The following is a 230,686-nucleotide window of genomic DNA, read 5'->3' on the forward strand; positions in this document are numbered from 1 at the left end:
GAGAAAGTGTTTGCGGGTGGCTTGCAATATAGTCATTACTGTCTTCGAGATATTTACAAATAAATGATTCATAAACCCCCAGACCCGTATCATACTTTAGCAAATATAAATCGGCCAGATGCGTATCCAATTGACCATCACTGTTTCTGCCATATTTTGTCTCGAGAAATGTTATTCCTTGTACGCTTAGTGAAGCCCAATGCCACTGCTTATAGGTGTCTCTTTTAATACGGTAGTCTTCAGGACAGGGATCAATGAAATGTTCAAGCTGAGAATTGGATTCAACGCTTTCTGCAAGCGTTGCATGCCCTGCCCCTAAGGTAAGATCTCCGGTATGGTTGATATGAATTTGGTAAGGAGTATCCTGACCATAGCCATCTCCTGGGCGAATATCCCAACCTGTGTAACGAAGCAGAGGACGAACTGTATAACGCAGAGTGGAGAATGCCCCCAGATTACCTTCGACAGCGGCTTGAAAGGAGGAAAAGGTATTATTCATAATGCATCTTACTGTGACATTGGATTGCAGTTTGAATTGATCACTGACTTTTTTTGCTACCGCTGCACCAAAGGAGTCACCTTGAAAAAGGATATCATCAATTGATATGCCTTTTTCAAGCAAGGTATTGGCCAATGCTATTCCAGTGTTAACCATATCATTGGCTTCCAATACTTCACCTCCCAGTTTTTTCATGCCCGGGTATTCAAAAGCGTAATAATGTGCTCCCGTTATTTGCACAGCTTTTGCTATATCAATCAGGCAATCTTGGTATTGCGTTCCAATTCCAGTGAAGTAAATCACATGTTTTCCCTTTCCAACCGACTTGAACTTCTCATTAGGTGTGGAGCTTGATTGATTGGAATTATTCTTAAAACCTATCACCTCTGTCCTACATGTTGTTTGGTTGGCCAAGGTCACTTCTACTTCAAAGCGCTCAAATTCAATACCGGATAATTGTTCATGGTATGGAGAATCCACTTGACGTATTGCTTCTACAAAACAGGCAAAACGCTCTTCTAATGACATCTCTGAATTACCGAACCCATTTTTGACATACCAGTCTTCTCTATTGGGAGGAAAAGTTCTTGCGGCAATTTGTCTTTGTAACCAGATTTGTACTCTTGAATTCGGCATCGTGAACACCCCCTTGTTTTTGAACAACAATCGTGCACATGATTTCTTAATTAGTCAATATTTTTTACTATTTTCAGAAGTAATTCCTATCTTCTACGCAGTAGAGGTTTAAATCCGATTTCACCAAATCAAACTCGCTTTAGTACAGCCTGCATAAGAAGTTTTTATACACAACATATAAACAATTTATTTTAATTGTATTCAATAAACATATATTATAAGCATTATGAATAAACAATAATCCATTAATTGGGAGATTTTCATAATGCTTTACGAATTAGTATTAACCAGAAGAAGCAACCTGAGGCAAGAGTTTCTCTCTATACCTCATGGCATCACCTCGCTTGATTTGAGTTTGAATGAATTAGGCAGCATAAGCAATGCTGAATTAATTCAAGCCTTTACCAATATACCTGACAGCGTTAATTCGTTAGATTTGACTCACAATCACTTATGCGATAAAAACGGTGCTGAATTGGCACAACTCCTGGCCGCCATCCCTGTCCATGTAACTTCTCTCAATTTAAGCTCTAATAATCTCGACAGAAAAAGTGGTGCTGAATTAGCACAAGCCTTTGCTGCTATCCCAACCAATGTAACTTCGCTTTATTTGTCTTGTAATGGCATGGGCAATATCCATGGTGCTGAGCTGGCACAGGCCCTTACGGCTATCCCTGCCAGTGTGACTTCACTCGATTTAGGAATGAATTATTTCGACCTGGAAAGCAGCAATGACTTATCACAAATTTTTACCAGTATTCCTCCTCAGGTGGTGTCACTTAATTTGAGCTTTAACTCCTTGAATGAAATATCCTTTGAAAAGTTAGTACTCCTTAAGGATTCGTTAAAGCATGTGCAAACTGTTTACTTGAGCTTTTATAGTGTCAAAGAAATGTCCAAAGAACAACGAAAAGCACTGGGTGCTGTATTTCCCAATGTGCAAAAAATCATTTTGGTGGATGATTATGATCATGAAATTCAACCGTCTATAACAATTTCTAACCTCATTAGAGAAGTTTCTGGAAAGGCAGATGCTCCATCCTTGTTAAATCAATGCATTCTTTTTGCCCAAAAACATCAAAAAGGTAGTGATAACAAGATGATCCCTAAGGAATTAGAAGAGAGTATTCGAACTTTCAACTCTCGCTGATTGATAGTATTGAGCGACTTTTGTTTGCTTTTGTCAATAAATTAAAAGACACCAAAACCTGTTTGACTCTTCTGAGTCAAACAGGTTTTGGAATATATCGATAAGAGAAAACAACTCTTGTTAATCTTTGAAAGTTGCGTGGGAATTAAGCATTTTAGATATTTCGCCAAGATGCATTTCTTCTTCTTGAATCATTTGTCTTGCAAATTCTTCAACTAACACCGATTTATTTTCTGAATATTGTAATAGTTGATAATACAAATCCAGGCTTTGCCTTTCATGCTCAAGTGACTCTTCTAAAATATTACTAATATTATGCTCATGGGTCTCTAATAACTTACCAATTTTAAGCGTAGGATGATAGGAAAAATGGGTAATAAGTTCACCGATTAAATGAGCGTGGTTCAAACTTTCTTGAGCCTGATCGCGCATCCATTTACAGATCGGGATACGATTAAATCCAAAGACCATAAAGGAATAGTGGGTATAACGCACAACACCCGCCAATTCGATCTCTAATAATTTGTTTAGAGTCTTTATGATGGCATCATCAATGTCTTGAGTTTCAGATCTTCTATGTTTCATATGATAACCTGTCATTTTACTTATGTAAGTATAGAATAATTCCAGGAAAATCTCGAAGTGTCATCAATTATTGAGAATTGTCTCTTATATTCAAGCCGGATACGAAGACCACCTCTGAGGAACTAATGTTCTTTTTATTAACTATTGAAAGATTAATAGAAAATATGGAGCATAACCTGATCTTAATGATCTATATTAGCGATAAAGACATAAAATTTATAAATATTGAAAAAAACATTTGCATTTAACTCAAGATTTGCATTAATCTGAATAGGACTCACAAGGAAAAGGAGATCACCATGAGTAACAAAGCGAAAAACACTCACCTCAAAGATGGAGATAATCAAACCAAGCAAACTTATACCAATTCGGGATCACCACTTTTTTTTAGTCAACAGCAAATAACCCCCTCATCAAGAACACTGGAAACAAAAAAACCACAGGAAGGAAAACAACCCACTCAAGAGATCAGCCTGGAGACAACCACAGACATTTTATTAGCCGCTATTTTGCAAGAATTAAAAACGCAAAATATGATTGAACTCATGAAACTCAAAGCTCAACAGGAACAGGAGCAAGAGGAGTTACAAACCATTGAAAAAATGAAAGAGAAAGATGACGCCCGGTTTAATGAAATCCGGCAAACGATGTATGCTTGATTAACAAGACATCCTTCTTAACCAATTAACAGATGACTGTTAATTGGTTTTTCCACTGTCAAGAGCAAATGTTACCTCAAAAGAAAAGCACCCTAATTGCATTAGACCTCTTGTATGATCTGCTGATTTTATTTACGCATCACATAGTAGGTATTCATGATGTCATGTTCCAGATAATGCTTTTCAATTTTTCCAAACCCAGCCTCTGCCAGCATTTTTTCGGCAAGTTCCTCTCCCCAGGCCGCACCAAGACCTAAGCCATTTTGAGACAAAGACACTGTCATGCAATGCATACAGGAGATAGTGTAAATAAACGCCCCCAGAGGATGATGAACATTCCCTGACACGTCACTTGAGGTTTTTATATCCTGCATCAGGAAAATACCTTCAGGCTTTAACGCTTTGAATACATTACCCAGTACTTGCGCTGGCTTGGCCTGGTCATGAATCACGTCAAAGCTGGTAACAAGATCATATTTCTCCTGCTCATTCCAGACCGACAAATCCATTTTTTCAAAATGGATATTGTGTATTTGATTTTCCTTGGCTGAGTGTAAAGCATGAGCAATGGTTTCTTCACAAAGATCATAACCGGTAAATTGGCTTTGAGGATACGTTTTCGCCATTAATATCAAGGCACGCCCATAGCCACAACCGATATCAAGCACCTGAATTCCCTGGTGCAGTTTATCAACCAGGCCATCAACCATAGGCAAAATTTTGTCGGTCAAGGATGATAAAATTGTTTGTGCACTCTCTTCGGCCATTACCTCATGAAAACGATGATAAGCCTCATAAGGAACACCACCACCGTGTTTAAAAGCGTCTACTATGCCATTTTCCACATAGGCCAGAACAGGAATAAATTGAGCTATCACTGCCATGTTCTGTGGTGAAGATTTTCTGGTCAGGAAAGAAGCATGTTCAGCAGGTAATTGATAGGTTTTTGCGCGCGCATCATAATCTACAATGCCTCCGACCACGAGAGCATTGAGCCATTCCCTGACATAACGCTCATTACAGCCAGCCGCCTGAGCAATGACTTCACTGCTCGCAAAATCAAGCTTGTCCATGACATCAAACAGACCAGTTCGATGCCCAATGGATACCATCAACGTCAATGCGGCATCATTGAGAACGGATAAAAGACGCTCGGCAAACGCATCCGCCCTGGCTTGATCAAAACGTCCTGTTTTCATCTTGCACTCCCCAAAATAGGTAATCTTTAGAATTCCATAGAGACAATAACGTACCTAACGTGAGTTATGGATTAAGATAAGTCATTAACTTGTATCGTTCGGGCTGAGGAGGCATTTATGCCGTCTCGAAGCCTTGTATGGATTTTAATCGTGCCAAAGCTTCAAGACGATGCTTACGCATCTCCTCAGCCCAAACGGACGCAGGATATGGACTGCTTCTTATATAATCCTTATCCATAACTCACATTCCCTAATATTATAGACTATGGGGCATTCCATGTTATGAGCATCAATTTGCCAAGAGGTCATTTTATACTTCGTGTATAAAGCGTTTGCCTATATCACTCGATTTTTTATCGTCTAATATGCGATTATTTTTCTGCAAAGTTCATCAAAGCATTTTCATGAACCAGTTCATGAAAATGCTCTCTTAACCTCCCCTCATAGATAATAGGGGACTCCCAATCATCACCAGCAAATCGATATTCTTCTGTGGAGAAATTTGCAAACACATAGGGTATGCCTTGGCCAATTAAAGGCGAGGGTTTATCAATCACATGAAAATGCAAATGCGGTGCGTCAGAATTCCCTGAATTACCTAATTTTGCAATTAATTGATTCTTACGAACGAACTCGCCCTTAGTGACCTTAATACTATGAGGAATTAAGTGGGCGTAAAGAGCATATTGGTTTTTTGCAATTTCAATAATCACATAATTGCCGGCCATATTACTTAGTGTAACAGGATAATCACGCCCAGGTGGAGTATTATCAGGAACACCATCGTAAACATCGACCACTTTACCATCCGCAACGGAGTAAATATTCGCGCCATAACTGTAATAATTTTCATTTTTATATGGGTTTTCTTTATAAATATGACCATCAGACCCGAACTGCATAAAATCAATAGCATATCGCTCTGGGTAATAAACAATCCCATGGGCCGCAACTCTTGCACGGCGATGTAAAGAACTATTGGATGGACCGTTAATTGCCATCCAATGCTTTCCATCCAAAGGATTGGCAATCACCAGGGGCTGAGTAGTTTTTACATGAACAGGAGCAGCCAGGAAAGAATACCTGACATCCTCTTCAGATATATGGGGTTTCAATGAGTAAAGATGAAAACGATGCGTTAATTTTCCAGGGACTTCACTAGGATTACCGAATTTCACCATAAAAAATAACAAACCACGCTCACCCGGCTTCAGAGTCAAGCCTGATTGGAAATGCTTGAAATGACCACCAAAAGAGTAAATCATCTTTTGCAGTTGTTCTTGATTATAAGAAAAAAGAACTTTACGAGGTTTTCTGCCATTTAATACATCAACGTTTTCCAAAGAAAAGGGATAGTCACCCACATTGGTAAGAAAAACCTCATACGTGAGATAAGGATTTCCTTCAATAGTCACCGGTTTGGGAGAGTAAAAGGTTTCTGCCTCCAACTGAAAATAAGCCAGTTTATCCTGATTGGACTCCGGTGGAGTGGGAAAAGCTTGTAGATCCCGTGCGAGAATAAAACAACTTGTAAGAAATAAAAAAATTGTGAATCGAAATGATTTTATCATTTAAAATCCTTACTAAATTCCCAGAACAACGATCTATTTTCAATAAGCTCATAATTAATTCCCTGTAATCAATGGCAAAGGTTTTATCATGATGAGATCATTTGGATCCTGGCTGAAATCTGTTCGCTGAAAGCCTGCTTTCTCATAACAACGAATGGCTTGTTGGTTATTAATATTAGGGTCAATAACAATGGCTTTGAAACGAGTCAGAAATTTATTAATAAAACAATTAATGAGTTCCACTCCTAACCCTTTGCCTCGCCCCTGGCTTTTGGCAATAAACAAATCGATTCCAGCTAAATCCCTGGGATTGTATTGTTGAAAAAGAAGACTTTCATACCCCTCAATTCCATCAGGTAAAGAGTCTGTGAGTATGTAAAATTGAATGAACCCAAAAGGCAAGTCATCTTTGTATACAATGAAACTAGGCACATACTCTGCCCCTAAAATTCTTGGCTCATATTTTTCTTTGATTTCCTTGATTGACCAGTATTTATCTCTCGCATACCAGTGATTAATAATTGGCTCCTGAAACCATTGATGGAGCTGATTTAAATCATTGATACCCAGAGGTTGAAACTTAAAATCACTCATGAACTGGCTCTTTGTAATTGTTTATTAATGCCATGAGGAGTCACATCCAATGTATACCCGATTAGCTTCCAGTTTTCAGGTCTTCCGATAATCATGATTCACTATGCAGTGGGCAAAAAATTAAGTGCTTATTCTACCACAGTTTTCATCACCCGGATTTTCTTGTGATTGAGATAGATTATTATCGCATCAGCGCAGGTTGAGCTGATTGCCCAACCGCAGATCTAATTTAATAACGCTGGATCAAATGGCTGCCCATTCACTGTGAATTTGGTGTTTTCCAGAGTAAAAGAAGCGTGATAGTAATCGCCTTCAACCTTTAAGATGCCTTTACTCACCAATTTTTGCAAAAGTTCTTCCGTTTGCTTATGGGCGTCGGCATCAACAGGCTGGGCGGAATCAGGCTCTGTAGCCTGAGATTGAGACATATCAGCTGGTGGTGTAGTTGCTTTTGATTTGATTGATTCAAATAATAGCTGCTTGACCAGTTTCATTGGCGCTTTAAACTGGCCATTCCCCTTCAGATTTTGCAAAAGATCTTCAGGTGTGCTGAATGAACTCCTGGCTAGGACCAGGTTCAACGAACTGGACAAATGCCCCTGTGGTGTATCCAGCTCCTGATTCAGATTGAGTGTCGCGCCTTTGGAAAGCAGGTTAAAAATTTCAGCCAGGATCGCGATTTGATTGGAAGGATAGTCATAGTTCAATTGATTAAGTTTAGCCATCGCCTGGGGATCCAGATTCTTAACCTTGATTTTTAATTGGCCAGGGCCATAGCTGTTATTGTTCATTAGAAATTTCTTCAGGGATAATTGCAAATTAAAATCCAGTAAATTGTTGTTGACTCCAGCCCAGGCATCCACACTCAGATTTTGCAAATCAAACACCGGCTGTGAATTAGTGATGGTAGAAACAGAAGACAGCAGGATAGATGAATCACCAAGCCATAAATCGTCCATGTAGCGATTCAATGCAAAATTGACTTTGACTTTACCAATCCTAACATCGGTTTCTTGAACTTTCGTACTCATACCATGCATAGTCACATGACCAGAGGCCTTATCAATCCTGGGATTGACTTTGAGCTTTGCACTTAAGCCTTGCCAGACAAAAACAAAGTTGCCTTGATCACCGTTGTTTGTGCCCTGCATATTAATTGAGGGCAAACTATAGCTGACAATGGTTTGATTTAAATAGTTGATCAAAGCACCATAATGGGTTTCCGGCTTGGTTGTGACCCATGCTAGCCCAAAACGCAAGCCATTATTGGTCATGATGACAGGGCCATGGTGTATGACCATTGGGAAATCCAGACTCAAATGAAGCGCCGGCTGCACTTTAACATTACCCTGTGCGTCTTTATTTTCTTGAGCTGGCAAATTAACAAGTAAATTCAAAACGCCAGTGGAGCAGAACCATCCACGGTGATTATCTTTTAATTGCCAAGTCAGGAAGGGATTCCTGGGAATATTATCGACGTTTTTTTTCACCGTGCTTAAGGCCATCATCCCAATGATAGGGTAGGAGCATAAGACGATGACTATTAACAGCAACAAACTGATAATCCATTTTTTCATGGCTGTCCAATATTAATCCTTGGTAATTAATATTTAGACTAGAAAAGGTTGCTTGTAAAATAGACTTCTCTACCAGAAATAACCTTTAATACTTGATCGGGCTAGCCGATCAAATTTTCCCTAGCGCACTTTCAATTTCTAACTGGATTTTCAATAGAACAAATCTACTTTAACTCCTCTCCTATAAGAAATTTGTATACACAATATACAAACAATTGATTTTAATTTAAATTAATCGGTTGATATTGTATTCATAATGATTAAAGACAAATCTATTGTTTGGGAGATTTTCATAATGAATTACAAGCTAATATTACCCCCAGGCAGCAACCTGGTACAAGAATTTACCTCTATTCCTCATGGCGTGACTTCCCTTGATTTAAGTTGGAATAACCTAGACAGTATAAACACTGTTGAATTAATGCAAGCCTTTGCTAATATACCTGCCAGCGTCACTTCACTGGATTTACGTCGGAATGATTTAGGCTATAAAAGTACTGATGAATTAGTACAAATCCTGGCAACCATCCCTGGCAACATCACTTCATTGAATTTGAGTGGAAATTACTTATGCTTTAAAAACAGTGATGAATTAGTACGAATCTTGGCAGCCGTCCCCGGCGACATCACTTCACTGAATTTGAGTGGAAATGCTTTAGGCAATAAAAACAGCCCTGAATTGACACAAATCCCTGCTGCTATCCCTAGCAGCGTCATTGCACTGGATTTAAGTCAGAATGATTTAAGTAGTAAAAGTAGCTCAGAATTAGCGGAAACCTTTTCCAATATACCTGCCAATGTCACTTCACTGAATTTGAGTGGAAATTCCTTTGGCTTTAAAAGCAGTGATGAATTAGTACAAATCTTGGCAGCCATCCCTGCCAGTGTCACATCACTGAATCTGAGTGGAAATTACTTGGGGCATAAAAACGGCACTGAATTGGCACAAATCCTTGCGATTATCCCTATCAGCATCACTGCACTGCATTTAGGTTGGAATGATTTAAGTAGTAAAAGTAGCTCAGAATTAGCGAAAGCCTTTTCCAATATACCGGCCAGCGTCACTTCATTGAATTTGAGTGGTAATGATTTAGGCAGTAAAAGCAGTTCTGAATTGGCACAATTCTTGTCCACTATCCCTGCCAGCGTCATTGCACTGGATTTAAGTCGGAATGATTTAAGTAACAAAAGTGGCGCAGAATTAGCACAAATCTTTGCGGCTATCCCTACCAATTTGACTTCATTAGATTTAAGTTGGAATGCTCTATACCGTAATTCAGGTTTAACTCAAGCCTCTGCTGCTATTCCTGCCAGCAAGAGTTCACTAAATTTAAGTAGGAATTTTATAGGCTTAAGAAGCTGTGCTGAACTAGCACATGCCTTTTCTTCCATCCCAAAGCATGTGGTTTCACTTAATTTATGCCTTAATTACTTGCATGAACTATCCCTTGAAAATTTGGTACTCCTTAAGGATTCATTAAAACATGTTCAAACTGTTTATTTAAACCATGAAAATGTCAAGAGAATGTCCAAAGAACAGCGCCAAGCTTTAGGTGCTGTATTCCCTAATATACAAAAGGTCATCCTGGTCGATTATTATGGCAAAGAACTTCACCCGTCACAGTCCATAACAATCGCTAATCTCATTAGAGAACTCTCTGGAAAAGCTGATGCGCCATCCTTGTTAAATCAATGCATTCTTTTTGCCAAAAGACATCAAACAAACATTGATGACTTGAATATTCCTGATGAGTTAAAGGAAAGCATTCTAACTTTTAATCCTTACTGATTAATGGCCTTGAGGCTTCCTGATATTGGTCTTGTGAATGAAAAACACTGATACCTGTTTGACACATCGTGTCAAACAGGAAATATCGATTTATAAACCATCCATTTCTAACCTGTTTTTCAGTAAAGCAAATTCAATTTAACCCAGCATCTATAAGAAATTTATATATACAATATATAAACAATTGATTTTAATTTAAATCAATCAGTTGATATCATGTTCACAGTGATTAAAGACAAATCTATTGTTTAGGAGATTTTCATAATGAATTACAAGCTAATATTACCCCCAGGCAGCAACCTGGTACAAGAATTTACCTCTATTCCTCATGGCGTGACTTCCCTTGATTTAAGTTGGAATAACCTAGACAGTATAAACACTGTTGAATTAATGCAAGCCTTTGCTAATATACCTGCCAGCGTCACTTCACTGGATTTACGTCGGAATGATTTAGGCTATAAAAGCGCTGATGAATTAGTACACACCTTTTCTTCTATCCCAAAGCATGTGGTTTCACTTAATTTATGCCTTAATTACTTGCATGAACTATCCCTTGAAAATTTGGTGCTCCTTAAGGACTCATTAAAGTATCTGCAAACTGTTTATTTAGGCTATGATACTGTCAAGAACATGTCCAAAGAAGAACGTCAGGCACTAGGTTCTGTATTCCCCAATGTACAAAAAATTATCTTGATTGATATGAGTGGCAAAGAAATTCATCCGTCATATTCTATCACGATCTCTAACCTCATCAGAGAACTTTCCGGAAAGGCAGATGCGCCATCCTTGTTAAATCAAAGCATTCTTTTTGCCAAAAAGCATCAAACAAACATTGAAGATTTGAATATCCCTCAAGAGTTAAAGGAAAGCATTCTAACTTTCAATCCTTACTGATTAATGGCTTTGAGGCTTCCTGCTATTGGTCTTGTGAATGAATAAACCTGTTTGACACATCGTGTCAAACAGGAAATATCGATTTATAAACCTTCAATTTCTAATCTGTTTTTCAGTAAAGCAAACTCAATTTAACCCAGCATCTATAAGAAATTCATATACACAATATAAAAACAATTGATTTTAATTTAAATTAATCGGTTGATATTATGCCCATAATGACTAAATACAAATCTATTGTTTGGGAGATTTTCATAATGAATTACAAGCTAATATTACCCAGATGCAACAACCTGGTGCAAGAATTTACCTCTATTCCTCATGGCGTTACTTCCCTTGATTTAAGTTGGAATAACCTAGACAGTATAAACACTGTTGAATTAATGCAAGCCTTTGCTAATATACCTGCCAGCGTCACTTCACTGAATTTGAGAGGAAATTACTTAGGCCATAAAAGCAATGATGAATTAGTACAAATCTTGGCAACCATCCCTGCCAATGTCACTTCACTGAATTTGAGTGGTAATGATTTAGGCTTTAAAAGCAGTGATGAATTAGTACAAATCTTGGCAGCCATCCCTGCCAACATTACTTCATTGAATTTGAGTGGTAATGATTTAGGCTTTAAAAGCAGTGATGAATTAGTACAAATCTTGGCAGCCATCCCTGCCAACATTACTTCATTGAATTTGAGTGGTAATGATTTAGGCTTTAAAAGCGGTGCTGAATTGCTACAACTCGTGGCCACCATCCCTGCCAGTGTCACGTCACTGAATCTGAGTGGAAATTACTTGGGGTATAAAAACGGCACTGAATTGGCACAAATCCTTGCGATTATCCCTATCAGCATCACTGCACTGCATTTAGGTTGGAATGATTTAAGTAGTAAAAGTAGCTCAGAATTAGCGAAAGCCTTTTCCAATATACCGGCCAGCGTCACTTCATTGAATTTGAGTGGTAATGATTTAGGCAGTAAAAGCAGTTCTGAATTGGTACAATTCTTGTCCACTATCCCTGCCAGCGTCATTGCACTGGATTTAAGTCAGAATGATTTAAGTAGCAAAAGTGGCGCAGAATTAGCACAAATCTTTGCGGCTATCCCTACCAATTTGACTTCATTAGATTTAAGTTGGAATGCTCTATACCGTAATCCAGGTTTAACTCAAGCCTCTGCTGCTATTCTTGCTGGCATGACTTCACTGAATTTAAGCTGGAATTTTATAGGCTTAAGAAGCTGTGCTGAACTAGCACATGCCTTTTCTTCTATCCCAAAGCATGTGGTTTCACTTAATTTATGCCTTAATTACTTGCATGAACTATCCCTTGAAAATTTGGTACTCCTTAAGGATTCATTAAAACATGTTCAAACTGTTTATTTAAACCATGAAAATGTCAAGAGAATGTCCAAAGAACAGCGCCAAGCTTTAGGTGCTGTATTCCCTAATATACAAAAGATCATCCTGGTCGATTATTATGGCAAAGAACTTCACCCGTCACAGTCCATAACAATCGCTAATCTCATTAGAGAACTCTCTGGAAAAGCTGATGCGCCGTCCTTGTTAAATCAATGCATTCTTTTTGCCAAAAGACATCAAACAAACATTGATGACTTGAATATTCCTGATGAGTTAAAGGAAAGCATTCAAACCTGCAAACCTCTCTGATTGATGGTCTTGAAGCTTTCTTCTATTGCTTTTGTGAATAAGTTAAAAAAGCGATGAAGTAAGGGTTAATTAATCGTCTGTATTATGTTGTAGCAATGCAGCAAAAACCGGGGTATTAACGGGTTTTTACGATATTTTTGCGAAAAAAATTTTTGAATAAATCAAACACGTTAATACCCAAAGTATAATTTATGGCCAAATTGTTTTTATGAGTGAACTTATGTCTTACATGAAAATAGAAGAACTTCTTTTAAAAGATACCATGAAAAAAGCCCAGATCCCGGGTGTATCCATTGCTTATATCAATAATCAAGGAATCATTTCCACCCAGGAGATAGGATTTACAGATGGATGTGGCCTTGTCAAAATGTCAAAAGATCCCACCCAGTGCCCATTTCAGGAGTTGGTTCTTGGATCTAAAAATGAATTGGGTATCGGAACTAAAAACACGGTCATTGCATTTAACAAGGAACTTTATTATGTTGACCAGGCAGCAAAAATGGTTCAGAAAATTGCGTTAACAGAGGCAAATAAAATAGCCTATGAAATGTTGCATGCAAAATGCACCGAAACCTATCAATTAGCTGATGGCGATGAACATGAATTCATTGCAACTCTAACAGGTCGCATGCCACCAACCGAAGTGAAGCCAGACACCGGTTTTGGCGCAGCGTCCCTAAGCAAACCGGTCTTTGCTTATCTAGTACAAAAATTAGTACAAGCCAATGCAAGTAATACATCTCAAGCGGGTTTTGATCAATTTATTCTGCCTGAAAAATTAAAGCATTTTGATTTGGATACTCCCCTTTTCCACATTATCCCCCTGGAAGAATTCAATATTGACGGCATGAAATTTGACCTGTCTGATGAATCTGTCGTTGATCATTCTAAAGCACTAACCGCCAGGATGGTGTTATCGCATACGAGCGGACTGGCTCATGGGGAAATGAAATTTCAGTTCCTACCCAACTCTCAAGAAAAAGAACATGGGTATTCGAATGTTGGAATTATTTATTTACAACAAGTGATTGAAAAACTGACTGGTTCAGATCTTGAAACACTGGCCCAAAAACATGTGTTTCAACCTTGCGGTATGGTTCATAGCACTTATGGGCCCAAACCATGCGCAGCCAATTCTCTATGGACTACAGCAGGAGATTATGCCAATTTCGTCAAACACCTACTCCATGACAGTACGATTGAGAATCCCTTTGTTCCCCACACTTACATGACAAAAGATAAGGGGTTGGCAGGAGCAATCGGAATAGCCAAAGGCAACATACCCGATACTATTTTGCAACGTGTTGCATGGGGCTTAGGCTGGGGACTACAAACGAATGATGAAGGAAAAGCTATCACAGCCTACCATTCAGGAGATATGAATGATTATAGAGCCTGGGTCATAATCGACTTGCAGGACAAGGATAAAAAAAATGCCGTGATATTCTTCGCTAACTCGCATAATGGACATATTCTTGCTGAACAAATTATTCCTTCGACAATGCGAATGGAACAGGCAACCAGCTACTTTTTTGCAAAATGGGGCTTTGCCAGAAACTGGGCTGAATTAGGAGGGAAAACTACTCGGCTGGGTATTAAATCATCCTCATGCAGGTCTGATAGCTCTCCTGATTCGTCCATTCAGGATGAACCGGTTGAGATTAAGAAGGAGACAGAAAAACCAGAGGTCTCTACGATTGATACCTATGATTCAGGAAGGACTTTTAATGCATGAACTAACCAGTTTGGCTAACCAGGCGACACCCTCATCATACTGACTCTTACTGTGGGTTACAAGGTAAATGGGTGTTGGTTCCAGTTCGAAGGGTAAAGGTTGCATTCCCAGATTAAATTGCTCGGCAAATATATTAATTAAAAAACTTGGAGCAGTGGAAATCACCGCATCTGAATTAGCTACGGCAAAAATAGCGGGCAAGATATTTTTTACAAAAAGCATGTCATTACGTACCAGCTTTCTTTTATACAGATACTCAGCGGAGTGACTGTAGCGTTCTTGATTAAAACTAAATGCAATATGTTTATTGCTTATATAATCTTTTAAAGACAGCGGCTTGTTTATGAGTGGATTATTCTTGCTCGCAAAACAAATAATTTCCTCCTCATACAATTTTTTAACTTTAAGTTGTGCTGATAGAGAGTTTTCATTAATAGCCCCGATGGCTAGATCTACATTATCATCGATAAACATGTGAGGATCATCAGCCATCGCCTCAATGGTTGTTTCAACCACAATATGAGGCAGTTTTTCAAGAATCAACATCAGGGAAGGCAACAAAATTAATTCAACGTAATCAGGTAAGGCAATTTTAAATGATCTTTTAGTTTGGAGGGGATCAAATCTTTCACTGGGTTGCAAGATATTTCTTATAAAAAACATCACTTGTTCTAATTGTGGCTGCAACTCTTTAGCTTTAGGAGAAAGAAAATATTCCCCTTTACCAGGAATTAATAGCGGGTCTTTAAATAACTCTCTTAGTTGTTTTAAAGAGGAACTCATGGCTGGTTGACTGACAAACACTTTCTCTGCAGCAGCGCTCACGCTTTTTTCACTGAGTAAAGCATCCAGATGTAATATGAGATTTAAGTTAATGCGTTTAAAAGGAATCGCCATGTTATCCTCTCGGCAATCGTTCTCTCCTAATATTAGTATAAGAAATTTGAAAATATCCAGATGCTTACCAGACGGTAACACCACCAAACAGGCAGCATTACCTGGGATGAAGCTATTGTTGTCTCTAATGTTATTGCATTAGTCCAAGAGATTTATCTCTGGAAGTAATGTGTAATATTGAATCATCCTCACCTTTTTTAACCAATTGAAGTTGGTAATCTGCAACAAACTTGGCAATCGTTACTTTAAATAACGATTCGGTCACTGCAAATGCCGGGCAATTGCGCAGGCCTACTGAAAAGGGAATAAAAGGGAACTGACCTACGGTATGACTTTTATTGTTACTGCTCATACCCCCTTCTTCAGCAACTTGTTCTATGTCCTTATGTAAGAAACGGGTAGGGTCAAACTCATCAGGATTAGTCCAGTATTGTTCACCTTTAGCTAAAGCATGCAAATCAAATATTATCATGGTATGGGGTGGTATAATCATTGAATCCGATGAATAGCCATTTTGAGTATATCTTGGCACCGCTACAGGCGCGTCAAACCGCACTGATTCCTTATAAAAGGCATCTAACACCGGTAAAGATTTAAGAGTTCTTATATCTATTCCTTCTTCGATTCTCAAAGGCGACCTGTCCATTTCATCATGAAGCATAGCAAATTTGTCCGGATCTGATGCGATTTGCTCCAGACACAAAACAATGGCGTCGGTGAGGTTGTCTGCTGCTTTTAATATCATCGGAAGTGATTGAACTATAGGATTTTCAAAATATTTTCTAATGTCTTCACTGGATAAAGACCTTAAGGCAGAGAGCAGTTCTTCATTGGAAAGAGTCGGGTTTTCATCTTTAAATAAACTAACAACAGAAGCCGCAATTAAATTAGTGTTTCCAGGATTAGGATCGGTATGAAGTATTTCAACCAGTTTTTCAAACTCTTGCTCCAAAATACTTTTTGAAAAAGCTCGATACACATCACGTTTTTGTCTCAAACTCGGCATAAAATTGAGTAATTCAGGAAAAGAAAATGCCCCCCATCTCTTTACGTCATTTCTATAAGATGCCATCACATCGTAGGTATTGTCTGGTAATTGCTTGATGCCCAGCATATTTTCGACCATCACCGCACGAACAATTCCACAGATTGTATGTCGAAGTTGGATATCTGCATCACCATCAACACGTTTTTCTACTTCTGTAATAGTGGGATTAACCAGTCTGGAGGGTACAAGAAAACGAGACAGGTTCTTTCGCGATGACAAAGCAGCATGTCCAGTATCTGAAATAATAAAGAAATCATTACCAGAAAAAAATTTAAAGGAAGCATGCCCTCTTCGACCAGATTTTTCCTGGTCAAATTGATTCAATAATTCAGTCAGTTGAGATTGTGATTTTGGTGTAATGACTGCATAGTTTCCCCCCAAATATCCCAAACTGACAACACTATACCCTGCTTCACCGCTGCGTGCTTTGGAAGTTAATGACTGGATCATCGATTTAGGATCACTAATAAATTCTCTGGTATAGCCAATACCAAATCGTTCTATTTGCCCCAAAAGACCTGTTACAGCCTGATACGCCTGATTTGAGTAATAACGAATACCTAACACGATTGAACTTGCAAATAATTCACCAAACATAAACCATCCAAAACAAAAGGCCAAAAATCTGAGTTATAGTAATACATATAGAAAACATTAGATACACCAAGGCGTTTTTTATTTCGCATAGATTGATTATGTGATACTTATCATTCACGCCTATAAACAACCAGGAAATGATTCAGATAGCGTTACTTGTAAAGAATAAATAGTAACGATACAATGACATTGCCTATAAAGTTATGGTCTTCAGCAAGTCTTGATTCCTCCGGTGCTGGATACAAAGACATAATTTTGGTCGAGGGATACTTTCGTTTTTAATACGAGGTATCCTATGGCGACGACACGAACTCAAACATCATCCTATACCAAAAATCTGACACTCAACCTTGATGACTACCCGGGAGGGGTTGCAATTTGGGGCGCGTTACCTGCTCTTTTTGACACTTCAAACCAAGGCTTTGATCGAGGAGTACATGTTCACGCACGTCTCGCTGATTCATCTAAAAAGGTGATAGACGCAACCTATGACCGTGTCACTGTTATCGCTGCAAATCGTATTTTCACAATCACAGAGGAAGCAGCTGTTCATTTCAGCATGTCCGCCATCTTTGATATCAATATCATCTCATTAGTATGCCTGCACTGCTCTCAACCCATTACTTCCATTGGCTATGCTGCCGTATGCCCATCACGCCAGCATCAATGTAATCATTGTGGTGAAATAACTACGACATCCACAGACTGTATCAGCAATCCAATTATGCTATTTAAAGAATTAATAGGAGATAAGCAGGTCAAAAGGCCTGCTGTTATCCCCAACCGCACCATTGCAATTGATCCTGAACGGTACAGTGGCGGCATTCAAATTTGGGGCTCTAATCCATCAATTATTTGGACAGCTAAAAGACTGGAAGAAAGTGCCATCCATATTCATGCTTACAATGACAATGACAAAAGGGTTATAGATAATACTTATGGTATTGTTTCTTTAGCTGGTTACAAACTGGATATTGAAATGATTCGAGTTCTGCAGATCCAATTGGCATTACCCAATTTGGCATTGCGCCTGGCAACCGTGTATTGTCCTCATTGTGGTAAGGAACAGTTTGATCAGGGGATTTGGGCTGTTTCTGCACATAATCACAGGATTTGCCTACAATGTAAACAAACTTTTATATCTCAAGACGTGATCAGTAATCCCGCTTTTGACGTACTAACCCATGTTTATGGAGTGATCTCTAAATGCGCACATTAAACACAATATTTAAAATCGGTGCACTTATTTTTAATGAAAAAAATCAGTTACTTGCCGTACATAAAAAAGGAAAACCATCCATGGAACTCATTGTTCCAGGCGGCGTTATGGAGGAAAATGAAACCGATGAAGAAACTCTGCGTCGAGAAATCAAAGAAGAACTTGACTCCGATATCACGTCATTTCAGTTTTATAAACAATTTGAAGACAAGGCAATCTATGAGGAAAAATGGTTGGTGATGCGTACTTATATTGTCACTCTGGACCGTGTTCCTAAACCTGCGAATGAAATTGATCAACTGGTATGGCTTGGGCATGATTATCATGACAGTGGCTATCGTTTTGGATCCATTTTAGGCAAACAGATTATTCCTGATTTCTTTAAATAAACCATTCCCAGACATTCACAGGAACTTTTGGTTCGAACCAGGATATGAAGTCCGAACCTTTATGAGATGAGGATAAAGTGATGCTATTTGGTTAAACAAGGCACTAATCCGAATTTTTCATCATGAATGTCCTGATCAGCATCTGAAGAATGCCGAACCTCAGTAGGTGCCTTTGGAGAAGATTCTTTAAAGAACCCCAACCTTTTTCCAGAAAAACCTTCATGATGGGCTTTATCAGCCATCATTTTACGATTTATCTGATTGGCTAATCTAACTTCCTCAAATAAAAAAACCGCAAAAGCTTTGGTAGGAATTTGAGCCACTCTTTGTATGTCACGCTGAGGGGTATCTTGCTTCAAAAGAACAGAGTCAGCCAATTCCGTTTCAGTTAATGCAATCGCATAAGGCCCCACAAAGAAAGAGTCTCCATGGATTACATTACTGGCAATTTTCATGGTATAGCCAAATGGTATTTCAAAAGCGGCGAAATCAAATGCCCCATCTTTGCGCTCAAATCCCAGAATCAATGCGCCGCGGCACTCAGGAGATAAGGGTGTAAAAACATGAGGAAATGGGTGTGTTTCTACAAACAATCCACCACCACCTCGTACATTCATTACGTAGTCTTGAATATAATCAGCATCCCATTGATACTCAACCAGATACAGGTTTTCAAGTGACGACTTATCAACAGTATCCAGGACAAATGGTTGCTCCAGGGGAATCAGTTCGGCACCATATTTGGCTAAAAATGATGCAGGCACAGCCAAGGCATTCATTTTAGGGATATTCATTACTTTCATATCAGGTGAGATAATCAGTACCCCCAAGCCACCAAAAACACTGGCATTCCTCCCACTGACCCCTCGTTCCTGGCTTTTATTTTTCCAGGTTGCCTTCATGGTTAATTCTTCCGGGGAAGTTATGGGAATAGCGCCTTTTGCAGAAGGTAAATCATCCTCACTTATTCCAGTGGCAGTTAACATATCGATTTCTGTGCCCGTTTTAAGAATGGCATGAGCCTTTGCCGCTTTCATTAGTGGTTTACTATCAGGCAGATCGGGATTTCGTCGGTCAACCATCGTGGATTGCAAGCCATGTAAATGCTCTGCTACCACCTCAGATGGTAATTTGCTTTTCATGCATATGGAAGAGGTACATATTTCATTATTTTTGCTGGAAGAAGTTATTCCGGATCCCGAATTGTTTCGGGCAGTTTTATCGAAGAGTACTTTCATAATTATAACCACACATCTTATAGATTTAAAAAAGTCATTACTGATTTTTTTAAATAAAAATTGCACTAATTATAAACATAAAAGATTAAGTAATTATTAAATAAAGAACTATATGTTTAAAAATTATAAATAATTTCAATCGAAAGATGTTTAAAAAGAGAACCGCTCGTGAGATAAATTAAATCAAATAGATCAAAAAATAAGCTAGAAATCAAATTATTGCTGGCAAAATTTAAGAATACTCTACTGCCTTTTGGAATCAAGCTGGCTATACTTAAATAATGCATTATAGTTTTTACGGTTATTATGAAAAAGAAAGACGAGCAAAATAACCTTACCAAAGGTAAGGAGAATGAAAAAAATACTATCAGCACCAATACCAATTTGTTATTTTCAAAACCAACAGGTATCAATTCTGAAACTTCAAATCATATGGCTTCATCTATTGACCGCTTAAAAGATTTTGACAGTTCAAAACAAAATCTCTGGTTAAAATACAGTGAAGAAATCATCAACGAATTCTGCACCTTATTACCTGATTTTCCCAGGATAAAACCCAAAGTGCGTGAAGATATTCGCTGCCCGGAAGAAGCATTATTAACTCAAGTCGGTTGTGCTTATGCTTTTTTAGCCAGTAAAAGACGTGAAGTAGCCAAGCTTTTAAAACATGGTCCTCTAAGACATCAATTTGGTTTATTTAACAAGCCAGGGTTTGCCTCAATCGATGATTTCAACCTCAGTGAAGATATCCCTTCTCAAAAGGATAAAATTTATGAGCATCTCTCCTTGTTAATTAATCAATCTAATCCTTTTGTTGAAGTTAAGAAAAATAATAGAGAAGCTGAAGGTTTTTCTATTTACACCATAACGTTCAAGATGAAACCCGATGAAATAAAACAAGTGCACATAAAAAATTTGAATTCAAACAAGCCATTTATTGAAAATGATACGGTGCTGACGATAACTTTCAATGATTACGGGAAAAATGACAACAGGACGTCAATTGTTATTGATCATTGCCCTACACCTTTTGCTGAAAACTATACAAGCCAATCCAGTTATTTTAAAGTGCAATTTGAATTGATTGAGCCTTATTTTCAAGCATGTCTGGCTTGGGAGCCTTCAGAAGGAATGAATCAATTTTTAGAAAATGCCGGTAAAATTGCTTATATCCTCGCTCGTATGCAACCTGTTGGGCGTGGTAATTCTGCGATTGTTGAATGGATGATTAGAGGTCTTGCCCAAACCAAAAACATCGAATTAGGACCATTTAATCCTGATGAAAAAATTGGGTGGGATTTTAAAGCATTTCTGACGCCTCAAATGCAGGATTATGCCCATTGGTTTTCTGAAAAAGCCTTTGCACATAGCCAATTAAAAAATGTTTCTTCATTGGAATATTAGAATAAATTGAACAAAGCAGACTATATGGTAAAAAAATTTATAGAATTTTAAAAGATTAAAGATAATTCCTTAGAATATAACTGTAGGTAAGAGGATAAAAACAGGACTTACGAAAAACCCCAGTGAGGGAATTTAGATAAACTAAATGACCGAATTAAAAACATTTTTTAACAAGGAGATTGGGGGGTCGTAAGTCCTAAAAAAGTGAAAGCCGGGGTTCAAGTCTTACTTTTGACTATCAGAAGCAAGAAAAGCCCCGGGATAAATACTTTATTGTCTTACGTTTGATTTAGACGCTTCTTCCTCAAGTGTTTGAGCGTCCAATAACCTTTGTGTATTGTTAGTAATTGCGCGACCTGTAATCATTGATTGAAATCGGTCAACCATATATACACCACCCCAACCAAAAGTACTGCTGTTTTTATATTCGAATTCTGAAGCTACTTTGATAGAATTAGCCAGTTGCTCATCAGATGCGCCTGGTGCTTTATATTTTTTACGAATTTCTTTACTTTTTTCACTGGTTGGTTTCATGTGCTAAACACCTTCATTGTTAAAACTGACGACATTATAAATGAACAACATTAAGCCATTATTAAATAACAAAAAACAATTTGAACTTATATTGCCCAAATATCTTTCTTTAGTAACTCACACAGATCAACAATGATGGAGTGTTAAAAACAATAGATAGATTATGCTCCAATCTAATATGGTGAATTAGGCTCATCTATCGAACAAAAACTGTACTAACAAAAAAATCTCACTATTTCTTATCCAGCAAAACGTACTTTATTACATGACCTTCGCAATCGCTTGAGTTTCTACAATATTAAATCTTACCAATGAAAAACAAATCTATTCAATCAAAATATTAACAAATTGGCTATTATTTGATAAAATAATTACCTTGTTTTACCGTTTGAAATTTTTTTAATGATCACAAAAAATCTGAATGAAGCCCTAAGTGCGATAAAATATGTAAAATCCAAACTAATTTATGGTTCCAATACCGAGAAAGATTCAAAGAAGCAAAATTGGGAACCTGGAAGAATTATTCACTTAAGGAAAGAAGTTCATCAGCAAGCCGTCGCCTATGCTCGTTCACATAATGGCAAGGCAGGATTTGACATCATCTCCAAGCTTACTCATGCAGCACTCTTGAAATACGGATTTGGTAATTGCGGGGAACAAGCACAAACAGCATTTTGTTATCTTCAATCTCGAGGAGTTGCACCGCTTGATTATTGTCAAACATCAATAGGAGAACACTGCTTGATAGTGATTGGACGCGTTAGTGGCTCTGATCCCAATGATATTTCGACCTGGGGAGAAGAAGCGGTCATTTGTGATCCTTGGGCAGAGAAAGCCTATCCTCTTTCTGAATTTAGAGCAATGCAAAGCCCCGATAATGATATTCGATACCCTGAAATATGCTACACCAATGGTAAAAACCCAAAACCTTATTTAGCAGGAGATTTAATCAGTTTTCACAGGGTAGAAGCTGCATTGAAAAGCCCCTCATTGTCTTTCTTTAAAAATGAAATTACTGATTATTCGCAATCGAGTTATACTGTACTTAAATCGTTTGCCTGAAGCACTGAAAAAAAAGACCATCTCTACTAAATGCTCCTATTTCCAGCCTTTCGGGTAGCTATCATTGAATTGTCTTGAGTATTTTATTGATATAACTGGCAGAAATAAAAGAACAAAGACTTACGAAGCTTCCTTAGAAAAAATCATCCATTAAGAAAAATAAAACCATTTATTGTTAACTATTAATATTCTCTTAATAAAAAGAAAGCATTATATTCATCTCGAAGTCATATTTGCGCAGCAAAAAACATGACAGAAAACACAAAACCACAATCAGGAGGTAAAAAATGACAGACAGTACCCATTTAAGGAATCCTGTTAGCAAATCATTAAATGACCTTTGTCAAGATGAGCTGAATGTAATTGGCTCCTATCTTGGTGCCTGGAATGATTTATGGAGCTTGACATTTACATCATCAGAAATGAAAAAACACCTCATTGATGAACAAAATGATAAGTTGTGGCAGTTTCTTTTCAAGGAATATTTTCCCTATATCCCTCTGCCAACACAAGATTTTTATAAGAATTTCATGGAAAGCTATAAAAGTTGGTATCAAACATTGTGTCGGGTGAAACATGATCCCTTTTTTCTGATGTATCTGGATAAACTCAAAAAAGATCCTGCGCATCTATTCAGGAACGATAAAGAAATTATTATTGCAGCCATCGAAATACAACCCGTTTTGTATAAAAATTTTTCCAGAGATTATAAAGAGGACGAAGAGGTGATTCTATGTGCTCTTAAAAGAAATCGATTTATAATCCATGATGTACCAAGAACGGTAAGACAAGCGTTTGAAAAAATAGCTGATATTAAAGACGATAAAACAAGAATTGATGCTTGTGACAAGCTCATTGATGAACTTTCATTGCAACGTGTTTCTAAAATCAGAAGCCTGGAATTGTTTAAAAGCCAATTACAGTTTCTAGTGCAAGATACAACGAAATCTACTGGTGAACAAGCTAATAGCCGTCAACTTCAAAGGTCAACGGTGTCCATAATAACACCTGCAGGGATCAATTCTCTTGTTAATTTAAGCCTGTTTAAAGACACACAAACCCAGGATAAGGAAAAAGATGAATCTCCACACAACCAATATCGAAAATAAGGTACATGAATTTTGAGCTTACTATTGCGAAAATCATTACAAAAATAACCAGGCATCGCCTTAATAGATTGAATAGGGCATGAGAACATGTCAGCTAATTTGTATTGATTACGACAAAATGCTCTAATTTTTATGATACAACACCGTTTTATTGCGCCCTGAATTTTTAGCTTCATACAGCGCATTATCGGCAGCAGTAATGAGATCTTGCATATTATTTCCATGCATGGGATATATAGCTAATCCTATGGAAATTGTGATTTGGGTTAAAGCATTACCTCCATAACGTAAATGAATACGACTGACCGCATCATGAATTGATTGACCCCTTTGCAATGCTGTTTCAAGCTCAATCTCTGGTATAATCAGGATAAATTCTTCTCCCCCATAACGGCAGGCTATATCCTCTTTTCTGCTAATTTGACGCAAAACATTAGCGAAAGCCTGTATCACCATGTCTCCTGCTTCATGTCCGAATTTATCATTAAATTGTTTAAAATGATCAATATCCAACATCAACACAGCAAGTGATAATGATTTTCTTGCACAACGATTCAATTCACGATCCAATGCTTCATTCAAATAACGTCGATTATAAAGCCCTGAGAGGGCATCTCGTAAAGATTGGTTACGCAAGGTTTCACGAAGCATAATATTGGAAATACCAAGCGCTATTTGCTCAGCCATCATACTTGCGAGAATTTCTTGATTACTTTCTTTATTTATTTCTTCCTCTGCTTCCTTTTTAAAAGAGTTCCATTCCATACAAACCAAACCAAGAATATCGCTTTGAGCAAATAAAGGAATACAAGTATAAGGCCGTAAACTACTATTGATTTGATGATGGGGGCATATTAAATCTTTTTGAGGATCTTCTACTGTATACATCGAGCCACGTCGTAAACCCAAACAATCATCTGGTTTAATGATCCTTTCTTCTATCACAGAGTCGCCCCATGAGCTCATAGCTTCAAGATAATTACGTGAGGGATGCATGACATAGAATATTCCCGATGTTTCAGGTAATAATTTAGTAGCATACAGAGCAATTAAATGATAGGCCTCCTTAATATATAAACAGGTTTGCAATGTTGAACTTAACTCCTTCAACCATTGCATTTCTTTATTGCGGTGATTTAATTCATATAAGGCACATTCAAGATTTTTATTGACTTCCATCAATTTTCTAGTCATTTCTATTTGAGCAGTTGTTTCTTTCTGCCCTTTCTCCAATTCTGATTGCAGCATCACATTTTCCATTGCAACGGATGTGCTGTCAGCCAGTACCTGCAGCCAATTTAATTGTTCCTCTGTAGGAAGGTAATATTCTGCCCAATAAATTCCAATGGCTCCCAAAGGGGCAGTTGTTCTAATAGGAACCATTGCCAAACTCTTTACAAAAGTCGGTCGATAAGCATCAACTGGAATTCTCGGGTCAGAATAAATATCTTCAATAACGACCGACTGTCGATGTTCCATAACCCATCCACTGATACAAGCACTCATAGGGAATCGTTTACCTTTCCAAAGTGGGGCAATCGCGTCTTCCTCCGCGTAATAGCATTGATTGCCATCACGCAATACAAATGTTGAACCGTCAGATCCAGTCAATCTACGAGAGGCCTTACGTACAATGAACATGATTGTTTCCAGATCTTTTGCAAGTGAAAGTTTTTGTATAACATCTAATAAAAACTCAACCTGAAAATTGGAATCATCAGTTCCACAAGATTTTGATGACTTGAGATGTGATTTAATTGGGAATTCTTTATTTGTTCCCATGTCTATTCTATTCATGTCCTTTTGGCTCTTTGCTATCATCCTTGTCTCTTTGTAATTATAATACTAAATGTGTATTTTTTAAACAAATAATTTCCTTCATATCACTCTCCTTTATAAATTGTCTACCATCTCAAATTTTCATTCCCAATAAATATTGAAACAAGTTGACGTCTGCTCAAAGACCATTTATGTTAATAATTGATCCATAAGATCTTAACCTATTCAATTTGATTTAAAATACCCAATGACTGAAACATCAATAATTTAAAAAAGGAGATGGACCTCAATACAAAACTTTATGGCGGAAGCGTTTTAAGTACCTGATTGATTGTGTTGGCTGTAGCAAAAGAATCGTAAAAATGACTTAGAGTTTGTTTTATATAAGGAATTATCGGTATGAAAACAAAGCAAGAAGTTTCTCAGCAGGACAAATCAAAAGATTCAAAATCGTCTACACCACTCCAGACAAAAGAAACATGGTTACTATCTGATACCTTAAATATTACGTTTGACTCCTATGATTTTAGTATATCTGTCACCGAACAAGCCCCCATACCCTATCGTATTGTTTTCAGCGGTGGAGGTTCAAGAATACTGGCACATATAGGCGCCTTGGATGAGCTAAGCAGGCATGGATTACAGTATACCGAATTTTCCGGAAGCTCTGCTGGTGCAATGGTCGCTGCGTTTGCTTATCTTGGTTATAATTGTTATGAAATAAAACAAATTATTTCCTGGTTTAATGAAGATAAACTCCTTGATAGCCCGCTCATTTTTAATTTCAATAACATAAAACAAATATTTAATAAGGGAGGCCTTAGCTCAGCCAAATTAATGCGTCAAGCGGCTAACTACGTCATTTTAAAAAAAGTAATGGATATTGTATCCGATGAAAAATTCAAAGGGCGATTTACAACTCTTCAAGACTTTTTAGAAGAACATATATACAGCTGCCCCGAGAATATAACATTTCAAACCTTAGCCAGAATAAAAGAAATATGCCCTGAATGTGAATTAGGAGAAAAACTATTTATTACCGGAACAAACTTAAGCACCCAGAAACATGAAGTGTTTTCCATTGATACAACCCCATCTATGGCAGTCGCCGATGCCATTATTATTTCTGCAAATTTACCTATTGCCTTTGAACGCATCTGCTATAAAGGAAACGTATACAGCGATGGAGGAATCAGTAATAATTTACCTGCCCATTGTTTTTCAGAAAAAGAACATAAAACAACTTTTTTGAAACACAAGGATAATGTTGACTTTAGCGTACTTGCTCTGCAGTTTGATAATGGGCTTGAGGAGAACGCTCTTTATAGTCAAAACCCAATACCTAAATGGTCATGGCTGAGCAACACATTCTACTCATTAATTACAGGGCATCCCAATGTTACTGAAAACTGGCATGAAGATCTTCAAATACTGAGGCGACATGCGCATCAAAGTATTTTAATCAAAACTCCATCCATTGCCTTGACTAATCTAACGCTTAGTCAAGATACAAAAGAAGCCCTAGTCGAGTCAGGACGAACAGCTGCCAGAACCTATTTGGACCACCATGAGTTTTATACAGATATTTATGGAAATATCAGACGTAATGAATGCCTGTATGAAAAATTTCAAAAACCTGAAGAGTTATTGGATTACTGTATCCAACAAGGGCACTTTGAACTTTTAAAAAAAATAAAACAAGCTATTTCCAGTTCTCAATATATAGAAAAAGGGTATAAACATTATTTATGCGAGTTATGTGAAAATTTTCTCCCACCTCAATTGAAATGCTCCAAAGAAGATCCAGGTATAGAACAACCTGAAAATAAATTAGAAAAAGATACCATCATTTGCAAAAGGGATAATAATAAAGAGCTGAGGTGTTCAATCACATTTTTTGGGACTCATTCCTCCTTAGTCAAAACATTAAATCAGGATAGCCCTGAATTAAAAATTAAACTGTTTACAGGTTTATATCCCATACTAATTCAAAACTGGCAAAATTTATGCCCTGTTTCCGGCATTAGTGGTATATTAAATTCTATCCGCATGTCATTCGTTGAAATCAGTTCAACAGATACCTGTATAAAAACATTAATTGATAAACTGAACGAAATTGAAATTGGACATTTTTTGATATTTGTTTTTAAAGCAGCTTTAAAAAATTACGATAAACATGACTTCATATTACTATTGAAAAACCTGAAGCATCTTCATCATTCTATCGAGTTAATTAGAAATAAACCGTTTCATCCTGACGACCGATTTTATGGACAGTGGAGTTTTGAAGGGCATGATCCCAAAAGAATCCTCGAATTCATTAAAAGCGATGACATTTCAGGATTAATGACTATTCTAGAAGATAAAAAGGCGCTTCCCAATAATAAACCGAATTAACAGGTTTAAATCCAAAGCGTCACTGAGTTAACAAATCAACTTGAATTGGTGTTTTTACTATTAATCCAGTGACCTTTCTGTCTTGCTTTGGAAAATAAAGAATTAAGTATACAAGGGTGTTTTATTGATTACTCTTTCATTAAATTCTTCTATCAATAAATCTATTTTTTGCCCTAATTGCCCCTTCCCCATTAATTTCCCGGAAGCATTATAAAGTGTTTGTGTAAAATAAGAGTACATATAACTTGTACTACTATCCTGAGTTCTACGCTTTTGTAAATTATTTTCTTCAGAACGCATGCTGAGTAACAGGATATTCACCATCTCATGATAATCAGAGAAATCCTCTTTTTCATAGCGAGGATAAAGATCAGCTGCCTTTTGGATGTATTTAAGAACCAACTGTTTCTTTGCATCAAAAATATCTCTGCTGCTTTTAGTGGTTATAAACTCAAATTCCTTATCAAGGATATAGTCATAGAATACAAAAGAAAGCTGATACACCCAGGGTACATTTCTACTATTGCAAAATAATGATTCATCCATGATATTAGTAATAATAGAAGGACTTTTTTGAAACAGGTCAGATACGACTTCAATAAAATTGCTTAAACTGTATGTAAAAAAACTTTCATACAAATCTGTTGTGAAATCAGTATTATGTTCTTCATTATATTCTTTGACAGCATTTTTGGCTGCTTGTAATGCCGAGTTAATTTCATCAGAGACCCGTTTAAAATAATTAGCATAATCCTCTTGGGTTTTAACTTCCATTAATGAAATGGTCTTAATCAAACATCTGGCAAGCTCATTTCGTTGAATTAATAATTCCGCTTCTTTGCCTTTGTATGTTTTTTCATCTGCCTGCGATTGGTAGCTATCCAAAATTTTTTTACAATAGCGGTCGGTAATATCTTTAAAAATCCACATTATCTACCTCTTTATTTAGTTATCCAGAAAGTATTTGCAAAAGCTTTCGCCGATTTTCAAGAACAATAACGTCTTCCTTTTCTATTATGGGGCGATGGTCAATCTTGTAATGACAACAAACACGGGATTTTCTTGTCCGATGTGTTGGTAATCCATTGATAACCGCTAAAAATTAAAAATAAATGTTCAAAAGCAGTAGGAATAGCCATGGTGGCTAATAGTAACTCATTGTAAGTTATAGGAAAAGTATCTGTATTCAGTTTTTTGGAAATAGTCGAAGACATGCATTGGCAAAAAACACTACAGGAGAAGACTTTAGGATTTTTCGTAGTCCAGACATAAAAACAGTATTGTTCTAAAACAAACATCACTTCAACTCGAAGCAAATATTTGGCTCTTTTCTAAAAAGGATCGATAATTAATCAAGAATAGAAAAATAATTATTATACTTTTCTAAAAAGAAATTAATCATGAAATCGCAAAGCATTAGATTATATTTTTTTTCAATCATTCTATGGTGTAGCAGCTCAATTCTTTTGGCGCAACCATCCAGGGTGGATAATGTAATTAATGAACTGGTTCAACCATTTATTGAGACACATCAGACTCCGGGCTTAGCCATTGCCATTTATTATAATGGAAAGGATTATTATTATAATTTTGGATTCGCTGACCGGAAAAGCAGGAAACCCGTCACTAAAAATACTATTTTTGAATTGGCATCAATTACCAAAATATTCATCAGCACTCTGGCAGCATTGGAAGTTCAGAAAGGAAAATGGAATGTAACCGATTATGCCATTGAATATACACCTGAACTTTCAAAAACCAAAGGACTACCCATTGACAGGATTCAAATTGTGAATCTGGCTACTCACACAGCAAGCTTTCCCAAACAAATGGAGCAATTTGGTGTCAATAAAGGCAATATACAGGGCTTCTTTACCCGTCTTAAAACATGGCGTCCTGCAGTAAAAATAGGAACTCATTACAAATATTCCAATATTGGTTTTGGGTATTTGGGATATGTTTTGGAAAACGTGTCAAAAGAGACTTTACCTAACCTGTTAAAATCGAATATTACCAAGCCATTGGGGATGGCTCATACTTTTTTTGACGTACCAGAAACTCTGTCTCACTATGAAGCACAAGGGTATCGACCTAAAAACAAGCCAGCGCCCTATTATACACCTGCAAACTTTCTAGGTGGTGGAGCGTTACGTTCTTCTTCAGCGGATATGCTGACTTTTTTAAAAGCAAATTTAGGCATTCAACTTGGCACTGCATCACCCGAGTTGCTTTCTGCTATGCAGTATGCCCAACAACCATTTTTTGTGGTCAACCCAAATTTTGTTATGGGATTAGGTTGGCAAAGAGTGAAAAGAGGGAAGCACATTGTAATTACTAAAAATGGGGCAAACCAGGGGTTTAGTACCTTCATTGGTTTTTCACCTGCAAAAAAACTGGGAGTCGTCGTATTAATCAATCAGGCGAGGGGCAAAGCAACCTTGCTGGGAAACCAACTTCTTAATAGCTTGCTTGGTTTATAGCTTAAAGGAATATTTTTTTAAGCATAACTCATGGGCATTGACAATCAAAATGTCGTGCAACATGATTATCCTTGTACCTATTCTCTGTGCGTCTTGACTTACAATATGGATAGGATGGCTTTAATCTAAACTAATGACGAACAGAGCGACAGGTCAAACCAACAACTTATCAAATAACTGAAAAAGGAAGTTTCGATGAAAAAATCCAGTCCTGTATACTCGTTGTTATTGCTTTCTGCTATTGCCTTTTCGCCTGTTATCAAGGCAAGCCCTGTAGGTCTGATTGTTGATATCTATTGTCCTACTACCCAGGGATCGCCAAATGTCATCACTAATTTTGGGGATTACATTGGTGGTTATGGCATGGAAAATATTTTGTCCCAAAATAATCCTATTTATTTTAAATCCATTTCGATAGCCCATGATGTCCCAGCTCAACTTGGAAATTATTACAATGAAGCGACCAGTTATAACAGCACAACAGGGCAAGTCACCTGCAGTTATGTCAGCAATAACCCAACAGAGCCCCGCTTTGCAGTAGCGTATAACTTGACTAATGGCAAAGGCGGATCTGTCCAATGGCAATCAGGGAATTCGATCAATATCATTTTTCCAGTTGGTTTAAACAGTTAATCCAGAGTTACTGTCTTAAAGGTGCTAGCTATCTTCTTAACCTCCCAGCAACTCTCCCTCAATTGATTTGCTGGGGAAATTGAGAGAAATCTTACAATCAAGGTAAAACCAAGAGGATAAACCCACCCGTTAACTGCGGTACTCTGGTTGAAACGCATTATTTATTTCATTTCAACTCAGACTACCTTAGCTGATACAGGCTACTACCTCTTTACTTTGATGGTTGAGGGATTTTGTCCAATTGCATACTCACATGCTTGGTAATATCATCAAGCATTTGTTGGCATGATTCACGATGCTCTGGGAATTGTTTATAGATGACATTGGTCAAAAATGCGGACAAAGCCTGACAAACCAACCTGCGATTACGAAGCTGCGGCGGCAATTTTTCCACAGATTGAGTTAATGATGAAAGTAAATTTTGGCCTATAAAATTCATTGCCTTGGAATAATCTTCAGTAGTTAGAGCTTCGCCTGGTTGAGTGTTTTCACTATTCATATTTTATCCTGTCAGTGTGTGATCAAGCCGAATTATAGGGTCTATCTCAAGCTACTTCAACGACTGTTCAATTCTTTCCATAAAACCAGCATGATTATCAATTAAAACAACAAAATACATCATTAACAGGACTTATATAGGATGTAGCTATGGTTTTACAATGACAACAGGCTCTGGTGTGCCACCCAAAAGACTAAAGACCAAAAGCACAATAAACATTACGATAAAGAGGAAGAACAGAACTTTAGCTATCCCTGTTGCGGCTGATGCTACGCCTCTAAATCCAAATAAACCTGCGACAATTGCAACAATAAGAAAAATTAAGGCCCAATATAACATGATAAACTCCCTGTCTTTCAGAATAATATTCATCCTGAATTGTTTTTACCAGAGCAAAATCAGATCCCTCTGTTTGTGCTCATCTCACTTATAAAAACGAAAGAAATTGAAATAATTATTTATAGTCATCCTACTAAAATTGTAGACTATTTATCCAAAACAAAGAAAAACAAACAGCTTTTAGGATATTTCATATTGTCCTCTTTTAACTGTAGATTGTCCTTTTTCGACCATCAAGCTCAATTGTGATTAATTTATAATTGTTTAGTTTGTTTTTTATCTGTTTAGCTCTATGTGTAATCTAACTATTCATAATATAGAAAACTATGAGAAAGATCCGCAGTTACGATTAATACCCTGGATTCTATGGGAAAATTTATTTCAGCATTTTATCAGTGCCTATGAATTATCTCTTATGACTTTATCATATAAAGAAGCAATGCATATCTTTTTACCAGGAACAAAAAATATGGAACAGGTGAGGCAATTATTGTGTCTATACTATGCCCATTATAACAGGAATGCCAAACAACTCTGGAGTGATACTCACAAGAAAGGAATAAAAAGCGAGGTTATTTGTTTTGTTGCTGCAATAACCGGTTGTTCAAGTGCCTTAGATACATTATGTCTTCCTTTAACATCTGATGAGATCGTGAAAGTGATCCAGGCAGAAAATTACCAAGCTTTTCGTCTGGCCGCAGAGAATGGACACCTCCATGTGCTAAATCGTTTATGTGAATTAGCGCCAACTGAAATCATGGCAATGATTCAGGCGGATAATTATCATGCCTTTCGTCTGGCTGCAGAAAATGGACACCTCCATGTGCTAAACCATTTATGTGAATTGGCGCCAACTGAAGCCACAGCAATGATTCAAGCAGAAAATTATTATGCTTTTCGCTGGGCAGCAGTTGGAATAGGTCATCATGAAGTCATTAATTTTTTGCTTGACTGTCCAGTAATGCTCGCGTATGCAGAAATACATGAATTTGAATATGGAGAGAAGTACGTCAATCCGTTTATTGCCAGTCATTTGAACAGGTTAAAAGAAATGCATGATGCCTTTAAACAAAGTAACCCGGAGGGTATCTTTGATTTAGTCACAAAGTCGGAATGCCTGCAAGGCTTTTACATATTACGCAATTTAATCCGTCGTAATGATGAAGCATTACTTGATGATATTCGTTTTTTGCTGACCATCCCCGGTATAAAAGCTTTAGCTCCTGCTGGAACCACTCCAGGAAATGAGAATGAGTTACTGCGCCTGGCTCTACGATTAGGTAATCAAGGAGCTTGCGCATTATTATTATCTATTCCGTCTGTACTGGCATTAACTAAAGCAAACAATTATTATATTGATGAGACAGGAGGTCGACTCGACTTAAGAGCTGTAGCATAAGATTCCTTGAAAGTCATTTCACTTGATCTGATATCACACCCATGATCTAAGTGATACCCCCTTTGTTCTCCAACCCCCATATAGTTAAAAAAATTATCTCTTTTTTCTAAAAACATCCAAAATTCTAGTTGATAAAGCACAGATAAACAGTATCATATAGCACTTTTTTAATTCATATTCACAAGAGGTACAAGTTTGAAAAAAGATATCACCTTATTCACATCAACAAGACCTGAACTAAAATTTATCAGATTATCCGAGTGCAAGGAACATCTGGATACTGCAGCAAAGTGGGCAAAGAATGCCTGGGGATACATGCATCTGGATGACGAACAATTTCATTACAAACAACTTCAGGAATTGTGTGAACATGTTTATATCGCGATGTATGATGGACTACCGGTTGGAATGTTGGCTGTCTTTGAAAAAACAATCTCTCTCGAAGAAAATATGGAGGCCTCATCAACTCCAGACATCACTGAAATGAAAAATGCTTATTTGGATTATGTGTACATTGATGAGCGAGCTCGAAGCATGGGACTGGCTGGAATAATGATTGAAAAAGCAAAGAGCCTCGCAAGAGAAATGAATGCTGAAGTAATGTCTCTTGAAACATTGAGCTCTACTCTCAATGGATTGTATAAAAGAAAAGGTGGCCGATTGATTTGTGAAAGCAGATATAACGACAGTTATCCTACGGAAGTCATCAGGCTAAAGTTTTAATCAGAAAAACAGTTTTTTTATGATGCTAATATGTAACTTGGGAATCCTGTTGGGGCGAATTTTACCCATAAAATCAACAATTGAGACCGCATTAATTGTTCAATAACGCTAGCTAAATACCTCAGGAATGCATCACATTTATGCAGTAACAACATTTAATCCAAGGGCAAATTATAAGAAATTAGCTGGGTTTAATACTGGAGGTATTCTCGTCTACTTTTTTTACACTATTATCGCTATCCAAAGTGTATTCAGTCTGGATGGTTCTTTTGCTCGAATTCTTTTGTTTTTCAGATTTTCTTTCCATCAAACTTACAATATCACCATATCCACTATTATATTGAATATTTTTTTTGGCTAAAAGAAGCGGGGTATCTCCATATTCATTATGGGCTAAATTTGGATTAGCACCACCTTTAAGTAAAGCACGAACTGCTTGAGGATAATCATTCATAATAGCAGCTGCTAGAGGAGTCGTAAAACTGTCAATTTGCTGATTAATTTTAGTTTCATCGAATTTAACTCGTTGATAAAAAATATCCAGTTCATTAGGAGATAGTTGTTGATGAATGAAATCAATATTGTTTACAAAAAGTATGGGATCTACTGGTTCTCCCTTCAGTGCTAACTGATAAATAGCTCTAGCTTTCATCTCTTCAAAGCTTTTATATTTTCCAGGAACGTTTCCTTTTTTATCAAATGCGCAAAGCCCCACTCTGAAACTATTACCTGGGGTGGTGCTAATGCGATCGTGTAAGCACTGGCGAATTTCCAATGCGGCATCAGAACATCCTCTTTTATTGGATAAATCAAATGATTTAACAAGTGGACCTGCACCATCTTCTTTCCCAGGATAATTAGAATCATAAATAAAAAATCTCCCGTCCCGATAGGCCGCTGATATAATATGACCTTGTGAACCTCCTCCACTTGCGCCAATATAAAAGTTAAATCCCTTGCCATTATTTTCAGGTACAGCAATATTTTCTAAAAACTCCTGTAAGAGTTCCAAAGTTACAGTACTATCAAATGTTGCTTCTTGTTGATAATGTTCTTTGTCCCATATTTGTTCCCAATTTTTTGGATTTTGAATTTTAAATGACTGGCTTTCTTTAAATAGTTTTTTATGAAAATTCCAAGGGCTTGAATACTTGCTTATTTCACTTGCTGCAAAAGAAATTCCCTCTTCATTAGATACCTCAAAAGAATCAATACAAGCATCCTTATTCTGTTCTTCACCATGAGGATAAAGAAAAATTTTTCCTTTACTATAGACTGCACTAAGCATTTGCGAACCAGTAGCCATATTTACAAATATAAAATTTTTCCCTTCATTTTCAGGTGTAGCAAAATTTCGTAGAAAATGTTGAACTGTTTTTTGGTGATGTTCTTCCACCAATGCAATTGATTCGTAAAACGTTCGTTCTTCTGATTCCCTCAATTCAGGCATTTGGGCATCCATTTGATAACTGCGAGTTAAAAGAATTGCATATTCAAATTGTCGAATTAATCTTTCATTTAATGATGATTTTGATTTGTCCCAATTAACTATTGGTTCAAATAGATCTCTGAATCGGGATTCTTGTCCATCAAACCAACCCTGTAACCAAATTGCTGAAAAACCATTACAATGCCCTGTCTTGAGATTGTTAATAATTGCTAAAACATCTCTTTCCGAATATAGTTCAGGGTGTTCTTTTTGTTGAATATACAGATAGAGCCTGAACTGATTAAGTATATAGGATTGTTTCCATGATGGTGATGGGCCTAAAAGTACTTTACCCTTTTCCTTAAACTCACTTTTATCCTCAGGGAGGTCTAATAAACATTGATAAGGTGTTTTTCCTTCGTTATTTTCAATTCCATAACTCGACTCAAAACCTGCCTCATAGGCAGACAAAATCCGCATTATTTCAGGTTTCGCTTGCATTATCGCGTGATGAAAAACAGTATTTCCATTTTCGTCTTGGCGAGTTGGAAGATTAATAAAGCGCTTATCTCTCGCGTGTACTAAAAGCTCTTTCAAATCATTGAGATTTTCTTCTTTAATTGATTTTATTATCTGCTCAAACGTTTGTTGCTCACTCAATGACTCTAACTTATCTGTTGTCATTTTGGTTAAAGTAAATTGGGTAGTGGTTTTGAGTATAGTATAATTTTTGATAAATATTTTAGTTTGAGGCAAGTTTGACACAAGCTGGTTAACAGGAGATGCGCCCTGTGCTCTTATATGATAGCTTTCCCAGAGTAGAACAGAGTTTAGTTTAATTTAACCTGGCTAACCTCCTCGTGGACCAAGTCTTTGGAGACTTTACGTGCCACAAGGAGCTCTTCCATAGATTTATTGATAATTTTATCCAGTTCACCCATTTCCAGTTTTGAAGTCTTTTTATAATATTCAATTAAATCTTTGCGTGCCTTTCCAAGCTCTTTTATAATCGCATTCACATCATTACCCCTGTCATTTTTATCAAGCTCAATAAGTCTTTCTTGTAATGCACCAGCGATTTGTTTTTTGTCTTCTGAGTGCAATTTAGGAAAGGGAATGTTGAAAAAATTCAAAACATCTTTGACTGAATTCCACAGCCAATTTCTATCTTTATAACTATCCAATCTCTGGATAATTTTATCCGTCATGTTGGTTTCACCATAATGAGCTTTCGATAGTTGATTTAATGTTTGAGATAGAGATTCTAAATTCAGGGTTTTTCGTGGATCCCCTGATAGTAAAAAATTGGGTACTTGGAAATGATTTCTTGTTAATTGACTATCATCTTCCGGTGTGGTGGCTTTGGCATTTAAGTCAATCACCTCTCTTCTTATTTCCCTATATTTCTGTTGACTGTCTTTGCTACCATCGTTGACTATACTATCCATTCTAACCATAGCCTTACGAATTTCTTCTTTTTGAGTATCGGATAGTACCTGATTATGCTGAAGGTGTTCCTGTAGTGCTGTCTTCACTTGTTCACAATATTGTCGTGCATTGGGAGAAATATTATTAATCTGTTGCCAGAGGAAACCTTTTTCATTTTTGGACTCGAGTGTCTGTCTTACCTCGTCCATGGTCTGTTCCAAATGCTTGATTGCTTCGCTATCCGGTTTTGACCTTGATTGTTTGACACATTCTAACAGCAAATTTTTAACTGACTCATTCGTTGAATTCTTCTCATCACAATGATAGTGATAATAATTCGCAATGGAGGTCAGGGAATGTTGTAAATAAGAAAGCCTGTCCTTGACTGGAGGTTGTCTGAAGCTACTTTTTTCGATCCTATCAACGCCCGATGGTTCTGGCAAGGTTCCTGCAAGATTATTCTCACTCATTTGAAAGTGTTTCGCTAATGATGAAAAAAAATGCTCATACCTTGGATCTTCAGATAGAGATTTTAATTCGGCGATAACTTCTTCTTTTTGGGTTTGACCGCCATGATTTTTTTCAAAAAACCAGTTAAATGACTTGGGATACAATTGTTTAAACAATTCCCTGTGCTCTTGATTGACAAACAATCTGGAGTCTTGTACGTAATCTTCTCGCTTGGACAGGATACTGCGTTCATGATATTTTTTGGTCAATTTGGCATAGCCCCATTCATTTTCCTTCATACCACATAACAACTCAAAGCGTTTTTCTGGAGATAATTCTGAGTGAGTTCGAACCTCCTCTTTTTTATCTCCTACCCTGGCAATAATTGATGGAGAAATTCCAACAGAAGGGAGTGAGCCAGTTTCTCTGCAAAAACGATTCATATCATCATGTAATAAGATGGCAGTATGATTCGTGTTGGGATCTTCGATAACACGATTACCAGTATTATGTTCTCCATAATACGGTTTAACAGCCACTTTTGTTTTTTCCGGATCTGCAATCACATACCTTCCTGAATGTTGAGGGTCAAATCCAGGCCTGTATTCATGTAACATCAGGGTTGACTCAAAATGTGCTACATTAGGTGGAACAGTATAAGAATGTGGATCATCGCGTTTCCCAGGTCCAGGCACCTGATCGATAAGAAATAAATTGACCTTGATGTCAGGATGTAATTGATACAGGAGATTCGCCATACGCATACAGGTATCCGCTCCTCGGCTAAACCCATGCAAATTAATTGTTTCAGGCAGTTGACCTCCATTTTTTTCAATGATGTCATTAAGGTAAAGTACCGCCTCAAATAGTAAATGCTCTATACCTTCTCCCGCCAGATTTCCTGTCAGTTTTTGTATGGCATTGGTAATCGTTTGGGAGATTACAGGGCTAATTAATATCTTGGAATTATTTATTGGGTTATAAATGTAAGTACCAGGAATAGGATCTATGCTGTCGATTGATTTTGGTTCTGAACCAGGACCATCAAACATCCTCATTGCCACTGTTGGATTGTCTTTATTGACTTCCGAGATTGTGTTATGAAAACTTGTGAGAATATGATGAACCTTTTCACGATGTTGTCCTGTGCCCAGAAAACTTAGTGTGACTGTTTTTACTTTTTTTTCACGAACGTCTTTTTCGGATGTGCTCATAATATGAATATCAATTTACAGGGGCCCCTTGATATAATTTTAATCCATACGCACAACAAATGCTCTAAAATTAATCAATATGTCTATTTTTATTAAAAATAGATCGATTTAAAACCTGTAATGAGCTAGAATAGTGAGCTTAGCAAGAAGGATACTTAAAACTCAAAATGTCACAACATGGCATAATTAACCAGGCTGCCCACAGGAATTTGCCTTTACCAGGAATAGTTCAATTATCATTAGCAGTTCAATACAAGAATTGCTATCCTTGACTCAATGGTGAAAAGAAGTAAAACAACGATCCATGGAATGAAGATGAAAACAATTCTCAGCATTTTAATTGTTCTGCACGCCACTTCTACTTATGCAGGCCAGCAAGTTTTGGTACTGTCAGGAGGAGATAACCCAGGCCTTAACCACTACACCCAATACCTGCAAACAAAAACTCTTTATGAGCATTTAATCACCCGATTTAATCCTGAAACAGTGAGTATCTATTTTGGAGGAGGTAACACACCAACCGCGCAACCTTCTCCCTTTGATGTGCACAAACTCATTAATACAAAAGATAACCAACAAAACAAAGAAGATGTCATGTTTACCGGCGTTATTGCAAATAACCAGCAAGCCAATAAATACAATGTGGATGCCTTTTTTTTATCTTCCAAAATTCAACAAATCAATCCTGATGATAATTTGCTTCTTTTTGTCAGTGATCATGGCATGCCTCATGGGTTTTTAGAGGATAAAAATAGTAATCCCTACAGTAATAATTGCATTGATCTCTGGCATTATCAAAAACCATTCATTAATAACTTCACTAACGCCAAAAACTTTAGCAAAGCCTGTTTATCCAAAAATGAATTATCGTCACTGCTCGCCTTAATACCAAGCCAACATGTTATTTTTGCCATGTCTCAGTGTTACTCAGGCGGGTTTCATCAATTATCCGTTACAACACAAGATGGATATCCTATAGCTAATTCTAAAGTTTGTGGTTTCACTTCCTCAACGGATGATCACTATGCCAGTGGCTGCACTGCTGATGCCAACGGTGCTACCTATCAAGGATATGAACGTTCTTTTACCGAATGGTACACAGGGCATGGTGTCATTGATGGAAAAAAAATCAGGGAACCGGCTAAAAATATGCTGGTTGCACACCAAAACGCGATCATTGAAGACATGACAGTAGACATTCCTTTAAGTACTTCTGACTATTATTTAATCAAATGGGCCAAATTATTCGCATCAAAACAGTTTAAGTCCCGCACGAAAAATTACGACAATAATACGACTCGCTCCATTTACCTGAATTATAAAGAAAGACTTCAATCCAACAACAATGACGCTCTTTCCCAATTTATCCGTGTGGCCCGTGCTTCTCAAGATAAAATTATCCAGTTAATGCCTGAAGCCACTGAATTTGCCTCTTTATCCTTAACCCAACAAAAACAAAAAATCAGTTCACTGGAAAAGCGATTAGAACAACAAGGCAAGGAATTAGAAGCCGTTTGGGAGGGAATGATGAATCTGACACTGAATGTCATCATGCCAACCTGGGAAAAAACGGTGAATCAATCAAAAAATCAGCCTCTCAATGAGAAGCAACAAACTTTTGAAAAAGAATTTTACCAAACAATTATTAAACTTAATTTATACCAACATCCTTATCAATTTGAAATGTATTATTTACAATATCTGTCAGAAAAACAGAATGATCCTGATTTAGTCAACTATCAAAAAAATCGCAATACCATTATTTACGAATGGGCAAAAACCAATAATGATGAGCTTCTGGCGAATGCCATAAAAAATTGGGAAAAGCTAAACCAAAAACAACTTGCCTTATCTGAACACATTACTGAAGAAGAAAAGAAAAAGCAGTGGTTAAAGCGGATTTTTACCTACAATCAGATCATCGCCGCCTGGGTCACGCTCTTAGCTATCCATGATGAAAAAGCCCTAACTGATCTCGAGGGTTTGTTAAAATGCCAAAATGCCAGTTGAAAAAAATATTGCAGGACAAGATAACAAGATATGATAGCTAAAATAGGAGCATAAGAGGTATCTTATGTCTCTTATGCTAAATTTGACTTTAACCTATAAACAACACTTGACATTGCTCATTGATTTGTTGTCCCTCAATTTGCGGCTTGAAGAGGTTATGGCGATGATGATGTTTTAATCTGGATTGATTTATTTCAGCACATAGATTTTGCAATTCTGGCAGTTGTTGTGTTGTTAAATTAACCGCGACATCAATAATAAATTGAGATGACCTGATAGTATTCTCAATGCTACTCATATATATAGATCTTGATTGATCTTTCCTCTCAACCATCTCATTTCTGAAGTCCAACCTGATTTTTTCTGATGTTTTATCTTGAATTTTTTTGAGAATGATCATTGCACTCTTATAATCACTGGTAGCTTCCGGATGATAGCTTTGGGTTCTAATATGCAAGTAGGGGCGCGACATACTTTTTCCTTCTCTGCCATCAAATATAACCAAATCCTGGATCACCCTATTATGTGGAAATGATTGTTTTAAAAGTTCGATAATATTGGAGAGCATCTCTGCGTTTGCATTAGTATTCTTTTCCTTTTTTAGTGAAAACCAGTGAAGCTCCTGAGGATTTATTTGCTTGACAATGCATACTTTCTGGCCATCTTCAAGTTCTTTGGTTTCTGCTTTTAGACAATCAAGCAACACAAGGCTATCCATCGACCTCAGTAATTGCTGAACACCTGCCTCCTTGGGATCTAAATTTCCTGTACGCAAATCAATGGGAAATTCCTCACTGGATGAATGAAAATAAACTTCAAACTTCACACCCAAAAGAGATTTTAAATCATTCTGTATTTGAATGAGATTAAGTTCTGATTCACGATTTAATAAATCCAACAGCTCAAGAACGGAAAACCATTCCTGTGTCGGTGTCATTAGTTCGTTTTCCTTAAATAAACTAATGAAGTTCTCCGCATCTAGTTTTGAAGAATCGAATGAAATCCCGCGTACATATCCCCTACTCCCTGTCATAGACATGCGAACAAATGTCGTACAAGGGATAATTTTTTGCATTTCCTCCTGATTCAGGGGAATATATCTCTCCAGTTTCTCAACATCACATGCGGTGATAATAAATTCGACTCCATTGTTTCGCAAATTGTGTCCTTCCTCATATTTCACTGCGTTGGCGTCAGACAACGCGACAAGCATAGTCCTTATTTCCTCTATTCTTGCTTTTGATTTTATAGGACCTATCCTTAAATCAGTTGCAGCACCCTCTTCCCAGGATCGACTTGTCGATTGCTCAATTCGCATTAACTCGTTTTCCTTTTCATCCAAATTTAAAAGCTCACGTAGCATGGCTTTGACACGATGAATATAAGGGTTTTGCAATTCATCCAGGGTGGCTAATAACTCGATAATTTCTTTCATCTTTTAAATTCCAAGTAAAGTTCAAGGACTAATCCAAAATAGCTCTTTCTATCTAAAGTCTTCATTTTATTGATCAAGATATTGAACAATAACATAAATAACAACGCATAAAAAGCACAATAATTGTAATTTAAAAGCAATATGTATTCTGCTTAATAAGAAGCCCATGCACCCATAACTGGATCATTAAGACTGTTATACAAAAAGGCTGATGTATTAAATTACCCAGGCAGGTTATTGATAGAAAAATGCAAGAAACTCGCTCGAAGATATTTTTTGATACTCCCAGCTCGACAGATAAAACAGATGGGATATTTTCACAATTTATTTATAAACTTATTAAGGCAAGGTTGTTGTAGTGCATTCACAGCCGCATTTAATTTGAGCATTTGCCGCGATTTCTGCATTGCAAAGGCAATAAATCCCCCCTCCAGTACTGGCACAAAGGTTGGAGCCGGCATTTTGGCAGTTGGTGAGCACAATACTGGAGGCTGATCCATTTACACGACCTTTACAATCAGGGGGCGGAAGACAGTCATCATTCGCATCACAAGTCGCTTTATTGGCGTCTTGGCAATACCTATCTGCAATTTTACTTTTTAATGTTGCATTGGTGACATTGCATGCAGTTGAATTAACACACGCGCCCAATTGCCCTATTGAAAAAGGAGACGATGTAGGGTTTTGTGGAAATGAGTTAGGGGTTGTTCCGGTACAGTTTTGCCCTGAAGGGCTGCGTTTAAGGTTTTGTTGAGAAGATTGTTTCGAGGTATTTTGTGAGTTATTGCTCGCCACAATGCTATTGCCATTTCCATTAAACTCAGCATGGCCAATCTCTGAAAGCATTGTACCAACGAGCAATAAAACGGCCGGTAAAATCCTTTTTGTATTCATTTTATTCCCTTAAACGTTTGGACAGCTATTAAAAGTCTAGGATAATTTTTTAATCCCCTCAAGTTTGCAAGGTGGTGAGGATATAATCATCAATAAACAACAAAGTATCTACATGCATACCTTGGCAAAAAATAGTACTTTAATAGGCATTAAAAATGCCGGGCATTTATCGAATCTTGAACAACCAAAAATTTGGAATCAAGCAATCATCAAACAATTCAAGAAAACTTAAATTTTTAAACCCAAGCAATTAAAAAATACGGAGTCCTGTGCAGGACTCCTGATAATCACACAGGCGCAACAAGAGATTGCTTTTCTTGACACTCTTCCTTACCTGTCAATTGACTTAATTGATTTTTGATATGCAACCAACTGTTAAGATCATATTGAGAACCCAAACTAAGTATAAAAGGTTTAAGAGCATACTGAACCAATAATTTATTGAGCTCATCCATCACATAAGGAGCTAATGAATGATTATTGTATCTGGTGGTGGAATCCGCGAAGAAATGATGAAGCAGTGTCAACAAAGAATCAACCGTACTGGTTGCCCGTGCTTCACTGGCGAGCCCTCCTGCTTTATTTTCTCCTGCCTTGCCATGACGCAACCAGCTAAACCAGCCATAAGCTTCGCTGGGAGTAGTTCCTTCCATTCTTTTATGACTATAGTTGTCAACCGCTCTTGATAGGGCAGCAACCAGTTCCGTCCAAATTGATGTAGAAGATTTATCGACTACTTTTTTTTTATCGTTGGAAACAGATAAAGTAAGCTTTTCTTCCTCTAGCTTTTCTTCTTTGGCAGAAGAAAACAAAGTACTGTCGGAGTTGGTATAACTAAATGAAGAAGGGGGTCTGTGATTGATTTTTGGACGTTCGGTCGTTGGATGAGTCAATCGGGGTTTGAGTGACTCAGAATTGTCCTCTTTTGCATGACTTTCTGATTCTCTAATTAAGGACTCTTGTGATTTTATAGCTTCTTCTAATTTTGCCAAGAGCAATTCTGCTTTTCTTTTTGCAACCAATCCCTTAGGAATATCAGAAGGCTTATTGATAATAGGCTCTGATCGACCGGTATATTTTTCTCTCATATCCACTTCCCTATGTAATGATTTATGAATTTAAATAATTAACTCATGTTAATGCAATATATTGTTTTCTTTCAAGAAATTAATCACTTCGATTCAATCAGAAAATAGAAATACACTGAAACAAAATATTTTGTATTTTTCAGTAACGGAGAAATATCATAGGCCAACTTACTTTCCACAACCTGCAAGAAAAAAGCAGAAGATAAATGGATTCAATATTTAAGGGGGTAAAATCAAATACTTGCGCCAATATCTACTATACTATTAACATTTCATATCACTATAGATAATTCTCATCTGATTACTAAAACAATTATGGACTGGAATAAAAATCTCAAGGATTATGAGAGCAGACTCATTAACATAAAGCCTTTTTTAAAAAAAGGAAAAATCGTTTCTGAACAAAATATAGTTGCCCTTCTTGAAACAGCAATCAAGCCTCATGACAAAGTTTGCCTGGAAGGAGACAATCAGAAACAGGCTGATTTTCTGGCTCGTAGCTTATGCTCAGTGAATCCCCAAAAAATACACGGCTTACATATGCTGCAATCGGCTGTTACCTTATCAGAACATCTTGACCTATTTGAACGAGGAATTGCTGAAAAAATTGATTTTGCATTTTCTGGACCACAATCAACACGTTTGGCAATCATGATCCAGCGTAATCAGGTTAAGATAGGCAATATACATACCTACAATGAGCTATACGCACGTTATGTGATGGATTTGACACCCAATGTTGCCCTAATCACTGCAGAAAAAGCGGATTATCATGGTAATCTGTACACAGGTGCCAACACGGAGGAAACGCCGAGTATTGTTGAAGCAACTGCTTTTAAAAATGGCTTGGTCATTGTACAGGCTAATGAAATAGTCAGGAAACTCCCAAGAATTGACATTCCAGGAGACTGGGTCGATGCCATCGTAAAAGCCCCATCCCCTTCCTACATTGAACCCTTGTTTACAAGAGATCCTGCGCTAATTGACGAAGTAAAAATTCTCATGGCCATGATGGTGATTAAAGGCATTTATGCTCCTTATCAAGTCAATCGATTAAATCATGGAGTTGGTTTTAACACTTGTGCAATTGAACTTATTCTGCCAACTTATGCCCAGTCTCTGGGTTTAAAAGGTAAAATATGCAAACATTGGATGGTCAATCCTCTACCTACTTTAATACCTGCAATTGAAGCAGGATTTATCGAGTCTATCTTTTGTGTGGGAGGTGAGGTAGGGATGAATGAGTTTATTCGCTCCAAACCAGATATCTTTTTTACTGGTCGAGATGGTTCATTACGTTCAAATCGTTTGTATGGGCAACTTGCCGGACATTATGGATGCGATGTATTTATTGGTGCGACCCTTCAAATGGATCCACAAGCGAACAGTTCGACTGCTACCAAAGGAAGAATTGCCGGATTTGGCGGAGCACCCAATATGGGTTGTGATACGTTAGGAAGACGACATTCTTCCTACGCTTGGCTTAAAGCTGGACAAGAAAAGAACTCTCATAATCCTGTAGCAATGCCTCGAGGTCGTAAACTCGTGATACAAATGGTTGAAACATTTCAGGGGGCAGGCAAACCAACTTTTGTAGAAAAACTGGATGCATGGGAATTACAAAAGGAAATGCAAGCTGACCTCCCTCCCATTATGATTTATGGTGATGACATCTCTCATGTCGTTACCGAAGAAGGGATAGCCAATCTGTTATTATGTAAAAATTCAGAACAGCGTGAACAAGCTATTCGCGGAATTGCCGGTTATACTCCTGTAGGTTTAAAACGTGATAAAGCAATAGTCGATGAACTGCGCCATCGTGGTATCATTCAACGACCAGAAGATCTGAACATTTCATTAAAAGAAGCTGATCGCGATTTGCTCGCTGCCAAAAACATCCATGATTTAGTGGAAATTTCGAATGGGCTTTATTGTCCTCCTAACAAATTCAGGAATTGGTAGACCAAGTTATGGATAAGTATCAATACACATTCAGTTTGCCCCAAAAACTCCAAATATCTCCAATGATTAAAGTTGGAGTGGCCGGTTCAGGTAATTTGGAAGTGATTATCAAACCAAACTCAGACTTTGATAAAACGGATATTATTGTAAATACCGTAATCTCTGGTTTTCGAAATACCTGGGATGCTGTAATAGAACGCTTTATTGAGGATTATCCTTATGACGGGCTATCCATTACTCTTAACGATGCAGGCGCCACTCCTCCTGTCGTTTCCTTACGCCTACGTCAGGCAATTGAAACCTACCAAACAGGATATCATAAAAAGGATAGCTACACCGAAACCACCGCGCGCAATAGAATTTATTCATTAGTCGATGAAAACAGTTTTACGGAATTCTTACTCGATAAAGACACACCTAGCCCTACCCTGCCTCAGTTAAACATGCAAGTGGAATCAGACGATGGGGTCATCATTGGTATCGCCAAAATGGATGGAATAGATATAGCCATTGCATCGCAACAAAAGGATTTCATTGGAGGATCCGTAGGAGAAATACATGGTGCCAAAATCAATGGTTTAATCAGGTACGCAATTAAAAATCAACTTCCGGCAATCATTTTTTTGATTGACAGTGGTGGAGTCCGTTTACAAGAGGCGAACGTAGGTGAAATTGAAATTTCTGAAATCATTCGCTCCATCCTGGATGCTCGCTCAGCCGGGATTAAGACCATAGGTGTTATTTGTGGCAATAATGGGGCTTTTGGTGGCATGGGAATCATCAGTGGCACCCTTGATTATCTTATCGTTAATCAAGGAGCGCGTATTGGTGTATCTGGAGCAGAAGTCATCCAAGCAGTAAAAGGAATTGAAGCATTTGATAGCAGTAATCGTCCTTTAGTTTGGCGCGTCTATGGTGGTAGAACCCGTTTTCTTAAATCCGATGTTCAAGGATATACCACCAATAAAATCACGGATATACGCCTGGCTATAACAATTGCCCTTCAAACGCTCTCCGCTGCCCCATCCCTTAGTCTGAATTCTGTTATGGCAGAGCATGAACAACTGCAAAAACGAATTGCTTCAGCCAATAATTGCCGTGAGGAAGGTGAGTGGTTAAAAAACAACCATCCCGAATTATATCAACAAGACATTTTCAATGTTCCTGATCAGCAGTTCCTAGCATTGACTAATAAAGGGAAATAAACGATGTCTAATGAAAAAATTACTTTAAAACAATTAATCGATCATTGTTTTGACACATCGAAAACAAGAATTAAACAGCAAATCGTTTTTGGATCCGGGAAAATAAAGAACCAAAATTTCAACATTGTTGGCACCATTGAAGACACCAGTTTTGGAGTTGACGAATCTATTGAAATGGCTCGATGCATTTTGGATATAGTAAAAAATAACAACACAGATCCTATTGTTCTGTTGACTGATGTCATCGGACAAAAATTATCAGTACGTGATGAATGGCTAGGAATGTATGCTTATTTTGCTCACTTGTTAAAGTGTTTGCATTTGGCACGTCAAAATGGCAATAAAATCATTACCCTCATATACAATCAAGCCATTGGCGGCAGTTTTATCGCATTCGGTATGATGGCAGACAGAATATATGCTTTGAAAACTGCCAAATTGGCAGTGATGTGGCTAGAGGGTATGTCCAAAGTGACCAAGATAGATATCGATGTGTTACGAAAAATCAGCGAAACATCCCCGGTATTTGCCCCCGGTGTAGAAAATTTTAAAAAATTAGGAGGCTTACACCAGGTACTTGATTTGGACGAAGTCTCGCAGCAATTGCTATTGACACTCCAGGAGCCCAATATTAGCCATGATAATCGTGCCAAATTAGGCAAACAATATGGCGGCCGCAAAGAAGCCTATGACATTATAAAAGCCATAGAAAACCTATGAACTATCTCAGACATACACTATGTTATCTTGATAAAAATACGACAACTGCAATCTTACCCTCTCCTGAACAAATTGATTTACTCCAGTATTGGTTAAAATGTGACTATCCCCTTATAGTAACCAGGCAATCTGAGAATATCCCCTGTGGACAAATCCAACTGGCCATTCCCTACTTTATCCCAGCACGAACCCAAAAATTACGCGCCAGCTATGTAGTGGATGACTCTTGGGTAATTAGCACAAAAGCACTCCCTTCTCTTCAAGAGATCTTCCCCTCTTTAGAGCTTGATACAAGCAGCAAAATCCAGGTTTATGGCTCCTACTGCTGGCAACACCTAACCGGGGAGCAATATGTCCAACCTTCTTCTGATCTGGATTTGCTGATATCTTATGACAATCAAACACTCCTTAACTTATCAGCATTGCAAAAACATTTACAAAAAACGCTTAACATTGATTGTATAGACGGTGAAATACGCTTTCCTGCTTTAGGCGAATGTTCTTGGGCAGAATTATTACAAATCCAATCCAGTGATTCCATTTTGTTTAAAACAACAAAAAAAGTCATTTTAGTGAAAAGAGAGAGCTTATATGCAAACTTTCCGACACTCCTTGCCTAATCCATACAAAATTGCCAGATATTTCGCAAAAACAGCAGTTCAAGCACTGTATGATGAAGTAGCCTTGTATCCAAAACCCGGATTAGTCAGTTTTGTTGATAGTGGGGCACATCAAGATATGAATGGGGCTTTATTTTTTCGCAGTCTCTTTGGTTTGCGCCATTATTTTTTCCAGGTTGGTCTGCATACCGCCTTGGGATATTCGCCTAAAAATCTGGTAACATTTGGCTTGAATGCCGAAAAAACCATGCTAAAGATTACTGGTGGGGTCAATACCCATCGAGGAGCTATATTTGCCCTGGGTATATTATGTACTTCGATTTGCAAATTAAGCGCAAAATATCATGCCTTTTCTATCGCAGATCTGCATTATGCGATTATTGATCAATGGGCTCAATACCTGGAAAAGGAACACCAAAACAGAGATACCCATGGTACATTAGTAACGAGAAGATATGCTGTATATGATGCTAAACAAACTGCCATTGAAGGGTATAAACCAGTATTCGATACTTATAATGAATTGTTGAACATGGCTCACGATCAGACATTCTTTGGCTTATTGGCATACCAACGTTTATTATTGACCATTGACGATATCAATATCCTTTATCGTACAGGTCCCGAAGGATTACAATTTGCCCGCTATCATGTTCAACAAGGCATATCTCAAAACAATCGGGAACAATCCATACAAAAAGCCATTGCACTGCATCAATTATTTTCCCAAAAAAACATAAGTCCCGGGGGTGTAGCAGATATGTTAGGCTTAATTTATTTTTTACGTCATGTTTTCTCAAGAGAAGCGAAATGAAACTATTATTTATTTTTGCCGGGCAAGGTTATCATGCTAACAGTTTATTTGATATTTTTCGAACTGATAAAAAGGCAATGAACCTTCTAAAGATAATGTCTTCTGCAGCTGAAATTGACTTCTTACAAAATGACCTTGAAATGACCAATCCGCATTCTGTTCAATCTATTATTGGCGCCTATCAGTTGACTCTTTTTTCAAGACTGCTGCCCCTCTTCACATACCATCAAGTTGACCTGGCTGGTTACAGTTTAGGCGAAATCAGCGCTTTTTTAGGGAGCATTAATGCAAGCCCTCAAGATTCCTTTAAATTATTCAGGTATCGTACCCAACTTATGACATCGATAGTAGATAAAAATATCATTGAAGAATACGATTTGTTGTCTATCGTTGGACAATTTATATTGGAAGATATTCAACCTGTTATTGCAAAACATAACTGCTATATTGCTATTATCAATTCAACACAACACGTGGTGATCGGCGGAAAAATTTCAGATTTAACAAAATTGATCACAGCGCTTTCCCAATATCCTGTAAGACATGCGAAATTTTTAGGAGTTTATCTGCCTTCTCATACGGATTTTTATTCTGATAAGAGCAAACAATTCCAGCAATTTCTGGATGAAAATTATGGTTTTTATTCTCTAAAGTATCCTGTCATCAGCCCGCTAGAACTAAATAAAATATACGATGCCAGGCAAGAAAGAGTTTTGCTTGGCCAAGAGCTATGTACAACACTTCAATGGCATAGAGTTTGCTCTTTAATCGGTGAGTATCAGTACAATTTGATTATAGATCTCGGACCTGGCGATTCAATGACTACTATCTTGACCAAAGCAAACGCAGAATCGTTCAATATACCCCTAATTACTGCATCACACTACAATAGTTTAAAAGGGCTTTGTAACGCCATAACATCGCTTACCTCATCTTATCAATGAGATAATATTCATTAAATTTCGTCCAGTTTAAAAATAAATTGACTTAAACATCTTGTACTTTCAATTCTATTGATTTATTAAAAAGAGATCTCTTACCATAGCGGCTTTGCTCCATCAAGCACAGGGATTTTCTTTGAAAAATTTGTTGTTTCTTGTTTTAGTTATCCTGACTAACTCGCTGATGGCCAAGGAAAACTTGGTCTTTGCTGTCATTGGAGACTATGGTGCCAATTCTCTATCGGAAGCTAAAGTAGCCAGTGTCCTCAAGTCTAAAAATCCCCAGTTTATTCTTACTCTTGGAGATAATAATTACACTCATGGTTGCTGGAAAACCATTGATAAGAATATTGGTAAATATTATCACGAATACATAGGCAATTATCAGGGAAAATATGGAAAAGGCTCAGACGTCAATCGCTTTTTCCCTACTCTGGGAAATCATGACTGGCTTGCTCGAAAGACCTGTTTATATCAGGGAACATTACCCTATTTCAGCTATTTTACCCTTCCTGGAAATCAAAGTTATTATGATTTTGTTCGCGGCCCAATTCATTTTTTTGCCTTGGATAGTGATTCTCATGAACCGGATGGAAGCAAGGAAGGTTCGAAACAACACCAGTGGTTAGTTGCACAAGTACAACAATCAAAAGCTCCTTTTAAAATAGTCTATTTTCATCATGCTCCGTTAAGCTCTGGTAAACATGGTTCTAATACCCGTATGCAATGGAATTTTGCTGCTATGGGTATTGATGTGGTCATGGGAGGTCATGATCATCACTACGAGCGTATCGAACGCAACGGAATTGTTTATTTTGTCAATGGAGCCGGAGGATCTGAGCTTTATTCCTATAAAAAATGGGTGGAAGGAAGCAAATTTTTTTACTCTAAACACCACGGATTTATGCTGATAACAGCTCAGGAGCATGCCATCAAAATCCAATTCATCAATGAAAATGATGAAATTAAGGATGAGATAGTCATTCAAGAAAAAAACAGGGTGCTGGAGAACATCAGGACTTACGATAAACCCCAATTTCCATGTTAAAAACATTTTTTGCCTCGGTTTTCCTTAATATTCACATAACCTTTCTTTGATAAAATGGCAAGATTAAATACTTTTTGTATTATTTGATATCCATATGACGCCTTTGTTTCCAGAAAAAAATACTCCCCTTACTATAAAACAAGGCCCAGTCGATGATTGTTACCTGCTAGTCGCATTAGATTGTATTTTTAACTCTGGAGATGAAGCTCGTCAATTGTTAGCAGCAAAATTTACGCAAACTCCACTTGGGCTAACCGTCCGCATTAAACGAAATAATCAGAGTACCCGACTAGATTCTCAGAAAATGCGTGGCAAATATATCCACGTTTATGATAGAAATACAGATGAAGATGTTTTTTTTATAGGCCAGCAAAAGCTGAAAGAAATTGATAATTCAAAAAAAGGGGTACAAACTAATTCACTTGCAATTAAAGTTTTAGAACGAATCAGTTCCTATTATTACACCGGAGATTGGGATCATACCAATGAATCAGGAAGTCTGACAGCTCATAGCATAAGACAAAGACACATGGAAACTTCCACCCGTTTTGTCGGCAAATTATTAGGTATTCATGCTGAAGATACCGAAGAAATGGATGCAATCATCAAACTCAAATTAATGAACCCCAAAGAAGCCGTTTATATCAGCTTCGCCTATGGTGAGCCAGATGCCAATGGAAAAATTCATGAGCGTCATGCGTTAAGAATAGATAAAGTGGTTACTAAAACAAATGGTGGTTATGATTTTATTTTAGTCAATCCATGGGATAATCAAAAGCAGGAAATATTCAGTTTAGAAGAACTTGAAAAACGAGATTGTCGTTTTTGTACCTTCAGTCTCAATCAACAGAGACATGAAATCACACGTATTTTATTAAAAAATCCAATAGAACAAGGGCAATATATTTTTGCAAACCCAGAATTGTTTAACCTGCTCTTGCAAATGCAAAAGCTAAGCCTGTTATCCGATGCTAAAAACATTCAAGTGTGTATTAATCTTCACAAACAAATGCCTTACTTGGCCTCCCTATACAATTCATTAACATCTGATGAACAAAAAAAGCTGATTCAAGGAATGGTAGACACAAAGGGAGATACAGAAAAATTTATAAAACACCTGATAATTAACGTCCCTCGTCTGGATTTGATTAAAACAATTATTCAACATGAGCCTCTGAAAGACAAAACCGAGAAAACTATAGTTGACCTGGCACTTGAGGCAAAAAAGAAACTTTCTCCAGCACGCATTGTTTTTGAAAACGCGGAATTTTTTACTTTAATCATGAATCGAGCAATTCATCATAAAGCAAACATTCGGGGATGCAGTCAGGAACATGCAAAAAAATTGATTGAATCCAAACTGATTTATTATTATTTTGATAACTTGAGATCAGATAGTCTGACTCGAAATGCCGGGCTAAGTGAATTATTTGCCGCAAAGATTTTCACAAAAACATCCATTGAAGCATGGTTTGCCACCAAACTTTCTTTAGCTCATGTTGATTTGTCTCAGGCATTAAAAACTCTGGGATTTTCTGATCAACGTTCTGGAGCAATGAGCGCACCGGTCCTAAAAAAGCAAACAGATTCCGGGGCTGCTCAGATTGGATTTTTTCCAATTCATACATCCTCACCAGCACTGGTAATAAATAAAACTCCTGCTCCAATCCAGGAACTGGCTACAAAAAAATCATCTGTTCCTACTCTACCATCTATAGTAAAAAAACCTTCTACACCGACTCTACCACTTCAAGGGAACGGATTATCCATTTATAATCCAACCAAGCAAACATCTGTAAAAACACTCCCTCCGTTAAAAGGAGTGCGTATTACACCAATCCCCTAGAGTTTATGGTATACCTATGGTGCTCCAGGTATTTTCTGTTGCCCAAGATAAGTCAGGTTTTGGCTTCTCTAAACTCAGTAACAACTTGATAATGTGGGACTCCAGGAAGAAGAGATTCAAGATCACTTACTTTATGCTAAGATTGATTCAATATTGCAATAACAAAACTCAAATCGACGATCATGCTGAACAAAGACAACCAATTATTGCTTGCTATAGCAGCAGAAGAAATCCCACCCCGTACCAAACCCTCTATTTATCCTGAGCCATTCGCATCCATGATGGCTGGTCGTCAAAAACATCCGTTAGGGGATTTTTTTGGAATAAAAAATTTTGGCGTCAACTTAACAAGATTAGCTCCTGGCGCACAATCCGCTTTGCTGCATAAACATAAACTACAGGAAGAATTTATTTTTATCCTGAAAGGGCAACCAACATTGATAACTGAAACTGCACACATTCAATTACATCCCGGAATGTGTGCAGGATTTACTCCAAATGGCACAGCACATCAACTGGTCAATCGGACAACCAATGAAGTAATTTATCTTGAAATAGGAGATCGAACCCAAGGAGATGAAGTAAATTATCCTGCTGATGATCTTGCGGCAGTGTTTGGTGATGATGGACAATGGCATTTTATGCATAAAAATGGAATGCCTTATTAATAACAAATAATTAGAAAGAAAAAATTATGATAACTAACAACATCAGATTCAATTCGATTATCTTCAGCCTGTTATTTGGTTTATTAAATTTACTCAATATCAACGTACTTCATGCGGATGACACTGGAGAGCAAAATCATCTTAATTTAGAGAATTATTCTCCTCAAACAAAGAAATTATGCCAATCAGTAGCCCATTTATCAGTACCAAGCCAAAACCAGCTTAATGAGGCCAGCAAGGCCTCTCTAAAAAACTGTGATGCGCTTGATCTTTATTATGGTTTTAATGCAGCCCCCGATTATGACAAAGCCTTTCAATGTGCATTAATGAATAAAGATTATAATATCTTGGTCATGGCTTATGCCAATGGTAGAGGAGCCACCTTTAATCCCGATCTTGCCATGCATTTTGCGTGCATGATGGAGGATGCCGCTCCGGCAGAAATGGATGGTCGAATTGCCCATCTTGCACAGATAAAGGAGAATAATAAGAAAACTTCTTTTGATATTTGTGATGACATTACCAGCGGGTATATGATGGGTTGGTGCTCTTCTATTGATCAGCGCTTGGAAGATGCAAAACGCAATAAAAAAATTAAGTCCTTAGTCAGTCAATGGACTAATCAAGAACAACTATTATATCAGCAGGTTAGAAAAACTGCCGAGGTGTATATCCATGATCATTCGATGAATGAAATTGATTTATCAGGAACTGCCAGAGGCGCATTTGCCATCAATGCGCAATTAGGCCTGAATCAACGCTTGTTTGAGCTGTTACAAAAGGTAGATCGATGCGAGACTCCTCTAGCGACAACAAAGCAATATGAGGAATTGGATAAACAATTGAATCGTATCTATAAAAAGTTGATGGCAGATACTTCCTCTTTTCAAGACACAACTATTACCAAAGAAGGTATTAAAAAAACCGAGATAGCCTGGATTAAATATAGAGATGCCTGGATTCAACTTGCTCGTGCGAAATGTCCCAAGATTAGCGCAGAAAGCTGGCAAGTGCTCTTGATTCAAGACCGCATTAAATTGCTCAATGAAATTCTTGAGCTAGCTGAATAAATCATGTTATTGACTATCAAATAAAGCGAGTAATCAATGACGCGAAATTCAGTGAAAACAGTATGTATCTTTTTATCGATAATCCTTTATGTCATTGCCTTGTGCTTGCCCGCGGCAATAATCCCTGATTTTGAACGAGGGATACATCAAACACATTATGGATTTGAAATCTTAATAACAGGGTGGATGGGTTTTCTAGCATGGCAGCCTGCTTGGCTGGCAAACCTCTTGTATCTATTTTCATTACTGACCTATGGTTCCAAAAACAGCTATCGTTTTGGTGCCACCGCTTTTATTCTTGCCTTGCTTTCACCATTCATTCTTGTAGAAAAATTATTAATCGGATTTTACGTATGGCTTGCCAGTTTTGCTGTCTTACTATACGGGAATAATTTGCATGAAATTCCTGTAGAATAGATTTAAGATTAATGAGTTGATTTCCTATTCATTGAATATCAACGAAATCATTAAAGCCCCATATTAAGAAATGAGGCTTATTTTTACATCCAGATTTGAAAAGTAATCACTCTATGCATTGGATCCAGCTATTTTTTTAAAACGATCATGTCCTATGAAACGAGCACCAGGGCCTTCATGAGTGATGTCCTGAGCTTGATGAGTCAAAATGGAAATGGTATCAATGATGTTTCCTTTTTTAGTGAAATTGCCACTAAAACTTAATACAGATCCACACTTAGGATAAACAACACTGAAGGTCACAGTGTTACCTACAGCATACCCGGTAATCGGTCTTTTTTGGCCAATTGCCTGCGGACAAGATTTAGAAGCAACAGCCGTAGTAAAATAGCCTTCCACTTTATTATCAGCTAGAGTTTTCATCTCTAAAACTGAGCCACGGGTATTTTTAAAGGTTAGAACGTCTTGTTGAGCGTAATTAGGCAAACTAATCAATGCGGAGGCTACAAAAATACTGCCACACAACCATTTCATTTTCATTAATAACTCCTGAAACTTAAATAATGTTCATTCAAAACGCCAAAAATGTTATTTCTGGCTAACCTATTTTATTACATAAAGTATTTATTGTATCTCTGTGAAATCACGGAGGATTACGATTAAATTTGACTGCCAATCCTGCTCGGTTTTCACCTTAATTTCAAGAAATGAATCCATTGAAATAAATGGGCTAAAGCTACCCGAATTGTAGAATAGCATTTTGAATCAATTAAAAATCGCTCAATATTCTAAAACTGAATTTGGTGATTCTAGCCAATCCCAATGCAGTGAAACAAAGTACGGGGGTAGCTAAATTCAATGGTCCGGGCATCCATTGTGCTGTCAGAATGCCAATTAGGCCCGCAAGACCAAATTGGCAAGCACCTAACAGAGCGGTAGCGACACCAGCTTGCTGTTCAAAATCTTTTAAGGCAAGCGCTGTTGCTGTACCCATACTAATACCAATGCCTACAGTCAAGCAAAGCATAGGAAGCATAAAACTTAAAATACTGGATTGATGAAGATTAAGAGCAATCATAAAAAAGCATGACAAAATCATTAGCACCAGGCCCCAACGAACTATCCTTGCCAATGAGTGAGAATAAGTAAGACGAGCGGCCATCATATTAGCGATGAATACTGTCATTGCATTCAAACCAAACCAGAAACCATATTCAGTCGCACTCAGGTGTAGTTGTGTGATCAAAATACCTGGTGATAGAGCACAAAACAAATACAATCCCAGTAAACTGGCTGATGCAATCAATGTGTATTGGCGAAAATCAGAGTTATCTATTATCTGCCTCATCACTTGGTGTACCCTCATCTGGGCTAGCTCTGGTTTGGGATAATGATAATCGGGGATGTAACAGAAGGCTATGCCACTTATTAACACCCCAAGCAAGGTTAAAAAGTAGAATCCACTATGCCAATCCTGTGTCATATCCAGCAATAATCCCCCGATTACCGGAGCAGAACTGGCAACCATTGAATTGGTCCCAGACAAGATACTAAACAAGCGAGCACAGGTATTCGTTGAGAAATTATCTCGAACTATAATAAAGCACAGCAAATAGGTTCCACAGGCTCCAGCTGCCTGAATTATACGGGCAAAAATTAATGTCGGTAGTGTCGGGGCTAACGCGGAGATCAACGATCCCGCAAGAAAAAGAAGTGCCATACTCAAGGCTATCTTTCGGCGGCCAAAACGATCGGCCAAAGGGCCAATCAATAATTGTCCCAAAGCTACAGTGAGCATAAACAAGTAAAGAGTAGCCTGCATCGTTGTACTGTCGGTCTTGAAAAAACGGTTCATTTCTGGAATTGCAGGCACAAAAACATCCATAGCAAAAGAAATACTGATAATGAGGGGAAATAATCGAAAAAGGCTTTGTCTTTCTGTCCAACCAATAGAATTCAATTAATGGTATTCCTGTTAAAATACTTATTATAAAAAATACAAAAAGCGCTTAATAATAACAGATTTACACTGACTATTACAAAGTAACCTTTTAAATCGATACATTAGCCATACTTCCCTTGGACTAGGTATCAAATGACAAATTTGTGTAAAATATATTCTATTAAAACCACACTAAATATTAAATAATATATAATTTAAATAGATTTAAAATGAATTGTGTTAGAGATGCCATGGAAACTGAAGAAGATAAAGTAAAGCAGTCAAATATCAAGCGATTTAAAGAATTGCATCATCAAAAAGAACGGCAACTTCAGGAAGAGGAAGAGTATAATCGACTTTTCAATCAATTAAGAGATGAGATAATTGCTCATCCAGAATCTTTGAAAGAAGAGGTCGAACTCAATTATATTTTTTCTGAGGGAGCTAAACCAGATCTGATTGAGCTTTTAAAAGATTACAAAGATGAATTTGGTAAGGAGCCTATACCCCATGAGGGTGGGTTTGCACTTAGTTTTAATAGCAAGGAAGAGGCTGTTGATTTTTTTAAATCTCAATCTGAAAAAGGTCGTGCATTTGACATGTATAATCCGAGTATAGATCATCGTGTTTATTCAGATGGTAAAGGGGTATTTGTTCACGGTACAAATGCTGAAGTTATGGATTATCTTAAAAATAAAGAAAAGTATGAAGTGGGTAAAGATGGAGCGCTAGCCAAAATAGATAATATGGAACACGGTATGTCAATGCAGTAGTTGTCTGTCAAGAACATTGTTTTAAGAAATATCCTGGCATTCTTATGAGGATTTATGTTTTGCAATTTCCTTGGCAAAACGATCCATAAATCCTTGCAGAAAATTGCGCGTAGCCTCTATGGTAATGGAATAATTGTTATCAATCAGTCCATCTTTATAAACAAGATAAATTTCCGGTTGCCCAAAATAAACTCCATCAATTGCAACCATTATGCTTCGCAAATGCGATTGAGCAACAGCAGTTCCAATAACTCCAGGACTCGTTCCAATAGCTGCCATTAGTTTTCCTGCCCATACATTTTTTCCGTATGGCCTGGTTCCCCAATCTATAATATTCTTCAATACACCAGGTATCGAGCGGTTATATTCCGGGGTCACGAATAAAACAGCATCTGCTTCCGTAATTTCTTTTTTTAACCGCATGACTGATTCAGGTAAATTATTATCAAGATCCTGGTTATAAAGAGGAATATCATCTATTTTAATATGAGATAGCTGAAATGTAGGATGCTGAAGCTTCTCCAGGGCAAACGCTAATTTACGATTAAAAGACTCTTTACGAAGGCTTCCGACAATCACAGCTACTTTGAACATAAATTTTTCCTTAAATTTATTGATACAAAAGGAATTAATCGATTTATCAATGATTATGCATTAAAAAGTAGTTATTAAACAAGACGTATTCTTGCTGCGCCAATATTCAATATTATTTGAGAAAAATACTAATAAGCTATTGATATATAAGGAATTCATAATGGGAATATTAATTGATGGCATTTGGCATGATGAAAATAATATAAACACAGACAAAGAGGGTCATTTTCTTCGCACTGAATCCGGTTTCCGTCAGCACATTACTGCAAATGGAGCAAGTGGATTTAAAGCAGAACCTGATAGATATCATTTATACCTATCTTATGCTTGTCCCTGGGCATGCCGAACATTAATCATGAGAAAACTGAAAGGATTGGAAAAAATTATTTCTGTTTCCTTTTCAGATCCAGTGATGGGGAAAAATGGCTGGAGTTACGGCGAATCAGGTAATGAAACAAAAGATGAAATCAATCATATCCATTATCTCAAGGAATTGTATTTGGCTGCCAGAAAAGACTATACCGGTAGAGTAACAGTTCCCGTTTTATGGGACAAAGACAAGAAAACAATAGTCAATAATGAATCATCAGAAATCATGCGCATGTTGAATAGCGAATTTAATGCCTTTAGTTCCACAGATTATGACTATTATCCAAAACAATGGCGCCAAAAAATTGATGAGATTAATCGGCTTGTCTATGAAAATATTAACAATGGGGTTTACAAGTGCGGCTTCGCTAAATCTCAAAAAGCTTATGAAGAAGCATTTGACGCTTTATTTAAAACATTAAATCAAATAGAAAACATATTGGCAATACAACGATATTTGATAGGAGAGCAACTCACAGAAGCGGACTGGCGTTTGTTTACAACCTTAATTCGCTTCGATGCCGTGTATCATGGTCATTTCAAATGCAACTTGCAGCGGATTATCGACTATCCACATTTATCCAATTATTTACGAGAACTTTATCAATTTCCTGGTATAAAGGAAACTGTAAATTTTGATCATATCAAACAACATTATTATCGTAGCCATTTAAGCATTAATCCTACGGGAATTGTTCCTAAGGGTCCAAAATTAAATTTGGATGAACCACATAACCGCTATTAACTTTGATAAATTTTTCAATAGCTACAAATAAGGATAAAAAAACATGCAAAAAATCACTCCATGTCTCTGGTTCGATGATAATGCTGAAGAAGCAGTGAAGTTTTATATCTCGATTTTCAAATATGGGAGTATTGAAAAAATTTCTTATTATGGCAGTGAAGGATTTGAATTTCATAAAAAGCCAACAGGCAGTGTGATGACAATCCTCTTTAATTTGAATGGACAAAAATACTTAGCGCTTAATGGAGGCCCTGGATTTCAATTTAACGAATCCATCTCACTGATGGTCAATTGCGATACTCAAGAAGAGTTGGATTACTTCTGGAAAGAGCTCTCAGCGGGTGGAGAAGAAGGCCCTTGTGGCTGGGTCAAAGACAAATTTGGATTATCTTGGCAGATAGTCCCCAGTATCTTGGCTGAATTACTGAGTGACCATCAAAGGTCAGAAAAAGTAATGAGAGTGCTTCTGCAAATGAAAAAAATGGATATCGCAAAGCTGAAAGCTGCAGCAGATTAATATAGGACTTACAAAAAACACCAAGACCGAAGCAAAAAATGACTTTTAACAAAGAAATTCGGGCTGCATAAGTCCCGCAATAATCAATCAAAGGAGAATATATGAAACCGCTAATACCTTACCTTCTTTTCAACGGTTCCTGTCGAGAAGCAATGACATTTTATCAGGATTGTTTTGGAGGAGAATTAGAACTAATGACCTATGGTGATTCACCTGAAGGGACTTGTGATAAAAAAGCTGATAAAAACGAAATCATGCATGCTTGTTTAAGAAAAGACAGTTTCATTCTGATGGCATCTGATTGGCCCGGTGGTGAGGCAAAACAAGGCAATAATGTGCATCTCAACATTGATTGCAGCACGAAATCAGAAATTGAAACCCTGTTTAAAAAACTCAGCCAGGAAGGAACAGTAGTACAACCACTTGCCGATACTTTTTGGGGGGCGCACTTCGGCATGCTGATTGATAAGTACAATATACACTGGATGTTAAATTATTCTTTGAAACAATAGAAATCAAAATAAAAAGTTCGATCGACAATTTTTGAGCAATTGATGCTATTTCACTACATCGTAAATCCCCTATGACAAGCAAAATACTAATCATATAGGGATTTACTCCATGACATTATTTACGGTCATAAATACATGAGATGGTTTCTTGTTTAATATCATCTAACGTATTTCCTGTTTGAAAATGCTGCCCTTTGACCACCAGTTGCTCTTGCTCCAATGCCATAGAAACCTTACTAAAAAACACATTCAGACTTCCGGTTTCATTGATGAACAAATGATAATTAATAAAAATTAATGCTGTGTTATCATGATTCCATCTCACAGTGGTATTGCCGCTTTCGGATAAAGATAAACGAGAGGATGACTCTGCTCGGACTTCACCCAGAATATATTTTTCTTCCATAAATCCATATGAAATAGAAATGTGATCTCGAGTATGTTTGATAGTTAAACCCACAGCCGGATTATTATCACATTGCCCGCTCCATATGCCAGAAAAATCTATTTGACTTTTTTTGATTTCATCATGAGCCCTATATCTCAGTTTGTTATTATTTCTGAAATCATTCTCATGCTCAAACCAGGGAAGAGCTGAAACTTGATTCATAAAACCGACGAAAAAGAATAGAGCTTTAAAAAAATATCTTATCATTTCTGACTTCCTTATCAGTAGATAGGTTTGTACAGAATACTACTTCTTCTGTTTAACCGAAATCGAATTCATAATATCATTGACTTCGAGCTTTTTAAGGAATATTTGACTAAATAGTGCCAAAGGCTCCTGGTTTTTGGCTCCACTCTTATAAAATGGCGCGGTCTTGTTTGGTTATAAAACTTACTTCGAGTAGTCCACAGGAAATTGATATTCCATTACCCAAAACTGAATATTTTTGATTTCACAAACTATTGGCATGGTTTTTATCAGACAATTTGCTGACAGCATAAGTAATAGCTAAAGCAGCTCCTCCAAATAACCCCCACTTTAGTACTTTCGATGCATAAGAGCTATTGCTTTTTTCTATCCTGGGATCACTTTCTTTTTTTAAATAACCATGATCCATTTGTTGTGACATATTTTCTATGACTTCTATTAAATACTGGATTATATCTTCCGGTTTGGCAGGATCTTCCGTATTACCCATCTGGATAAAGTTTTTTTGACTATGAAAATAGGCATCTGGATTCATTGGAGAAAGGTTATTGCCCAGAAAATCTTCTAATAAAACACCTACCGTATCATCACCATTAATTTGTTTGTTCACTAACTCTTCATCCAAACGCTCAATGGGTAGTTTTAATAAATAAAATTGCATGTATTGCAATACCATCACATGTTCATTTGGTGTTAAATCACCTTCTTTACGTTCAGTCGGAATTCCAAAAAACAGATTAAAGTTGGATTCGAAGTAAGATTTTATGGCCGTTTTTTGCTGAGCTGATAACCCCATACCGAGCCTCCTCCAATAGCTGTAAAGTGTAAATAATGCAAAGTAGAGCTTAACAGAAGACAGGCTGATCTTAAATATTTCATAATGAACTTACAATGAATTTTATGTATAAATTATAAATAATCAAATAAAAACAACATTAAGATTTTGCTGTCATTGGTTGGAGGAATTTGTTAAGTTAATCTTTTCTTTGAGTTTCACAAATCAATATGAATCGCTTCATTCGTTCTTTATTGTTTCTCTTGATAATCTGTTCTTCAGGCTCCTCCAATCTTTATGCAGCCAATAAAAACAATGATTTTGTTTTATTTGAAAAAATATTTACTGACTGGACTTTGGCATTTAATCAAAAAAAACTGACGCCAACCTGTGCTTTATTTTCAAAATCGTTGGTTGCCAATTATCAGGGTGCTCCGCAAAAGAATTACACGTCTATTTGTAATGGCTTTAAAAAAATATTTCAGCAAACAAGGAAAAATTACCAATATCATTATAAATTAAAACATGTCTATCGCTCAGGCCATCTTGCTGTTGCAAGAATTACCTGGTACTTGCAAATATTTGAGCAAGGAAAACTCATTTCCGAGACGCAAGATGAAGGATTAGATGTCTTTCTAAAAGATTCGCAAAATCAATGGAAAATTATCAATTTCATAGCATACCCTGTTCCTGACAATCCTCATGAAAAACACTAAAACAAGGTGGCGCAATAAATCGTAATATGCTCGTTGATTGATCTTGTTGTATTTTATCAATATAATCGACCCCCTATTTATTTGTTGAGTATTATAATGATCACTGAAATTGAAACATTACTAAAAAGGGCCGGGTTTACTTATGTAGGAAATGGCAGAGGCTTAGGTGAATTTGAAAAATATGAGAATCACCTCTATCATAAAAATATTTATGGCTCTATACAGCAGATCCAACTGGCTATGGATAGAGAGAATGACACGGTGAGAACTGTGTTTTCAAATAATGTTCCAGTAGAACTACGTGACAGTATTTATGATCTCATGAAAAACCCATCTGAAAAAAATTCGTTACAATTGAATTACCATTAGAATCTATTGATAATCCATTTTATAATATAATCTAAAAACGCCTAGGTGCCACGGCTAGTCCGTGATACCTATAAACTCTCGGGATACTGCGGAAAAGCCACAGTACGTAGTGATTATAGAGCAATTATCAACAGATACTGGATTTTGAGCCATAATTTTTTAAATGAAACCCATAACGCATATCGCAGATAAAAAAATACTATCTATCCCTATCAAAGAATGCGGTGAAGAACTCATTGATCTTAAGAACCAAAATATTATTGTTTATGGACCACCTCCAGAAACACCCTTAACCGCAAATGACTACACCAAAATACGTAAAACTGTATATCAAAAATTATGTTTGGCACAAAATGACCTGCCCAATGGCTGGCGTTTTAGATTATATGAAGGATTACGCAGTCTGTCTGTTCAGGAAATTCTGTTTAACCAACAATGCGATAACCTGCGTCAAAGCAAACAATACGATTCCTACGAGGATTTATTTGATGCGACGTGTCGCCTGGTTTCTCCAGTAATCCATTTAGATGGTACAGCCAATGTACCACCACATAGCACCGGGGCTGCAATCGATATTGAACTCATTGATAGCAATGGTAATTTGGTTAATCTTGGAATGGCCGCAAAGGATTGGTTGATCGTCGATCCTGATTTATGCGAAACCGATTCAAAACTCATTTCTGAAGAAGTTATGCAAAATCGTATTCTAATGCTGAAAATACTGACTAAGCATGGTTTTGTTAATTACCCCAGAGAGTGGTGGCATTTTTCCTATGGGGATCGTCTATGGGCCTATATGACAGAACATTCTACCGCTATCTACGGTGCAATCATAAATAATTAACAATGGGGTAGCATCTGTTATTCTTGAACTAATCTAATTAGTTGATTATTCTGTTAATATTACCTTAAAGAATATCTCTTATGACCCCATCCATTTCGCTTATTACCCTCTATTCTTTATTACCTGCCGTCTTGATGTTAATCGGTGGGGGGATCGCGAGCATTTACCGTCCCAGTAGTTCAATAACCAGCGCCACCCAACATTTTGCTGCGGGTGTTGTTTTTGCTGCTGTAGCAAAAGAACTGCTACCCAAAATCGGAGCATACCATGATCCTCTTGCTCTTATTATTGGCTTTTCAGTAGGTATTCTGGGCATGTTATTCCTAAAATGGTTGACTAACAGGCTCGAAGATCTTGAACAAGAAAAAACAGGTCTATCCTGGGGATTATTAACCGCAGTTGGAATTGATTTATTGATAGATGGTATCTTAATTGGGGTTGCTTTTTTGGCTGGCGAACGAGGAGGAATTCTTATCGCTATTGCTCTTGCTATTGAAATTTTCTTTTTGGGATTATCGACGACCGCCACTTTAGGGGCAAGACAAGTGAACGTGCCAATTCGTCTGTTAACCAGTGTCATTTTGGCCATATTGATCCCTGTGGGAGCTGCTCTGGGCGCCAGTTTATTAATTCATTTACCACAATCGATTACCAATGGAATTTTATCATTTGGTGTTGCGGCATTACTTTATCTGGTCACTGAGGAGTTATTGCTTGAAGCCCATGAGGTTCGTGAAACCCCTTACATTACTTTATGTTTTTTCATTGGATTTTTGCTTATTTTATTGTTAGAAGGGCTAGCAGCATAAATACAAGCAGGTATTTTAATAAAAACATAAGCTATGATGAGCTGAACCAGCCTGGAAAAACAAATACAAACCACTTTCTATAGTCTGAAAATTAAATTTTCTTCCATTTTTTTTAACTCCGTTTGATCAAGGGGGAAGTCCACAGTCCAGGGCTTTATCGGCTGGGGAAGGTTTGTTTCAGTACAGTAAATTTTCAACTCTTGCGCTGAAATATGATCGATATCAAACTCCTTAACCAGTATTTGCACCCCCTCCTCAAAACTGGTTAAAGTTTTTTGAATGACTTCATCAACTTCATGTTTTGAAAATTTCAATTGATTCGATTGGGCATCCCAAACCAACGATTTACGTCCATGTTCAGTAATAGCTCCAACAACCGTTTTATTATCTCGAATAGAAATTGTATCCGGATAACGCTCCAATTTTAGCAAGTTCATTTCTACCGTTTTAAGATCTATCGTGAGCAAATCAGTCTGCATCAATCGAAACCACCCTTGACTGGTTTTTCTCTCCAGAACATGCACACCATCCTGCTTATAAAATTTAAATTCTTCCTTGCCTTGTAAAATAGGCTCGTCTTTTTCTGTAATCAATATCGGAAACCTTGGAGCAGAAGCGCCCAATCCCGGATCTAGAAGAAATTTTTTGTCTCCCAGAATTACTACTAAAACAAGATGAGTAGCAGGTAACGCAAGTACCTTAGGAGAATTCACAGGTTCGCCAATAAGAACATGCGCCGCACAATATTCCGTCTTAAATCCCAATTGCATTAATGCATCAAACAACAGACCGGCACTTTGGTAACAATACCCTCCGTGTTCTGAAGAAAGCAGCTTTTTATAATTAAAAAAAGACAAGGATTGTCTTTGGACAGGGTGTTGATTGCCAGCCCGACGTAATTCAAAATTGGAATAAGGAAAAGCTTTGACATGTGCCAAATAGATACTGTTTAGATATTTAATTTGTTCTTCTAGAGGTAAATCAGATAATACTTGAAAACCTAATTTTAATTTCTGGAGATATTCCTTTAAGTCGATTGGTTTCATATTAAACTAAATCATAATACTTCTTTACATCGTATCTGGTTTAAGTTTGAAAATAAAGTGTTTTATTAAAACAAAAATCAAGGGTTCCGTAGAACCCTCTGTTCGGAACCCAAGTAGAATTGACAAAACACTTAGTTTCCATGGTTAAACTATCCAGCTAAGCCAGCTTATTGGCTATTTCTGTTTTGAGTGTTTCCAGATTATTGGTGAATGCATCCATTTTTTCAGAAGAATCTGTTTTTATATTTTCTTTGCTAGAAAAGAAAACTCCTATATATCCCTTTGTAGATGAAAAGTGCACAACCAATGCAGGAATAACTGCTATGCTTGCAAAAACTCCTAAAATTCTTCTAACAAAATCAGGATAGCCATGCCAACCGCGATGAGTTGATAAAACAGGCCTGGCCTCATCCAGAACTTTCTTACATTTCCTTTCAAATTTCTGAAATGATTGAGGAGTGATTTCATTCATAAAAAAATCATTTCTTACTTTGGATAAATCATTAATTAGTCCTTGCATAACATTGGTTGCTACATGAAGAGAACTATATTTTTTACTCAGTAATTCTGCTTTTCTTTGTAATTCGTCCAATAGCTTATTGAATGAATTCTGATACGGCATAATTTGCGAGCGCAGTATCAGTTGATCATGTTGTTGTTTTGCACGTATTTCATCTTCTTTAGTAAAGAGCTTTTCAAGGTGTGGACAATACTTTAAAAACAATGCGATTAATTTTAAATCCCCATTATTTATCGCCTGGGTTAAATGAGCCTTGTTGAATTGATCCTTATAAGCAGTATTTGTCTTAAAATTATCTTCAATGCGCTGATAATAAGTATCAAATAAGGCAACCATCTTTGATGACTTTACCGGATCGCTTTTATCGTAACATCGTGCCCAATCAAGCGCAGTCCTTCCTCCTGTTGGGGCTTCTCCTATTTTATAGCGATGATTCTGCGTCACTATTGTTCTGACATGGATATCAGCACCTGAATCCATCAAATATTCCACGATATCCACATGACCATTAGCACAAGCCCAAAGCAAAGGAGTTTGTTGGAAAGAGTCTTTGGACTCCAATAAATCCGGTCTATGCTTTATAATGATTTTAACCAGTTCGAAATCTCCATTTTTTGCTGCCTGAATTAAATCTTTCCCGTCAATATTCACCGCATGGCGAGAGTCTGCTTTAAGAAACGCTCGAATCAAATCAGTATTAACCGGTCTACTCTTTATCACCGCAATAAACACAGATGGGAAAACAAGATTGGCGTAGTTTTCAATTAAAAGTTTTGCATGTTCGTATTTCTTTTTTTGAATAACTTCGCTTAAGATTCGTGACTTTTGATATTTTGTCAGATAGCGAATTTTTGCCACCACAGATTCAGCTATCCCGTCATCACTCACGTCTTTATCCAGTAGAGCTTTTAACTGTTGAAACTCTCTTGATTTATCAATATAAAATTGTCTTTGATTATAAAAAATCTCAAAATTTGTAGATGAAATTTTCTTTTGCTGCTCCAAACTTCGTATATTACCCTCTTCATTAATAGGGCTGGTGCTCCAACAAAGACGTCCTCCCATCACGATATAATTCGAATCGTGGAGCAACTGAGCACTGCATGCTATTCTTAGTTCGTCAAAATGTTCAGCATCAATATGAGCCAAGACAATGCCATAAGTCGATTCAGCGATAGATGCGTATTCTGCAGAAGACAGCTCAAATTCATCTGCCATCATTTTCATAAACACTTGTTCATCAGTACATAATTTTAATACCAAATTATTCAACGTATCCCTATCTTCGAACATGCCAAGGATTTTTTTTGCACTTTCCTTGTTTTTTAAACGCAACTGCAAAGAACATAAATAAAGAAACGTTTGTAAAATAAACAATTGATAAGTGTTCCTGCGTTTACATCCTGATTCAGAATCATCATTAGTGCTTTCTTTATATTTATCAAAAGCCTGATTATAGACGTCTGCAAATGTTTTTTGCCTGGTTCCTGATTGTTCAGTCAGCAAATTGGCTTGTTTAAATATTGATTTAATGGCATCGACTACCTCTTCCTTTTTCCAGGTACTGTAGTCTTCGTTCTCTCCAAAAGCAGCCGCCAAATTGCTTTCCATGACTTCGAAAACAGCCGATTGTTGATTTTCCAAAGAGGTATCCTGTTTTTGCAGGATTTCATAAACTGCTTTAAATAAAGTTTTGGGATCTTTATTATCTTTTTTGCATAAGTAATCTACTGGGTCAGAATCCAGTTTTCCAAGCGCATCAGCAATCAAGTCCAAGTTATCTTCGGCAACAGATTTTTGCACATGAGACAGCGCTTCGAGACATTGATTAATATTAGACTGGGCAAGTAATTGCTTGTAGCGGGACTCATTGGTGTTTCTCAGACTCATTACATTGGGCAAATCAAATTGTCGCACTCTGTCAGGATATACCGTTACAACAAACTCACTCTTTGATACCATGATTTCATCGCTATGATTAAAATCATTTTTCATGTCTTCAAAACCTGGATTTCCTTTTCTAAAAACGAGAGCTTGTTCTTTTAACTCATTAAGATTCGCTATGATGGTTTCAAGAAAAAGTTGCTCATCCACGGTGATTTCAGGGGACGATTTGAGGCTATTTAATTCTTCAATCAGACTTGAGAACAATTCGGTAAAAGGTTTTGTAGAGTGATGGTTTCCCGGTTTCCGCTTACCGTAAAAAAAAGTTCTTCTTTCTAAATCCGATTTGCAGGTATTATCGCCAAATAAATAAAGAAAAATCGGGTTGGCTTCATCAGCAGTAAAATTGTCGGAAATGCTGGCCGCACCTGTTAAAGGCACAATTATTGATAACTCACCTGATTTATCTAAATGAACAAAGGGATATTTTTCGAATATCTTGGCTAATTGGTCTTTCAATTTCGTTATACTCTTGCATGTTAAACTCTTTTGGCGCCATTGTAATATAGTTTGCTTAAGACAAAATTAATAACACTATGAGCATAAATAAACCCCAGAAAAACCTCTTGTTTTCTCTGTAGCAAGGAAACTCCAAAATTTGAAAAATGAATAACTTGCCTATTATTTACAAATACTGCCACTTTTTTTAATATTCGCTGATTCAATAACAAGGAGTTTCCAGTGGCTTTTCAAAGATCATTTTTTTCCCATGTCGAAGACGATTGGCGTTATTATCAAAACATTCGTGCCAAATACTCTGATGCTATACCCATACCACAAAGAAAATATTTAGAACCCATTCATTCGATAGATTCATTAGCTACATTAGCAGTAAGGCCTATTGAAAAACCTCTTTGGCTAGGTGTTCACACGGCAGGTTTTTTGCTGAAAGCGATAATCCACTTGGTGGGGGCATTAATTCTATCACCATTTGCATTGATCTTTGCGATATGTGTTCCTAGATCCGAGCTGAGAGAACAAACTGTCTCATCATTTAAAGCCACTGCTGCCGGATCTATTGTCGCTACAGGTATGGCTTGTGTTGCCTTACTCTCGACCTTAATGTCCCTTATTTTTAATCCATTGTATGTATTAAGTCGAAGTGCCGCCACAGGAATTGATCATATTAATTCAGTAACCGAATCCTGTTGCGGCCTGACTATTGCGAAATGCTGATTAAGGGATGTAATCACAACACCTACTTAATTCAAATCTGACAAAAACTAGAGAACAGATGGCTTCATCTGTTCAGCTGTCTCACTTTTTACTCTCATAGTTGATATTGCCCCCCCAATCAAATCAATCAAATTAACAATGGGGCTAACAATCACGCCAATTGCAGTAATAAGAGAAACAGCAAAATGCACAATACTATCAATAATACGAATCTTTGCAGCGTTTTTATCAGAAAAAACTAAGTTGTTAAGAGACTTTAAGCTCAAATAGAGAGACGACGCAACAAGTTCTATAGTAATAATAGAAAAACTAATCGGTGCTGTTACCACATGACTTGCTCTGTATAAAAAATTAGAGGCAGATGAATAGGGTGAAAAAAAAACAGATTTAAGGGGTTTGTCTTTCCCTTTCAAATAATGGTCAATAGCCAGATAAGTGGTACCACCTTGTTCTAATAAAAATTCATTAAATGTTTTTAAGAAATTATTAAACGACATAAATACTCCCTGTTAAAAAAATCTTCACCATAATATCTGAATTTACACTAATTACTAAAGATAATTTCGATAATGATTTTACTGGAATCAATTTCTGGAAATTTTACCCGATGTAATTACTCTACTTGATTATAAAATCATAACTTCAGCATAATGCATGGCATATTTTTTCTGGATTAGGAGTATTTCATGCTTCAATTTAAATGGTATGAGTTTTCAGACTTAACAAGCCAGCAGCTCTATGACATTCTGGCATTGCGAGCGAACGTTTTTGTAGTAGAACAGCACTGTTCCTACCTGGATCCAGACGGCAAAGATTTTTTTTCCATCCATTTATTGGGTTTGGAAGAAAATTCTCTCGTGGCTTATTTGCGCCTGTTTCTTCCAACTGAGATCGAAAACCATCTCACATTTGGCCGTGTTGTTACAGCCAAATCAGTGCGCTCTAAAGGATATGGAAGAAAACTGATACGCGAGTTATTGTCTTATTGTGATCTGCATTACCCCGGTATTCGTATCCAATGCTCTGCTCAAAATTACTTGAAAAAATTCTATGAAGGATATGGCTTTAAAGGTTATGGAGAGATTTATGAGGAAGATGGTATTCCACATCTTGCCATGCAAAGAACTTTATAAAATCGTAATAGCCAATCCGGATTTCCGGTAGGAAATCCATGACCATTATCAAACTTTTAAATTGACATCGGTGTCACAATAAAGCACACTTTTTCTCATGTTTGCTCACTACTAATGTTGTTTAAAGTAATATTCTTTGGAGATGTTATGACGAAAATTGTTTATCTACAAAACGACCCGGATAAGATGCTTTATTATAAAGACAGCGTCCCTAAAGATTTAAAAGTGGTTGAGCCAGATGCCAAAATGATGTTAGAAATTTTAGAGCAAAAATTAAAACTACTTGAAGTAGTGGATTTGGATTGGTTTTATTGTGCAATTTGTATGGAACTGCCTAAAGAGCCAGTATTTTATCCAACCTCAGAAGGCATTAGCAATCTTTACGAAAAAAGTGTATTAGTAAAATGGTTTTCAAGAGATTCCGGGAATAAATCCGACCCCGTTGGACTTAGTTCAAATGTTACTATCTCCCAATATAAAACTCCTACTCCAAAAGAATTGCTTGATTTTGTTATTAAATCAACAGGATTTGCTGAAGAGGTGTTTATTGAGCATTACAAAAAACCCCCGGTAAAAAAAGTTCCTCCGGAAGAAGAGCGTTTGCTTGAGACACCCGATTATACTAGACGAAATGAAATAGATAGCCCATCTCATTCACAGCAAAGATCCTGCTTGAGTCTCTTGTTGTATAGTATTTTTGGTTGTAAAGAAAAGAGATACGCAACACAGGAAAAACCTGAATCTCTAACATCAAAATATCTACCGTCTAATCATTAATAAAGACAAATCCGGTCTTTTTTAGACAGTTTTTATTATGCATACAACTTACCTCCCAGGTTAAGGCAAAAAATGTTTTTAATGAGGGGCTTAGATAAACTAAATGACCGAATTAAAAACATTTTTAACAAAGAAATTGGGGATTTTAGAAAGTCCTGATGTATAATATTGATATAGTTCAACTAATCAAGGTGCTCTATGTTGACTCCTCCACCTGACTCAAAAATTTCAACCACCGATAAAAGTTTGGATAAATTAAGTATTCCAATGGATATGCTTAAACAGATGAATGAGTCAACAATGGAACAAACCAAACTCGATGAACTACGAAAAAAAATGTCCCTGCAAACTGAAATACTCAATAAAACGAAAGCAGACAATGAGATGTTTTTTCGTTTACTTATCGAATTAATGTCTTTAAAACTCCAAGGTGAATTATTTAAAGAACAATTAAGCAAAATTTCTAAAGAAAGTGGTTATGACAGCGTACAAAGCGCATTAATTCAAGCCACAAACTCAGAAGGACAAAGTCCTTTGCAATATGCCTTGCAAAAGCAAGACTTTACTACGGCAAAGTATTTTCTGGATAACGGAGCAAAAGCAGGCCCGATAGAAAAAGCCGTCTTTGAAATTGCGCTTGACAGTAAGGCTGCTAAAGAATTTGGATTCCCACCACTGCCCCCTGAAAAAGAAAAATTGCATCCTGTCAAAAATTTTGGTCTGGTTTTAGGTATAAAAACAACCAGTGTGGATGGCACTCCCTCCCAATTCGGCCATATAGCACCAACTTATCAATTGATGACAGATTCTGTCAGTCATTTTGCCAAATCTCATCCTGATAATAAGAATTTTCAGGAAATAGCCAATGCTTTCCATTTTTCAAATGAGGCATCGGCATTCAAGTTTAGCACACCGCAACGAAATCCGGAAGCAGGAAACGATCTTGCAAGACGCATTCAAGGCGGTGAACTCACCACAATTCCTGTTAGCTGTAAAGGCCATGCCATGGGATTATCATATGTACCTGACGGCCCTGGTTCTAAATCTGGCTACCTGGTATATACCAATCGCGGTCTGGGAGCAAAGAGCAATGAACATGGTACTCATATCTTCCGAATCGAGGATTCCAGTAAAATTACATCCGAGTTTGCCAATAACATGGCAAATGGACATTCGAATGGTGCTTCTCATGAAGAAATTATGTCTCAAATTAAAGCGGTTGCTGGAAACAAGGAACCTATTCATCACATCAAACAAAAAGGACAAAAAAATGACAATTGCACAATAGCCAATTCCCGCTCCAACATAGAGGGGATACTATTATGTCAAAAAGCCAGAGAAGTGGGAGGGTTTGATAAATTAACTGAAAGCGACAAAGAATCTGTTAAAAAGGAGTACAAGGAATTTACCAAACATATGAGAGTTGAAAAAGTCAATGAATTAGCCAAAGCCCTTAAAGAAAATCCTCAGGATCCTGATTTAAATAATTTGACCAAAGAATATTTAAAACAACATCCAAACGCCGACCCTAAACTAAAACAAACGTTAGAAACTGCATTAAAACAGGCTTCTGAAAACAATATGACATTAAGTCAACCAGGCAGCTACAAAACCATTTAATGGAATAGTGTCTACATGGATTGTAATATCCAAAATAGTTTAATGGCCTCGCCATAATCGAGCGGTTTAATTAAATGGCCTCGAATATTCAAAGGCTCAAACGCCTGCTTATCCTTGCTAGTATAGGCTGCTGTAAGCACAAAGACTTCAATATCTGTAAATTGAGAATCAGCTCGTAATTCTTTTAAGAACTCAATACCATTCATTTTAGGTATATTAATATCGAGAAGAATCAACTTGGGATGAATTTTATTTTCTTTATTTCGACCATAAAGCATGTCCAATGCCTGATTTCCACTTTTAGCTATTTGAATCTTGATTAATGAACTTATTTTATGGAATACACGCTCAACGGACTGAATATCGACCTCATCATCTTCCAAATACAAAATATCTATTTTATCAGCTGCGAGGTCCATCACTATTCTCCGTGAGACAATATTCTATTTTTTATTTCTAAATTAATTATAGACCTAAACCTTTATTGATGAGGTATTTTAGGCCATGTAAATGAAAACTTTGCTCCTTTACCCAACTCTGATTCCACCTCAATTTTCCCATTTTGAGACTCTACAATTTTCTTTACTATAGTTAATCCTATGCCAGTAGTTTCTGCCTCATCTTTGGATTTTAAAGTTTGAAATATTCTGAATATTTTCTCAAAATACACCGGCTCAATGCCTGGACCATCATCTGCCACATAAAACTCATAAAACGAACATCTATCCAAAACACCAATTTCGATAGTTCCCGTTTTACAGTGATGGTGTTTCATGCTGTTTGCAATCAGATTAGAAAAAACCTGGCTTAGAAGTAATTTGGCAGTTGGCAGTTGGGGCATGGACTCATGAACTATGATAGTAAATTGTTCATCGTGATTAAGAATATCCATTATTTCTTGAATTAACTCTTTAGTATCTACCCATTCTATCTCCATATTGACCCGTCCTGCCCGCGCATATTGTAACAAGCCATCTACCATGCCGCTCATGCGATGACTACGTTCTCTAAGCAATTGAAGATTTTTTCTGGAAGAAGGATCCAGCTTATTTCCACAATCCTCTTCAATCCAGGTTGCCAATTGAATAATAGCTCTTAGCGGTGCTTTTAGATCATGGGAAATAATGTATGAAAATTCTTCAAGATTCTGGTTACTTTTAATCAGCTTTTCTTCAAACTTTTTAATTTCGGTAATATCTTTTGAAATAATGACGTAACCTACTTTTTTTCCTTTTGAATTATGATGTATGCTCATAGTAACAGAAGCAGTGAACTGGGATCCGTCTTTTCTCACCCTTTGAAATATTTCTTCCGCCTTCCCTTCCCGACGTACTGTTTGAAAAAATTTTCTTACTTTACCCGACTGGATATCTTCCTCTGTGTGCAAAATTTCGATGCTCTTTTTGTTTATTAATTCATGAGCCTCATAGCCGTAATTTCGCCTGGCCCCTTCATTCCAAACTAGGATAACGCCTTTCAAATTGATTGCAATGATTGAATATTCAATTGCGCTTTCTAATATGGTTTGTAAAGTACTTTTGGCATTGCGTTCTTCTTCTGTTTTAGCGATTTGCAGCTTTAATGCCTTGGTCTTCTCTTTTAATTTTTTACTTATTTCTTTTTGAGCTTTTAAACTCTCTTCCAGACGCTGGGCAAAACGATATAACTCGGATATTTTTTTTTCACTTATTTCTTCAGCTTCTTTCCTTGCGCGTATCTCTCTATCAAGATGGCGTAACAATACTTCGTAATCACTCATCAGGATCGCCTTTCGTTAATATAAATCTTACCTTAAAGCCCGTTTTTGCAAGCAGATTTTCACGTACAATACTAATATTTTCCCTATGATAATTAATACAACCTCTTATTAAACCTTCCGCAAAATCGGCTAAAGAACGTGAAGAAGTGTAAATCATTTCCAATTGATTTGGACTGAGATATTGGCATTCAAAATGAGGCAATTCAGTATGGTCATACAATTTTTTCACTTCGAAATGAATATGTGTTTCAAGCTCTTCCAAAAATTGAAACACCGTTTTTTTTTTCCTGAAAAATTGAGGATATTTTTTTGCAAAAACCTCAAACAAATATTCTCCATATTCTTGTAAAATCACTGATGTTGGTTTGCCATTTTTCACACCAAGCGCTTTAACCAATTGAAATAATTCCTTGGGAGAGTATGTACCGATAGACGTGTAGGCTCCATGGGACTTCAAATGACTATCCATAATAATTTGATCTACCAGAGTGTAGGATTCACTTTTTTCTACAAAATTGAGAAATTCGTTGAATATGATTCCTTTCATAGACAAAGTGTTTTATATCAATTGAGCTATATTTTAAGTATAGTCATAAATTTGTTACTAAATAATATAATCCTTACGCAATCAGGAAGTCCTAACTCAATACCACAATATTTAACCTCTCTGATATTACCCTGTTCGGAAGAAAAAAATAATTTCCTAGGTTAGCTGATTTGAAAAGGCAGGTAACTTGGACCAGTCCGGATAAGTTAATTCCCATAATCGATAAATTTTTTCATCTTTATATTGAGCAATCAATATGACTTCAATTCTCTTGGCAGGCTCATTAGGTCGAGTGGTGGTAATAAATACCCGCCCGGCTATTTTTTCACCTTGCTCAAGAAAAGTCTCTTCATCATACTCAACTTGATATTGAATTTCAGTCGCATAATATTGTTGATGTGAGCTTAGAAATTCATCATAGTCTGTCACTATGTCATTGGTATAGAGTAAAAACTCCCTATGATAATATTCTGGAATAAGATTAGCATTTTTCTTAATTACCATTTGAGCAAACATTTCTTTTAATTTTTGTATATACATTTTCTACTCTCAAATTAATTTTTCAAAATTATACAACAATTATTTAGCAATAAAACTGATCATTTTGAAAAATTACCCTCAGTATTGTTCATTAATTGAAGAAAGGTTACTATGAAATTGCATGGAAGTAATCATTAATACTGGATAATAGGAGAAAAGGAATGTCTCAATTCAATTTTTTTGAAAAAAACCAGGCTTTTGATGAAAACAATTTCGAGCAAAAATTGCAGGATGCAATCAACCTGATAAAACAAAATCAATCTTTTGTCGCAAGATTAGTGCTTGATGTCATAAATTCCAATCAAATCACAGTAAGTACTTTCTTTCAACTTACCCCAGATCATTACCAGAGAATGAAAACCATTATGAAAAAGGACTATCATACTACTCTTCCAAAAACTTTCCCGCCTACAATGTCGGCAGTACGTAAAATTGAGAAAGAACTGGATGGTATTATTTATGATCACCAACATATTTATATCAGCTCGACAAAAAGCGTTGAAGAAATTGCCAAAACATTAATTCATGAAGTCTGTCATTTTTTAAATTCAGATCTTTATGATAAGGAACTGGAAACAGAAGCGTCAAAACAAGTCAGCTATAAAGATGAAATAAGAGCATTTACAGCAGAAAAAATGTTTGAAAAAAATAATGGCTACCTGCTCAGAAGCGATATAAACCAAATACATGAAACGGTTACCGAGTTATATCCTGAATTCACCGATCCGGATAACCCAATATCAGGGTATATTTACAGCACTTTTGATAAACCTTCTTAATATTATCCAAGCTTTTGTCAAGGGTAAGAGTCTACGAATCTTCAAGAATATTAAGTATAATTGTTGTGAGTTTGAATTATAAAATAAATCCATTTTCTTATCTTAAACTCACAGCAATTAAAACTTAAAAGATTATCCAGAGAGCCTTCATGTCAAAACAAGAACATATCATTTCTCATAACACCGATTCATTTCATCTGAATAGCGTTATAAAACAAATGAAGGAAAGAATAATAAAAGAGGGTGATAAGGCACATGTCACGGTAGAAACACAGCTTAAAATTCTTCAAGAATTAAGTCAATTTGGGTTTGGTCAATTTCTAATAAAAAATCAGGGCATCAATGGGTATTGGACCCATTATATGTTGACTCATCCATGGTTCGGAAGAAAAACCGGGTTAAACAATAGTGGCGAGCCATTATCAGACATGGAACGTTTCTTATTGGACAAGGCACCAACAATGTTAGCAACCCAACAACGTTTTGAGTTATTTTTACAGGAAAATCAGAAAGCCCTATTTAATGGTGCGACCCTTGCTTCTATTCCCTGTGGGATGTTAGGGGAGTTACTTTATCTTGATTTCAATGGCATTAACAACATCCGACTCATTGGTATAGATTATGACCCGGCAGCATTAGATGATGCCAAGATCTTGGCAAAACAACAAAAGCTGGACAAATTCACAACGCTTGTTTGTCGTAATGCCTGGGAACTCAATATTCAAGAAAAATTCGACCTCATTTCCAGCAACGGGTTAAACATTTATGAACCAGATGATAATAAAGTCCTTGATTTATACCAGCAATTCCATACAGCCCTAAAAAAAGGAGGAAAGTTAGTAACCAGTTTTTTAACCTATCCTCCTCACCTGAGTGCACAATGCGAATGGATGTTGAATAAAATTAATCCAGAGGATTTATTACTGCAGAGAATTATTTTTTCAGATATTTTGAATGCAAAATTCCAGTGTTATTGCTCATCCCAACAAACCCAAAAACAACTCGAGTTGGCGGGCTTCAAGAATATTCATTTTCTGTATGACGAGGCCCATCTCTTCCCAACCGTAATAGCTGAAAAATAACAAGAAAAAGGAAATTCTTATCAGTATTTTTTAAGCCACAGCGATAAATGTTATGTGCTAACTGCCATTGAGAATAAGCTTAATGCCAAGAACAATTTCCAAAACCTGAAAGGATACCTCAGCATAAAAACGAGCATTTTTTAAACTTCCATTTCTTCACACTTCATTTTAAAATAGCTAATTTCCCAAGGATAGTCGAACATTCGGCACCTAATTATTATCACAAATAAAATAAAGGAATAAGCAATGGTAGACTATCATTATTTCAAGAGTAAATTGAATCACTTTTATGGGCGCTATGTAGGATATAATCAACGTCCGGTTTTTTTTGATATTGATCAAACTTTCCCAGAATTAAATCACATAACACGCCATTTTCCCGATATCAAAAAGGAATTCGAAAATGTACAAGCGAATGTGAAAGAATTTCCACGCTACCACGACATAGATCCCGGAGAGTCTGCCATATCAAACACCACAGAAAAAAACTGGAATGTTTTCATGCTGTATCTTCTTGGTTATCAACTCAAGGAAGCCCGTTTATTATGCCCGACACTTTGTAATTTATTGGAAGGAATACCCCATCTTATACAAGCTTTTTTCTCGATTTTAGAACCTGGAAAATCAATTCCCCTACATGAAGGCCCTTATATTGGCTATCTAAGATATCATTTGGGAATTCATGTTCCCAAAAACAATCCACCACAAATTTTAGTGAATAACCAGCCTTATACCTGGAAAGAAGGAGAAGCAGTACTTTTTGATGATTCCTGGCCACATGAAGTAAGAAATACAAGTGATGATTATCGTGCCGTATTAATCATTGATGTCTTGCGCCCTATGCCTTTCTTGCCGCAACTGGTCAATCAATTTGTAACCCACGTCATTGCTCGATATTTTTATGGACGCAAAGTAATGAAACGCGCGATGCAGTATGGTGGAGAAGTAAAGCCTTTGGCACTTTAAAATAGAAAACGATTATCTATCAAATATCGGTTGGGAAGAAAACCCCTATGGCATAAACTCATGCCATAAGCTTTAGTGCCTCTTCAATCTCCTTTTTTAATTGGATAACGACTGTCTTTACTGCTTTTTCAACTGATTTGGACAGCGTCGCATTAAAAGCGATGCTATCAATTTCAATCCCGTATAAAATAACATGCTCTGGAAGATCATTAAGACTTTGACCTATTTGAAGCGCTTCTGCCACACCCATTTCATGGGTCGATAACCTGTTTTGAAATGCAAAAATCTCGTTATTTTTTAAGCGATGAATTGTACCTGGGGCACATCCTGATTTTACAGCATCAATTAAAAACACGACTTTCGCAGGATTCATCAATTCAAGCAAACGAAGACCCGGTCGATCGTGACATTCTATGCTCAGCGTTTTACTTGCATAGTGCTCTTTTGACAGTTCTGTCTTAAGGCGATCGGCAACCAGCCATCCCACTTGATCGTCACCAAAAGGTGAGCCTATGCCTAAGACTTTTATAAGATTCATATTCTATCGATTTTTAAATTCAGGAAATGTGTAGAACATGAAATACACGGATCATAATTGCGAATTATCATTTCACTAAAATATCTTATCGCGTCTTCCTCCTGATTAAGGCCAAATTGTATTAAAGAATGCTTTAAATCTTCCTCAATGCGCGCTTGATTCTGGCTAGTGGGCGGAACAATACGGGCTTGTAAAACCTGGCCGTTTTCACCAAAACGATAATGTTGCCACAACAGGCCTCTGGGAGCCTCAGTACAACCTACTCCTTCACCTGCCTGAGGTTTGATTTCAGGATGAGATTGCTCTGGCAAGTCATATTGTTCGAGAATACGGATAGCTTCCAAAACACAGTAGTACATTTCCACTGCTCGAGCGATGATGCTATGGCACATATTCCGCGAAGGGAATTGAATATTCAAGCTTTGTAAAAGAAGATGAATGGGTACTGGCAAATGCCCAAAACAATTATTAATACGGGCCAGAGGGCCCACTAAATAAGGTTTATTTTGCAATAAACAGTGCAATGCATTGGAGTAATCCACATGATGCTCTTTGAAATAGCTATCAAATTCTTCTTTGCTTATGTTTAATCCACGATCTGAAACAATCCTTCCTTCATTCATAGGATATTCAGTAGGATGATAAAGCGAAACACTAGTAAAATCATGAGAATTATCGGGTAAAGATAAGCCGGCAAGCCAGTGAATTAGCACTTCACAATCCGAAACCCGATCTTTTGCCTTGTCTAATATTAATTTGATTTGCGAATGAGAGGGCGCTTTATAAAAACCGCCAACGCAAGCTCCCACTGGATGAACGGAGCGCCCCCCTAACAATTTAATCAAATCATTACCAAAAGCCTGAATCCGCAACCCGCATTTCACTTCCTCTGGATATTTCCTTGCCATTTCAGGTGCTGATTGAAATCCTAAAAAATCAGGTAAAGCTAAAAAATAGACGTGCAAGCTATGACTTTCCAGCCACTCGCCACAATAAAACAGGCGACGCATATCGCGAACCCAAGGAGTGGAACTTAGGTTAAAACATTGTTCTATAGCCTGGGTAGCACTCATTTGATAAGCAACAGGGCATATACCACAAATACGGGCTACAAAATCCAACACTTCATTGTAACTTCGACCTTCCAGAAATTTCTCAAATAATCTTGGGGGTTCATATATTTTTAATTTTAATGTTTCAATTTTGCTATCCCGGATGCAAAGCTCAAGGGCCCCCTCGCCTTCAACCCGCGCCAAAATTGGAACATTAATTGAAATGTCTTTACCCATTGCTGATTTTAATTCCCTTAAAGTAATTTCCGGCTTGATTAAATGCAGGTGCCTGATTATTAATATGTAAAAACTGCCTGGCAATCGCTTCTTTGGTTAATCCCATAGATAAAAACCACTCTCCCAAAGAATTGGGATTGGCGTTTTCTTTTGGTCCATAACAGGCATAACATGCTCTACTGAAAGTGGGGCAAAGCGACCCACAACCCGTTTGAGTTACTGGTCCCATGCAAGGTTGTTTTTTAGTAACCAATACACACACATTCCCTTTTCGTTTGCATTCCATGCATTCAGAATCTCTTTTTATTCTGGGAGTCGCGTTAGATAATAAAAACCGAATTGCATCCAATACTTGCCCACTATTTACCGGACACCCCCATAACTCCCAATCCACTTTAACGTGATGCGCAATAGACGTTGAGGTAGTTAAAGTCTTAATATAATCTGGTGAAGCATAAACGCTGGCTATCCATTCCCTGGAATCTGCAAAATTACGCAAGGCTTGTATACCGCCCGCCGTAGCACAAGCACCTATGGTAATAAGGTATTGACTGTTTTCACGAATTTTACGTATTCGATACTCTTCATCAGGAGTTGAAATACTGCCTTCCACAAAAGCAATATCCACTTTCACATCCACATCCACCATACCTGCCTCTGCAAAATGCACGATTTCAACCAAGTCAGATAAGGTCAACAACGATTCACCCGCATTTAAAAATGCCAATTGACATCCATCACATGAAGTAAATTTATGTACAGCGATACGCGGTTTCATAGTTTCCCTCAGGCATTTTAAAATCCAGATTCTTTGAATAACTCTTTAATTTGAGAATAAGCAAAGACAGGACCATCTTTACATACAAATAAACCACCGTATTGACAATGACCGCAATGACCAATTCCGCACTCCATGTTTCTCTCCATACTGAGATAGATGTCGTTTTCAAGAATCCCTTTTTGGGTAAACACTTTAACGGCTGTATTCATCATCATTTCAGGCCCACACATCATCACCACCGAGTTATCCGGCTGGATAATGATGTTATCAATCAGATCAGTCACATAACCAACACCCCAAGGCCATTTGGGACCAGCTTGATCTGCTGCTATATAAACTTCAGTATGAGCTGATTTTTGCCATTTAGCATACTGTTTTCTAAAAATAAAATCGTCACTGTGTTTTACTCCCTGCAAAATACTGAGCTTACCGTAATGACGTCGTCTTCCTAAAATATAATTGATAATGGAAACTGATGGCGCACAACCCAATCCTCCAGTTAGAACAATAATGTCTTTACCTTTCGTTTTTTGCAGCGGCCAGCCCACTCCAAAAGGACCTCGTATTCCAAGACGATCACCAACCTGTAGTTTTTGCATGGCTTTGGTTACCCGCCCCACAGCCCGGATGGTGTGACTCAGGAAAGTTTTCTTTTTGGGATCCGAAACAATAGAAATGGCCACTTCACCTACCCCATAAAGGTACAGCATATTGAATTGACCAGGATAAAATTGAAATTGCTTATGGTGTGCTTCATCAGTAAAACGCAAATGCAGGGTAAAAATTGAAGAGGACTCTTGGGTACGTTGAACAATTTCAACTTCTTTTGGCAAGTAAGGATCATAGTCTGATTTATTCACTTTCTATTTTCCTTACATTAGACTCGGCCGAAATCGCAGCCAACTCTTCAGTTATATCAATTCCCACAGGACACCAAGTCACACAACGTCCACATCCAACACAACCGCTGGTATCAAATTGATCAAACCAGCTTCCAACCTTATGAGTTAGCCATTGTCTATATTGTTTTTTTGTATCATCACGAATAATTTTCCCATTGAGGTAAGTATGGCCTGTTGTAAAACAAGAGTCCCATTCTCTATGATGTTCGCTGGCACAACCATCCAAGCCTGGTTTTTCAATTTCACTATGACAAAAACAGGTTGGGCATACCAAAGTACAATTACCACAGGATAAACATCGTTCGGCGACATCATCCCAGCGAGAATGATTTAAATTCGAAAACAGCAAATCTCGTAAATCCCTTTTATTGTCCAATGGGATCCTCTTGGTTTGCAAGGCAGCGGCTTGTTTCACATTATTTTGGGCATCAGTACATTGAGCACTTTGTGCATCGCATAAATGAAGTTGATTAATAATCCTTTTACCTTTATCACTACCTGCTTCCACGACAAACCCATCTTCAATTTCCGTCATAAGAATATCAAACGAATTGTTCACCTCAGGACCGGTTCCGGCAGAAACACAAAAACAATTTGCAGAAGAATAGGTACAATTCACGGCAACAACAAATAATTGCTCGCGCCTTCTTTTGTAACGAGGATCCGGGTTATTGCTTTCTATAAAAACTTTATCTTGAATGCTCATCGCCGCTAAATCACAAGCGCGAGAACCGATAATGGCAACAGGTGTTTCATCTGGCTGATGTGGTTTAAAGCACAATTTTCCTTGTTCATCACGCTCAACCCTCCAAACCGTTTCCTGTGGCTTGAACAATAGAGGCTTTATTCCCTGAGGGCCATTGGCAAAGGCAAAAGCTTTGCGTTCAGGAATTTGTTCCAATCGATAGCCACCTGGCTCTTGATGATCACGCATACCCCATGGTAGTTGCTCAGCCCCGCTCAGGACATCATAAACAATCGCACCATCACGCACCTGAGGCCCCACACAGGAATATCCCGCATTTTGCAAAGAATCAATTAAATGTTGCAATTTATCATGAGGCAAAAAACTGGCCGTCTTGTCATTCATCCTCGTCATCCTTTCTTGTCGTCCGTTATTACTGATTAACAGATTCTGGGTAATTGCTCTCCAGCCAGCCAATCCACAATTCGCAACCCACCCAATTTTGTTTTCAGCTGAACAAAACAGCGATGGTCTTCAATCACTTCACCAATAATTTCAGCATACAAACCCTGAGGATGTGCTTTCATTGCAGTTAATAACCTCTCTGCCTTTTCAGAAGGACAAATCGCAATTAATTTTCCTTCATTAGCAACATAAAGAGGATCAAGACCTAATAATTCGCACGCACTGGCAACCTCAGTACGAATTGGAATTTTACTTTCATCAATGACAAACCCGACTTTGGATTGTAAGGCTAATTCATTCAGTGTCGTTGCGAGCCCGCCACGAGTAGGATCACGTAAGCAATGAAGCTCTGGGACAGCTTTCACCATCTCACCTACAAGATCATGCAAAGGGGCGGTATCAGACTGCACTCTGGTCTGAAATTCCAGATTATTGCGATGTGCCATAATAGCTACCCCATGGTCCCCTATATAACCACTAACAATGATTTTGTCACCCGGTTTTGCGCCATCACCTGAAATATGAATTCCCTCAGGGACAATACCTACTCCGGTTGTCGTAATAAAAATGCCATCGCCTTTTCCTCGCTCCACAACTTTTGTATCGCCAGCAATGATAGCAACAGCTGCTTGCCTGGCTGCATCGGCCATCGAATAAACGATTTTTCGCAAATCGTTAAGAGGAAACCCTTCCTCAAGAATAAAGCTGGCTGTCAAATACAAAGGTTTTGCCCCTGACATAGCCACATCATTAACCGTTCCATGCACTGACAAAGAACCAATGTCCCCGCCAGGAAAAAAAAGTGGGGAAATAACATGAGCATCGGTTGCCATGACCATACGTCCTGAAGGAACAATAAAGCAAGCCTGATCATTTTTCTGTGCCAACCACTCGTTATCAAACGCTGTTAAAAATAATTGTTCGATTAACTGAGCCATAGCACGGCCACCACTGCCATGGGTCAAATTTATAGTGCCTTCTTTAAAATTCAGTTTTGGCCCCGTTAATTTTTTAGTTATCAGGATTTCACTCATAAAGCATTCACCCGCCCATAAGCATAAACAGCAGCGCAAGCTCCTTCTGATGAAACCATACAGGATCCTAAAGGATTTTCTGGCAAGCAAGCCTTGGCAAACAATTTACAATCAGTTGGCTTCTTTACTCCTCTTAATACCTCACCACAAAGACACTGCTTATGCTCTTCCGCTGCACTATCAGGTAATTCAAAACGCTGCTCGGCATCAAATTCAGAAAAAGACTCTTTGATTTTTAACGCGCTGGCTGGAATAAAACCCAAACCACGCCATTCAAAACGATCGCGTATTTCCAGGATTTCAGCCATGATGTGTTGCGACAAAAGATTACCCGTACGATTTACCGCACGAGTGTATTGAATTTCCACTTCACACCGCCCCTCATTCAATTGTTGAATTAACATGAGAATAGAATGCAACACATCCAAGGGTTCAAACCCTGATATCACTATCGGCTTTTGGTATTTTTTACAAACTTGCTCATAAGGATAGCTTCCTATCACGATACTGACATGAGCTGGGCCAACAAACCCATCCAGGGCTACTTCATTGGTCTGTAACAAACTTTCCATAGCAATGGGGGTTAATACATGATTGCAAAATACACTGAAATTGGTGATGTTTAATTTTTTCGCTTGTTTGATGACAAAAGCAGTAGGAGGGGTTGTTGTTTCAAAGCCTATAGCAAAAAATACAATGTCTTTATCAGGGTTTTCCTGAGCGATTTTTAATGCATCATTCGCAGAATATATCATCCTGACATCAGCACCACCTGCTTTGGCAGTTAACAAACTTTTTTGTCCAGTACCCGGAACTCGCAGCATATCAGCATAGCTGCACAGTATCACTTGAGGCATTGAGGCCAGCGTAATAGCCTTATCAATTCTCGCAATAGGCAAAACGCAAACAGGGCAACCGGGGCCATGAATCATTTCAACATTATTTGGAAGCAAACTTGGAATCCCATAACGATGAATTGCATGCGTGTGGCCACCGCAAAACTCCATAAATTGATAATGTCTTTGCGGATCTGCTGTCGCAATAATTTCATTGACAATGGCTTGTGCGTAAGCACCGTTACGAAATTCTTCTATGTATTTCACTTCAAACCATCCTTTAGCATCTGGTCAAACAAACTCAATGTTTTGTTCGCCTCGCTTTCGTCCAGTTTAGTTAAGGCAAATCCTGCATGTATGATAACGTATTCCCCTTTAGAAACCTGATCCAAAAGAACGGTGGAAATTTCCTTGGTGATCCCCCCCAAATTAACAACCGCCTTGTTATCTTCCAAAATCTGATCAATCTGCGCCGGCAACGCTAAGCACATAAACCACCCTTATTCTTTTATTCCAACAATCCATGCTTGACCTAGCGCAATCCCTCCATCATTGGGGGGAAGCAATTGGGGTAATAGGGGGTTAATCCCTGATTTAATTAATGAATGGACTAAACCCTCCGCAAGAACCTGGTTCAAAAAACAACCGCCACTCAATAGTAGCATGCGCATCCCTTTTTCTCGACAAATTCCTGTAATCCACTCGCTAAGACCTGCTATTAAAGTACCATGGAACAGGTTGGCTCCCAATTGCTGCTCTTTCGTATTTGCTAAAAACCGCAAAGCAGGTCGCATATCAAACACATTATCGTTTATCACCCAGCCTTTATTTAAGATTTGTGGATGAGTCACCATGCTTTCCAAGCGCATGGCTGCATGACCTTCAAAACGGGAAAGAGATTCAACGCCTAAAAGAGCACTGACCGCATCAAACAGTCGCCCACAACTGGTGGTCAGCGGACAATGAATTTTTTTTTCTAATAATTGAAGTAAATAAGGAGCTTGCGTTTGCTCTTTGAATCGTTGTGGAATTTCATCACCTCTCCCTAAAGTATACAAAATGCCTGCAGCCATACGCCAGGGTTCTCTTGCAGCAAGTTCTCCTCCGGGTTGAAGAATAGGAAAAAAGTGCCCTATACGCTTAAATGTTGCCTTCTCTAATAATAATAATTCGCCTCCCCAAGATTCACTATTAGAACCAAACCCATAGCCATCCAGAACCAATCCTAATACAGGTTCCTGAATTCCATATTCCGCTGCAACGGAAGCCAAATGGGCATGATGGTGCTGCACCCCATAAAAAGGTAAACCATACTCCTGTGCCAGTCTACTGGTATAAAAATCAGGATGCCAATCACAGGCAATTTTTTCAGGTTTCACCGCAAGAAATTTTAATAAATGATGCAATGACTCATGAAAATACTCAATCGTCGCTTTATTATTTAAACTGCCAATATGTTGTGAAACAAACGCTTCATTGCCACGAGTAATGCAGAAGGTATTTTTAAGATGCCCTCCTAAGGCCAACGTAGGAGGGATTTCATAAGGTAATTTTAGAGGAATAGGCACATACCCACGTGCCCGGCGAATTAATCGAGGAGCTTCATTAACCATATGAACTACGGAATCATCCGCTCGGGTAATAATTTCCCGATCATGGGAAACAATTTTATCTGCTATCGCAAGTAAACCTTGCTCAGCTTTTTTATCATCAATAATGAGTGGTTCACCGCCAATATTCGCACTGGTCACGACCAATACCATGGGATGGTACTCATCCAGCCATTGGCAATAATCCGGGTTGCCAAGGAATGAATTAAAGAGCAAATAATGTAATGGAGTAGAAGGAAGCATGATACCCAAATGATTTAATCCAGGGGCAATCCCATCAGGTAAGAATGCTCCTTTTTTTCTTAACAATACAATCGGTCTTTCCCTGCTTTCCAATACCAATCTGGCCTGGGAGCTTACCTCGGCGATTCTTTCTGCACTTTTTACATTGGCTACCATCAAAGCGAATGGTTTGGTCTCACGGTTTTTTCTTAGCCGCAATTTTGAAATAGTCTCTTCATTCCGAGCATCACAAATGAATTGATACCCACCCAATCCTTTTAAGGCAATGATTTCTCCTTCACCAATTCTTTGAGTGATCTCATCGACCGACACCGAAAGTTGCGGGCCACAATGACCACAGGCAGTAGGTTGCGCATGATAGCGACGATTATCAGGATTTAAATAATCGGATTGACACCATTGACACAGACGAAACTGGCTCATTGAGGTTTGACAACGATCATAGGGCAGATTTCTGGTAATTGTGAACCTTGGGCCACAGTGAGTACAATTTAAGAAAGGATAGCGATAGTATCTGCTTTGAGGGTCAAATAATTCGCTGAGGCATTCAGAACAAATGCAAACATCCGGAGTGATGGCAGTATTTGCTTTACCCTGCTGGCTATCAAGAATTTCAAAAGCTGTTTCGTTGGAAATAACTGGAAGTGAAATGAACTCCACGTTATGAATTGTTGCAAGAGGCGGTAATTGATCTCTTAATTTCGGGATAAATTGAGATAAATATTGGCCTTGAATTTCTATCAAAACACCTGATGCGTTATTTTGTACAAAACCAGTCAATTCCATTTGTTTGGCAAGCTTATAAACGCACGGCCTAAAACCAACTCCTTGCACTAGTCCTTGAATGCTAATTTGTACCCGTTCCAATGCCATTGACTACCACTTTTTCTATGAAGAAGATTGGACGTTCGACTTGAAAGAATTTAACAACCAATCGTACCAATCCTTCAATCCGACACCATTTACTGCTGACAGGGTAATAATGCCTATGGACGGATTAGTGCGGCGAACATATTCTTTACACAAATCCAAATCAAAATTCACATAGGGTAATAGATCTGCTTTGGTTATCAAGAGCAAATCTGCGGAATGAAACATATCAGGGTACTTGAGTGGTTTATTCTCGCCTTCCGTAACAGAAAGAATCACTATTCTGAATTGCTCGCCCAAATGAAATGAAGCCGGGCAAACGAGATTACCCACATTTTCGATAAATAAAAGAGATTGTTTTTTTAGGAAAAGATCTTGTATGGCATGACTGACCATATGGGCATCCAAATGACATACTTTTCCAGTATTAATTTGCCAGGCATCCCCTCCACTGGATTTTAGCATTTGAGCGTCACAATTCGTTTCTTGATCACCTACTATGACTGTAATATCAATTTCTTTGCCAAGATCAGAAATGGTTTTGGACAGTAATGTTGTCTTCCCGGATCCCGGGCTTGACATCAAATTCAAGGCCAAAATTTTATGCTTAAGAAAGTAATCCCGGTTATGAGCAGCAAATTCATTGTTTTGCGCTAAAATATTCTGCTCGATATCAACTGAATGTTCATGGGGCACAGAATAAGCATGGTGAGTACCATGATGCTCATTATCCATCATTTGATCTTCTTCTACTGAACATCCACATATTCCGCACATTATTCTATCACCATTGATTTCACTTTTAATTCTTCACCTTTGGTCAGTGTTAAGGAATGATTGCCGCAAATCAGGCACTCATCATAATACTGTTTCATCGGTACAGTTTGTTGACAAGAATTGCATATTGCTTCACCGGGGATTTCTACAATCGATAATTCTGCATTTTGTGCAATCGTGCCTTGAGTTATCACTTTAAAGCTAAAATTCAAAGCGTGCTTATCCACTGCTACTAACTGCCCTATTTCCAGTACTACTTTCTTTACCTTTCGACATTTCTTACCAGCAGCTTCTTGCTTGATAATTTCAACGATACTCTTACACAACCATAATTCGTGCATCTTTAGCCTATTTAAAGCAATTCGCAGCAATTGATTATAGCAATACCTATACTAAAAAAGGCAATGCCAAACCCTATTAATCTTGAGAAAAATAACGATACTCCATCGGCACGCCGAATCAAACTTGCTACAAAAACTCCATTTAATCCATCTGACATCATCATACCCATCATAAAAATAAAACCTAATAACCCAGAGAATAGAAAACCTGATAAAGCACTGGCAGAAAGTGAAAACAATACAATTTGACTAATCGTATCAAAAGATAAGGCAAACAACGCACCGATAAAAAGAATCAAAAGAGGATGTATATTGTGATGGACAAACTTTTGAGATAAATAGTTTCTAAAGTTGGTTGGGATAGTGGCAGGAGAGGAATAATTCACTGTATTCCATAACGTTAAAAAACCAAATAAAAACAAACACGTAATCGAGACAATATTCCCCACTCCATTTAACCATTCAGGAGTACTCGATGAAATAATTCCCCCACCGATTATTAAACTCACAATAATCACAACCAAACCATGGCCTAATGAAAACAAAAATCCAACCATACGCGACAAAGAAGGCTTATTACGAACGGAGCGAGTTATCGCATCAATGGTTGCCAAATGATCCAAGTCAAAACCATGACGTATTCCAAGCAAAAGGGCAGCTGAAATCAAAAACCAATCTGAATCTTTCATTAGTACGGAGCCATTATTATTGTTAAAGACTGGGAATAATATACCAATACTTTCAATGTTTTTATAACCCTCAATGGACTCAACTTCCAAGAATAGGTTAACATATGAAGCTATCTATCTTTTATCTGGTACATTAATACACATTATGCCTAACACTGCAAAACATGAAAAACTCATCTCTTGTGTTGTTCCTGTTTTTAATGAAGAGGCACTTATCGCTGAATTCATCGCCGCATTGGATAAAACCCTTAAGAGCATAGCTTATCCTTATGAGATCCTGCTGATCGATGATGGAAGTCAGGATAATACTTTCGTGATCATTCAAACATTAAGAAAAAAATATTCTCTTCGTTGCATTCGTTTCAGTAGAAATTTTGGCAAGGAAAAAGCACTCAGCGCAGGACTGGATCATGCACGTGGAGATGCTGTGATCTTATTGGATAGTGATTTCCAACATCCGCTGGAACTATTAAGTGAATTTATCGCCAAATGGGAAGACGGTTATGATATGGTTTATGCCGTGAGACAAAATCGTTCTGACGAATCGTGGCTGAAACGAGTTTGCGCCAAAACGTTTTATCATCTCACGTCCAAAATAAACCGTATTAATATCCCGGCAAATGCAGGTGACTTTAGATTGCTCGATAGAAAAATTGTCGATGCGCTACAAACACTTCCTGAACGTAATCGCTTCATGAAAGGCTTATACAGCTGGGTCGGTTTTAAACAAATAGCCGTGCCATTTAATGTGTGCCCCCGTAAATCGGGTAGTTCACAATGGAGTTTTTATTCTTTACTGGATTTGGCAATTACTGGCATAACATCGTTTACTGCTTTTCCTCTAAGAATGATTTCCCTGGGAGGGATGGGGGTAGCTGCCCTGGCCCTTATTTATGCCGCCTGGATTGTATTAAGCACACTAATCTTTGGCATTGAAACCCCTGGCTGGGCAACAATAGTCACTGCAATTAGCTTTTTTGGCGGATTGCAATTATTTGCTATCGGTGTAGTTGGAGAATACATAGGCCGTGTTTTTGATGAAGTGAAACACAGACCTCACTACATTATCGATGAAGAATCCAGCTTTGATGATCATCGTACTTAAATTATCCCATCGATTAATTTATTTGAGCCTGTTGTTAAATGGACTTTGTATTCCTTACAATCTTGTATAAATCCATCACTCAAAAAATAATTTAGCTCTCTGGCTCGTGCTGCTGCAATAATGTCACTATTCCAATCACCTTCACCAGGATGACACATGATTAAGGTATTTGTCGGAACGTTGTCTAACCATTGCCGGAATAAGGATCTGTAGTTCGTTCGGTCAGAAAAATCGTAAATTCCCGCAAAACAAGGATTATGAGGGATATTTGTTTTCTTTAACTGGCTACTGAAAGTTTTACCACCAGTTATTCCCAGAATTTTTGATTTTGCCTGATATCGTGGCATGTTAACAGAAGGGTAAGTGGAACGAATAAAAATGCTCTTTCCCTTTAATCGCTGCTCATAAATATCAATAATAATTCGTCTAATGGTAGGAAACTGATGAATATGCTGATGACCATCTATAAAATCTGGCAACTCTCCCATAACGTTTATGAAATGATCCAATTGAGTATTCAATTCATCAGAAATTAATCTTGAATTCAAGATACCTAAATGCGACCTAATGAGTAATTCTTTTAAACCGAAACAACGTTTTTCGGGAAGAGACAGAAAATAACCTTCTGTGAGATTAAAATGCAAGCCTGAGCGAACTTCATTTTTCAATGCCAATAGATCCTTGGCATGAGCCTCAAAAGAACTGGCATTGACAATACAGCTTACCGCGGATAAGCGCTGTAAACGAGCCACTTTTAAAATACCTTGGGTAATACCATGATTAAGGCCAAAATCATCAGCGCACAAGAATATATTTTTCAGATCACTCATTAAAAACTTCTAATTCCAAAAAAAGTTATAATATCAGGACTTACGAAAAACCCTAAGATCAAGGCAAAAAATGTTGTTAATGAGGGAGTTTAGATAAACTAAATGACCGAATTAAAAACATTTTTTAACAAAGAGATTGGGGGGGGCGTAAGTCCTGAATATATTATTACCCCTATCCTTTTTGTAGTAATAACCAGAATAATTATCTGGTAAATCGATATTAAAGGATATATAGAATCAATTCGGAATAACTAGGCGGTCTCAGGTTGTTGCGTTTTTGCAACAAACAGACGAGTAGTCAATAAATTAATACAAAGCCCACTAATCACCAGTAATCCGGCAACCAGCTTCCAAAGATAAAATGGCTCTCCCAAAATAAAGACAGAACTCAAAATACCTACAACCGGAACCAATAAAGTGAAAGGTACTACCATGCCAACAGGATAACGGCTTATCAACCAATTCCATACCCCATAACCTACCCAAGTTGAAATATAAACAATATAAAGCACAGAAAGAATACCTTTCCAGGTCATATGTTCATAGGTTGTTACAAAACTTGCCGGTCCTTCAAAAACCAAAGAAAGTATAAACATGGGCAAGCAGGCAATAAAACTACTCCAAACAATCACAGCAATCAGATTGACAGAATGAATTTTTTTCGTAATGAGATTGCCAACGCCCCAGGAAGCTGCTGCAGCAAGAATACATAAAAATCCCATTAAAGACACATTGTGGTCGAAATGTAAGGCCACTACACCAATACCTATAAATGAAATCAAAGCCCCTATTATCTGGCCAATTTGAGGTTGTTCTCCTAAAAATATTATTGCAAAAAACATACTGAAAAAGACTTGCACTTGCATGAGTAAAGAAGCCACCCCTGGAGTCATACCCACTCGCAAACCAATAAAAAGCAATGCAAATTGCAAGGCAAACATGATTAACCCATAACCAGCAATAATCTTAAAAGGCACAGCAGGGGGTTTGATAAAAAATACAGCAGGGACACTGGCTAAAAGAAATCTTGCCGCGCAAAGAAGCAGTGGAGAAAATTCTTCAAGACTAAGCTTGACGAAAATAAAATTAATTCCCCAAACGAAAACAACCAATAGAGCTAACAAGAGATGTGCAAAAGGCATGACTGAGTCAACTTTTATAAAAATCCCTTTATTTTAACCTATAAACATAAAATTTGCTAAGAAACATTAACAATTGAACAAATAAAAACCAAATTATTTTAGCACATTAGTAGGAATTCTAAAAAAAACCATAGTATTATTTATGTTTTTGGTTTTTAGGAAACCCAAATGTACTTTATTAATACTCTCTTAAGTTTTTTCTGCTAAATTTATGCTAGTTCTAAAAATACATTGACTTTTTTTGCTCACAATGGGGAATTAAATGGCCAAGACTATTACAAAAGACAGTTTCTTTCATAGCCGCTTACAACAATTTGTAGCTAATTCTCTTTTTCCAGCAGGGGCCGGTGATTGGTATAAAAGCAAAGGCTACGGAAAAAAGGGCGAAGTCGATGACGAAGCCCCTTTTAGAGATTTCGTTGAAAAACAAAAAACTGACAAAAAATCACACTATTATAAAGAGTTTCAAGGCCTGGATTTAAGTCTGAAAAAAGTAAAAACAAAGCTGGTTTCTGGTGAATCATGCCAGTTGGAAGTCATGAAATGTCAACCAGAGTCTCATGAGCCTAAAAAGCCAGGCACTGGAAAACACATTGTCTATTTTCCTGGAGCAAATACTTACTACCAAGCCTGTTTTCGTGATATCAGCGCAGCTTGCAAGGAAACTGGAGCAACAGTACATGCTTTTAATTTTCCAGGAACAGGGCTTAGTTCAGGAAAGGTTAGAGAGGCGAATGACTTAATCAATGCCGGTATTTCTGTAGTATCTTCTCTGATTAAACAAGGCGTGCACCCAGACGATATTATTTTGCAGGGGGATTGCTACGGAGCAAGCATTGCATTAGAGGTAAAAAAGCAATTAGAAGACCAGGCGGACATCAAAGTTCGTGCAATCATGAACAATGTTTTCAAGTCATTTAAAGCAGCTGTTTGCGATATGATTACCCAATCACCATGGCTACCTAATATATTAAAAAGCATTGTTAAAAGATTGTTAGAATTTACCGGCTGGCATGTTACTCCAGGAAAAAAATATAGACATGCTGATCCTTACCAATGTCATATTCAACACTTGGGAGATCAAACGCTAGAATCTTCAACATTGTCAGGTAAAGTCAGCAAATATCAACATGAAATACAAACTGGGCAAACCAAATCTCAAAAACGGGCTCCCATCACAGATACTTGTCCAGAAGAGTATCGAAAGGATCGTGATGAGCTGGATAGGAAACATTATGTCCGAGTCAAGGAAAACGCTAAAGAACGTTTGGCTTCCAAATTTGGAGTAGATAAATTTGGAAGAGTCAACGCTCACTTTGCTGATTTGTGTGAGCTGGAAATGTTGGATGGACAATCAGTGTATCAAGGTTTTGTCAATGACTATATTACCAGATCGAATGCTTATATCGAAAAACACCCTCAAAAAGGTATTAAAGACATTCAACATGATTTAAGTAAATTACATTACTTACAACCAGCTGATTCAATAGAGATTACTGAAGATGAGGCTCAGGATTTTAACACGGTAGTGGATCTTATTACGGAAGAACAACAACTAAGGCATGATCGATTCAATGATAATACCATGGGTAAAAGTATCTCTTTGTAATTGAAAGTGCTGACTGGCAGAAATATTCAGTTTTTGCCAGTCAGTTGTCTGGAACAAAATCCTTGCGCTTCAACCCCTAGAGCGCTATTAAATTTACTTGACATATTCTGAAATGCAATAAGTGCTGTCAATTCAATGATTTCCTGTTCAGAATAATACAATTTCAATTGATAGAAACACTCATCGTCAGGATGACGATCAGAATAAGTTATTTTTTCAGCATAATCCAATGCCGCCTTTTCTTCTGGTGAAAATAAAGGGGAATTCCTCCAGTTCACTAATTGATTATACTGTGCTTCACTTCCAGCCCTTTTAATCAAAGTTGCTGAATTAATATCAATACAAAATGGGCACCAGTTAATTTGAGAAACCCTGACTGTAATGAGAGAGCGTAATATAGGGGAAAGTGGTGATTTTTTTCTGTCTATCACGCCATACATAGCAGCAACTGCTAAAAATAACTTGGGAATTCTCGCCCAAATCAAAGCAGGTTCAAGTATTTGACCGTATTTTCTTTTTTGATTCCAGAAGAATGGTTTTAAATACCAGGGAGTTTTCTTGATATTTTTTTCCAAAATTCTCATGCATAATTATCCTTTTAATGAATACTGAATTAATAGCATGGAATAAGAATGAAAGAAATTATTTTGGCAACCAGCAACCTTGGAAAAATAAAAGAATTAGAACAATTACTCGCCCCCACAATATGCATTTCTCAAGCTGACCTGGGTATATCCGATGCAGAAGAAACCGGGTTAAGTTTTATAGAAAACGCTATTCTCAAAGCCCGTCATGCCAGTTCCTTAACCAATAAACCAGCTTTAGCCGACGACTCGGGGCTTGTAGTCCCATCTTTAAATGGAGAGCCAGGCATCTATTCAGCACGCTATGCTGGAATAAAGGCAAATGATGAAGACAATATTCAACAATTATTAAGGAAAATGGCCGATTTATCCCAAGAACAAAGGCAAGCCTATTTTTATTGCGCAATAGCGCTAATGCAACATGCCAAGGATCCAACACCGCTAATTGCTACAGGAGTATTTCATGGCGCCATTAGCACGAAGCCTTCCGGAACAAATGGTTTTGGGTATGATCCAGTATTTTATCTCAACGAATATCAATGCACAGCCGCTGAATTACCTGCTAAAATTAAAAATAGGATTAGTCATCGCGCAAAAGCCTTAAACCAATTACGCGCCCTTCTTCCAGATTAATATGAACAGTGAAGTAGATACTCTTTTTGCACAAGCCTATAAGCTTCAATATGAAGGCCAATTACCTCAAGCCATTAGCTTATATGAACAAATACTTGCCCAATCGCCAAAACATACGGAAACTCTGCATTTCCTGGGATTAACCTATGCGCAACTGGGTGATATGGAAAATGCCATTTTGTATTTTTTACAAGCCAGAACAATGAATCCCAATGACGTTGGCATACTCAATAATCTTGCCAACGCTTATAAAAAGACCGGTCAATTAGAAGAAGCGATTAAATACTACCAGCAAGCCATTGAGATTAAGCCTGAGTATGCCCAGGCTCATAATAATCTGGCAGCCACCTACGCACTGCTTAACAATTACCAGAAAGCCTTACATCATTATGTGATTGCAGTGAATACAGAACCCGATTTTAGTGCAGCCCACTTTAATTTAGGTTTGTTACTACTCAAAAATCAACAATTGTCTGCTGCCAAAACACAATTTAATAATGTGATCGCGCTAAATCCTAACCACAGAGAAGCCCAATTTTATTTAGGTATCTTGCATTTGGAAGACAATTTACTCGTGGAAGCAGAACAGGCATTTCATAAAGTGTTAGAGCAAGATCACGAGCATGTCCAATCCTTAATTAACTTAGGCGTGATCGCTTTGAAAAGAGAGCAAAACCAATTAGCTGTTGATTATTTCACTAAAGCATTGGCTTTGGATAATGAAGACATTGATGCACGCAATAATTTAGCAGCTACCTTCATGCATCATGACCGATTTGAAAATGCCCTCATGCATTATGATGTTTTACTTAAAAAAGAACCTAATAATCTGGAGTATTTATATAATTCCGGAGTTGCTCAAATGGCGTTGGGCCATCTCAATGAAGCCACCCTTTTGTTCGATCAGATTTTAATATTACAAAGTGATCACACTCCATCTTTGAATAATCTGGCCGCTATTTATTTAAAAATGGAGATGCGTGAGACCGCTCGTGAATATCTTGAGCGTGCTCTGGCAATCAACCCCAATGATGTGGTCAGTAAACATATGTTGAATGCCATTACAGGCGCAACGAGCGTTAATACTACAGAAAAATATGCCCAAAATTTATTTAATAATTATGCCTTGTATTACGATCAACACATGCAGGGCGAATTACACTATAAGATTCCACATCACATTGGCCGTCTCATCCATCAACTTCAACTTTTGCAAACCAGTCGTTCTTTGGACTTAGGCTGTGGTACCGGATTGACAGGTATTGTGCTCCGTGAAATAAGCAAACACTTAACCGGAGTAGATATAGCAGAAAAAATGATAGCTCGAGCAAAAGAAAAAAACATTTATGATCTTTTAGTATGCTCGGAATTAATCAATTTTTTAAGAGAAGATAAAAACGATTACGATTTAGCAGTCGCTGCAGATGTCCTACCCTATTTCGGTAATCTGGATGATATTTTTAATTACATCAATCAACATCTGAAGCAAGAAGGATATTTTATTTTCACAACCGAAATCAGCACAACAATTCCATGGAAACTAGAAAGCAGCGCTCGATTTAGCCATCACCCCGAATACATAGGGAGTTTAATCAATAAATACCAATTTCATCTTATAAAACAAGAGAAAATACCAGGCCGCACCCAAAACAAACAAGTGCTGGAAGTCATGTTATATTGCCTTCAGAAATCAACCTCTTGTTTTGTTTCCAGCAGGACTGCTCAAATCTGACAAACCCTGAAAAGGATAACACTATATTGAATTTTTCATATTTCTAAGCACTAAAATGGCAAATCCAGCTCGGAATCCAATCGCTGAATTTGTTTCTTAAACAAATCCTGAATTTGCTCCAGATGATCTTGATCTGTTGCCTCAAAACGTGCGACCAGACAAGGAGTTGTGTTTGATGCGCGTAACAACCCCCATCCATTCGGAAATTCAACACGCAAACCATCAATATTCAAAATCCTGCCCTCAGGGAAATCAGCCTGCTCACTAAAACGCTGAATAAAATCAAATTTTTCTTCATCAGTAATCGCTATTTTTATTTCAGGTGTATTGACACTGTTAGGGATCAACTCAAATTGTTCACTGACAGTCAAATGGGAAGAGCTGATAATCTCCAACAACCGGCAAGCACTGTATAGTGCATCATCAAATCCATACCAGCGATCTTTAAAGAAAAGATGCCCGCTCATCTCGCCAGCCAAGATGGCTTGTTCTTTTTTCATGATGGCTTTTACTATTGAATGTCCAGTTGGACACATTCTGGCGACCCCACCTGCAGCCTGGATTTCTTTCTCCAAATGACTGGAGCACTTCACATCAAAAACAACAGTAGCTCCCGGATGACGACTTAAAATCTCTCTTGAGTAAAACATCATTAAACGATCAGGCCAAATCACTTCGCCTTTATTAGTCACCAAGCCAAGTCTGTCGGCATCTCCATCAAAGCCCAAACCAATATCGGCTTGATGATTAGCCACAGCTGCTTTTAAATCAACCAAATTGGCCTCTATGGAAGGATCAGGGTGGTGGTTGGGAAATCGACCATCAACTTCACAATACAGAGGAATAACTTCGCAGCCTAATTTCGAAATAACTCTGGGAATAACTGGGCCCGCCACACCATTTCCGCAATCAACAACTACTTTTAAAGGACGTTTCAAACGAATATCTCTTAGGATACGCTGAATGTAATCCTCTATCACGTCAAAACTCGTTTCTTCGCCACAGCGAGCTGACGGCGTGGCGTCATCAAGCAGCGCATAAAGTGTATCTATCTCTTCGTGAGTTAATGTTTTTCCAGCCAATACTAACTTGATCCCATTATAATCAGCAGGATTATGACTTCCGGTAATCATCAATCCAGAATCAATCCCTTGAGTATGGGTAGCATAATACATGACCGGTGTAGCAACAGCCCCAAGATCAATGATGTCTATTCCACCATCTAATAAACCTTTTTTTAAGGCCATAGCCAATGCAAAGCTAGTCAGGCGTCCATCGCGAGCTACAAATATTTGTTGACGATTTAATTTCTGCAAATAACACGCAATGGCCAAGCCAATGCAATAAAAGGAACTTTCATCCAATTCTTTACCGATAATCCCTCTTATATCATAGGCACGAAAAACAGAGCGAGGAATTTGTTTTTGTTGATAACTCATTTAATATCTCCCGGAGCTGCCAAAACCACCTTCTCCTCTGGAGCTTTCTGTAAATTGATTGACCACTTCAAAAGTAACCTGTACCACTGGAATAAAAACTAATTGAGCAATTCGATCACCAGGATTAACAGTAAAATGTTCCTGGCCCCTGTTCCAACAAGAAATTTTTAATTCACCCTGATAGTCCGAGTCAATTAGTCCCACAAGGTTACCTAAAACAATACCATTTTTATGGCCTAAACCGGATCTTGGTAAAATCACTGCTGCCAACTTTGGATCGGCAATGTAAATAGAAATGCCTGTGGGTAGCAATACAGTTTGCTGAGGCGCAATTTGCATAGGTTCTGAGATACAGACCCTTAAATCCAGTCCGGCGGATCCATCAGTGGCATAAGCAGGTAATGGAATGGTATCACCTATCCTTGAATCCAGAATTTTTAACTGAATAACTTGATGCATAATAATTCTCAATAGTTTTATTGCGCCTAATTTTGCAGACTTGCTGCAAGGATTGCAATAATTTGGCCCGCCAGGCGTGTTTTATGGGTTAATGGCAGCTCTATTTGTTTCTTTTTTGTAATCACTGTTACTTGATTTACATCACTATCAAATCCCATCCCCTTGCCTACCTGATTGGCGACGATCATATCTAGTTTTTTATTTTCCATTTTTTCTTTTGCATAGGAAATGACATCCGTTGTTTCAGCGGCAAACCCAACAACAAAGGAAGCTTTACCACTTTTAGCCACTTCAGAAAGAATATCGGTATTTCTAACAAGCTTAAGAGTTAATTCAGAATTCTCATTTTTTTTCATTTTTTCCGAGGCAGGGTTCAGCACTCTATAATCCGATACAGCTGCTGTTCCAATAAATAAATCCCCTTGTTGTAAATGCTTGTTCACTTCTTCTAACATAGATTGCGCCGATTCGACTCTTATTAACTCGATATCCGAAAACGTTTGTAAATTACAAGGACCACTAATTAATGTAACTTGTGCCCCTGCCATAACGGCGGCTTCTGCCATTGCAAAACCCATCTTTCCTGAGCTGTAATTGCTTAAATAGCGAACCGGATCAATTGACTCGCGAGTAGGACCCGCAGTAATCACAATTCTTTTGCCATGCAATAGTTGATTCACATCCAGTAATCGCAAGGTACTCACAATTTGATCTGCTTCACTGACTCTTCCCAATCCATGTTCCCCGCAAGCCTGAGGGCCTTCCTCAGGCCCGACAAAAATCACACTCCGTTCTTTTAATAATTCACAATTTGCCTTAGTTGCTGGATGTGCCCACATGCTTCTGTTCATAGCAGGACAAACAATCACTGGTGTTTCAGCAACAAGATATAATGTTGAAAGCAAATCATCAGCAATACCTTGAGCCATTTTGGCGAGACAATTTGCGGAAGCAGGAGCAATTAGCAAATAATCAGCCCATCTGGCCAATTCAATATGTCCCATAGCTCGTTCGGCTTGAGTATCGAATAAATCGATCCTCACTTCATTGCCTGATAGTGCCTGCATCAATAAAGGATTAATGAACTGTTGAGCTGAATGAGTCATTACAACCTTCACATCGGCCCCTAAACGAGTTAATTCTCTAACCAGATGAGCGGATTTATAAGCAGCAATGCCGCCACAAACACCAAGTAGAATTTTTTTATTGATAAAATCTTGCATGGCTCACCATTTTTGATAAGAATAATGCCGATCAAAGCACAAACTTCGCGATAAAGGAATATAAAAGGAATACAAAATGATGTTTGCCCAAACAGCGCAGCAACTTGACTTGCGCGAAAAATTACTTATTAATGGAGTAAAAAGCCTCTCTGATGTCGAACTCTTAGCCGTTTTTATCAGTTCCGGTAACAGTAAAAAATCCTGTTTGCAATTAGCCTACGAGCTCACTAAACACTTAGGTAATTTACGTAATATCCTCAATACTGATCTGCGAAATTTTAAATCAATCCAGGGATTAGGAGAAGTTCGCTATGCGCAACTTCAGGCTGCGAAAGAAATATGTCATCGAAGTGATTTCATTCACCTGCAAAAAGAAATCCGCTTATCTAACACGCAGCAAACTTATGCTTTTTTAAAAAAGCGATTGCGAGACTATAAAAATGAAACCTTTGCCGCGCTCTTTCTGGATAACCAACATCGAATTATTGCTTATGAAGAATTATTCTCTGGAACCATCAACACAGCAACAGTCCATCCCAGGCCTATTGTAGAACGTGTACTGCAATTAAATGCTGCCGCTTTAATTCTGGCACATAACCATCCCTCGGGTTTGTCTGATGCAAGCGAGCAAGATTTTGCCATTACAGAACGCATTCGAAATGCTTTGGATCTCATTGATACCCGCTTACTTGATCACATTGTCATCGGGGATAATGAAGTGTATTCCATTTTTGCTGAGAACAAATGGGTATGTAACTAGTTCTGGCTCACATCATCTGATTTAATGGATTAAAAATGCTCCAACCTTTTAATACAGATTTTATAAAAAATCGTTCGTTGCAATTTATTTTTGTAATAGGATTAATTTCTGATATCACCCTAGCCGGAACGATAAAACACATAGTATTTCTCTTTGGATTCCCCTATTTAAGCTCTGTTGGTCTTTATTGTCTAATGAACCGTAAAAAAACACCTGTTAAAACAAGAATCAGTGAGCAATACCGGCCAAAGCAGAAAAAAATTAGCAGATGAGTCCTTAAGGTTTTCTTAAGGTTTAGTTAATACTTGGTGGTTATAATTGCACAAAGTGTTGTTTTAGGTCAGAGTCATTATGTTAACTTATCAAGGTAAAGAAATAGTTCGATTTAAAGAAAAAACAGGTGGTAAAAATAAAAGTGATGTCGATGGTTTTTACAAAGACAGTGATGGCCGGAAATTTTTTATAAAAAAACCGGGCGACCCTCGTGAGCTATTCACGGAATTATTTGCAGGCTTGCTATTAAAAGAGTTCATGAAGCGAGGATTGATTGATGAAAGCTATTTTCCATCATTGATTTGCGCCGATGTCATTCAATTTGAAGACAAGTCCTATGGCCTGATACAGCCACTGGTTTCATTTGATGAATTACACAAAATCATTGGAACGAGCTACGGTGATGGCAGTGATCGTAATACGATAAAGGAAACCTTCTTTGGGCCAGGTTATTATGCTGGGATCACAAAACAAAATAAATATTTTGGCCTTTCTATGGCCCTTATGTTTTCTCTATTGCTGGGAGCCCATAGTGTACATAGTGGCAATATCGTTGTACTCAAAGGAGAAGGAGAAGAAAAAAGCAAACAATTTGGCCGAATCGATTGGGGAGATGCCTTCCGTTATTTCGCTCATCGAAACAATAATGATAATCTCCTTTATGCTTATGAAAACAGAGGTTGGTTTAATTATAAATCACTGACTAAAGATTATTTCCTGAACTATAAGAAGATCAATGGCCTCTTCCCTGCGATGGCTGAAAAAGCCCGGCAATTGCAATCCAAACTAAATCCTGAATTGCTTATTGAAATAGTAACTAGCGCACTCAAAAATATTCCAGCTGATCTGATAGAAGAAAAAACCAAAATCCAACTTGCTGCCTACATGTGTATGGATTCATTTAAAGAGGCAACATTTGGCCCAAAGGGTAATTGCAAAGATTTTGCCATTGCCATGGCCACATTATTAGAAAATCGTTTAGGAAAAATTGCCGTTCTTAAGGATATGTCACCATTGAGCAATCCGGAAGGGCTGTATCAAAGTATTATCGAATTAAAACCCTTGACGCTTCATATGCCCCCTTCGACCTCTTTTTCAGAAACCATAAATCAATGGGCAGAGCTCTTTAAAACTTTGGACATTGAAAAATTTTCGTTTGATAGCAATCCAATCAACTTACTGGAATTAGTCAAACAATTTAATCTTTACGTTGATGAACTAGCCATCACGTGTGAAGCAAATAATGTCTGGGCAAAAGAAAGGATAGACACAAGCACACATAATCTATTTACCCCCTACGATAATAGTGGTGGTGAAGCGATTCATGGACATGCCTTTGTTCCTTACTACAAGGAAAGTGTTGTATTGCGCCGCTTATTTTCAGTGGACCCTAATACTTTAAATTTATCTCGTTTTGCTGCTTTTGAAGGACCATGCCAACTCTATTGCAAGGAACATAAAGACTCTGCCTGGGTTAAAATCCAAACCTTACTGACTTTAGGTCATGGCATTATTAACACACTAAAAATAATCAAACAAGCTCAGGCATTCGGAATGGATGAAGCAGTGTCAGAGAATTTAAAGGCTTTGAAAGAACAATTCATTGCTTTTCAACTCGCAGAAATTGATTTAAAAGAATCACTAAAAACACCTTCTTTTGTGGAACCCTTGCCCAATAAAGAAAGTGAGTTTTTTTATCCCATTGATGAAAAAGCATTAGCTAGAATGAACGGATTTCAACTTGCAACGATTTGTCTGGAAGAGTTAAATAGCTCCCATCCGTCGCCTTTAATTGAAAGAATTCTCAGTAATAAAAAGTTTGTGAAACGTATTAACTCTGCTTTTGAAAGTGGCGTATTTAAAGGCCGCTCTGACGATCTCGCCGGTAAAATCGCTAAAATCCGTGAATGGCATCAATTATTACAGATTTCTGCTAAAAAAACTGCTAGGCAAATTGATGAGCTGCAAAAGATAGTCATTTCCCTTCAATCAAGAATAAAAAAACAAACGATTGAATTTGAGGAATTAGAAGCGACTTTAAGTAAAATAAAAGAAAAATATCAGATAATGGAGAAAATGGCTGAGCAAAGTGAACACGAGAAGTCCTCCGCTCAATCCATTATTCGCTCTCTGACTTCAGAACTTAATCAGCTTAAATTACAACTGCAAGAACAAGAAACATTACAGCTCCAGTTAAAAGAGCTCAAAGAGAAAATACAAGAACAAACGACTCTATCCAAGCGCTTAGGGGAGGAGTTACAACTGCAAAAGAAAAGCAACTTACACCAGGAAGAAACCATTCAAAGAATCACCAAAGAAAAATCATTGGCTGATTCTTCTCTTGAGTCGCTGCGAAAAGAACTGTATGAATTGACAAAAAAAGAAAACTCTCTTAATAAAACGCTGGAAGAAAAACAATTACAAGTACAACAGTTAGAAAAGCAATTGTCAGAGAAAGAAAAGGAAAATCTTACTCTGAAAAAGGCCATCAAACAAAGTCAGCATGAAAAATCTCTGGATAAGTCTACTATTGAGTCTCTGACCTCAGAGCTTAATCAGCTTAAATTAGAACTGCAAAAACAAGAAGCATTACAATTGCAGTTAAAATCTTTAAGAGAACAAATTCAAGAGCAAACATTACTTGCAGATGGATTGAAAGAAGAGCTACAAAAACAAAAGAAAAGCAATACAAACCATGAAGAAACCATTGAAAGGATCACTAAAGAAAAATCATTGGCCGTTTCTGCTCTTGAATCGCTTCGAAAAGAAATGCATGAATTAACTCGAAAAACCGAAGAAAATCAACTTAAATTGACAAAACAAGTTCATTCTCTTAGCGAGCAACTTGAAGGGAAACAATTACAAATCAGGGAATTTGAGAAGCAATTACAAGAAAAAGAAAAAAGAGTTGAGCAAAGTGAGCATGAGAAAACTTCTGCTAAACGAACCATAGCTTCTCTTAGGGAGCAAGTAAACAATTTAAAATTGCAATTACAACAACTGGAAGAAGTCATTCAGGAGAAAGAAAAAGGCTCCTCTTTGATAAGCCAGCAATCTAAACAAATTATGACCCTCCAAGAACACACAGAGGAACAAAAAAGACAATTAGAAGAATTGAAAGTAAAAATTCAGGAACTTCTATCTGAAAATCAAGAGATTGGAAAGCAAAAACACAGTTTGAGCAAGGAAAATTTACATAACAAAAATACAGTTGAAGATCTTAAGAAAAAATTGACTGAATTAAATATTCAATTGGAACAATTGCATCAATCTTCAAGTGAACAAGAACAAACCATTAGAAAATTGAGAGAAGAACTCATTAAAAAAGATTCTTCGCTTAAACAAAATGAGGAAATGCAATTAGCTCAAAAAAATCTGCAAGAGGAAATTGATCGTTTACAAAAAGAAATTAAAGAACAAAAATTAAATATAAATCAATTACAATCTGTCATTGCCCAGAGTAAGGAAGCTGAAAAACGCTATCAGGAAGCTTTACAACAGAAAAAAGGAATTTACTTTGCGCGAATGGAAAGAGTGTCCTCTATCTATTGGCAAATACAACAAATTGAACAAAAGGCTAATGAATTAGAAGAAAGAAAGGAAACAAAAGCATTTACAGCTGCAAAGACACTCGCAACACAACTTCGTTTAGAGATTAAAAATTATCTCGATAATAGTGAGTCAGACGAAAAAAGTGCCTTAAACTCATTCAAAATAAATGCCAAACGGCATATTGAAAACTCGAAGGAAACGCTAAATCAACATCGTGAAGAATGGAAGTACCTGTTAGCCAATGTCACTTTAGGGGTATTCTTGCTTGGAATCGGTTACCTCGCCGCTATTTTGATTAACAGAGCAACAACGGGCAATTACACCTTTTTCAGCCAAACCAATAGTGGGAAAAAATTGGACGAGTTGGAAAAAGCGATTTCTTCTACTCACTCCGAAACATTAGTTTATGGATAATCTTCTCTTTTTGGCATAGGGTGACTTAAATTCATCCTATGCCAAATAAATACATTTGAGCATAATAAACTGGATATAAGAACAAAGAATCTTTCCAATTGGCAAATCAGCCATTCTCTTTTACCGGGTTAAATCAAATTGTGCCAAGGGAAAATAATTACTTCCTTTTTTATCAGGCCTACTTTCAATTAAAAAAAATTTATCTATGGGAACTGGTGGAATGAGAGGAAATTTCATTTGCAATAACTGGTAAAGTTTCGAACTGAAATTCACGACTCTACCTACAGTCAAATGCCCTCTGAAAGGACGTTTTTCTACAGGATAATTTAAACCGTCTATCACCTGGCCTATCATTCGAGACAAATCCCTTAGCCTATCTTGAGGGCCTACAGATAAGGAAATAAGTCTTGGATTTTTGGGAGAAGGAAACCACTCCAAAAACCCCAACTCCAAATCAAATTGCTTTATATTATTAAGTTGATTACTTACTCTTTCAGTCAAGAACTGAATGTGTTCTGTTTCCAGTTTCTGTAAAAATTGCAAAGTGATATGCAAATGGATTGGTTTTGTCCACCTTATGGAGTGAACTGGTGCCATTTGCTTCAATGACTCCAGATTATTCCAGATATTGTCCTGGACCGATGGTGGTAGTGAAATAGCAAAAAAAGCACGTATCGCATTCATGATATTCATCGTCTATTGGAAAAATATTGGAATTCACAAAGCAAGCTTATAAAAAATAAGCTATTTTGCCAAATTAATCTTTAAGAACGCTGCTGTTTTCAACTTTTTGCTGCCTGTCAACAAATCCCACTATTTTTATGTCAAACATTGTTATTTTTTGAATAGATTAAATAAGTATAACCCACCCTACTATAATTGTAAGATAGAGGATAAAAGCAGGATCAATACCCATGCATGCCATGATAATGGAAAAGCCGGGATGTACATTGCAATATCAGGAAGTCAATAAACCAAATCCAAATGAAAATGAACTTTTAATTAAAGTATCGGCTTGTGGGATTTGTAGAACTGACCTGCATGTAGTCGATGGTGAATTGAAAAATCCCAAAATTCCACTTATTCCGGGCCACCAAATTGTAGGAACTGTTGAACAGATTGGTTCCTCTGTGAAGCAATTTGCGATTGGACAACGAGTTGGAGTCCCTTGGTTAGGCGGAAGTTGCGGGATCTGTAATTTTTGCACTTCTGGTCGGGAAAATTTATGTGATCAAGCCTGCTTTACCGGATATCAAATAGATGGAGGCTTCGCTGAGTTCTGTGTGGCAAATTACCATTTTTGCTTCCCTATTCCCGAGGGGTACCCGGATCATCAGGCAGCACCATTATTTTGTGCTGGTTTAATTGGATATCGTGCCATGTTAAAAGCTGGTAATGTGGATCATTTAGGTCTATATGGATTTGGAGCAGCAGCACATATATTGATTCAAGTAGCTTGCCAAAAAGGAATAAAAGTTTATGCGTTTACAAGCCCAGGTGATCAGGAATCTCAAAAATTTGCATACCGATTAGGCGCAGTCTGGGCTGGAGATTCCACGCAATCACCACCTCATCCTCTTGATGCAGCAATAATTTTTGCACCTGTTGGTGCATTAGTACCCCTGGCTCTTCGCCATACTGTGAAAGGAGGTATTGTTGTTTGTGCTGGTATCCATATGTCAAATATTCCCAGTTTTCCTTATGAAATACTGTGGGGTGAACGCACTGTTTGTTCAATTGCCAACCTGACTCGCAAAGATGGGGAAGAATTTCTATCCCTCGCTCCTACAATTCCAGTTAAGACAGAAGTTCTAACCTATCCTCTTATTGAAGTTAATCGAGCTCTGGATGATTTAAGGCATGGCAGGTATAGAGGAGCTGGGGTTATTGTTATGAAATAAAGCTATAATTATCAAAAGCGATTACAACAAACTAAAATCATTGGGGGAATGTTTGATTGATTGTAAGGAATATTCAAATCATGAACACTCTAATGACCAATCTTGAACACCCTGTCCAAATTCCAAGTGGCCATTATTTTCTTAATGGCTTGCTCTATATTCCTGAGAATGCTCAAGGGATAGTATTGTTTGTTCACGGCAGTGGAAGCAGTCGATTTAGTGTCCGCAACCAATTTGTTGCGCAATATTTGAATCAAGCCTGTCTGGCTACCTTATTATTTGATTTATTAACCCCAGATGAAGAAAACATCGATAATTACACGCGTGAATATCGCTTTAATATCCCCCTGCTTGCATCACGCCTCGTAGAAGCAACTCACTGGTGTCTTAATGAGCTTCAATCCTTCCACTTGCAAATTGGTTATTTTGGTGCAAGCACAGGAGGAGGGGCTGCCCTGGTTGCAGCGGCTCAAGTACCAGATAAAATCAAAGCGATCGTATCCCGAGGAGGACGTCCTGATTTGGCAAGAACGTATTTATCATCGGTTAACGCTCCTACCCTGTTGATTGTAGGCGAATGTGATGAAGTAGTAATTGAATTAAACCGACAAGCCCTAGCAAAACTAAACTGTAATAAACTATTAAAAATAGTCCCTGGTGCAACTCATTTATTTGAAGAACCCGGCACTTTGAAGGAAGTGGCTCGCCTCGCTCAAAATTGGTTTAAGCAATATTTAACCCTACCAAATAAAGACAAAAACAATTAAATTCAATCATTGTGAAATAATTTTATAATAATTGAAAATCATTTGCTCAGATACTATATTTACATTGATAAGCTGGTGAATATTACTTTAGGTGTTATTAACAACTAACTGATACGTCAAATTATGGAATAAGGAGGTGACATCATGGGCAGCTTAAGAAAACATCAACCAGGTAAAACAACTGATCTTCTGATGAGTCCATTTTTAAGACTTCAGCAAGAGGTCAATCATGCTATGAGTGATTTTTATAATTTATTTGACCCTCAAAGAAGTGCCAATCTTGAGCAATTCGAGCATATTTCTCTTACTCCGTCTTTGGATATCGTTGAAGATAAAGATAATTTCAAAATAGAAGTAGAAATGCCTGGTCTGGGTGAAGAAGATATTAAAGTATCTTTTTGTGAAAACAGATTAACCATTGAAGGAGAAAAAACAACTTCTAAAAAAGATGAAAATAAAAGTTATATCAGTCGTGAAATTAGTTATGGGCGATATGAACGCACCATTTCCTTACCGCTATCTGCGGATGTGGATAAAGCAACAGCCTCTTTCAAAAAGGGTATGTTATGGATAACAATACCTAAAAAAACCGAAGCGAAGAAAAATGTAAAAACAATTAAAATTGAAAAAGCAAAATAATTAATCCAGTCAGGGTCAGGCTCCAAAGCGATGGAGTCAGCCCCCTTGTTACTTCTTGACTTTATTTTCCCAAAAAGTAGTTAATAACATAAGAATAATACCTATGAGAGCGCCTATCGCTGCCCCAATACCCGGTTCTTTTAAACTTCCTATAGCGGCACCTAAAATAATTCCAAAGGATATTTCAATACTAATCCATAATGAGCTTATTAATACTTCGTGTATTTTATTGCGAGAAACTGTTTTAGGTAAATGAGGTTTTCTGTAAACATGAAAGGTGGTAACCAGGCCAGTAATCGCCCCGCCAAAAACAGCCCCTATAACCACTCCAATAATAGCCCTGGCAACCATATTGAGATCAAAAATACCTATATTAAAACCAAATAACTGGTTAGGGCATTCCATACATATTTTAAACGCGCGACCAATGAATCCACCGGAAAATAGTCAGGAAGCACCGCCACTCACCCCTCCCAAAAGTGCCCCGATAAACCACTGCAATGTAGACATTAGGATTATATATGATGTTCTTTATTGTCTTAATAATACTCATATTCAAATGATATTCTTTAGTAAATTGGTTTATAACAAATAGCTTATCTCATGTTTCTTTTATGTCACAAGCTGTATCAAATGCTGAACGCTGACTGGAATTTATTATTGTAAAATTTGAATAAAACAATAAATTGACAATGCTGTGCAAAGCTCAAATTAAAAATTAGTTTCATTGATCCAAATTCCTTTTATGATAATTTAATTGAAACAACCCATCGATTGCTCAAATTACTATGAAATTTCCTTTTCAAATAATCGAATTAACACACCCTGTTTCACCTGATTCTCCTGGCTGGGATCTGGATTGTAGATTTACTCACAGTAATTTTCTTGATTATGAAGAATGTACAACGGAGATAAAATTCAGAGTTCAACAAATACACTCACCATTGGGGATTGGAACTCATATGGATGCTCCAGCTCATTGTATTCCAGGAGCTGCCTCTATTACTGATCTTGATCTGCACTCTAATTATCTGCTCACACAAAGTGTGCTGATTAATGTCAGTCATCAGGCGGATGAACATTATCAGATTTGCACACAGGATATCCTGGATTTCGAAGCAAGATATAGGAAATTAAAAAAAAATGAGTTTGTGCTTTTTTATACCGGGTGGGAGAAACATTGGTCTAATCCTAACAAATATCGCAATAATTTGATTTTTCCGAGTATTAGCGCTCACGCAGCCCAACTATTGCTTGAAAGAAATATTGCTGGCATTGGTATAGACACGCTTTCTCCCGATACTGCAGACTCAGGTTATCCTGTGCATCAACTGTTATTACAAGCAGGTAAATACATTATTGAAAACGTTGCCAATGCGAATTGCATGCCACCCGTTGGAGCCTGGACTCTTGCCCTACCATGGAAAATAATCAATGCTACTGAATCACCAGTCCAATTGATCGGACTGGTGCGATAATTTATAGTTGATTGATTATTCAGTAGGTCTGCTTCCTTTTAATTAACCCTTATATTGAAAAATTGCCAGGGGTCAGATGAGTCCACTTCTTCAGGATAGAGCTCCCCTCTATTTTTTAAAGGGGTCCAATCCGTGTAATAACCACCGACTTTTCCAAGATACGGTTTGGCAATATCAATAATATATTGATGATCAATTTCCTCTGGTTCTACGATACCCTCATCAGGATGCTCTATTGCCCAGATTATTCCAGAAATCATGCTGGCGACAACTTGTAAACTGGTTGCATTATTATAGGGAGCAATTTGCCTTGCTTCCTGGATAGAAAGGGTTGAACCATACCAATATGCCCCTCTTTTATTACCCATCAACAACACACCCAATTCATCACACCCATCAATGATCTCGTTTAAAATCAGGCGATTCTTGTTTTGTGGTTTCCATTCATTACTTTTTAATTCAAAAATAGAAAGCCTGGCATCCGGACAAGGATTATAGGCATAGTGAACTGTTGGCCTATACAATAATTCTGATCCATTTTTTAATGTTAAAAAATTGGTAAGTGAAATAGTTTCTGCATGAGTAATTAAAAATCCGTGAAAAGCGCCCAATGTTGGAGTCCATGAACGAACCATTACACTAGCGCTGGGGCGAGACAGATAGATCGCACATTGAGGTCCATTACTATGAGAATAAGCATCATGTGGCCAATGAGCTTCATGACTACCCCACCCGATTTCAGCAGGTTGCAGCCCCTCCAAAATCAGACCGTTAGCAGACCAGGTATTAACGAATTCATCTGGTGATTTTGGAGGGTAAGTTACTTGAGAGTCTTGTTCTGCAACGTGAATTACTTTAATTCCCAAAATCATTGCGAGATTAGCCCATTCTGATGCTTTTTGAGGCCTGTCAATGGTAAGGCCATTATCCTTTGCAATATTCAACAAGGCCTCTTTAATAAAATGGGAAACAAGCCCCGGATTGGCTCCGTGAGTAATTAAAGCTGTTTTTTGGGTGTTATCCTTTAAGCGAAGTACTTCTTCTCGCAAAGAATAATTGGTTCGACGGTTAAGGGCCAGCTTCTCCATGACAAATTCTTCTTTCCATGGCTCAGTTGCTGCATTGATATACAATGCCCCTTTTTGATTACAGAGTGTGATCAAAGCAAGACTTGATATGCCGATTGACACATCAATTAAAAAATCGTTTTCTCCCAGAGCACTACCAATCACCTCAAGATAATTATCAGGAGTAATCTGTTGTAACTTGAATGAAACTCCATATTTTTGGGCAACCTCAATTCTTGCCCGTTCATCGGCAATGATTGTCACTTGTGATGGTTTGATATCAAATCTATCAAAGATTAAAGGCATTAACGCCTGACCAACGCAACCAAATCCCAATAAGACAAAACGATTTTTAAATAAAATTTTTTTTGTATTATGATTCTTATCCATGATGAATCCTTAACTTCCTGACCCAGTTTAATCCGAACTTTCAATATTCAACAACTTTTCAAGAATGATCATACCCAACAAACACCAAAAACTTTCATCTGGCATACTAATATTGTAGTAGCTATGTTGAATTCAGACAGCCTATTGAGCAAAAAATTAGAGATATCAATTCCCTGGTTGATTTTTACTTACAGGACTTACATGATCTTTAATAAATCCATTAAAATGGAAATTAGAGTTTTACTGGAAAACCAAATGATCCATATTGCGCTTTATCAACCAGAAATTCCACCAAATACTGGTAATATCATTCGACTCTGTGCCAATAGCGGAGCACAATTGCATTTGATTCACCCATTAGGCTTTACTTTGGAAAATAAGCAAATGCGACGAGCCGGTCTTGATTATCATCAATGGGCTTCAATATTGCATTATGAGAATTGGCAAACCTTCCTGCAGTCTCATTCGCAACGACGGTTATTTTGCTCTAGCGCAAAAGGAAAAGTGATGTATAGTGACATCGATTATAAGGAAGATGACATGGTATTATTTGGCCCGGAATCTTGTGGCTTACCTCAAGAAATCCTGAACCAATACTCAACCATACGGATTCCCATGAGAGAAAATAATCGTAGTCTCAATTTATCAAATGCTGTAGCAATCATATTGTACGAAGCATGGAGACAAATGGATTTCAGCATGTAAGCATTAACGTGATAATGCATCTGACAGCGACGACCGTGATGAAAGAGACAGGTTATGCAAGCAGTAGTCTATTATAAACGGGACCTATACCCCCCCAAGATGGAAGCAAAAGTGTTTTTAATGCGGGAGTTTATATAAACTAACTGACTGAATTAAAGATATTTTTTAACAAAGAGATTGGAAGGATTCGTAGGTCCTGATAAAGATGAAACTCCAGCATCCTCCATCACTTCCTCATAAATTAATACCAGTGCGGCACCTTGATGAACTTCCAGACTAATTTCTGATTTTTGTGTTCGATTGAAACAGGAATTTTTCCCGGGAAAAGAAAGAGAGGAGCGCTTTAGCTCCCATTTCAGACCATCAGAAGAAAGGACAACTTCTGGAATCCCTATTAAGGAGATTTTAGTCTGGAAAGGTAAAGTGAAATTAACCTTCAATTTTTCCTTGACAACAAAACCTTTGATTGGAGGTGAATACAAAAGACAGTTTGTTTCCATAAAAATATTGATGTTATTCAGAATATGATCCAGGTACCCTCCATTTATCCCTACAACGATAGCCGGCAATAGATCATTAGTTTTTAAATAATCCATAGCCTTTTGATAATCCGTACTCCCTTGGTCTGGTAAATGAAGAAAAGAATGGTTCTCCAACAAAGCAGGCTGGATAGAGTCCAAATCTCCAGTAATTAAATCAGGGAAGATACCCTGGTTACATAACACATTAGCGGCACCATCAGCAGCAATGACCGGCAGCCTTTTATTATGAAAAAAGGAAGGGGCGGGCAAATCACCATTAAGACATAAAATAGAACGATAGTCTTTAAAATTAATTACATCGAGCATCATAACGTCTTTTTAATAAAATCATCAGAAGACTTACTATCAAACCCACAACATTGGAGCTTGTTACAAAAAATGAGTTTGTGCTGCTTCCATAAATGATCCAAGCCAGCGAACAAATGAGATAATTCACTAACATCATCATGGAAAGGTCTTGAGTTGATTTGGTTTTTAAGGATTTAACGATTTGCGGTAAAAGTCCAATAAACGAGGTAATAAAAGCAACTATTCCAGAAAAAATAACAATTGACACATTTTCCTCCGCTCAGATTAATGAGATCAGGTTCAAAGGGTTGGGCAATCCTCTCAGCCAACTAATCAATTGGCACCCCTAATGTTGGATACTTAATTTTATCACGAAATGAACAGACCGCAATTTAATCGCTATAAAATAACTCTTTATAATTGAAATGATATTGAAAATTACAAAACAATCCTTTCTTTTATCATCGATTTATGATTAATTAATAATCCTTTAGTTCAAAAAAAAAAAAGGAATTCACCCCCTGCGCAACTCTCAAATTGGTATTTTGGCAATATTTCATACAGCATCTGGAGGCATTACTATGACAATAGAACTTATTCGAAATGGAGAAACAGATACCAATAATTATGAGGAACACCTCGATTCTTTGGGATATGAAGGATTAGAAAAATCCTTGAAAGAAGATGCCAAGTCGATATGCCAATTCTTTTGTAATGAAGAGCTGGTTTTACAAGGTCTAAAAAAACTGGTGACGCAATATTATCAATTTAATCAACCTGAGAAAAAAACATTAATGCAATTTTTTGATGACTGGGGAAGTAAAAATCATTTTAACCAGGGAACCAAATCAAATGAACAGATACCTTTTGAAACCAGTCACAATTTTCATTACCCTAATCACACTCCAGTTTTATGTGGTGAATTAACTGCTGATTTATTTAATAATGTCCTTCTAAAACAGGGTTATTTATCTGCCGATATTGGAGCAGGGCCAAAGCATGGCAAATGGGCACACTCGATTCAATTTTTTCTTTTGGAAGAAGCAAGAAAGGCCGGACAATTAAAACTTCATGCCAATAACCTCTGCGAATTTATTAAAACAATCTCACAAATTCACGGGCAATACGAATCATTGAGTTTATGGAGTATACTTTTTGATTCATTTGACGAAACCTTTACCTGCCCTAATATAATTACTCAAACTTTGACATCACCATGGGATAATTCGAAAGAGGCTCTATTTTTGGCTGACAAATTAAACCATTTCCAAAAAAAATTTGAAAAAGCCGCATCTACTGAAAATAATTACAATGCCTATGGGAATAAAAAGTATCTGAGCAAAATTGATAAAGCAAACTACGTTAAATACAAGGACAAATGCGCATTACTGTGGTTTTCACCTCAAGATAAAAAAACCATTCCAAAGCCTTCCTGCCAAGAAGAATTGAAGTTTAACGAATTAAGCATATTATAAGCGGATATCACTTTTTATCAGTAAATTTAGAATGTATTATCTAAGTCATCCCTAGATTGAATAGCAACTTTATTAAAATTAATTCAGTTTATATAAACTCCCTCATTAAAAACATTTTTTGCCTTGACCTTGGAGTTTTGCGCAAGTCCTATTATATTTAATAGTATAATATTTAATCTATTTTGGATTAAATAAACCAGGGAAAACGAGATCATGAGCAAATTCCTCGTATTTATTGGATCAATATTATTTTTTTCTTCCGTTTTAGCAGGAGATATCCCGGAAGTAGACATAGAAGATCAACAATCTGATCAGGAACTCTGCGCTCAAAAATTTTATAATCAATGCATCGCCAAGTGCGAAAAAACAAATTATGGTGATTGTACTCAAGCCTGTGAAGAAAATGCTAAAAATCAATGTCTTTACGCAGGTGAATAAGTATGACATACATTGAGGCAATTAGATTAGATTAGATTAGATTAGATTAGATTAGATTCTATAGATTTTGATAGTGAACACATTAACTCATTAAAAATAAACTATATTTCGTCATTTCATGTTATAAATAAAACATTGCATATGGAATTTTAAAATGCTCCATAATAAAAAAATTAACAAACTCGCTGTCTTTTGTGGATCTCGCACAGGTTATTCCGAAGTCTATAAACAATCGGCTGAAAACCTGGCCGATGTTCTAAGCAATAGTGATATTACCCTGGTTTATGGTGGCTCAAAAAGCGGTTTGATGGGAATAATAGCGAATCGCATGTTAAAAAATGGTTCGAAAGTTATTGGAATTATACCAAAATCTCTGGTTGACACAGAAAAAGCGCACGATGACTTAACGGAATTACATATTGTTAATTCAATGTATGAAAGAAAAGTATTGATGTGCAAATTTTCTGATGGTTTCATTCTACTACCGGGAGGCTCTGGTTCTCTTGATGAGTTTTTTGAAATGTTTACTTTGGTTCAATTGGGATACCATAAAAAACCTTGCTGTATACTTAATGCTTCAGGTTATTATGATTATCTTTTGCAATTTTTAGACCATGCAGTTAACCAAGGTTTTTTACCCCCAAATCATAGAGACATGATTATTATTGACCAATCACCAGATACATTAATTGACAATTTATTTGAAGTAATCAATAACCGCAAGTAAGAGTTTAGGAAAATTAATAACATAACAAGGAGTTAACCAATGCCCAAAAAACTGCTTATAATTACTTTCTTATTAAATATGACATGGTACCCAAGCCATTTTGCCTATGCCTCATCAGAGGAAATACCCATACTTGGGAAAACGATGACCCAGGCAAAACAGCAACAAATGACTCCCAAGCAGGCATTGCAACGTTTAAAAGATGGCAATCAACGCTTCTTGAGCAATAAACCTTTAGCACGAGATTATCTACAACAAGCCAAGCAATCAGCTTATGGTCAATATCCTTTTGCGGTCATCTTGAATTGCATGGACTCGCGCAGTGTTCCCGAATTCTTTTTTGATCAAGGATTGGCAGACCTATTTACCTTACGCGTTGCGGGTAATGTTCTCAACGATGACATTTTAGGAAGTATGGAATTTGCAACAAAAGTAGTGGGGGCACGTTTGGTAGTTGTCTTGGCTCATACTTCCTGCGGTGCTGTTGCAGGGGCGTGTAAGGATGTCAAATTGGGGCACTTGACTGATGTTATCAATAAAATCCAACCTGTTGTAAAACCAAGCATGGAAAGCACGGGCATTGATAATTGCTCGGATCCCAAACTGATTGATGACATGGCTAAAGCGAATGCTTTGCATGTTGTGAAAAATATTTTAGAACAAAGCCCAATTTTAAATGAATTAGTCAAGAATAAACAAATTGGGATTATAGCGGGCCTTCATGATATTAAAACAGGGAAGGTGACTTTTTTTGAAGAAAAACGTTCTGTTCCTGAGTAAAGCAAGTTGGCAGTTGCCAACTTGCTTTAATATTTCCTTTCAAAAGCAAGCCGAATTTGGTTACAATCGTATAATTTTTTTGTGAATGATTCTTATATGCCTAAATCACATAATTCCATTATATTCCTTGGTTTGCTTTCTGCATTTTCTTTGCTTACGTTTGATCTTTATCAACCATCACTGCCTTTCATAACGAATTATTTTAATATCACCCCAAGTATGGGGCAATTAACCTTAAGTATTTATTTGTTAGTCTATGGTATGACTCATCTCTTATGGGGGCCACTTATAGACCATTTTGGACGCCGACGCCTACTCCCTGGAAATCTTTTATTAGCCTTAATTGGCAGTTTAATGTGTGCTTTTGCGCTAAATATCACCATGCTGATTTGTGGTCGTGCCATACAAGGATTCGCCTTGTGCTGTGCCAATCTCATTGCCTATTCTGCAGCACGTGATTTTGAAGACACGATTGTTCGTGCCAAAGTGCTGTCCTATATTTCCATGACCGTTTCCGTTTCACCGATTGTTGCTCCTGTAATTGGTGCTCTTATCTTTCATCATTTTGGCTGGCAAGCTAATTTTATAGTAATGGCAGTTGTATCCTGTATTCTATTGATACAAACCAAACTCTCCTTATTAGAATCCCCTTTCTGGACACCTCCCCAAGAGCAGTTCTCGGTAAAAAAAATACTCAATGAGTATAAATCCATACTCAATATACCTTCTCTATGGTGCGCGTCATTTATTTTAATGTTTGGTATATCTGCTGTCATGCTCACTGTAATCAACTCCTCTTACCTCATTATCGAGGTACTCAATTACTCTCCTCTTGCCTATGGACTTATTTTTATTCTGAATGGTTTAAATATTATTTTTGGAAACTATCTGGGTATTTGGCTTCGTGACCGATTACCCATTATAACCACCATCTATTTGGGGAACTGGTTCATTATTCTTGGTGGCACAGCGATGTTGATTACTTCCAAATTATTTGGATTTAGTCTGTTAGCATTGTCATTTTCATTAATTGCTAACTTGGGAATTAGTGTCAGTGCTGCTCCAACGATATCCATCGCTCTGACGGACTTTAAGCAAAATGCAGGCATAGTTATGGCTTTTATGAACACCATACGTTTAATTGGCCCATCTCTTTTAACTATTCTAACCGGCTATTTGTTGATAAGGAATCTTGACGCTCTTCCACTGGGATTAATAGGTTCAGGAATTGGAGCCCTCTTTTTCTCATGGCATTTTAGCCGATTGACTACTGAATCGAGAAACTCGGATATGGATAGCAAAGAGGCGGTGACCTAACAGTCTGTTAACGCCTCCATATTGGATATAAAATTTTTTACATAATTCTCTTGAAACACAGAGCTGCACATTGGTTCTGTGAAGGTAAAACAAAGCATGAGTTGATCATTAAGAGTAAGAACATTGAGTAAAACAGGTATGTCTGCATTTTGTCGGGATGTACAAAAATAACTTTTTTCCCATTTCAAATGACCATATTCAGTATTAAAAGGTAACAAACCAATATTGGTTACGGTCACCCCCATTGAAAAGCGATCCCTATGACCTTCCCATAATGACAAGGCATCAAGAATATCCTGCTTACTGTGATGAACTGGAAATATAGCATCACCAGGCAATCGCTCTTGTTTTAACTGATGATCGTAATCTCTGGCAAGCTCTAAAATACCTGATTCTATACTTACTTGTTTATGATACGTAGTTACCACAGATACATAACAACCAAAATAGTCTTCTGGAATCACAGGTTCACACCACTTCCTTAAATTAACCGGGGTGTGCAATGTTGTATCTAAAGGTTGATCGAGAACTTTTGTTAATGTCATTAAGGACAGCGCATTAATTAATGCATTCAGAGAAAAGTTGTGATTTTTACTGAAAGCCAGAAGCGCTCCAGTTTGTTTCACTGTAACAGGGTAATAATGATTTTTTGTAATTCGTTCGCCAGGAGGGACATAATTTTGGTAATAAATCGGAGTAGGCAAAAATGCAGGAGGCAGAGAAGATTTTTGCCCTTTTTTGTGTTGCACCAGCTCCTCAACAGGGGGATAGAGAGGGAATGATGGCTTTGAATCACTTTTCTGGTAAATTCTAAAGAGAGTATCGAAAAAATAGGCTACCGAGACGCCATCTCCAATATTATGCCCTGCGATTAACAGGATTTCATGAGAATTACCGTGTTGGTTATGGATAAGAACTGTTCGCCATTGATAATCTTGATTGCGGGGAGGTCGATTTAATTCTAATTCAATCACCTCTTTCCAGACAGAATTTGAAGTCCTGTTTATGATTTGAAATGGTAAATAAACAGTATCACCTTCCTCTATATTAAATTGACACTGTTTATTGCTTTTGATCACTTTAGCTCTAAGCAATGGCTGTTGGATTTGTAATAACCTGAGCGCATTGGTTAAACGATCCAAATCCAAATCAGAAACAGTGATTTTCGCAACAGCAGCGATTAAACCATTCCCATGATCTTTATCATTTCCCCATTGACATAACTCTTCCCAATAACCTAGTTTTCTGGATCCTGGTTTCATAGACTTTTTCCCAACGCCCTAGTCATGATTCTGGAAAGTCCTTTTTACAGAAAGCAATTTCCATAGCAAAAATGGTCAATAAATCATTATAACTCTTTTATTTTTAATGAAAATATAGAGCCGACTAATAATCATGCTGAACAATCCTTAAGATCCGCTGTCATTTGGAGAAAAACATTTTAGAACTCGATAAGATTATGGTCCTGACTTCGTTGCCAGAACCATTACTCTTATTAGTTCTTGCCGATTATGAGCTAAAAGTGCTTTTAAAGTACTTTTTTAGATTTTAACTTATTATTTTTCTGAGCAAAAATCTTTGATTTTTGCTAATCACGAGACCTATTACTCTTTAAGTTGTATATAGACAGCAATAAACTGTCTTTGTAATTCAGGAGCTGCTTTATGTGGTCTAGCTTTGTGCTTTTTGTAACTAAATCCATTACGATACTTTGTTGAATATAAAGATCTTTAAGACAAAAAATAGTGAATATAAACAAAATTATAAATAATAAAAGGGCCAGGAAAATAAAAGCAAATGGTCATAACTCCATTCCACCACAATCAATGTTTTTTTCTACCCAGCCATCTTAATGATTTACCGCTAACGATATATTCTTCGATATATTCAAGACTTAAATTTTTGGTTTCTGGCATGAAAATAAAAGTATAAATAAGCCCCAAAAAGCAAATACAAGCATAAATCAAAAAAGTATACTCAAGTCCCACAGCACTAAACAAAACAGGAAAAGTGAAAACAACGATACCATTAAAACCCCAATTACTAATAGAGGACAATCCCATGCCAGCGCCTCTGACATATAAGGGAAAAATTTCGGACATTGCAATATAGGGAATGGGCCCAAGGCTAATAGCAAACGAGAAAATATAAAGAGTAAGACAAGTGACGGACAAATAAGCTAACCAGGCAACTTGATAGTAAGAAAAAATTCCTATAGCAGCCAAACTGATACTGGTTCCAGTAAAACCCAGTAATAACAAATTTCTTCTTCCTATTTTATCAACATAAAACACAGCAAGAATAGTAACTAGCATATTGACAAGGCCTATACCCATAGTTGCCAGAATCTGGCCATGGGTAGAGGAAAATCCCAAGTTTTTGAAAATTTCCGGGGCATAATAAATTATCACGTTGATACCACTTAACTGTTGCAAGCAAAAAAGAATTACTCCTAAAGACAGTGCTGGTAGTAAGGGTTTTTTAAATAATAATTGCCAGTTTTTTTGTTCTGGTTCCTGGTCTAAGGCCGCTTGAATATCATGCAACTCATCAGCAACCCCAACGTCTCCTCGCAACTTATCTAACGCCTCTTTAGCTTCTTTGCGTCTTCCTTCATTCAGAAGCCAGCGTGGTGACTCCGGCATAAACGAAATACCAATCACGAGGATCAATGCGGGAATAATGCTGGAAGCAAACATCACTCTCCAGGAGCCATAATCAATCAATAAATAATTCACACCGTAGGAACAGACAATTCCTATTGTAATCGCCAATTGATAGATAGCAACCATCGCCCCTCTTAAATGAGTTGGTGCCGTTTCAGATAAATATAAAGGCGTAGTCACTGCCGCAACACCGATAGCAATGCCCAAAATAAAACGTGATAACACTAAGATTGATGCATTAAAAGAAAATGCAGCCCCTAAAGCACCAATCAGAAATAGAATTCCAGCAAAAATAAGACAAGGTTTGCGTCCAAAATGCCTGACAAGACGTGAAGCCAGAACAGAACCAATCAACATTGCTCCAAATAAGGCGCCAAATGGGAGAGCTGAAGTCATCATACCTACGCTAGTATGAGACATATGAAAATAATGTTTAATTAACTCAAGAGAACCAGCAATAATACCTTCGTCATAGCCGAATAAAAAACCAGCTAGTGACCCTATTATTGCTACCAACCAAGCCATATTCGTTATCCTTAACTGCCAGCCATTGAATTTGAGCGTTTTTCGGCCTATAAATTGATTAATCTATACTATAATAAATTTATAGTAATTGCATACGATTTACCAATGAATAAGCCAATAACAGGTGAGATAATGGCAGAAATGCTTGGTCAATTAGTCACTAAGCATTATTATGGCAAAGAAATAATACCCTTAATTTCTGAACTTGCCTCTTTTATTGCCCAGAATGAGCAGTTACAACAAACACTGGAAGAAATAGCTGATAAAAATGATTTTCTATCTGAACATCAATTGCACTGGTCTGAATTAAACCCCGATGAACAGCAAATAATTAATTCCTTTTTTGATTATCTATATTTTACTTCACCACAATTTCTAAAGGATTTAGCTTGAATACCAAGACATACGATTGTTGTGTTGTGGGCACTGGAGCAGCAGGAGGAATTCTTGCTCACAGACTGGCAACCGCAGGCCTTAATGTCATTTCTGTCGAACAAGGGGGTGAACTTCAAACGGATTACTTTAGTGAAAAAAATCCACCTGGCATTAAAAAATGGTATGGAATAAAACCAAAAACTACATTTCCTCCTAAGGTAGCAGATGCTTTATTTATTCATGAACTGTTTGCTGACTACCATACTCGATCAAGCAGTCAGCAATCTGAGGCAACTTTTCGTCAATTTCAAATTTATGCATTGAATGGCTTGCAAAATCTATGGAATGCTGTCTCTGTTCGCTTTAGTGAAACTGATTTGTCTACTTGGCCTATCCGTTATCAGGATTTAGCACCACATTACAGTGCAATTGAGAAAAGGATTAGTGTTTGTGGTACACAAGAAGGTCTGACTGAACTGCCAGATGGGGAGTATATCCCCCCCAAACCCTTAAGACCAGCCGATTATCTTGTCATTAAAGCCGTAAAACGTTTAGGATGGCCAAATTGCCATGCTATTCCAAATCGAAAAGCCATTGAAACAAGAATGGATAAACCGAATCATTGCATGAGTACAGGCATTTGCACTTTTGGCTGTGCCGCTGGCGCTGTTTATAAATTTTCTGCACGGCTTTTACCATTAATCCGTGATTTACCTAATTATACCTTGTTGCTCAACGCTAAAGTTATTCGTCTAATAGGAAATCCGAAAACCAATCAAATTCAATCGTTAGAATATCTTTGCCTTCTATCAAATAAGAGAAAAACGATTCGCTCCCGTTTTTTTATCCTCAGTGCAGGAGCAATAGAAACCCCGCGGATTTTATTGAATTCACATGATACTCACTTTCAACAAGGTCTGGCTAATCAAAATGGCACATTAGGTTGGTATTTACAAGATAATCCTAAAGTAGTCCAAGCGACGTCACTTTATAAATTATGGTTCAGCAAAAAACCCTCTGATATAGGGTATGGTGATTTGCTAATTTTACTTGGTAAAGCCAACTTACCCAACAGCGAACCTTTTCGTTTCATTGGCCATTCCATTTCAGCACCACCAGATGTTCCTTACTATCTGGCAGACATAGGTTGGATCCCTAGACCTATAAAACCATTTATAGTCAAAGCCATATTTAATTCCTTTGTAACCCTGGGACTTTTTTGCGAAGGCGATATAATGGCTTCGAACCGAATCGAACTATCCAAGACATTGGATGATTATGGGATTCCTCAAGTAGACATTCATTACACCAGCTCAGAAACCACTCTTGCTCGTATGAAAAAAATGGCCGAGTTTGGGCGTAAAATATTGCGACGCGCTTCCGCAACTCGTATCGTGGAGGATTTCAGTAATGATGGCACGGGTATACACTATGCAGGGACATGTCGTATGGGTATTAATGAGAAAGAATCCATAGTGGATGCCAACCTCAAAACTTTTGCCCATAACAATTTATATCTTTGTGATGGCGGGGTAATTCCTCATTTACCGGATAAGCACTTGACATTAACTATTATGGCACTGGCCGACCGGTTAGCCACACATCTTATTAATGAACTTCAGACACGAGAGCAATGACATGAGTGAGGATAAACCTGTTCGTAACAAAGCATTGCCTTGGGAATTCCCCGGAGCGCTCTGGATTGATGAGGAAGAACAACGTTTGGTTGATGACGTGATAAAAGCTCATAGTCCTTTTCGTTATTATGGGCCTGATTTGCAAAATATGGTTGATAAGCTGGAAGCCAAATTTTGTCAGAAAATTGGCATTGAATACGCTCTGGGCGTTAATTCTGGAACAGCTGCTTTACATATCGGAATGGCTGCTTTTGGCGTAGGTCCAGGAGATGAAGTTTTAGTTCCAGGTTATCTGTGGGTCAGTTGTCTTTCTGCGATTGTAAGACTCGGGGCTATCCCTGTTTTAGTCGATATTGATCAGACTTTTTGTATGGATCCAAATGATTTAGAACGTAAAATTAGCCCTCGCTCCAAAGCAATTATGTGTGTTCATATGAGTGGCGCATCAGGATACATTAATAAAATCGCAGCCATTGCTGAAAAAAATAATCTCTATCTGTTGGAAGACTGCGCGCAAGCAGCGGGAGGTTATTATAATGGGAAACCTCTTGGTAGTTTCGGTGATCTGGCCATTTTCAGTTTTCAGTTAAACAAAAACATGACGAGTGGAGAAGGAGGAATGATAGTTTGCAAGAAAAAATCCCTCTATCAACGTTGTTTTGCAATCCATGATCTTGGTTATCCGCGTAATGAATCCGGGCGCCTGAATACTTCAAATGAAGAATTTCAACTTTGGGGCATTGGTTCTAGAATGTCTGAATTAACGGCTGCTTTTGCCTTAGCGCAATTAGGAAAACTAGATAAAATTACAGAGTCAATGCGGAGCTCAAAGTGGCGAATTCGTGAAGCCCTAAGCGGAATAAATGGATTAACCTTTCGCAAAATACCAGATCCTCAAGGTGATACTGGTCCCTTTCTTATTAGCATTTATCCTGATAAGGAGTCATGTCGAGCGTTTACTCAGGAATTGCATAACCTGGGTATAAAAGGCCAACCAGGCGGTTTAGCGTGCATTACCATGCGCGAATGGGGTTTGCACTGGTATTTTAACAATATTAGTCTGGTGAAGAAGAAATCACTTTGCCAGGATGGATTTCCCTGGAGTCACCCCAAAAATAAATTTGCTCAGAAAATTCATTATGAGCATGGTACATTGCCAATTTGTGACGAATTGCATGATAAAGCAGCTCTGTTAACTATTGCATCTCGTTTGACAATTGAAGATTGCGAACAAATCGTCTCTGCATTTAAAATAGCGGCAAAACGAGTACTAAAATGAACCCCGCTTTATCAACAACATGGCGTACATACGGTATCCTTACAATAGCTATCTGTTCAGGACTCCTTGTAGGTTATGTGACAGCAGTGATTGCTGGCGCGCTACCCTTAATCAATAAAGCACTTTATCTGAATACTTGGCATCAAGGTTTACTGGTTGCGATTATTTTGGTCGGGGGGGTTTGTGGGTCGTTTTTATGCAACAAAATTATCTTCTCATTAGGACATAAAAAAACATTAATGCTGGTAGCTATAACCTTTATAATTGGTTCAATTTGGAGTGCGCTGTCAGCCAATTTTTGGTCGCTTATCAGCGCAAGGTTTTTTATAGGATTAGCAGTGGGGACAACAACAGTCATTAGCCCCATGTATATAGCTGAAACATCACCCGATCATTCTCGCGGATTTTTAGTGGCTAGTGTTCAATTAGCCATCACCATCGGTATATTACTGGCCTACATCAGTAATTATTACTTTGCGCCAACTCAAAATTGGGAAATGATGTTCGGAATCGGCGTATTGCCTGCTATTTTGTTGTTGATGATTGTTCCTTTGCAATTGGAAAGCCCTCGCTGGCTATTCCTTAAAAGGCGAATAGATGAAGCAAAAATCGTTTTTTTTAAGTTGCATGGCTTCCACTGGACAGAGCTCGATACCATTCAACCAGAATCAGGATCTGATAGTCGTTTTAAAACACTTTTTCATCCCTTTGTTTTTCCTGTCGTATTATTCACTTCCGGATTATTTTTCTTCCAAAATTTAAGCGGTATCGATGCTATTTTGTACTACGCCCCTACTATTTTTACTCAATCCGGTTTTACCAGTCTTCAAAGTGGTCTTGGAGTTACCATTCTCATTGGCATTATTAATAGTCTCGCTACGCTTTTATCAATGTGGCTTATTGACCATTTAGGACGAAGACCAATTGCTATTTTTGGTCTCCTATTCATGACTTTAAGTCTTATTGGATTTAGTATATTTCAACCCTATGTGGACACCTATTTGGTGCTGAGGTGGTTAACAGTGTTGATGTTATTAATATTTGTTGCTTCTTTTGCAGTGAGTATGGGACCCATCCCCTATGTTCTTATGACGGAACTTTTCCCTATCCACCTGAGGACTCTTGGCATGGGGATAGCTTCCGCTACGGCATGGGGAATTAATGCATTGGTGACGTTTGCCTATCCTTTGCTGACTGAATATATAGGGATAAGCAAATTATTTCTTGTTTTTGCCCTGGTTTGTGCAGTAACCTGGGGAATTTGTGTATTGTTTTGCCCTGAAACCAAGAATCAAACACTTGAAGCAATTGAAAAGAGACTACATGCAGGAGTTAAATTAAGAAAGCTTGGTGAGTAACTTAAAAATACCCTGTATTAAATTAATATATTCTACTGTTACTAACTCTGCGATGAAATCTTGCAATAATGAATAGAAATAAATCATTGTATAACGGCGCCATACTCAAATACACAAATTTCTCACAATGATATTTCCATAATTTTTCTATTTCTAAATGATTTCCTGTATGGGAACCACTTCTTAATAATAAGTTTATTTTTGATCAAAATACTTGGTTTTTGACCCATGGCTTGGGTAAGAAAAGTAAATATTAATGCTCTAAATTGTAATAATTGTATTTTTTAAGTTCTATTTATGCAATTTAGACAAAAAAATTCATAATTTTATCAACATATTATCATGTTTCCATTCCTGATTATTTTTGTGATCGTATCCCTTAATGTTCATTTAATACTCGTAATGTATGATATTCACCATGACAAAAATTTTACTACAGTAATTTATGACTAAAATATACTTATTAACTGCGCCTTTTGATGAAGAGGCAAAAACTGGTGATGGGCAATACGCGGCCTCTTTGGAATTGGGTTTTGCTGAAAATTACGAAGATATACCCTGTCAATGGTTAAAAAAAGATAAAGGTGATTACTCTATTCCGTTTCCAACAGGAACTACTTCCATTCCGGAAGAAACAGTTCCAAGCGCGATAGTATTACAGCCAGTTGCTAACGAAAATACAATCATAAGCGGTTATAAGTTAAAAGATGCTGTTTCATCTCCAGAAAAAGCACAGGAAGTAAATAACAAAACAGCCAGCCCCAGAACGCCAAAAATTATTGTAAAGCACGATAACAGCCTGCAATCACTTACAATAATGGATATTTACTCTCAAAAACCTATTCAATTTGATGAGTCAAAAGTTGATGAAATAATTAGCTCTTTGGATACAAAAAAAGTCAAATTAGAAAAAGCTATAGAAGATAATCACGCTGAGCTGAGTAAAATTAAGAAACAAAAATCCAAATTAGCTTATTTAGTTAGATTATATAAGGAAGACAAAGAGAATATTCAAGATTATTGTACCTTAAATGAATATATCGAAGCTCATTTATTTAATCCTAAATTTTTAGCCAGACATGAAAAAGCACTCAATAATTTTAAGGCACTTAAAAGCCAATTTACTGGCCCTATCAATTTAAAAGAGCTGGAAAAATTAACAGATAAACTGACTGGAATTAAAGAGTACAGTTATGATTTTCATAGTAACAGTTTACCCTATGATTTAGAGCATGATAAAAGTTTCAGAAATTTTTATGATTTTGATGGATTAAAAGAATCAGTTGAAAACATTATCAAAGAGTTAGAGGTACTTAATGATATTCGTATAGCTGTATCTGAGAAATATCCCAATAGCTTTAAAGCACTAAATGAAGCAGAAGAGCACGATGATAAATTAAAATTTATCGATATTATTTTCAACGATGGATTTAGCACCACTTACGACAAACAAACCTTTATCAAGGCCTTATCAGCTCTTAATATTGAAAAGGCGATTGGTGCTTATACAAATGTTAAAAACCAACTGGAAAAAACTCAGGATATTATCGCCAATAAAGAGGGTTGTAGAAATAAATTAATTTCAGAATTACAAACTTTAATTGCAAATCAACAAGAACCTTACCTGTCTGCCAATGAAAAACTTGGCGGTTTTTATAGTAAAAGAAAACTCTCAGCAAGTGAAGGATTTCATTTAGCCTATCAGGCAAACCGACGTGATCCGGTAAAACCTGAAGTGATTGATAACATTATTACCAAAATGAAACCCATTGATGAGAATACTCATCTTGATATTCATATTCGTCCACCCGATTGTGGGGTATTTATTACTCCAGAAGACATCAAAAAATTTCAAGAGGCAGGTATTAAAGTCAATATCACAATTCATGAATACAAACAAAACTATACTCGACGTTATTTACAACAATATACTCATGATTTAATGCGCCAGGCAAACAGCGTGCAATTCTTTAATGCAACAGATAGAGAAAATGCGGTCATTGCTGCTACTTATGGTGATTGTGATAAGCGCAATACAACGGAACCGACTGGTGTTGCAAAAAAAATAAGAGAAGTTGGGGAAGATTTTGACTTAGATAAATACCCGGTTCAAAAATATGATTTAAAAGGAAAATCAGGATTAACCGTAGCATCACAAAAATTAAGTACTGAACCGGATCATCCATTGGATGTAGTAGCCAAGGCCCCTAATATCTTATCTTTTGGTACGATTCGTCCCGGTAAAGGGTTTGAAGAAGCGTTAAAGCTCGCTCAATTGATCAAAGATAACTCTCTTTCTATTCATGAAAAAATAAAACGGGTACCTATTGTAAAACTGGCAGGTGACCCACAAGACAAAGCTTTAATGAAACAAATAGTTGTTGAAAGATTTGGTAAAACAGCGGTCAAAACTTATCAAAAAACTCATCCCTATGATAGTCAATTTACTAATAGTCAGCGCAGAGATTATTGGAAAAATTTGGTTAGGGAGTTAAATGCAAAAGTTAAAGAAGAAGGCGCTGTTCTTAATAATCCTTACATCGAAATATATCCTTGGTGTGAGCCGCATGAATTGCTGGATTTAAAGCAAAACTGTAAATACGTTTGTCGAATGGACGACATGGGCATGAGAAACAATGGCTCAGCAATTATCAGTGTATTAGACGTTGGAGTCGTTTATACTAAATTTGGTTCTGTTACAGACGATATTTTTATTAAAGGCGGCAAATACGGCAATGCCGTTGATATTGGAGAATATCGTTATGGGAAATACAGTCTGTTAAAAAAGGAAAAGGAATTTAAAGAAGAGCATGGGGAAGAACCACTACCTAAGTGGCTAATCAAAAATCCAGACTCTGCTTATAAGCGACAATCAGAATCCAGAGATCCAAAGGATATTTTAGACTCCATTGTCGCAAGAGAAGAAAATCAATTAATATGTGATAATATGGAAGATTCCAATAACTATCGAACAATAGTAGAAGCGCAAAAGTTATTAAAAGAGCGCTTTACACTCAAAAATGCTGTAGATCATTTATTAGAGAATATAGGACTCGGCCATTTAATTGCTCAAGAAGAGGTTGATGAATTATTTGAGACTGTTGATCCAGTGCAAGCACAAATAGATAATTTAGGCGGACTTGCTGATATCAAGACCCCGCGCCTAAGTTTATCACGCTCTTGCCCTGCGTTAGGCTTTTTTGGCTCACGCTGTGGTGACTTGGAGACTAAACTAGAAAATAATAAACTTAAAGAATCAATACTGGTAATTTGATATGCCAAAAGGAAAACCAATGCCTAATACTCTGAAAGAATTGGAAAAATTAATCTGCGAGGAAGGCATCACAGATAATGTGATTGCGACTCTATCCAAGCTAAAACCGTTTGATTTAGCCATGCTCAAAGCCACTAGTAACGTCAAAGTTAAAACGCTACTGGATAGTGATGAATTAAAACCATTCTGGGTCAATAAATTCAATAAATTACGATTAGAAAAAGATCATACTTTCCAATTTAGAAACCCGGATCCGCAATCAAGAGCGGATTTCTATTGTGGTTATGTTTTATATTTAGTGGCATTAAAGGAAAAACAAAAAGAAGACCCCAATAATTATTATGATCATCTTAAACTGTCCTTCTCGACATTTAATTGCTTTTATGCTGCTCAGGAAATTTTGACGTTCTTAATTGGCAGTTGTAAAAATGATTCCAAAAGAGAAAATATCGACTTTTTATACAATTGCGTAACTAGCCAAAGTACTCCAATACAAGAACACAAAACACCAGGGTGTTTATTACTTGCTAATGCCTATTTTTATCTCGCCGGCTTTTATCAACACCTGAATCTTAAGGCAGAAAGCATTGAATGTTATAAAGAATGCTGGGAACAACTTCATTTGGCTCAATTATTAGAGACTGATTCTGAACGAGAAATTCACAATGCCTACTTTAATAAAGGATTAGCGACCAGTAATGCATTTGGTTTGAATTCCATATCAGACATTAAAGCTCGTTGCCTTGAGTTAGCCTCAGAAGCATTACCCTATCCGGTTCGAAATGCCAGGGAAGCAAATGCTGTAAGGACCTTTGAAAATAGATTTAAAGACAGCATGAGTACGGCGGGTAAAGACGATGAGGACAGTATAACTCGACCAATTATTTTATAATAGAATCCGAGGAAAAGCTGGTATTCTCTTTAATGGTATTGCGTTATAACGCAAAAACTAACCAATATAATCTTCTAAATCACTGTGTTTTTCATAAGTAATATTAGTATTAAAAAACAGAGATTATGGTATCCTTGGTATTTGTTTTAATTGGGAGCAATATTATTTAATTTATGTCCAGGAAATCGTAGAAATCATAACTCTAATTGGTAACATCATTCAGAGTTCACCATTGAAATCCTCATGATTTACAGGCATTTCTAATCCTACACTGACTGTTCAAGGTTCAGGATTAATAAGATTAATACCCAAGCAATACTAAAACTTTTTACTCTGATAATTTAAGGAATCATGCAAAGGTTAAAAAATATATTTACTGTCATTTACCAATATTTATTAAAAGAAACCGAGGATGCAAGTCATCAAATTACTTTATTTGGCATCGTCATGATGATTAATTATCCTCTTTTCGGAGTTTTCTGGAAACTGGAACATTTTCAACTGACGGAAGAGTTTATTTTGCGTATCACTGCAACTCTTCTCTGTGCTTGCCTGGCTTTCAATCAATTTTGGCCAAGACAAATATTAAAATTTCTTCCTGTTTTTTGGTATATAGTTCTGCTCTTTTGTTTACCCTACTTTTTTGCTTATTTGACTCTTATAAATAATGGTTCGACCCTTTGGTTAATGAATTGCGTATCGGCTATTTTTTTTCTTTTATTAGTTTCCAGTGTATTGGGAGCTCTTGTATTACTTGTATCAGGTGTTGGGCTTGCTTTTTTTCATTTTTATATTTTATCCAATAATCTGTTTATCTATATCCCAGGAACCATATCACTTTTTAGTTTAATTGTTACGTTTATTGCAGCAATAATCATTGGCGCCTTATTTGCCCGAGATAGAGAAATCACTTATGCCGGACGTTTATCGGGTATGCGTATGCTGGCTGGAAGTATCGCTCATGATTTAAGAACGCCACTTGCCAGCATTTATTTACAGGCTGAATTACAGGAATTGATTGTCGAAAGATTAAATAATCCAGAAGTTCAAAAGGATCTGAAGGAAAATTTAAGCAAAATTACTCGTGGAATAGAAATGAGTAATCAATTAATTCGCATGCAATTAAATAATATTCAACGAGATAAATTAGATACCAGTACATTTTCGATTTATTCCATCAAAAAATTACTCAAAGCCTCTTTAGAGGAATACCCTTTCAGAGAAAATCAAAAATCATTGATTCATTTAAATGATAAAAATGACTTTTCCATCTGGATAGATGAAGTGGGTTTTAAAAATATGATGTGGAATTTGCTAAAAAATAGTCTGGAATATATTGAGGAAACTAATAAAGGCGAAATCACTATTTGGCTAGAACAAGGATGGGAGAAAGAGAATTTTAATTATCTCCATATAAAGGATACCGCTAAAGGCTTAAATCATAAAGAATATGAAAAAATTTTTGATTTCTTCTATTCTGGCAGAAAAGAAGGAACCGGTTTAGGCTTGGCCTATTGTAAACTTCTGATGCAAGCAGCAGGTGGTGATATTTCCTGTAAAGGGAAAAAAAATGAATTCGCTCATTTCACTTTAAAATTTCCCAAAATCGATTAATTCCTATTTAACATAAGAAATCCCTGCATTTCTTATGTTAAAAAATATTAATGAAATAATACATTGGAAAACTGCTCCCACATCCTCAACTGATGAGTTTGAATAAAATCAAATGACTCAATCAGCCGCTGGGGAGATTCTTCCCATATGGGCACAATCAATTGTAGTGTGGTATCAAAATGATCAACGTGGGTATGTACATTAAAGAAGGTCATACCATGTTGAGATATTTTCATCGATTTGGCAAGTTCAACAAGAAAAGGATAATCAAGATTATCCAAACGCTCATAAGCAGCAAAAGCACACAAATGATCTTTAGGATCATGTTGCGCCAACCAGGATAAATGAGCTTTATTAAATTCTTTGGCAAAAGGCATATAGTTGGTTTCATTCACTATTTCATCATGAATATCAACACCGCATTCTTTTGCAAAACGCTCATAAAGCTTTTCATGGGAAAAACGATTGCCAATTCCAATTTCTTCATAAATATTTTGAATAATAATTTGCTTTGAAGCTTCATTATCAGCAAAGTTGGCAACATACCACAAAAAATTTATAAAATGTCCTCTCAAATGATAAAAGATTGAGGCAAACATTTTTCTAAGGTTGTCATCCCAGAAAATAGTTCGCTTAACGTCAAATAAAGGAATCGAACTCAATGAATTCTTATAATCCAAATCAGATTGAACAAGAAAATGGCTGAGTGATTTTGGTAAATTTATGCTTGTCTCTTCAGGCATGATTCACACTTCATATGAAATAAGTTAAGTCCAGCAAGTTAATTAATGATTATACCATTTGAACATTATTTGATCAATAAAATATTCTTGACCGCTTTAAAAAAACTGATTCCCTTATAAAAACAAAAGTATCGTTATTTGTCTTGTTTTTGTCAATTCAAAGCGTAATCATATCTGATATTGAGTTTAAACTTCCACCATAATTTCTTGGATAAATAATAAAATCTTGAGTTAATTAAATGCATCAAAAGCCAATTGCTAGCCGAAATAGGAAATCTCTCATTATAGCTATGAGTAGATTTTTTTCAGAATTGAAATGATGTTTTCATAAAGACGACTGAGACGAAATAATGTTTCTATGAAAATCAAAACCTTTTTCAATCGATGGGTCTTCTTTTTTATGTTCTCGCCAAAAACGCTGGATTTTTGTAATTGCTTCTTCTTTTGCAACAAGTTCAAATCTCAAATCATACGGATTTGAATAAGGATGTATTCGTTTGATTGTATCATAGTAAGACAAAGCTAATCTTCGCTGCATTTGACAACCAGGCCGCGCAAGCTCAAGGAGTTTTGCAACAGCTTGATAACATTTATCAGTTTCAGCAGCACTCGCAATCATTTTCTCAGTTTCATTCAATTGTTGAAAAAATTGCTTATCCAGTTGCTGGGTCCCCTCTATTAAGGTCACTGTAGCATATAATAATTTCTCTAGCTCCCTTAAAGGACTTGCCTGGTTATAATCACCTAAATCCTGATTGATGCCATCAAGACTCAAGCCCAGTCCCGGAACTAAATCACTGTTTATTTCATAATCCGATTCACCTGGATACATATTGGATTGTTGAGACTGAATACTCAGACTATCCATATTTGAATAATCCGGAGTCATCCAAAACGACGTTTGTTGAGTATGTTTTCTCACATTCGCCCTTTGCTTTATAAAAGAAAGTGCTCTTGATTTAGGAATACCAGTTATCAAATTAACCGCTTCAGCACAACTGGAAAACATCAATTCCGCTAAATCCTCCCAAACCTTGATTTTACTTTTAGTATCCATTTTACGGGTCACTTTATCGCCATAGCTACCAATCGCCAATTGAATAACTAATAGATACTCAGCGATAATATTCAGATACAAATAATTACCGAATACTCTGCGACGGCTGTTGAACAATGATCGAACCGAGCCACTCGATTTATCGAGAAATAGAAAAGATGGATGGTAAGCACCTGTTAGCAATTCCTCGTGATAATGTTTTGTCCAATCAGAAACTGTCAAAAAGCTGGTCAAAGGAAGGTTGTCACCCAGATCAGCAATACCGCTGACTCTTAAGTTAACAAACTCAACTGCCTTTTGCCATTTATCAAGACGACCCATTTGTGATTGCAAGGCACTTAAAAGCTCAACCAAGGCCTGATATCGGCCCTTATCGTTCCTTTTACCCTTATCAATATGAGTATGAAACATATCAGCCAGATAAGGAAATACTATACCTTCTCTTAGGAGCACGAAAAGATCATGTACATTTTTTTGCACTGAAGAAGTGAATTGCCTAAGGCTCTGCTGCTTATCATGCAGATAGGTAAAATAAGAGGATATTGCTTTATATACATAAACCTCCAGATTTTTTGCATCACTTATCAAATTCTCGAATTTCTCAAAACCAGGTGATTTTCGGCATTTTTCGAGAACCTCTGCTCGATTAATTGAATACTGGCTGAGAGGGATAGGTAATTGGCTTTGCAAATTCAAACGGCGTTGATGTTTCAACAAATAATCTGCCATTTGAAATTCACTACTTAAAGCAGATTGCGGTTCCCCCTTTTTTTGCACCTTTACAGCAATAATTTCATTGCCTTTATTCGTGCTAAAAAGTAATGTTCTTCCCTGTATGCGCAGTAATTTCCCGTCATTCATATTGAAACGAAACGTATTCTTGACGGAGCCTTTTCCTTTTTGGAAAAAATGTTGAGCGCCAAGATTGACCTGTTTGGGGCGTGTTCTTAGCAAGAGATTATCAGTGATGTTCGCATGATAATAATGCGTCGACCTGCTCTCACGGTACATAGGATTCAAAATAGAGTCTGGTTCATAGGATTGGGTAAGCCAAGCCAGGTAAACCTGATTTGGAAAGAAAAACGCAGCGGAATCACTAAACTGCTGCATAAACGCACGTTGATTATGTGTCAATGGTTTCTTATTGTTATCCAGTATAAAAGCTCTTATAAAATTAAAATGAATCTGGTGATTTTTTATCCAGGAAACAATGGGATACTCACTGGTTTTAGTGCATTCAACAGCCATACTCCATATTTTAGATTCATTTTTTTCAAGATAATCAGCCACTTTTTGAGATAAATTAAGATACAGATCTTTACGGCCTTTATTTCTCTCATTGGCAGCCAAGGTTTTTAGAAAAAGATAATGCGATATAAGATACTGCGCAGGGATGCTCTTCAGTTTTTCATCTAAAACACATTGTTTTAACAATGCAATATAAAGCTCAATCAACTCAAGTCTGGTATCCTCAAAAGGAATTTCCTCCAAGGGAACTGATTGATTATGTCGCTTGCTAACCACTGGCAGTAAGCCTAGATCCTGTGTTTCACTTTCCCCAGTTTTTACAAAATATTCTTGTTTCAAAGGAACCGTAGTTAGAGTAGGTGGCGTTGAGGTGCTTAACTGACTAGTATCTGGCTTTTGATAACCAAATATTCCATCTAATAATTTATCCAGATAACTAAACATAGTTACAACACCTCATTGTATTTTAATTCCCTAAGTGAATCCGTTTCTCTACCTACTTTAAATAAAACAGGCTAAGGTTTACTAGTCTTCTCCATTGTTGGCTGAGTCGTTTGTAGCTCTGGCTTTTTCCAAATCATAAATGGCTTCAGATATTTTTCGACAAAAGAGTCGGTCTTTTCTGTTTTTAATGTCGTTATTGCCTGTGGAGGAGCAATTAGCTTATCTTCCTTTTCTATCTCCTTGTCATCAACTTCCTTAAGATCGATTATTTCCTCATCGACTTCTTTTAAGTCTTTCTCATACCAGGAAGGTGTAGGTACACTGGTTAATGCGGAATAACAACCGTCCACTGAAAAGCCAGCCTGCGCTGTCTTTTTAGCATCGGCCTCTTGCCCAGGGACATTGATATCACCAACGACAGTGAGCGCGCGTTGAACCCGACTTGAATCAACTCCCAAATGAAGCCATTCAGATGAATCGATATAGGGTACTGCTTCACCTGTAGCCGCAAACAAGCCTCGCGCGTAATGCATAATATCCAGGCCATCTTGTTTGCCAAACAAATTAATCAAGGTCGGTACAATACCAGAAACACCTTTTGAGTGCCCCAAAAAAACCTCAACAGGGCTTTTGCAGCGCATCAAATCGATCATGTGCGATAAGTGAATTAAATAACCTTCAGGAGTGCCATCAAAACTATCTCCTTCTCTGTCTTCTATACATCGTGAGTACAATTCGATTTCTTCTTCTGAAAAAAGATGGGTCAAATGCTTGCGAGCATATTCTTCGAACTGTTTAGCCCCATACAGATGATAACGATGATAAGCATCACCGTAAGAAGCTTCACTTTCGCGCCCGGCTACAAAAAATAACTGAGCAATGTTTATCTTTTTAAGATCCAGTTCACTGAGATCGGCGATTGTTCGACCGTCTTGACATACGTGTGGAAAAAGTTGTTTTTTTGAGGAGCAATGCATTAATTGACTGTACATCAATGTGCGCATAGTATGGGCCAAGCCATGGATGGGGCGATGAAGCTGCTTGCCATCAATTGTAATATACCTTTGCAAGTTATGACCATCTCCTTTTGCAAGGGTAGCTGTTGGATTCTTGTAATTATACTCCCATTCAGAACCCACCTCAGTGTAAGGCTGAGATAAGCGTGTTTTATATACATATTCCGCCACTTCCAACACATCAGAATCAAAAACTATAGGCACAATGGTCTCCTTACATAAACAAAATGAGGCTTTATTATATAACAAGTGCAATTATTTATCAATTCATTGATATAATCACAAAGAGAAAAAAATTACAAGTCTATGATTACAAATTTCTTATTAGATTGTCTTAAGATAATACAAATTATGAGTTTGACTATTTCTTATAACAGTCATTTATGATTTATATGAACAGAAAAAATAAAAATCTTATCGATTTATTAACATTCTTTTTGATTGTTTTAAATTCATATTGACTTTATAATATACTTATAATTAAGACACTGGAATATGGTGATCAAAATGGCTGATGTAATTAAATTTAAAGAACCTGAACGATGTGACTATCTGTATATTGATGAGAATAACAAAGTCCATTTACTCATGCCTATTGTAGGGGGCGATGAGATAGGGCTGGATAACACTTGTCAAACAGCCGTTGAATTAAGATCATTTTTCTACGGCAATACCCACCATGGTGAAGCCAGACATTCTGCTGAGCAACAGCTGGCTGATTATAAAAAACAACTGGAAGAAGACATACAAGCCATCAATAGCCAAAAAGGAATTTCACGTTACGCTTATACTGATTTGCTAAAAGAAAAAAAAGAACGACTTAAACAAATTGAAAAATATATTGAGCTAATTAAAGTACTCAAAGAAGAATACGATCACAGCGGTGAAATAATTACCATAAAAAACAATATTATTCCACCATTACCTTCAGGATTAAACCAAATAATACAATCCTCTGAGAATGCGGGGGCTGTAAGACTTTGCCCAGATCGCCCCGATTTGGCTACCAGTTTCAAAAACCCTCTATTCAGATTAAATAGACATTATGAGAACAGTGATCATAAACTGACTGAAGGATTAGGTGTTCGTCTAGGTTCAACGCTTTTGCCGGATTCCCAAACTCCTACTCCAATTAATCGAAAATCACCAAAGGAAAAAATTGTAGAAACTGTTTTAGCTAAATTTAAATCAGAAAAAATAGCTGAACCAGACCGTGAAGAAAAATTGAAAGAGTTAAAGACGCTTCTTCAAGAAGAGCTTGTAAAAATTGACTCCAATTTGTCAGTGGATATAAGCCATGATGAAAAAGAGACAAACTACGGCTATCTGGAAATGATGATGGGTATGGATGAAGATAGTTCAATTCAGGAATGGATTGATTCTATTCTTACCGCCACTGTGGATTCAAGTGTTTGGGATACACAATCCTCTAGCCCCTTTTATGATGGCGCTAAAGAAATAAAACACAAAGAAGACGCGGATAAAATGTCCATCAGAGTCCAGTATTTATTAGCGGAGATTAATTTTTATTGTAAAACAAATAAATTATCCGAAGCTAACTTTGGGGAGTTTTTTGACAAAGAACCCCATGCTACCGAAATTGCAAAAAAAGTGAAAGAAGGCTTGGTCAACGGAGATGATATAGAGCCTATCATTTACAATTACATCAACAGCAAACATGCCGAGTTGGGTCTGAAGTCTCCATTAACTACCAAGCAACAACAAGAAATCGCTGATAAATTTGCTCAGCATTACAATACCATTAAAGCTTCCCCACATTTTGATGAGTTTTTTATCGCTGACCCTGATAAAAAAGGAAATATATTTACCCATCAGGGAAGACTCAGTTGCCATTTCCTTGATTTCTTTGCTCGACAAACTAACGCCAAACATCTTTTGGGTGAACTTGAGGGTCATGTAGAAGCCCTTCAGGAAGGAACAACTAATCGCTTAAATCATAAAAATGAAATTGTGGCGGAAGGATATGAGAAAATAGAGAAATTCAAACAAGAAGTAGTAAGGCTTCTGGCTGAAAATAAACCCAAAGAATTGCTGGATTATTTAACAGCAACATCACCAACTGGCGTGCCAAATTACTCCTTGCTTTCATTGGAAACGCAAAATTACATCTCTTACAACCGCAATTGGCCTGCCATTGAACGCGAGTTACAGAAATCTGAAAATATACAGCCCAATATAAAACAGGATCTTTTAAGACTGCTTTCTCGCGATAATGTGCAACACGACAATCTTAGTGCGATTACCTGGTCAAAGTACTCTTCAAAACCACTTTTGGAAGTGGAGTTGAGCAAAATTGCAGAAGGATTAAATGCAACAGCGGATATTTATGAGGAAAAAAGAAAACAACAATGGTACAAAGGCTCAAGAAATGACGCGAGAGAGGATCAATGCGCTGAATTAAAAAAAGTGGCTAAAGAAATTAATACCCTTCTGGACAACCCATCTTTATCAAAAGGTGAAGTACTTAATACACTGTTAAAATCGATTGAAACGCTGGATAAAATTGATGATGAAATATCCTCCGAATTCAATTTGTTTCAAAGTACTTTGCGAAAAGAAGTCCGATTATTCAGAGAGCAATTGAAGGACATCTGTCAGTTAGACAACTATGCTTTTAAATCAACAAAACTTGGTGAAATTATCTCCCTGGAAATGGAAGAGCAATTTCAAAAGATAAAAGATCCTACTGTTCAACAAATTGTCAGAGATTTACCCTCTCACTGCCATAATGATGAAGCAATTGAATTCTTCAAGACATTAAATCCTGAAGAGGCGGCTAAAGTTGCCAGCTATTTGAGTCTGGAATATCGGGAGATTAATAAATCAACGGATAAGAAAACACTACTGGAGCAGGATATTCCCAACCTGTTTAAAGAAGTCAATATGCAGCTATTATCCAAATTAAAAGAAGATAGTGTTCTGGCAGAAGGAGTCTATGAAAAACTTGCTCAACTGGCTGATAAAATACCTCCTGAGCATTTTACAAGGAATAATATCAGGAAATGGTCTGCCAATCCTGAAAAACTTGAGGAATCCAAACTCAGCAATTTACTAAAATCCTCTGATGGCTCAATTACTGAAATGGCAAGAAAATACAGAGAAACCGTCAAAGATATGACAGGAAGAAGCGAGGAGCCACCCAGAGAAACCGTTAAGAGTAATATAACTTGATGCTATGTAATCAAGCGATAGGGAATATAAAAATACAGCTGTGTAGGAAGGATATGTGTAATCAAACAAAAAGTTTAATTACAATTCTTTTATGTTGTTTTAAAAACAAACTGTCTTTATAATATACTTATAAACAAGACACTAGAAAATGGTGATAAACATGGTTGACGTAATCAAATTCAAAGAGCCGGAACGTTGTGATTATCTATATGTTGATGAAAACAACAAAGTTCATATCCTTTTACCGATTGTAGGAGGAGATGAAATAGGTTTGGATAATACCTGTCAAACAGCAGTTGAGTTGACCACATTTTTCTATGGTAGTGCGCACAGTGGTGCGACCAAATATTCTGCTGAGCACCAACTCAGTGAATACAAAAGGCAATTGGAAGAAGACATCAAAGCCATCAATAGTCAAAAGAAAATTTCACCTTACGCTTATGACGATTTATTAAAAGAGAAAAAGGAACGTCTGCAACAAATTGAAAAATACATTGAATTAATTCAAGTACTAAAAAAAGAATATGACGAACAAAACGATATCAGGCAGCTCAGTGGGGGAAGGATTCCGAAATTACCCTCTGGTGTAAAGGAAGTCATTAAATCCTCTGAAAATGCTTTCGCTGTGAGACTTTCTCCTTATGATAACGATAAATTCACTCGCTTTGATGACCCTTTATTCAATGTCAAAAGAAACATCTCCAAATATGACACACCCTCAAGGCAAGCCCCTATTCCAATATACGAGGGATTAGGGTATCGTCTGCGTTCAACACTGTTCCCGGAAGATAAAACACCAACTCCAATTAATAAAAAATCACTTAGGGATAAAGTTAAAAGCACTGTTCTTAGCCATTATAAAGATGAAGATAGAATTGATGGAGAAAAAAAAGATGAAAAATTAAACGAACTAATTACTAATCTTCAAAACGAACTTGTAAAAGAGTTAGTAAAAAGTGATCCTCAATATTCGAAACTATCTTTATCTAAAGATCCAAGAGGAAAAGAAATAAATTACGATTATTTAGTAAATAGTTTGATGCTTGTAGATAACGACTCTGAAATTGGTGATTGGATTGATACTATTCTCGACGCTACAGTAGATTCCACTGTCTGGGTAGCTCAAGCATCCAGCCCTTTCTATGATGGTGCTAAAGAAATATCATCAGACCGCGATGCGGACAAGATATCCATCAGAGTTCAATACCTATTGGCCGAAGCCAATATTTATTGTAAAACCAACAAATTATCGGATGCTAACTTTGGAGAATTTTTCGACAAAGAGCCTCATGCTACTGAAATTGCGAAAAGAGTAAAGGAAGGATTTACGCAAGGTGCAGATATAGAACCAATTATATACGACTATATTAACAGCAACCATGACGAGCTGGGATTAAAATCTCCGTTAACCGGCAAACAACAACAAGAAATCACTGATAAATTTACAAAACATTATAATACGATTAAGGAATCTCCACATTTTGATGAGTTTTTTGTCGCTGATCCGGATAAAAAAGGCAATATCTTTTCTCATCAAGGCAGAATCAGTTGTCATTTTCTGGATTTCTTTACTCGACAAACCAAAGGCAAACACCCCCTTGGTGATCTTACTGGTCATCAAGAAGCACTCCAGGAAGAAACATCCAATCGGTTACATCACAAGAATGAGGTGGTGGCTCAGGGATATGAGAAGCTTGATCAATTCAAGAAAGAAATTGTAAAACTGCTGGCTGAAAATAAACCGAAAGAATTATTGGATTATTTGGTTGCTACCTCACCCACAGGTGTTCCAAATTATTCTATGCTTTCAAAAGAAACTCAAAATTACATCGCTTACAATCGTAACTGGCCAGCCATGCAAAAAGAGTTGGAAAAGGCTACCAGCATCCCAGAGAATCAAAAACAAGATCTTTTAAGATTGCTTTCTCGTGATAATTTACAACACGATAATCTAAGCGCAATTACCTGGTCAAAATATTCTTCCAAACCATTATTGGATGTGGAATTAAATAAAATCGCCGAAGGATTAGAACTCACTGCTAAAATTTATAATGAAAAAAGAGGGGGCGAATGGTGGTTTAAAGGTTCAAGAAATGATGCCCGTGAGACTCAATGCGAAGAATTGCAAAGAGTATCCAAAGAAATCAATACTCTTCTACAAAGTGAATCGTTAACAAAAAGCCAGGTCCTTGAAAAAGTTTTAAACTCTATAGAAACATTGGATAAAATTGACAGAGACATTTCTGCCGAATGGAATTTATTTCAAAGTACTTTGCAAAAGGAAGTCCAATTATTTCGGGATCAATTGAAAGATATCTGCCAACTGGATAAGTATGCCTTTAAATCAACAAAACTTGATGAAATTATCTCTCTGGAAATGGAAGAACAATTTCAAAAGATCCAAGATCCTACTGTTCAGCAAATTGTCCGGGATTTGCCTTCTCATTGCCATAATGATGAAGCAATTGAATTCTTTATGACATTGAATGCTGAAGAGGCAGCTAAAGTGGCTAGCTATTTAAGCTTGGAATACAGGGAAATTAATAAATCAATGGATAAGAAAACGCTTCTGGAGCAAGACATCCCCAAACTGTTTAAAGAAGTAAATACCCTGCTGCTCTCCAAATTAAAAGAAGAGAACGCAATTGATGAGAAAGTCCATGAAAAACTCAGTCAATTGGCTGACAAAATTCCTCCTGAGCATTTTACAAGAAATAACATTAGAAAATGGTCTGCTACTCCTGAAAAGCTCGAGGAATCAAATCTCAATGAGCTAATAAAATCAGTTCAGAGCACTTCTCCACAAGCAGTAATAGAATTTAGAAAAGCTATGGGTGAAATCAGAGGAAATCATGAACCACCAAGAGATACCCTTGGGAATAAAATATAGACTGATGATATTAAGTCGATTAAATCATCAGGAATAGAGAGATGCTATTTAGCTGCTAGAAATTAGCAAGAATTTTTTTTAGTTACACTCACAGCTTTCTCATATCGCTGTAAATTAGCGTAAGTTATGGATAAAATAAGTTGTTATCTGGAACCGATCGGGCTGAGGAGGCATTTATGCCGCCTCGAAGCCTTGTATCGGGTCTCATTGTTTCATGCCAAGGCTTCGAGACGATTCTTACGCATCTCCTCAGCCTGAAAGAACCTTGGATCTGCTTCTTATATAATCCTTACCCATAGCTCACGTTAAATTAATTAACGTTTTGACTTCCTCTTGTCCTGCCAGGTTTGCAGCAATACATAAAAAACAGGCACAAAAACAACTGCGAGGCAAGTTGAGGCAAGCATACCACTGCTCACAGCTATGCCAATTGAGCGTCGAGAATTAGCTCCAGCCCCTGTTGCAAAAACCAAGGGCATAACCCCCATGATAAATGCAAAAGACGTCATCAGAATAGGCCGAAACCGGGTTTTAGCGCCAATTACTGCCGCCTCAATAACCGATTTATTATGAATTTCACGTTGTTCACGCGCTACTTCAACAATCAAAATAGCATTTTTTGTAGCCAATGCGATGAGAAGCAACAAGCCAATCTGAGTATACATATTATTATCCATGCCCAAACTGCCAAGAGCTAATACTGTTCCAACCAAAGTCAAAGGGACACTCAGGATAATCGCAGATGGAATAAGCCAGTTTTCATATTGACCAGATAAAATTAAATAAACCAAAACCAAAGACAGGGCAAAAATAAAATAACTGAGGTTACCAGCAACTTTTTCCTGGTAAGCTGTACTTGTCCATTCATAGGATATTCCCGGGGGTAATTGTTCCTTTGCCAATTCCTCCATAACCTGGATTCCCTGACCTGAGCTATAACCTCTAGCAGCAACCCCATTTATGTTACTTGAAGGATAGAGGTTATATAAAGAAATAATCGAGGGACCTACTGCAGGGCCTACGTCTGTCAGAGTACCTAAAGGCACCATGGAACCGGATTGATTTCTTACATAGTAATTTCTTAAATCTTCGCTGCTAATCCGCGAAGACGCATCCGCCTGAACATAGACTGGAAATACCTGACCAAATTTTGTAAACAAATTGACATAAGAAGAGCCTAGATAAGTTTGTAACGTATCAAAGGCGTCTGCAACGCGAACTCCTAAGGATTCGGCTTTGGTTCTGTTAATAGGCGCTGAAACTTGGGGTACGCTCGCGCGAAATGTCGTCATCAGGTTTTGCAACTGTGGGTATTGCTTTCCTTCATTGATCATTTGATCAGTGGCTTGTTGTAATTTCCTGTAATCAAAAGTGCCGTCTTGTAATTCGACTTGCATTTGAAATCCCCCTGACATCCCCAAGCCTTGAATAGGAGGCGGCACAACCACCAATACTTTTGCATCGAGGGTTTCTTTGGCCATCGCATTGAATTTGGTATAAAGAGCTCGTAAATTTTCTGACTTTCCTCTGACGCTCCAATCTTTGAATATAACGTAGATGACACCGGCATTAGGGAGCAGAGAATTGTTATCCAATAATGAAATACCATCAATGGCTATCACATTAGCTACCCCCCCGACTTCAGATGCTTTTCTAGCTAATCTACTTACTACCTCATCGGTGCGTCCTAAACTGGCGCCATCAGGCAGTTGAACACTTAACATCAAATAACCTTGATCTTCCATGGGAATGAAGCCGGTTGGGATACGAGTCAGACCATAAATAGCACAAGCTACCAATACGATTCCAATCAAACAAATTTTGCCACTACGATGCACAAGCCTATCAATAAACCCTACATAAGCCGATTCAATGGGATTATAAATTCGATCAAATGTCCGGAAAAATATATTCTTTGGTTTACTTGTATCGGGAGCTTTTAACCATAAAGCACATTGAGTTGGCTTTAGCGTCATGGCATTAATTGCGCTTATAAAGGCAGTTGCAGCAATAACCAAAGCAAACTGCGCATACATTGACCCTGTTAAACCGGGCATAAAACCAGCTGGTACAAAAACAGCCATTAATACCAAAGTAATACCAATGATTGGACCAAATAATTCTTTCATTGCAAGTATGGCCGATTCTTTAGGTGATAGGCCTTTTTCAATATGTTGAGTCACTCCCTCAACAATAACGATGGCATCATCCACCACAATTCCAATAGCAAGCACCAAAGCAAACAAAGTGAGCAAATTAATGCTATAGCCAAGCAACAACATGGCAAAAAATGTTCCAATGATAGTCACCGGAACCGTTGTCGCAGGGACTAGTGAAGCCCTAAAATTTTGTAGAAATACAACAATCACTATTAAAACCAAAATTCCTGCCTCAAAGAGCGTTTTGTATACTTCTTCAATCGATGCCTTGACGAAAACAGTGGTATCAAATGGAATAGAATATTCAAGACCCGGAGGAAACTGTTTCGCCATTTTCGCCACCGCTTTACGAACCTCTTGTGCAACATCCAACGCATTGGCACCAGGAAGTTGAAAGATACCTATAGCTGCTGTGGGTTTACCATTAAGATTAGCAAGCTGATTGTAGCTCTCGGATCCCAGCTCAACTCGCCCTACATCACGAATACGTACTACCTGAGCAGAGCTACTGGCAGAAGAATTTTCATCAGGTGAGGTATCAATCGTTTTAATAATAATGTTTTCAAACTCCTTGGGATCAGAGAGTTGTCCAGGCACATTCACAGTAAATTGATAGGCTTGTTTACCAACAGTTGGAGGAGCGCCCAGTTGTCCCGCTGAAACCTCTTTGTTCTGGTAACTGATGGCATTTAAGACATCACTTGGATTCAAAGAAAAAGCAAGCATTTTTTTAGGATCGAGCCAAACCCGCATCGCATAACTTCCTGAACCAAAAACCACAACATTACCTACTCCAGGCAAACGGGATAACTCATCTTGCATATTGATAGTCGCATAGCTATCGAGAAACACGCCATCGTATTCATTATTTTTTGAGGTCAAAGTAATAAATTGGAGAATAGCAGTCGATTTTTGCTGAACGACCACTCCTTGCTTTTGCACTGATTCGGGCAATTGAGCCATCGCCGCCTGTACTCGATTTTGCACGAGCACCTGAGCATAGTTCAGATCAGTGCCTATCGCAAAAGTCACAATTAAAGTATAAGTACCGCCACTGGTGCTTGTCGACTGCATATACAACATATCCTCAACCCCATTGACTTGTTGCTCAATTGGCAAAGCGACGGTATTAATTAACGTTTTTGCATCTGCACCAGGATAGCTGGTGGTCACCTGGATAGTAGGAGGAACAATGGCAGGATACTGAGACACAGGCAAAACAGCAATCGCTATTATTCCTATAAATACAATAAACAAGGCGATGACATTGGCCAGAACGGGTCTTTCAATAAAAAATTTGGAAATCATTTCAGTTGTTTCGCTCCCTGAATAACGGGTCTTAAATTCTTACAGTTTTTTGGCCATGATTAATCAGATTGCTCCGTTTTAGGCGTAACCTGATGATTGGGAGTCGCATTTTGCAACCCGGAAACAATCACTCTATCTTGAGCATCGAGACCTTTAGTAATAGCCCTTACCCCATTTTCTAACCCACCAAGTGTCACACGCTTGCTAAGCACATAATTGTCTTTATCAACCACAAGGACATAGGGGCCAATTTGATCGTATTGAACAGAGGTGTCAGGTATTGTTAATTTTGGAGATGGTTCAGATATCGGTACCCGGACTTGCACAAATAAACCAGGCACGAGGGGATATCCCTTGTTAGGTAACAAGGCACGAAACTCCATGGTTCCAGTTGAAGCGTTTAAACCAGTATTTACAAAATCCAATGTTCCCTTATGAGGAAATCCTTTTTCATCTTGCAACGCCACTTCAACAGGGATTTTGACCAGTTCCATTGGTTTATATCCTCTCTTGCGCGCTGCATTTCTAATCCTGATTAAATCCAGTTCATTTAAATTAAAATAAACATAAATAGGGTCAATTTGTTCTATGGTAGCCAAATCCGTTGCTGCACCATGTCCAACCAAATTCCCCACATCAACCATATGTCTTCCCATCCGCCCATCGAAAGGAGCTGAAAGGTGAGTATAACTATAGGTAATTGCGGCATTCTTGGCGTCGGCTTCCGCTTTATCCACTTCTGCCTGTGCTTCCTCAACTTTGGCTTTCCATTTTTCAACACTGTTAAGCGAAGTGGCATTTTGTTTATACATGCGTTGCTGCCTGGCATACTCTGATTTGGCATACACATAATTCGCTTTTTGAGCCGCCACCTTGGCTTCAGCAGCTCGCAATTGCTCAAGATAGGGCTCGGGTTCAATAATGAATAATTCCTGATTTTTTTTGACAAAAGCGCCGTCAGTAAATTTTATGGCGTCCAAATAACCTTCAATACGCGCCACCAAATCCACAGATTGAAATGCGACTGTATTGCCTGTCTGGGTAACATACTGTCCCATATTCACTAACTTGGGCTTTTGAACGATCACGACTGGTGGTGCCGGAGTTGGTACCTGGGTTCTTGCAAAATGGTCATATACTAAATAAACAAAGAGAATACCAAAAAATACAATCGCTACGGTTTTAACTAAATTTTGTTTATTTTGAGAGTTCATTCTCATCACCAGGTTGGTAAATATAGTTGTTTCATTCGTTGCCCCTTGGAGTCCGGAGGCAAATGATTTTCTTGCTTCAATAAACTGCCCCAGTTAGTACGAGCAGCCATTTCACTTTTTATTTGATTTGAAACAATATCATTCCTGCCTCGTATTTGCCAACCGCCTCCAAGTGAACGATACAAACCAACCAGAGACAGAGCCAATTCTCCTGTGGCATTGACCAGCGAAGTTTGTACTCGCAATTGTTGCTGTTCCGCATTCAATACAGTGGTATAATTTGCCTCTCCTTCCTTATATCGTACTAAAGCCAGTTTAGTCGATTCTATGGCAGCAGCATTGGCTGTCTTAAGTGAAGAGACTGTTTTTTGCCCCTCAACATAGCGCGTAATGTTGTCTTGAACTTCCTGCTGCACTTTGAGCACCAAATTAAGATAGTTGAGCAAGGCTTGTTGGAAAGCAGCATCTTGAGCCCGAACCGCATTCGTGATTTGACCATAATTTAATAAAGACCATGTCAGTGACGGGCCTGCGACTATATTGCGATTAGACCAGTTAAATATATCACTAATGGTAGAATTGCCGATATTATTTGAAGCAAAAACAAAAGTACCCACTAATGAAAGTGAAGGATAAAGATTGGCCTTCACAGCGCCAATTGCAGCGGATTGGGCTATAGCCTCCATTCTGGCTTGGTAGACATCGGGTCTTCGCGCTATCACTTCTTTGGGAATTCCAACTTCCACAACCGCCGAAGCTTTCGGTATTCCTTTATTTTTTTTAAGCAAGCCATCCACTTTATCGGGAGTGGTGCCAAGCAATACAGCCAAAATATCTTTTTGATGCTGGAGGTCACTGACGTATTGAGGCAGTTTTGATTGGGTTTCCGCAAGTTCTGTTGCCGCTTGTTCCACATCCAGTAAACTGGTTTGACCACCATAATAACGATCCCTTGCGATTTTAAGGCTCATGGCCTGCACCTGGATATTCGCTTTTGTTACTTTGATTAATTCTTCGCTGGTGCGGATTTTAATAAAAGTACTGGCAATATCTGACGTGAGAGTAACCAATGCGGAATCATATGCTGCCAAAGAGGCAAGGAACAGGGCATCATTAGATTGAATGGCTCTTCGGTATTTTCCCCAAAAATCAAGTTCCCAACTTGCGGAAAATCCAAGACTGGCTGTTAAAAAATCGGGGGGAAGAAGCCCCTGTAATTGATTGCCCCCAATTCGATTATAATTATAATCTCCTATCATAGCTTGCTGCTGGGGATAAAGCTCCCCAACCGATTGAGCAAGCTGTGCCCTTGCTTGTAAAACGCGAACTCCTGCGATTTGCAAGGAGAGATTGTTGTGATAACCATTATTGATTAATGCGGTCAAAGTGGGATCATTAAAGACTTTCCACCAATTTGCATTTTGAAAGGCGGATTGTTTTATTGTAGGGCTTGAAGTAAGCCAATAATTGGCAGCATCTTTTTTAGGCTCTTTAAAATTTGGCCCGACCAGACAGGAGCTTAGAATCAAACAACTTAAGAGAACAAGGATTTTCAACATGTATACCAGTATTTCCCTATCTGTTCAAAAGCAGCTTATGTAGATTGAAGATGGATTTGAACTATTGGTTCATCAGTCATTAGATATTATCTATGAATACTCAATTGAACAAGTGTCCTGAAGAAACAAATTCTTACTAATTGATCAACCATCTGGTGATTCAACCTGCCAAAATTTTCCTGTCTGATATTTAGAACTCCGTCTCAATGCGTACCACTTGATAAGAAGGGCTTTCATAGGGATGAGCTTTTTTTAAAGCAGCAACAACCTCTTTGATTCTCTCTCCGGCACAAATCGTTTCTACCTTGTATTCGGACACTTTTTCCAATTGATTTATTTCTCCAATAAATGCCTGACTACCTGGTAAAGGCATAAACTGACCTTCACCTAAAGTTTGCCAGGCACAATGAATATAATTATCAACATGCCCTGCACCTGCCGCAAAAACTGCATTTTTTACTACCTCAAGATGAGTTTCTGGAACATGAAAATACAACATATACATGATGGCTAGGCCTCCTTTGATATTTATTACCACACAAGATAGAAATGCCAGTAATTATCGTAACTCAGGAGAGGCAAAGGAAGCATCCGGGGTAAAATTTTTCTCTTGATAGGCCAGAAACAAAAAGCCCACCACGCCAACAGCCAATGTCACAGGAATCACCCCAACTCCATAAACAAAAGCGCGAGCTGCATGTGTCCCCCCATATATATTGACGACATAACCAATCACAGAATGAAAACCATACCCAAAAATCATAATAATCATATTGGCAATTGCAGTAGTAAGCCCTGCAAGATTATCGGGAACATAAGTAGATACTTTATAAATCGCCAAAATTTGATAAGAGCAACAAATACCAACCAAGATAAAACTTATTGTTATACTTGGAACAGTCAGAATACCTCCGACAAGCAAAGCAAATACCAAAAACATAACTACGCCCGACGCGATAATAGTTCCAAGGTAATACCCTGTTTTTTCTGCAATCAGACTTAAGGCAGGAGCGCCAAAACACATGCCGATATAGATCATCGAAGGAAGATAATTTGCCGTGGTTGCGTTCAAACTGTAGGCCATTTTTAAAAAGCCAGAACCCCATACATCAGAAAAACCCTCAAGTGGTCCCAACATCAATCCAGCAAAACAACACAACAGGATCACTTTACTATTACCAAAAACCATTCTTATATTAGAAATCACGCTATCCTGGCGAGAAGGCTGTACCTCGGGAACGATCAGATAGGTAATACCAGCCAGCACTATTCCTATGCCTACAAATATTTCCACCACCATTTTATAGCCCATAAGTTGACACATGTAACTTACAGGGCCTCCACCGTATACCGCGCCAATAAGTCCTATCATGACTGAAAAACTCAGCATCCTAGGAAAATGTTTCTCCTTAAAAGTCATGCGTATTATTTTAAATGTTCCTAAAATGGCAGCCGATGAACCGATACCAATCAGAGCCCTTCCTATTACTGGATAAACCCAATTTTCCGCAAACAAAATGGGAAGTAAACCAATTACGGTCAACATGATGCATCCCGTCATCACTTTTCTTGGGCCAAAACGATCGAGCATAATCCCAATAGGCAAATGCATCAAAGAATAACCAATGTAATAAATACCGGAAAATTGCCCAAAAATGGTAGCATCAATGTGAAATTGCTGAGTAATATCATCCAGCATAATATTGGGCATAACTCTCAGAACATATTGGTATGCGTAAAATATGGATACTATGATCCACACAAACCACGCAGTAACTCGTGAAACAGACATAATCACCCTCAGAAAAGCAGATAAAAAGGCCACCAAGACCAAATAATTGTCATAAAGTATTTTATCTTACTTCCAGTGAAATTGGATTGCAAAAAACAAAATAAATCCTTCTATTCTGAATTATAATTCTAATTTACTAGATTTTTTTGGAATATAATTCTATATTAAGAAATATCAATGCCATTTTCATTGCACAAATTATGATACTCGATCGTACCGATAAAAAAATACTTGAAATACTGCAATCAAATTGCGAAATCAATAACCAGGAATTGGCAGAGCTTGTAGCGTTATCTCCTTCTTCCTGTCTGCGTCGAGTCAAATTATTAACAGATAATGGTTATATCAAGAAACAGGTTGCCCTGCTTGAGCCAGAAAAAGTAGGATTAAAATTGACAGTCATTGTTTTAGTAGGGTTAAACAATCACCAGCCTGAGATTATGAATCAATTTGAAAAAACCATTCAACTTTTCCCTGAAGTCATTCAATGTTACTTGATTACCGGTCAATCTGCTGATTATTTATTGAAGATAATTGTGCCTGATTTAAACGCTTATCAAGCTTTTTTATTAGGGAAATTAACACGCATCAATGGCGTTGCAAGCGTTCATTCCAGCTTTATATTACGCAATGTTTCTGACACAACAACCTTACCCCTTGATCATTTGGATTAGGGCTCTGTTCCGCGAATATTAAATTGTTCAATAAATACTAACTTGAGAACAACTGGTTCTGATTTAGAAAATCAGAAATTTTATAAAAATAGATAAAAATAGAACAAATTTATTAATTTAATGCTTATTTTTATAGGTTTTAATCTGAATTTGAATTATAATTGCTGGCCTAATTTAGATTAAATTGGAGTAAAAAATGTCACTAACTCTCTCATTAGGTCAAAAATACGGCTCATTCTTTTGGGGATGTACTAAATTTGCCATTTCCCCTTATACCAATACTTTTCTATCCATCGTCAAATCAAAAGAGGTTGAAGAAGCGGATTGTTTATCAAGGGCTCTAGCAGCCAGCATTGTCTGCGGAATTCTTACCTTTGTTGTTCCAGTACTACCAGTTCTATGCGCTTTTACATTTACCCTGTCTTCAATAGCCATGTTGCTTGCGGTAGCCAGCATGTTCGTGACTTATCCTTTTGCAATACTTGGTGATGCACTGTGTGGACCAGAATTGTCTGACGATTACCATTATTCTTTCTAATCAGTTTTAAGATAATTTCATTTTAAATTATCCAATATCAATCAGGAAGAGTATTTTTAAACTCGTAAAAAATACTCTTCCTGATTGATATTGAGAAAAAATGAACCCCGCCATCAATAAAAGCCCTTAATTTACTCAGAGTGAATCATATATGCTTGATATGATCAAAAAGCATATGCTAAGATATGCTGATTTTGATTCCAAAAGGTAAAAACATGTCTAAATTCCCGCACAAAACCCCTGAGACACTTCGTCAATATTTCCGAGAAAAAAACCTGGAACAATTAATAGAAATTAATGGCTCCTATGGACCTCATTTTGAAAACCTCGAAAACACGATTGATAGACTGACTCAAGAGATATCCACTCGTGAAGAAAAACTATCCGGACTTTTAAAAGGACGGGAAGAGCTTTCTCAAAATTACGGAAAAATCGTTATTGAACAAGAACAATATGAAAACAATCGTTCATCAATTATGAGCGATTCTTGTACTGGAGCAGAACGCTATTTAGCACTCAATGCTCTTGGGAAGTCACCATTAGATTGCTACTATAGCAATAGCAGCCGTTTACAAAATGAAATCGATGCGACATACAAAAAATTAAATGAATTAAATTCCCATCTTGCTTTGTGGAAAAATCAAAGATCAAAAGCAGTTTCTGAATTAAAAATATTAAACCCCATTATCGATGAAAAAAGAAAAGAGCTTGAAGTCAATCAACAGTTTACATTGGGTTCAAACTAAAAAGTCGATACAGCTACCCCGGGTTAATCTTAGCTATAATCCGGGTGATTGTCCTAATCATTCAACCCCTATCATGTTTCACCTTGCCCTATCTTACTCATCATCCATATGCAAGGAATTTATTTTCAGTTTGTTACACGCATCCAATATTTCTCTGATACAATCACTATGATCATCGAGGTAATGAAAATCATAATTCATAAAAACATCATGATGCTCCGTATTCAGCGCACATTGGGTATGAGTACTTGATGCAATTTTTTCCTTATCAAAAATCTCGATTTTATAGACGACACTTCCTTCTTTATATATGCGACATTCTGTATCTTTATCATCTAAAAAGGCTAGATGTAAAAACCCCATATTAAAACAGGGGCAGGCAAATAGTTCACTTGAACTGACGAAGAAAGAAAAAAATAAGGCAAAGAATATCTTGCTATAGTGAGCATTAGTGGTCTGCATATTCTTCCCTGATTAACTGTCCTTTGTCTAATTGTAGACCATTATTAGTCTATAATTTAATAAAAAGGATAAACTTCACAGGGAGTTGTTATGTTAACTTGGGCACTTATTTTTTTTATAATTGCAATAATTGCAGCTGCATTTGGATTTGGCGGTATCGCAGTGGCTGCCGCTGGAATTGCAAAAATATTATTCTTTCTATTTTTGGTGATGTTTGTCATATTTCTTATTATGGGATTACTCGGGCGTCGTGGCCCTCCTCCTGTGTAGCAAAAATATGAAACTCAAACGCCTGGTTGAATAGAATAGATTATTGGGACTTTCCACGCATGTCGATATCCCAAATATCGACAACGACATTATTTTCTGTGATATAAAACTTATCATATAAGTTTATTGTCGGATCACAATGGGGAACAATAAGCTCTAAAAAATCACCATTTTGTAGAAAATGGTCCCCTCCTTCACAAGAAAATACCTTGCCATGCTCATCCCCAAACCCACCCCAGTCATAAACCAGTCGTGGATGACTAATAATCTGTGGTTTATGATGAGGATCGACATAAATCGATTTCGTTCCAGCATCAACAGTGGCGTGCTCTTTACGATTACTACTTATCACACTCGTTAAAAGAGTCATGGAGTTTTTAAATAGGGAAAATCTTGAGGGGTGAGTTTTTGAACCAATTGCACCATACTCAACATCCATGACAGCATATGAACCAGGCTGGATTTCCGTTACTTCACTCGCTTCGACATCAATATCAAAAGTACCAGTGCCAGTACCAGTCAATATCTCACAAGGAAGATTAGCATCTCTAAAACTCCGAACAATCTTGCTGGCCATTTCCATAATGCGTAAAGAGAAGGCTCTTCTTTCTTCGTAATTTTGAATGTGTTGCAAATGACCGGCATAACATTGGATTCCTTTTAGCTTAAGCCAATCCATCCCATTGACAAAATGACCGTATTCCACTGCTGCCTCGGGATGAATGCCTGTTCGGCCAATACCAGAATCTATATCAAGCAAGACATGGACTGGCTGGTTTAGCGATTTTCCGAGCTCATTAAGCATGCGCATATTATCCTTATTATCCACAACCAGTATTAAATTAGGAGCTGATTTAAGACAATTGCATAATCTTGAGTACTTGGCCTCGGATACAATCGGTGATGTAATCAAAACATTTGTAATCCGATTAGATATCAAGACTTCAGCCTCTGATAGCTTGGCGGCAGAAATCCCTATTGACCCATATTCAATCTGTAAACGTGCGATTTGAGAACATTTATGAGTTTTACAATGTGGCCTTATTCCTACGCCCCATTTGAAGCCATGTTGCTGCATCACTTTTAGATTGTATTTCAGCTTTTCATAATCAATCACAAGACATGGGGTATCCAATTCTATCTTATGAAGCCCAATGTATTTTTCTTTCATGAGATGATTCACCACAATGACCAATAAATGCGTTTTATGACATAAATTACTTGGGTTTGCCATAATTAAGCTTTTATTAAACTATTTTTTAAAAACCTAAGCATCATAATTCTCAAAGACCAATATAAAACTGCAAAACTAACTTCTATTGGCCGAATCCTAGGATCCTATAGTTTATGCGTTATTTGTTTTTTACATCAATCATCATTTTTTCCTGATTCAAATCATTCTATTTTGTGAGTAATGAATAATTTTTGGCATTTGTCATAAGATATTGCCCTCACCCAAAAGAAATATTATCACCTCGATAACTCAAGACAGCTTAGCAAATCAATGCCCCTAAAAAATTAAATACAGAAATGTCGCTTATGCGACATATCACCTCATTTTTCGATAACCGCAAAAGGTTAATATTTAACCATAAAGATTAAATTTTATTCTTTAAAGTTAGCTTTTAATGAGGTGTGCCATGAAAACCAAACTAAACAAATCAATCCTTTTTCAACAAGGAAATGCTGGTGAGCTTTTTCAATCTTTTATTCAAAAAGTTGATAAAAATGCTCAGCCTAATCAACTTGAAGAAATTATCGCTGTTGCAAAACCTCAAGTCATAGCCCCTATAATAAAAAATAAATACACCAAACAATTTGAAATTATTGTATCCACTTTACTGACCAATAAATCCAACGTTGTCTTTACAGAAAATAATGGTAAATATTTTGTTAGTGTAAATGGGAAAGATTTCAATCTGGATGAAATTCTGACTAACATGCAACACTCTCAAATAAATCTGTCTACTGAACAACTAAATCAGTATGTTAATTACGTTGATAAAGAAGCAACAATTAAAGTTACAATTCCAGATGCTGCAAAAAAACCAATAACTTTGAGTTGTCAAGAATTGAAAAGTAAAGCAACCAAATTGCAACATCTTCATGAAGGTGAAATTGCTGGATTAAATATATATACCCAACAGTATTATCAATTTATGAATGGTTTATTAAGAGGCCAACATCCTTACAAAGGAAGCGATGCAAACTTTCAGGAAAATATGCGCCAAGTCATACTTCATTGTGCAGCAGCGCTCTCAGGCATTAGTAAAGGACAAAATAAAAAACTTCCATTGACATTCCGATACGACGGAAACACCCTTCCTAAGGATATTATTGAAAAAAGAATTAAATGTGCCCAGTCAAAAGGTATAGAACTAGAAGTTTATGAAGACACCGCCTTTGTTAGTAGCGCATTTGAAAAACCTGTATCCACTTTTAGTGGACCCATTCGCACCGTATTTTATGGCATGCAAGGATTGGATATAGGAGAAATCTCTCGTTATCCTAGTGAGCGTGAATTTTTAATCGCTCCTGGTAAAGTCAAATACCTGCACCACCGTGAGGAAAATGGGAAACACTATTTCCTGGCGTGTCCAGTCACTCCTCCTGCAAGCATAAAACAACTATTAAATTTGCCAAGCGGCGGTACTTATAAACAAGCTGAAAATATAGCAATCGAAGCAGAGAAGGATATGGTAAAAAAATTCGCACAATTTGCTCTCGATGTTACAAATCAATATCTTGAGGGTAAAGCTGAAAAAGATAAAAGCAAATGGTCAATTTTAGCAAATATTGATAATACCTACGGAAAAGGCTCTTATAAAATTCAATTTGCAGAAGAAATAAAAACATCATTGAGGGGATTGCTGAATAATTTACAAAATGGGTATGTTGAACATAAAGCAGCTCACAACAGAATTATTGAAATACTTCATCAGGCAATTGAAAAAGCTAAAAATATAGATAATATCTCTTTAGCTTACGCAAAAGGTCAAGACAGTTCTGGAGTGCTTTCTAAAACCTTACAAAATATCTGCTCTCAGGTTGAGAATGAAGTGAAGGGATTAGAAACGTTCAAAAGTTCAATCACTGAGTATTTTGCAGATCATCAAAACTTTTTTGAAAACCCCAGGAATATTGAAGTCATTAATAAGTTGCATCAAGATCATCTATCAAAACCCTACCATCAATCAGAAAAAGATAAAGACCCAAACTTGAGCGATTGGACTTTAAATTGCGGTAACAATAAAATTCTTCATAGACCAAATCATGGACTTTCTCACACTTTAAGAGGTGCTGCTATAGTTCCAGAAGTATTTTATTCCTACGCAACGCATTCCACCGATAAGAAGACCAGAGAAATGGTTCGAAACTTAAGCAAGGATGACATCAAACGGATGCAAGTCGCCATGTTATTTTCTGTGGTCGGCAGAAAAAGCGAACTGGGTTTTGCTGATAATCCAGGGGTATATGGAGGATATAGAAAAGCCAGCGCAGACCTTTTTGAACAGTATGCAAAGACACATTATAAAGACTTATTTACCTCATCAGAGCAAATTGCCTACTGGAAACGCTTGGTACTTGATTATGGAAACCCTGGTTTTCATCCCGATGCGAACAAACCTGAACAAGCAATCATAGCAAAAATAATGAGACAATGTCATTGTCTGGATTTATTAAGATGCTATTCTAAAGAGGAATTTGCGAAGAAGGTAACCAAACCGCTTCAAGATGACTTAGGGGTTGATGCTGCTAATGATCTGGTAAACTACTCCAAAACCCTTCTTGAAAATACAGGAGATCGATTAATGGGTACGAAGAACTACAATTTGCAAGAACATTGGCTCAACAACACTGATGTATCACATTGTATCAATACACTGAACTCAGCTTCACAACACGCACCACACCAACAATATGTTGTTAAGCATGAGGAAGAGGAATCCTTAGATTCTGATATGTGGGTTACACTATAACCTGGCTCAAATAGAGAGAATTACTGGTTTTGAGTAAAATTTAAATTAGCTCGGAGCCAGAAATTCTCTCACTTTATTCGATATCTTTGTTTATACCTTGAATCTGAAAAAATAAAAACCAATCATTACATAACCCAAAATGATCAATTTTTGTTCTATAATTTAACTAGATATATGTGCGGATTAAAACACCATAATGAATGCCAAATCTAACATGAAAGCATATACAAGCTTTATGTATAATTGTTATCATGATATTTTCGAAAATACGCCTATTGATTTCTGGGGATACTTATATTTTGATTTTCAAGGGCGTTACTTACAACTCATTTCAGAAAAATCCATTATTGACGAAATTCTTAATAAAGAATTATTCATTGAACAGAATCTTTGCAAAAAAAATTATCAGCATGATAATTTTTATGTTTGCAATGTAGATAGTGATCATGTCATAGCACCTGGTATAAAGAACTGCTTATTAGATCGTGACTTCACGTATTTTGTTGATATCATTCATCAGGACTCCAATCGAGTTGAAATGGTTACCTTCGCCTCGTCACAACAACCAAACAGCACAAATAATTTTATATTTAATAATCTTGATTACCTTAATATGATTGCTGAAAACTTGTCTTCCAGGGTCAAGAGATTGCATACAAAAGATAATTTTTTAACCTTACCCAGAGAATGTATAATCCAGATGAATGAATTAATTAGCTCAGAAAATACAAATAAACGAGATAATCTTAAAGAAATTATTCTGAGATCCTCACAGCAAAAAATGGCTGAACTCATCAAAGACAATGTATTTGATTATAATCAACTTCCTTTTAGTTTTTTAGCTGCCAAAGATCTTACTCATCGGGAAAAGGAAATGATCTATTTATACTTTAATGATTTTAATTTATCAAAGATTGCTTCAATTTTTGAAATTTCCAAACGCACAGTTGAGAGGCACTTTGAGAGTATTAAAAAGAAACTTAGCTGCGAGAATATAGGCCAAATAATACCTGCTTTAATTAAATATGATTGTTCTTTAAAAAAAGGCATCAAGACATAATCATACCACCTGACAACCAAAACAATTACATCCAGTAAGTCATCTGTTGATTCAAGCTCAAGGCAAACTATGTTTTTATTATAGGAGCTTAGATAAACAAAATGATTAAATTAAAAATATTCCTTAGCGAAAAGATTGGGATAGATCTGGTCAGTCCTGCAGGTAGTAACGAGGTCCAACTTCAAAAGTTAGACCTGTTATTACACTATAAAAATTTGTCAAAATTATTACTGAGGAGCCGATTTTTTCGTTTCATCCTCTCTCGGAGTTGGGGATGGTTCTGTCGAAGTACTATGAGAAAAAAGACTGAACATGCCACGAACAAGATCACTTATTGTAGTTGTAGTTTCAACTTTTGCTTTGGAACGACTCGCGACATTTTCCAAGGTATCCAACTTACTGCTTTTATCCAGAGCTAAAACAGGGCCATTAAATACAATACCATTTTCTCTGGCATAATCCCCCCAGTCACTCATACCTTTACGGTCTTTAGTAAATGATTCTGGAGGCATATATCGACCCCATTTTTTATCATAGACACCAGTTGCGCCTGTAACTTGCCCCATGGTATCCGTGCTAGCAGCCTTGACACCATCATCTGTTTGACGAGCACCGCCCCAATAATCATTTCCGGGCCAGGAAAAATGATCCCAGGCAACAATTGAAACGAGTAGGTGCGTGTCAGGATTACTGCCTAAGGGGTAGGCAAGCTGCCCTGTTGTACCACGAACCATACCAGAAGGACTCACACGAAAAGACATATGACCAATCTTCTTTTCAGCCGGTTCATCTCCCAGATAAGGGTCATAATGAATAATATCAATGAAAGGTAAGGAATCCTTATGCTTCTCAAAAATATGGATTAATGCATTTCTGACATAAGGTTTAATCACATCATAATAAGCGCCGGAAAAACACCCTGTTCCTATACCGGGAATAGTAATCGCCGCTTTCTTTTCATTTTGCCGCGCCAACTCATTAAAATGGATCAGTTGAGGCAATAAACGTCGCTCGTATAAAGCATTTAATTTGTCTTGATTTAGTTTGCCGCTATCAAGCACTTCATTCATATCTGAAGTCGGTCCGCTGCCCGAAGCCAAGAGGGCACCCGGCACATACGCCAAATAACCGGAAATTGGCTCTTGGTGATTCTTGAAAGAGGAGCCATGCCCACCATCATTGTACATAGTGACTGGCATATTGACGCTAATATCTCCAAGAATACTTTCTTCTTCCAGTGTCCAATCAGCCCCATCATGATAAACCTGACTTTCAGCAAAAACCTGTGGTTTTTTAGACTGGATTAATAGTTGAGTAAATGTAGTGATATCCATTTCAGAAATACTTTTTTCTTGTTTACTTAATTCTTCAAGAAAAAACTTACCAGGCTTAGCAAGCCCTTTTTCGAGATTCTGTTTGTATTGTAAAATTTTATTCAGGGTTTCTTTACTGAGCAATAATTGATAGGCCATTATATTCTCACTTAATCCAAAAATTGTATTAATGTTTCTTACCACGAAGTCCTTACAATAAGCATGCTTACTGGAAATCTTCCCCTACAGATGTGTTGATTGCACTTAAACAATCGCAACTCTATTTCCTCAACAAAAGGAATTTAATTGATCAATATGCGTATAATAATAACACATAATGACTGCTATTCCAATCAGTAAAAACTTAATACCCCGTTTTCAAAACTGGAATGTGGCTTGATAAATATATATCTGCCTAGTTTTATTGCAAATACTTTTTTGGTCATTTAAAGAATTTTTAATTAGATGCATAACCCAAACCATTAGCCTTCTTGTCTACGCTGATTATTTTAGGGCAAGGCACAAACATTTCGAGGAGTGTAGTTTAATACAAGCACCTCAGAAACATGTGCTGGTGGGTTATGTAAGAGATCTATTGTAAACGAGTGCTTTTGTCATCTAGTCTTTGAACTTCATCCAATTGCTCAGAATCTAATGTCTCTTTTGCTTCGCTGTCTTGTTTTTTACTGGGTTTGTCAGTATTGACAGCTGATTTGCGAACATCTGCTGTCTCATCAGATGATGAAGTACTTTTATGACCAGGCTGTGTTACCTTTTTTAAAGAGAGGCTGTTTTTATGTAAATAATCTATTTGCTCAAATCTGTCTTTTAACTCAGTGACTAAGGTTGTGACCTGACTAGATGATTTTGGATAATCTTCTTTCAAAAAACGAAAGGTAATCAAGTATAAAAGATAATTTCCCAGGTTCTTCAGCATGGAGCCAAGACCACGATTACTTTTTTGCTCTTCAGATTCAACTTCATGAATCAGTTGATTAGACTCACTTTTAAACGCGTCATAGCTTTTTTTGCCTGAAGACCAATCCTGAAATACTTCGTTTAATTTATGAAGTGTCTCTCGGTGGCGACCTGTATTTTCAACATTCTGGTTGAGTTTATTTAACACAGATTCAAAATTCTTTACTTCCTCTTGAAGTTTTTCTTTATTCTTAAATCGATCTAGTAGTTCATGATGCATTGCTGATCGGATTGTCATACCAAAAACATAATCCTGAGCTTTACGAAATTCTGCGTGCGTTTCATCCAGTACACCATAATTTAACTTGATGTTTGCTTCATCAAAAATGGATTGAAGAAACGGCTCTGTCAAAACATCCACAACCTCACTGTAGCTGTGATAACCTTCCTTAATATAACTGGAAATCCATAAGTTAATAATCTGGTTTACTTTTTTTTCAATGTCTTTGTCCGTTTTATGCTTTTCAATATAGTCCTTTAACACCACCATGAGTGAGTAGGTTGTACCAGAGAGCGAGGCAACAAAAGGAGTAGTAGGCTTGGTTTTTGAATACCCACCCACCACTTTCTCATTAATGGCTATTTTGGGCACATCTCTGACAGGCACCAGGTTATCGGTAAAATTAGGTGAGTTAGGTTTCATAATCCCTGGATTCGCAGATGGAGTATTCCCCAATTCTTCCCTGGATCTGTCCTTTTTGGGGTATCTCTCTGATTGCGCTTTTAAAGGTAATTCAACATTATCATTCAGCATGACAAAAGATAAAATAAATTGCTTTGCTTCATCCAAAGTTTTGATTTCGGTCTCATGAGTTACTGCATACTCAGGTTTCACCGCATTATAACTATCTCTCAATTCGTTAAATACGGAAAGATCACTCTCTTGTTTAATGACTGATTCAAGGTGATCTGCATACAAGGTTTCATAAAGCCTTCTGCTTTCATTGTCTTTAGGATTGCTTTTTAATTTAGGCGCGACATCTACAAGGAGCTGGACAACCTTTTGGCTTAATAAGGATTCATTTTTTCTACAAAAATCCAATATTTTTTCAATTGCCTCCTTGTAATTCTGCTTAAAATAAAGTCTTTCTATGTCTTCAAAAAAACCAGAAAATTCTTTCTTTTTACCAAGTGATTTTTCAAGATACTTAACCGAGAGCAATATAAAATCGGACTCATCTAATTTTGGAGAGTCTAATGATAATGAAATACTGAGTTCTATTTTTTGATATGACATGGGATATCTGCTAAATTGACCAATTTTTAAATCACATAGTACAAAATATAACAAAGTGTTTAATAAAAGTAAATAAGATATCTAAAAAGTGCAAACAATACACTTTGGTTAATTTTCTAAATGAGCATAGGAACTAATGGTAAATAACCACATAATTAGTTCAAACATTACACACCTACTATACTTCATATACATAAAAACAGAAGTTGAGAAGCAAGCATGTTCCCACGTATTTGTTGCTATAACCAATATCCGGGGTTGTATCAAGATTTTGATGCGATGCGGGAAGACTTGCAGCGAATTGAAAAGATGGGCTTTAAGCAAGTTTGGGTCAACCCATTTTATACACCTTGTCAATATAATCCTATCCCTAACATGGCTAATCGTATTCATAGCCCTTATGCCATGCAGGACGAATCAATTTATACTCGCTATGCCAAGAATGAAAAAAGTGTTCAGCAATACACTGCAAGAGCAAATGAGCTTGGTTTAATGACCATATTTGATTTGGTAGCAAGACACGTGGCAGTAGATCATCGTTTTGTGAATGGCGATAAATTTTTCCTTGAAAAATACAATATCGATACAAAAAAATGGTTTAAACGTCACCCAAATGGAAATTTGGTGATGCATAACATGGACGAAAATTACAATCCGTTGACCAATAATCCCTGGTGTGATGTGGCAACGTTTAACTATGATGATCCTGTCATTTGCGAACAAATCATCGAATATTATTGGAAACCATTTATCGAGCATAATATTGAGCATCTTGGCTTTCAGGGAATACGTATTGATGCGCCAGCCATGGTAAATAACAAAGTATTGTCTCGACTAACAGAAATTGCAAAGGAGGCTTGCCAACGCAAATTTCAACGTGCTCCACTTATTATCGCAGAAACGATAGGCAGGGGTTATATGGAAGAAAATCTTGCTTTGAAAGGTATTGTAACCCACACGATGAATAGTGTGTTCTGGATGCCTGGCCCCGAAGGTGGATATGGCTATTCATTTGACTTGTGGCAACAAGATGACAATTGGTTTACTCAAAATAAAGGATTATTACAGCAGGTTGGCCCTACAATTGGTTTTCCTGGTTCTCATGATGAACCACGCTATACTCAGCAACTGGTGGAAAAAGGTATCCAGAATGATGAATTACTTGCAAAACGCATGCGCGAAAAATTGGCTGTCAGCGCATTTTGTTCTGATGGCGGCTGGATTTTACAATACGGCGATGAATATGGTGCTACCAAACCAGTAAATGTTTTTGATCCAACCCCTGTTGAATATCATCAAAAACATAATCTGAGACGATTTGATTTGTCAGACTACATCTGTGAAATTAATAAAACTCTGGCTCAGTTACCCAATCCTCATTTCCCTGAATGGACTCAACGGGTCTTTCTCCCGAACCATCCTGATTTGGTGACCTTTATTGTTCACCAAGGTTGGGGTTATACAGCTGCCTCATTCGTAGTTGTGACAAACACTGATCCATCCCAGCAAGCCCTCCTAACAGAAAAAGATCTTGGCGAGATAATGCTGGCAAATGGACGAAATAATGCCATGGAAAAACAGGTGAAACCTCAAGTGCTTTATTTATGTGGTGAGGTTCGTGCATCACCTGAATTGAAAAAAGAGACCCAAGTTGTTACATCCAGGTCAGCCAAAAGTGAAAAATCTCCCCTTTTTTTTCAAAGCCATCAAGAAGAAAATAAAAAGGGCGAGAAACAACCATCAGGAAACACATTGCCTCAATTTAAATAATAGCTACCATCTCTAAAAATTTATTTCAATAACAGCTTGTAAAACCATTGTTGCTGAGTGTTACTATTTTGCTTCCTCACCAATTAGGGCATGACTTTGATAAGAAAGCAAAATCAATCTGACGATTTTGTTTTTCCCATATTTCAGGAAAAAACAGAACCCTTACATTGCAGCAATCTTACAGGAATTTTCACTACTTGATTCTTTTTGCTTAATGATTTTATCCATTTCCTGCACAAAGAGGATAACATCATCAAGAATGAAATTGCGTTTATGAGACTTCGAAAACTCTATATATCTCTGAGCAATGTCTTTGCACTTCTCAGGTGTATATCTTTCATCACCTTCAAGTCCTTTTTGGTACATTTGGGTAAGTGCTCTCGCTACTCTTGGACCAGACTGCTTGTTTTTTCGAACATACGGGTTTAGTTCTGTAGGGTATGGTTTTGGGGTTACCTCCTCAGAGACCTTAAGCAGAGTATGTTTCGAGAATTGACTTAATACGCCCTTTTGAGGTTGGTCAGAATTAACCTTCTCCTCAGATGATTTGGTCAAGGACAAATCTTCTTTTTTCTGAGATATTACCGGGCTATACAATCCAAATTTAGCTAACCCTGTACTGATTTTATTTTCAACCATAAGGGCTGGAATACATTCGAGAAAATTGGAAAAAAGAGTACCAAGAGACATCCTCAAGGCCGGTTCCGATGCTAATTTAGGCGTTGCTTTGCCCAGAAGCTGAAAAAATGACTCCATTTCTTTTTGTTTTGTAACGACAGTTGGACTGACTTTAATTACCTCTACCTGCTTCATCAAATCATCAAGCCAATTACTTATCAATGAATATTTTTCTACCCCAAGTTCTTTACTGCCATACTCTGACCGCATTTTATCCAATAGTTCGAGTAATTTTTCTTCTTTGTCGGTTAGTTTTGATGTAAATATCGCATCAGGAATGATGGAAGTCCAATGAGTATTGCCTTCATTATTTAATATCATTTCGGGACTTCCCGCGTCATAGGACGGACTTGCGCCATTTCTATGAACATGCAAAATAATTTCATGATCATAGACCGGATCAATCTTTCCCTCATGGTTACGCACCATGCGTTCACCTTGTATGGCACGATGTAATACCATCAGTGTTTCTTCACTGCCCCATACATATTCTCTTCGGAGATGATCTTTGTATTCATCAAGATGTTTTTCATTATCAGATAATAAAAAATCTATCGTTTCTTTTCTTAGAATATTATCTAAAATAGTCGCCTGATGAACCTGGATCTCTTTTTCAGTTAAGCTTTGCTCTTTGAGTTCCTGTTTTTTATTTTCCCATTGACGATTGAATTCCTCTATGACAGAAGGTGTTCTTGTTAAAATATACTCTTGGAGAGCATCTAACAAACCACTGACCTTGTATATCTCAGCCTCAGTATAATCAGGATTCGAGAAATCATTGTCTATTAACAGCGTCAACTCGGATTCATTGATTTGTAGGGCGCGTTTAAAACCAAATTCCACAGCATAATGAAGGGATGAAAATATAGGCGTATCATGAGGCGACGATTTGAATTCAATTTTGGTATGTTCTGCTGCCAAATCTCTGGTTGCTCTGCCAAGAATTGGTTCTATAATTGTTTTGATTTCCTCGCGGGTAAATGCCCTATCCGGGTCTTTGGATAATAGTTTTCGTAAACTGGCTCTACCTTCTTCCTTTAATCCTAATTTATTAAAAATATCTTCAGTAATCCTGACATTATTTTTTGCCCGCAAATAATACATTAATGAAATACTGTAAGCATAATACAAGCAATTGCCTTTACCACTATTATCCACATTAAACATATTGACTCCTTTTTGTAAATTTAAAATCCTTACCACGTTAATAGTCTTTTATTGCTTTCCCTCCTTGGCTTGATTTTATTATTTGACAGATTCATGAATTTTTTTCTGGTAATGGACTGATACTCAGTGATACAAGTGAGTAAATCGATAATTTGTTGATTTGATACGAAAAGAATTCTTTTAAGGATGAATCCCGAGTCATTCATTTGAACCCGGCGACCAGGGATATTAGCTTGCTGCAGGGTATTACTATTTATGATTAAATCCCAACATATTGACACAACATTAATCCCTTAGTTTTTATTTGATATAAAATGCAATGTATACGATCAAAATGATTCGTGCAATACTTTCGTCTCATTTTCCAATCAGTAAGTGCGATTAATACCAAGGTAATTTTGATATAGAAATCATTGGGTTAATTCACTGGAAAAAATTGACTATACAATTAACTGTAGCTAACAGTATTGACAGGATTACCATAGTCCTGTATACATAATATACAAATTAATTTTTTGTGATTATTCATGTTCTACTCTACTACAACAAATCAGTTAAATAAAAAAGCAAGTCTTGTACAAGCCTTTGCTTGCTTTTTTTATTTTAGCTTTTTCAGCCCTGAGCTGGGTGGTAGGTAGGCAATACTAACACTCCAACCCCCAGCTGAGTCTGGGGGTTTTTGATACCCAAGATCCCCAGACTAATAAGGGGGTTGGATAAAATCAAAAAAGGAGTGTGAGCGATGAACCATCCATCTCAAATTCATCATCCGTCCGCGGCCCCTTCTGGCTTGGGGAGGATATGATGAGCTATTCCATCTTAAAAAAACTGCCACCAATAGAAAAAATCATTCAGGAATTGCCATTACCCCACTCTGCCTGTCAGCAAATTGCCCAAGACCGGCAAGAGATTAAAGCGATTTTGGAAGGACAAGATAAACGTCTTTTGATGATAGTCGGTCCTTGTTCGGCGTGGCCTAAAAAAGCTGTATTGGAATACGCGGAGCGTTTGGTGCAACTCAACAATAAAGTCAAACACGCTTTAAAATTAATCATGCGTGTTTACATTCAAAAGCCCAGAACGACAAAAGGCTGGACTGGCCCTGTTAATCAACCCGATTTATTTTCAACCCCTGATATTGAAGCAGGTATAAAATATACCCGGGATATGATGATAAAAGTCATTCAAATGGGGCTCCCTATCGCTGATGAGGCTCTTTTCACCCATAATGCCAAAGGATTCCTTGAACTTCTATCCTGGGTTGCAATAGGTGCCCGTAGTTCAGAGGATCAAGAACATCGAATTTTTGCCTCTGCCCTTGACTGTGCGGTTGGATTAAAAAACCCCACACATGGTTCACTTGCTGTAGGAGTAAACAGCCTGGTTGCCTCACAGCATCCTCATGTCGCTGTCTTTGATGGATATGAAGTGCAAACCCATGGTAATCATCATGCTCATCTCGTTCTGCGTGGCTCAAACCAAGCCCCCAATTACTCCGTTTCTCACCTGGAGGAAGTGATGTACTACATGGGCATGCATCAGATAGTTAACCCTTCTGTCATTATTGATGTTAGCCATGACAACTGTCTGGTGAATGGGAAAAAAAATCATCAACTGCAACCATCAATTGCTTTTAGCATTCTGGAAAGCATCAAAAATAGACCCGATTTAAAACAACTGGTCAAGGGATTCATGGTAGAAAGTTTCATCAAAGAAGGTAATCAAAAATTAGACTCTATCAATCCGGCAAACATTGATTTAAACGGCTTATCCGTTACAGATCCTTGCCTCAGTTGGGAGAAGACAGAATCGTTCCTGTTGGAACTGGCAGAGAGGGAAGCGTTATGAAAAATCTCGTTGAAGAAAAAGAAGCGATTCGCTTCGGTGTTTCCGGAGATATCGGATCATTTTCTGAGGAAGCAGCACTGCTTTATGCCAAAGAGAAAAATATTAATGCTCATCTCATTCATTTGCTGGATATGGAAGGCGTTTTAAATGCTATTGAGAATGAAACTATAGATTTGGGCATCTTACCCGTTGTTAACTTTTTAGGAGGATTGGTAAAACCAGCATTTCAGGCTATGGGCAAATATTCATTTACTCCCATCGATGAGATTTGGCATGACATTAACCAATGCCTGCTGATTAAGCCGAATACTCAACATCATAAAATCACACAGATTGTTTCACATCCTCAAGGTCTTGCCCAGTGCAAAAAATTCCTACGACACAAATTTAAAGATGTGAAAAAAATAGAGTGGATCGATACAGCCAAAGCAGCAAGAGATCTGGCAGAAGGAATATTACCACCCCATACCGCTGTCATTGCGTCGGCAAGTTGTGCACCACTTTATGGTTTGAAAATGAGAGCGAGAAATATTCAGGACAGCCATCGAAATAAAACGGCTTTTATATTAGTTAAAAAATAGAGTGATAAGGTCCCTATCTGGTAAGGAGTTCATCATGAGTACGATTGAAGAACTAAGAAAACAAATTGAACAAACTGATGCATATATCATTGAAAAATTGGCTCAACGCCTAGAGTTGTCTAAGCAAATCGGCGCTTTAAAAGCTAAAGAAGGAAAAAAAATAATAGACCGCCTGCGCGAAAAAAAATTGTTTGAATATTATGACTATTTGTCCAGGCAATATCACTTGCAACAGGATTTCGTGACTCAACTATTCAAGATAATTATTTCAAACTCTAAAAAGGTGCAAAAATAATGACGTATTGTGAAAAAAAGTGCTTGCCCAAAGATTCCGCAACAGTTGCCATCAATTCTCTAGCTCAACTAAAAATAAATGCAGGAATCAAAATTCATAATCTCAGTGCTGGAGAACCCAAATTGCCCCCCCATCCCTCCATAATAAATGCCGTCACACAAGCTATGGAACAAGGGCATACCCTTTATCCTCCAATAATGGGTATTCCTGAACTACGAAAGCTGAGTTGTGAGTGGATGAACAGATCCTACAATTGCTCATTCCAACAGGAGCACTGCCTGGTTGTGAATGGCGGAAAACTCGGCATTTATTTACTCATGCAATTATTACTGCAGCCGAACGATGAAGTGATTATTCCTTCTCCATACTGGGTCTCCTATCCAGCCATGGTTGAATTGTTTGCTGGCACCCCCGTGATAATGGAAACGACAGAAGTTGAAGAATGGAAACTAACGCCACAGGCTCTGAAAAAGGCTTGTTCCGCAAAAAGTAAAATACTCATTCTGAATAATGCCAACAATCCAACCGGAGCCTTGTATACCCAATCCGAACTGACTCACTTGCTACAAGTAGCCGAGGAGCATAATCTTTTAGTTATCTCTGATGAAGTCTATAGCGAACTGACCTATGATGATCATCATTACGTATCCTGTGGTTCTTTCCCTCAATTTCGGGAGCGTGTGATCATCATTCAAAGCTGTTCCAAGAACTTTTCCATGACCGGCTGGCGAGTGGGTTTCATTTTTGCTCCAGAACTATTTATCAACCCTTTAACGTCTCTAGTCAGTCAAAGCACCAGTGGAGTAACTACCCTTAGCCAATGGGCCGCTGTGGCTGCACTGCAAGAAGCAAATCAAGTCAATGAATGGGTTCAACAAAACATGCAAAAAAGAAGAGATTGCCTCGTCCAGTCCTTGCATGACTATTTAGGATTAACCATAACATCCCCGGTTTCATCACTTTATGTTTTTCTTTCCCTAAAAAAGCTAGGCTTCCAAAATCAGAATTCCGAGGAATTTTGTAAACAAGCTTTGGATAAGGCCAATGTTGCGATAGTACCCGGAATCGCCTTTGGTAAAGAAGGGTATGTGCGTTTGTCTTTTGGGGGAGGTGAAGAAGATTTAAAATCAGGTATTTATGCTCTGGCACAATGGTTACATCATTGATTAGGTCAATTGATTACTCTGCAAGAAGCGTTACCAGACCTATTGCATAACCAGTCTCAAACGTTTCTGTGGTGCTTATTTAACGACTCTATAACAGGACTTACGAAAAACCCCAAGGTCGAGGCAAAAAATGTTGTTAATGAGGGAGTTTAGATAAACTAAATGACCGAATTAAAAACATTTTTTAACAAAGAGATTGGGATTTATCCTAAGTCCTGTATAAAATTGATTCATTCGACAATAGGCTAAAAAACCATTATGTTATTTATCGAAATATCAGGATAGAAAAATCATGCCAATAGAATACGATAATTTAATCTGTTACAAACAAATATCCATTGATGACCATGGAAAACTTAAATTTTTTCTTGAAAAGCACAGTACAAAAGAAGGAACATGGGGGAAACTTTCCCTAAACGAAGGTGAAATTGATTTTATTTTCCAGGATGGCTTGGGCCAGGAACTGTCGCGCATCCGACTGGATAAAAACAATCAGCAATTATCTATTCCTCCGGCTTCCTGGCATAAAATCATTCCAATCAGCCCCACCTTCAATGCTCAGCTTGAGTTTTATTGCAAACCTCATCGCTACTTTAACAAAAAATACGGCTTAACTGAGGTGCACCGTGACTTACTTTACGTGTATCATACCTACTTGTCGCATTCAGGCTCACTCACTGCGTTGGATGTCGGTTGCGGTTCCGGCAGAAATCTTTTGTACTTAGCCCAACTTGGTCATGCAGTGACTGGAATTGATATCAATCAATCGGCACTGGAAAATATTCAGGTAATCGCTCAAAAAGAAAACCTGAGTCCGATTACTACTTTGTCACAGGATTTAAATCAACCTCAATTCCTTGCACAAGATCATTACGATTTTATCTGCTCAACAGTGACTCTTCAATTTTTAAATGCCTCACGTATCCCGGCTTTATTGACTGAGTTGCAGGATGCAACGAAGAAAAATGGCTATCATTTTCTGGTTTTTCCCGTCCAATCCGATCTTTATTCACTCCCAACCTCATTCACATTTTTGCCAAAACAAGAAGAACTGTATCATTTTTACCAGGACAGCGGCTGGTCTATCCTCGAATACAAAGAAACAGTAGGGCATCTTCATAAACAGGACGAATTGGGAAGACCAATGCAAGGATTATTTGCTCTTTTACTTGCCCAGAAAGTTCTATAAAGTTAGCGTTCATAAAATCAGGACTTAAGATAAATCCCAAGGTTGAGGCAAAAAATGTTATTAATGAGTAAGTTTAGGTAAACTAAATGACCGAATTAAAAACATTTTTTAACAAAAAAATTGGGATTTATCGCAAGTCCTGAAAATGTTATTTTGGCTTGCTAACTGATCCTCAATAAAGAAGACAACTCATTAGGGTTATGTAAAACATCCGCCAGAGTATAACGTTCTAAAATCTGCAGGAAAGCGCGTTGTGCCTCATACAATACACTCTTAAGTTTACAAACCGGGGCAATACAGCAGTTTGCCTTTTCTTTATTAAAACAGGGAACCAAATCGAAATTGGGCTCAAGCTCCATAATCAATTGACCTAAATTAATGGTTTCAGGTGAGGCTGCCATCAAAATACCACCATGTTTCCCTCGTATGGTCTTAATTAAACCCATCTTCGATAAATTATGAATGATTTTGATGAGATGATTGTTTGATATGGAATAAGCGTCTGTAATGTCTTTAATGGTACAAGAACCTTTCTTTAGGGCAATGTAGATCAAAGCGCGCAGGGAATAATCAGTAAATTGAGTCAATTGCATAAAAAATCCTTCTGGTTTGTTGACGCCTATTATTTCTTTTTATAAGATGTATTTCAAATACATCTTTGAGGAGTATATCATGACTAAATCCTTGTTTGAGCGATTAGGAGGACAAAATGCCGTCAATGCTGCTGTGGATATTTTCTACCGCAAAATGCTCATGGATGACAGGGTGAATTATTTTTTTGATGACGTAGATATGGAGCAACAAATCCTTAAGCAAAAAGGATTTTTAACCATGGTGTTTGGCGGACCGAATCACTATACAGGAAAAAGTATGCGCGAAGGACATAAGCATCTTCTTGCCAGAGGCTTAAATGACTCACATGTGGATATTGTAATTGGGCATTTAGGGGAAACGCTTAAGGAATTGGGTGTCAATGAAGAAGACATTCAAAAAGTAGCCGCAATCGCCAATAGCGTTCGTGACGATGTATTGGGGCGATCATCATGAGTACCGTACGATTTAATAATCAATCTTTTGCATTAACTCCGAATGAAAGTCTCTTGCAATGTTTTTTGCGCCACGGGGTAGAATACCCTAACTCCTGTCAAGCAGGCATTTGCCAGTCATGCCTGATTAAAACCAAAGATGGGGAGATTAATCCAAGCTGGCAAGAAGGATTACCGGAAACACTCAAATCTCAAGGGTATTTCCTGGCTTGTCTTGCCAAACCAACTACTTCACTTGATGTCACATCTCCTGATAATGCAGAATGCGAGACACAAGCTCAAATAATGAGCCTGCAACGCTTAAATCACAATGTCATTCAAGTCAAACTGAAGATAGAACACCCTGCTCCCTGGCTACCCGGGCAATACTTGTCGCTCATTAATCCTGAAGGAACAATGCGAAATTACTCCATAGCCAATATCCCTGCTGATGATGGATACATTGAACTGCACATCAAAATTTATCCAAAAGGTGACATGGGACAATGGCTTGTGCAACGCGCGACAACGGATACTTTCATCACCATCCGAGGCCCTTTTGGTCAATGTTATTACCATAATCCAGATAAACTGGCTTTTAATATATTGCTGGCAGGCACAGGGACTGGCCTTGCCCCGCTGGTAGGCATCATTAGAAGCGCATTAACTCAAAAACATGAAGGAACGATTACCCTGGTGCATGGCGGAGTCACGGATGAAGATATCTATTACAGGGAAGAACTGGAAATGTTGTCTTTGTTGTTCAGCAAATTCTGCTATGATCCCTGCGTACTCCAAAGTCAAGGGCTTTATCCCGAGGGTTCAATTGAAAAAAGAGTATTAACACATCTTAATGCGCCCAACACCACGAAAGTCTATGTGTGTGGTCCAAAAGAAACAACCAATAAATTGAAAACACGAATTTTTCTTGGTGGCGTGCCTTCAGCAAATATTTATAGTGATGTTTTTTTATAATATTTAAATAGCCCCGGTGATTTATAATCTGGTGCAAACCAGATTACATCTCATACACCAAAAATTACCTTTCCTCACTGTTGGTAACATTTATTTTCATTAAGAAGTTCCCCGACAACTGACTATCAGAACTTCAATAATTATGTGGCGATATCTGATCTGCCAGCTATACTTAACCATACAATTTTCAATCGTTTTTCTCACGTCTAAAGGGATTACGTCCATGATTATCGATTTTGAAACACACTTCATCACTGAAGCTTGTATTGATTATCTGACTCAACGCAAGGAAGTTCCCAAATTGGTTCCAGAGCTCAATGGAGCTTATACAATGTGTTTTACACCTGAGGTTTCCTTATTTCACACAAGTGCATTAATGGAAGAATTATTAAGTTTAAACGAGCAACGACTGGCAATTATGGACCAAGCAGGAGTGACAATCCAGGTATTAAGTTTGACTACTATCAATGGGATTGACTCCTGCCCTGGAGATGAAAACAAAAGCACTGCTTTAGCAAGAGAAGTCAATAACCAGCTTTACTCTGCCATTCAAAAACATCCCGATCGATTTAAAGGTTTTGCATCCATATCCCCGTATGATGTTAAAGAAGGGGTAAAAGAATTGGAAAGAGCAATTTCTGAGTTAGGTTTTGTGGGTTGGCTTACACACTCCAATTTTGGCCAGAATAATTACCTGGACGATAAAACCTATTGGCCATTATTAGAAGCCGCAGAAGGTTTAAACATTCCTATCTACCTGCATCCCAATGTCCCAATCATGCACGAATTCGGTAAATATGGTTTTGCCTTGGGGGGAAGTGCTTTAGGATTTGAATTTGACACGGCTTTATGTCTGATGCGGATGATTCTTGGTGGTGTATTTGATACGTTTCCCAAATTAAAAATTATGCTAGGGCACTTGGGTGAAACCATGCCTTTTTTAATGGAGCGTCTCGATCACTTATACCGTATACCAGACTTAAAACCTTATCGACCCTCCATCCAACGTATTCCCTCAGAAGTTTTACGCCAAAATGTTTATATAACCACTAGCGGACGGTTCTTCGTTCCCGCCTTACGTTATGTTCTAGAGGTCATGGGAGAGGACAGGGTATTGTTTGCCTCCGATTACCCAATGGAATCCTTACTTGACGCGACTCGATTTATTCAAGATTCCGATTTATCAAACCAAACAAAGGAAAAAATTTTCTCTATAAATGCCAGAAACTTGAACTTAATATGAATCATATCTCTTGCATCATTTCAGTAAGGAGCTGATTTTCTTGCAGACATTAATTGAGCTTGGCTCAATTAATGTCATGCTTTATAGAAATAAAATACGAATGGTTTCATTCTGCAATATTTTTTAACGAAGAATTAACCTATCAGCACCCGCTTCATTGTTTATGGATTGATCACTTGCAATATGGCTCATCCGATGGGTGGAATAAAGCAAATACTTATTTACCCCTTGATGCATCATATCGCGTTTGGCAACCATTTCCCTATAGGATTCCTGCCATTTTTCCTGAAAGCTGGGTAACATATCCCAAATTTTTTGATTTTCCTCCAGAACATCGGCATCTTCTTTCTCAAGTGCAATCTTAAAAGATTGGATGAGAATTTTTTCGACAGTATGAAACATATATTTTTTTGCGCCTTTCCTGACCAAACCAGCCTGTCCATCATTTTCATGAGATACAACGGCTTTCAGCGCTTCATTATATAAACTTATTTGAGAATATCGTAATACTTGTGGTGATGGGAGAAAAAAATATTCCTTTTCGCCATTCTCATTATAATAAGTAAAACTTAAGGTAAACTCTTTCAGCCCTCTCGCATCATCTTTTAATAACTCCTTGGCATACATCATTGTCAAAGTACCACATGAAGCCCTGTCAGCTTGAGGTATTAGCTGTTGCAAGTCCATTGCAGAATATAATTTTAGCAAATCAGGTGTAAAAAAATTCCCTTCGACAAACGGAAAATTCAAATGAAACATCCCTCCCAGATCATGATATCTGATAAGTGCTGTATTATAAAATATCGGTCTTATGGCCTTACCAGGTAAACATATATAGAGATCGAAATGACATCTTCCAGTGGTACGTTGACCGGTAAAAAAATAACCCAAAACCTCTCCTTCTTGCAGTTCATCACAGATGTCTTTTATTTCACTTGCGCTTTCCCTGGCAGTTAACCCCATATAATCAGAATTTCGTTCTATAAATTCATTAATTTTTGCATCAAGTATTCCTTTGCATGACAGCCCCTGACAGATTTCATTGAGTTGTCTTAATTCTTCCAAGGATAAGCCCGAAATGATTTTTCCTTTCGCATCCAGAAAGGAAGTAATTTTATTATATATTTCTTCGTAATAACCTATAAATGCCCCCATATGTTTATTGATAGAAAAAGGAGAGTTTGCGACATTCAGGTTAGGTGGTTGAAAAAATATTTGTAAAAATCTGGCGTATTTGAGCTCCAGGAATTGCTGTTTTTGTTGTTCAAAATTAACCTGGCGCTCTTTTATCAGAGCCTGATATTTGGGTGTAGTGCCATTAATAATCAGGCGAATACCGTATTTTTCCTGATAATGCTTAACTATTTTTTCGAGATCCAGGACACTGACTTGATACCCTGGATAAGAGCTATCTTTTTCTTTAGCCAAAAACTTAGTTTTATCTTGACTCATTTCATATTTTGTTTTCATAAAAAAATCCGGCTGCAGCTTGTATCATTACTAATTCATGAATTTTTCTCATCACCGAAATTGGAATCAATTAATTGTCCGCCGGGATGATTTTCATTGATTTCATAATGACAACTCCTTGCTCTATCTTAATGAAACAACAGATTATTTAAATAACTTGATTTAAGGATAAGATAGGTTGTTATCTTGCATCGTTCAGGCTGAGGAGGCATTTATGCCCTCTCGAAGCCTTGTATGGAGTTTAATGTTTCATGCCAAGGTTTCAAGACGATGCTTAGGCATCTCCTCAGCTCGAACGAACCCTTGATAACAACTGTTTCTTATATAATCCTTATCCATAAATCACGTTAAAATTATTGTTTTTCATTATGAATTCCTTATAAATTAAAAAAACCTCTGCCCAATAAAGACTGACAGAGACAATGGATATTTCAATTTAGAGACAAAAAGATGAGAAGCGATGGTTTGGTGAGTCACACTTCGCTGAATTAAAGTTAATAAACTACTCTCAATCAATAACCAAATCCGAGAGTAAATCGTTCATCTTCTTTGCCTCAGCGACGAACCCGTTTACTAAATTAAAACTAGGTGTTACCACCAGTCCTCCAGATATCCTTGCGGAGAAGATAGGTCGCGGCAAAAAGATCATTTTTTATGATCTTTTATGTGGGCAAAATTTTAACAAAAAAAACTTAAGGATTTATTAAGTAGGCAACACCTTTCATTGAGGCAATAGGGCACTCAAGAACATTCACTGGTTAACTGATTGGATGTACTTTATATTTTTCATTGCATGACTTAATTAATGAATTACAAAACGAACACTCGCTATGCTATACAGGACGTTTTATTCTTGTTATATACTAGGATTCATATCATCACTGTTTGCGGCTGACACAAGCTCTTCAGATTTACATGTTTTCTGATTAGCTTGCCAAAGAAGGATTCTACTAGCCTCTGCATCCGCTAAAAGACACTGCTTCTCAGTGAACTCCTCCCAGGTCAAATGGCATGGTTCTTCAAGTCGATAATCAGCCAAATTGGTCCCCGGAAGTAATTTATTTATAAATTGATCACCATACAATAGGCATTGGTATAAAGAAATAAATTTTTGATACTCTCTAAAAGATAGAGGTTCATACCTTTTACTGCGATGAGTATAAAGAATTAAAAGTAGCTCATTCACTGTCATTGTTGATTCAACATCCAGCGCTATCGACTCCGCTCTATTTTTTTTATTAATTATAAGTTTCATTTGCGACCATTACAGTAAAGTACATCTTGTCTTCTAGTATATTTTAAATGGCAGTAAATCAATATATAGATTTGAGAAATTTAAGCCATTTATTGTCAAACCAGAACTCTATAAAAATCTCACCCAAATAAAGCATAACCTGTTTAGCAAGCCATTTTGAATAGGGGATCTGACTGCAAATATGGATTTATTTCCATCAGCCAGTTTCAGATTTTACTACTATTTCCTGCAAGCAGATCACGTATTTCAGTAAGTAATTGGATTTCCGGAGTAACTGGTTCTGGTTCATTTGCTTTTGTTCTCTGCAGCAGATTGATTAATTTGATGAGTAGAAAAATAGCAAAAGCAACGATAGTAAAATCAATAACGTTTTGTAAAAAATTTCCCCACTTGATTTGGGCGTCTCCTATAGTAAAACTCAATCCTGCAATATTGATGCCTCCCAATAACGAACCAACGCAAGGCATAATAATTCCATCAACCAAAGCAGTGACAATTTTATTAAAAGCAACACCCATTACAACAGCAACTGCCAAATCCATCACGTTGCCTCGCATGGCAAATTCTTTGAATTCCTTTAGTAAACTCATCAGACATCCCTATCATGATTAAGTTAGCGATTAAATGTATATTCGCAAAATTATTCCAATCTTTCAATTACAGACTGTCCTGATGCCAGTTAGCTTGTAGAAGGGAACCTAAACTTACATTATTGCGCAACGTCGTTTTTTAGTATCTTTGTAATCATCATTATCTTTTCTTTCTTTATGTTGTTCAGCCCATAGAGTCAAATCCAGTTGATGCATCATCTTCTTGGGAATCATACAACATTCTATAGCATCATAATTTCCAAAAATATCGGATTCAGGCTGATAAGTGTTTTGTTCTGAAGAAATCTCTTTCTTATGGAAATGTGTAATAAAACAGGCAGAAGCGATGTCTTTACCTAAGCGTTGCAGCATTCCCTCTTCGATAACTATTCCATCTTTTCGCACTGCAGGGATATGTTTGGCCCCTACTCTGGCAATAACGATAGTATCTTCATCCATCTTAAGTAAAATTTGATTACAAAAACCTTCATTACCCCGTTGAACTCTGACCAATGATTTTCCATAGAGATGGTAGGCCCAGTACAAACAATGATCAAGATCATTAAATATTCGATTCCCAATTTGCAAACCCAAATCTTTTATACGTGCCGTCACTTTTTTAATGGATTTAAGATTTATAAAGGGATTGCTGACGTTATCTTCTAACCCATAAACCTCAACATTATTTTTAATTAGCGCAATTAAGGAAGGTTCAACTTTATTTAATTTGCTTAAAGATTCAAAAGTGTAAGGTTCCAAATTATCTAATGCAGATAAATTTTCATCGAAAAATACAATTTTCTTGTTTATTTTACCTTGCTTTTGCAATTTTAAAATGCAATCGAGACAGTCCTCGCTTGCATAGGAGTAATGGTTTTCCCCTATCAGGATGCATTTTTTCCCATTGCTTATTTGTTCCAGAAACCAATCTTCGAATTCCATTAGCATATCTCACTTGTTGCACTGTCGCTCAGCAAACAGAGTTTGCATTTTTTTATTCACAGCAGATGCAATCCGATTATTTTCTGTTTTTTCTAACCTACCCAAATTCCGCTTCAATTGATTCATCCATTCCCGATCAAAACCTTTTTGACAGAATAATCGATTTTGACGTACATATTCTTCCAGAAGCTTCGATTGTTTTTTACCAAGATGCATATCCTGGCTTGAGGAAATTAATATTCCATCCAAAATAGCATAAATGCCTGTTTCTAATGATGGAAAAGAGCGATTTTTTTCATATAAATTGGAAAAATTAACCTCATGATACTCTTCATGCGTGGTAGCAGGTGAAATCTTATTATGATGTTCTGCCAAAGGGATACAACCGAACTGAAATATACCAAGCACGATAATAATAAAATGTCTTTTCATCTTACACCACCTACAAATTGAGCATAAAAAACAATCCATTATGAAATTAACATATCTACCCAGCATTGAGGAAATATTTCAATTTTGACTAAAATACGAAATTCATTTCATTTTACTCAGCTTATGCTTGTTTCTATGCGCTTACTGCCGCTGCTAAGCCAACTGTTTTAGGAGAGCCTGAAAGTTTGGTAATTTGAGAGCAAATGTCATCTGCAAAGAATACAAAGTGTTTTTTCTGCTTCTCAACCACTGGATTGCCCTCGCTCTGGCCAATGATAATACCATGACCATGCCATGTTTTATCGGATGCGTCCTGCTTTAATTGCAGTGAAGTTGAAAGCATTAACGCACTACCTTCCTTATCTATGTTAAATACTGCTGAATCACCCCCTGTTCCCAGCAAGGAGCAAGCAATTTTTTTTTGCTTTACCCATTCCAGAATAAAGGAAATCAAATGTTTTTCTTGAATCCTGGAAGGCGAAATAATTAATTTAACATTGGATAATGAATTGCTTTTTAAAACATATTCCAACATCTCATTTAATATCTTTTCTTTTCGTTTATCATCCTTGTCCGTAGCTTCACTCGACATATGAGTAAATGCGGCAGAACAACCACTATCACTGCCGTAGATAGCAACAGCAGCGCAGGTAGCTAATCCGTCAGTAATAAAAGTCTTATTCGAACCCTTACTATAGATAACATCATCCATGCCAACATTAACAGCGTTTTTAATAAAGGCAAAACATTGCTCTTTAGCCATCAATTTAAATTTTTTCATTCTTAATATTAAAGTCATTTATCCACCAAATTGGCATTATTTTTTCCATTTTAAATGAAAAATGAGTCTTATGAAAAGAAAATCATATAATTTTTATGAAACACTTATCTATGTTAGTATGATGATATGGTTGGTATGGGGCGTAGAATTTACCTGAACTCACACCTTTGATGAGCTGGCCGATAGCCTATATAATTCTTGTTACCAATTGAAATCAATGGATGGGCAAAGGCTCAACCATAGTCAAGCTAAAGGATACTAATGTTTCAATCAATTCTAATAATTGCACTAATGACTTTTAGCTTCATCACTCAAGCAGCTCTCCCCGCTGATCCAATCCAGCGCTGCTTGGATATCAGAAGGCTCGTGGATATCACCTCAAGACAGAAAATGGCAGCCAAAGAACCTGGAGTGTTACGCTTTAAATTTCATAAAATTTCTGCATCAGAGCTGCCCTTAGATAATCCTGTGGGTAATATGGACGAAGTTATCCAGGCATTAAATAATCAAATTGAAAATTGCAATAAAAGCAATGGTGAATTTCAGACAGTGACTATTGCTGGTCGTCCATTCAAGCGCCAGGAGTGGTGCTTGAATACCAACAGAAAAATGCTGACACTCGCAAAAGCGGCCCACGGTGATTTTAAAAAATTTTTATCGAGCATCAAAACCGAGTTTGACTGGTACAAAAGCGATGGCTGGCCCGAAAACCATGCCGGATTTAAAAAGGGTGAATTCCAGTTTACCGCCTATTATGCTCCCGCCGCTGTTGAGGCTCGCACCAAACGAGGCGGAACATTTTTGTATCCTCTCTATAGTAACCCAGGGGTTGTCAGTGTTATTTTGGAAAGCAAAAAATATAATTTGAAAACTCCTCTTTGCGGAGTGGATCCGCTTAGCAAAGTGATGCGTGGATTTTGTCTGAAAAATGCGGATGGCACCTACTCTGTAGCACCAGACCGAGAAGAAATTGAGCATGGGGCTTTAAATCCAAAATATATAATTGGCTATCTTAAAGACCCCAATGACTCTGCTTTTTTAATGCTACAAGGCTCTGGTTCATTGCTTCTTGATGGCAAATTATTTCACATCAATTACGACGGTGCCAACGGCAGGCCACGTACCATGCTTGGCCGCATAGTCCAATGCGCACAAGATCCAACCTGTGGTGGCAATCTTGACACCATGGAACGTTGCGCTAAAGATCCGAAGTGTCATGATGAAGCCAAGTTACGCTGCAACGTATCTAAAAAGATCAGACAAAGCGCTGCATCAGAAAAGCTCATTCGGCAATATCTAAACAAACTCCCCCCTGATAAAGCCGACGACTTGCGAAATCGAGATCAAAGCTATGTATTTTTTGCTAAAGAAGATGGTGGTCCTTATGGTTCAGAAAATATTTCTCTAACTCCCCATGTTTCATGCGCGACTGATCACAGGGTCATTCCTGTTGGAATGAATTTTATCTATCATTGCAAAAAAGCCACTTCATGGTGTGTGGCTCAGGATGCAGGCGGCGCCATTATAGGAGCCCATGTTGACGTCTATAAGGGTGAGGGGAACCAAGCCGGAGTGGAAGCAAATCAGCTCAATCATACTGGAACATTATTTGTGGCACTACCTAAACGGAAATAGAAAGCAGGCGTGCAAAATACGTATCAAAAATGCTATTGGGCCTGCCCTGCCCAGTAGCTGGTGGAAAAATAGAGCACAACCTACAACACATCTCGCTAAAATAAGTGTATATCGAGAATTCATACAAAAAACCATCATATCTCTGCTATCGATATTACCTTACTACCACAAAGAACATTGCATAAAAATCACGGCTTGGTGAGCATCTGAGAGTGATCAAACAGGCCGGAATTAGTGAACAAATCCGACCGGAATAGAAATTTATAGAGCCATTTAAATTTTTATAGTTCTTGAAGTCTCAAATGAATGCTCCTGTTCAACTTGAGCATCAGCATGATTTTGTGTCCTTAAATTTGCAAATTGCTTTCTTAAATTATTGTAAGTCGTCGCCGCTTTATTTTCATCAATAACGGTATGTACTTCATCTTTATAATATACATTCCCTCTTTTCCCGAAATAACGGTGTGAAGCCAATGCAGCTCTTATTGCAATTAATTCCGGAGAGGTTTTGTCATTAGAGAAAATTTTACCGCGATCTTCCACAGGTACGTTGAGTAATGCTTTTTCTATTCTGTCCGCTTTGGCATTCATACCAACGCTAAATAAAGATTTGGCTTCCTTGCGATAATTTGCAATGACTTTGTTAATCGCTTCGGTTACCTTTATTGCATTGTTAGTTTCCTCAAGTGATTGTTGTATCGTTACAGAATCCCTATCTTTTGTGTTAGCCATTTTTTCATAAGACCCCTTGATAAATTCATCCATTTTTCCATCTTTTTTACCTACTTGATGCCTTGAAAGATTCTCAACGGAGTCTAATAGTCTTAGCCTTGGCTCATCGTTTCCAAACCGGCAGTATCTTGCAATCTTTTCATTATCCATCTCTAGTACTCGACAACAATTGCCTGATTTCAGGTGGCTGCATGACTGTTTATGAATCAATTTTACAATACTCTGATAATTCTCTTGTTGAGAACCTTGACCTAAAATTGGACTAAACTGAGCATCCATAAGTTTGCCATTCAAATAGCGGTTAATTTCCAAAGTCACATTAGCAGGTATTAAATCAGGATTTTTAGAGAAGATATCATACAGTGGCTTTAATATATCTTCCTTATCATCGTAAAACTCAAAATTAATCTTCTCATCAGGATATTGTTGAGAAATATACTGAATCTGTGAATACAGCATTAAAAATTTACTCTCATCACTAATGCAATAAAGTGAATTTAGTTGGCCACTGATTGCGGAGGTAACTAGCTTCATTAGAGAATCACTGTTTAATAAATTCAAATGATTCAGGCTGCCATTTTGTTCCATCACTTGCAGAGCACTGCGATAGGTGTCTCCTATTGCGGCATTCTCACATATTAAATCAGGAACAAGTAACGGGTGAAAAGTTGCCCCCATGAAGTCGCATAACTCTTGAGCTACAGGTATAAATAAAGTAGCTGCTCCTGCATTTAAATTGATTAAATCCGCTTTGAGGTTTTGCCTGTTAGAACCAATAAAAACATGGATAGGATCATTATTACTTCTACTAAGAATATCCTTATTGGTGTTAAATAATTTTTCAGCATCCCAAACTTTCCGTCCATCATTTGTTTTTAATGACTCTTTATATTCCCTGTTTGAGATACATTGATCAAAATCCAAGGATTTAACTGTTATGCTCATTTTCGTCTCCAAGGTAACAATAATTGTTCTACTGTTTAATTATTTTACATATTACCCTGTTATTTTTAAAACGAATTTTATTACTAACTGATATAAATTTTTTTAATATCACTGGTATTTAATCAACAGATCTCAAAAAACAAATCCATAGCCCAAAATTATGATGCGTGAATATCTCGAATAGTACTCAGTGCATTTTTTTACCATTCGGGACATGAGGCTCAACGGAAGCAAGGCAGATAGCACCATTTTCATCAGAAAAACCAACCAATAGAAATTGAGAGACGAACCCGGCAATATTTTTCTCACCTAAATTCACGCATCCAATTACCATCCGGCCTATCAATGTTTCAGGCGTATAATGCACTGTTATTTGTGCTGAGGTTTGGAGAATACCAATATCGGCACCAAAATCCACCCAAACTTTATAAGCAGGTTTCCTGGCTCGCAGGAATGGCTCTGCTTTCACAACGGTACCGGAACGCAAATCGACTTTTTCAAATTCTTCATAAGATATCATCATTTTTACACCTCAACGTTTTGCATAGGCTGTAATTGAGAGTATAACCATCCCCATTCCAATTATTTGCCCCATCGTTAATTCCTCACCTAGAAGTATCCAGGCAATAATCACTGTTGCCAAAGGCATTACAGCGGTCGATAATGAAGCCATGACTCCATCAACTTTTTGGCAACCGAAATACCAAAAAACATAAAAAAGACCGGAACTTAATCCCAGAATAATTAAAATTAGCCAATCCAAAGTATGGATAGTGAAACTGTCCCACGTACTAAAGCCTAAACAAAACAACAATAAAATGGCATTAATCCCATTGAGCAAGGAAGAAATTAAAAATACCGGTAATGAATTAACGTGCATTTTACTTAGAATGTAATACATGGCTTCAGGCAGAAGCGAGGTTAAAACTAGCGCGTCACCAAAAAAAGAATGGCTTACGTTGATATCGCTTAGCTTGTCGCATGCAATTACAACTAATCCAAGAGTAGCAAAACCCACACAAATGGCTTTCTTACCTGATATTTTCTCGCCAAGAATTATCCACGACATAATAGCAATAATCGCAGGCAAAGCACTCGTTATAATGCCAGCTACATTAGCATCCGTATATTGTAAGCCCCATAATATAAGGAAATTAAAAAGTACTCCGGCAGATAATGCTTGAGCAAAAATAAAAAACCAATCTCTTCGTTTTAACTGTAAAAAATAAGAATACACCGGTAATTTTTTCGCTGGGGTTAGCCAATGTAACAGTAATAAAATGACAGCAGCCAATGAAAAGCGAAGTGCAAGGATGGAAAGAATAGGAATTGATGAAAGTACGTATTTTGAAAATACAATATTAATGCCTACCATAATTTGGGCAAAGATTAGGAAGAGCATACCCTGGAGAAAATAAGTATTGGATTTTTTCACATCAATAACCGACTTGGTCTTATTTAGTAATCGATACCTCAAATGAATTCGTAGTCTATCAATTTAAAACCAGAGTTAGTTATCAATTTCACGCATTTTCTTTGCTGTTAACGCTTTGGCTCTCCATTGAGATGGGGCTTCACCGAATACTTTGCTAAAACGGCGACTGAATGCGGGTAAGTTTTCATAACCTACTTCAAATGCGATTGCTTCAATGGAACAATTTTTCTGAGATAGTAATCTTTTAGCATGAAGTAACTTTTTCATTCGCCAATATTCGGCAATACCACAGCCTAAGCTCTGTTTAAAACGGCGCTGCAATTGACTAATACTTAAATAACAATGTTTCGCTACTCTACTCACGTCCACAGAATCTGCGAAATAAAGATCAATCCAGTATTTTGCTTTTACAACAAGCGGATCTGGTTCAGGTGAAAAAGAATTTGCCACAAAGTGAAACAATAATTGATTGATTAAAGAGTCTGAAAAAAAATCTCTTTCATTGTGTGCTAAATAATGGTGGGTGAATTGGATGAGCTTTTTAGTACTTGTCGTTAAATTGAGAATATTAGACTCAAAACCTTCATCACGAAGAGGATTTTGAGTAGTAACATCAATAACTAAAAACAGATTTTTTTGACTTCCGGCAAAACAATGTTGTTCATTAGGTGCAATATATACTCCGATATCATCATTGACGACAGCAGAGTAATGACCTACCTCCAGCTCCATAGAACCTGATACCGGCAGTACTAATTGGGCATAATCGTGTGTGTGACTGCAACTTTCAGTATGGTAAGAACGAAGATCAATACGATTAGTAAGCAACATACTGCTCCCAAGCGAACATTTACTTGTAAAAGAAATAGATTATATCATACTTGATTTGAAACCGATTGAGTGAGGTAGTCAGGAAATTGGGGATCGTTATTTGGATAAGCTTGAGTTTTTTATCACAAGGATAGGTCAAGACTAACAAAGGTGTTAAACCTCGGACAGAGCTTATTGAAAAAGACCACTGGCTTGGCCCAGTTATATTGTGCATCCAACAGATTCATTGGACTATTATAAATTTTAATCAACTCTCTCTAGTTTGCTTATGATCATTTAGCAGAGCAAGCCTTGGGTAGTTCCTTGGGTTTCGAACGCATTTCTTGCATTAATGCATTACGAAGAATGATGCTATTAGCTTGGGTTGAGCCAGACCAAAAACCGGTAGCGCAGGTATTCGTATTACAATCACCTCCAAAAGTAAAAAAAGCTTGTGTTCTCTCTATCTTACAGATACACAAAGCACGTTCTGAATTTTGTGGATCGACTGTACAAGGCATGTCAACGCAATTCGTCCAGGGCAATCTCTCTGGGCAGTTCATCGACCTTTTAAATGCAAATTGCTCAAATGAAAAAGTTGAAACAAGTGACGTCACTTTGTATCTGTCTGGAACAGGCTTTCTCTCTTTGCATGTTTTATAACCGGCACTTTTACCTTTCTCTACTACGCAGTCACAAATTGCATTGGTCGGATTTCCAGGTGTAGGAATACAGCGAGCAGAAGTGCAAAGCGCGTACTCTTGATCGCATATAATTGGCGTTGCAGAGGCCGCAAACCCATTATTAAGAAATAAAAAAGTGCCTATTAATCCAATCCATTTTCCAAGCATTGAGTCCATTGTTAAGATCCCATTGTTCCTTTGTTTATTACAGTATCTTTATCATATTATCGAATCTCCATAATTCAAAAAAACAGGCATTAAAATTTACTATAATGAATAGACCTTATCGCCCCTTAATGTCACAAGAAACCATTAAAGCATCTGGAGGAAGGCAAGGAGGCCTTGTTTAATGCAGTTATGTTGATTGTTTGTACCAATGCCTTACTGAACTAGAAAATGTTTACGAAATGAATCCCAATTTTAGACTTTTTGATCCTTTTATTAGCTAATAAATGAAAGGGACAGATCACTCTATTTTAATTAGTTTGAAGAATTGTGGCAGTTCTACTGCAAGAAGCGGATCAATTTTTGCAACATAGGGAATATTATCAAACGCGGTTCGTGGATAAATTCTGTCATTGACCCAATGACCTGACCAATTGGACGTGGTTTTAATGCAATCCCTCGCAAAATTCTTTAAATGATATTTTTCTTCTATACTAAAGCAACCTGATAAAAAAATATCAACATAAGATTGCACAATAGGATAATCACTGGAAGGAGCAGCAAGTTGTTTCCCACTCGTTGTATAAATCCAAAACTGCCCTTCAGGTAGATTAATAGAGCTCAGGGCTTGAATGTCATCTCGTGGAACTTTAATTCGGCAATAAGTGTTTTCACGTTTGTCGTAATTCTTAATTTGAGATGGATCGTTTAACTTAAAATAAACAGCATTGATTATACTATTTTTTTTAGGCACTACACCAAGATAAATGGTACTAAATCCAATCGGTGTACCTCGCTCAATCCACCCTCTTTGAAAACCTGATACATAAATAGGGAAGTTTTCCCCTACCATTGAGCTGTCTTCTTTTTTGGATTCTTCTTGCATTAACGATCCATAACCAATGATAAATTGTGGCAGGTTTGGATTAATATTAGGCCTGCAATGCTTGGGCAGTGTAGTAAACTCCTTGGTTAGATTTTTATCATCTGTTAAATTTTTAGAATAACAAAAGTAACTCAGTTGAATTAAAAAATAAAATGAAAAAATCTTACTATAGTATTTTGACGTTTCATTTTTATGATCCTATTAAAAAATGCACCCGTTGCCAGAATATCCTATAGCCTTTCATCCATCACGTTTCTATCATAAACAACACTCTCGCGACTTATTTAAGAAATCAGGATAGATGCGCTGTAGAAAAGAAAAGCTGCTAAGTTACTCTTTGTCAATTTTTCACACATTCCTTATGGGGAAAAGGTGATAATATAAATAGCTATCTCAAAGATGCCGTATTTGTTCTCTCATGGCTAATACTATTCCCGTAAAAATGATACAACCTCCGATAATCTGAGCAACCCCAGGAATTTCTCCAAGAATTAAATAAGAGAAAACAATGGAGGAAAGGGGTGTCAAGGAGGATGCTATCACGTCATCTGCGACTTTAATATGTTGCAGCCCCAGATAGTTAAAAAACATCCCCATACCTACAATGATAGGCCCATACAATATCATCCACTTCCAAAGAAATGGTGATAAAAGATCCGAAAAATGCCCCCAACCAAACAGTGTTAAAGCAATAAAAAAGAAAAAAACAGCCCCTAATCCCATACGAAAGGTATTAAAAATACCACCGGGTAATATTGTAACAGCATGAAAACTTATCAAGGTGGAAATTGTACTTGAGACAACACCTAAAAATACGCAAATTTCCCCGGAGTTTGGTGTGGCTGCAAGAAAATCATAAAGAGGTCCAGTCGATGTGATGTGGGTGATAGGTTTCTCGTTTGTAGCTGTCCATTGCTGAATAAGAACAATCACAAAACTACCTGAGATAGTGATTAATGAAGCTAAAATTAGCCGCATATTAGGTTTTTCAGAAAAAATAAGCCATGCGGCAAATAAAGTTATTGGAGCATTAAGAGTTGAGAGCAGAATTACATTAATAATATTTGCGTACATAATACCGAAAAAAAATAGTGTGGGCGTTAAAAAACCTATAAAAAAAGCGCTGGTAAATAGCCATGCCCAATCTTTGCTGGTTAATGTCTTGAAATTGAATGTTCTAAAATTCTTATACTGGGTTAATAATAGTGTTAGAGCTCCCATTAGACTCCCTATAAAGAGAAGATTACAAAATGAGATGGGATTACGTCCATGGATAGTGAAATTATTACCAAGTTGAATCAGTTTGGCAATGACAGGCTCATCCGCACTTAATATAATATAGCTGATTATTATAAAAACTATTCCTTTACGTCTGGCCGTGTTCTTCATTATTCCCTGTACTTAAAAATTTCCTTAGCGTCATTGTAAAATATTTGCATTTCATGGTCACGAACCTCAGGGGCGTGGCTTAATTCATTCTCTGCCAATATCATTTCCCTGAGACAATTCGTTTATAACCTGCTTTTCTACATCTCTCTTAAAATTTGGAAAGTGAACAAACCAGAGTTTGATGTGAATAACAACAACCAGCGTTAAGGGTCAGATCTTGCCTATCAAAGTAGTTTTGGGTCATTTCAGAGAAAGCTAAAAGCAAGATCTGCCCCATGGTCTCTTGAGAGAGGCAGACAAGCATTAAGTGTTAAGGGTCGGTCCTGACCTATCCGGTCAAAAATTTAAAAAATGAAGTAAATAAATCTGGGTAATATTTCATAGTTATTCTTTATTGCATTTGATTTTGGTTTATTAACTTTCAATAGGGTACTGTACATTGTAGACTAACTCTGGTCCTACTATGATTAATGATTGAACACATGACAATAACTACAACTACTATAACTTCTCCTCAAGAAACGAGGTACATTGATCTATCTTCTCGTTATTTTTACTACGCTTCTCGTATTCTTGCTTTCATAACATGGCTTAGTTGCGGCTTATTCGGAATTTACATACTTTTATTTTACGCAAACTCTCTAATATCCGGCTCTGCCTCTCGTTGGAACACTGTACTACCCAATCTTTATATCAAATCGCACACCGCTTCAACTTTAGGCATTGCCATTCACTTTACAGCAGGCGGTATTATTCTTGCGATGGGATTTTTACAGTTACTCAGCATCACTCGTCATCATGCACCCGGGTTACACCGCTGGTTAGGACGTATCTATGTCTTTGCTGCAACTCTTGCAGGAATAGGCGGATTGACTTTCATCGCCTCAACCGGAACTATCGGTGGCCTCGTGATGGATATCGGCTTTGGTCTTTATGGTTTATTAATGATTTTGTGTGCTTTGCAGACATACCGCTATGCTAGACAATTAAAATTCGACAACCATCATGCTTGGGCCATTCGTCTGTTTGCACTTGCGATCGGCTCCTGGCTCTACAGAATGGAATATGGTTTCTGGTTTCTCATGACAAATAAGCTATGGCATACCCAAACATTTCATGGTCCTTTTGATTTTGTAATGGCGTTCTTCTTCTATCTGCCCAATTTGTTGGTCGCTGAAGCCTATTTGCGAGGCCGCTCGGCACAGGTTGGTCAGTTTTCCAAACTCATTGCTGGAACCGTGATGAACTTGGCTAGCGGTTTATTAGCGGTAGCTACCTATTTTTTCGCTACACAATATTGGTTACCAGCAATTTGGGGGCATAGCATTAGATAGCAATGCTTAGCCTGGTTGATTCAAAAACCTCATCATTTATGGCGAGGGGGATGCGAAAACTGTTCTGCTCTCTAAAGTAGGGCTGCCATTGGGCTTATGAGTACACTCTTCATTCAACCTCACATCAAAAAATCTTAGCCCTGCTTGCCTGATATTTGAATCATCAGGTTTGGATGATTTTTCTGATGTTGATAATAGAGTATTATTTTGCAGCACATCTGAAGTTTGGCTGCGACTCATTTTCTCTATCAATGGCTTGTCCATCTCTGAAGGGCATGGAATCGATTTTTTTCTATCAAAAACAGTAGGCCAGGTAAAAGCTATCGATACAAATACTAAAATGACCGGAGACAATATTGCCATGGTAATGGTTAATGCAAATTTTGCCCCTATTGTTTCTCCCAGCGTTTCACCAATATGAATCCCGCTTCGGATTCCACCGGCAACAGAATAAGCGAGAGAATCACCTATTAAAGCAAATAATTTGAGCATGTTAATAACTCCATGCTGTATCTTTTGTGCTCTTGTTAGGTTTTCTTCAGGTGGTTGATATATTGATTCAAATTTTTCTTTTAGATCGACATACGTTTTCGGGTTAAAGACTTTATATACTTGTGAAAAAGTATTGACAACCATCGTTGTTGAAGTACATATCATGGCAATAAAATGTGCTAAAAGAGTATCAGGAGTCGCACCTAAAGCATTGAAAAGTTTATTAACCCCTGAGACTGTTGTAAACCAAGTTAACGTCGCATAAACAGCCAAAAAAACCGTACTTACCATTCCTAATAAAGCACATCGCAAAAGACCATAGGGTTTTTGGTAATCTTCAATAAAAAGATTTTTAAATTTTGTATAATTTTCACGTATGCCGATAGCTTGAAACGAATAAAAAGAGACCGCTGCAACCACAGACAACCCAATGGTAAGTATCAAAACCAGAGGGTTAGAGATTAGCATGCCTGCCCCCAAAAACGTGAGAAGTCCTACAAGACCAGCATATCCAGAAATGCCCGCAGAAATGCACGCCAACAAGGTCACGACACCAAAAAATAATTTCTGGCCTCTATCGAGTATCGTTTTTTCTTTTATATTTTCTTCAAGGGTCTTAAACGTTTTTTGTTTTTGAGGCTGAAAGCCGGCACTATCAAGCATGGCTTTCCCGCGGCTTAATAAGCAAACTATTCCATTACATAAGGAAAGTACTATCGCCAAGCCAAGGCTAAGGCCAAAAGGCGCTCCTAAAGTACTTAATAATCCCAGACAAAATACCATACACAGCGCCATGGAGGTAACGACTTTGCCAATGACCAATGGCACTCCTTTTATTAGCCTGTTTCTATTTTGAGTTGGTGTTCTCGCAAATTCCTGGCCATTGCTAGAGCAGCTAGCAATCTGTAAGACTTCCTGCTTAGACAATCTTTTTCCACCCGAAAGTATCTCTCCCCACTTAAAGGTAAGAAAACTCCAAAAATAGTGAGAAAAAGGACGATTAAGAAGATCTGTTATTCGAAGATCCCCGTTTAGAATGGCTTGTTGAACTTTTTGCGATTCTTCTTTAGTAAATTGATATTGGTTGAAAGAGGTAATAATCCAATCTTTTTGAGTACGAAATTTTCTTCTTAAAACCATTAACACTTCGGGACGTTTATGATTAGCAAAGTCGATTTGATCTTCTTCTAATAAACTAACTATTTCTTTCATTACAATAAATCCTTTTTTAATACAAACTGCGTAGCTTATTTATAAATTCACAAGAATTCCATTAAATTTTTATTTCAATCATCAATAGGTATGATCCTGTTAAATTTTCATTAGAAAGATTTGACATACTTTGCGAGTTACATTCTAATCATGTTTTTTTCATGATCATGGACAATCATGGCATTATTGAGTTTTCTAAAACCTGCTCCATATCTTGATGAAATTCAGGATAAAAACGTTGTTAAACGACAATATCGTTATTGGCGTATTCGCACCTTTTATGCAATGTATATAGGGTATGCGTTGTTTTATTTTACGCGAAAGAGTTTTACCTTCGTGATGCCTGCGTTACAAAGCACCTTGGGGATGACTAAAACTGAACTGGGAATGATCGCCAGCATTTTGAGCTTAAGTTACGGCATCAGCAAATTTTTGAGCGGAATTCTTGGTGATAAATCTAATCCTCGTTATTTAATGGCGATCGGACTGATATTGACAGGTGTTTTTAATATTTTGTTTGGATTGTCTTCTACCTGGTGGTTATTTGCTATTTTTTGGGGATTGAATGGTTGGTTTCAAGGGTGGGGCTGGCCAGGGTGTACTAAATTATTAACACATTGGTATTCTCAATCGGAGCGTGGCCGTTGGTGGAGTCTTTGGAATACATCACACAACGTTGGTGGTGCATTAATTCCTTTGATTGTTGCTGTGTGCGCGCAATACTTCGGCTGGCGTTCAGCCATGTTTGTGCCTGGGATCATTTGCATTTTAGGAGGTGTTTTTTTAATCAATCGTTTAAGAGATACCCCACAATCACTTGGCTTACCCGCGATAGAGCAATATCATGAAGATTTTTCTGGTTCCGCAAATCACCACAAAGAAAAAACAGAACTGTCAGTCAAAGAAATACTTTGGAATTATGTGTTATGCAACCAATATATTTGGATACTGTCCATTTCCTATTTGTTTATTTACATCGTTCGAACGGCCATTAATGATTGGAGCATGTTGTATTTAACGGAAGTGAAAGAGTATTCCTTAATAACAGCAGGCAGTTGTGTCATATGGTTTGAGGTTGGTGGTTTTTTTGGAAATCTGGTTGCCGGCTGGTCTTCTGATAAAATATTTCAAGGTAAACGCAATCCAATCAATGTTCTCTTTACTGCAGGCGTATTTGCCACTTTGTTGCTGTTTACGTTAACGAGGGCATATACACCGTTCCTCGATGCTTTGTTTCTTTTTTTCTTTGGTTTTTTTATCTTTGGGCCACAAATGATGATTGGTATGGCCTGTGCGGAATTAGCACATAAAAAAGCAGCGGCGACTGCAACTGGCTTTGCCGGATTTTTTGCTTATTGTTTAGGTGCTGTTCTGGCTGGTGCTCCTTTGGGTGCAATTATCAAAAATTACGGCTGGGATAATTTCTTCCTTACATTGTTTGTTTGCTGCTTGGTTCCATTATTTTTGATGCTGCCACTCTGGCATGTGAAAGTTAATCCAAAGTATCGTCAATCAGAATTTTCAGGCAAATCAGAGTTTGCTCAGTGATTGGCTCCGGCTCTATCCCAAATAAAGGGGTATTTTAATCAAGTTAGCAAGTGTTTCCGGAATGAGCGATCAAATGCGGCAGGAATCGGCGCTTATTTCGCTCTGGAATACACTGCTAACCCAATAACGAAGCCCTTATTGCATGGGATTATGTCTTGCAAATCCGTTTTGAGGCCTATTGTCATATTCCTGTCGTTTGGCAGGATCAATTAAAATATTATAGGCTACCCCAAGTTTCTTAAAACGTTCCGTTCGTGCTTCTATATTTTCACCTGCTTGTATTCTATCAGGATGCCAAGCCATTGCTAACTTTTTATAGGCTTTTTTTATCTCTCCCAAGCTTGCATCTTCGTTAACGCCTAATACTTTGTAGGGATTAAATTTTATTTCATCTCTATTCGCGAATCTGAAATATTCCTCAGTCTCGTTAACTTGGGGTTGTTGTGCAAAAAATCGATTTTTTCTCTGATTTCGATTATGAAAATATTGATCATAAATTTCTTTAATCCTGGGATCATTCAAGTTTTCAGAAGTAAAAAGTGACGCATGACGTGGTCGTGTTTGATGATAGAAACGATCATTATCTTTATGTGCAAGCATAATTTTAGCAGCGGTGAAAGGTGTAAATAAATTTATCAATCTCGAATTTATAAATTGAATAGCTATGCCAGGATCGTTTTCTAGCGCGTTAATAAGCATAGGATTATCTAAAGCAATAAGTTGAGGATTATGAGGGGTAAATGGAGGAACGTTTTGTAGCTTTAGGTGTGCTCTATGATTCAAAAGTAAGTCTGTCGCTTGCTTGACAGAAAATAATGACATGTTTTCATAAGAATTCATAAATGCTATTGCTGCATTTTTATTCTCAGTGGCCATTAAGAAATTAAATAATAGCTCAACATGAGTAGGATGTTTAATGAAATATTTTTTGTAAGCTCTTGCGTTAGCTGGATCAGTGGCTTTAATTAATAATTGCTGATAGATCTCTTTAACTTGAGGATTTTTTAAGCTTTCTTCACTAAAAGCATACTCATGACGAGCTAAAGTATGACTGAAAAAACTGCTATTATCACGGTGAGTTAGTAAGATTTTAGCAAATTCTAAAGGGCTTAATAAAGCACCTAGTCTACAGTTTATAAATCTTGCAGCTTCAGCAGAATCACCTTTTAACGCTTCAATAATCGTAGGGTTGTCCATAGAAATAAAGCGTGGGTTATCTGCATCGAATAAAGAAAATTGTTGGCCTATATTTGCCCTGTGTTTGAAAAGCACAGCTATAGCTTGCTTAGGAGATAATAAAGACATTACTTCGCTAGAACTCATGAATACTTTAGCGACATCATAGTTTTGCATTGCTGCTTCAAAAATATAGGGCTTATCTTTAAAAAAATTAAAAACCTCATTATTTTCTATATTATCTTTAATGAATTGCGCATGGGTTTCATTAATTTGACTTTCTAAACGTTCAATTTCAGACAGAGCTTTTTTAAGGCTCGCCTCTTTTCTATTTGCTTCTCCTTCTTTTTCTGTGGTTTGGAGGCTTTTAAACGGAGTTGTAGTAAACAATGATGCTATTGAGAACTCAATATTATTAAAAGTTACATAACTTAAATCTACCTCTTTTCCTGTGTTTAATGCTTGCTCCAGAGCAGATCTATCAGGATACTCCACTTTAAATAGCACCCAACCTTTCTTATCTGAATCATAAGAAGCTGTAGCGTACCTAAACTCATTCATCTTATGCTCAGAATCAAATATTCTACCTTTTTTAATGTTTTGAATTTGAGGATTATCGATGTCAGTGAGTTGGTTTGAAAAAATATAAAATATGTTCATTAGAATGCCATGATGTTAAATTGTGGGCCAATTCTATTAAAGTTAGCAATAATAGTCAATCAACCGCCCAATTTATCCAGCAAGCGTAGGTCGGGCCTTAGCCCGACAAAATCCACGTTATTCTCCAAACTGATTCATTGTGTGTAATGTATCAGAGCAAGCCCAATCACTGGTTATAATTCCTTTTTGAATATATCTATGAATACTGGAGTATTTCCAATCAGATGCTTTTTGGACATAGCCATGTTTCACAATGAATATAACAAGGCTTACGAAAAGCCCCTGGGGTATAGAGATATCCTTGATGTGATAAGATAAGAGGTTATACCGCAAAATTTGTTGGTACATATTCATCCAAAAATATATAATCCATAAAATCCTGATGAAGGCAAATGGTAAAAATGTGTTACCCATTAAAGGTCATCTTGGTAACATTTAACACTTTATCTGTAGCGGAAGAAGAAGATAACTTTATGAATTATTATTCGATTTTATTGACCATTAAACGACTCATTACCGGTTTACTCCCGATACTACTGGTTGCTTGTACGCACCAGCAATCTAATGGTCCGGATCACTATGTGATCAAGGGGAAAACATATCATGTAATGAAATCTGCTAAAAATTACAAAGCAAAAGGAATTGCTTCCTGGTATGGGTCACACGCCCGACATAAAAAAACATCGACAGGAGAGCGCTACAACATGTATGCGATGACAGCAGCCCATCCAACACTCCCATTTGCTACACGAGTACGGGTAAAAAACCTGAATAATGGGCGATCGATTGTGGTTCGGATTAATGATCGAGGTCCTTTTTTATCGAACAGGCTAATTGATTTATCCTATGCTGCCGCTAAAAAACTCGGTATAAAAGGCATTGCCCCTGTTGAAATTGAAGTCGTTTGAAATGGCTAAGAAGTATGCGCGAGCGTAGCCTTGATGAAGCGCAGCGTAATCAAGGCTACGCTTGCTGGGCGTTCAGTCGGGAAAAACATCTAGGAATTTCTGTCACCCGACAGGGCAACTCTCGCATCTCCACTTATGACTGGATCGGCATTTGGTTTACCAATATCCTTGGTTGGTTTTTTAAAAATTGATGAGTTGAGTAATAGACTTGTAGCGGTATTATTATTGGTAAAGGTAACCTTTTTCCGAAACTCTTCTAATTCAGTGAGTTTTAGTGAGGTACTCGATTCCACCATGGCTATAAATTCTTCGTCTTCCGGACTGGCATAAAAGCCACCTAACTCCTTCCATAATTGCTGTTTGGCTGGTTCTCTAATAAATTCCCAAATTGACAGAATATTGTCTTTAAGATTAGTAATTAATTCAATTAACTGGTGGTATTCCTTTTCTGATTTTAATGGAATCTTTTGTTGAAGGTAATTCATACAAAGACCGGACACAATTTTGTTTTTCCTGGACTCAAGAGCCCGGTCTAAGGCATATTCCAGATTAATAAACTCTTTTAAATCGGGTTCATAAATAAATACCTGTCCCGTTTCCAGTTCATAATACCAACCATGAATTGTTAACTCCTTATGGGTTGTTTTTTCGATGACCAGTGGATAGGTTTTCAAATGTTCCATTTGGAGCAGAATATTCTTCTTGGTAGCAATCTCAAGTTCTCGAGTGAGGGCATTAGTTTCAGTCATTCGCTCCTCATGCATCTCTTGTAACACGGCTTGAGAGTGATTTAGCCACGATGCTACGGCCGGCAAATGCTCCTCAATATGCGGAGTTAATAATCCTTTCATTGCACCGCAATTGGAGTGACCACAAATGATAATGTCTTTTATCTCTAATACTTTTAAAGCGTACTCAATAGCTCCGGTTTCACTATAGCTTGATGGATAAGGAGGAATGATATTGCCTATATTGCGAATGCTGAATAAATCACCTGGAGCTGCTTGCGTTATAAGACTCGGGACAATTCTTGAGTCAGAGCAGGTTATAAACAGTGTTTCTGGATTCTGTCCGGTGCTTAATTGCTCAAATAAATCTCTCATCCCAATAAAAGGTTTTTTTTTAAATTCAAGTAATCCGAGCATCAGTTTAATTAACATAATTAACCTCACAATTTCTTCACATAATCCATCATTTGAAGGCAAATTATCATAACAACAAAGAATCGTAAAGTAATATTGCAATGTCGTAAATAATGGTATAGGAATTTATTAAATAAAATCAATGCGTTGAAATTATGACCTAATTGTTTCACAGATCATTTTTGGGATCTTAAAGAGAAACTATCTTTAGCAAGCGTAGCCTTGCTGACACACCTGGCAGATTTTTGATCTTGAATAATTAATTCATATGGCCCGTGTTATCCATCTTTTATGTCTTCCTGCCTACTTATGCACTATAGTATTAACATTCAGATTAATTTAATCATCCTGATAATCAGCATGTTTCTAAAATTTTTATTACTTGGTTTTATGTTTTATCCATTTGGGTATTCGTTGGCCAGCATACCAAAAGATGTGATTGAATCGTGTAAAAAGGGATCAGCAGTTGGTCGTGCGATTGTAGTAACGGATCTCGGAAATATACGTTTTATTAGAGATTCAAATGATAAATGTAATAACCTTTATTTAACTGGATATAAAGGTAAATATTATGGTTTTATTTCCTGCCATGATAAACCTTATTTTATTATAGATAAGAAAAAATATGCTATTGCTGATGCAGTTATCGAATCAGAAAAGCCTTATAAACCTAGTTTAGCAATTTTGACTGATGGGACTTATTGGCTAAAAATTGATGATTCACAGCGATCATATTTATGTGTACGCAGCCCTTCAGATGATTTTGGTGGCGAATGGAATCGCAGCATAGCTCTTTCACAATTTTATATTGCTGCTAATGCATTTGATAAAAAAGAACCAGTGAAATTATATTTCTACTATTATCATCCTGAATTGATGAATTGTATGCCGGCTGTTCCTACATGCGCTAATCAAAAAATCTGTCAGCAAAAAATGTATCTTTGCCCACAGAAAAGTAGGTTCTTGACAAAAAATTAAGTGAAATCCGAATCAATGGGGTCAGCAAGCGTAGCCTTGATGAAGCATTTAACTTTTTATAAAGTGAGTAAAAAACAACGGATACAAGCTTTTTCTTATATCAGTAATTATGTCTTAGATTGGGGGAATTATGATTGTGTAAAATTATGATGGGCTCGTTCAGGATCTGACTCCTTGGCCTCGTGTTGAAACCTTTTTTGAAAAACCGGCATGTGCTTAATCATATATCATACATTGAGAATATAAAAACATTATATAACATATATACAAATGTTTTATTTTAAATCTATCTGATTATAAATTATAATTAATGAGCAAATTAAGTATTAATGTTAAATTTCACTCTAACTTTTTAAAAAGGAAAATAAATGCGTTATTTCTATGAAAAAAATGCCCGGATCCATTCGACAAATTCTATTGATGAATTGATTTCTCATTCATTTCCCATTGATGTAAAATCACCGGAAAAAAGTGCTCATTATCAGGCTGTTGCTAATATTATTTTTTCTTCGCAATACAAGTTGTCTCTTTTAACTACGAGAGAAGACATACTCTTAGGGCAAGATTTTATAGATTTCATAGCGCATCATAAGTTAACTTCGTTAAACAAGTATAATGGGGTTGATCTTTTATATCTTTTAGCCTTAAGCCATGATACAGCTTTGCGTGCTGGAATTTGGAAGTTAGGCTCTCTGCCACATCTAAAAGCTACTGAAATTATCAGTAGCCTATCAAAATTAGATGCTATCGATCGCATACCTCTTATGAAAGAAGCCCTAGTAGCATGGAAGGAGTTATTTCTAAAAGCTAAAGTTGAATTGCAACAAGAAGCAGGCACTTGCCCAGATAGCACTCGAAATATGTTGGAGCAGATGACTTTATACGCTTCTACAAATAATGACAAAAATAATGAACGCCACGGGCAGTCTCAGAGCGACCAAACAAGATTAGAAGTTGAACGCGAGCAATTTCGTTTGCTGGAAAGAGCTTATTACAAAGAAAAGCATAGATATAACCAGCCTACAGAAACGCAATTGTATTATAGCGATGAAGAAGAGGAATATGATGTTACACAACAGCAGTATTATTACTACAATTAATAATTGTAATAAGGAAGGATTTAAAATTTCCTCTAATGACTGCTTCACACGATATCTAATGCAATGAAATAGAAACATTCTTAATTTCATTCATCAATTATGAAGTATGATTCCAACAAAGTTGGCTATAAATCCCAATGGGGTCATACTTAAATTTTATGAACAAGCGTAGGTCGGGCCTTGGCCCGACAAAATCAATGTTATTCTCCAAACTGATTCGTTGTGTGTAATGTATCAGAGCAAGCCCAATCACTGGTTATAATTCCTTTTTGAATATATCTATGAATACTGGAGTATTTCCAATCAGATGCTTTTGGGACATAGCCATGTTTCACGGGGTTAAAATGAATATAATTCACATGATGCTCCAAATCTAATTCATCTCTTATCAGGTGTTCCCAAAAGCGTCTCTGCCAAATGCCTCTTTCTCGTTTGTTTTTTCTTGCGGGGCTAATTAACTCCAGGCAAGGAATTTGCTTTGAAAAGAGAGATTTAATCATGCTCCAACGCAAAGAGTAGTTACTGTCATGTTCTGGCAAGATCATTATCAGATGCAAATGGTCAGGCAAAATGGCATAGGCAACTATTTTAAAAGGATATTGGGCTTTGGTTGTTCGAATAGCATAAAGCAACGAGTCAATTTCCTTGATTAAAATTCCATTTGTTCTATTAGCAAGATTAACCGTAAAAAAGTAGGTCGCTCCCGGCAAGAGTGCTCTACGATATTGCATGAGTTTGGACCAGATTCATTTCCATTGGCTACGTTTATAAATCAATTATTACTTCAATTCAAGAAATTGTCGGGCCAAGGCCCGACCTACGCTTGCTGAAGAAACTCTCTTTCGATATCACAATATCTTAATTATCCTGTATTTATTGTAATTGCTCTATAAAGTTGTGGAGACTGCCTACGTTCTGCGGCTTGTCCGCAGAATCCAGGAATCTCAATCTGTACCTAGATCTCTGGATCCTGCGGACAAGCCGCAGGACGTAGGATAGGAAGATTTTCCACTTATTGAGAAGTTAGTATTTACTTATATATCCTCTTGATTACTAAATAAAAAATATGTCCCTGAGTTTTGATCTCTAATAACCTCTAATAAACTAGAAGCTTCTCCCAATGCTCAAAATAAAAAGATTAAAATCAGACAAAACCTTTCCACTTATAAATAAGTGATTAGCATTTGTCTGATAAAAAAATTTTTTTCTAGTTTTGGAAATAACTTAAACCCGACTGAGTCAACTGTTTCCATTTTGGAAATAGTTCATCTAGAAACTATTTCAATTAAGTTATCATTAATTTCGCTAATAACTGATTGAATATGATCGGGTAATTGTAATTTTTCAGCAACTTCATCTAGTGTATTTATATGTCTTTTCCAAAAAGATTGAAGCACTTCGATTTCAGACCTATCAAATAAAATAGGCAGGATTAACTCTGTTCCACGATGCTTGAACGTATTGGTTATCACTTCTTTCAAATTATGGAAATCATTCAATTCATGATTTCTGAGAATGATTAACAAATCATGGTAATCTTTCATTCGGCTGTTCGTAGCGCCCCTTGATACAAGGGTTTCTAGCTTTTCAGCAAAAATAAACTCAATCGGATAGGTTAATAAAGTAATTTCTGATTCAAATAAAGCCTGATTTTTTACCTCTGTTAAGAGTAAAGAGCGCTCAATCGGCTCCACTAAATCACCTACCCCAATATCCAACTGAATTGTATCTTTCATTGAATAAAATTGTACTTTTAGAGAGAGCCTAAATCCTGGGTAATGCATATGAGCATGTTCTAAATCGCTCACTTTCATAACTTCAAAGATAAAACCATCTGCAAGTTCAACAGCACAAATAGTCTCAACCAACGGAACGATGCTTTCTTGTGCCGCTTGAATATTTCTTGCAAGAAAATCCAAGTCAGTTGTTTCTCTACCAATTTCAACTAACTGTGCTAAAAGAAATCCTCCTTTAAATACCAATTGATCATCCAAATTGGACTTGGCTAATCGTGCGAGAAAACGCTCTAATGCCAGTATTTTCCAAAGCTCCTGAAATGTCTTTTCCTTTATTGATGCTAATTGTTTCAGTTTTGCTTTAAGTGATTGTTCATTCATATCGTCATCGCCAACAAATAAGGAGTAATATCAATCCGCAGTTTCTTTGCATACCTTTGCAATTTTCGGGAATCAATATGTTTTTCTCTCAATCCACTCTGAAGTGCCTTAAGAGCAATTTCTGTTGAAAGAAACCGAAAAGCATCAATAATAGTGCGCTCCATGTCAAAAATGGGTAGAGATTCGCCATCAACATCCCACGATGTTAGACCAGTACTTACATCTCTCATTCTTTTTATAATGGTATTCGTTCGAATTGGTTTCGTTGTACTATGAGGTACTGCTATCCAATGCTTACGAGGCACTTCGTCTGTAAGCTCATAGATTGCTAGTGCACTAACGAGGCAAATAACACCTTGGGAAATTGATTTCACTGTAAATATCAAATCCTCCCACTTAAAATCAAATTCTTTCTTCACGGAAACCGCTTGATATAGGCCTTTATTGACTCGTTGAATAAGATCTTTTTGCATGTAGTAACAAAGCAAACTTGGAGACACGCCAAGTTCATTAGCCTCTTTACTTGTAAAAACAGGCTTTTCTAGAAGAGATTCAATGTTAGCGAGCTTATTATGTGTTTTCATATTTACATTTTAACAAATAAACCCAATAAAATCTAATGGGTGTATTTTCTAAAATTTAACAAATAAACCCAATAATTATTTTTGGGTGTATTTATTAAAATAAAATTATTATGTCAACCCCAAAAGCCATCTTGAATCAGCTCCTGGTTTTTAATAAGAACCTAACAATTGTAAACTTAGTTTACAAAAACTATAATTAATTATGTTGTATGCTCTAGGCAACTTTGATCATGAGTATTTACAAAGTAGAAATATGATGAAAACTAAAACCGAATCATCGTTTTTGTATAAAGGCTTAGGATTTCCCATCGAATTGGAGCATGTCGCAATGATCTGTATCAACGGAGAATGGATGCCCAAAATTGACGTTCGTAAAATTGCCGATGAAGCCATTAAAAAACTTGCCATTCAAGAAGAGAGATTAACTGGCAACCAAGTTAAATTCATTCGCTCCTATTTTTCCATGACCCTTCGAGAGTTTGGAAAAACAGTGGTTCATGAATCGCACACCGCTGTCAATAAATGGGAAAAATGCGGTAATGATATTACCAACATGAATGAAAATACCGAGCAAGTGTTACGAATTTACATTATTGAACAGACACAGACTAAGACCCAAGCCGAACAAGAGAATTTCTATTCAAATTTTAAAAAAAGCAAAGTATTTGTGAATGCTGAACGCAAAAATCCCAAGCCAATTCGATTAAATCTCTGTGCATAACGGCTCACCCCTGATCTAATCAAAATCAGACAAAGTCTTACCAAATTTAAATAAATGGTAAGACTTTGTCTGATTTTGATTAAATTAAACCGTGACAATTTGTCACAGTTTGAAAATAACTTCATATATGTTCAATCAATAACATGTAGAAAAAGCCTTTGACAAACACCCAGATTTAAATAAACATCATCAATAGATAACCATTAAACTAAACTTTCACCGCAATTTTTTTAACTCCCAAAATCAATGAGCCTAAATCCGTCCAAAACAAGGCCGACCCTAACCCGACACAAACCCGACATAGCAAGATTCAGTACTGACAAGAAGAAAAAACCTGTCGAATAGAAAAACCCGACAAAGAGAAATTCTCTAGGCCGACCCACCTCATAACTCCAAAATCTGTTTTTTATGTTTTTACGCGCGCATTGATAGCGTTTGATATCAATTGAAATAAAAATATAGGGTTAAAACAGGAGTAAAAATGGATTTCTTATTCGTCACCACATACGAACTGGACGCACTCAGCGAAATCCCCCTCATGCAAAGAGTAGTCTACCTCATGGGCATCCGCCCCTACATGGACAGAAAGACATTCATGGTCGGCATTAAACGAAAAATCAGTTACCAGTCACTGAGAGAAACTCTGTATGTCGCCCCCATCAAAGGCGTAAAAACAGGCTGCCCTAGTCACCAGCAAATGAAACGTGTAATTAAATCTCTGGCACGCCAGGGCATCATAGAAATTCGCTCAACAACCAAAAACCTCATTGTGAAATGCCTTCTGGCTAACCCTTATGAGCCTGTAGATATTGAAACTGAATCTCATCCTGAAAAAAGCTCCCCCACCCAAGTAGAACAAAATCAGCCAGCACTACCAGAAAATATGAACTCATTAAAAACCAAAAAACCAGCCTATTTATCAAAATCAACTTTCAAAGCGCAGCCCAGCAGCAACCTAAAAGATCTATACCAACAATTCGAACAATTCTGGCAACTCTACCCCCTACCTAGCTATAAATCTGAAGCCTGGAAGCAATTTCAACAAATTGATCCTGATGAGAGGCTTTTTGCACAGATCATCGATGGATTACAAGAACAGCTAACGAAAGTTAATCGGTCAGGAGCTTATTGGCCTTACCCTGCTAGCTGGTTGGGTCAAAAAAGTTGGCTTAACATTCGAGCTATATAAAGTTTATTTTAATATGCGTATTCTATGAGCTTCACTCTCCTTTGCAGAACCTTATATAACACCCTGTTCTCCTTCTCAATTAACTTAACGTTATGTGCCTATTTGATTTAACATACCTGCCCCCTTACTCCATTAGGTAACAGGACGCGTTTCTTTAAATATTCGATTATTTTTGATTTTCAATGCAATTATCGTATAATTTGCCCATCTTGTTCATTTAATACCCGCAGAGCCATGTAAGAAACATATGAATAAAAAAATGTTTAAATTTATTATATTAATATCAATAGTAGCAGTAGTTACATTTGTATCACTCAGACCCGTTTCACAACATAATCTTCCTAAATTTAAAAATGAAATATTTAAAAATGATACCATTTACATCGATGAAGCAATTGATGATACGTTTATAGGAAAAAATCAGAGTACATACTTATTAGAGTTTCACAGTAGTGCCTATAAACGAATAAACTACACAATTACAGGTAATCTAAATCGAACACTCACAAGATTATTAGTTGAAAAAACTATAGCGGATAAAAAAAACTTGGAAGAGGTGGTTCTACAAATCAGTCCTACTGGAAGTAATTATGAGATATACAATGAATTGTCAAATCTTATAGTTTTATTAAGGAAAAATAAAAATATTAAAGCTATCAATATAATTTCTAGCATACCAATAACAGACACTTATGGATTAAAGACACTTACTAGCAATTATTTGGCTAGGCTACTGTTTAAAAACGATCATCTTGAGACATTGGTTTTAAACGCAAATAATATTGATTTACATGAATTATCTGAAGGACTAGAACAAAATAAAGCGCTAAAACACCTAATTATTTATTCACCTTCAATGGATGCTCCAAGCCTTTACGGATTAAGATTAGCTCCTGAAAACAAATTGCAATCAATAGGCCTATCAATAAATAAAAATTTTTATCATGAAATGAAAGAGTTAATGCGCATTATAGACTCAGTTCCCTCTATCAGGGAGGTTAGGATAACATCCCCATGGGGATCAAGTGATTTCTTACGACATATTATACTGGGATATTCAAAGCTCATTAATAGAAAAATAACCGTTAAAAGCTTCTTTAAAACAAATATATTTAATCCTATTGATAGTAACTATGAAAAGAAAAACAACTACGCTAACAAAATAAGAAATATAATATTCGCACATGATGCGAACATTATATTAGAGAAATGCTTTATTCATCCATATTATTATCGAAATTATAATGAGAAACTTGACTACTGTTCATATATGTATAACGAAAATACCCTTAGATCTTTTGAGCAAAAACTGGAAGTATACGTTAATAGCCGATTTGCGCCCAATCCTGAACCTTATGACTTATACAAAACTACGAAAGACTTATTAAATGAATATCCACTTAGTATTCGAGAAAAAGTACAAAGCATTTTATAACTTCATGATCGTAATTCAGCTTATAATTTATGCACACATACCAAAATGATTGCAACTTACAACTCAACTATGTGGATAATTTTTAGGTTATGATGAGCTTTATCGACAAATATTTTTAAAAACCTATAGGTCGAAACTCATCGGAACGCCAAGGTCTTATAGATTTTGTTTGTTGTTCAGCTAAAGGGAGTAATTTGCGGCAGGGATAGCCACTTAAACGATAGTAGCCCAATCGACCTAGATACTCCAATGCCACTTTATCATTGGTTACCTCCAAACCACGAGATTTTAATAACTCAAGTTGCTGTTCAAAGGTAAGATAAGGTTTATTATAATGCGACATTTTTAAGATTTATAAAAAAGAAAACCCGCTCGTGCATTTTTCAATGTAGAGGAGCAGGCCGTGTTATGTATAGTATAACACTATTTAAAATGTTGTTGGGAACAAATTAAGTAATTATCATTACATTTTTAAAACAACGATGAGTTATAGCGAAAATATTGACCTAAAGTCCAACGCAAGATTATGTCTTAAAAAAATTGAAATGAAAAATGATAAACTACTGCGTCACTGCTATTTATATGCAGTGACGCAGATACTCTTTCGAAAAATCCAATTTTAAAATCAATAAATTAACTTTAAAAATTCAATCCCACACCAGAGGATTGAACAAAATATTCCTCCAAAACCTATTGCCCCCAGATCTCGCCTTTGCTAAATTTTTCATAAGCATAACTGATGAGCCTGTGCAACTCAGGCGAAACCTTTGGGTCTTATGCTAAGCCACTCTCATCCCATAACCTGTGGCTGGACGTCTAGTCGGGAATCTGAAGTTCTAGGATAGGCTACCATCGGGTAGATAAGTTAATAATCACTTCTTTATTAACCATGGATCAGCGGCAGCTGCTGTTAGATTGCCGTGCGTTTTTGTATTTAAACAATAAGGAGATAAACCACAAAAAAAACCGTTGTACCAAAATCATTAACTTTTGATTTGCCCCACCATTTCGAGCCTTGCAGCGCAAGCTGGATATCCTCTTTGAGTGAATCGCTCGACTAACACTAAACCAAAGACAGGGCAAATAAATTGATTGAATAGAACTATGCGCAAACACTCTTTAAGACAAATAGCGAGCCAGTATCTGGATCATGATAATAGCGGTAGCCCTCGTGGCAAAAAATATCGTCGCTTTGTTATTCTTAGGATGATTGAGGATCTCTTTGTCCTTGGGCTTGCACCATCCAATTGGTCTGGTTTGACACCAATCCATTTGCAGCAACTGATTCAACACTGGCATAAGAAAAAAGTTAAACCTTCGACTCTGATGAATTACATGACCATCATCCGAAAATTTCTAAACCATGTTGGTCATAATGCTGAGAATATTGATAATCTCAGTCTTGGTTTGCAAACTAAGAAAATTAAAAAGCAAACTCGAAAATCTCCTGCTAATTTGCTTGATAAGATTAATGATCCCATTGCAAAAATCCTTTTGGGCTTTCAAATTCATTTTGGTTTGACCTTGAGCGAAGCCATGTGAATTTTACCTGGGGTACATATTCAAGAACATGAATTACTACTGACACGAGAAATCACTTTTAATAGCAAGGATAGGAAGATTCCTATTCGCTCCGAAGCTCAAATAAAGCTTATACAAGATTTTAATCTATTAACCCAATGGAACGGCTGTTTTATCGCCACTCATGGTTATAGAGCTATCTGTTTTAGCTGGCAAAAAGCCATGAAGTCCCTAAGGCTCTCTGGAAAGAAATGCTGGCGTTATCTTTATGCCCAGCAATTAAACTCACAATTATCCTCTCAAATATCCCATTACCGCTTGTCCTTACTCATCATGGATGAAATGGGATTGAAATCCCGCACCACGCTTTGGAGTTATCTCAATGAGCAATAAACTACGCAGTGCACTTTATTCAGTACACCAATTAATTAAACAAATGCAGGGATATTCCTATGCCAGTAAGGCAGATATGAAGCATATGATTAACCGCTGCATGAAAGATTTACATGAATTAGGTTTTAAAGTTGGTCATTTAAATGGCTTAAAGCCCAAACATATTTATGTGCTTGTTGAACATTGGAAAAAACAAGGTAAGAGTCCTGCAACTATCAAGAATTATATGTCCAAATTGCGTAAACTCGCTTATTTTCTTGATAAACCTAAGTTGGTTAAAACAGGCAATGATTCCTATCAAATTGATAAACGCACTTATGTTCCTACTCAAAACAAAGCAATTCACCAAATTGACTTAAACTTATGTACTGATCCTCATGTTCGCCTATCCCTTGAAGCCCAAATGCTTTTTGGTCTACGTAGGGAAGAGTCAATGAAATTTGTAGTCAGTGAAGCTTGGCATGGTGATTGTTTGCATATCAAACCCAGTTGGACAAAGGGTGGTATTGGACGATTGCTTAAAATTACCAATGAAGAACAAATGAAATGGCTATCAAAAGTCTGGCAACAGATAAGACGTGGTGAGTCCCTAATTCCTGCAGAAAGAACCTATAAACAGCATTTAAGTCATTATCAACAGCAAGCTAAGTTAATGGGTGTATGTAAATTACACGGTATCCGTCATGCTTATGCTCAACGTAGATATATCGAATTAACGAAACAGTTAGATCCTTTAAATATAGGTTTGAGATGTCCAATTGCCGGGGGGAAATCAGCCCAAGAGCTAAATCAAACAGAGAGAAAAATCGATAAACAAGTTAGAGGAATAATTAGTCGGGAACTTGGACACTCACGTATAAATATCACCAGGGTCTATCTCGGATAAAACGTAATATGGGATGTCTTGCGAAAACTTATTCAGGAAGCACATTGGTTTTATGATAGGAATAAACTAACCCCGGTTGCGAGCAACCGGGCTACCTTGCTAAAGAGCGACTAGCTCAGCAAGCTTGGTCGCAACATCTGCCATTGAGTCTTCTGCAGTGCTCAAGCCACTTCGCGATCCGAGCAAGGGACTAACATCGCGAAGAGCTTCATACGTTGTGTCGTGTACGATGGGAACGAGCAGATCACGTGCCAAGAGTGCTGAAAGCTCTTTGTCGGCAATACCCTCTCCTTCGAGGCGATCCAGCAACGCAGGAGTCACAAGCACGATCCCGACCCGCGACTTCGCTAATCCTTTATCGATTTCACGAAGCAAAGTCGCTCCGAGGAGGACGTCCTTCTCGCTGAACCAAACTGAGACACCGCGCGACTCGAGCAGATCATGCAGCTCCTTGGCGACCCCTTTTCGGTCGTCCCACGCATGGCATAGAAAAATGTCCCGAAGGTCAGGCACAGACGCTCGCTTTTCAACGTTTTCGCGGACTGGGGTGAGCGTCCGCACTTCGGCAGACGTGTATACCACGGATGAACTTGCTCGCGACCAGCGTGGCCTTACACTGTTGCTAGATCCAGCAACGCTGCTACGGCCGCTCCAGCTATTCTCGCTGCTCCTTGTCGCGGAGTAAGGTAGATATGAACCGTAGCCGCGAGAGCGGTTCCTACAGGCAGGGCAGGCATCTCGCCCGCTTGCAGTGCGATGTCCATTTGATGGTGCTGTGCATCTAACCATGACGTAATCCTCCATTTGTAATCGTTCTTTCAGATATATGGTTAAGCAAACGTAGGCACCCTTGAGCTAAAACGAACAGGAAGATATTTACGAAAACATTTTTTTGTTGGTTTCTTATTAACCACGCTTGGAGAATTTTTCCCAGATAATGGCCTTTGTGATCAGACACTTCATCATGATCATATATTACGCCAATATTGTCTTGTCGATAGCCAAAACAATCACTACTCCATGTCCACAAATCATTCATTTTCAACTCCTTTGAAATGAATTTAAATTAAAATTAAAGATCGCTTAATGATCGTATAGACCAAGTTAAGATCAAAATAATGATGTCATTTTTATCCTAAAGAAACAATAGAAAAATCTATATTTTGAATAAAAAATACTAAAAAACACAATACATTGTGTTTTGATGGGCAATTAACCAGCATACTCAAGCAATTTTGGTCATTGAGTGTTGTAACAAAGTCTACACCACCTTTTTTCATATAAGATATTATCCGCACGAGTCTCCCACTCATGCCCATTTTTACAAACCATTCTAATCTTGGTTTTACATTGCAAATATTCAGTTGATAGACATATGCCTCCATGTCTTCTCGCAAACTCATGAAAGTACTCTATTGAGTATTTCCGAGAATTATTTCGCGCACAAATAGGACATCCAGACTTATTTTTTGTTCGGTTATAGATTGTGGCCTGCCATGAGTGTTTTTTGTTACATTTCCACCATACTTTCTTGCCTACATGCGGAGTAAAGTCAGATGGATTTAATCCTTCATTCAATTCGCTATCCCACTCTGCCAATAGTTCAGGATAAGAAACAGCTAAATTATTTGTAGCTGAAGCATACCGGCCATAACAAAATGGGCAACCTGTACCACTTGTTCTACTGTTAGGTGCCGCTTGCCATTCATGTCCCTCTCTGCATTTCCACCAAACCTTAATATTCATGTTTGGAGTTATTGCTTCGGGAAGAACTCCACCATTTTTTTCATAATGCCATTCGTTAACAAGATGTGGGTTTATTTTTGCAAAATTCCACTCACTGGTCGCCTTGTTAGGAACAACACGAGGACAATGAGGACAACCAGTGTTTTGGCCTGAGCGGTTATTTAGTGAAGTTTCCCAAGTATGACCTTGCTCACATCTCCACCAAACATTTTTATTTGCTGCAGGCCTAAAATGTTCAGGAGATAACGGAGCATTCAAATCATAAGCCCACTCTCTAGCAAGATCTGGTTTTTTAGCAGCAAATGAAAGCTCGTATGGCGGAGCTGGAAGATGAGAAATAATTTTCCGATATAGTTTTTTATTAAGAAGTGAACCGCTATCAATATAATGCTGTAGATTTCCACGCTCAACATTGGATAAATCAGCAAATTTAATGATTTGATTGATAAGATTAGAAATTACTGGAAATATATTATTTGACGATTTAAAAGAGATATCTCGGACACTCAATAACGGCAATCCCTCCTCCCTTAAACGAAATAACAGAATACCTTTTTCTTCAAACAATTTTTGTTTTATAGCATCAACATGTGCTTTGGGCTTATGCCAATACACGCCGTCAATTTCTATTCCAAGCTTTTTATCAGGAAGAAATATGTCACATTCGTATTTTCCAATTTTTTCACGCCAAGAGACATTAGGAAACAATGCTTTTATTTCAGTGTAGACAGCAATCTCGATTCTTGATGTTTGAAGCGCGCACTTCGAGCAACCAGTACCATTATTTACTCTTGTGCCAACTGTTGCCTGCCAGTCATGACCATGCTTGCAAGTCCACCAGACTTTTGTTCCACCGCCAGCAATAACATCATTAGGAGTTAATGCCCCGTTCTTAGTAGGATGCCAATCTTGAGCAATATCAGGGCGAAGTTGAGCAAGACTATTCTCATTGCAGAGCTTACGGTTGCTGCAATATGGGCATGAGTTACTATATTGTTTTCTTGTTCTGTTTTGAATCGTAGCTTGCCAAGAGTGCCCCCTTTGACATTTCCACCATACTTTCTGATTTGCTCTTGGAGAAATGTTCCCAGGATCAAGATTTTTGTTTTTTATCAAGTCCAACTCTTTCAATAATTCAGGATATTCAGTAGCAAAATTTCTATCACTTGTTGGCTTTTGGCCAGCACAGTAAGGACAGCCATGTCCACGATTTCGGCTATTGATGACTGCTTCCCATTCATGATTGTTTGAACATAACCACCATACTTTTATTCCGGAGCCAGATGATACATCTATGGGCGTTAAAGGCATATTTTTATGTGGATGCCATTGATTTGATAATTCTGGATTTTCTGACTGTAATGTGTCGGCTCTTTTAATTAAACCAAGAGATTGCTCAATCGAACGTCCTTTCTTTAACATTTCGATGACGTGCGTATAGGCTCGACTGTAGTATTTTGCAGCTTCTTTTAATGTTTTAAACTCACGACCCTCTACTTGAACAGAAATACCCGCAGTTTTGGATGCAAAAGCAGGAGGCGGTACAAGCCCTACAGCTTGCTCAGGAGTCCAACCTTTTGAAAGACGATAATCGACTGTATTTCGTGATTTACCAAATGCTTTAGCTGCACTCTCAAGTGAGTCGTACTCTTTGCCTTGAATAAATACTTTTCTTTTGTTCGATTGTGTAGTCATCTAATTTTAATTTTTGAAAATACCAAAGTACACCCAGAAGTACACCTAGCAGAATTTTTGAATTTTAAGGGGTTTAACTAAGAAGATGTAACATACTGATTCTAAAGGGGATTTGATGGTCGGGACGGAAGGATTTGAACCTTCGACCACTAGCACCCCATGCTGCAAGATATTGATTTATTTGTAATAACATTTTTGTATCTTTTCAATCAACAATCCTTGCTACAACTGCGTTTTAAGCATATCATAAGCAACAAACGATAACAACGAATATCATTCCAAAACATCATAAAGTACCCAGCAAAGTAACCAGTAGAAGGATTGCCATGGTAAGATTTACTGATACCTACATCAAAAATTTGAAGCCGTCTGATAAGCGGGTTGAACTATTCGAAGGTGATGGCTTTGGCATCTTTGTTTATCCTACTGGCACCAAAACCTGGGTATACCGCTACAAAATAGATGGTAAAAAAGACCATGTTACTATTGGCAATTATCCTACTGTTAGTTTATCAGAGGCCAAACGACAGTTCATGGACTTAAGGGCAATTAAAAAAGCCGGAAATAATCCCAAACAGACCATTGTTGCCCCACAGGAAGAAAGTTATACAGTAAAAGATCTGGTCACAAACTGGTATGAGAATTACATCAAGCGCCACCGCAAATGCCCTGGGCAAATAGAACAAATAATTAAAGCCGATATAATACCGATGCTTGGAAGCATTGAAGTTGAAGAGCTTAAAACAAAAGATATTACTAGGTCTTTAGATACAATTGTTAATCGCGGCTCCCCTGTCCATGCCAATAAAGTGCTAAGCGCACTTAAACAAGCATTTAATTATGCTGTCAGCCGAGGTGAATTGTCCGTTAATCATGCAGCGAACATCCGATCCAGAGATATAGGTGGTATTGAAAAACCCAGAGAGCGATTTCTGACATTAGAAGAAATCAAACAACTCTGGCAATTCTTAAGTAATGGGAAACATAGCGTCTCATTACAAATTACCAATGCCATCAAAATATTACTATTAACTGGTGTTCGTACTGGCGAACTCAGGGTTGCCAAATGGAATGAGATAGACTTTGAAAACTCTTTATGGACTATTCCCGCTATCAATACCAAAACTGGCATTACTATGCGAGTTCATTTAACAAGCATGGTTAAATCACTATTTATGGAGTTATACAATTGCAGCATGGGTGAATACGTCATAAGTAGCGCAGACGGTCAAAGCCCCCTCTCCGATCGCGCCCTACCCAAAGCTGTAATCCGTTTACAAGAAAGGATTGGTATCGATAAATGGACACCCCACGACCTTCGTCGAACCTTTGCTACCCAATTGGGTGAAAGCCTAAACATAGATCCCGTTGTCATAGAAAAGTGTCTAGGACATAAAATGCCTAAAATCATGGCGACGTATAATAAGAATGAGATGTTGCCACAAAGAAGAGATGCCCTGGAAAAGTGGTCGGGCTGTATAATGGACTTAGTTTATGAAAATATAGACCTGTAAATGCTCGATCGTATTATTTTTTGACAACGTACAACTTTATTGGTACACTTAATTATGAAGAAGAAAATTGAATTTATAGCTTATAAAGGTGAAGCATATACCATTGAATGGTATTTTGATGACAACAAGTATAGTGATGCATTGGAATATTATAACAGCTTAAATAAAGCCGAAAAAATCCAGCTGTTAAAATTATTAAAGCGAATGGGAGATAATGGAGAAATAAAGGATAAAACAAAGTTCATGAATGAAGGTGATAAAATTTATGCTTTTAAACCACAACCCGAACGTTTTTTATGTTTTTTCTATGAGGGTAAAAAAATTGTTATTACCAATGGCTTTCGCAAAAAACAGCAGAAGCTACCCCTTAATGAAAAAGATAAAGCGATAAATAGTCGAAATGATTATATTAATCGCGTAGAGAAAGGTGACTATTATGAGTAACAAACAACTATCAACATTTGAACGAGAAATGCAGGACCCCGAATTCAAACAACAGTTTGAAGAAGAGTACCAAGAGTTCCTATTGTCTGAGATTATTCGCGAGCTGATGGAAAACAGCAAAAAAAGCGTAAGAAAACTAGCCAGTGAATCAGGTCTTTCCGCGACAGCGATACAAAATTTGCGGTCAGGAGTGCAGGAAGACATGAAATTAACAAATTTCCTAAATGTGTCGCATGCATGTGGCTATGATATTTTTCTTGAGAAGAATGGTAAAAAAATATGTCTTTAGCCATCATAAAAACATTCTCCAACAGTATTTAATGATGTACCAAGTCAGATCCCGCCTCATATCGATAGCGTGGTAATCTGAAGGTGGGCATTAACCCACGACCATCTTCATCAACCTGATACGTTAACACATTATTAGTAATCCAACGGTATGCGGCGGTATGCGGCGGTATGCGGCGGTATGCGGCATGGTAAACCAAAACAGTTCATTCCAATGAACAATTTAAGTGCTAGATCAAAAAATGGCTACTAATCAATAATTCGTAATCAATATTCACGGGTATCCGCTGGAATCCAACGGTATCCGCCATAGTCTATCGAAATCGGTTTATTCAAATCAATAAGTTGGCGCATTCAACCCGCTAATGCAACGACACTAATCAGTGTTCTTAATTCGATAAAATTTACATTCTACACCATGCCCAGTCCCATCTTTATAGTAATGCATTCCACATTTTTCCATCACGCGGTGTGAGGCTTTGTGTTCTATGGGAGCAAAAGCAATAATAAAATCAGCTTTAATATTTTTTTTACTCCAATTAAGAAGGCCTTTTAAAGCTTCTGAGGCATAATTCATGCCCCAAAATTTTCTTGCGATTAGATATCCAACTTCAATTTCGCCAGTCTCTATAGGACCAAAACCACAGCGTCCAATAAATTCATTAGATTCCTTGTTAAAGATGACAAAACAAGGAAGTCCAAGTTCTTTATAAAAACCTATGAACTGTTTAATTCTTTTCTTAGTTTGCTCCTTCGATTGGACTCCATCAGGAAAATACTTTCTAACCTCTGGATCTAAATTTAATTCAGCCACAAGGTTTAGATCTTCTTCACTAATCAAACGCAATATTGTTCGTTGAGTTTCGATTTCTAGCAGCATAGTATATTTCCCATCATTTACTAAGCACAAAAAAACATCAGAAAATTAGCTGCTGAATCACTGGTCTTTCCGCTAATTACTGGTGTCACACAGCTTAATTGTAATTGCTATACTTAGATTGAATGCAATTTTGCAAAGGGTAAAAGTGTCGACTAACAAACTTACCAAATCTAAGTTTAAACTGGCTTTGGAGTGCCCTACCAAACTCTATTATATAGATAAGCCCCAATATGCCAACCAACAAGAAGAGAATTCATTTTTAAAAGCGTTGGCTGAAGGTGGATATCAGGTAGAAGCCCTTGCTCGCTGTTATTTCCCTGAAGGTATATTTGTGAAAACCAGTCATGGCAAGTCAGCCATAGATGTGACAAAGGAACTACTGACAAAAGAATCAATTATCCTATTCGAGGCAGAGGTATTGCACCAAAGATATCTAATTCGCACGGATATTTTGATAAAAAATCAGAACCACTTGAAGTTAATAGAGATCAAAGCTAAATCTATTGGCAATGAAGAAATCCAAACCATTGTAAAGAAGGATGGAACCATCAATGCAAAATGGAAGCCCTACATTGCAGATGTTGCTTTTCAAAAATGGGTTCTTCAACATGCTTTCCCAAATTACCGGATTTCAAGTTATCTAATGCTTGTTGATAAAGACAGCATTTGCCCCACCGATGGTTTGAACCGCAAATTTTTTCTAACTAAGGATGAATCCGGTAAACCGAGGGTTAAAATTTTAGAACCACTATCATCCGAAGATCTATCGGTTCGCCTGTTGAAGGAAATTAATGTCGATCATTTGACGGAAAAAATATGGTCTGAAACTGATGCCTCAGGGCGGTCTTTTATTGATAGCTTCCACGAGTTAAGTCAACAATATTTTAATGGATTAAAATCACCATCGCGCCCTAAAAAAGAATGTGCTGCTTGTCAATTCAAAACATTACCTAGCGATGAAGCAAGGGGACTGCTTTCAGGATTTAAAGAATGTTGGCACGAAGCACTCGGATACAACGATAATGATTTTCTCGATGCTACTGTTTTGGACTTATGGAATTTTCGTGACAGGGAAAAATGCCTACAAAAAGGGTTAATCAAACTGCAGGATTTTGATGAAGATGATTTACCTACCAAAGATGATGGCAAGCCAGGTTTATCAGCCAGTCAACGTCAATGGCTGCAAATTGAAAAAGCTAAAAACAACAATAATACTGTTTGGTTAGATAAACAGGGCTTAAGCGATGAAATGCAATCCTGGGTATATCCCTTACATTTTATTGATTTTGAAACAGCAATGTTACCTATACCCTTTAAAAAAGGTGCTCATCCATATCAGGGCATAGCTTTTCAATTTTCCCACCATGTCATGGATGAGAAAGGTAATGTGGCACACGTTGGTGAATACCTCAATACTGTTCCAGGTATTGACCCTTCAATTGATTTTATTCGTGTACTAAAATCTGAACTTGAAAAAGATTCTGGGACTATTTTTCGCTATAGCAATCATGAAAATACATATTTAAATATGATATTGGGGCAACTGCTTGAACTTCCAGATCCTCCGACAGATCTGAATGATCTGGTAGTGTTTATTAAGTCGATTACAAAATCGCCATCAGATAGCCGTAACAAATGGATTGGCGAGCGGTGTATGGTTGATTTATGTGAACTTGTTAAGCGTTTTTATTATGATCCCTTAACAAATGGTTCAAATTCAATCAAGAAAGTGCTGCCTGCTATTTTGAATCGCTCAAAACACCTTCAACAAAAATATAGTCAACCGATTTATGGCTGCAAACGAGGCATAATAAGCAAAAACTTTAATCAAAAGTGCTGGATTGTGTTTGATGATGGGGGAATAAAAGATCCTTACTCTCTTTTGGACCCCATCAATAAGGAATTACCTGAGGAAGAAGTTAAATTTTTGTTTGATGATGAATACTTAAAAGAAGGCGGGGCTGCCACCATCGCTTATGCCAAACTACAGTTCACTCATATGAGTAACTTTGAACGTGAAGAACTCAAAAGAGCTTTATTACAATATTGCGAGCTGGATACATTAGCTATGGTCATGATTGTAGAAGCTTGGCAAGACATGGTGAAATAAAGCTAATGTGTCAACCAGAGCCTACGGTGTAAGCTTAATTATTTATTATCAGCCCTTTCTGATATATGTTTAATAAATGTCACTTCGAATGCCTTGCACGGACGATATTGCTGTAACCTATTAGCAAAGGTGAAAGCATCGTTTATCTCATAGTGCTGAAATATATCAAGACCACGATCCATGGAAATTTTCCAACCATGATTAGTAACGATATGACGAGCATGGATAGAGCCAGCATCCGCGAACTCCCAGGTGAACATCACGCCAACTGAACTGGCAGATTCTTGTATCTTCTCAAAATGTTCTTTTTGTTGTTCCCCTTTGAAATCATCTTCGGTTGTAACTAAATGAACAGAAACTTCCTCATCCTGGGCTTTAAGCTTGACCAATGTTTCTAAAAATTCCATGAAATTTTTAATCTGATAAAATAGACGAATGTAAGGGTCTGTAACGGTAATGGCCGATGATCCCTTTAGGTAGGCCCCTAGCAGAGAATCAAAAGATATACCTTTTTGGTTTTCCTTAATGATAAGATGCTGTTCTAGGGGGGCTTTTAGGGCAGATGGCGAAGGTTGTGAAGGAACTGGTGGTTGTTCAATATATGGACTTTCCTCAGTAACGTCCTCATCAATAGTTTTATTGTAATAACTAGGATATTCTTCCTCTTCAAGTGTACTAACGAACTTCTTATTTCCTTCCATGTCAGCATAGTAAAAGCTAACATTACCGTATGTGGTGTCGATTCTCATCAGCTGATCTTTAACGCGTTTTCGGCCTTCAATTGCAAATTTTAAAATTTCCTCAATCTCTTCCTCAGTAGCTTCACCGTGAGGAAAAAGTATTTTCATCAAACCAGAAAATGTTTTATGAATTCCATCTCGATCCCTTGTTGAAATATCGGGGGAAAGAGAGAAATATTCTTTATAACGGTCTGAGTAGTCGTGATTACGTAATGAGCGCAAAATCTCAGCCAGATAATCGACTACAAAACCATAATCACTAGAGAAAATTTCACCTCGAATAATATCAACTTCCCAGCCGGGAATATAAAAGTGTATTCGATCAAGAAATGCAGAGTCATAGAACTTATCTGGTAACTCACAAAACAAATCTGAGTGTTTTAACATATAAGGAACTGTATGCTGGGTATTACCTACAAAGACCATCGATGCCTCAGCACCTAAAGTTTCTACACCTCGAGAGAAAGACTTATTGGCCATGTAATTCTTCATGATATCAACTAAGGCTTTGTCCACCCGTTTCTGCTTTCCTGCAAACTCATCAAAAGCAACACAATCCCAGTAGCCGACTAAGCCAATTTTTCCAGTAGAATTATTGACAAACAATTTAGGAACGGTGACTTCACCACCAGAAATTAGAATCCCGTGAGGCGAAAATTCTGAGTAAATATGAGATTTACCAGTACCCTTTGGACCAAGCTCAATCAGGTTGTAGTTGCGCTCACAAAATGGAATAAGGCGAATCAATTGGGTCAGCTTACTGCGCTTCCCAAACATTTCAGGATTAAAGCCGATGCTTTGAATTAGCAGATCTATCCACTCATCAGTTGAGAACTGCTTGCGAGCATCAGTATATAAATCAAAATCAAAATGAGACAGTTGAATAGGTTTCAGAGTAGATAAAATCCAAGGACTAGCGTTCTTATCCTCAGTGAATAAGTACTCAATGTCTGCAATACACCACACGCCACTGACCAATAACTTTGGATGCGCCTTGACCGTGCCTGAGTCGACAAGCACCTTCTTAATACCAAGGTTGGAAAACTGCGCTTCATAAGCATCAGTCTTATCGTTAAGCGACACGCTGATTTTATCGATAACCTTGTAACGCCCTTTTTCTTTAATATTGGAACGAACCAAGCCAGACTCATTACGATGCACATAATGTTTTCTTAGAATTTCCTTAACCGTCTCAATACCAGTTTGGATAGTTGGCTCATCACTAGTAGCACAATATTGTCCCAGAAGATATTCCAACACATAGGATGGGACAATGGCATTACCTTTGACAGCTTTAACAAGATCTTTGCGAACAACGAGTCCTGGGAAATGGAAATTACTTTTCTGGTCAAGTTCATTCATTGGTATTCTATCCTCTAAAAGTCAAAGTCACTGGTAAATGATCGTCGCATCACATATCGGAGCGACTTGTATTCTTTGTAATGTGAGGTTCCGGCATGTTTTTCCTCTAAACGAAGAATGACCTCCTGACCGTTTACTTCATCAGCCATGCGGGTCAAGACAAAGCGCACTTGAAGCTCCCGTTCTCGAGGATTATCCGAACTCAGGTCAAAAGTCAGGTCGTGACTATCAGAAATTAATTCGCCGGCTTCTGTATAAATACCAGCTCTTAGCACACGAGGTTGGACTTTATCTATAACAGGTCCAGCTTGATACATCGTCACCGCCAGCTGCCCAGATGTGATTACTGAGCTGGACCCGCGCAGAATATCTACCTCTACAGCAGTTACATCACTCTGGCGTTTTTTGTGAATTTTAAGAACAGGAATGACCACCTCTTGCAATGATGCTCCCCCATGTACAAAACGACTACCGGAGCCTTTTAATCGAAGGCGGTTAATCGATTTGGGAATTTGCACCTCTACCTCACCGGAAAGGCTTAGTTGTTGGGGCATGAACTTGCGTAAACTGGAAGATTCAATCAGCCCCTTACCAAGCAGAAAACGCCGATCTCGATAGAGAATTTTATCTCCTGCCGCATCAATACCTGAAAAATCGCTTTCATCAATAGTGCGATTTTGATAAATAAAACCATGGTCTGCTGTCACAAGCAAATTGGTGGCATTGGCACCAGTAAGTTTCTTAATCAAACGAATTAATTCCTGCAAAGTTTCTTCCACTGCTTCGAAAACACGCTCTTCAGTTTCCCGTTTGTCACCTGTGGCATCGATCCGGTTATGATAAACATAAATTACATCATGATCACGAACTAAAGCTCGACAATCATCTTTTTTCATGGCCATCAACTCATCGGCTTTGCAGGCCGTAGCGCGTATATTTGGAATAAGTCCCAGGATCTTTTTGCGGTTGATAGTTCCTTGTGAGCTTAATCCATCAACTAACACGGCTCCGCTTTCATTGTCTGCAATCTCTAGCTTCTTGTGCGGAAGTAGTGCCGCCATACCGAGCTGAGTGTAGCTCGGGAGCATCGATAGGACCGGTTTTATTTCAGCGCTATAACGGTCTTCCTGGCGAATGAGGGACAACAATTCATCGCCAATTTCATAACGCATGGCATCCGAGATAAGTACACAAACCTTAGTATCTTTGCGCAAGAATGGACGTACCCACTGCTCGAAAAATTCTGATTGATTCTTCACTGGATCGGCTTCCCACCTGGATGCCTCATCAACAAAGGCCTGGAAGCAATTACCCAGTTTAAATAGATAATTATTACTGTAAAAGTTTTCGATCTGTTCAGTCAGGGGAGCCATCAAAGAAGCTTGTCCCGATATGCGTACATGATAAGTAAATTTACGATAAAGCTGATCGAGTTGATACCAGCAATCACTGTATCTTTGCACACCTTCGGCAAGACTATTCATCGTTAGATTAGCCTCACCCAAAGCATGAATAAACCGAGAAGCATAGTCAATAGCTTCATAAAGATGTTGGTATTGTCCGTACCAATGGCTTTGTCTTCGTTGACGAACCCAAAGTGATACATCACCGCTAGAAACAGTTCGTGAAGCTACTGCTCGAACTAGATCGCTAATGATTTTCAAATCGATCAGGCGGAAATAATCTAATTCTATTAATTCCCTAAAGTCCTGATTTGTTAAGTTATGTTCAATACCAAGTACGTCAGCACATTCTTCTGATAAGGCTTCAAAACCAGCTTCAAATTGGCGGCTATCCTTCCATCGTTTAAGAAAAACTAAAGCATCGCCAGTCAGTTTCACCTGCCCCTCTGTACCCATGGCGTAGCATGATTTGAAAAGCTCAATGACAAAATCACGGATACCCGGCTCGCTCGAAGTATAACCATAACAACGAGTCATCTGCTCCCAAAGAAAGTTTTCTAGACCGCATCTGCCAACCAATTTAATCTTCTCGTCATGCCCCTTTGCTAGCTCTTGTAATAAAGTTTCTGCCACCGCATCAATACGCGGTTCACTATCTGTGCATATTGCCAGCATTTTCAGACGAATCTGTCCAGCCGTATCATCGGCCTGCAGTAATTTCTTGAGCGCATCCTTTCGTTTTTGTGCCTGGAAGAATTCCACATGGGGCTGAATAACTTCCGTAAACTCAAACCCAAGCCCCAACTCGGATAGCCAAATAGCCACTTGATCCGTACGGAATTCACCGTGAGCCAATTGTACGTCAAGCAACCAGTTATTGAGATCATCAGGCTGAGGTCCTTCATAGTAGAGCAGAAATTTTTGTGCCGGCTGTTCACGCAGAATTTTGTATTTGATACCATACTGGTTATTATTAAGTTCCAATTTTTCAATACCGGATAGCTGAATAGCCTCAAAGTTCTCGCGCAGCTCTTTTTTGGCGTCATACCAAAAAACGATCCGATGACGCTCAAATAATTTACTTAATGTCAGAGCAATACGGTTACTCATCGGTTAACCCCTTAATTTTCTTCAAAGCCGCACCAAACTTTGGATAGTTAACCTTCACACCATCATCAAGATCTATTTCTAACTGTTCAGCAGCAAGTGGATAAAGAATGTCGCGCTCATATTCTTCCAATTCCTTCAGTATCTTGTTCGTCTTATCAATCTCCTTGAATGCCTTTGTCTTCTCGTTTTTTGAGGTGCTGGCACTTATACTTACTGCTTCTAAATATTTTTTATGTGCAATAAGTTTGGTGCGGTATTCGCGTAAATAGTCATTCAATACCACGCTGACTGTATCCGGACGATAACGATGCATGTAAATTAATGCATTAAAACTTCCATTGGGGCTTGAAAACAGCCAGTAGATAGGGCGTTTCTTATACCGTTTCACATGATCACTATAGAATTCATTTAAAAAATAGTCTCTGATGCTGTAATTTCGCTTATCTTTGACGTTTAACCCCTGTTCTATAAACCTGAGGTTTTCCTCATATTGCTCCTCACCAAAGGCCACTCGCAGGAATTTACGGAACCGTTCTGTGATATCATCGGAAAACCAGTTACTATCGAGAATGGGGATAACGTTATCTTCATCGGCCGGGAAACTCGGCTCCGGAACTCGCTTTAGATAGTCTTCAATGGTTTCACCTTGGTTAGCCAGGATTAGAGCGGGTGTGTCCAGCGCGTAACGGCCAAACATGCAGCCGACGGCATAAGAAACCAATTCTCGCATAGTATCAGCGAGCAATAGTGCCTCGAGTTCTTCTTCACTCTTGTCGTTACCGTATCGGTAATGCGGATTACAGGTCAAGGTGATTTCATTTAGCGGCACTTCGGGCCTCAGCTCATCTTGCAGGCCGTAGGCTTCGATGAAGATACAGTTGTTTTCTTCTTCTAACCGTTGCATCTCCAACGTCATCTCCCGCCAATGAGTGTGGAGTTTTTGGTAGGTTGCCTTCAGGGTTGGTTGGCTGTATTCAGGCTGAAGTAAAGGCTGCCTAGTGAAGTCCCAAGATGTTTCGTAGGAATCCCAATCATACTTACTCAAATAGGTCAACCTTGGAATGTTCATATCACATTTGTCCTTAGCATCACTTGAGTGAGTAATAGGTAAGCTTCCAATATGCCCAGCTTCGTAATTCAAGGTTGGGCTAAGCAAACCTAAACAATAAAGCGCAATTTTGCTATTTAGAAATCCTAAATAAAAGTTGTCCTTTCCATCAGTAAAAAGCCCCTTGCCTCCACTTCCAAAAATTAAATTTTGAATCGCTCTCATTGAGGGTTTACTGCTGGATATACCAGACCAGGTAATACCCCTCTTAAAATAAAACTCAGGACTTACAACTCTTCCTCCAGCAGCATCTCTAGTAGCATCGCGAATCTCAACCCCATTATGCCACCAATTGACAACATACTCTCGATTTCCTTCCCACTTACGGTAATCGCCACCTTTACTGAATGGATACCAGCGATAGTTCGCATCTACAGTTTCTGAAATATCAGTTATCTCAAAAGGAATGCCGTTAAAGTTAACTTCATACCAAAATCGTAAGAATCTGTTGTTATCGGTAGTCGATAAACCACTTTTAGGCTCACAAACTTCGTTAATTTGCGGAAAACTATCAAATGCTCTTAAAACACTCTTTGTTGTCCAATATGCAATCGGACTCCCAGGAATTTTCTTGAAGTCTGAAGCAGAAGCCCGATAAAACCATCTTTGGGGTGAGGCCTTCTGATTTCTTTCATTATGCGGAGGAAATACCTTCGGTTTGTTTTCTTCTCCCAAGTCTTCATACTCTACATAGCAATATGAACCTATCGTATTAGTGTAACCCCCCACTTTCCAAACGGTTGCAGCCGTTCCAAAAGCAATTCCCATAACCATATTAGCCATGTGAGCCATGGACTCAATAGCGGTAAGATCCATGAGTTTTATTCTTAAAGCCTCATAGGATGATAAGAACATCCAACTTTGCATTGTTACCATGGCGCTGTAACCATATCTATGCACTAAGCCCATACCACGTTCTATAAACATCGCAAACAGATCAGATTTACTGTTCGGAAAGTTATCCTTAGCCCATGCAGTTAATCGTCCATTCATCCCCTTACCCCCCATATAAGGTGGATTGGCAATCACAACATGGTATTTTGGGCTAAGATAGTCAGCCTGTTGAAGGGCTTGCAATATCTTTTTATGAGTTGTCTTATAGATCCAGTCGCCACCTAAATCTTTGGTCTCCAAACTCTCCAATAAGCCCTTCACCTCAGTCATCTCAGGACGTATTAGAGATCCGAAGTTGTCCGATTCTTCAAACTGGCTCAAAGTAGTCAGAAGTGGGGGCGTGAAGATTTCTTGACCAACATAATCTATATAGTCATTAAGCTCTCCTTCTTCAAAATGCACATTTTCCAACACGCAAATGTTTGGCTTAACTCCTTTGTTAAAGAACCGCCTTTGTTTGGCACGAGCTTTCATGGTAAGGGCGAAGGCAGCCAACTCACCGGCACGTTCGTCAATTTCGATGCCAAATAGGTTATGGGTAAGAATTTTTTCCGGGATTTCAGTGGGTTCATAGCCTTCTTCTTCGTAGATGGTATAAAGCAGATCAAAGGCATAAGTGAGCATATGACCAGAACCACAGGCTGGGTCACAAATTTTAATATCTTCAGGTTTATCAATTTTTAGGAAGTCTGTTTCTTGTTGCTCTGATTTAATATAGTAATCCATGCGTTCAACCAGCTTTGAATCAGGACGGTTGAGAAGCCAAAGACGACCGAGTGAGTTTTCAACCAAATAGCGCACAATCCAGTGTGGTGTAAAAAGCTGGGTAGCAGCAGGGATATTTTCAGGCGTTACTTTTTTGTTTTTCTTCAGCCCCTCGAACACTTCATCCTTTTTTTCAGAAATGTAGTATTGGTAGAGCCAGCCGATTATCTCAACATCTTTACAATTATCAGATGTCATTGCTTCACGTGTATAAGTGAGAATAGAGTTGCTTGAAAGCAAGTCATCAGGCATCAGTAATTCAGTAAAATCATCAATGCGTTGAAACAAGAAAGGCATAGAGCGATGAAAAAAATTACATGCAGCAACGATAAGCAAGCGGTAAGCTTCTCCTTGTGGGTCACGGCTAGGTGATCTACCTTCGAGCAGTGCAAAAATATTCTTTCTTACCATGTCTGGTACCATTTGTTCGTCGATATGGCCCATCTTGGCTTCAGCCAAAATTTCAGGCTGAAATTGTTCCTTGGAAGGTGAAACCACGCCAATACGGGTATAACAGTTTACATCCATAAAACGTAAGGCACAGAATCGGTTAAACCAAGTGTAAGCAACTCGCTCAATAACTTGATCTTTGTCATAACGTTCAATAGCTTCTTCAAGCTTCTTAATAGCCTCTGCACCTTCACGGCGGGCTGCACTGTTTTCTATTAATACAAACTTTAGCTTGGCAGAAACCTGCTCCCTAAGCATTCTTCGAGCGAGCTGAGCAAATTTTTTAAGCTTGGTTGTTTCCATTTAGTTACCTTTCTCTTCGGGCAAACGACCAGATTGTTTTTCAATTTTCTTTTCCTCAGATTTTACTCGCCTTTCTAACTTTTTAATGTCTTCTTCTGGTGGAAGTTTTTCCGGTTTTATTCCGCGTTGTCCAAGCATGTCACGTACACTAATATTATTCTGTATATGTTCACGAGTTATATCCCCTTCTCCCTGCAAATTCTCTTGCTGGACATTATGGTTGGTCATTTCAGTAGCCAGATTCTTTGCTGCTATGGTCAAGGTCGGTAAGAAATCAGCTAAAGGTCTCGTTTTGGTTATTCCATAGCGTTCTTTCATAACTTGAGTGGTATTTCCTCCAAAAAGAGCGGCATCTCCCCTAGAGCGTATCCTACCAAAACCAGCATCATCTACTCCTCGTTCGTAGATGTTTTGTGACAGGGCTTTTTCGGATTCTCGCAACCGTTCACGGGCATCCAATCTTGCTTGAAGACGCATCCGATCTTCGATAAGTTCCTGCTTACGTGTTTGAATAGCAAAATAGCTTTGCGCAAAGGCAATAGGTGCTTTACGGGGATCCCCATTCTGAGCAATGAGATAGCAAGCGTAGCGAGTAAGCATCAAATCATCGATTTCACGCTGACCACCTTTACCGTGTGTAATTATCTTCTTTACTGATCGGAAGTGATTTTCAGGATTATACCCAGTCGTTTCGCAAGATTCGATTGCCCGTTTTATTGCAGTCTGAAAATTCTCCCATTTACTGTATCCAAGTGGCTCTTGAAGATCGCGGGCAAACCAAAACTCAACCTCCTCACCAGGTATCTGTTGACTGAGTGAGTCAAATTGACTTTGAAGTATTTGAATCATGTCTGATTTCATTGTTATTTCTCCAGGTGATCAATTTCCTGGCGCCAGGAAATTGATCTGTTTCTCAAATTTGAATACGTTTACCCTTACGTATCTCTTTTAGCAGTGACTCGCGCATAGATTCCAGGTAGCTATCTACATCACTCTCGTCAGCCAGCCAGGCTTTATCAAATAAGATTTTCACTTCGCGGCTGGATACATACTCAATCTGTGGCTCTTGCTTGACCGTTGGTGAAGGGTTCTCACCTTTGTCCGTGATAGTAGAGGTGCCGGATTCAGGCCCTAGTTTAAGTGTTGGTGTCGTCGGTTGTGCCCATGTTGCCATCTGGGAAAGTAAACTTCGGTATTCGCTTTCTTCAAATCGGCGCAGCTCATCTCGGATGACAGCAATCAGATCCTGACGCTCTAAATTCGCACTAAATGTATTGAACTCTCGGGTGAGTTGCTCCTGTTGTTCTTTATTCAGCATACCAAATTCAGCCATGCCACAGAGACGAGCTTTGAGGGCAAGAATCTTCTCTTTGCCTTTGGTAATCTCTTCCACAAGCTGAGCATTGACTTTCTTCTGCAATGTTTCGAGCTGCAATTTCACTTGTTGCATCTGATTACCTTTGAAACATTTAGGATCCTCAAGGCTGATGGTTATTTGTTCGGCTTCATCACCTTTGATATAGGTAAAATTTGGCTTCTGAATTTGAACAAACTTACAGGCGTTATCGAAGATATCTTTTTGTGGGCCACTCATAAATTTGCGAACCGGATCGATAATGCTTTCTTTCATATCAAAAAGAATGTCTTCTTGAGGGATAAGTTCAGTTAGATACCAAGTATACGACTTACCATTAAGTTCTTTGAGCTTTTCGATTACTGGTATCAGCGATTGTAAGAATGGATACTTGGATGCCTCACCAGTCCTTGTTTTGAGCTCTTGCATGAGATTGTGAAAAGCAATACCCGTTTCCCTACCTAGAATCTTAGCCTCATTAGCTGGTGGTGGGGTATCAAAAAAATCTTGGAAAAATTCTTTAAGTGCACGCACCTGAGATGCTGTAAATTCAATTTGGGGTTCCAATACCACATTGCCATGTCCATGAGTATTGCGCAATGCGCGTTCCAACTCATCATCTTCAAGAAGATTGCCATCAACTCTTAGCTCAATTTTGCCAAGAGCACACAGTTTAGCTAATGTACAAAGAACAGCAGCAAACGGCCAGCCATAGGGCTTATGCTCAAATTTCTCCAGCAAACTTTTTAGTGTTGTACGTACACCACCTCGATTATTGCTGTGGATGAAAGCCAATAATTCTTGCTCCGACTCAGCCAACGAAGTTACATCATTGCCCAAAAGACTCTGCTGGGATTTATTAAGACACGTTATAATATCATTTTCAGTATAAGTAATACCTCGCAGCATATTTAGATTCGGATAGGCGCGGGTGATAAGTTCATGAAATCCACGCTGTACTCGGGTTTGTGCATCTTCAGAACTAATCTCAACTTCTTCACCGGCAATAAAAAATCTCGCCCTAGAAATAAGACCATGAACATGCAGTTTAAGCTCGACATATCGTTCCTGATTTTGGAATTCTTTGTCATTCAAAATCCGTTTTACTGCCTCGTGTTGGGTCATTGTCATATTCTGCCGGATGTATTTTTCCGTCTGCTTATACATCAATAAATCACGCATCAATCTATCATCCGCTGGTAAGACAACAAATAGCTCATCGCTCTTATACATTGAGTTAGTCAGCAGCATCTGTTCATTTTCAGCGTGTTCATGAAATGGGCTAATGATATGAATAGCTAGCTCTTGCTCACGGCCATATAACCGATCATCCATTTTCCTGGAAAAAATATAATCTTGTCCATTTTTGTCAAACCGTATTTTTCTGTGCTTAATAATATGATCGAATACAATAGTCTCAAGTTCTGAGGCTATATCAGGTGACTCCACCTCTGTGTTTTTAATTTCTTTTTCAACATCTTTTTCTTCATCCGTGAGATATTCATACAAGTCACCATGACGTTGCAAATAAGTTTGTTGTTCCAGAAGATTAAGCGTCTCTTCAACCCTCTTTCTCAGTGCGGGGAGATCCTGATTAAATCGTTCAAGCATCAGAACACATAAATTTCGAGCAGTTGCCTTAAACTCCTTGACGTATTTGATTAAAAAAAGAGCTTTTAACAATTGGATTGCGAAGTCATTATCAAGGTTGTTTTCAGCATGAATAATCGCTCTTTGAATATTTGACTTTAAAGCAGTACGAATCCCTTCAAACATCAAATCAAAAGTTGCAAGCTGACCTATTTCCTTATCCCCAATCTTAACTGCTACTTGCTGAAACACACCTAACATGGAGCGCTCTCCAACAGAACTGTGTTTACCCTCAAAAGCATCATGAGATGATAGATTTTGAATGGCTGATTGGAATAGGCTAAATTGATAAGGAATGAATGGATAACTATGAATGAAATGATCACGATCTTGGAAGTTACGATAAGATTGAGCACCATCTACAAAATCAAATAGCGTTTTAAAATTATTCGACTGCAAATGATATATATCTGAGAGTAGATTAATGCCTTTCGCTGTTTTCATGAGCAGACGTTTTTGTATAACCTCAGCTACATCTGCGCTGGTCAGTTTCATACGATTATTAAACCGGGCCTGAATTTTTGTGAAATCGTTACCTTGCTGTTTGCTCATTTCACCAACGACGGTCCCCATGTCTTCCTGTGCGGTGACAATCACCCAGGCGCGTCCCCTACATTTGGTAGCCAAACTCTCAGCAATAGTCTGGAGATTTGTCATCAACTTGACGTTATCTGCAATATACTGCCCGACTTCATCAACAAAAAAATTTAGACGAAAATTGGGTGATTGCCGTTCTATATATGCATGTACTTGCTCCGCAAAATCTTCGATCGATACTCGATAGTCGCTGCGGTACTTATCGAGAATCCCCATGGCTGAAGACTCATCACCACTCATTGCCTTAGCATACGCTATGGCTATGTTTTTTGACTCAAATAGCGCTTGTTCACGACCCTTTTGCCATGGTTTACCTGCTGCGGATGCATAGGCTGATTTGAACTTCTCGTAGCAACCACGACTGTCAAGATCTCTCTCAAACTGAGCAATATGTCCTTGTTTACCATAATAGCCACACATATCATCAAAAACTTTTACGAAAACTGCGAGTAAAGCATCAATCTCAGTTTTGCTGATGACATCCGCCTTTTGGTCAATATTAAAGAGAATGCTTTTTGAAGGAATGGCTACAGCCCGTTTAAGATCACCACGTAATATTTCATTGTCCACACATTTGGGCAAGAATAGTTCCAGAGCAGAAGCCCCATCTATTGTTCTATTTTCGACTAAAATTGCCAGCATCTTCAATAAATGAGACTTACCTGAACCAAAGAAACCTGAAATCCAAACACCATTGGCACCTTCATAGTTGTTGTAGGCATCCAAAAAAGATTCCAATCTTTTCTCAACTTCATTAGTCAACACGTACTCTTCAATCTCGAGACGAAGACTTGCAGCATCATCAGCTTTTATGACTCCCTCAATCGGACGATCTAATGGTTTGTTAAAAATGGTCTTAAGAGTCATCAAACTTTCCTCTTTTATGGTTCGCAGTGAAAAATATTGAATGCCCGATAATATTTATCGTCATGTAGCCTCCCAAAAAGATCGAGCGATGCTCCGGATTCCAATGAATGAGTATAATTTCCGGGGAAAAACATCACAGTTGGCTTTTCTTTGGCTGTGCTCTGTAAATTATTTAAAACATTGTGTGAACGAATGTAAGGAAAAACTTCACCAATTCCAGTCAGAAAAAGTACTTCATAGTCTACATTTAACAGTTTAGTCGCTATAGCTGGCACTAGATGCGCTTCAGGATCGAGTACGCCTTGCAACAGCTCTTTTAGTTGATCTTTTGAAACAAATTCCTCCCTTTCAAGGATCTGGTGCCAAATAGCTCGATCTTTAAGAATTTCGATCGATAAATCGTAAAGATTTATTTCCAAAATACGAATACCAAGCAGCTCAAGGCGCTTTACCAATTGATGCTGATAGCGTTTTATTTCAACAGATTCTTCAGGCTTAAAAGGACATATGAAGAATGGAACTTCATTACCAAGTCCCTGCTTATTAAGAAATCGCTGACTTGATAAGACGGATAAGAGATGCTGAAATCTATCTTGTATAGGCATTTTGGCTATATCGTATGACATTTTTCCCTCTCTTTTAAATCGGATTCAAATAAAGGGAAATACAATACTTCGCGAGGATTCCCCTTATGCAGAAGATCCAATAGTCTGGGACTCAATATAGCGCCATTAATTATATTTTTTGTCGTTAAGAGCCCTGCTTCTCGAAGAAGCTTGAACAGAATTTGTCTTAATTTGTATTTTGTCGAAGGAGCGATTTCATCAAGCTCAGAATGCCATTCTGATTTTCGGTTCAAGAATGTGTTAAAATCTTCGTGTGTCAGATCAGTTTTTAATGTAATAAAACGCTCTCGAAGTACTTCGACGGCAAAATCAGCAATAAATCTATACCTACGGCATATGGCTAGCCACAAAAGATAGGCTTGCTCTTGATGGCGGCCCCCAACGAACGTCTCCAGTTCTGCTCGGTTTAGAACTTGAAGCCTGGAAATAATCTCCTTAGAAATTCGCTTGAGCGTGCTTAGTGTTCTAGTTTGCAACATGTTTTCTAGCATGACTATTTCTCGAACAGCATCCCAATCTCCAAGTTCAAGATATAACTCGGCCAGCTTCACCGATTCACGATGAAGAAGACTACCCCCTATAAATGACATGTTATATCTTTCGGTACTCATTTTTTCTTATGTTTCCTTGCAGTAATGATCCGCTGCACCACCAGCCTTCACCCACTTATCCACTTCATTTTTCTTAAGCTTCCAAAGGCGACCCATACGATGCGCGGGCATTTCATGTTTATCAATCCACTTGTACACGGTGTCACTGCTAACACCGAGGTATTTACATATTTCACTTATTGATAACCAACGGTCTTCCATCTCTTCCATTTTCAAACTCCTCGTGGGCGATGGTGTAAAACAATGTAATTGCATAAATCGAAGTATGGGGAAAACTGGTATGTATCCCCCATTTAAATATCTTTAAAGTATACAAACAGGTTAACTGATGTCAACCGATCTTTGCCGATTTAAGCCGATTATTTGCGAAGCAAACTATTATTACTATTAGAGTATACAACTAAAATTTGTAGAGAGGCTGGATAATGGGTTTTATTGGAGGTCATTGAAATAAAGAGGAAATGAAAAAATGATCATTAATATGAATGAATCTTCTGGACTACTCTACCAAGAATTTCTATTTCAAGACCATCGTCAAGTTTAATATTTGGCCAATTGTCATTCGACGTTATCAGCTCAAATTCGGATGAGGTATAAGACAATTTCTTATACTGACAAATAATTACCTCCTTTTGCCCCTCAACTTTAACCGCAACGTAATCTCCAGGCTTAGGTAAAATTAAAGGATCAATAACCAGTAAGTCATTAACTCGAATTTCAGGCATCATACTTTCATCTGTCATTGTAAGCGCAAATGCTTCATCACTTAGTTCCGGTAGTAATACAGCACT

At 37.5% G+C, this 230,686-nt stretch carries 203 protein-coding genes, 1 pseudogene and 1 riboswitch (2 of these 205 running past the window's edge); of the genes and pseudogenes, 100 read left to right on the forward strand and 104 right to left on the reverse strand.

Annotated features, from left to right (window positions below; all coding sequences use genetic code 11):
* On the reverse strand, positions 1–1,135 hold the 5' portion of the coding sequence (gene sdbB, locus EL201_RS12150) for a Dot/Icm T4SS effector alpha/beta hydrolase (RefSeq protein WP_027222499.1). It extends 170 nt beyond the left edge of the window; the window shows 1,135 of its 1,305 coding nt (coding positions 1–1,135); it begins with the start codon at positions 1,133–1,135; the stop codon falls past the left edge of the window.
* 265 nt (positions 1,136–1,400) lie between these two features.
* Here sdbB (EL201_RS12150) and EL201_RS12155 point away from each other — a divergent pair, with 265 nt between their 5' ends.
* Complete coding sequence (locus EL201_RS12155; RefSeq protein ID WP_027222500.1) at positions 1,401–2,285, forward strand: leucine-rich repeat domain-containing protein; 885 nt, start codon at positions 1,401–1,403, stop codon at positions 2,283–2,285.
* Between the two features lie 120 nt (positions 2,286–2,405).
* On the opposite strand, the gene EL201_RS12160 is transcribed toward EL201_RS12155, so the two are convergent.
* On the reverse strand, positions 2,406–2,870 hold the full coding sequence (locus EL201_RS12160; RefSeq protein WP_027222501.1) for a ferritin-like domain-containing protein: 465 nt from the start codon (positions 2,868–2,870) through the stop codon (positions 2,406–2,408).
* Positions 2,871–3,169: 299 nt separating this feature from the next.
* On the opposite strand from EL201_RS12160, the gene EL201_RS12165 reads away from it, so the two are divergent.
* Positions 3,170–3,529: a hypothetical protein gene (locus tag EL201_RS12165; RefSeq protein ID WP_027222502.1), complete on the forward strand. Its 360-nt coding sequence runs from the start codon at positions 3,170–3,172 to the stop codon at positions 3,527–3,529.
* Positions 3,530–3,657: 128 nt separating this feature from the next.
* On the opposite strand, the gene EL201_RS12170 is transcribed toward EL201_RS12165, so the two are convergent.
* The 4 genes from EL201_RS12170 to EL201_RS12185 all read right to left on the reverse strand — a co-directional run bounded on the left by EL201_RS12170 (position 3,658) and on the right by EL201_RS12185 (position 8,470).
* A complete protein-coding gene (locus EL201_RS12170) occupies positions 3,658–4,728 on the reverse strand; it encodes a class I SAM-dependent methyltransferase (protein ID WP_027222503.1) in 1,071 nt (356 codons plus the stop codon).
* A gap of 371 nt (positions 4,729–5,099) precedes the next feature.
* Positions 5,100–6,299: a M23 family metallopeptidase gene (locus EL201_RS12175; RefSeq protein WP_027222504.1), complete on the reverse strand. Its 1,200-nt coding sequence runs from the start codon at positions 6,297–6,299 to the stop codon at positions 5,100–5,102.
* 54 nt (positions 6,300–6,353) lie between these two features.
* A complete protein-coding gene (locus EL201_RS12180; protein WP_027222505.1) occupies positions 6,354–6,893 on the reverse strand; it encodes a GNAT family N-acetyltransferase in 540 nt (179 codons plus the stop codon).
* 224 nt (positions 6,894–7,117) lie between these two features.
* The gene (locus EL201_RS12185) at positions 7,118–8,470 is read right to left on the reverse strand and encodes a YdgA family protein (RefSeq protein WP_027222506.1); all 1,353 of its coding nucleotides are present in this window, start codon (positions 8,468–8,470) and stop codon (positions 7,118–7,120) included.
* A 295-nt stretch (positions 8,471–8,765) separates the two neighbouring features.
* Here EL201_RS12185 and EL201_RS15930 point away from each other — a divergent pair, with 295 nt between their 5' ends.
* From EL201_RS15930 to EL201_RS12205, 4 genes are all read left to right on the forward strand, one after another.
* Positions 8,766–10,259, forward strand: a complete 1,494-nt coding sequence (locus EL201_RS15930) for a leucine-rich repeat domain-containing protein (protein WP_269460720.1) — start codon at positions 8,766–8,768, stop codon at positions 10,257–10,259.
* Positions 10,260–10,523: 264 nt separating this feature from the next.
* Positions 10,524–11,153, forward strand: a complete 630-nt coding sequence (locus EL201_RS12195) for a leucine-rich repeat domain-containing protein (protein WP_061773167.1) — start codon at positions 10,524–10,526, stop codon at positions 11,151–11,153.
* Positions 11,154–11,410: 257 nt separating this feature from the next.
* A complete protein-coding gene (locus tag EL201_RS15935; RefSeq protein ID WP_027222507.1) occupies positions 11,411–12,817 on the forward strand; it encodes a leucine-rich repeat domain-containing protein in 1,407 nt (468 codons plus the stop codon).
* Between the two features lie 220 nt (positions 12,818–13,037).
* Positions 13,038–14,552: a serine hydrolase domain-containing protein gene (locus tag EL201_RS12205; RefSeq protein WP_027222508.1), complete on the forward strand. Its 1,515-nt coding sequence runs from the start codon at positions 13,038–13,040 to the stop codon at positions 14,550–14,552.
* Here the strand turns inward: EL201_RS12205 and lelA are convergent.
* Positions 14,529–15,449, reverse strand: a complete 921-nt coding sequence (gene lelA / locus EL201_RS12210; RefSeq protein ID WP_027222509.1) for a LysR family transcriptional regulator LelA — start codon at positions 15,447–15,449, stop codon at positions 14,529–14,531. The genes EL201_RS12205 and lelA overlap by 24 nt on opposite strands.
* A 130-nt stretch (positions 15,450–15,579) precedes the next feature.
* Positions 15,580–17,094, reverse strand: a complete 1,515-nt coding sequence (locus tag EL201_RS12215) for a cytochrome P450 (protein WP_027222510.1) — start codon at positions 17,092–17,094, stop codon at positions 15,580–15,582.
* A gap of 295 nt (positions 17,095–17,389) precedes the next feature.
* Between EL201_RS12215 and EL201_RS12220 the strand changes: the two genes are divergently transcribed.
* Positions 17,390–18,313, forward strand: a complete 924-nt coding sequence (locus tag EL201_RS12220; RefSeq protein WP_027222511.1) for a hypothetical protein — start codon at positions 17,390–17,392, stop codon at positions 18,311–18,313.
* Positions 18,301–18,702, forward strand: a complete 402-nt coding sequence (locus tag EL201_RS12225) for an NUDIX domain-containing protein (RefSeq protein ID WP_027222512.1) — start codon at positions 18,301–18,303, stop codon at positions 18,700–18,702. The genes EL201_RS12220 and EL201_RS12225 overlap by 13 nt, the downstream gene beginning before the upstream one ends.
* 83 nt (positions 18,703–18,785) lie before the next feature.
* Here EL201_RS12225 and EL201_RS12230 read toward each other — a convergent pair whose 3' ends face one another.
* A complete protein-coding gene (locus EL201_RS12230; protein WP_027222513.1) occupies positions 18,786–19,940 on the reverse strand; it encodes a hypothetical protein in 1,155 nt (384 codons plus the stop codon).
* Between the two features lie 306 nt (positions 19,941–20,246).
* Between EL201_RS12230 and EL201_RS12235 the strand changes: the two genes are divergently transcribed.
* On the forward strand, positions 20,247–21,344 hold the full coding sequence (locus EL201_RS12235) for a hypothetical protein (protein ID WP_027222514.1): 1,098 nt from the start codon (positions 20,247–20,249) through the stop codon (positions 21,342–21,344).
* A gap of 270 nt (positions 21,345–21,614) precedes the next feature.
* On the opposite strand, the gene EL201_RS12240 is transcribed toward EL201_RS12235, so the two are convergent.
* Positions 21,615–21,878 (reverse strand): hypothetical protein, encoded by a 264-nt coding sequence (locus EL201_RS12240; RefSeq protein ID WP_027222515.1) that lies wholly within the window; start codon positions 21,876–21,878, stop codon positions 21,615–21,617.
* 402 nt (positions 21,879–22,280) lie between these two features.
* Between EL201_RS12240 and EL201_RS12245 the strand changes: the two genes are divergently transcribed.
* Positions 22,281–22,940 carry a hypothetical protein gene (locus tag EL201_RS12245; RefSeq protein ID WP_027222516.1) on the forward strand — a complete coding sequence of 220 codons (660 nt, stop codon included), beginning with the start codon at positions 22,281–22,283 and terminating at the stop codon, positions 22,938–22,940.
* A gap of 287 nt (positions 22,941–23,227) precedes the next feature.
* Positions 23,228–24,049, forward strand: coding sequence for a DUF4116 domain-containing protein (locus EL201_RS12250; RefSeq protein WP_027222517.1), 822 nt, complete (start codon positions 23,228–23,230; stop codon positions 24,047–24,049).
* Between the two features lie 123 nt (positions 24,050–24,172).
* Here EL201_RS12250 and EL201_RS12255 read toward each other — a convergent pair whose 3' ends face one another.
* Positions 24,173–25,846 carry a sensor domain-containing diguanylate cyclase gene (locus EL201_RS12255; RefSeq protein ID WP_231955068.1) on the reverse strand — a complete coding sequence of 558 codons (1,674 nt, stop codon included), beginning with the start codon at positions 25,844–25,846 and terminating at the stop codon, positions 24,173–24,175.
* Positions 25,847–26,227: 381 nt separating this feature from the next.
* On the opposite strand from EL201_RS12255, the gene EL201_RS12260 reads away from it, so the two are divergent.
* Positions 26,228–28,225 (forward strand): patatin-like phospholipase family protein, encoded by a 1,998-nt coding sequence (locus EL201_RS12260; RefSeq protein WP_027222519.1) that lies wholly within the window; start codon positions 26,228–26,230, stop codon positions 28,223–28,225.
* A gap of 102 nt (positions 28,226–28,327) precedes the next feature.
* Here the strand turns inward: EL201_RS12260 and lem24 are convergent, their stop codons facing one another.
* Complete coding sequence (gene lem24, locus EL201_RS12265) at positions 28,328–29,155, reverse strand: Dot/Icm T4SS effector Lem24 (RefSeq protein WP_027222520.1); 828 nt, start codon at positions 29,153–29,155, stop codon at positions 28,328–28,330.
* Positions 29,156–29,253: 98 nt separating this feature from the next.
* Complete coding sequence (locus EL201_RS12270; RefSeq protein WP_126299549.1) at positions 29,254–29,541, reverse strand: hypothetical protein; 288 nt, start codon at positions 29,539–29,541, stop codon at positions 29,254–29,256.
* A gap of 84 nt (positions 29,542–29,625) precedes the next feature.
* Here EL201_RS12270 and EL201_RS12275 point away from each other — a divergent pair, with 84 nt between their 5' ends.
* Positions 29,626–30,705 carry a serine hydrolase gene (locus tag EL201_RS12275; protein WP_027222522.1) on the forward strand — a complete coding sequence of 360 codons (1,080 nt, stop codon included), beginning with the start codon at positions 29,626–29,628 and terminating at the stop codon, positions 30,703–30,705.
* 195 nt (positions 30,706–30,900) lie between these two features.
* Complete coding sequence (locus EL201_RS12280) at positions 30,901–31,338, forward strand: hypothetical protein (RefSeq protein ID WP_027222523.1); 438 nt, start codon at positions 30,901–30,903, stop codon at positions 31,336–31,338.
* 211 nt (positions 31,339–31,549) lie between these two features.
* On the opposite strand, the gene EL201_RS12285 is transcribed toward EL201_RS12280, so the two are convergent.
* Together EL201_RS12285 and EL201_RS12290 are read right to left on the reverse strand one after the other, a co-directional pair.
* Positions 31,550–31,837, reverse strand: a complete 288-nt coding sequence (locus EL201_RS12285; RefSeq protein WP_027222524.1) for a hypothetical protein — start codon at positions 31,835–31,837, stop codon at positions 31,550–31,552.
* Positions 31,838–31,984: 147 nt separating this feature from the next.
* Positions 31,985–32,176, reverse strand: a complete 192-nt coding sequence (locus EL201_RS12290; protein WP_010948119.1) for a DUF1328 domain-containing protein — start codon at positions 32,174–32,176, stop codon at positions 31,985–31,987.
* Between the two features lie 292 nt (positions 32,177–32,468).
* Here EL201_RS12290 and EL201_RS12295 point away from each other — a divergent pair, with 292 nt between their 5' ends.
* Positions 32,469–33,575, forward strand: coding sequence for a hypothetical protein (locus EL201_RS12295; RefSeq protein WP_027222525.1), 1,107 nt, complete (start codon positions 32,469–32,471; stop codon positions 33,573–33,575).
* Positions 33,576–33,770: 195 nt separating this feature from the next.
* Positions 33,771–34,298, forward strand: a complete 528-nt coding sequence (locus EL201_RS12300; protein WP_027222526.1) for a GNAT family N-acetyltransferase — start codon at positions 33,771–33,773, stop codon at positions 34,296–34,298.
* Positions 34,299–34,479: 181 nt separating this feature from the next.
* Here EL201_RS12300 and EL201_RS12305 read toward each other — a convergent pair whose 3' ends face one another.
* Both EL201_RS12305 and EL201_RS12310 read right to left on the reverse strand, forming a co-directional pair.
* A complete protein-coding gene (locus EL201_RS12305) occupies positions 34,480–36,483 on the reverse strand; it encodes an ankyrin repeat domain-containing protein (protein ID WP_231955070.1) in 2,004 nt (667 codons plus the stop codon).
* Positions 36,484–36,557: 74 nt separating this feature from the next.
* Positions 36,558–38,819, reverse strand: coding sequence for a Dot/Icm T4SS effector Lem25 family protein (locus EL201_RS12310; RefSeq protein ID WP_027222528.1), 2,262 nt, complete (start codon positions 38,817–38,819; stop codon positions 36,558–36,560).
* Positions 38,820–39,134: 315 nt separating this feature from the next.
* Here EL201_RS12310 and EL201_RS12315 point away from each other — a divergent pair, with 315 nt between their 5' ends.
* The gene (locus tag EL201_RS12315) at positions 39,135–40,829 is read left to right on the forward strand and encodes a hypothetical protein (RefSeq protein WP_027222529.1); all 1,695 of its coding nucleotides are present in this window, start codon (positions 39,135–39,137) and stop codon (positions 40,827–40,829) included.
* An 88-nt stretch (positions 40,830–40,917) separates the two neighbouring features.
* Here the strand turns inward: EL201_RS12315 and EL201_RS12320 are convergent, their stop codons facing one another.
* From EL201_RS12320 to EL201_RS12335, 3 genes are all read right to left on the reverse strand, one after another.
* Positions 40,918–42,264 (reverse strand): hypothetical protein, encoded by a 1,347-nt coding sequence (locus EL201_RS12320; RefSeq protein ID WP_027222530.1) that lies wholly within the window; start codon positions 42,262–42,264, stop codon positions 40,918–40,920.
* A 339-nt stretch (positions 42,265–42,603) separates the two neighbouring features.
* Complete coding sequence (locus tag EL201_RS12325; RefSeq protein ID WP_027222531.1) at positions 42,604–43,158, reverse strand: hypothetical protein; 555 nt, start codon at positions 43,156–43,158, stop codon at positions 42,604–42,606.
* Between the two features lie 287 nt (positions 43,159–43,445).
* On the reverse strand, positions 43,446–44,252 hold the full coding sequence (locus EL201_RS12335) for a hypothetical protein (protein ID WP_080273113.1): 807 nt from the start codon (positions 44,250–44,252) through the stop codon (positions 43,446–43,448).
* 309 nt (positions 44,253–44,561) lie between these two features.
* Here EL201_RS12335 and mdcA point away from each other — a divergent pair, with 309 nt between their 5' ends.
* The 11 genes from mdcA to EL201_RS12390 all read left to right on the forward strand — a co-directional run bounded on the left by mdcA (position 44,562) and on the right by EL201_RS12390 (position 55,557).
* The gene (mdcA, locus tag EL201_RS12340; RefSeq protein WP_027222533.1) at positions 44,562–46,208 is read left to right on the forward strand and encodes a malonate decarboxylase subunit alpha; all 1,647 of its coding nucleotides are present in this window, start codon (positions 44,562–44,564) and stop codon (positions 46,206–46,208) included.
* Positions 46,209–46,216: 8 nt separating this feature from the next.
* Positions 46,217–47,413 carry a biotin-independent malonate decarboxylase subunit beta gene (gene mdcD, locus EL201_RS12345; protein WP_027222534.1) on the forward strand — a complete coding sequence of 399 codons (1,197 nt, stop codon included), beginning with the start codon at positions 46,217–46,219 and terminating at the stop codon, positions 47,411–47,413.
* A 3-nt stretch (positions 47,414–47,416) separates the two neighbouring features.
* The gene (gene mdcE / locus EL201_RS12350) at positions 47,417–48,133 is read left to right on the forward strand and encodes a biotin-independent malonate decarboxylase subunit gamma (protein ID WP_027222535.1); all 717 of its coding nucleotides are present in this window, start codon (positions 47,417–47,419) and stop codon (positions 48,131–48,133) included.
* Positions 48,130–48,753, forward strand: coding sequence for a malonate decarboxylase holo-[acyl-carrier-protein] synthase (gene mdcG / locus EL201_RS12355; RefSeq protein WP_027222536.1), 624 nt, complete (start codon positions 48,130–48,132; stop codon positions 48,751–48,753). The genes mdcE and mdcG overlap by 4 nt, the downstream gene beginning before the upstream one ends.
* Positions 48,725–49,567: a triphosphoribosyl-dephospho-CoA synthase MdcB gene (gene mdcB / locus EL201_RS12360; protein ID WP_027222537.1), complete on the forward strand. Its 843-nt coding sequence runs from the start codon at positions 48,725–48,727 to the stop codon at positions 49,565–49,567. The genes mdcG and mdcB overlap by 29 nt, the downstream gene beginning before the upstream one ends.
* Entirely contained in the window at positions 49,564–50,511 is a 948-nt protein-coding gene (mdcH, locus tag EL201_RS12365) for a malonate decarboxylase subunit epsilon (RefSeq protein ID WP_027222538.1), read from the forward strand. The genes mdcB and mdcH overlap by 4 nt, the downstream gene beginning before the upstream one ends.
* 133 nt (positions 50,512–50,644) lie before the next feature.
* The gene (locus EL201_RS12370) at positions 50,645–51,556 is read left to right on the forward strand and encodes a metallophosphoesterase family protein (RefSeq protein WP_231955071.1); all 912 of its coding nucleotides are present in this window, start codon (positions 50,645–50,647) and stop codon (positions 51,554–51,556) included.
* Between the two features lie 94 nt (positions 51,557–51,650).
* A complete protein-coding gene (locus EL201_RS12375; protein WP_027222539.1) occupies positions 51,651–53,402 on the forward strand; it encodes a hypothetical protein in 1,752 nt (583 codons plus the stop codon).
* Positions 53,403–53,584: 182 nt separating this feature from the next.
* Positions 53,585–54,070: a cupin domain-containing protein gene (locus EL201_RS12380; RefSeq protein ID WP_027222540.1), complete on the forward strand. Its 486-nt coding sequence runs from the start codon at positions 53,585–53,587 to the stop codon at positions 54,068–54,070.
* Positions 54,071–54,096: 26 nt separating this feature from the next.
* A complete protein-coding gene (locus EL201_RS12385; protein ID WP_027222541.1) occupies positions 54,097–55,140 on the forward strand; it encodes a lysozyme inhibitor LprI family protein in 1,044 nt (347 codons plus the stop codon).
* Positions 55,141–55,176: 36 nt separating this feature from the next.
* The gene (locus tag EL201_RS12390; protein WP_027222542.1) at positions 55,177–55,557 is read left to right on the forward strand and encodes a hypothetical protein; all 381 of its coding nucleotides are present in this window, start codon (positions 55,177–55,179) and stop codon (positions 55,555–55,557) included.
* A 111-nt stretch (positions 55,558–55,668) separates the two neighbouring features.
* On the opposite strand, the gene EL201_RS12395 is transcribed toward EL201_RS12390, so the two are convergent.
* Positions 55,669–56,097: an avidin/streptavidin family protein gene (locus tag EL201_RS12395; RefSeq protein ID WP_080273115.1), complete on the reverse strand. Its 429-nt coding sequence runs from the start codon at positions 56,095–56,097 to the stop codon at positions 55,669–55,671.
* A 229-nt stretch (positions 56,098–56,326) separates the two neighbouring features.
* The gene (locus tag EL201_RS12400) at positions 56,327–57,517 is read right to left on the reverse strand and encodes a multidrug effflux MFS transporter (RefSeq protein ID WP_027222544.1); all 1,191 of its coding nucleotides are present in this window, start codon (positions 57,515–57,517) and stop codon (positions 56,327–56,329) included.
* 233 nt (positions 57,518–57,750) lie between these two features.
* Between EL201_RS12400 and EL201_RS12405 the strand changes: the two genes are divergently transcribed.
* The gene (locus EL201_RS12405) at positions 57,751–58,272 is read left to right on the forward strand and encodes a hypothetical protein (protein WP_027222545.1); all 522 of its coding nucleotides are present in this window, start codon (positions 57,751–57,753) and stop codon (positions 58,270–58,272) included.
* Positions 58,273–58,314: 42 nt separating this feature from the next.
* Here EL201_RS12405 and EL201_RS12410 read toward each other — a convergent pair whose 3' ends face one another.
* Positions 58,315–58,866, reverse strand: a complete 552-nt coding sequence (locus EL201_RS12410) for an NADPH-dependent FMN reductase (RefSeq protein ID WP_027222546.1) — start codon at positions 58,864–58,866, stop codon at positions 58,315–58,317.
* A 160-nt stretch (positions 58,867–59,026) separates the two neighbouring features.
* On the opposite strand from EL201_RS12410, the gene EL201_RS12415 reads away from it, so the two are divergent.
* The 3 genes from EL201_RS12415 (at position 59,027) to EL201_RS12425 (ending at position 61,009) form a co-directional block, all read left to right on the forward strand.
* The gene (locus EL201_RS12415) at positions 59,027–59,980 is read left to right on the forward strand and encodes a glutathione S-transferase family protein (RefSeq protein WP_027222547.1); all 954 of its coding nucleotides are present in this window, start codon (positions 59,027–59,029) and stop codon (positions 59,978–59,980) included.
* A 43-nt stretch (positions 59,981–60,023) separates the two neighbouring features.
* Positions 60,024–60,497, forward strand: a complete 474-nt coding sequence (locus EL201_RS12420) for a VOC family protein (RefSeq protein ID WP_027222548.1) — start codon at positions 60,024–60,026, stop codon at positions 60,495–60,497.
* 101 nt (positions 60,498–60,598) lie between these two features.
* Complete coding sequence (locus EL201_RS12425; protein ID WP_027222549.1) at positions 60,599–61,009, forward strand: VOC family protein; 411 nt, start codon at positions 60,599–60,601, stop codon at positions 61,007–61,009.
* A gap of 115 nt (positions 61,010–61,124) precedes the next feature.
* Here the strand turns inward: EL201_RS12425 and EL201_RS12430 are convergent, their stop codons facing one another.
* A complete protein-coding gene (locus EL201_RS12430; RefSeq protein WP_080273117.1) occupies positions 61,125–61,682 on the reverse strand; it encodes a hypothetical protein in 558 nt (185 codons plus the stop codon).
* Positions 61,683–61,908: 226 nt separating this feature from the next.
* Complete coding sequence (locus EL201_RS12435; RefSeq protein ID WP_080273118.1) at positions 61,909–62,523, reverse strand: hypothetical protein; 615 nt, start codon at positions 62,521–62,523, stop codon at positions 61,909–61,911.
* 146 nt (positions 62,524–62,669) lie between these two features.
* Here EL201_RS12435 and EL201_RS12440 point away from each other — a divergent pair, with 146 nt between their 5' ends.
* The 4 genes from EL201_RS12440 to EL201_RS12455 all read left to right on the forward strand — a co-directional run bounded on the left by EL201_RS12440 (position 62,670) and on the right by EL201_RS12455 (position 65,177).
* Positions 62,670–63,155: a Cif family virulence factor gene (locus EL201_RS12440; protein ID WP_027222552.1), complete on the forward strand. Its 486-nt coding sequence runs from the start codon at positions 62,670–62,672 to the stop codon at positions 63,153–63,155.
* A gap of 96 nt (positions 63,156–63,251) precedes the next feature.
* Entirely contained in the window at positions 63,252–63,524 is a 273-nt protein-coding gene (locus EL201_RS12445) for a hypothetical protein (protein ID WP_027222553.1), read from the forward strand.
* A gap of 163 nt (positions 63,525–63,687) precedes the next feature.
* Entirely contained in the window at positions 63,688–64,368 is a 681-nt protein-coding gene (locus EL201_RS12450) for a M15 family metallopeptidase (RefSeq protein ID WP_027222554.1), read from the forward strand.
* An 80-nt stretch (positions 64,369–64,448) separates the two neighbouring features.
* On the forward strand, positions 64,449–65,177 hold the full coding sequence (locus EL201_RS12455) for a ZIP family metal transporter (RefSeq protein ID WP_027222555.1): 729 nt from the start codon (positions 64,449–64,451) through the stop codon (positions 65,175–65,177).
* 77 nt (positions 65,178–65,254) lie between these two features.
* Here EL201_RS12455 and EL201_RS12460 read toward each other — a convergent pair whose 3' ends face one another.
* On the reverse strand, positions 65,255–66,223 hold the full coding sequence (locus EL201_RS12460) for an arylamine N-acetyltransferase (RefSeq protein WP_027222556.1): 969 nt from the start codon (positions 66,221–66,223) through the stop codon (positions 65,255–65,257).
* A 157-nt stretch (positions 66,224–66,380) separates the two neighbouring features.
* On the reverse strand, positions 66,381–69,146 hold the full coding sequence (gene ankF / locus EL201_RS12465) for a Dot/Icm T4SS effector AnkF/LegA14/Ceg31 (RefSeq protein ID WP_027222557.1): 2,766 nt from the start codon (positions 69,144–69,146) through the stop codon (positions 66,381–66,383).
* 222 nt (positions 69,147–69,368) lie between these two features.
* Between ankF and EL201_RS12470 the strand changes: the two genes are divergently transcribed.
* Complete coding sequence (locus EL201_RS12470; protein WP_027222559.1) at positions 69,369–69,863, forward strand: hypothetical protein; 495 nt, start codon at positions 69,369–69,371, stop codon at positions 69,861–69,863.
* 47 nt (positions 69,864–69,910) lie between these two features.
* On the opposite strand, the gene EL201_RS12475 is transcribed toward EL201_RS12470, so the two are convergent.
* Positions 69,911–70,360 (reverse strand): hypothetical protein, encoded by a 450-nt coding sequence (locus EL201_RS12475; RefSeq protein WP_027222560.1) that lies wholly within the window; start codon positions 70,358–70,360, stop codon positions 69,911–69,913.
* Between the two features lie 189 nt (positions 70,361–70,549).
* On the opposite strand from EL201_RS12475, the gene EL201_RS12480 reads away from it, so the two are divergent.
* The 3 genes from EL201_RS12480 to ankD all read left to right on the forward strand — a co-directional run bounded on the left by EL201_RS12480 (position 70,550) and on the right by ankD (position 73,393).
* Positions 70,550–70,996, forward strand: coding sequence for a GNAT family N-acetyltransferase (locus EL201_RS12480; RefSeq protein WP_027222561.1), 447 nt, complete (start codon positions 70,550–70,552; stop codon positions 70,994–70,996).
* 147 nt (positions 70,997–71,143) lie between these two features.
* Positions 71,144–71,773 carry an RING finger protein gene (locus EL201_RS12485; RefSeq protein ID WP_027222562.1) on the forward strand — a complete coding sequence of 210 codons (630 nt, stop codon included), beginning with the start codon at positions 71,144–71,146 and terminating at the stop codon, positions 71,771–71,773.
* 198 nt (positions 71,774–71,971) lie between these two features.
* Entirely contained in the window at positions 71,972–73,393 is a 1,422-nt protein-coding gene (ankD, locus tag EL201_RS12490) for a Dot/Icm T4SS effector AnkD/LegA15 (RefSeq protein WP_027222563.1), read from the forward strand.
* Between the two features lie 11 nt (positions 73,394–73,404).
* On the opposite strand, the gene EL201_RS12495 is transcribed toward ankD, so the two are convergent.
* The 4 genes from EL201_RS12495 to EL201_RS12510 all read right to left on the reverse strand — a co-directional run bounded on the left by EL201_RS12495 (position 73,405) and on the right by EL201_RS12510 (position 76,239).
* The gene (locus tag EL201_RS12495) at positions 73,405–73,812 is read right to left on the reverse strand and encodes a response regulator (RefSeq protein ID WP_027222564.1); all 408 of its coding nucleotides are present in this window, start codon (positions 73,810–73,812) and stop codon (positions 73,405–73,407) included.
* Between the two features lie 62 nt (positions 73,813–73,874).
* Positions 73,875–75,152 carry a sensor histidine kinase gene (locus tag EL201_RS12500; RefSeq protein WP_027222565.1) on the reverse strand — a complete coding sequence of 426 codons (1,278 nt, stop codon included), beginning with the start codon at positions 75,150–75,152 and terminating at the stop codon, positions 73,875–73,877.
* Complete coding sequence (locus tag EL201_RS12505; RefSeq protein WP_027222566.1) at positions 75,145–75,699, reverse strand: heme NO-binding domain-containing protein; 555 nt, start codon at positions 75,697–75,699, stop codon at positions 75,145–75,147. Before EL201_RS12505 ends, EL201_RS12500 begins: the two co-directional genes overlap by 8 nt.
* 156 nt (positions 75,700–75,855) lie before the next feature.
* Entirely contained in the window at positions 75,856–76,239 is a 384-nt protein-coding gene (locus tag EL201_RS12510) for a hypothetical protein (protein ID WP_027222567.1), read from the reverse strand.
* Positions 76,240–76,379: 140 nt separating this feature from the next.
* Between EL201_RS12510 and EL201_RS12515 the strand changes: the two genes are divergently transcribed.
* From EL201_RS12515 to EL201_RS12525, 3 genes are all read left to right on the forward strand, one after another.
* Complete coding sequence (locus EL201_RS12515) at positions 76,380–77,018, forward strand: hypothetical protein (protein ID WP_080273122.1); 639 nt, start codon at positions 76,380–76,382, stop codon at positions 77,016–77,018.
* A gap of 149 nt (positions 77,019–77,167) precedes the next feature.
* Positions 77,168–78,100, forward strand: a complete 933-nt coding sequence (locus EL201_RS12520; RefSeq protein WP_027222569.1) for a class I SAM-dependent methyltransferase — start codon at positions 77,168–77,170, stop codon at positions 78,098–78,100.
* A gap of 246 nt (positions 78,101–78,346) precedes the next feature.
* On the forward strand, positions 78,347–79,066 hold the full coding sequence (locus EL201_RS12525; RefSeq protein WP_027222570.1) for an aspartyl/asparaginyl beta-hydroxylase domain-containing protein: 720 nt from the start codon (positions 78,347–78,349) through the stop codon (positions 79,064–79,066).
* Positions 79,067–79,124: 58 nt separating this feature from the next.
* Here EL201_RS12525 and EL201_RS12530 read toward each other — a convergent pair whose 3' ends face one another.
* Genes EL201_RS12530 through EL201_RS12585 form a run of 12 tightly spaced genes read right to left on the reverse strand, consistent with a single transcriptional unit; the run spans position 79,125 to position 90,126 of the window.
* Positions 79,125–79,604 carry a hydrogenase maturation protease gene (locus tag EL201_RS12530; RefSeq protein WP_027222571.1) on the reverse strand — a complete coding sequence of 160 codons (480 nt, stop codon included), beginning with the start codon at positions 79,602–79,604 and terminating at the stop codon, positions 79,125–79,127.
* A complete protein-coding gene (locus tag EL201_RS12535) occupies positions 79,601–80,893 on the reverse strand; it encodes a Ni/Fe hydrogenase subunit alpha (protein ID WP_027222572.1) in 1,293 nt (430 codons plus the stop codon). The genes EL201_RS12530 and EL201_RS12535 overlap by 4 nt, the downstream gene beginning before the upstream one ends.
* On the reverse strand, positions 80,886–81,671 hold the full coding sequence (locus EL201_RS12540) for an NADH-quinone oxidoreductase subunit B family protein (RefSeq protein WP_027222573.1): 786 nt from the start codon (positions 81,669–81,671) through the stop codon (positions 80,886–80,888). The genes EL201_RS12535 and EL201_RS12540 overlap by 8 nt, the downstream gene beginning before the upstream one ends.
* A gap of 17 nt (positions 81,672–81,688) precedes the next feature.
* Positions 81,689–82,534 carry an FAD/NAD(P)-binding protein gene (locus EL201_RS12545; protein WP_027222574.1) on the reverse strand — a complete coding sequence of 282 codons (846 nt, stop codon included), beginning with the start codon at positions 82,532–82,534 and terminating at the stop codon, positions 81,689–81,691.
* Entirely contained in the window at positions 82,527–83,666 is a 1,140-nt protein-coding gene (locus EL201_RS12550) for a 4Fe-4S dicluster domain-containing protein (RefSeq protein WP_027222575.1), read from the reverse strand. Before EL201_RS12550 ends, EL201_RS12545 begins: the two co-directional genes overlap by 8 nt.
* A 35-nt stretch (positions 83,667–83,701) precedes the next feature.
* Positions 83,702–84,760 carry a hydrogenase expression/formation protein HypE gene (gene hypE / locus EL201_RS12555; protein WP_027222576.1) on the reverse strand — a complete coding sequence of 353 codons (1,059 nt, stop codon included), beginning with the start codon at positions 84,758–84,760 and terminating at the stop codon, positions 83,702–83,704.
* Positions 84,757–85,863, reverse strand: coding sequence for a hydrogenase formation protein HypD (gene hypD, locus EL201_RS12560; protein ID WP_027222577.1), 1,107 nt, complete (start codon positions 85,861–85,863; stop codon positions 84,757–84,759). The genes hypE and hypD overlap by 4 nt, the downstream gene beginning before the upstream one ends.
* Positions 85,860–86,087, reverse strand: a complete 228-nt coding sequence (locus EL201_RS12565; protein WP_027222578.1) for a HypC/HybG/HupF family hydrogenase formation chaperone — start codon at positions 86,085–86,087, stop codon at positions 85,860–85,862. Before EL201_RS12565 ends, hypD begins: the two co-directional genes overlap by 4 nt.
* A 9-nt stretch (positions 86,088–86,096) precedes the next feature.
* On the reverse strand, positions 86,097–88,322 hold the full coding sequence (gene hypF, locus EL201_RS12570; protein ID WP_027222579.1) for a carbamoyltransferase HypF: 2,226 nt from the start codon (positions 88,320–88,322) through the stop codon (positions 86,097–86,099).
* A gap of 15 nt (positions 88,323–88,337) precedes the next feature.
* Positions 88,338–89,096: a hydrogenase nickel incorporation protein HypB gene (gene hypB, locus EL201_RS12575; protein ID WP_080273124.1), complete on the reverse strand. Its 759-nt coding sequence runs from the start codon at positions 89,094–89,096 to the stop codon at positions 88,338–88,340.
* On the reverse strand, positions 89,096–89,437 hold the full coding sequence (gene hypA, locus EL201_RS12580; RefSeq protein WP_027222580.1) for a hydrogenase maturation nickel metallochaperone HypA: 342 nt from the start codon (positions 89,435–89,437) through the stop codon (positions 89,096–89,098). Before hypA ends, hypB begins: the two co-directional genes overlap by 1 nt.
* An 11-nt stretch (positions 89,438–89,448) precedes the next feature.
* A complete protein-coding gene (locus EL201_RS12585) occupies positions 89,449–90,126 on the reverse strand; it encodes a HoxN/HupN/NixA family nickel/cobalt transporter (RefSeq protein WP_027222581.1) in 678 nt (225 codons plus the stop codon).
* 145 nt (positions 90,127–90,271) lie between these two features.
* On the opposite strand from EL201_RS12585, the gene EL201_RS12590 reads away from it, so the two are divergent.
* A complete protein-coding gene (locus EL201_RS12590) occupies positions 90,272–91,231 on the forward strand; it encodes a glycosyltransferase family 2 protein (protein WP_027222582.1) in 960 nt (319 codons plus the stop codon).
* On the opposite strand, the gene EL201_RS12595 is transcribed toward EL201_RS12590, so the two are convergent.
* Positions 91,228–92,061, reverse strand: coding sequence for a ChbG/HpnK family deacetylase (locus tag EL201_RS12595; RefSeq protein ID WP_027222583.1), 834 nt, complete (start codon positions 92,059–92,061; stop codon positions 91,228–91,230). The two genes, EL201_RS12590 and EL201_RS12595, sit on opposite strands and share 4 nt — an antisense overlap.
* 251 nt (positions 92,062–92,312) lie before the next feature.
* Positions 92,313–93,203 carry an EamA family transporter gene (locus EL201_RS12600; protein WP_027222584.1) on the reverse strand — a complete coding sequence of 297 codons (891 nt, stop codon included), beginning with the start codon at positions 93,201–93,203 and terminating at the stop codon, positions 92,313–92,315.
* A 262-nt stretch (positions 93,204–93,465) separates the two neighbouring features.
* Between EL201_RS12600 and sdbB (EL201_RS12605) the strand changes: the two genes are divergently transcribed.
* Complete coding sequence (gene sdbB / locus EL201_RS12605) at positions 93,466–94,812, forward strand: Dot/Icm T4SS effector SdbB (protein WP_027222585.1); 1,347 nt, start codon at positions 93,466–93,468, stop codon at positions 94,810–94,812.
* A gap of 26 nt (positions 94,813–94,838) precedes the next feature.
* Here sdbB (EL201_RS12605) and EL201_RS12610 read toward each other — a convergent pair whose 3' ends face one another.
* Positions 94,839–95,396 carry a carboxymuconolactone decarboxylase family protein gene (locus tag EL201_RS12610; RefSeq protein WP_027222586.1) on the reverse strand — a complete coding sequence of 186 codons (558 nt, stop codon included), beginning with the start codon at positions 95,394–95,396 and terminating at the stop codon, positions 94,839–94,841.
* 48 nt (positions 95,397–95,444) lie between these two features.
* Between EL201_RS12610 and rdgB the strand changes: the two genes are divergently transcribed.
* The gene (rdgB, locus tag EL201_RS12615; RefSeq protein WP_027222587.1) at positions 95,445–96,029 is read left to right on the forward strand and encodes an RdgB/HAM1 family non-canonical purine NTP pyrophosphatase; all 585 of its coding nucleotides are present in this window, start codon (positions 95,445–95,447) and stop codon (positions 96,027–96,029) included.
* 1 nt (position 96,030) lies between these two features.
* Positions 96,031–97,761 (forward strand): tetratricopeptide repeat protein, encoded by a 1,731-nt coding sequence (locus EL201_RS12620; protein WP_027222588.1) that lies wholly within the window; start codon positions 96,031–96,033, stop codon positions 97,759–97,761.
* A gap of 50 nt (positions 97,762–97,811) precedes the next feature.
* Here EL201_RS12620 and EL201_RS12625 read toward each other — a convergent pair whose 3' ends face one another.
* Genes EL201_RS12625 through coaBC form a run of 3 tightly spaced genes read right to left on the reverse strand, consistent with a single transcriptional unit; the run spans position 97,812 to position 100,882 of the window.
* The gene (locus tag EL201_RS12625; RefSeq protein WP_027222589.1) at positions 97,812–99,200 is read right to left on the reverse strand and encodes a phosphomannomutase/phosphoglucomutase; all 1,389 of its coding nucleotides are present in this window, start codon (positions 99,198–99,200) and stop codon (positions 97,812–97,814) included.
* Positions 99,201–99,659 (reverse strand): dUTP diphosphatase, encoded by a 459-nt coding sequence (gene dut, locus EL201_RS12630; protein ID WP_027222590.1) that lies wholly within the window; start codon positions 99,657–99,659, stop codon positions 99,201–99,203. It lies immediately after the preceding gene.
* Positions 99,660–99,685: 26 nt separating this feature from the next.
* The gene (gene coaBC / locus EL201_RS12635) at positions 99,686–100,882 is read right to left on the reverse strand and encodes a bifunctional phosphopantothenoylcysteine decarboxylase/phosphopantothenate--cysteine ligase CoaBC (protein WP_027222591.1); all 1,197 of its coding nucleotides are present in this window, start codon (positions 100,880–100,882) and stop codon (positions 99,686–99,688) included.
* 76 nt (positions 100,883–100,958) lie between these two features.
* Here coaBC and radC point away from each other — a divergent pair, with 76 nt between their 5' ends.
* From radC to EL201_RS12650, 3 genes are all read left to right on the forward strand, one after another.
* Positions 100,959–101,642 (forward strand): RadC family protein, encoded by a 684-nt coding sequence (gene radC, locus EL201_RS12640; protein WP_027222592.1) that lies wholly within the window; start codon positions 100,959–100,961, stop codon positions 101,640–101,642.
* 35 nt (positions 101,643–101,677) lie between these two features.
* Complete coding sequence (locus EL201_RS12645) at positions 101,678–101,914, forward strand: hypothetical protein (protein ID WP_027222593.1); 237 nt, start codon at positions 101,678–101,680, stop codon at positions 101,912–101,914.
* Positions 101,915–101,993: 79 nt separating this feature from the next.
* Positions 101,994–105,881, forward strand: a complete 3,888-nt coding sequence (locus tag EL201_RS12650) for a LepB GTPase-activating domain-containing protein (protein WP_027222594.1) — start codon at positions 101,994–101,996, stop codon at positions 105,879–105,881.
* 120 nt (positions 105,882–106,001) lie between these two features.
* On the opposite strand, the gene thpR is transcribed toward EL201_RS12650, so the two are convergent.
* Complete coding sequence (thpR, locus tag EL201_RS12655) at positions 106,002–106,565, reverse strand: RNA 2',3'-cyclic phosphodiesterase (RefSeq protein WP_027222595.1); 564 nt, start codon at positions 106,563–106,565, stop codon at positions 106,002–106,004.
* A 230-nt stretch (positions 106,566–106,795) separates the two neighbouring features.
* Between thpR and EL201_RS12660 the strand changes: the two genes are divergently transcribed.
* The 3 genes from EL201_RS12660 (at position 106,796) to EL201_RS12670 (ending at position 109,188) form a co-directional block, all read left to right on the forward strand.
* Positions 106,796–107,782: a zinc-dependent alcohol dehydrogenase family protein gene (locus tag EL201_RS12660; RefSeq protein ID WP_027222596.1), complete on the forward strand. Its 987-nt coding sequence runs from the start codon at positions 106,796–106,798 to the stop codon at positions 107,780–107,782.
* An 80-nt stretch (positions 107,783–107,862) separates the two neighbouring features.
* Positions 107,863–108,549, forward strand: a complete 687-nt coding sequence (locus tag EL201_RS12665) for a dienelactone hydrolase family protein (RefSeq protein WP_027222597.1) — start codon at positions 107,863–107,865, stop codon at positions 108,547–108,549.
* A gap of 144 nt (positions 108,550–108,693) precedes the next feature.
* On the forward strand, positions 108,694–109,188 hold the full coding sequence (locus EL201_RS12670; RefSeq protein ID WP_027222598.1) for an Hsp20/alpha crystallin family protein: 495 nt from the start codon (positions 108,694–108,696) through the stop codon (positions 109,186–109,188).
* Positions 109,189–109,236: 48 nt separating this feature from the next.
* Here the strand turns inward: EL201_RS12670 and EL201_RS12675 are convergent, their stop codons facing one another.
* Positions 109,237–109,593, reverse strand: coding sequence for a hypothetical protein (locus EL201_RS12675; protein ID WP_231955072.1), 357 nt, complete (start codon positions 109,591–109,593; stop codon positions 109,237–109,239).
* Positions 109,594–109,976: 383 nt separating this feature from the next.
* On the opposite strand from EL201_RS12675, the gene EL201_RS12680 reads away from it, so the two are divergent.
* On the forward strand, positions 109,977–110,666 hold the full coding sequence (locus EL201_RS12680; protein ID WP_027222599.1) for a cyclase family protein: 690 nt from the start codon (positions 109,977–109,979) through the stop codon (positions 110,664–110,666).
* A 38-nt stretch (positions 110,667–110,704) separates the two neighbouring features.
* On the opposite strand, the gene EL201_RS12685 is transcribed toward EL201_RS12680, so the two are convergent.
* A complete protein-coding gene (locus EL201_RS12685; protein WP_050598292.1) occupies positions 110,705–112,123 on the reverse strand; it encodes a homospermidine synthase in 1,419 nt (472 codons plus the stop codon).
* A 255-nt stretch (positions 112,124–112,378) separates the two neighbouring features.
* On the opposite strand from EL201_RS12685, the gene EL201_RS12690 reads away from it, so the two are divergent.
* Complete coding sequence (locus tag EL201_RS12690; protein ID WP_027222601.1) at positions 112,379–112,828, forward strand: tRNA (cytidine(34)-2'-O)-methyltransferase; 450 nt, start codon at positions 112,379–112,381, stop codon at positions 112,826–112,828.
* 152 nt (positions 112,829–112,980) lie between these two features.
* Here the strand turns inward: EL201_RS12690 and EL201_RS12695 are convergent, their stop codons facing one another.
* Together EL201_RS12695 and EL201_RS12700 are read right to left on the reverse strand one after the other, a co-directional pair.
* The gene (locus EL201_RS12695; RefSeq protein ID WP_050598293.1) at positions 112,981–113,676 is read right to left on the reverse strand and encodes a thiamine diphosphokinase; all 696 of its coding nucleotides are present in this window, start codon (positions 113,674–113,676) and stop codon (positions 112,981–112,983) included.
* Positions 113,660–113,926 carry a SemiSWEET family sugar transporter gene (locus EL201_RS12700; protein WP_027222602.1) on the reverse strand — a complete coding sequence of 89 codons (267 nt, stop codon included), beginning with the start codon at positions 113,924–113,926 and terminating at the stop codon, positions 113,660–113,662. Before EL201_RS12700 ends, EL201_RS12695 begins: the two co-directional genes overlap by 17 nt.
* A riboswitch (TPP riboswitch) is annotated at positions 113,913–114,016 on the reverse strand. Its footprint overlaps the gene before it by 14 nt.
* A 187-nt stretch (positions 114,017–114,203) precedes the next feature.
* Between EL201_RS12700 and EL201_RS12705 the strand changes: the two genes are divergently transcribed.
* The 5 genes from EL201_RS12705 to EL201_RS12730 all read left to right on the forward strand — a co-directional run bounded on the left by EL201_RS12705 (position 114,204) and on the right by EL201_RS12730 (position 118,395).
* Entirely contained in the window at positions 114,204–115,133 is a 930-nt protein-coding gene (locus tag EL201_RS12705) for a LirA/MavJ family T4SS effector (RefSeq protein WP_080273129.1), read from the forward strand.
* Between the two features lie 213 nt (positions 115,134–115,346).
* A complete protein-coding gene (locus EL201_RS12715; RefSeq protein WP_027222605.1) occupies positions 115,347–115,571 on the forward strand; it encodes a hypothetical protein in 225 nt (74 codons plus the stop codon).
* Positions 115,572–115,725: 154 nt separating this feature from the next.
* Positions 115,726–116,298, forward strand: a complete 573-nt coding sequence (locus EL201_RS12720) for an LOG family protein (protein WP_027222606.1) — start codon at positions 115,726–115,728, stop codon at positions 116,296–116,298.
* 39 nt (positions 116,299–116,337) lie between these two features.
* Entirely contained in the window at positions 116,338–117,078 is a 741-nt protein-coding gene (locus tag EL201_RS12725; RefSeq protein WP_027222607.1) for a carbonic anhydrase, read from the forward strand.
* A 96-nt stretch (positions 117,079–117,174) separates the two neighbouring features.
* Positions 117,175–118,395, forward strand: a complete 1,221-nt coding sequence (locus EL201_RS12730) for an MFS transporter (RefSeq protein ID WP_027222608.1) — start codon at positions 117,175–117,177, stop codon at positions 118,393–118,395.
* Here EL201_RS12730 and EL201_RS12735 read toward each other — a convergent pair.
* Positions 118,392–119,657, reverse strand: a complete 1,266-nt coding sequence (locus EL201_RS12735; protein ID WP_027222609.1) for a phthiocerol/phthiodiolone dimycocerosyl transferase family protein — start codon at positions 119,655–119,657, stop codon at positions 118,392–118,394. The two genes, EL201_RS12730 and EL201_RS12735, sit on opposite strands and share 4 nt — an antisense overlap.
* 561 nt (positions 119,658–120,218) lie before the next feature.
* Positions 120,219–121,586, reverse strand: a complete 1,368-nt coding sequence (locus EL201_RS12745; RefSeq protein ID WP_027222610.1) for a sugar porter family MFS transporter — start codon at positions 121,584–121,586, stop codon at positions 120,219–120,221.
* Between the two features lie 105 nt (positions 121,587–121,691).
* On the opposite strand from EL201_RS12745, the gene EL201_RS12750 reads away from it, so the two are divergent.
* The 7 genes from EL201_RS12750 (at position 121,692) to EL201_RS12780 (ending at position 132,015) form a co-directional block, all read left to right on the forward strand.
* The gene (locus tag EL201_RS12750; protein ID WP_126299551.1) at positions 121,692–121,979 is read left to right on the forward strand and encodes a hypothetical protein; all 288 of its coding nucleotides are present in this window, start codon (positions 121,692–121,694) and stop codon (positions 121,977–121,979) included.
* Complete coding sequence (locus tag EL201_RS12755) at positions 121,976–123,598, forward strand: GMC oxidoreductase (RefSeq protein WP_027222612.1); 1,623 nt, start codon at positions 121,976–121,978, stop codon at positions 123,596–123,598. The genes EL201_RS12750 and EL201_RS12755 overlap by 4 nt, the downstream gene beginning before the upstream one ends.
* Position 123,599: 1 nt before the next feature.
* Complete coding sequence (locus tag EL201_RS12760; protein ID WP_050598294.1) at positions 123,600–124,877, forward strand: DegT/DnrJ/EryC1/StrS family aminotransferase; 1,278 nt, start codon at positions 123,600–123,602, stop codon at positions 124,875–124,877.
* Positions 124,874–126,235, forward strand: a complete 1,362-nt coding sequence (locus EL201_RS12765; RefSeq protein WP_050598295.1) for a sugar porter family MFS transporter — start codon at positions 124,874–124,876, stop codon at positions 126,233–126,235. The genes EL201_RS12760 and EL201_RS12765 overlap by 4 nt, the downstream gene beginning before the upstream one ends.
* A gap of 445 nt (positions 126,236–126,680) precedes the next feature.
* Positions 126,681–129,509: a Dot/Icm T4SS effector Ceg32/SidI gene (ceg32, locus tag EL201_RS12770; RefSeq protein WP_027222615.1), complete on the forward strand. Its 2,829-nt coding sequence runs from the start codon at positions 126,681–126,683 to the stop codon at positions 129,507–129,509.
* Position 129,510: 1 nt separating this feature from the next.
* Entirely contained in the window at positions 129,511–130,401 is an 891-nt protein-coding gene (gene mesI / locus EL201_RS12775) for a Dot/Icm T4SS effector metaeffector MesI (RefSeq protein ID WP_080273130.1), read from the forward strand.
* A gap of 351 nt (positions 130,402–130,752) precedes the next feature.
* Positions 130,753–132,015, forward strand: coding sequence for a sensor histidine kinase (locus EL201_RS12780; protein ID WP_027222617.1), 1,263 nt, complete (start codon positions 130,753–130,755; stop codon positions 132,013–132,015).
* 47 nt (positions 132,016–132,062) lie between these two features.
* Here the strand turns inward: EL201_RS12780 and EL201_RS12785 are convergent, their stop codons facing one another.
* The 3 genes from EL201_RS12785 to EL201_RS12795 all read right to left on the reverse strand — a co-directional run bounded on the left by EL201_RS12785 (position 132,063) and on the right by EL201_RS12795 (position 136,772).
* The gene (locus tag EL201_RS12785) at positions 132,063–132,758 is read right to left on the reverse strand and encodes an iron-containing redox enzyme family protein (protein WP_027222618.1); all 696 of its coding nucleotides are present in this window, start codon (positions 132,756–132,758) and stop codon (positions 132,063–132,065) included.
* Between the two features lie 325 nt (positions 132,759–133,083).
* Positions 133,084–135,507: a SidJ family T4SS effector polyglutamylation protein gene (locus EL201_RS12790; protein WP_027222619.1), complete on the reverse strand. Its 2,424-nt coding sequence runs from the start codon at positions 135,505–135,507 to the stop codon at positions 133,084–133,086.
* 71 nt (positions 135,508–135,578) lie between these two features.
* A complete protein-coding gene (locus EL201_RS12795; RefSeq protein ID WP_080273260.1) occupies positions 135,579–136,772 on the reverse strand; it encodes a SidE phosphodiesterase domain-containing protein in 1,194 nt (397 codons plus the stop codon).
* A 258-nt stretch (positions 136,773–137,030) separates the two neighbouring features.
* Between EL201_RS12795 and EL201_RS12800 the strand changes: the two genes are divergently transcribed.
* A complete protein-coding gene (locus tag EL201_RS12800) occupies positions 137,031–139,715 on the forward strand; it encodes a hypothetical protein (protein WP_027222621.1) in 2,685 nt (894 codons plus the stop codon).
* A gap of 148 nt (positions 139,716–139,863) precedes the next feature.
* Complete coding sequence (sidC, locus tag EL201_RS12805; protein ID WP_080273132.1) at positions 139,864–142,605, forward strand: Dot/Icm T4SS effector SidC; 2,742 nt, start codon at positions 139,864–139,866, stop codon at positions 142,603–142,605.
* Positions 142,606–142,919: 314 nt separating this feature from the next.
* On the opposite strand, the gene EL201_RS12810 is transcribed toward sidC, so the two are convergent.
* The 5 genes from EL201_RS12810 to EL201_RS12830 all read right to left on the reverse strand — a co-directional run bounded on the left by EL201_RS12810 (position 142,920) and on the right by EL201_RS12830 (position 150,637).
* Positions 142,920–146,072: an efflux RND transporter permease subunit gene (locus EL201_RS12810; protein ID WP_027222623.1), complete on the reverse strand. Its 3,153-nt coding sequence runs from the start codon at positions 146,070–146,072 to the stop codon at positions 142,920–142,922.
* Between the two features lie 59 nt (positions 146,073–146,131).
* The gene (locus EL201_RS12815) at positions 146,132–147,286 is read right to left on the reverse strand and encodes an efflux RND transporter periplasmic adaptor subunit (protein WP_027222624.1); all 1,155 of its coding nucleotides are present in this window, start codon (positions 147,284–147,286) and stop codon (positions 146,132–146,134) included.
* 5 nt (positions 147,287–147,291) lie between these two features.
* The gene (locus tag EL201_RS12820) at positions 147,292–148,845 is read right to left on the reverse strand and encodes an efflux transporter outer membrane subunit (protein WP_027222625.1); all 1,554 of its coding nucleotides are present in this window, start codon (positions 148,843–148,845) and stop codon (positions 147,292–147,294) included.
* Positions 148,846–149,035: 190 nt separating this feature from the next.
* Positions 149,036–149,350 (reverse strand): YqfO family protein, encoded by a 315-nt coding sequence (locus EL201_RS12825; protein WP_027222626.1) that lies wholly within the window; start codon positions 149,348–149,350, stop codon positions 149,036–149,038.
* 54 nt (positions 149,351–149,404) lie between these two features.
* Positions 149,405–150,637, reverse strand: a complete 1,233-nt coding sequence (locus tag EL201_RS12830; RefSeq protein WP_027222627.1) for an MFS transporter — start codon at positions 150,635–150,637, stop codon at positions 149,405–149,407.
* A 200-nt stretch (positions 150,638–150,837) separates the two neighbouring features.
* On the opposite strand from EL201_RS12830, the gene EL201_RS12835 reads away from it, so the two are divergent.
* From EL201_RS12835 to EL201_RS12845, 3 genes are all read left to right on the forward strand, one after another.
* A complete protein-coding gene (locus tag EL201_RS12835) occupies positions 150,838–151,311 on the forward strand; it encodes an Lrp/AsnC family transcriptional regulator (RefSeq protein WP_027222628.1) in 474 nt (157 codons plus the stop codon).
* Between the two features lie 196 nt (positions 151,312–151,507).
* Positions 151,508–151,849 carry a hypothetical protein gene (locus tag EL201_RS12840; RefSeq protein ID WP_027222629.1) on the forward strand — a complete coding sequence of 114 codons (342 nt, stop codon included), beginning with the start codon at positions 151,508–151,510 and terminating at the stop codon, positions 151,847–151,849.
* 215 nt (positions 151,850–152,064) lie between these two features.
* Positions 152,065–152,595 (forward strand): hypothetical protein, encoded by a 531-nt coding sequence (locus EL201_RS12845; protein ID WP_027222630.1) that lies wholly within the window; start codon positions 152,065–152,067, stop codon positions 152,593–152,595.
* A 93-nt stretch (positions 152,596–152,688) separates the two neighbouring features.
* Here the strand turns inward: EL201_RS12845 and EL201_RS12850 are convergent, their stop codons facing one another.
* Complete coding sequence (locus tag EL201_RS12850) at positions 152,689–153,057, reverse strand: hypothetical protein (protein ID WP_027222631.1); 369 nt, start codon at positions 153,055–153,057, stop codon at positions 152,689–152,691.
* A gap of 90 nt (positions 153,058–153,147) precedes the next feature.
* On the opposite strand from EL201_RS12850, the gene EL201_RS12855 reads away from it, so the two are divergent.
* Entirely contained in the window at positions 153,148–153,327 is a 180-nt protein-coding gene (locus EL201_RS12855) for a DUF1328 family protein (protein ID WP_011947442.1), read from the forward strand.
* A gap of 40 nt (positions 153,328–153,367) precedes the next feature.
* Here the strand turns inward: EL201_RS12855 and EL201_RS12860 are convergent, their stop codons facing one another.
* The gene (locus tag EL201_RS12860) at positions 153,368–154,498 is read right to left on the reverse strand and encodes a DSD1 family PLP-dependent enzyme (RefSeq protein WP_027222632.1); all 1,131 of its coding nucleotides are present in this window, start codon (positions 154,496–154,498) and stop codon (positions 153,368–153,370) included.
* Positions 154,499–154,967: 469 nt separating this feature from the next.
* Here EL201_RS12860 and EL201_RS12865 point away from each other — a divergent pair, with 469 nt between their 5' ends.
* Positions 154,968–157,307 carry a SidE phosphodiesterase domain-containing protein gene (locus EL201_RS12865; RefSeq protein WP_027222633.1) on the forward strand — a complete coding sequence of 780 codons (2,340 nt, stop codon included), beginning with the start codon at positions 154,968–154,970 and terminating at the stop codon, positions 157,305–157,307.
* 235 nt (positions 157,308–157,542) lie between these two features.
* Entirely contained in the window at positions 157,543–158,367 is an 825-nt protein-coding gene (locus EL201_RS12870) for a helix-turn-helix transcriptional regulator (protein WP_231955073.1), read from the forward strand.
* Between the two features lie 227 nt (positions 158,368–158,594).
* Here the strand turns inward: EL201_RS12870 and mavL are convergent, their stop codons facing one another.
* Positions 158,595–159,839: a Dot/Icm T4SS effector MavL gene (gene mavL / locus EL201_RS12875; protein WP_027222635.1), complete on the reverse strand. Its 1,245-nt coding sequence runs from the start codon at positions 159,837–159,839 to the stop codon at positions 158,595–158,597.
* A gap of 433 nt (positions 159,840–160,272) precedes the next feature.
* Positions 160,273–161,949, reverse strand: coding sequence for a type IV secretion protein Dot (locus EL201_RS12880; RefSeq protein ID WP_080273137.1), 1,677 nt, complete (start codon positions 161,947–161,949; stop codon positions 160,273–160,275).
* A gap of 165 nt (positions 161,950–162,114) precedes the next feature.
* Here EL201_RS12880 and EL201_RS12885 point away from each other — a divergent pair, with 165 nt between their 5' ends.
* Complete coding sequence (locus tag EL201_RS12885; protein ID WP_027222637.1) at positions 162,115–163,665, forward strand: alpha-amylase family glycosyl hydrolase; 1,551 nt, start codon at positions 162,115–162,117, stop codon at positions 163,663–163,665.
* Positions 163,666–163,827: 162 nt separating this feature from the next.
* Here EL201_RS12885 and EL201_RS12890 read toward each other — a convergent pair whose 3' ends face one another.
* Positions 163,828–165,546, reverse strand: coding sequence for a hypothetical protein (locus tag EL201_RS12890; RefSeq protein WP_080273138.1), 1,719 nt, complete (start codon positions 165,544–165,546; stop codon positions 163,828–163,830).
* A gap of 768 nt (positions 165,547–166,314) precedes the next feature.
* Between EL201_RS12890 and EL201_RS12900 the strand changes: the two genes are divergently transcribed.
* The 5 genes from EL201_RS12900 (at position 166,315) to tehB (ending at position 170,589) form a co-directional block, all read left to right on the forward strand.
* Positions 166,315–167,358, forward strand: a complete 1,044-nt coding sequence (locus EL201_RS12900; RefSeq protein WP_027222639.1) for a 3-deoxy-7-phosphoheptulonate synthase — start codon at positions 166,315–166,317, stop codon at positions 167,356–167,358.
* Complete coding sequence (locus EL201_RS12905) at positions 167,355–167,939, forward strand: prephenate dehydratase domain-containing protein (RefSeq protein ID WP_027222640.1); 585 nt, start codon at positions 167,355–167,357, stop codon at positions 167,937–167,939. Before EL201_RS12900 ends, EL201_RS12905 begins: the two co-directional genes overlap by 4 nt.
* A 34-nt stretch (positions 167,940–167,973) precedes the next feature.
* Entirely contained in the window at positions 167,974–168,234 is a 261-nt protein-coding gene (locus EL201_RS12910) for a chorismate mutase (protein WP_027222641.1), read from the forward strand.
* On the forward strand, positions 168,234–169,400 hold the full coding sequence (locus tag EL201_RS12915; protein ID WP_027222642.1) for a pyridoxal phosphate-dependent aminotransferase: 1,167 nt from the start codon (positions 168,234–168,236) through the stop codon (positions 169,398–169,400). Before EL201_RS12910 ends, EL201_RS12915 begins: the two co-directional genes overlap by 1 nt.
* A gap of 292 nt (positions 169,401–169,692) precedes the next feature.
* Complete coding sequence (tehB, locus tag EL201_RS12920) at positions 169,693–170,589, forward strand: SAM-dependent methyltransferase TehB (RefSeq protein WP_027222643.1); 897 nt, start codon at positions 169,693–169,695, stop codon at positions 170,587–170,589.
* A 161-nt stretch (positions 170,590–170,750) separates the two neighbouring features.
* Here tehB and EL201_RS12925 read toward each other — a convergent pair whose 3' ends face one another.
* A complete protein-coding gene (locus tag EL201_RS12925) occupies positions 170,751–171,182 on the reverse strand; it encodes an Rrf2 family transcriptional regulator (protein WP_027222644.1) in 432 nt (143 codons plus the stop codon).
* A gap of 79 nt (positions 171,183–171,261) precedes the next feature.
* Between EL201_RS12925 and EL201_RS12930 the strand changes: the two genes are divergently transcribed.
* The 3 genes from EL201_RS12930 (at position 171,262) to EL201_RS12940 (ending at position 173,832) form a co-directional block, all read left to right on the forward strand.
* A complete protein-coding gene (locus tag EL201_RS12930) occupies positions 171,262–171,636 on the forward strand; it encodes a group I truncated hemoglobin (RefSeq protein WP_027222645.1) in 375 nt (124 codons plus the stop codon).
* Positions 171,633–172,589 (forward strand): FAD-binding oxidoreductase, encoded by a 957-nt coding sequence (locus EL201_RS12935; RefSeq protein ID WP_027222646.1) that lies wholly within the window; start codon positions 171,633–171,635, stop codon positions 172,587–172,589. The genes EL201_RS12930 and EL201_RS12935 overlap by 4 nt, the downstream gene beginning before the upstream one ends.
* 223 nt (positions 172,590–172,812) lie before the next feature.
* Complete coding sequence (locus tag EL201_RS12940; protein ID WP_027222647.1) at positions 172,813–173,832, forward strand: amidohydrolase family protein; 1,020 nt, start codon at positions 172,813–172,815, stop codon at positions 173,830–173,832.
* 123 nt (positions 173,833–173,955) lie between these two features.
* On the opposite strand, the pseudogene EL201_RS12945 reads toward EL201_RS12940, so the two are convergent.
* The 6 genes and pseudogenes from EL201_RS12945 to EL201_RS12970 form a co-directional block, all read right to left on the reverse strand.
* Positions 173,956–175,372, reverse strand: a pseudogene (locus EL201_RS12945) (lpg2538 family Dot/Icm T4SS effector).
* A 786-nt stretch (positions 175,373–176,158) separates the two neighbouring features.
* On the reverse strand, positions 176,159–176,557 hold the full coding sequence (locus tag EL201_RS12950; RefSeq protein ID WP_027222649.1) for a hypothetical protein: 399 nt from the start codon (positions 176,555–176,557) through the stop codon (positions 176,159–176,161).
* A 206-nt stretch (positions 176,558–176,763) separates the two neighbouring features.
* Positions 176,764–177,147, reverse strand: a complete 384-nt coding sequence (mscL, locus tag EL201_RS12955; RefSeq protein WP_027222650.1) for a large-conductance mechanosensitive channel protein MscL — start codon at positions 177,145–177,147, stop codon at positions 176,764–176,766.
* A gap of 114 nt (positions 177,148–177,261) precedes the next feature.
* Entirely contained in the window at positions 177,262–178,095 is an 834-nt protein-coding gene (locus tag EL201_RS12960) for a hypothetical protein (protein WP_080273141.1), read from the reverse strand.
* A 3-nt stretch (positions 178,096–178,098) separates the two neighbouring features.
* Positions 178,099–178,521 carry a hypothetical protein gene (locus tag EL201_RS12965; protein ID WP_027222652.1) on the reverse strand — a complete coding sequence of 141 codons (423 nt, stop codon included), beginning with the start codon at positions 178,519–178,521 and terminating at the stop codon, positions 178,099–178,101.
* A 133-nt stretch (positions 178,522–178,654) separates the two neighbouring features.
* On the reverse strand, positions 178,655–179,320 hold the full coding sequence (locus tag EL201_RS12970) for a hypothetical protein (protein ID WP_027222653.1): 666 nt from the start codon (positions 179,318–179,320) through the stop codon (positions 178,655–178,657).
* Positions 179,321–179,563: 243 nt separating this feature from the next.
* Between EL201_RS12970 and EL201_RS12975 the strand changes: the two genes are divergently transcribed.
* A complete protein-coding gene (locus EL201_RS12975; protein ID WP_027222654.1) occupies positions 179,564–180,937 on the forward strand; it encodes an MltA domain-containing protein in 1,374 nt (457 codons plus the stop codon).
* Between the two features lie 273 nt (positions 180,938–181,210).
* Here EL201_RS12975 and EL201_RS12980 read toward each other — a convergent pair whose 3' ends face one another.
* From EL201_RS12980 to EL201_RS13010, 7 genes are all read right to left on the reverse strand, one after another.
* Positions 181,211–182,626, reverse strand: coding sequence for a hypothetical protein (locus EL201_RS12980; protein ID WP_080273143.1), 1,416 nt, complete (start codon positions 182,624–182,626; stop codon positions 181,211–181,213).
* Between the two features lie 175 nt (positions 182,627–182,801).
* On the reverse strand, positions 182,802–183,137 hold the full coding sequence (locus EL201_RS12985) for a tRNA-binding protein (protein ID WP_027222656.1): 336 nt from the start codon (positions 183,135–183,137) through the stop codon (positions 182,802–182,804).
* A 9-nt stretch (positions 183,138–183,146) separates the two neighbouring features.
* A complete protein-coding gene (locus tag EL201_RS12990) occupies positions 183,147–184,016 on the reverse strand; it encodes a DMT family transporter (protein ID WP_080273144.1) in 870 nt (289 codons plus the stop codon).
* Positions 184,017–184,124: 108 nt separating this feature from the next.
* Positions 184,125–184,880, reverse strand: a complete 756-nt coding sequence (locus tag EL201_RS12995; protein WP_027222658.1) for a helix-turn-helix domain-containing protein — start codon at positions 184,878–184,880, stop codon at positions 184,125–184,127.
* 272 nt (positions 184,881–185,152) lie between these two features.
* Complete coding sequence (locus EL201_RS13000; RefSeq protein WP_027222659.1) at positions 185,153–185,719, reverse strand: hypothetical protein; 567 nt, start codon at positions 185,717–185,719, stop codon at positions 185,153–185,155.
* A 289-nt stretch (positions 185,720–186,008) separates the two neighbouring features.
* Positions 186,009–186,593, reverse strand: a complete 585-nt coding sequence (locus tag EL201_RS13005; RefSeq protein WP_231955076.1) for a gamma-glutamylcyclotransferase — start codon at positions 186,591–186,593, stop codon at positions 186,009–186,011.
* A gap of 393 nt (positions 186,594–186,986) precedes the next feature.
* Complete coding sequence (locus EL201_RS13010) at positions 186,987–187,982, reverse strand: DMT family transporter (protein WP_027222660.1); 996 nt, start codon at positions 187,980–187,982, stop codon at positions 186,987–186,989.
* Between the two features lie 482 nt (positions 187,983–188,464).
* Between EL201_RS13010 and EL201_RS13015 the strand changes: the two genes are divergently transcribed.
* The gene (locus EL201_RS13015; protein WP_231955078.1) at positions 188,465–189,316 is read left to right on the forward strand and encodes a DUF2306 domain-containing protein; all 852 of its coding nucleotides are present in this window, start codon (positions 188,465–188,467) and stop codon (positions 189,314–189,316) included.
* Positions 189,317–189,352: 36 nt separating this feature from the next.
* Here EL201_RS13015 and EL201_RS13020 read toward each other — a convergent pair whose 3' ends face one another.
* On the reverse strand, positions 189,353–191,020 hold the full coding sequence (locus EL201_RS13020) for a lpg2552 family Dot/Icm T4SS effector (protein ID WP_027222662.1): 1,668 nt from the start codon (positions 191,018–191,020) through the stop codon (positions 189,353–189,355).
* Positions 191,021–191,197: 177 nt separating this feature from the next.
* On the opposite strand from EL201_RS13020, the gene pgtP reads away from it, so the two are divergent.
* Positions 191,198–192,568, forward strand: a complete 1,371-nt coding sequence (gene pgtP, locus EL201_RS13025; protein WP_027222663.1) for an MFS transporter — start codon at positions 191,198–191,200, stop codon at positions 192,566–192,568.
* 135 nt (positions 192,569–192,703) lie between these two features.
* Here pgtP and EL201_RS13030 read toward each other — a convergent pair whose 3' ends face one another.
* Complete coding sequence (locus tag EL201_RS13030; RefSeq protein WP_050598297.1) at positions 192,704–194,404, reverse strand: J domain-containing protein; 1,701 nt, start codon at positions 194,402–194,404, stop codon at positions 192,704–192,706.
* A 473-nt stretch (positions 194,405–194,877) separates the two neighbouring features.
* On the opposite strand from EL201_RS13030, the gene EL201_RS13040 reads away from it, so the two are divergent.
* Positions 194,878–195,312: a septal ring lytic transglycosylase RlpA family protein gene (locus EL201_RS13040; protein WP_027222664.1), complete on the forward strand. Its 435-nt coding sequence runs from the start codon at positions 194,878–194,880 to the stop codon at positions 195,310–195,312.
* Between the two features lie 89 nt (positions 195,313–195,401).
* Here the strand turns inward: EL201_RS13040 and EL201_RS13045 are convergent, their stop codons facing one another.
* Entirely contained in the window at positions 195,402–196,472 is a 1,071-nt protein-coding gene (locus EL201_RS13045) for a carbonic anhydrase (protein WP_027222665.1), read from the reverse strand.
* Positions 196,473–196,814: 342 nt separating this feature from the next.
* Here EL201_RS13045 and EL201_RS13050 point away from each other — a divergent pair, with 342 nt between their 5' ends.
* Together EL201_RS13050 and EL201_RS13055 are read left to right on the forward strand one after the other, a co-directional pair.
* Positions 196,815–197,432 carry a hypothetical protein gene (locus EL201_RS13050; RefSeq protein WP_027222666.1) on the forward strand — a complete coding sequence of 206 codons (618 nt, stop codon included), beginning with the start codon at positions 196,815–196,817 and terminating at the stop codon, positions 197,430–197,432.
* 368 nt (positions 197,433–197,800) lie between these two features.
* The gene (locus EL201_RS13055; protein WP_027222667.1) at positions 197,801–198,532 is read left to right on the forward strand and encodes a hypothetical protein; all 732 of its coding nucleotides are present in this window, start codon (positions 197,801–197,803) and stop codon (positions 198,530–198,532) included.
* A gap of 200 nt (positions 198,533–198,732) precedes the next feature.
* Here EL201_RS13055 and EL201_RS13060 read toward each other — a convergent pair whose 3' ends face one another.
* From EL201_RS13060 to EL201_RS13070, 3 genes are all read right to left on the reverse strand, one after another.
* Positions 198,733–199,263 (reverse strand): REP-associated tyrosine transposase, encoded by a 531-nt coding sequence (locus tag EL201_RS13060; protein WP_027222668.1) that lies wholly within the window; start codon positions 199,261–199,263, stop codon positions 198,733–198,735.
* A 534-nt stretch (positions 199,264–199,797) separates the two neighbouring features.
* Positions 199,798–200,649, reverse strand: a complete 852-nt coding sequence (locus tag EL201_RS13065; RefSeq protein WP_027222669.1) for a nucleotidyl transferase AbiEii/AbiGii toxin family protein — start codon at positions 200,647–200,649, stop codon at positions 199,798–199,800.
* On the reverse strand, positions 200,646–201,233 hold the full coding sequence (locus tag EL201_RS13070) for a type IV toxin-antitoxin system AbiEi family antitoxin domain-containing protein (RefSeq protein ID WP_027222670.1): 588 nt from the start codon (positions 201,231–201,233) through the stop codon (positions 200,646–200,648). The genes EL201_RS13065 and EL201_RS13070 overlap by 4 nt, the downstream gene beginning before the upstream one ends.
* 352 nt (positions 201,234–201,585) lie before the next feature.
* Here EL201_RS13070 and EL201_RS13075 point away from each other — a divergent pair, with 352 nt between their 5' ends.
* From EL201_RS13075 to EL201_RS13085, 3 genes are all read left to right on the forward strand, one after another.
* On the forward strand, positions 201,586–201,954 hold the full coding sequence (locus EL201_RS13075; RefSeq protein ID WP_231955080.1) for a hypothetical protein: 369 nt from the start codon (positions 201,586–201,588) through the stop codon (positions 201,952–201,954).
* Between the two features lie 481 nt (positions 201,955–202,435).
* On the forward strand, positions 202,436–203,143 hold the full coding sequence (locus EL201_RS13080; protein WP_027222672.1) for a hypothetical protein: 708 nt from the start codon (positions 202,436–202,438) through the stop codon (positions 203,141–203,143).
* Positions 203,144–203,390: 247 nt separating this feature from the next.
* Entirely contained in the window at positions 203,391–204,578 is a 1,188-nt protein-coding gene (locus tag EL201_RS13085; RefSeq protein ID WP_027222673.1) for a hypothetical protein, read from the forward strand.
* A 115-nt stretch (positions 204,579–204,693) separates the two neighbouring features.
* Here EL201_RS13085 and EL201_RS13090 read toward each other — a convergent pair whose 3' ends face one another.
* A complete protein-coding gene (locus EL201_RS13090; protein WP_027222674.1) occupies positions 204,694–204,921 on the reverse strand; it encodes an Abi family protein in 228 nt (75 codons plus the stop codon).
* Positions 204,922–205,682: 761 nt separating this feature from the next.
* Here EL201_RS13090 and EL201_RS15890 point away from each other — a divergent pair.
* The 3 genes from EL201_RS15890 (at position 205,683) to EL201_RS13100 (ending at position 207,378) form a co-directional block, all read left to right on the forward strand.
* Positions 205,683–206,120: a phage integrase N-terminal domain-containing protein gene (locus EL201_RS15890; RefSeq protein ID WP_231955081.1), complete on the forward strand. Its 438-nt coding sequence runs from the start codon at positions 205,683–205,685 to the stop codon at positions 206,118–206,120.
* Positions 206,121–206,321: 201 nt separating this feature from the next.
* Positions 206,322–206,492, forward strand: coding sequence for a hypothetical protein (locus EL201_RS15895; RefSeq protein WP_231955082.1), 171 nt, complete (start codon positions 206,322–206,324; stop codon positions 206,490–206,492).
* On the forward strand, positions 206,482–207,378 hold the full coding sequence (locus EL201_RS13100) for a phage integrase N-terminal domain-containing protein (protein WP_027222675.1): 897 nt from the start codon (positions 206,482–206,484) through the stop codon (positions 207,376–207,378). Before EL201_RS15895 ends, EL201_RS13100 begins: the two co-directional genes overlap by 11 nt.
* A gap of 99 nt (positions 207,379–207,477) precedes the next feature.
* Here EL201_RS13100 and EL201_RS13105 read toward each other — a convergent pair whose 3' ends face one another.
* From EL201_RS13105 to EL201_RS13115, 3 genes are all read right to left on the reverse strand, one after another.
* Positions 207,478–208,182: a toll/interleukin-1 receptor domain-containing protein gene (locus EL201_RS13105; RefSeq protein WP_331708820.1), complete on the reverse strand. Its 705-nt coding sequence runs from the start codon at positions 208,180–208,182 to the stop codon at positions 207,478–207,480.
* The gene (locus tag EL201_RS13110) at positions 208,160–208,417 is read right to left on the reverse strand and encodes a hypothetical protein (protein ID WP_061773166.1); all 258 of its coding nucleotides are present in this window, start codon (positions 208,415–208,417) and stop codon (positions 208,160–208,162) included. The genes EL201_RS13105 and EL201_RS13110 overlap by 23 nt, the downstream gene beginning before the upstream one ends.
* Positions 208,418–208,617: 200 nt before the next feature.
* On the reverse strand, positions 208,618–210,819 hold the full coding sequence (locus tag EL201_RS13115) for a zinc-ribbon domain-containing protein (RefSeq protein ID WP_027222677.1): 2,202 nt from the start codon (positions 210,817–210,819) through the stop codon (positions 208,618–208,620).
* 326 nt (positions 210,820–211,145) lie between these two features.
* Here EL201_RS13115 and EL201_RS13120 point away from each other — a divergent pair, with 326 nt between their 5' ends.
* From EL201_RS13120 to EL201_RS13130, 3 genes are read left to right on the forward strand one after another with little or no spacing between them, the layout of a single operon-like run.
* Positions 211,146–212,333: a tyrosine-type recombinase/integrase gene (locus EL201_RS13120; RefSeq protein ID WP_027222678.1), complete on the forward strand. Its 1,188-nt coding sequence runs from the start codon at positions 211,146–211,148 to the stop codon at positions 212,331–212,333.
* A 54-nt stretch (positions 212,334–212,387) separates the two neighbouring features.
* Positions 212,388–212,777 carry a type II toxin-antitoxin system RelE/ParE family toxin gene (locus EL201_RS13125; RefSeq protein ID WP_027222679.1) on the forward strand — a complete coding sequence of 130 codons (390 nt, stop codon included), beginning with the start codon at positions 212,388–212,390 and terminating at the stop codon, positions 212,775–212,777.
* Positions 212,770–213,066: an Lrp/AsnC family transcriptional regulator gene (locus EL201_RS13130; protein ID WP_027222680.1), complete on the forward strand. Its 297-nt coding sequence runs from the start codon at positions 212,770–212,772 to the stop codon at positions 213,064–213,066. The genes EL201_RS13125 and EL201_RS13130 overlap by 8 nt, the downstream gene beginning before the upstream one ends.
* A gap of 375 nt (positions 213,067–213,441) precedes the next feature.
* On the opposite strand, the gene EL201_RS13135 is transcribed toward EL201_RS13130, so the two are convergent.
* On the reverse strand, positions 213,442–213,912 hold the full coding sequence (locus tag EL201_RS13135; protein ID WP_231955085.1) for a GNAT family N-acetyltransferase: 471 nt from the start codon (positions 213,910–213,912) through the stop codon (positions 213,442–213,444).
* A gap of 178 nt (positions 213,913–214,090) precedes the next feature.
* Here EL201_RS13135 and EL201_RS13140 point away from each other — a divergent pair, with 178 nt between their 5' ends.
* A complete protein-coding gene (locus EL201_RS13140; RefSeq protein ID WP_027222682.1) occupies positions 214,091–216,055 on the forward strand; it encodes a DUF2779 domain-containing protein in 1,965 nt (654 codons plus the stop codon).
* Between the two features lie 38 nt (positions 216,056–216,093).
* Here the strand turns inward: EL201_RS13140 and brxL are convergent, their stop codons facing one another.
* From brxL to EL201_RS13185, 9 genes are all read right to left on the reverse strand, one after another.
* Complete coding sequence (gene brxL / locus EL201_RS13145) at positions 216,094–218,157, reverse strand: BREX system Lon protease-like protein BrxL (protein WP_027222683.1); 2,064 nt, start codon at positions 218,155–218,157, stop codon at positions 216,094–216,096.
* A gap of 14 nt (positions 218,158–218,171) precedes the next feature.
* Entirely contained in the window at positions 218,172–220,670 is a 2,499-nt protein-coding gene (gene pglZ / locus EL201_RS13150) for a BREX-1 system phosphatase PglZ type A (RefSeq protein WP_027222684.1), read from the reverse strand.
* Positions 220,663–224,190, reverse strand: a complete 3,528-nt coding sequence (gene pglX / locus EL201_RS13155; protein WP_027222685.1) for a BREX-1 system adenine-specific DNA-methyltransferase PglX — start codon at positions 224,188–224,190, stop codon at positions 220,663–220,665. The genes pglZ and pglX overlap by 8 nt, the downstream gene beginning before the upstream one ends.
* Positions 224,191–225,051 carry a DNA damage-inducible protein D gene (gene dinD / locus EL201_RS13160; RefSeq protein WP_027222686.1) on the reverse strand — a complete coding sequence of 287 codons (861 nt, stop codon included), beginning with the start codon at positions 225,049–225,051 and terminating at the stop codon, positions 224,191–224,193. It abuts the gene before it with no gap.
* 52 nt (positions 225,052–225,103) lie between these two features.
* Entirely contained in the window at positions 225,104–228,658 is a 3,555-nt protein-coding gene (brxC, locus tag EL201_RS13165) for a BREX system P-loop protein BrxC (protein ID WP_027222687.1), read from the reverse strand.
* A 14-nt stretch (positions 228,659–228,672) separates the two neighbouring features.
* Complete coding sequence (locus tag EL201_RS13170) at positions 228,673–229,284, reverse strand: DUF1788 domain-containing protein (RefSeq protein WP_027222688.1); 612 nt, start codon at positions 229,282–229,284, stop codon at positions 228,673–228,675.
* The gene (locus EL201_RS13175; protein WP_027222689.1) at positions 229,269–229,895 is read right to left on the reverse strand and encodes a DUF1819 family protein; all 627 of its coding nucleotides are present in this window, start codon (positions 229,893–229,895) and stop codon (positions 229,269–229,271) included. The genes EL201_RS13170 and EL201_RS13175 overlap by 16 nt, the downstream gene beginning before the upstream one ends.
* Positions 229,896–229,901: 6 nt before the next feature.
* Positions 229,902–230,105 (reverse strand): helix-turn-helix domain-containing protein, encoded by a 204-nt coding sequence (locus tag EL201_RS13180; RefSeq protein ID WP_027222690.1) that lies wholly within the window; start codon positions 230,103–230,105, stop codon positions 229,902–229,904.
* A 266-nt stretch (positions 230,106–230,371) separates the two neighbouring features.
* Positions 230,372–230,686, reverse strand: partial view of a LexA family protein gene (locus EL201_RS13185; RefSeq protein WP_027222691.1) — the 3' portion only. It continues 360 nt past the right edge of the window; 315 of the gene's 675 nt are visible here — the last part of the coding sequence; its start codon lies beyond the right edge, outside the window; the stop codon is at positions 230,372–230,374.

This window comes from Legionella pneumophila subsp. pascullei (assembly GCF_900637585.1).
GTDB lineage: Bacteria > Pseudomonadota > Gammaproteobacteria > Legionellales > Legionellaceae > Legionella > Legionella pascullei.

Coding starts and splice junctions, on each gene's coding strand:
- EL201_RS12155 (WP_027222500.1), top strand. CDS start 1,401: ATGCTTTACGAATTAGTATTAACCAGAAGAAGCAACCTGAGGCAAGAG.
- EL201_RS12160 (WP_027222501.1), bottom strand. CDS start 2,870: ATGAAACATAGAAGATCTGAAACTCAAGACATTGATGATGCCATCATA.
- EL201_RS12165 (WP_027222502.1), top strand. CDS start 3,170: ATGAGTAACAAAGCGAAAAACACTCACCTCAAAGATGGAGATAATCAA.
- EL201_RS12170 (WP_027222503.1), bottom strand. CDS start 4,728: ATGAAAACAGGACGTTTTGATCAAGCCAGGGCGGATGCGTTTGCCGAG.
- EL201_RS12175 (WP_027222504.1), bottom strand. CDS start 6,299: ATGATAAAATCATTTCGATTCACAATTTTTTTATTTCTTACAAGTTGT.
- EL201_RS12180 (WP_027222505.1), bottom strand. CDS start 6,893: ATGAGTGATTTTAAGTTTCAACCTCTGGGTATCAATGATTTAAATCAG.
- EL201_RS12185 (WP_027222506.1), bottom strand. CDS start 8,470: ATGAAAAAATGGATTATCAGTTTGTTGCTGTTAATAGTCATCGTCTTA.
- EL201_RS15930 (WP_269460720.1), top strand. CDS start 8,766: ATGAATTACAAGCTAATATTACCCCCAGGCAGCAACCTGGTACAAGAA.
- EL201_RS12195 (WP_061773167.1), top strand. CDS start 10,524: ATGAATTACAAGCTAATATTACCCCCAGGCAGCAACCTGGTACAAGAA.
- EL201_RS15935 (WP_027222507.1), top strand. CDS start 11,411: ATGAATTACAAGCTAATATTACCCAGATGCAACAACCTGGTGCAAGAA.
- EL201_RS12205 (WP_027222508.1), top strand. CDS start 13,038: ATGTCTTACATGAAAATAGAAGAACTTCTTTTAAAAGATACCATGAAA.
- lelA (WP_027222509.1), bottom strand. CDS start 15,449: ATGGCGATTCCTTTTAAACGCATTAACTTAAATCTCATATTACATCTG.
- EL201_RS12215 (WP_027222510.1), bottom strand. CDS start 17,094: ATGTTTGGTGAATTATTTGCAAGTTCAATCGTGTTAGGTATTCGTTAT.
- EL201_RS12220 (WP_027222511.1), top strand. CDS start 17,390: ATGGCGACGACACGAACTCAAACATCATCCTATACCAAAAATCTGACA.
- EL201_RS12225 (WP_027222512.1), top strand. CDS start 18,301: ATGCGCACATTAAACACAATATTTAAAATCGGTGCACTTATTTTTAAT.
- EL201_RS12230 (WP_027222513.1), bottom strand. CDS start 19,940: ATGAAAGTACTCTTCGATAAAACTGCCCGAAACAATTCGGGATCCGGA.
- EL201_RS12235 (WP_027222514.1), top strand. CDS start 20,247: ATGAAAAAGAAAGACGAGCAAAATAACCTTACCAAAGGTAAGGAGAAT.
- EL201_RS12240 (WP_027222515.1), bottom strand. CDS start 21,878: ATGAAACCAACCAGTGAAAAAAGTAAAGAAATTCGTAAAAAATATAAA.
- EL201_RS12245 (WP_027222516.1), top strand. CDS start 22,281: ATGATCACAAAAAATCTGAATGAAGCCCTAAGTGCGATAAAATATGTA.
- EL201_RS12250 (WP_027222517.1), top strand. CDS start 23,228: ATGACAGACAGTACCCATTTAAGGAATCCTGTTAGCAAATCATTAAAT.
- EL201_RS12255 (WP_231955068.1), bottom strand. CDS start 25,846: ATGAATAGAATAGACATGGGAACAAATAAAGAATTCCCAATTAAATCA.
- EL201_RS12260 (WP_027222519.1), top strand. CDS start 26,228: ATGAAAACAAAGCAAGAAGTTTCTCAGCAGGACAAATCAAAAGATTCA.
- lem24 (WP_027222520.1), bottom strand. CDS start 29,155: ATGTGGATTTTTAAAGATATTACCGACCGCTATTGTAAAAAAATTTTG.
- EL201_RS12275 (WP_027222522.1), top strand. CDS start 29,626: ATGAAATCGCAAAGCATTAGATTATATTTTTTTTCAATCATTCTATGG.
- EL201_RS12280 (WP_027222523.1), top strand. CDS start 30,901: ATGAAAAAATCCAGTCCTGTATACTCGTTGTTATTGCTTTCTGCTATT.
- EL201_RS12285 (WP_027222524.1), bottom strand. CDS start 31,837: ATGAATAGTGAAAACACTCAACCAGGCGAAGCTCTAACTACTGAAGAT.
- EL201_RS12290 (WP_010948119.1), bottom strand. CDS start 32,176: ATGTTATATTGGGCCTTAATTTTTCTTATTGTTGCAATTGTCGCAGGT.
- EL201_RS12295 (WP_027222525.1), top strand. CDS start 32,469: ATGTGTAATCTAACTATTCATAATATAGAAAACTATGAGAAAGATCCG.
- EL201_RS12310 (WP_027222528.1), bottom strand. CDS start 38,819: ATGAGCACATCCGAAAAAGACGTTCGTGAAAAAAAAGTAAAAACAGTC.
- EL201_RS12315 (WP_027222529.1), top strand. CDS start 39,135: ATGAAAACAATTCTCAGCATTTTAATTGTTCTGCACGCCACTTCTACT.
- EL201_RS12320 (WP_027222530.1), bottom strand. CDS start 42,264: ATGAAAGAAATTATCGAGTTATTAGCCACCCTGGATGAATTGCAAAAC.
- EL201_RS12325 (WP_027222531.1), bottom strand. CDS start 43,158: ATGAATACAAAAAGGATTTTACCGGCCGTTTTATTGCTCGTTGGTACA.
- mdcA (WP_027222533.1), top strand. CDS start 44,562: ATGGACTGGAATAAAAATCTCAAGGATTATGAGAGCAGACTCATTAAC.
- mdcD (WP_027222534.1), top strand. CDS start 46,217: ATGGATAAGTATCAATACACATTCAGTTTGCCCCAAAAACTCCAAATA.
- mdcE (WP_027222535.1), top strand. CDS start 47,417: ATGTCTAATGAAAAAATTACTTTAAAACAATTAATCGATCATTGTTTT.
- mdcG (WP_027222536.1), top strand. CDS start 48,130: ATGAACTATCTCAGACATACACTATGTTATCTTGATAAAAATACGACA.
- mdcB (WP_027222537.1), top strand. CDS start 48,725: ATGCAAACTTTCCGACACTCCTTGCCTAATCCATACAAAATTGCCAGA.
- mdcH (WP_027222538.1), top strand. CDS start 49,564: ATGAAACTATTATTTATTTTTGCCGGGCAAGGTTATCATGCTAACAGT.
- EL201_RS12375 (WP_027222539.1), top strand. CDS start 51,651: ATGACGCCTTTGTTTCCAGAAAAAAATACTCCCCTTACTATAAAACAA.
- EL201_RS12380 (WP_027222540.1), top strand. CDS start 53,585: ATGCTGAACAAAGACAACCAATTATTGCTTGCTATAGCAGCAGAAGAA.
- EL201_RS12385 (WP_027222541.1), top strand. CDS start 54,097: ATGATAACTAACAACATCAGATTCAATTCGATTATCTTCAGCCTGTTA.
- EL201_RS12390 (WP_027222542.1), top strand. CDS start 55,177: ATGACGCGAAATTCAGTGAAAACAGTATGTATCTTTTTATCGATAATC.
- EL201_RS12395 (WP_080273115.1), bottom strand. CDS start 56,097: ATGAAAATGAAATGGTTGTGTGGCAGTATTTTTGTAGCCTCCGCATTG.
- EL201_RS12405 (WP_027222545.1), top strand. CDS start 57,751: ATGGAAACTGAAGAAGATAAAGTAAAGCAGTCAAATATCAAGCGATTT.
- EL201_RS12410 (WP_027222546.1), bottom strand. CDS start 58,866: ATGTTCAAAGTAGCTGTGATTGTCGGAAGCCTTCGTAAAGAGTCTTTT.
- EL201_RS12415 (WP_027222547.1), top strand. CDS start 59,027: ATGGGAATATTAATTGATGGCATTTGGCATGATGAAAATAATATAAAC.
- EL201_RS12420 (WP_027222548.1), top strand. CDS start 60,024: ATGCAAAAAATCACTCCATGTCTCTGGTTCGATGATAATGCTGAAGAA.
- EL201_RS12425 (WP_027222549.1), top strand. CDS start 60,599: ATGAAACCGCTAATACCTTACCTTCTTTTCAACGGTTCCTGTCGAGAA.
- EL201_RS12440 (WP_027222552.1), top strand. CDS start 62,670: ATGAATCGCTTCATTCGTTCTTTATTGTTTCTCTTGATAATCTGTTCT.
- EL201_RS12445 (WP_027222553.1), top strand. CDS start 63,252: ATGATCACTGAAATTGAAACATTACTAAAAAGGGCCGGGTTTACTTAT.
- EL201_RS12450 (WP_027222554.1), top strand. CDS start 63,688: ATGAAACCCATAACGCATATCGCAGATAAAAAAATACTATCTATCCCT.
- EL201_RS12455 (WP_027222555.1), top strand. CDS start 64,449: ATGACCCCATCCATTTCGCTTATTACCCTCTATTCTTTATTACCTGCC.
- EL201_RS12460 (WP_027222556.1), bottom strand. CDS start 66,223: ATGAAACCAATCGACTTAAAGGAATATCTCCAGAAATTAAAATTAGGT.
- EL201_RS12475 (WP_027222560.1), bottom strand. CDS start 70,360: ATGTCGTTTAATAATTTCTTAAAAACATTTAATGAATTTTTATTAGAA.
- EL201_RS12480 (WP_027222561.1), top strand. CDS start 70,550: ATGCTTCAATTTAAATGGTATGAGTTTTCAGACTTAACAAGCCAGCAG.
- EL201_RS12485 (WP_027222562.1), top strand. CDS start 71,144: ATGACGAAAATTGTTTATCTACAAAACGACCCGGATAAGATGCTTTAT.
- ankD (WP_027222563.1), top strand. CDS start 71,972: ATGTTGACTCCTCCACCTGACTCAAAAATTTCAACCACCGATAAAAGT.
- EL201_RS12495 (WP_027222564.1), bottom strand. CDS start 73,812: ATGGACCTCGCAGCTGATAAAATAGATATTTTGTATTTGGAAGATGAT.
- EL201_RS12500 (WP_027222565.1), bottom strand. CDS start 75,152: ATGAGTGATTACGAAGTATTGTTACGCCATCTTGATAGAGAGATACGC.
- EL201_RS12505 (WP_027222566.1), bottom strand. CDS start 75,699: ATGAAAGGAATCATATTCAACGAATTTCTCAATTTTGTAGAAAAAAGT.
- EL201_RS12510 (WP_027222567.1), bottom strand. CDS start 76,239: ATGTATATACAAAAATTAAAAGAAATGTTTGCTCAAATGGTAATTAAG.
- EL201_RS12520 (WP_027222569.1), top strand. CDS start 77,168: ATGTCAAAACAAGAACATATCATTTCTCATAACACCGATTCATTTCAT.
- EL201_RS12525 (WP_027222570.1), top strand. CDS start 78,347: ATGGTAGACTATCATTATTTCAAGAGTAAATTGAATCACTTTTATGGG.
- EL201_RS12530 (WP_027222571.1), bottom strand. CDS start 79,604: ATGAATCTTATAAAAGTCTTAGGCATAGGCTCACCTTTTGGTGACGAT.
- EL201_RS12535 (WP_027222572.1), bottom strand. CDS start 80,893: ATGGGTAAAGACATTTCAATTAATGTTCCAATTTTGGCGCGGGTTGAA.
- EL201_RS12540 (WP_027222573.1), bottom strand. CDS start 81,671: ATGAAACCGCGTATCGCTGTACATAAATTTACTTCATGTGATGGATGT.
- EL201_RS12550 (WP_027222575.1), bottom strand. CDS start 83,666: ATGAATGACAAGACGGCCAGTTTTTTGCCTCATGATAAATTGCAACAT.
- hypE (WP_027222576.1), bottom strand. CDS start 84,760: ATGAGTGAAATCCTGATAACTAAAAAATTAACGGGGCCAAAACTGAAT.
- EL201_RS12565 (WP_027222578.1), bottom strand. CDS start 86,087: ATGTGCTTAGCGTTGCCGGCGCAGATTGATCAGATTTTGGAAGATAAC.
- hypF (WP_027222579.1), bottom strand. CDS start 88,322: ATGGCATTGGAACGGGTACAAATTAGCATTCAAGGACTAGTGCAAGGA.
- hypB (WP_080273124.1), bottom strand. CDS start 89,096: ATGTGCGGAATATGTGGATGTTCAGTAGAAGAAGATCAAATGATGGAT.
- hypA (WP_027222580.1), bottom strand. CDS start 89,437: ATGCACGAATTATGGTTGTGTAAGAGTATCGTTGAAATTATCAAGCAA.
- EL201_RS12585 (WP_027222581.1), bottom strand. CDS start 90,126: ATGAAAGATTCAGATTGGTTTTTGATTTCAGCTGCCCTTTTGCTTGGA.
- EL201_RS12590 (WP_027222582.1), top strand. CDS start 90,272: ATGCCTAACACTGCAAAACATGAAAAACTCATCTCTTGTGTTGTTCCT.
- EL201_RS12595 (WP_027222583.1), bottom strand. CDS start 92,061: ATGAGTGATCTGAAAAATATATTCTTGTGCGCTGATGATTTTGGCCTT.
- EL201_RS12600 (WP_027222584.1), bottom strand. CDS start 93,203: ATGCCTTTTGCACATCTCTTGTTAGCTCTATTGGTTGTTTTCGTTTGG.
- sdbB (WP_027222585.1), top strand. CDS start 93,466: ATGGCCAAGACTATTACAAAAGACAGTTTCTTTCATAGCCGCTTACAA.
- EL201_RS12610 (WP_027222586.1), bottom strand. CDS start 95,396: ATGAGAATTTTGGAAAAAAATATCAAGAAAACTCCCTGGTATTTAAAA.
- rdgB (WP_027222587.1), top strand. CDS start 95,445: ATGAAAGAAATTATTTTGGCAACCAGCAACCTTGGAAAAATAAAAGAA.
- EL201_RS12620 (WP_027222588.1), top strand. CDS start 96,031: ATGAACAGTGAAGTAGATACTCTTTTTGCACAAGCCTATAAGCTTCAA.
- EL201_RS12625 (WP_027222589.1), bottom strand. CDS start 99,200: ATGAGTTATCAACAAAAACAAATTCCTCGCTCTGTTTTTCGTGCCTAT.
- dut (WP_027222590.1), bottom strand. CDS start 99,659: ATGCATCAAGTTATTCAGTTAAAAATTCTGGATTCAAGGATAGGTGAT.
- coaBC (WP_027222591.1), bottom strand. CDS start 100,882: ATGCAAGATTTTATCAATAAAAAAATTCTACTTGGTGTTTGTGGCGGC.
- radC (WP_027222592.1), top strand. CDS start 100,959: ATGATGTTTGCCCAAACAGCGCAGCAACTTGACTTGCGCGAAAAATTA.
- EL201_RS12645 (WP_027222593.1), top strand. CDS start 101,678: ATGCTCCAACCTTTTAATACAGATTTTATAAAAAATCGTTCGTTGCAA.
- EL201_RS12650 (WP_027222594.1), top strand. CDS start 101,994: ATGTTAACTTATCAAGGTAAAGAAATAGTTCGATTTAAAGAAAAAACA.
- thpR (WP_027222595.1), bottom strand. CDS start 106,565: ATGAATGCGATACGTGCTTTTTTTGCTATTTCACTACCACCATCGGTC.
- EL201_RS12660 (WP_027222596.1), top strand. CDS start 106,796: ATGCATGCCATGATAATGGAAAAGCCGGGATGTACATTGCAATATCAG.
- EL201_RS12665 (WP_027222597.1), top strand. CDS start 107,863: ATGAACACTCTAATGACCAATCTTGAACACCCTGTCCAAATTCCAAGT.
- EL201_RS12670 (WP_027222598.1), top strand. CDS start 108,694: ATGGGCAGCTTAAGAAAACATCAACCAGGTAAAACAACTGATCTTCTG.
- EL201_RS12675 (WP_231955072.1), bottom strand. CDS start 109,593: ATGGAATGCCCTAACCAGTTATTTGGTTTTAATATAGGTATTTTTGAT.
- EL201_RS12680 (WP_027222599.1), top strand. CDS start 109,977: ATGAAATTTCCTTTTCAAATAATCGAATTAACACACCCTGTTTCACCT.
- EL201_RS12685 (WP_050598292.1), bottom strand. CDS start 112,123: ATGGATAAGAATCATAATACAAAAAAAATTTTATTTAAAAATCGTTTT.
- EL201_RS12690 (WP_027222601.1), top strand. CDS start 112,379: ATGATCCATATTGCGCTTTATCAACCAGAAATTCCACCAAATACTGGT.
- EL201_RS12695 (WP_050598293.1), bottom strand. CDS start 113,676: ATGCTCGATGTAATTAATTTTAAAGACTATCGTTCTATTTTATGTCTT.
- EL201_RS12715 (WP_027222605.1), top strand. CDS start 115,347: ATGAGCAAATTCCTCGTATTTATTGGATCAATATTATTTTTTTCTTCC.
- EL201_RS12720 (WP_027222606.1), top strand. CDS start 115,726: ATGCTCCATAATAAAAAAATTAACAAACTCGCTGTCTTTTGTGGATCT.
- EL201_RS12725 (WP_027222607.1), top strand. CDS start 116,338: ATGCCCAAAAAACTGCTTATAATTACTTTCTTATTAAATATGACATGG.
- EL201_RS12730 (WP_027222608.1), top strand. CDS start 117,175: ATGCCTAAATCACATAATTCCATTATATTCCTTGGTTTGCTTTCTGCA.
- EL201_RS12735 (WP_027222609.1), bottom strand. CDS start 119,657: ATGAAACCAGGATCCAGAAAACTAGGTTATTGGGAAGAGTTATGTCAA.
- EL201_RS12745 (WP_027222610.1), bottom strand. CDS start 121,586: ATGGCTTGGTTGGTAGCAATAATAGGGTCACTAGCTGGTTTTTTATTC.
- EL201_RS12750 (WP_126299551.1), top strand. CDS start 121,692: ATGAATAAGCCAATAACAGGTGAGATAATGGCAGAAATGCTTGGTCAA.
- EL201_RS12760 (WP_050598294.1), top strand. CDS start 123,600: ATGAGTGAGGATAAACCTGTTCGTAACAAAGCATTGCCTTGGGAATTC.
- EL201_RS12765 (WP_050598295.1), top strand. CDS start 124,874: ATGAACCCCGCTTTATCAACAACATGGCGTACATACGGTATCCTTACA.
- ceg32 (WP_027222615.1), top strand. CDS start 126,681: ATGACTAAAATATACTTATTAACTGCGCCTTTTGATGAAGAGGCAAAA.
- mesI (WP_080273130.1), top strand. CDS start 129,511: ATGCCAAAAGGAAAACCAATGCCTAATACTCTGAAAGAATTGGAAAAA.
- EL201_RS12780 (WP_027222617.1), top strand. CDS start 130,753: ATGCAAAGGTTAAAAAATATATTTACTGTCATTTACCAATATTTATTA.
- EL201_RS12785 (WP_027222618.1), bottom strand. CDS start 132,758: ATGCCTGAAGAGACAAGCATAAATTTACCAAAATCACTCAGCCATTTT.
- EL201_RS12790 (WP_027222619.1), bottom strand. CDS start 135,507: ATGTTTAGTTATCTGGATAAATTATTAGATGGAATATTTGGTTATCAA.
- EL201_RS12800 (WP_027222621.1), top strand. CDS start 137,031: ATGGCTGATGTAATTAAATTTAAAGAACCTGAACGATGTGACTATCTG.
- sidC (WP_080273132.1), top strand. CDS start 139,864: ATGGTGATAAACATGGTTGACGTAATCAAATTCAAAGAGCCGGAACGT.
- EL201_RS12810 (WP_027222623.1), bottom strand. CDS start 146,072: ATGATTTCCAAATTTTTTATTGAAAGACCCGTTCTGGCCAATGTCATC.
- EL201_RS12815 (WP_027222624.1), bottom strand. CDS start 147,286: ATGAACTCTCAAAATAAACAAAATTTAGTTAAAACCGTAGCGATTGTA.
- EL201_RS12820 (WP_027222625.1), bottom strand. CDS start 148,845: ATGTTGAAAATCCTTGTTCTCTTAAGTTGTTTGATTCTAAGCTCCTGT.
- EL201_RS12825 (WP_027222626.1), bottom strand. CDS start 149,350: ATGTATATGTTGTATTTTCATGTTCCAGAAACTCATCTTGAGGTAGTA.
- EL201_RS12830 (WP_027222627.1), bottom strand. CDS start 150,637: ATGTCTGTTTCACGAGTTACTGCGTGGTTTGTGTGGATCATAGTATCC.
- EL201_RS12835 (WP_027222628.1), top strand. CDS start 150,838: ATGATACTCGATCGTACCGATAAAAAAATACTTGAAATACTGCAATCA.
- EL201_RS12840 (WP_027222629.1), top strand. CDS start 151,508: ATGTCACTAACTCTCTCATTAGGTCAAAAATACGGCTCATTCTTTTGG.
- EL201_RS12845 (WP_027222630.1), top strand. CDS start 152,065: ATGTCTAAATTCCCGCACAAAACCCCTGAGACACTTCGTCAATATTTC.
- EL201_RS12850 (WP_027222631.1), bottom strand. CDS start 153,057: ATGCAGACCACTAATGCTCACTATAGCAAGATATTCTTTGCCTTATTT.
- EL201_RS12855 (WP_011947442.1), top strand. CDS start 153,148: ATGTTAACTTGGGCACTTATTTTTTTTATAATTGCAATAATTGCAGCT.
- EL201_RS12860 (WP_027222632.1), bottom strand. CDS start 154,498: ATGAAAGAAAAATACATTGGGCTTCATAAGATAGAATTGGATACCCCA.
- EL201_RS12865 (WP_027222633.1), top strand. CDS start 154,968: ATGAAAACCAAACTAAACAAATCAATCCTTTTTCAACAAGGAAATGCT.
- EL201_RS12870 (WP_231955073.1), top strand. CDS start 157,543: ATGTATAATTGTTATCATGATATTTTCGAAAATACGCCTATTGATTTC.
- mavL (WP_027222635.1), bottom strand. CDS start 159,839: ATGGCCTATCAATTATTGCTCAGTAAAGAAACCCTGAATAAAATTTTA.
- EL201_RS12885 (WP_027222637.1), top strand. CDS start 162,115: ATGTTCCCACGTATTTGTTGCTATAACCAATATCCGGGGTTGTATCAA.
- EL201_RS12900 (WP_027222639.1), top strand. CDS start 166,315: ATGAGCTATTCCATCTTAAAAAAACTGCCACCAATAGAAAAAATCATT.
- EL201_RS12905 (WP_027222640.1), top strand. CDS start 167,355: ATGAAAAATCTCGTTGAAGAAAAAGAAGCGATTCGCTTCGGTGTTTCC.
- EL201_RS12910 (WP_027222641.1), top strand. CDS start 167,974: ATGAGTACGATTGAAGAACTAAGAAAACAAATTGAACAAACTGATGCA.
- EL201_RS12915 (WP_027222642.1), top strand. CDS start 168,234: ATGACGTATTGTGAAAAAAAGTGCTTGCCCAAAGATTCCGCAACAGTT.
- tehB (WP_027222643.1), top strand. CDS start 169,693: ATGCCAATAGAATACGATAATTTAATCTGTTACAAACAAATATCCATT.
- EL201_RS12925 (WP_027222644.1), bottom strand. CDS start 171,182: ATGCAATTGACTCAATTTACTGATTATTCCCTGCGCGCTTTGATCTAC.
- EL201_RS12930 (WP_027222645.1), top strand. CDS start 171,262: ATGACTAAATCCTTGTTTGAGCGATTAGGAGGACAAAATGCCGTCAAT.
- EL201_RS12935 (WP_027222646.1), top strand. CDS start 171,633: ATGAGTACCGTACGATTTAATAATCAATCTTTTGCATTAACTCCGAAT.
- EL201_RS12940 (WP_027222647.1), top strand. CDS start 172,813: ATGATTATCGATTTTGAAACACACTTCATCACTGAAGCTTGTATTGAT.
- EL201_RS12950 (WP_027222649.1), bottom strand. CDS start 176,557: ATGAAACTTATAATTAATAAAAAAAATAGAGCGGAGTCGATAGCGCTG.
- mscL (WP_027222650.1), bottom strand. CDS start 177,147: ATGAGTTTACTAAAGGAATTCAAAGAATTTGCCATGCGAGGCAACGTG.
- EL201_RS12960 (WP_080273141.1), bottom strand. CDS start 178,095: ATGCTAATGGAATTCGAAGATTGGTTTCTGGAACAAATAAGCAATGGG.
- EL201_RS12965 (WP_027222652.1), bottom strand. CDS start 178,521: ATGAAAAGACATTTTATTATTATCGTGCTTGGTATATTTCAGTTCGGT.
- EL201_RS12970 (WP_027222653.1), bottom strand. CDS start 179,320: ATGACTTTAATATTAAGAATGAAAAAATTTAAATTGATGGCTAAAGAG.
- EL201_RS12975 (WP_027222654.1), top strand. CDS start 179,564: ATGTTTCAATCAATTCTAATAATTGCACTAATGACTTTTAGCTTCATC.
- EL201_RS12985 (WP_027222656.1), bottom strand. CDS start 183,137: ATGATGATATCTTATGAAGAATTTGAAAAAGTCGATTTGCGTTCCGGT.
- EL201_RS12990 (WP_080273144.1), bottom strand. CDS start 184,016: ATGCTCTTCCTAATCTTTGCCCAAATTATGGTAGGCATTAATATTGTA.
- EL201_RS12995 (WP_027222658.1), bottom strand. CDS start 184,880: ATGTTGCTTACTAATCGTATTGATCTTCGTTCTTACCATACTGAAAGT.
- EL201_RS13000 (WP_027222659.1), bottom strand. CDS start 185,719: ATGGACTCAATGCTTGGAAAATGGATTGGATTAATAGGCACTTTTTTA.
- EL201_RS13005 (WP_231955076.1), bottom strand. CDS start 186,593: ATGCAAGAAGAATCCAAAAAAGAAGACAGCTCAATGGTAGGGGAAAAC.
- EL201_RS13010 (WP_027222660.1), bottom strand. CDS start 187,982: ATGAAGAACACGGCCAGACGTAAAGGAATAGTTTTTATAATAATCAGC.
- EL201_RS13015 (WP_231955078.1), top strand. CDS start 188,465: ATGACAATAACTACAACTACTATAACTTCTCCTCAAGAAACGAGGTAC.
- EL201_RS13020 (WP_027222662.1), bottom strand. CDS start 191,020: ATGAAAGAAATAGTTAGTTTATTAGAAGAAGATCAAATCGACTTTGCT.
- pgtP (WP_027222663.1), top strand. CDS start 191,198: ATGGCATTATTGAGTTTTCTAAAACCTGCTCCATATCTTGATGAAATT.
- EL201_RS13030 (WP_050598297.1), bottom strand. CDS start 194,404: ATGAACATATTTTATATTTTTTCAAACCAACTCACTGACATCGATAAT.
- EL201_RS13040 (WP_027222664.1), top strand. CDS start 194,878: ATGAATTATTATTCGATTTTATTGACCATTAAACGACTCATTACCGGT.
- EL201_RS13045 (WP_027222665.1), bottom strand. CDS start 196,472: ATGTTAATTAAACTGATGCTCGGATTACTTGAATTTAAAAAAAAACCT.
- EL201_RS13050 (WP_027222666.1), top strand. CDS start 196,815: ATGTTTCTAAAATTTTTATTACTTGGTTTTATGTTTTATCCATTTGGG.
- EL201_RS13055 (WP_027222667.1), top strand. CDS start 197,801: ATGCGTTATTTCTATGAAAAAAATGCCCGGATCCATTCGACAAATTCT.
- EL201_RS13060 (WP_027222668.1), bottom strand. CDS start 199,263: ATGCAATATCGTAGAGCACTCTTGCCGGGAGCGACCTACTTTTTTACG.
- EL201_RS13065 (WP_027222669.1), bottom strand. CDS start 200,649: ATGAATGAACAATCACTTAAAGCAAAACTGAAACAATTAGCATCAATA.
- EL201_RS13070 (WP_027222670.1), bottom strand. CDS start 201,233: ATGAAAACACATAATAAGCTCGCTAACATTGAATCTCTTCTAGAAAAG.
- EL201_RS13075 (WP_231955080.1), top strand. CDS start 201,586: ATGCCCAAAATTGACGTTCGTAAAATTGCCGATGAAGCCATTAAAAAA.
- EL201_RS13080 (WP_027222672.1), top strand. CDS start 202,436: ATGGATTTCTTATTCGTCACCACATACGAACTGGACGCACTCAGCGAA.
- EL201_RS13085 (WP_027222673.1), top strand. CDS start 203,391: ATGAATAAAAAAATGTTTAAATTTATTATATTAATATCAATAGTAGCA.
- EL201_RS13090 (WP_027222674.1), bottom strand. CDS start 204,921: ATGTCGCATTATAATAAACCTTATCTTACCTTTGAACAGCAACTTGAG.
- EL201_RS15890 (WP_231955081.1), top strand. CDS start 205,683: ATGCGCAAACACTCTTTAAGACAAATAGCGAGCCAGTATCTGGATCAT.
- EL201_RS15895 (WP_231955082.1), top strand. CDS start 206,322: ATGAAGTCCCTAAGGCTCTCTGGAAAGAAATGCTGGCGTTATCTTTAT.
- EL201_RS13100 (WP_027222675.1), top strand. CDS start 206,482: ATGAGCAATAAACTACGCAGTGCACTTTATTCAGTACACCAATTAATT.
- EL201_RS13105 (WP_331708820.1), bottom strand. CDS start 208,182: ATGGAGGATTACGTCATGGTTAGATGCACAGCACCATCAAATGGACAT.
- EL201_RS13110 (WP_061773166.1), bottom strand. CDS start 208,417: ATGAATGATTTGTGGACATGGAGTAGTGATTGTTTTGGCTATCGACAA.
- EL201_RS13115 (WP_027222677.1), bottom strand. CDS start 210,819: ATGACTACACAATCGAACAAAAGAAAAGTATTTATTCAAGGCAAAGAG.
- EL201_RS13120 (WP_027222678.1), top strand. CDS start 211,146: ATGGTAAGATTTACTGATACCTACATCAAAAATTTGAAGCCGTCTGAT.
- EL201_RS13125 (WP_027222679.1), top strand. CDS start 212,388: ATGAAGAAGAAAATTGAATTTATAGCTTATAAAGGTGAAGCATATACC.
- EL201_RS13130 (WP_027222680.1), top strand. CDS start 212,770: ATGAGTAACAAACAACTATCAACATTTGAACGAGAAATGCAGGACCCC.
- brxL (WP_027222683.1), bottom strand. CDS start 218,157: ATGAATGAACTTGACCAGAAAAGTAATTTCCATTTCCCAGGACTCGTT.
- pglZ (WP_027222684.1), bottom strand. CDS start 220,670: ATGAGTAACCGTATTGCTCTGACATTAAGTAAATTATTTGAGCGTCAT.
- pglX (WP_027222685.1), bottom strand. CDS start 224,190: ATGGAAACAACCAAGCTTAAAAAATTTGCTCAGCTCGCTCGAAGAATG.
- dinD (WP_027222686.1), bottom strand. CDS start 225,051: ATGAAATCAGACATGATTCAAATACTTCAAAGTCAATTTGACTCACTC.
- brxC (WP_027222687.1), bottom strand. CDS start 228,658: ATGACTCTTAAGACCATTTTTAACAAACCATTAGATCGTCCGATTGAG.
- EL201_RS13170 (WP_027222688.1), bottom strand. CDS start 229,284: ATGTCATACGATATAGCCAAAATGCCTATACAAGATAGATTTCAGCAT.
- EL201_RS13175 (WP_027222689.1), bottom strand. CDS start 229,895: ATGAGTACCGAAAGATATAACATGTCATTTATAGGGGGTAGTCTTCTT.
- EL201_RS13180 (WP_027222690.1), bottom strand. CDS start 230,105: ATGGAAGAGATGGAAGACCGTTGGTTATCAATAAGTGAAATATGTAAA.